This window comes from Streptomyces sp. NPDC001714 (assembly GCF_042892755.1).
Taxonomy (GTDB): Bacteria; Actinomycetota; Actinomycetes; order Streptomycetales; family Streptomycetaceae; genus Streptomyces.
The window spans coordinates 1403-231193 of the sequence record NZ_JBIAUL010000003.1 but is presented as its reverse complement, the minus strand read 5'-3'; the positions used below and the strand labels follow the sequence as shown (position 1 = coordinate 231193).

Annotated in this window: 196 protein-coding genes, 1 tRNA gene and 10 pseudogenes (1 of these 207 running past the window's edge); 110 read left to right on the top strand and 97 right to left on the bottom strand. The window is 71.1% G+C overall.

Annotation, left to right across the window (positions count from 1 at the left end):
* Window positions 1-414, bottom strand: the 5' portion of a protein-coding gene (locus ACFY0P_RS09835) for an alpha/beta fold hydrolase (protein ID WP_388909209.1). Its footprint begins 384 nt before the window's first position; 414 of the gene's 798 nt are visible here — the first part of the coding sequence; the start codon lies at window positions 412-414; the stop codon falls past the left edge of the window.
* A gap of 78 nt (window positions 415-492) precedes the next feature.
* On the opposite strand from ACFY0P_RS09835, the gene ACFY0P_RS09830 reads away from it, so the two are divergent.
* Window positions 493-1857 carry a PLP-dependent aminotransferase family protein gene (locus ACFY0P_RS09830; RefSeq protein ID WP_388909207.1) on the top strand — a complete coding sequence of 455 codons (1365 nt, stop codon included), beginning with the start codon at window positions 493-495 and terminating at the stop codon, window positions 1855-1857.
* On the opposite strand, the gene ACFY0P_RS09825 is transcribed toward ACFY0P_RS09830, so the two are convergent.
* The 3 genes from ACFY0P_RS09825 to ACFY0P_RS09815 form a co-directional block, all read right to left on the bottom strand.
* A complete protein-coding gene (locus tag ACFY0P_RS09825) occupies window positions 1836-2429 on the bottom strand; it encodes an HAD family acid phosphatase (RefSeq protein WP_388909205.1) in 594 nt (197 codons plus the stop codon). The genes ACFY0P_RS09830 and ACFY0P_RS09825 overlap by 22 nt on opposite strands.
* A gap of 120 nt (window positions 2430-2549) precedes the next feature.
* Window positions 2550-3521: a hypothetical protein gene (locus ACFY0P_RS09820; protein ID WP_388909204.1), complete on the bottom strand. Its 972-nt coding sequence runs from the start codon at window positions 3519-3521 to the stop codon at window positions 2550-2552.
* 295 nt (window positions 3522-3816) lie between these two features.
* On the bottom strand, window positions 3817-4257 hold the full coding sequence (locus tag ACFY0P_RS09815) for a hypothetical protein (protein WP_388909202.1): 441 nt from the start codon (window positions 4255-4257) through the stop codon (window positions 3817-3819).
* 136 nt (window positions 4258-4393) lie between these two features.
* Between ACFY0P_RS09815 and ACFY0P_RS09810 the strand changes: the two genes are divergently transcribed.
* A complete protein-coding gene (locus tag ACFY0P_RS09810) occupies window positions 4394-5515 on the top strand; it encodes a PP2C family protein-serine/threonine phosphatase (RefSeq protein ID WP_388909200.1) in 1122 nt (373 codons plus the stop codon).
* Window positions 5516-5862: 347 nt separating this feature from the next.
* Window positions 5863-6918, top strand: a complete 1056-nt coding sequence (locus tag ACFY0P_RS09805) for a hypothetical protein (RefSeq protein WP_388909198.1) — start codon at window positions 5863-5865, stop codon at window positions 6916-6918.
* A gap of 16 nt (window positions 6919-6934) precedes the next feature.
* Here the strand turns inward: ACFY0P_RS09805 and ACFY0P_RS09800 are convergent, their stop codons facing one another.
* A complete protein-coding gene (locus ACFY0P_RS09800) occupies window positions 6935-8905 on the bottom strand; it encodes an Ig-like domain repeat protein (protein WP_388909196.1) in 1971 nt (656 codons plus the stop codon).
* Window positions 8906-9078: 173 nt separating this feature from the next.
* Entirely contained in the window at window positions 9079-9843 is a 765-nt protein-coding gene (locus ACFY0P_RS09795) for an NPP1 family protein (RefSeq protein ID WP_388909194.1), read from the bottom strand.
* A 602-nt stretch (window positions 9844-10445) separates the two neighbouring features.
* Between ACFY0P_RS09795 and ACFY0P_RS09790 the strand changes: the two genes are divergently transcribed.
* Window positions 10446-11789 (top strand): tetratricopeptide repeat protein, encoded by a 1344-nt coding sequence (locus ACFY0P_RS09790; RefSeq protein WP_388909192.1) that lies wholly within the window; start codon window positions 10446-10448, stop codon window positions 11787-11789.
* Window positions 11790-12120: 331 nt separating this feature from the next.
* Here the strand turns inward: ACFY0P_RS09790 and ACFY0P_RS09785 are convergent, their stop codons facing one another.
* A complete protein-coding gene (locus ACFY0P_RS09785) occupies window positions 12121-12771 on the bottom strand; it encodes a response regulator transcription factor (RefSeq protein WP_067360243.1) in 651 nt (216 codons plus the stop codon).
* Window positions 12759-14015: a sensor histidine kinase gene (locus tag ACFY0P_RS09780; protein WP_388909190.1), complete on the bottom strand. Its 1257-nt coding sequence runs from the start codon at window positions 14013-14015 to the stop codon at window positions 12759-12761. Before ACFY0P_RS09780 ends, ACFY0P_RS09785 begins: the two co-directional genes overlap by 13 nt.
* Window positions 14016-14150: 135 nt before the next feature.
* On the opposite strand from ACFY0P_RS09780, the gene ACFY0P_RS09775 reads away from it, so the two are divergent.
* Complete coding sequence (locus tag ACFY0P_RS09775) at window positions 14151-14666, top strand: hypothetical protein (RefSeq protein WP_388909188.1); 516 nt, start codon at window positions 14151-14153, stop codon at window positions 14664-14666.
* A gap of 504 nt (window positions 14667-15170) precedes the next feature.
* On the opposite strand, the gene ACFY0P_RS09770 is transcribed toward ACFY0P_RS09775, so the two are convergent.
* A complete protein-coding gene (locus tag ACFY0P_RS09770; protein ID WP_388909186.1) occupies window positions 15171-15953 on the bottom strand; it encodes a hypothetical protein in 783 nt (260 codons plus the stop codon).
* 192 nt (window positions 15954-16145) lie between these two features.
* Here ACFY0P_RS09770 and ACFY0P_RS09765 point away from each other — a divergent pair, with 192 nt between their 5' ends.
* Both ACFY0P_RS09765 and ACFY0P_RS09760 read left to right on the top strand, forming a co-directional pair.
* A complete protein-coding gene (locus ACFY0P_RS09765; protein WP_388909185.1) occupies window positions 16146-16298 on the top strand; it encodes a hypothetical protein in 153 nt (50 codons plus the stop codon).
* 40 nt (window positions 16299-16338) lie between these two features.
* Window positions 16339-16536, top strand: a pseudogene (locus ACFY0P_RS09760) (His/Gly/Thr/Pro-type tRNA ligase C-terminal domain-containing protein); the annotation flags it as partial.
* A 9-nt stretch (window positions 16537-16545) separates the two neighbouring features.
* On the opposite strand, the gene ACFY0P_RS09755 reads toward ACFY0P_RS09760, so the two are convergent.
* Complete coding sequence (locus ACFY0P_RS09755; protein ID WP_388909183.1) at window positions 16546-17118, bottom strand: TetR/AcrR family transcriptional regulator; 573 nt, start codon at window positions 17116-17118, stop codon at window positions 16546-16548.
* 98 nt (window positions 17119-17216) lie between these two features.
* Here ACFY0P_RS09755 and ACFY0P_RS09750 point away from each other — a divergent pair, with 98 nt between their 5' ends.
* The 3 genes from ACFY0P_RS09750 (at window position 17217) to ACFY0P_RS09740 (ending at window position 19338) form a co-directional block, all read left to right on the top strand.
* On the top strand, window positions 17217-18107 hold the full coding sequence (locus ACFY0P_RS09750) for an SDR family oxidoreductase (protein WP_388909181.1): 891 nt from the start codon (window positions 17217-17219) through the stop codon (window positions 18105-18107).
* A gap of 16 nt (window positions 18108-18123) precedes the next feature.
* Window positions 18124-18252, top strand: coding sequence for a hypothetical protein (locus ACFY0P_RS09745; RefSeq protein WP_388909179.1), 129 nt, complete (start codon window positions 18124-18126; stop codon window positions 18250-18252).
* 87 nt (window positions 18253-18339) lie between these two features.
* Window positions 18340-19338, top strand: coding sequence for a nucleoside hydrolase (locus tag ACFY0P_RS09740; protein WP_388909177.1), 999 nt, complete (start codon window positions 18340-18342; stop codon window positions 19336-19338).
* A 193-nt stretch (window positions 19339-19531) separates the two neighbouring features.
* Here ACFY0P_RS09740 and ACFY0P_RS09735 read toward each other — a convergent pair whose 3' ends face one another.
* Window positions 19532-20467 (bottom strand): LAETG motif-containing sortase-dependent surface protein, encoded by a 936-nt coding sequence (locus ACFY0P_RS09735; protein ID WP_388909175.1) that lies wholly within the window; start codon window positions 20465-20467, stop codon window positions 19532-19534.
* A 251-nt stretch (window positions 20468-20718) separates the two neighbouring features.
* On the opposite strand from ACFY0P_RS09735, the gene ACFY0P_RS09730 reads away from it, so the two are divergent.
* Window positions 20719-22365 carry a glycoside hydrolase family 13 protein gene (locus tag ACFY0P_RS09730; protein WP_388909173.1) on the top strand — a complete coding sequence of 549 codons (1647 nt, stop codon included), beginning with the start codon at window positions 20719-20721 and terminating at the stop codon, window positions 22363-22365.
* 6 nt (window positions 22366-22371) lie between these two features.
* Here the strand turns inward: ACFY0P_RS09730 and ACFY0P_RS09725 are convergent, their stop codons facing one another.
* Window positions 22372-23196, bottom strand: coding sequence for a DUF4142 domain-containing protein (locus tag ACFY0P_RS09725; protein ID WP_388909171.1), 825 nt, complete (start codon window positions 23194-23196; stop codon window positions 22372-22374).
* A 215-nt stretch (window positions 23197-23411) separates the two neighbouring features.
* On the opposite strand from ACFY0P_RS09725, the gene ACFY0P_RS09720 reads away from it, so the two are divergent.
* Together ACFY0P_RS09720 and ACFY0P_RS09715 are read left to right on the top strand one after the other, a co-directional pair.
* Window positions 23412-24140 carry a DUF6445 family protein gene (locus tag ACFY0P_RS09720; protein ID WP_388909169.1) on the top strand — a complete coding sequence of 243 codons (729 nt, stop codon included), beginning with the start codon at window positions 23412-23414 and terminating at the stop codon, window positions 24138-24140.
* 138 nt (window positions 24141-24278) lie between these two features.
* Window positions 24279-25007: a DUF4232 domain-containing protein gene (locus ACFY0P_RS09715; protein WP_388909168.1), complete on the top strand. Its 729-nt coding sequence runs from the start codon at window positions 24279-24281 to the stop codon at window positions 25005-25007.
* 30 nt (window positions 25008-25037) lie between these two features.
* Here ACFY0P_RS09715 and ACFY0P_RS09710 read toward each other — a convergent pair whose 3' ends face one another.
* Complete coding sequence (locus ACFY0P_RS09710) at window positions 25038-25994, bottom strand: formylglycine-generating enzyme family protein (protein WP_388909167.1); 957 nt, start codon at window positions 25992-25994, stop codon at window positions 25038-25040.
* Window positions 25995-26140: 146 nt separating this feature from the next.
* On the opposite strand from ACFY0P_RS09710, the gene ACFY0P_RS09705 reads away from it, so the two are divergent.
* Window positions 26141-26809, top strand: a complete 669-nt coding sequence (locus tag ACFY0P_RS09705; protein WP_388909166.1) for a hypothetical protein — start codon at window positions 26141-26143, stop codon at window positions 26807-26809.
* A 90-nt stretch (window positions 26810-26899) separates the two neighbouring features.
* On the opposite strand, the gene ACFY0P_RS09700 is transcribed toward ACFY0P_RS09705, so the two are convergent.
* The gene (locus tag ACFY0P_RS09700) at window positions 26900-27253 is read right to left on the bottom strand and encodes a VOC family protein (RefSeq protein ID WP_388909165.1); all 354 of its coding nucleotides are present in this window, start codon (window positions 27251-27253) and stop codon (window positions 26900-26902) included.
* Between the two features lie 104 nt (window positions 27254-27357).
* On the opposite strand from ACFY0P_RS09700, the gene ACFY0P_RS09695 reads away from it, so the two are divergent.
* Window positions 27358-28023 carry an SDR family NAD(P)-dependent oxidoreductase gene (locus tag ACFY0P_RS09695; RefSeq protein ID WP_388909164.1) on the top strand — a complete coding sequence of 222 codons (666 nt, stop codon included), beginning with the start codon at window positions 27358-27360 and terminating at the stop codon, window positions 28021-28023.
* Between the two features lie 135 nt (window positions 28024-28158).
* Window positions 28159-29094 carry an MIP/aquaporin family protein gene (locus ACFY0P_RS09690; protein WP_388909163.1) on the top strand — a complete coding sequence of 312 codons (936 nt, stop codon included), beginning with the start codon at window positions 28159-28161 and terminating at the stop codon, window positions 29092-29094.
* Between the two features lie 18 nt (window positions 29095-29112).
* On the opposite strand, the gene ACFY0P_RS09685 is transcribed toward ACFY0P_RS09690, so the two are convergent.
* Complete coding sequence (locus tag ACFY0P_RS09685) at window positions 29113-29343, bottom strand: antitoxin (protein ID WP_388909162.1); 231 nt, start codon at window positions 29341-29343, stop codon at window positions 29113-29115.
* A 293-nt stretch (window positions 29344-29636) separates the two neighbouring features.
* Between ACFY0P_RS09685 and ACFY0P_RS09680 the strand changes: the two genes are divergently transcribed.
* Window positions 29637-30872 (top strand): amidohydrolase, encoded by a 1236-nt coding sequence (locus tag ACFY0P_RS09680; protein ID WP_388909161.1) that lies wholly within the window; start codon window positions 29637-29639, stop codon window positions 30870-30872.
* A gap of 30 nt (window positions 30873-30902) precedes the next feature.
* On the opposite strand, the gene ACFY0P_RS09675 is transcribed toward ACFY0P_RS09680, so the two are convergent.
* Window positions 30903-33635, bottom strand: a complete 2733-nt coding sequence (locus ACFY0P_RS09675) for a LuxR C-terminal-related transcriptional regulator (RefSeq protein WP_388909160.1) — start codon at window positions 33633-33635, stop codon at window positions 30903-30905.
* Window positions 33636-34124: 489 nt separating this feature from the next.
* On the opposite strand from ACFY0P_RS09675, the gene ACFY0P_RS09670 reads away from it, so the two are divergent.
* The 3 genes from ACFY0P_RS09670 to ACFY0P_RS09660 all read left to right on the top strand — a co-directional run bounded on the left by ACFY0P_RS09670 (window position 34125) and on the right by ACFY0P_RS09660 (window position 37486).
* Complete coding sequence (locus ACFY0P_RS09670; protein ID WP_388909159.1) at window positions 34125-34727, top strand: LuxR C-terminal-related transcriptional regulator; 603 nt, start codon at window positions 34125-34127, stop codon at window positions 34725-34727.
* Between the two features lie 135 nt (window positions 34728-34862).
* Window positions 34863-35522 (top strand): DUF4255 domain-containing protein, encoded by a 660-nt coding sequence (locus ACFY0P_RS09665; protein WP_388909158.1) that lies wholly within the window; start codon window positions 34863-34865, stop codon window positions 35520-35522.
* A complete protein-coding gene (locus ACFY0P_RS09660; protein ID WP_388909157.1) occupies window positions 35519-37486 on the top strand; it encodes an ATP-binding protein in 1968 nt (655 codons plus the stop codon). The genes ACFY0P_RS09665 and ACFY0P_RS09660 overlap by 4 nt, the downstream gene beginning before the upstream one ends.
* A 168-nt stretch (window positions 37487-37654) precedes the next feature.
* On the opposite strand, the gene ACFY0P_RS09655 is transcribed toward ACFY0P_RS09660, so the two are convergent.
* From ACFY0P_RS09655 to ACFY0P_RS09645, 3 genes are all read right to left on the bottom strand, one after another.
* Window positions 37655-39100, bottom strand: coding sequence for an RICIN domain-containing protein (locus tag ACFY0P_RS09655; RefSeq protein ID WP_388909156.1), 1446 nt, complete (start codon window positions 39098-39100; stop codon window positions 37655-37657).
* Window positions 39097-40539, bottom strand: coding sequence for a hydrolase (locus ACFY0P_RS09650; protein ID WP_388909155.1), 1443 nt, complete (start codon window positions 40537-40539; stop codon window positions 39097-39099). Before ACFY0P_RS09650 ends, ACFY0P_RS09655 begins: the two co-directional genes overlap by 4 nt.
* A gap of 69 nt (window positions 40540-40608) precedes the next feature.
* Window positions 40609-42249, bottom strand: coding sequence for a DUF4157 domain-containing protein (locus tag ACFY0P_RS09645; RefSeq protein WP_388909154.1), 1641 nt, complete (start codon window positions 42247-42249; stop codon window positions 40609-40611).
* Between the two features lie 254 nt (window positions 42250-42503).
* On the opposite strand from ACFY0P_RS09645, the gene ACFY0P_RS09640 reads away from it, so the two are divergent.
* From ACFY0P_RS09640 to ACFY0P_RS09625, 4 genes are all read left to right on the top strand, one after another.
* The gene (locus ACFY0P_RS09640) at window positions 42504-44087 is read left to right on the top strand and encodes a phage tail sheath subtilisin-like domain-containing protein (protein ID WP_388909153.1); all 1584 of its coding nucleotides are present in this window, start codon (window positions 42504-42506) and stop codon (window positions 44085-44087) included.
* A gap of 61 nt (window positions 44088-44148) precedes the next feature.
* A complete protein-coding gene (locus tag ACFY0P_RS09635) occupies window positions 44149-44592 on the top strand; it encodes a phage tail protein (protein WP_365792379.1) in 444 nt (147 codons plus the stop codon).
* Complete coding sequence (locus ACFY0P_RS09630) at window positions 44592-45062, top strand: hypothetical protein (protein WP_388909152.1); 471 nt, start codon at window positions 44592-44594, stop codon at window positions 45060-45062. The genes ACFY0P_RS09635 and ACFY0P_RS09630 overlap by 1 nt, the downstream gene beginning before the upstream one ends.
* The gene (locus ACFY0P_RS09625; protein ID WP_181808453.1) at window positions 45059-45229 is read left to right on the top strand and encodes a DUF6760 family protein; all 171 of its coding nucleotides are present in this window, start codon (window positions 45059-45061) and stop codon (window positions 45227-45229) included. The genes ACFY0P_RS09630 and ACFY0P_RS09625 overlap by 4 nt, the downstream gene beginning before the upstream one ends.
* A gap of 794 nt (window positions 45230-46023) precedes the next feature.
* Here the strand turns inward: ACFY0P_RS09625 and ACFY0P_RS09620 are convergent.
* Both ACFY0P_RS09620 and ACFY0P_RS09615 read right to left on the bottom strand, forming a co-directional pair.
* Window positions 46024-46557 carry a hypothetical protein gene (locus tag ACFY0P_RS09620; RefSeq protein WP_388909150.1) on the bottom strand — a complete coding sequence of 178 codons (534 nt, stop codon included), beginning with the start codon at window positions 46555-46557 and terminating at the stop codon, window positions 46024-46026.
* Window positions 46558-46812: 255 nt separating this feature from the next.
* A complete protein-coding gene (locus ACFY0P_RS09615) occupies window positions 46813-47055 on the bottom strand; it encodes a hypothetical protein (protein ID WP_388909148.1) in 243 nt (80 codons plus the stop codon).
* A gap of 1198 nt (window positions 47056-48253) precedes the next feature.
* Here ACFY0P_RS09615 and ACFY0P_RS09610 point away from each other — a divergent pair.
* The 8 genes from ACFY0P_RS09610 to ACFY0P_RS09575 all read left to right on the top strand — a co-directional run bounded on the left by ACFY0P_RS09610 (window position 48254) and on the right by ACFY0P_RS09575 (window position 56583).
* Window positions 48254-48742, top strand: coding sequence for a hypothetical protein (locus tag ACFY0P_RS09610; protein WP_388909146.1), 489 nt, complete (start codon window positions 48254-48256; stop codon window positions 48740-48742).
* A 49-nt stretch (window positions 48743-48791) separates the two neighbouring features.
* Window positions 48792-49214, top strand: coding sequence for a phage tail protein (locus ACFY0P_RS09605; protein ID WP_089100302.1), 423 nt, complete (start codon window positions 48792-48794; stop codon window positions 49212-49214).
* Window positions 49215-49246: 32 nt separating this feature from the next.
* On the top strand, window positions 49247-49969 hold the full coding sequence (locus ACFY0P_RS09600) for a LysM peptidoglycan-binding domain-containing protein (protein ID WP_093500597.1): 723 nt from the start codon (window positions 49247-49249) through the stop codon (window positions 49967-49969).
* Window positions 49969-51879, top strand: a complete 1911-nt coding sequence (locus tag ACFY0P_RS09595; RefSeq protein WP_388909144.1) for a VgrG-related protein — start codon at window positions 49969-49971, stop codon at window positions 51877-51879. Before ACFY0P_RS09600 ends, ACFY0P_RS09595 begins: the two co-directional genes overlap by 1 nt.
* Window positions 51880-51943: 64 nt before the next feature.
* Window positions 51944-52387, top strand: a complete 444-nt coding sequence (locus ACFY0P_RS09590) for a GPW/gp25 family protein (RefSeq protein ID WP_181806072.1) — start codon at window positions 51944-51946, stop codon at window positions 52385-52387.
* 5 nt (window positions 52388-52392) lie between these two features.
* Window positions 52393-54354 (top strand): putative baseplate assembly protein, encoded by a 1962-nt coding sequence (locus ACFY0P_RS09585; protein WP_388909143.1) that lies wholly within the window; start codon window positions 52393-52395, stop codon window positions 54352-54354.
* A 28-nt stretch (window positions 54355-54382) separates the two neighbouring features.
* Complete coding sequence (locus ACFY0P_RS09580; protein WP_388909141.1) at window positions 54383-54943, top strand: phage tail protein; 561 nt, start codon at window positions 54383-54385, stop codon at window positions 54941-54943.
* A 557-nt stretch (window positions 54944-55500) separates the two neighbouring features.
* A complete protein-coding gene (locus tag ACFY0P_RS09575; protein WP_388909139.1) occupies window positions 55501-56583 on the top strand; it encodes an NADase-type glycan-binding domain-containing protein in 1083 nt (360 codons plus the stop codon).
* A gap of 127 nt (window positions 56584-56710) precedes the next feature.
* Here the strand turns inward: ACFY0P_RS09575 and ACFY0P_RS09570 are convergent, their stop codons facing one another.
* Window positions 56711-57658, bottom strand: a complete 948-nt coding sequence (locus tag ACFY0P_RS09570) for a glycoside hydrolase family 26 protein (RefSeq protein WP_388909137.1) — start codon at window positions 57656-57658, stop codon at window positions 56711-56713.
* 125 nt (window positions 57659-57783) lie between these two features.
* The gene (locus ACFY0P_RS09565) at window positions 57784-58683 is read right to left on the bottom strand and encodes a peptidoglycan DD-metalloendopeptidase family protein (protein ID WP_388909136.1); all 900 of its coding nucleotides are present in this window, start codon (window positions 58681-58683) and stop codon (window positions 57784-57786) included.
* A 246-nt stretch (window positions 58684-58929) separates the two neighbouring features.
* Here ACFY0P_RS09565 and gndA point away from each other — a divergent pair, with 246 nt between their 5' ends.
* The gene (gndA, locus tag ACFY0P_RS09560; protein WP_388909134.1) at window positions 58930-60369 is read left to right on the top strand and encodes an NADP-dependent phosphogluconate dehydrogenase; all 1440 of its coding nucleotides are present in this window, start codon (window positions 58930-58932) and stop codon (window positions 60367-60369) included.
* Between the two features lie 431 nt (window positions 60370-60800).
* On the opposite strand, the gene ACFY0P_RS09555 is transcribed toward gndA, so the two are convergent.
* The 3 genes from ACFY0P_RS09555 to ACFY0P_RS09545 are packed head-to-tail and all read right to left on the bottom strand — an operon-like array spanning window position 60801 to window position 64332.
* Window positions 60801-63344, bottom strand: a complete 2544-nt coding sequence (locus tag ACFY0P_RS09555) for an FtsX-like permease family protein (RefSeq protein ID WP_388909132.1) — start codon at window positions 63342-63344, stop codon at window positions 60801-60803.
* Between the two features lie 2 nt (window positions 63345-63346).
* Window positions 63347-64096: an ABC transporter ATP-binding protein gene (locus tag ACFY0P_RS09550; RefSeq protein WP_388909130.1), complete on the bottom strand. Its 750-nt coding sequence runs from the start codon at window positions 64094-64096 to the stop codon at window positions 63347-63349.
* The gene (locus ACFY0P_RS09545; protein WP_388909129.1) at window positions 64093-64332 is read right to left on the bottom strand and encodes a hypothetical protein; all 240 of its coding nucleotides are present in this window, start codon (window positions 64330-64332) and stop codon (window positions 64093-64095) included. The genes ACFY0P_RS09550 and ACFY0P_RS09545 overlap by 4 nt, the downstream gene beginning before the upstream one ends.
* A 191-nt stretch (window positions 64333-64523) precedes the next feature.
* Between ACFY0P_RS09545 and ACFY0P_RS09540 the strand changes: the two are divergent.
* Window positions 64524-65863 (top strand): annotated as a pseudogene (locus tag ACFY0P_RS09540) (sensor domain-containing protein).
* Window positions 65864-65912: 49 nt separating this feature from the next.
* Window positions 65913-66575, top strand: coding sequence for a response regulator (locus ACFY0P_RS09535; RefSeq protein ID WP_388910082.1), 663 nt, complete (start codon window positions 65913-65915; stop codon window positions 66573-66575).
* Between the two features lie 6 nt (window positions 66576-66581).
* Here ACFY0P_RS09535 and ACFY0P_RS09530 read toward each other — a convergent pair whose 3' ends face one another.
* Complete coding sequence (locus tag ACFY0P_RS09530; RefSeq protein WP_388909127.1) at window positions 66582-67622, bottom strand: NlpC/P60 family protein; 1041 nt, start codon at window positions 67620-67622, stop codon at window positions 66582-66584.
* A 198-nt stretch (window positions 67623-67820) separates the two neighbouring features.
* Here ACFY0P_RS09530 and ACFY0P_RS09525 point away from each other — a divergent pair, with 198 nt between their 5' ends.
* A complete protein-coding gene (locus ACFY0P_RS09525) occupies window positions 67821-68891 on the top strand; it encodes a chitinase (RefSeq protein ID WP_388909125.1) in 1071 nt (356 codons plus the stop codon).
* 138 nt (window positions 68892-69029) lie between these two features.
* On the opposite strand, the pseudogene ACFY0P_RS09520 reads toward ACFY0P_RS09525, so the two are convergent.
* A pseudogene (locus tag ACFY0P_RS09520) lies at window positions 69030-69221 on the bottom strand (right-handed parallel beta-helix repeat-containing protein); the annotation flags it as partial.
* Window positions 69222-69291: 70 nt separating this feature from the next.
* On the opposite strand from ACFY0P_RS09520, the gene ACFY0P_RS09515 reads away from it, so the two are divergent.
* On the top strand, window positions 69292-70152 hold the full coding sequence (locus ACFY0P_RS09515) for an LLM class F420-dependent oxidoreductase (RefSeq protein ID WP_388909123.1): 861 nt from the start codon (window positions 69292-69294) through the stop codon (window positions 70150-70152).
* Between the two features lie 27 nt (window positions 70153-70179).
* Here the strand turns inward: ACFY0P_RS09515 and ACFY0P_RS09510 are convergent, their stop codons facing one another.
* The 3 genes from ACFY0P_RS09510 to ACFY0P_RS09500 all read right to left on the bottom strand — a co-directional run bounded on the left by ACFY0P_RS09510 (window position 70180) and on the right by ACFY0P_RS09500 (window position 72864).
* Window positions 70180-70788 (bottom strand): TOPRIM nucleotidyl transferase/hydrolase domain-containing protein, encoded by a 609-nt coding sequence (locus ACFY0P_RS09510; RefSeq protein WP_388910079.1) that lies wholly within the window; start codon window positions 70786-70788, stop codon window positions 70180-70182.
* A gap of 382 nt (window positions 70789-71170) precedes the next feature.
* The gene (locus ACFY0P_RS09505; RefSeq protein WP_388909121.1) at window positions 71171-72046 is read right to left on the bottom strand and encodes a PhzF family phenazine biosynthesis protein; all 876 of its coding nucleotides are present in this window, start codon (window positions 72044-72046) and stop codon (window positions 71171-71173) included.
* A gap of 29 nt (window positions 72047-72075) precedes the next feature.
* Window positions 72076-72864 (bottom strand): TetR/AcrR family transcriptional regulator, encoded by a 789-nt coding sequence (locus ACFY0P_RS09500; RefSeq protein ID WP_388909119.1) that lies wholly within the window; start codon window positions 72862-72864, stop codon window positions 72076-72078.
* Window positions 72865-73008: 144 nt separating this feature from the next.
* Here ACFY0P_RS09500 and ACFY0P_RS09495 point away from each other — a divergent pair, with 144 nt between their 5' ends.
* The gene (locus ACFY0P_RS09495) at window positions 73009-74190 is read left to right on the top strand and encodes an FAD-dependent oxidoreductase (RefSeq protein ID WP_388909117.1); all 1182 of its coding nucleotides are present in this window, start codon (window positions 73009-73011) and stop codon (window positions 74188-74190) included.
* A gap of 129 nt (window positions 74191-74319) precedes the next feature.
* On the opposite strand, the gene ACFY0P_RS09490 is transcribed toward ACFY0P_RS09495, so the two are convergent.
* Window positions 74320-74898, bottom strand: a complete 579-nt coding sequence (locus ACFY0P_RS09490; RefSeq protein WP_388909115.1) for a TetR/AcrR family transcriptional regulator — start codon at window positions 74896-74898, stop codon at window positions 74320-74322.
* Window positions 74899-75054: 156 nt separating this feature from the next.
* Here ACFY0P_RS09490 and ACFY0P_RS09485 point away from each other — a divergent pair, with 156 nt between their 5' ends.
* Complete coding sequence (locus tag ACFY0P_RS09485; RefSeq protein ID WP_388909113.1) at window positions 75055-76074, top strand: aldo/keto reductase; 1020 nt, start codon at window positions 75055-75057, stop codon at window positions 76072-76074.
* Window positions 76075-76111: 37 nt separating this feature from the next.
* Here ACFY0P_RS09485 and pip read toward each other — a convergent pair whose 3' ends face one another.
* Window positions 76112-77074 (bottom strand): prolyl aminopeptidase, encoded by a 963-nt coding sequence (gene pip / locus ACFY0P_RS09480; RefSeq protein ID WP_388909111.1) that lies wholly within the window; start codon window positions 77072-77074, stop codon window positions 76112-76114.
* A gap of 243 nt (window positions 77075-77317) precedes the next feature.
* Here pip and ACFY0P_RS09475 point away from each other — a divergent pair, with 243 nt between their 5' ends.
* Complete coding sequence (locus tag ACFY0P_RS09475) at window positions 77318-77716, top strand: hypothetical protein (protein WP_388909109.1); 399 nt, start codon at window positions 77318-77320, stop codon at window positions 77714-77716.
* A gap of 13 nt (window positions 77717-77729) precedes the next feature.
* Here ACFY0P_RS09475 and ACFY0P_RS09470 read toward each other — a convergent pair whose 3' ends face one another.
* Together ACFY0P_RS09470 and ACFY0P_RS09465 are read right to left on the bottom strand one after the other, a co-directional pair.
* Window positions 77730-80129 (bottom strand): SpoIIE family protein phosphatase, encoded by a 2400-nt coding sequence (locus ACFY0P_RS09470; protein WP_388909107.1) that lies wholly within the window; start codon window positions 80127-80129, stop codon window positions 77730-77732.
* Window positions 80130-80225: 96 nt separating this feature from the next.
* A complete protein-coding gene (locus ACFY0P_RS09465) occupies window positions 80226-80726 on the bottom strand; it encodes a MarR family winged helix-turn-helix transcriptional regulator (protein ID WP_388909105.1) in 501 nt (166 codons plus the stop codon).
* A 178-nt stretch (window positions 80727-80904) separates the two neighbouring features.
* Between ACFY0P_RS09465 and ACFY0P_RS09460 the strand changes: the two genes are divergently transcribed.
* On the top strand, window positions 80905-82293 hold the full coding sequence (locus tag ACFY0P_RS09460; RefSeq protein WP_388909103.1) for a pyridoxal phosphate-dependent decarboxylase family protein: 1389 nt from the start codon (window positions 80905-80907) through the stop codon (window positions 82291-82293).
* Between the two features lie 263 nt (window positions 82294-82556).
* On the opposite strand, the gene ACFY0P_RS09455 is transcribed toward ACFY0P_RS09460, so the two are convergent.
* Window positions 82557-82988 carry an HIT family protein gene (locus tag ACFY0P_RS09455; RefSeq protein ID WP_388909101.1) on the bottom strand — a complete coding sequence of 144 codons (432 nt, stop codon included), beginning with the start codon at window positions 82986-82988 and terminating at the stop codon, window positions 82557-82559.
* Between the two features lie 47 nt (window positions 82989-83035).
* Window positions 83036-85081, bottom strand: a pseudogene (locus ACFY0P_RS09450) (SpoIIE family protein phosphatase).
* Window positions 85082-85418: 337 nt separating this feature from the next.
* On the opposite strand from ACFY0P_RS09450, the gene ACFY0P_RS09445 reads away from it, so the two are divergent.
* The 4 genes from ACFY0P_RS09445 to ACFY0P_RS09430 all read left to right on the top strand — a co-directional run bounded on the left by ACFY0P_RS09445 (window position 85419) and on the right by ACFY0P_RS09430 (window position 89696).
* A complete protein-coding gene (locus ACFY0P_RS09445) occupies window positions 85419-86492 on the top strand; it encodes a hypothetical protein (protein ID WP_388909099.1) in 1074 nt (357 codons plus the stop codon).
* A gap of 10 nt (window positions 86493-86502) precedes the next feature.
* Window positions 86503-87447, top strand: coding sequence for an RNA polymerase sigma-70 factor (locus ACFY0P_RS09440; RefSeq protein WP_388909097.1), 945 nt, complete (start codon window positions 86503-86505; stop codon window positions 87445-87447).
* Window positions 87448-87559: 112 nt separating this feature from the next.
* The gene (locus tag ACFY0P_RS09435) at window positions 87560-88777 is read left to right on the top strand and encodes an NAD(P)/FAD-dependent oxidoreductase (protein ID WP_388909095.1); all 1218 of its coding nucleotides are present in this window, start codon (window positions 87560-87562) and stop codon (window positions 88775-88777) included.
* 316 nt (window positions 88778-89093) lie between these two features.
* On the top strand, window positions 89094-89696 hold the full coding sequence (locus ACFY0P_RS09430) for a hypothetical protein (protein ID WP_388909093.1): 603 nt from the start codon (window positions 89094-89096) through the stop codon (window positions 89694-89696).
* Between the two features lie 289 nt (window positions 89697-89985).
* On the opposite strand, the gene ACFY0P_RS09425 is transcribed toward ACFY0P_RS09430, so the two are convergent.
* On the bottom strand, window positions 89986-90303 hold the full coding sequence (locus tag ACFY0P_RS09425) for a replication initiator (RefSeq protein ID WP_388909091.1): 318 nt from the start codon (window positions 90301-90303) through the stop codon (window positions 89986-89988).
* Window positions 90304-90579: 276 nt separating this feature from the next.
* Window positions 90580-90963: an antibiotic biosynthesis monooxygenase family protein gene (locus ACFY0P_RS09420; protein WP_388909089.1), complete on the bottom strand. Its 384-nt coding sequence runs from the start codon at window positions 90961-90963 to the stop codon at window positions 90580-90582.
* Between ACFY0P_RS09420 and ACFY0P_RS09415 the strand changes: the two genes are divergently transcribed.
* Window positions 90913-92595 carry a recombinase family protein gene (locus ACFY0P_RS09415; RefSeq protein ID WP_388909087.1) on the top strand — a complete coding sequence of 561 codons (1683 nt, stop codon included), beginning with the start codon at window positions 90913-90915 and terminating at the stop codon, window positions 92593-92595. The genes ACFY0P_RS09420 and ACFY0P_RS09415 overlap by 51 nt on opposite strands.
* Window positions 92596-92923: 328 nt before the next feature.
* Entirely contained in the window at window positions 92924-93646 is a 723-nt protein-coding gene (locus ACFY0P_RS09410) for a hypothetical protein (RefSeq protein ID WP_388909085.1), read from the top strand.
* Window positions 93647-93985: 339 nt separating this feature from the next.
* Here the strand turns inward: ACFY0P_RS09410 and ACFY0P_RS09405 are convergent, their stop codons facing one another.
* Window positions 93986-94630: a class I SAM-dependent DNA methyltransferase gene (locus tag ACFY0P_RS09405; protein ID WP_388909083.1), complete on the bottom strand. Its 645-nt coding sequence runs from the start codon at window positions 94628-94630 to the stop codon at window positions 93986-93988.
* 307 nt (window positions 94631-94937) lie between these two features.
* Between ACFY0P_RS09405 and ACFY0P_RS09400 the strand changes: the two genes are divergently transcribed.
* Together ACFY0P_RS09400 and ACFY0P_RS09395 are read left to right on the top strand one after the other, a co-directional pair.
* Entirely contained in the window at window positions 94938-95516 is a 579-nt protein-coding gene (locus ACFY0P_RS09400) for a recombinase family protein (RefSeq protein ID WP_388909081.1), read from the top strand.
* Window positions 95517-95919: 403 nt separating this feature from the next.
* A complete protein-coding gene (locus ACFY0P_RS09395) occupies window positions 95920-96546 on the top strand; it encodes a hypothetical protein (protein WP_388909079.1) in 627 nt (208 codons plus the stop codon).
* A gap of 74 nt (window positions 96547-96620) precedes the next feature.
* On the opposite strand, the pseudogene ACFY0P_RS09390 reads toward ACFY0P_RS09395, so the two are convergent.
* Window positions 96621-96728, bottom strand: a pseudogene (locus tag ACFY0P_RS09390) (antibiotic biosynthesis monooxygenase); the annotation flags it as partial.
* A gap of 68 nt (window positions 96729-96796) precedes the next feature.
* A complete protein-coding gene (locus tag ACFY0P_RS09385) occupies window positions 96797-97441 on the bottom strand; it encodes a GNAT family N-acetyltransferase (RefSeq protein ID WP_388909078.1) in 645 nt (214 codons plus the stop codon).
* Between the two features lie 287 nt (window positions 97442-97728).
* Here ACFY0P_RS09385 and ACFY0P_RS09380 point away from each other — a divergent pair, with 287 nt between their 5' ends.
* The 5 genes from ACFY0P_RS09380 to ACFY0P_RS09360 all read left to right on the top strand — a co-directional run bounded on the left by ACFY0P_RS09380 (window position 97729) and on the right by ACFY0P_RS09360 (window position 102673).
* Window positions 97729-99207, top strand: coding sequence for an FG-GAP and VCBS repeat-containing protein (locus tag ACFY0P_RS09380; RefSeq protein ID WP_388909076.1), 1479 nt, complete (start codon window positions 97729-97731; stop codon window positions 99205-99207).
* 266 nt (window positions 99208-99473) lie between these two features.
* Window positions 99474-100943, top strand: coding sequence for an FG-GAP-like repeat-containing protein (locus tag ACFY0P_RS09375; RefSeq protein ID WP_388909074.1), 1470 nt, complete (start codon window positions 99474-99476; stop codon window positions 100941-100943).
* Between the two features lie 64 nt (window positions 100944-101007).
* Complete coding sequence (locus ACFY0P_RS09370; RefSeq protein WP_388909072.1) at window positions 101008-101145, top strand: hypothetical protein; 138 nt, start codon at window positions 101008-101010, stop codon at window positions 101143-101145.
* Window positions 101142-101615 carry an FG-GAP repeat domain-containing protein gene (locus ACFY0P_RS09365; protein WP_388909070.1) on the top strand — a complete coding sequence of 158 codons (474 nt, stop codon included), beginning with the start codon at window positions 101142-101144 and terminating at the stop codon, window positions 101613-101615. The genes ACFY0P_RS09370 and ACFY0P_RS09365 overlap by 4 nt, the downstream gene beginning before the upstream one ends.
* A 41-nt stretch (window positions 101616-101656) precedes the next feature.
* A complete protein-coding gene (locus tag ACFY0P_RS09360) occupies window positions 101657-102673 on the top strand; it encodes a YIP1 family protein (RefSeq protein ID WP_388909068.1) in 1017 nt (338 codons plus the stop codon).
* Between the two features lie 65 nt (window positions 102674-102738).
* On the opposite strand, the gene ACFY0P_RS09355 is transcribed toward ACFY0P_RS09360, so the two are convergent.
* The 3 genes from ACFY0P_RS09355 to ACFY0P_RS09345 form a co-directional block, all read right to left on the bottom strand.
* Entirely contained in the window at window positions 102739-103245 is a 507-nt protein-coding gene (locus ACFY0P_RS09355; protein WP_388909066.1) for a phosphoribosyltransferase, read from the bottom strand.
* 10 nt (window positions 103246-103255) lie between these two features.
* Complete coding sequence (gene dcd, locus ACFY0P_RS09350) at window positions 103256-103831, bottom strand: dCTP deaminase (RefSeq protein WP_046726946.1); 576 nt, start codon at window positions 103829-103831, stop codon at window positions 103256-103258.
* 84 nt (window positions 103832-103915) lie between these two features.
* Window positions 103916-104077, bottom strand: a complete 162-nt coding sequence (locus ACFY0P_RS09345; RefSeq protein ID WP_177233016.1) for a hypothetical protein — start codon at window positions 104075-104077, stop codon at window positions 103916-103918.
* 283 nt (window positions 104078-104360) lie between these two features.
* Here ACFY0P_RS09345 and ACFY0P_RS09340 point away from each other — a divergent pair.
* Window positions 104361-104434, top strand: a tRNA-Gly gene (locus ACFY0P_RS09340).
* 79 nt (window positions 104435-104513) lie between these two features.
* Here ACFY0P_RS09340 and ACFY0P_RS09335 read toward each other — a convergent pair.
* The 11 genes and pseudogenes from ACFY0P_RS09335 to ACFY0P_RS09285 form a co-directional block, all read right to left on the bottom strand.
* A pseudogene (locus ACFY0P_RS09335) lies at window positions 104514-105690 on the bottom strand (tyrosine-type recombinase/integrase).
* Window positions 105690-105905 carry an excisionase family DNA-binding protein gene (locus tag ACFY0P_RS09330; protein ID WP_388909064.1) on the bottom strand — a complete coding sequence of 72 codons (216 nt, stop codon included), beginning with the start codon at window positions 105903-105905 and terminating at the stop codon, window positions 105690-105692. The pseudogene ACFY0P_RS09335 and the gene ACFY0P_RS09330 overlap by 1 nt, the downstream one beginning before the upstream one ends.
* Window positions 105902-107203, bottom strand: a complete 1302-nt coding sequence (locus tag ACFY0P_RS09325) for a replication initiator (RefSeq protein WP_388910076.1) — start codon at window positions 107201-107203, stop codon at window positions 105902-105904. The genes ACFY0P_RS09330 and ACFY0P_RS09325 overlap by 4 nt, the downstream gene beginning before the upstream one ends.
* A gap of 140 nt (window positions 107204-107343) precedes the next feature.
* Window positions 107344-107592, bottom strand: coding sequence for a SpdD protein (locus ACFY0P_RS09320; RefSeq protein ID WP_388909062.1), 249 nt, complete (start codon window positions 107590-107592; stop codon window positions 107344-107346).
* Window positions 107593-107617: 25 nt separating this feature from the next.
* On the bottom strand, window positions 107618-107812 hold the full coding sequence (locus ACFY0P_RS09315) for a hypothetical protein (protein WP_381740984.1): 195 nt from the start codon (window positions 107810-107812) through the stop codon (window positions 107618-107620).
* Window positions 107813-107828: 16 nt separating this feature from the next.
* Window positions 107829-108020, bottom strand: coding sequence for a mobile element transfer protein (locus ACFY0P_RS09310; RefSeq protein ID WP_123975881.1), 192 nt, complete (start codon window positions 108018-108020; stop codon window positions 107829-107831).
* Window positions 108017-108205, bottom strand: coding sequence for a hypothetical protein (locus ACFY0P_RS09305; protein ID WP_388909059.1), 189 nt, complete (start codon window positions 108203-108205; stop codon window positions 108017-108019). The genes ACFY0P_RS09310 and ACFY0P_RS09305 overlap by 4 nt, the downstream gene beginning before the upstream one ends.
* Before the next feature lie 12 nt (window positions 108206-108217).
* Window positions 108218-108856 carry a DUF2637 domain-containing protein gene (locus tag ACFY0P_RS09300; RefSeq protein WP_388909057.1) on the bottom strand — a complete coding sequence of 213 codons (639 nt, stop codon included), beginning with the start codon at window positions 108854-108856 and terminating at the stop codon, window positions 108218-108220.
* Between the two features lie 88 nt (window positions 108857-108944).
* Complete coding sequence (locus ACFY0P_RS09295; protein ID WP_388909055.1) at window positions 108945-110321, bottom strand: FtsK/SpoIIIE domain-containing protein; 1377 nt, start codon at window positions 110319-110321, stop codon at window positions 108945-108947.
* Window positions 110321-110677, bottom strand: coding sequence for a hypothetical protein (locus ACFY0P_RS09290; RefSeq protein ID WP_089100240.1), 357 nt, complete (start codon window positions 110675-110677; stop codon window positions 110321-110323). Before ACFY0P_RS09290 ends, ACFY0P_RS09295 begins: the two co-directional genes overlap by 1 nt.
* A 170-nt stretch (window positions 110678-110847) precedes the next feature.
* Window positions 110848-111639, bottom strand: a complete 792-nt coding sequence (locus ACFY0P_RS09285; RefSeq protein WP_352093626.1) for a GntR family transcriptional regulator — start codon at window positions 111637-111639, stop codon at window positions 110848-110850.
* A 107-nt stretch (window positions 111640-111746) separates the two neighbouring features.
* Here ACFY0P_RS09285 and ACFY0P_RS09280 point away from each other — a divergent pair, with 107 nt between their 5' ends.
* The 4 genes from ACFY0P_RS09280 to ACFY0P_RS09265 all read left to right on the top strand — a co-directional run bounded on the left by ACFY0P_RS09280 (window position 111747) and on the right by ACFY0P_RS09265 (window position 114212).
* Complete coding sequence (locus ACFY0P_RS09280; protein ID WP_089100238.1) at window positions 111747-112154, top strand: NUDIX hydrolase; 408 nt, start codon at window positions 111747-111749, stop codon at window positions 112152-112154.
* Window positions 112155-112200: 46 nt separating this feature from the next.
* Window positions 112201-112629: an ATP-binding protein gene (locus ACFY0P_RS09275; RefSeq protein ID WP_388909053.1), complete on the top strand. Its 429-nt coding sequence runs from the start codon at window positions 112201-112203 to the stop codon at window positions 112627-112629.
* Entirely contained in the window at window positions 112629-113030 is a 402-nt protein-coding gene (locus ACFY0P_RS09270; RefSeq protein WP_388910072.1) for a hypothetical protein, read from the top strand. Before ACFY0P_RS09275 ends, ACFY0P_RS09270 begins: the two co-directional genes overlap by 1 nt.
* Window positions 113031-113447: 417 nt before the next feature.
* Window positions 113448-114212 carry a hypothetical protein gene (locus ACFY0P_RS09265; RefSeq protein ID WP_388909051.1) on the top strand — a complete coding sequence of 255 codons (765 nt, stop codon included), beginning with the start codon at window positions 113448-113450 and terminating at the stop codon, window positions 114210-114212.
* 212 nt (window positions 114213-114424) lie between these two features.
* Here the strand turns inward: ACFY0P_RS09265 and ACFY0P_RS09260 are convergent, their stop codons facing one another.
* Both ACFY0P_RS09260 and ACFY0P_RS09255 read right to left on the bottom strand, forming a co-directional pair.
* Entirely contained in the window at window positions 114425-115450 is a 1026-nt protein-coding gene (locus ACFY0P_RS09260) for a YaaC family protein (RefSeq protein ID WP_388910069.1), read from the bottom strand.
* A gap of 1604 nt (window positions 115451-117054) precedes the next feature.
* Complete coding sequence (locus ACFY0P_RS09255; RefSeq protein ID WP_359217969.1) at window positions 117055-117264, bottom strand: hypothetical protein; 210 nt, start codon at window positions 117262-117264, stop codon at window positions 117055-117057.
* Between the two features lie 1398 nt (window positions 117265-118662).
* Between ACFY0P_RS09255 and ACFY0P_RS09250 the strand changes: the two genes are divergently transcribed.
* Complete coding sequence (locus ACFY0P_RS09250) at window positions 118663-119094, top strand: hypothetical protein (protein WP_388909049.1); 432 nt, start codon at window positions 118663-118665, stop codon at window positions 119092-119094.
* Between the two features lie 599 nt (window positions 119095-119693).
* Here the strand turns inward: ACFY0P_RS09250 and ACFY0P_RS09245 are convergent.
* Window positions 119694-121661, bottom strand: coding sequence for a SpoIIE family protein phosphatase (locus ACFY0P_RS09245; protein WP_388909047.1), 1968 nt, complete (start codon window positions 121659-121661; stop codon window positions 119694-119696).
* A 948-nt stretch (window positions 121662-122609) separates the two neighbouring features.
* Between ACFY0P_RS09245 and ACFY0P_RS09240 the strand changes: the two genes are divergently transcribed.
* From ACFY0P_RS09240 to ACFY0P_RS09225, 4 genes are all read left to right on the top strand, one after another.
* A complete protein-coding gene (locus ACFY0P_RS09240; protein WP_388909045.1) occupies window positions 122610-125126 on the top strand; it encodes a SpoIIE family protein phosphatase in 2517 nt (838 codons plus the stop codon).
* Window positions 125127-125822: 696 nt separating this feature from the next.
* Window positions 125823-126305 (top strand): cupin domain-containing protein, encoded by a 483-nt coding sequence (locus ACFY0P_RS09235; protein WP_388909043.1) that lies wholly within the window; start codon window positions 125823-125825, stop codon window positions 126303-126305.
* A gap of 444 nt (window positions 126306-126749) precedes the next feature.
* Window positions 126750-127570, top strand: a protein-coding gene (locus ACFY0P_RS09230) for an IS5 family transposase (RefSeq protein ID WP_388909041.1) whose coding sequence is annotated in 2 segments (ribosomal slippage) — window positions 126750-127097 and window positions 127100-127570 — 819 coding nt in all. Because the reading frame shifts where the segments join, the coding sequence is not laid out codon by codon here.
* 10 nt (window positions 127571-127580) lie between these two features.
* Entirely contained in the window at window positions 127581-128120 is a 540-nt protein-coding gene (locus ACFY0P_RS09225) for a hypothetical protein (RefSeq protein WP_388909039.1), read from the top strand.
* Here the strand turns inward: ACFY0P_RS09225 and ACFY0P_RS09220 are convergent.
* Window positions 128012-129046, bottom strand: coding sequence for a hypothetical protein (locus ACFY0P_RS09220; RefSeq protein WP_388909037.1), 1035 nt, complete (start codon window positions 129044-129046; stop codon window positions 128012-128014). The genes ACFY0P_RS09225 and ACFY0P_RS09220 overlap by 109 nt on opposite strands.
* A 308-nt stretch (window positions 129047-129354) precedes the next feature.
* Here ACFY0P_RS09220 and ACFY0P_RS09215 point away from each other — a divergent pair, with 308 nt between their 5' ends.
* The 3 genes and pseudogenes from ACFY0P_RS09215 to ACFY0P_RS09205 form a co-directional block, all read left to right on the top strand.
* The gene (locus ACFY0P_RS09215; protein WP_388909035.1) at window positions 129355-130539 is read left to right on the top strand and encodes an IS701 family transposase; all 1185 of its coding nucleotides are present in this window, start codon (window positions 129355-129357) and stop codon (window positions 130537-130539) included.
* Window positions 130540-130712: 173 nt separating this feature from the next.
* Window positions 130713-131066 (top strand): hypothetical protein, encoded by a 354-nt coding sequence (locus ACFY0P_RS09210; RefSeq protein WP_365706094.1) that lies wholly within the window; start codon window positions 130713-130715, stop codon window positions 131064-131066.
* Between the two features lie 301 nt (window positions 131067-131367).
* Window positions 131368-131805 (top strand): annotated as a pseudogene (locus tag ACFY0P_RS09205) (restriction endonuclease); the annotation flags it as partial.
* 268 nt (window positions 131806-132073) lie between these two features.
* On the opposite strand, the gene ACFY0P_RS09200 reads toward ACFY0P_RS09205, so the two are convergent.
* Complete coding sequence (locus ACFY0P_RS09200) at window positions 132074-134947, bottom strand: PKD domain-containing protein (protein ID WP_388909033.1); 2874 nt, start codon at window positions 134945-134947, stop codon at window positions 132074-132076.
* 783 nt (window positions 134948-135730) lie between these two features.
* Here ACFY0P_RS09200 and ACFY0P_RS09195 point away from each other — a divergent pair.
* Window positions 135731-136510 (top strand): hypothetical protein, encoded by a 780-nt coding sequence (locus ACFY0P_RS09195; RefSeq protein ID WP_388909031.1) that lies wholly within the window; start codon window positions 135731-135733, stop codon window positions 136508-136510.
* An 834-nt stretch (window positions 136511-137344) separates the two neighbouring features.
* On the opposite strand, the gene ACFY0P_RS09190 is transcribed toward ACFY0P_RS09195, so the two are convergent.
* The 3 genes from ACFY0P_RS09190 to ACFY0P_RS09180 are packed head-to-tail and all read right to left on the bottom strand — an operon-like array spanning window position 137345 to window position 142437.
* On the bottom strand, window positions 137345-140716 hold the full coding sequence (locus ACFY0P_RS09190; RefSeq protein ID WP_388909029.1) for a S8 family peptidase: 3372 nt from the start codon (window positions 140714-140716) through the stop codon (window positions 137345-137347).
* Entirely contained in the window at window positions 140717-141796 is a 1080-nt protein-coding gene (locus ACFY0P_RS09185; protein WP_388909027.1) for a CU044_5270 family protein, read from the bottom strand.
* On the bottom strand, window positions 141793-142437 hold the full coding sequence (locus tag ACFY0P_RS09180; protein WP_037797897.1) for an RNA polymerase sigma factor: 645 nt from the start codon (window positions 142435-142437) through the stop codon (window positions 141793-141795). Before ACFY0P_RS09180 ends, ACFY0P_RS09185 begins: the two co-directional genes overlap by 4 nt.
* A gap of 67 nt (window positions 142438-142504) precedes the next feature.
* Here ACFY0P_RS09180 and ACFY0P_RS09175 point away from each other — a divergent pair.
* Window positions 142505-142642, top strand: a pseudogene (locus ACFY0P_RS09175) (VapC toxin family PIN domain ribonuclease); the annotation flags it as partial.
* Window positions 142643-143025: 383 nt separating this feature from the next.
* Here ACFY0P_RS09175 and ACFY0P_RS09170 read toward each other — a convergent pair.
* A complete protein-coding gene (locus tag ACFY0P_RS09170) occupies window positions 143026-143160 on the bottom strand; it encodes a hypothetical protein (RefSeq protein ID WP_388909025.1) in 135 nt (44 codons plus the stop codon).
* A gap of 383 nt (window positions 143161-143543) precedes the next feature.
* On the opposite strand from ACFY0P_RS09170, the gene ACFY0P_RS09165 reads away from it, so the two are divergent.
* Window positions 143544-143969: an HIT family protein gene (locus ACFY0P_RS09165; protein ID WP_388909023.1), complete on the top strand. Its 426-nt coding sequence runs from the start codon at window positions 143544-143546 to the stop codon at window positions 143967-143969.
* Window positions 143970-144064: 95 nt separating this feature from the next.
* Here ACFY0P_RS09165 and ACFY0P_RS09160 read toward each other — a convergent pair whose 3' ends face one another.
* Window positions 144065-144607 (bottom strand): SMI1/KNR4 family protein, encoded by a 543-nt coding sequence (locus ACFY0P_RS09160; RefSeq protein WP_388909021.1) that lies wholly within the window; start codon window positions 144605-144607, stop codon window positions 144065-144067.
* Between the two features lie 75 nt (window positions 144608-144682).
* On the opposite strand from ACFY0P_RS09160, the gene ACFY0P_RS09155 reads away from it, so the two are divergent.
* The 3 genes and pseudogenes from ACFY0P_RS09155 (at window position 144683) to ACFY0P_RS09145 (ending at window position 147020) form a co-directional block, all read left to right on the top strand.
* Window positions 144683-145438 (top strand): hypothetical protein, encoded by a 756-nt coding sequence (locus tag ACFY0P_RS09155; RefSeq protein ID WP_388909019.1) that lies wholly within the window; start codon window positions 144683-144685, stop codon window positions 145436-145438.
* Window positions 145439-146011: 573 nt separating this feature from the next.
* Window positions 146012-146673: pseudogene (locus ACFY0P_RS09150) on the top strand (hypothetical protein); the annotation flags it as partial.
* Window positions 146670-147020, top strand: coding sequence for an ASCH domain-containing protein (locus ACFY0P_RS09145; protein ID WP_388909017.1), 351 nt, complete (start codon window positions 146670-146672; stop codon window positions 147018-147020). The pseudogene ACFY0P_RS09150 and the gene ACFY0P_RS09145, both read left to right, overlap by 4 nt.
* 293 nt (window positions 147021-147313) lie before the next feature.
* Here the strand turns inward: ACFY0P_RS09145 and ACFY0P_RS09140 are convergent, their stop codons facing one another.
* Window positions 147314-147940: a TetR/AcrR family transcriptional regulator gene (locus ACFY0P_RS09140; protein WP_388909015.1), complete on the bottom strand. Its 627-nt coding sequence runs from the start codon at window positions 147938-147940 to the stop codon at window positions 147314-147316.
* Window positions 147941-148154: 214 nt separating this feature from the next.
* On the opposite strand from ACFY0P_RS09140, the gene ACFY0P_RS09135 reads away from it, so the two are divergent.
* The 8 genes from ACFY0P_RS09135 to ACFY0P_RS09100 all read left to right on the top strand — a co-directional run bounded on the left by ACFY0P_RS09135 (window position 148155) and on the right by ACFY0P_RS09100 (window position 161062).
* On the top strand, window positions 148155-149477 hold the full coding sequence (locus ACFY0P_RS09135; RefSeq protein WP_388909013.1) for an MFS transporter: 1323 nt from the start codon (window positions 148155-148157) through the stop codon (window positions 149475-149477).
* A gap of 151 nt (window positions 149478-149628) precedes the next feature.
* Window positions 149629-150507, top strand: a complete 879-nt coding sequence (locus ACFY0P_RS09130; RefSeq protein WP_388909011.1) for an NmrA family NAD(P)-binding protein — start codon at window positions 149629-149631, stop codon at window positions 150505-150507.
* A gap of 15 nt (window positions 150508-150522) precedes the next feature.
* On the top strand, window positions 150523-151353 hold the full coding sequence (locus ACFY0P_RS09125) for an oxidoreductase (RefSeq protein ID WP_388909009.1): 831 nt from the start codon (window positions 150523-150525) through the stop codon (window positions 151351-151353).
* Between the two features lie 83 nt (window positions 151354-151436).
* Window positions 151437-152342: an alpha/beta fold hydrolase gene (locus ACFY0P_RS09120; RefSeq protein ID WP_388909007.1), complete on the top strand. Its 906-nt coding sequence runs from the start codon at window positions 151437-151439 to the stop codon at window positions 152340-152342.
* Between the two features lie 891 nt (window positions 152343-153233).
* Entirely contained in the window at window positions 153234-154802 is a 1569-nt protein-coding gene (locus ACFY0P_RS09115; RefSeq protein ID WP_388909005.1) for a hypothetical protein, read from the top strand.
* 588 nt (window positions 154803-155390) lie between these two features.
* Window positions 155391-157121 carry a hypothetical protein gene (locus ACFY0P_RS09110; protein ID WP_388909003.1) on the top strand — a complete coding sequence of 577 codons (1731 nt, stop codon included), beginning with the start codon at window positions 155391-155393 and terminating at the stop codon, window positions 157119-157121.
* 865 nt (window positions 157122-157986) lie between these two features.
* On the top strand, window positions 157987-160641 hold the full coding sequence (locus ACFY0P_RS09105) for an RICIN domain-containing protein (protein ID WP_388909001.1): 2655 nt from the start codon (window positions 157987-157989) through the stop codon (window positions 160639-160641).
* A gap of 142 nt (window positions 160642-160783) precedes the next feature.
* Window positions 160784-161062 carry a hypothetical protein gene (locus tag ACFY0P_RS09100; RefSeq protein WP_388908999.1) on the top strand — a complete coding sequence of 93 codons (279 nt, stop codon included), beginning with the start codon at window positions 160784-160786 and terminating at the stop codon, window positions 161060-161062.
* 152 nt (window positions 161063-161214) lie between these two features.
* Here the strand turns inward: ACFY0P_RS09100 and ACFY0P_RS09095 are convergent, their stop codons facing one another.
* Complete coding sequence (locus ACFY0P_RS09095) at window positions 161215-161499, bottom strand: hypothetical protein (RefSeq protein WP_388908997.1); 285 nt, start codon at window positions 161497-161499, stop codon at window positions 161215-161217.
* Window positions 161500-161924: 425 nt separating this feature from the next.
* Between ACFY0P_RS09095 and ACFY0P_RS09090 the strand changes: the two genes are divergently transcribed.
* Window positions 161925-163661, top strand: coding sequence for an RICIN domain-containing protein (locus ACFY0P_RS09090; protein WP_388908995.1), 1737 nt, complete (start codon window positions 161925-161927; stop codon window positions 163659-163661).
* A gap of 347 nt (window positions 163662-164008) precedes the next feature.
* Here ACFY0P_RS09090 and ACFY0P_RS09085 read toward each other — a convergent pair whose 3' ends face one another.
* From ACFY0P_RS09085 to ACFY0P_RS09070, 4 genes are all read right to left on the bottom strand, one after another.
* Window positions 164009-166432 carry a non-reducing end alpha-L-arabinofuranosidase family hydrolase gene (locus tag ACFY0P_RS09085; RefSeq protein ID WP_388910066.1) on the bottom strand — a complete coding sequence of 808 codons (2424 nt, stop codon included), beginning with the start codon at window positions 166430-166432 and terminating at the stop codon, window positions 164009-164011.
* 295 nt (window positions 166433-166727) lie between these two features.
* Window positions 166728-167513, bottom strand: a complete 786-nt coding sequence (locus ACFY0P_RS09080; RefSeq protein ID WP_388908993.1) for a hypothetical protein — start codon at window positions 167511-167513, stop codon at window positions 166728-166730.
* Window positions 167510-168040, bottom strand: coding sequence for a SigE family RNA polymerase sigma factor (locus ACFY0P_RS09075; RefSeq protein ID WP_388908991.1), 531 nt, complete (start codon window positions 168038-168040; stop codon window positions 167510-167512). Before ACFY0P_RS09075 ends, ACFY0P_RS09080 begins: the two co-directional genes overlap by 4 nt.
* Window positions 168041-168183: 143 nt before the next feature.
* Window positions 168184-168354 carry a hypothetical protein gene (locus tag ACFY0P_RS09070; RefSeq protein WP_388908989.1) on the bottom strand — a complete coding sequence of 57 codons (171 nt, stop codon included), beginning with the start codon at window positions 168352-168354 and terminating at the stop codon, window positions 168184-168186.
* Between the two features lie 359 nt (window positions 168355-168713).
* On the opposite strand from ACFY0P_RS09070, the gene ACFY0P_RS09065 reads away from it, so the two are divergent.
* Window positions 168714-170666, top strand: coding sequence for an autotransporter (locus tag ACFY0P_RS09065; protein ID WP_388908987.1), 1953 nt, complete (start codon window positions 168714-168716; stop codon window positions 170664-170666).
* A gap of 175 nt (window positions 170667-170841) precedes the next feature.
* Window positions 170842-172644, top strand: coding sequence for a sigma-70 family RNA polymerase sigma factor (locus ACFY0P_RS09060; RefSeq protein WP_388908985.1), 1803 nt, complete (start codon window positions 170842-170844; stop codon window positions 172642-172644).
* A 376-nt stretch (window positions 172645-173020) separates the two neighbouring features.
* Here ACFY0P_RS09060 and ACFY0P_RS09055 read toward each other — a convergent pair whose 3' ends face one another.
* Window positions 173021-175030, bottom strand: a complete 2010-nt coding sequence (locus ACFY0P_RS09055) for a YncE family protein (RefSeq protein WP_388908983.1) — start codon at window positions 175028-175030, stop codon at window positions 173021-173023.
* Between the two features lie 1057 nt (window positions 175031-176087).
* Between ACFY0P_RS09055 and ACFY0P_RS09050 the strand changes: the two genes are divergently transcribed.
* From ACFY0P_RS09050 to ACFY0P_RS09040, 3 genes are all read left to right on the top strand, one after another.
* The gene (locus tag ACFY0P_RS09050) at window positions 176088-179702 is read left to right on the top strand and encodes a carboxypeptidase regulatory-like domain-containing protein (RefSeq protein ID WP_388908981.1); all 3615 of its coding nucleotides are present in this window, start codon (window positions 176088-176090) and stop codon (window positions 179700-179702) included.
* Window positions 179703-179933: 231 nt separating this feature from the next.
* The gene (locus tag ACFY0P_RS09045; RefSeq protein ID WP_388908979.1) at window positions 179934-180713 is read left to right on the top strand and encodes a polysaccharide deacetylase family protein; all 780 of its coding nucleotides are present in this window, start codon (window positions 179934-179936) and stop codon (window positions 180711-180713) included.
* A 146-nt stretch (window positions 180714-180859) separates the two neighbouring features.
* Window positions 180860-181630 carry a calcium-binding protein gene (locus tag ACFY0P_RS09040; protein WP_388908977.1) on the top strand — a complete coding sequence of 257 codons (771 nt, stop codon included), beginning with the start codon at window positions 180860-180862 and terminating at the stop codon, window positions 181628-181630.
* 110 nt (window positions 181631-181740) lie between these two features.
* On the opposite strand, the gene ACFY0P_RS09035 is transcribed toward ACFY0P_RS09040, so the two are convergent.
* Window positions 181741-182478: a flavodoxin family protein gene (locus ACFY0P_RS09035; protein ID WP_388908975.1), complete on the bottom strand. Its 738-nt coding sequence runs from the start codon at window positions 182476-182478 to the stop codon at window positions 181741-181743.
* Window positions 182479-182689: 211 nt separating this feature from the next.
* Between ACFY0P_RS09035 and ACFY0P_RS09030 the strand changes: the two genes are divergently transcribed.
* A complete protein-coding gene (locus ACFY0P_RS09030) occupies window positions 182690-184381 on the top strand; it encodes an acetolactate synthase large subunit (protein ID WP_388908973.1) in 1692 nt (563 codons plus the stop codon).
* 410 nt (window positions 184382-184791) lie between these two features.
* Here the strand turns inward: ACFY0P_RS09030 and ACFY0P_RS09025 are convergent.
* From ACFY0P_RS09025 to ACFY0P_RS09005, 5 genes and pseudogenes are all read right to left on the bottom strand, one after another.
* Window positions 184792-184890: pseudogene (locus tag ACFY0P_RS09025) on the bottom strand (transcriptional regulator); the annotation flags it as partial.
* Window positions 184891-185041: 151 nt separating this feature from the next.
* Window positions 185042-186289 (bottom strand): MDR family MFS transporter, encoded by a 1248-nt coding sequence (locus ACFY0P_RS09020; protein WP_388908971.1) that lies wholly within the window; start codon window positions 186287-186289, stop codon window positions 185042-185044.
* Entirely contained in the window at window positions 186286-187410 is a 1125-nt protein-coding gene (locus tag ACFY0P_RS09015; RefSeq protein WP_388908969.1) for a PLP-dependent cysteine synthase family protein, read from the bottom strand. Before ACFY0P_RS09015 ends, ACFY0P_RS09020 begins: the two co-directional genes overlap by 4 nt.
* A 134-nt stretch (window positions 187411-187544) precedes the next feature.
* A complete protein-coding gene (locus tag ACFY0P_RS09010) occupies window positions 187545-187967 on the bottom strand; it encodes a hypothetical protein (RefSeq protein ID WP_388908967.1) in 423 nt (140 codons plus the stop codon).
* A 310-nt stretch (window positions 187968-188277) separates the two neighbouring features.
* Window positions 188278-188460, bottom strand: coding sequence for a hypothetical protein (locus ACFY0P_RS09005; protein WP_388908965.1), 183 nt, complete (start codon window positions 188458-188460; stop codon window positions 188278-188280).
* A gap of 96 nt (window positions 188461-188556) precedes the next feature.
* Here ACFY0P_RS09005 and ACFY0P_RS09000 point away from each other — a divergent pair, with 96 nt between their 5' ends.
* The gene (locus ACFY0P_RS09000) at window positions 188557-189621 is read left to right on the top strand and encodes a LacI family DNA-binding transcriptional regulator (RefSeq protein ID WP_388910063.1); all 1065 of its coding nucleotides are present in this window, start codon (window positions 188557-188559) and stop codon (window positions 189619-189621) included.
* Here the strand turns inward: ACFY0P_RS09000 and ACFY0P_RS08995 are convergent.
* From ACFY0P_RS08995 to ACFY0P_RS08980, 4 genes are read right to left on the bottom strand one after another with little or no spacing between them, the layout of a single operon-like run.
* Window positions 189584-190969, bottom strand: a complete 1386-nt coding sequence (locus ACFY0P_RS08995) for a glycoside hydrolase family 32 protein (protein WP_388908963.1) — start codon at window positions 190967-190969, stop codon at window positions 189584-189586. The genes ACFY0P_RS09000 and ACFY0P_RS08995 overlap by 38 nt on opposite strands.
* Entirely contained in the window at window positions 190966-191820 is an 855-nt protein-coding gene (locus ACFY0P_RS08990) for a carbohydrate ABC transporter permease (protein WP_388908961.1), read from the bottom strand. The genes ACFY0P_RS08995 and ACFY0P_RS08990 overlap by 4 nt, the downstream gene beginning before the upstream one ends.
* Window positions 191821-191834: 14 nt before the next feature.
* Complete coding sequence (locus tag ACFY0P_RS08985; protein ID WP_388908959.1) at window positions 191835-192782, bottom strand: carbohydrate ABC transporter permease; 948 nt, start codon at window positions 192780-192782, stop codon at window positions 191835-191837.
* Window positions 192779-194188, bottom strand: a complete 1410-nt coding sequence (locus ACFY0P_RS08980) for an extracellular solute-binding protein (RefSeq protein ID WP_388908957.1) — start codon at window positions 194186-194188, stop codon at window positions 192779-192781. The genes ACFY0P_RS08985 and ACFY0P_RS08980 overlap by 4 nt, the downstream gene beginning before the upstream one ends.
* A gap of 159 nt (window positions 194189-194347) precedes the next feature.
* Here ACFY0P_RS08980 and ACFY0P_RS08975 point away from each other — a divergent pair, with 159 nt between their 5' ends.
* Window positions 194348-195913: a glycoside hydrolase family 32 protein gene (locus ACFY0P_RS08975; protein ID WP_388908955.1), complete on the top strand. Its 1566-nt coding sequence runs from the start codon at window positions 194348-194350 to the stop codon at window positions 195911-195913.
* A 456-nt stretch (window positions 195914-196369) separates the two neighbouring features.
* On the opposite strand, the gene ACFY0P_RS08970 is transcribed toward ACFY0P_RS08975, so the two are convergent.
* Window positions 196370-197062 (bottom strand): hypothetical protein, encoded by a 693-nt coding sequence (locus ACFY0P_RS08970; protein ID WP_388908953.1) that lies wholly within the window; start codon window positions 197060-197062, stop codon window positions 196370-196372.
* A gap of 327 nt (window positions 197063-197389) precedes the next feature.
* On the opposite strand from ACFY0P_RS08970, the gene ACFY0P_RS08965 reads away from it, so the two are divergent.
* From ACFY0P_RS08965 to ACFY0P_RS08935, 7 genes are all read left to right on the top strand, one after another.
* A complete protein-coding gene (locus ACFY0P_RS08965) occupies window positions 197390-197734 on the top strand; it encodes a hypothetical protein (RefSeq protein WP_388908951.1) in 345 nt (114 codons plus the stop codon).
* Window positions 197735-198084: 350 nt separating this feature from the next.
* Window positions 198085-198423: a MerR family transcriptional regulator gene (locus ACFY0P_RS08960; protein ID WP_388908949.1), complete on the top strand. Its 339-nt coding sequence runs from the start codon at window positions 198085-198087 to the stop codon at window positions 198421-198423.
* Between the two features lie 231 nt (window positions 198424-198654).
* Entirely contained in the window at window positions 198655-198861 is a 207-nt protein-coding gene (locus tag ACFY0P_RS08955) for a cold-shock protein (RefSeq protein WP_351720824.1), read from the top strand.
* 264 nt (window positions 198862-199125) lie between these two features.
* Window positions 199126-200661, top strand: coding sequence for a DEAD/DEAH box helicase (locus ACFY0P_RS08950; protein WP_388908946.1), 1536 nt, complete (start codon window positions 199126-199128; stop codon window positions 200659-200661).
* 85 nt (window positions 200662-200746) lie between these two features.
* Window positions 200747-201157, top strand: a complete 411-nt coding sequence (locus ACFY0P_RS08945; RefSeq protein ID WP_388908944.1) for a hypothetical protein — start codon at window positions 200747-200749, stop codon at window positions 201155-201157.
* Window positions 201158-201239: 82 nt separating this feature from the next.
* Window positions 201240-201527 (top strand): SCO5918 family protein, encoded by a 288-nt coding sequence (locus ACFY0P_RS08940; protein WP_388908942.1) that lies wholly within the window; start codon window positions 201240-201242, stop codon window positions 201525-201527.
* Between the two features lie 221 nt (window positions 201528-201748).
* A complete protein-coding gene (locus tag ACFY0P_RS08935) occupies window positions 201749-202147 on the top strand; it encodes a DUF3500 domain-containing protein (protein ID WP_388908940.1) in 399 nt (132 codons plus the stop codon).
* Window positions 202148-202406: 259 nt separating this feature from the next.
* Here the strand turns inward: ACFY0P_RS08935 and ACFY0P_RS08930 are convergent, their stop codons facing one another.
* A complete protein-coding gene (locus ACFY0P_RS08930) occupies window positions 202407-203084 on the bottom strand; it encodes a GAP family protein (protein ID WP_388908938.1) in 678 nt (225 codons plus the stop codon).
* A 435-nt stretch (window positions 203085-203519) separates the two neighbouring features.
* On the opposite strand from ACFY0P_RS08930, the gene ACFY0P_RS08925 reads away from it, so the two are divergent.
* The 5 genes from ACFY0P_RS08925 (at window position 203520) to ACFY0P_RS08905 (ending at window position 207865) form a co-directional block, all read left to right on the top strand.
* Window positions 203520-204107, top strand: a complete 588-nt coding sequence (locus ACFY0P_RS08925; protein ID WP_388908936.1) for a hypothetical protein — start codon at window positions 203520-203522, stop codon at window positions 204105-204107.
* 221 nt (window positions 204108-204328) lie between these two features.
* The gene (locus ACFY0P_RS08920) at window positions 204329-204919 is read left to right on the top strand and encodes a hypothetical protein (protein WP_388908934.1); all 591 of its coding nucleotides are present in this window, start codon (window positions 204329-204331) and stop codon (window positions 204917-204919) included.
* A 120-nt stretch (window positions 204920-205039) separates the two neighbouring features.
* Window positions 205040-206392, top strand: a complete 1353-nt coding sequence (locus ACFY0P_RS08915) for a Dyp-type peroxidase (RefSeq protein ID WP_388908932.1) — start codon at window positions 205040-205042, stop codon at window positions 206390-206392.
* A gap of 55 nt (window positions 206393-206447) precedes the next feature.
* On the top strand, window positions 206448-207578 hold the full coding sequence (locus tag ACFY0P_RS08910) for a catalase family protein (protein WP_388908930.1): 1131 nt from the start codon (window positions 206448-206450) through the stop codon (window positions 207576-207578).
* Window positions 207575-207865 carry a hypothetical protein gene (locus tag ACFY0P_RS08905; protein WP_388908928.1) on the top strand — a complete coding sequence of 97 codons (291 nt, stop codon included), beginning with the start codon at window positions 207575-207577 and terminating at the stop codon, window positions 207863-207865. The genes ACFY0P_RS08910 and ACFY0P_RS08905 overlap by 4 nt, the downstream gene beginning before the upstream one ends.
* Before the next feature lie 33 nt (window positions 207866-207898).
* Here the strand turns inward: ACFY0P_RS08905 and ACFY0P_RS08900 are convergent, their stop codons facing one another.
* On the bottom strand, window positions 207899-208450 hold the full coding sequence (locus ACFY0P_RS08900) for an ATP-binding protein (protein ID WP_388908926.1): 552 nt from the start codon (window positions 208448-208450) through the stop codon (window positions 207899-207901).
* A 197-nt stretch (window positions 208451-208647) separates the two neighbouring features.
* Here ACFY0P_RS08900 and ACFY0P_RS08895 point away from each other — a divergent pair, with 197 nt between their 5' ends.
* Window positions 208648-209247, top strand: a complete 600-nt coding sequence (locus ACFY0P_RS08895) for a TetR/AcrR family transcriptional regulator (protein WP_388908924.1) — start codon at window positions 208648-208650, stop codon at window positions 209245-209247.
* A gap of 43 nt (window positions 209248-209290) precedes the next feature.
* Here the strand turns inward: ACFY0P_RS08895 and ACFY0P_RS08890 are convergent, their stop codons facing one another.
* From ACFY0P_RS08890 to ACFY0P_RS08880, 3 genes are all read right to left on the bottom strand, one after another.
* On the bottom strand, window positions 209291-211513 hold the full coding sequence (locus tag ACFY0P_RS08890) for a bifunctional polysaccharide deacetylase/glycosyltransferase family 2 protein (protein WP_388908922.1): 2223 nt from the start codon (window positions 211511-211513) through the stop codon (window positions 209291-209293).
* A complete protein-coding gene (locus tag ACFY0P_RS08885; protein WP_388908921.1) occupies window positions 211510-212316 on the bottom strand; it encodes a hypothetical protein in 807 nt (268 codons plus the stop codon). The genes ACFY0P_RS08890 and ACFY0P_RS08885 overlap by 4 nt, the downstream gene beginning before the upstream one ends.
* Before the next feature lie 165 nt (window positions 212317-212481).
* Window positions 212482-212979 (bottom strand): DUF1877 family protein, encoded by a 498-nt coding sequence (locus ACFY0P_RS08880; protein ID WP_388908919.1) that lies wholly within the window; start codon window positions 212977-212979, stop codon window positions 212482-212484.
* A gap of 234 nt (window positions 212980-213213) precedes the next feature.
* On the opposite strand from ACFY0P_RS08880, the gene ACFY0P_RS08875 reads away from it, so the two are divergent.
* Together ACFY0P_RS08875 and ACFY0P_RS08870 are read left to right on the top strand one after the other, a co-directional pair.
* Complete coding sequence (locus tag ACFY0P_RS08875) at window positions 213214-213846, top strand: RNA polymerase sigma factor (RefSeq protein WP_388908917.1); 633 nt, start codon at window positions 213214-213216, stop codon at window positions 213844-213846.
* A gap of 86 nt (window positions 213847-213932) precedes the next feature.
* Window positions 213933-214709 (top strand): hypothetical protein, encoded by a 777-nt coding sequence (locus ACFY0P_RS08870; RefSeq protein ID WP_388908915.1) that lies wholly within the window; start codon window positions 213933-213935, stop codon window positions 214707-214709.
* Window positions 214710-214788: 79 nt separating this feature from the next.
* Here the strand turns inward: ACFY0P_RS08870 and snpA are convergent, their stop codons facing one another.
* The 5 genes from snpA to ACFY0P_RS08845 form a co-directional block, all read right to left on the bottom strand.
* Window positions 214789-215562, bottom strand: coding sequence for a snapalysin (snpA, locus tag ACFY0P_RS08865; protein WP_388908913.1), 774 nt, complete (start codon window positions 215560-215562; stop codon window positions 214789-214791).
* Between the two features lie 851 nt (window positions 215563-216413).
* Window positions 216414-219050: a glycosyl hydrolase gene (locus ACFY0P_RS08860; protein WP_388908911.1), complete on the bottom strand. Its 2637-nt coding sequence runs from the start codon at window positions 219048-219050 to the stop codon at window positions 216414-216416.
* Window positions 219051-219451: 401 nt separating this feature from the next.
* Entirely contained in the window at window positions 219452-220057 is a 606-nt protein-coding gene (locus ACFY0P_RS08855; RefSeq protein ID WP_388908909.1) for a hypothetical protein, read from the bottom strand.
* Window positions 220054-220572, bottom strand: coding sequence for an RNA polymerase sigma factor (locus tag ACFY0P_RS08850; RefSeq protein ID WP_388908907.1), 519 nt, complete (start codon window positions 220570-220572; stop codon window positions 220054-220056). Before ACFY0P_RS08850 ends, ACFY0P_RS08855 begins: the two co-directional genes overlap by 4 nt.
* Before the next feature lie 552 nt (window positions 220573-221124).
* Window positions 221125-221346 carry a hypothetical protein gene (locus tag ACFY0P_RS08845; protein WP_388908905.1) on the bottom strand — a complete coding sequence of 74 codons (222 nt, stop codon included), beginning with the start codon at window positions 221344-221346 and terminating at the stop codon, window positions 221125-221127.
* A gap of 205 nt (window positions 221347-221551) precedes the next feature.
* Between ACFY0P_RS08845 and ACFY0P_RS08840 the strand changes: the two genes are divergently transcribed.
* The 3 genes from ACFY0P_RS08840 to ACFY0P_RS08830 all read left to right on the top strand — a co-directional run bounded on the left by ACFY0P_RS08840 (window position 221552) and on the right by ACFY0P_RS08830 (window position 225033).
* A complete protein-coding gene (locus tag ACFY0P_RS08840; protein ID WP_388908903.1) occupies window positions 221552-222574 on the top strand; it encodes a DNA-directed RNA polymerase subunit alpha in 1023 nt (340 codons plus the stop codon).
* A 1204-nt stretch (window positions 222575-223778) separates the two neighbouring features.
* On the top strand, window positions 223779-224135 hold the full coding sequence (locus tag ACFY0P_RS08835; protein ID WP_388908901.1) for a hypothetical protein: 357 nt from the start codon (window positions 223779-223781) through the stop codon (window positions 224133-224135).
* A gap of 277 nt (window positions 224136-224412) precedes the next feature.
* A complete protein-coding gene (locus ACFY0P_RS08830; protein WP_388908900.1) occupies window positions 224413-225033 on the top strand; it encodes a DedA family protein in 621 nt (206 codons plus the stop codon).
* 15 nt (window positions 225034-225048) lie between these two features.
* On the opposite strand, the gene ACFY0P_RS08825 is transcribed toward ACFY0P_RS08830, so the two are convergent.
* Window positions 225049-226203, bottom strand: coding sequence for an MFS transporter (locus tag ACFY0P_RS08825; protein ID WP_388910060.1), 1155 nt, complete (start codon window positions 226201-226203; stop codon window positions 225049-225051).
* A 219-nt stretch (window positions 226204-226422) separates the two neighbouring features.
* Window positions 226423-226971, bottom strand: coding sequence for a DUF4232 domain-containing protein (locus ACFY0P_RS08820; RefSeq protein WP_388908898.1), 549 nt, complete (start codon window positions 226969-226971; stop codon window positions 226423-226425).
* A gap of 899 nt (window positions 226972-227870) precedes the next feature.
* Here ACFY0P_RS08820 and ACFY0P_RS08815 point away from each other — a divergent pair.
* Complete coding sequence (locus ACFY0P_RS08815) at window positions 227871-228230, top strand: hypothetical protein (RefSeq protein WP_388908896.1); 360 nt, start codon at window positions 227871-227873, stop codon at window positions 228228-228230.
* Window positions 228231-228345: 115 nt separating this feature from the next.
* The gene (locus ACFY0P_RS08810; RefSeq protein WP_388908894.1) at window positions 228346-228768 is read left to right on the top strand and encodes an SsgA family sporulation/cell division regulator; all 423 of its coding nucleotides are present in this window, start codon (window positions 228346-228348) and stop codon (window positions 228766-228768) included.
* 113 nt (window positions 228769-228881) lie between these two features.
* On the opposite strand, the gene ACFY0P_RS08805 is transcribed toward ACFY0P_RS08810, so the two are convergent.
* Window positions 228882-229586, bottom strand: coding sequence for a TetR/AcrR family transcriptional regulator (locus tag ACFY0P_RS08805; RefSeq protein WP_388908892.1), 705 nt, complete (start codon window positions 229584-229586; stop codon window positions 228882-228884).
* Between the last annotated feature and the right edge of the window lie 205 nt (window positions 229587-229791).

Genomic DNA, 229791 nt, shown 5'->3' with positions numbered 1-229791 from the left:
CCGGTCGGCCATGGCGTTCCGGGTCCGTATGCCCTCCGGGGTCTCCGGGTCGGGGAAGGTGTCGGCCAGGACCAGGCCGCGGACGCGTTCGGGGCCGAGGCGGTCGTAGCACTCCATCGCGATCTGGCCGCCCATGGACAGGCCGGCGAGCACGCAGGTCCGCACGTCCAGCGCGTCGAGGAGTTCCTCGAGGTCCGCCGCGAAGCGGGACAGCGGGGTGATGCCGGGGGTGACCGGGGAGGCGCCGTAGCCGCGCAGGTCGGGGGCGACGACCCGGCGGGCCGGGGTGAAGGCGGCCACCTGGGGGTGCCACATCGTGCGGTCGAAGGGGTGGCCGTGGATGAGGAGGAGAGGAGTGTGCAGGGTTTGCGGATTTTGCCGATCATTGTCGTCGTATGCGAGGAAGGGGGGCATGTGAACGACCCTAGAGATCCTCAACTCCTCGGTGCAATAAAATCTTTGCCCTCGGTGCAATGACAGGTGAGGGGGACCGTGGACGACTTCCGGGGGATCGCCGACCGGATCGCGCTGGACATCGCGCGGGGGCGGCTGCGGGCGGGGCAACGGCTCCCGCCGCAGCGGGCGTTCGCGCGGCGGCACGGGATCGCCGCCTCGACCGCCGGCCGGGTGTACGCCGAACTCGTGCGGCGCGGGCTGGTGGTGGGCGAGGTCGGGCGGGGGACGTTCGTGCGGGCCGCGCGGGCCGCGCCGCAGGGGCGGGCGCTGGTGGAGGACGGGGCCGCCCCGGTCAATCTGGAGCTCAACTACCCGTCCGTGCCAGGGCAGTCGGAGCTGCTGGCCCCGGCCCTCGCTCCGCTGCTGCGGCCCGACGCGCTCACCGACGCCCTGCGGCCGGCCGCCGCCGACGGCACCCCGCACGCCCGGGAGGCCGTCGCCTCGCTGCTCGCCACCGGCGACTGGCGGCCCGACCCCGCCCGCATCCTCTTCACGGGCAACGCCCGGCAGGCGATCGCCGCCACCCTGGGGTCGCTGGTACGGCCGGGCGGCCGGGTCGGGGTGGAACCGTTGACGTATCCGCTGGTCAAGGAGATCGCCGGGCGGCTCGGCATCACGCTCGTCCCGGTGCGGGCGGACGGGGAGGGGCCCGTCGTGGAGTCCGTTCTCGCCGTGCACCGGTCCGCGCCGCTCTCCGCGCTCTACCTCCAGCCGACCCTGCACAACCCGACGTCGGTGACCGTCCCGGCCGAGCGCCGGCTCCGACTGGCACGTGTGGTGAGTGACTTGGGGCTGCCGGTCGTGGAGGACCGGATCTGGTCGTTTCTGCACGACGGCCCCGAGCCGCCGCTCGCCGCCCTCGCCCCGCGGCTCGTCCATCTCGTCGACGGGCTCTCCAAGCGGGTCGCGCCCGGTCTCACCGCCGGGTTCGCCGTCCTGCCGGAGGACCGGGTGGACGCGGTGGCGGCGGCCGTGCGGTCCGGGGGGTGGAGCGCGGGGGCGTTCGCGCTGGAGGCGGCGGTGCGGTGGATCGGGGACGGGACCGTGGCGCGGCTCGTGGCGGCCAAGCGGGAGCAGGCCGCACGGCGGCAGCGGCTCCTCCGCGAGGCGCTGGCCGGGTTCGCCGTACGAGCCGATCCGCACGGGTACTTCGCCTGGTGGGAGCTGCCCGAGCCGTGGCGGGCCGACGGTTTCACGGCGGCCGCGGCCGCCCTCGGGATCGCGTTCACACCCGGTACCGCCTTCCGCGTCGACCCGAAGCGGACGCCGGACGCGGTGCGGATCGGGCTCGCGTCGGCCGCGGAGCCGGAGCTGGTGGGGGCGCTGCGGGCGCTGGCCGCCCTCGCGGCACGCGGCCCGCGGCACCTCCCGGTGGACGGTCAGTCCAGCAGGCCGTCGTAGTCCGGCAGCTTGCAGGTGGTGTCGGCGTAACCGCCGGTCAGGTCCGCCGTGTTGTTGCCGATGTCGGCGATGATGTCGTAGCCGTTCGCCTCGATCGCCTTGCGCTGCGAGGTCTTGAAGTCCGCGACGGACTCGGTCAGCGGCTGGGCGACCGTCCGCGCGTAGAGGCCGTCGACCGGGTACCCGACCGACTTCAGGTTCGCCCTGGTCACCACGTTGTACAGGTCGCTGCGGGCGCTGACGAAGAACACGCCGATGCCCTTGGCGTGCGCGTCCTGGGCGAGGGCCGGCACCGGCGGGGTGGCGGGGACCGTGATGCCGCCCTCGAAGTGGGTCTCCAGCGAGGCGTTGTCGATGTCGAGGACGATCGCCTGCTCGGCGCCGGAGGTGTTGGCGGCGGCGCGGTTGTCGATGTGGGTCTGCGCGGGGCCGGTGACGGCGGCGACGTCGGACAGCCACTGGGCCTCGGTGACGGTCGAGTCGGCGGCCTGCGCGGGCAGGGCGGCGGCGAAGGACAGGGCGAGGCCGGCCGTGACGGCGACGGCGGCACGGCGCGCGGTGGGACGGTTCATCGGGTGGGGGCTCCTCACGTCACGTCGACGTCGGCCGCCGGTGTTCCGTACCGGTGGCCGCCGTCGCGCCACGGTGGTCGGCCGGTGCGCCCGCCGCGCGACTCCTGGAGGAGCAGCCGGTTACATGACTGGCATGTTCTGGTCAGGAGACTGTGAATCGGCCCTGAGGGACGCGGAATCGCCGGTGCCGGCGGCCGTTCGCGGGGTCGCCCCGGGCCTGGACCGGCGCAGGCGCCCGCCGATCCAGGCCACCGCGGCCACTGCCAGGCCGAGGGCCAGGAGCAGCCAGGAGACCGTGCGGAGGGTGGAGGTCAGGGCGTCGTAGACGGCGGCCGCGGCCGGGTGCGAGACGTCCGGTGGCAGGTCGGCCAGGGTGAGCCGGCGGCCGATGACGAGGGCCAGGCCGAGCAGGGCGCCGCCCAGGGCCGTGCCCAGCGCGGTCGCCGTGACGGCACGGCGGCGGCGGACGGCGAGGGCGATGCCGCCGACCGCGAAGACGACGGCCGCGACGGGCAGCCAGAAGCCGGCGACCTCGAGCACGTGGAACCCCTTCCGGAGCCGGTCCAGATCGGCGGTCGGGATGACCGCGACGGCCGTGTGCTGGACCGGGATACGGGCCGCGAGCGGCACATGGTCCTGGGTGAGCTGGTTCTTGACCTGGGCGGTGACCGGCGCGAGGTCGACGGTCACGGGCTCCTCGCGCTCGCCCTGGAGCGCACGCAGCACGGCGTCGTGGGTGGCCCGGTTGCCGGCGTCCCAGGCCAGCCGGAACGCCCGGGTCTGGGTGAAGGAACGGACCGCCTCGCGCACGAACGGCGCCACCGTGCCGCGCATCGGCCGGCCCACGTCCACCTCGCGCATGATGCCGTCGCCGACGGTGTCCGCCACGGCGTCCCGGACATCGGGGTCGTCGGCCAGCGGTGCCATCGTGCTGACGTACTGCCCGGTGTCCGTCAGCCCGTACGCCGCCCAGGCCGCGAGCGCGCCGAACGGCAGCAGCAGGCAGGCCAGCACGATCAGCAGGGCCGACAGGGCGCGCCGGAGACCTGAGGGCGGCGCGGGCCAGGGAGACGCCGGGGGCACTGAGGGCACGCTTCCAGGCAAGCCCCTGAGGGCCGGTCAGGCGAGCGGGGTGACTGCATTCGGGGGCACCGCGGGGCACAGGTCGAGCCGAACGGGCGGTACGGCGGCCCGGTACCCGGAAACCCTTGGGGCGCCGCGCTCCGGTGGAGGGTTGACCCGAACGGGTGTTTCCTGGTGGGGAGCGTCGCCGAGCGCCTGCGGCGCCTCGGCGACTGGTGAGGGGAAAAAGGGGAAACACGTGGGCCCCGGCCGTGGGGGCCGGGGTCCACGCGCACACCGCGCGGCGCTGTCGCCGGATGTGCGGCTACCGGATGCGGTGTCCGGCCGCGTCCTCGTGCGTGTAGAACCGGTAGAACATCACGATGAAGGTCACCGCCGCCACCGCGAGCGCCATGGCGATGCTCCGGAGGATCGAGTCCCCGCTCTGGCTGTACAGGAAGCCGAAGGCGACGCCCATGAACGCCGTCCACACCACCGCGTGCAGTTCCCGCCGTAGCCGTGGGGCGATGGTCAGCACGGCGAACAGCACCACCGCGAAGACGAGCGCGGTCAGGAAGCCGAACAGCAGGTTCCAGCCGGTGATGGGGCCGCCCATGCGCCGGTTGGCCGCGGCCCAGTAGCCGTAGATCAGCCCGGTCACGACCGGTATGGCCACCCGGGCCCTGGCGTGCATCTGCGCACTGAACACGTCGGGCGTCCGGCCGCTCCGGGGCATACCGCCGGACGTGGGTGCCGCTTGAGCCATGAGCGTGCTCCTCTCTCTCCTCGCCCCCACCTTCCAGAGCACACCTGCGGGTACCCCCTGGCAAGTCGGTCAGCACATCCCGTGCGGCGTTCTGTACGACGTGCGCGGCGTCCCCGCCCGTGTTTCCCTGACTCTCGTGACCGACCACCAGGCCCTGCGGCGGCGCAAGGAGCTGCTGTGGGCCAGGGGCCGGAGCATCGCCTGGGTGGCGCCGCTCCTGCTGCTCGCCGGGATCACGGCGGTCGACCTCAACACCACGGAGCGGTTCCGGATCGTCTCCTGGATCGTCCTGGTCCCCGGTATCGCGGCGGCGATCTGCGGGGTCTTCGCGACGGCGGTCTTCGCGGTGCTGTCGGTCCTCGACTACGTCGCCGTGGACAGCGCCTGGCCACGCCAGTACCAGGCCGGGCTGCCCGACTTCATCCTGGTCGCCTTCGCGGGGCTGCTGGCCATCCTGGCCTGCGCGGTCCGCCGGAACGGCGAACGGCGGATGCTGCACATGCGGGACATCGCCGAGACGACCCGGCGTACCGTGCTGCGGCCGCTGCCGCAGGGGTGGGCCGGGCTGGACCACGCGGCGGTGTACCTCGCCGCCGACACCCAGGCCCGGGTGGGCGGCGACTTCTACGACATCCAGCCGGGGCTGTACGGAACGCGGGTGCTGGTCGGGGACGTCCAGGGCAAGGGGCTCGGGGCGGTGGAGACGGCGGCGGCGCTGCTGGGGACGTTCCGGGAGGCGGGGTACCACGAACGGGACCTGGCGACGGTGGCCGACCGGCTGGAGACCCGGATGATCCGGCACCGGGGCCACACGGTGGCGCTGGGCCGTGACGACGGCGACCGCTTCGCCACGGCGGTCCTGCTGGGCTTCCCGCCGGACGCCCCGGACGTCGTGGAGCTGGTCAACTTCGGCCACGAGCCGCCGCTGGCGGTGGGGCCGGCGGGGGTCCGGGCCCTGCCCCCGGACCACGGACTCCCCCTCGGAATGGCCGACCTGACGACAGCGGCCGGTCCGCCGCCGACCCTCACGGTCACCCTCGCCCCCGACGAGACCCTCCTCATCACCACGGACGGCGTGACCGAGGCGAGAAACGCGGACGGCACGTTCTTCGACCTCCCCGAGGCAGCGGCCCTGACACCGGCCCCCGACCCGACCCCCCTCGTCACCCACATCCGCGACGGCGTACTCCGCCACACCCGCGGCCACCTCTCCGACGACACCACGATCTTCGCAGTACGCCGCAACGCAACCCCCTAGGGACGCGGGGAACTGCGCGACCAGCCACGACGGCGCGTTGCTCCGCAACCGGTCGGCAGTCCGACGGCGGGTACCGGCCGTTCGGCACCGCCGGCTCGCATCGTCGTGGCTGAGCGCTGTTGCGGCGGGAAAAAGGGGCGGCGGAGAAGAACGGGGAAGGCACGGGGGCAGGAGTGGTGGGGGCTGCTGTCAAGGGGAGCGGGGGCAGGGAGGGTGGTCTGGGGGACCCTTGTGGTGGGCGTACCGGTCGTTACCCGGTTCAAACCTCCCCTGTACGCCCCGCTTTGCAAGCGCAGCGGTTACCGTGCTGGCGTAAGTGAAAACGGGGAACAAAGGGGGAGGGCCCGATGCCCGGAACCGTGCTGTTGATCGCGGCCTCGCCGAACGGCAAGGGGCGGCTCGTGGACGCGGCCTCCGTGCTCCCCGTGCTCGCCGCCGTGCCCCCGGCGATACTCTCCGGCACCGAGACCGCCAACGTCGTCGAACTCGCCGACCCCCTGGAGCCGCAGGCCGTGCTGACCCGGCTGCGGGCCGCCGCGGCCGCCCCCGGTCCGCTCACCGTGTTCGTCGCCGGCCAGCTGCACCTGGACCGCAGGCAGCGGCTGCCGCATCTCGCGCTCGCCCGGACCAGGCCCGCCACCGTCCGCTACACCGGCCTGCCCTGGCACTGGGTCCGGGAGGAGTTGCGACTGCGGCCGGCCGGGGCGACGACGCTGGTGCTCGATCTGCACACGGATCACGAGACCTGGGAGCAGTTGCGCACCGTTCCGCTCGACTCCGGGCGGAACAACGCCGTGCACGGGCGGATCGCGCCGCCGCCCGCCCGGCGGGAGGTCGGCTCACCGTCGTACATGAAGGCCGTGGCGACCGTGCTGAGGAGCGGGCACCGGCCGGCGATGGCGGAGCTGCACCGGCAGGTGCTCGCGCGGCTCGGGGCGGAGGTCGCCTCCGACATCCTGCTCAGTACGCACACCCCGGACAGCGGGGATCCGCACGACGCCATCAGCGCGGCCGTACGGGACGGGCGGTACGCCGATGCGGACGGACTCGCCGCCCGCTGGGAGCAGGCCGCCGCGCGGGCGCACGGGCCGGCCTCCGAGGACGCCCTGCACTGGTCCGAGGTACGGGCCGACCTCGCGATGTTCGCCGGGGACGCGGCCCGCAGCTGCCGTACCTGGCTGACCGTGGCGCACGCCCGGCTGGCCGCGGGGCAGCCGGCCGACGCACCGGCCGTCGAGGCGGCCGTGGACCGGGCCCACCACCAGTGGGGCGCCATCAAGGACACCGCGCGGGCCTGTGAACTCGGGCCCGCGCTCGCGGAGTTGAGACTCAGGGTGCCGGGCCGCCGGGAAGGCGCCCTGGACCATGTCCAGCAGCACCTCCGGCAGCTTCAGACCAGCTGAGGCACCAGCTGGGGCACTAGCTCGTGAAGGTGAAGTACTTCCAGGCGCCGTACGTCGTGGAGTTGACCGTGTCGCCGGACGTGCCGTTGATGTAGTCGGAGCGGACGCGGAAGCGCCAGCCGACGTCCTCCTTGTGGTTGCCGGTGAACTCGACCTGGGAGACCCCGCTGGTGGCCAGCGCGAAGTACTGCGAGGTGTCCGAGTACCACGTGCCCTGGTAGTAGACCTGGAAGTCGAACCGCTGGGCTCGCCCGCCGTAGTACGGCATCTTGGTCGTGAACAGCGGGTTCTTGGTCTTGTGGAAGTAGTAGTAGGTCTGGCCCCAGGCCTTCTTCGACTTGTACTGGCGGCTCACCGACATGGAGATGCTGACCTTCGCGCCCACCGTGCTGGACACCGACCGCGGCTGCCAGCGGGCGTCGCCCGCGAACTTCGCGGTGACCTTGGTGTCCCGCTTGAGGTCGAGGACCACGGACAGGTTGCCGTGCGAGTCGACCTTCCCGGACTTCACCAGCTTGTTGGGCTTGTCCGAGCCGAACGGGTCGGCCCAGAGCTCCACCGTGCGGTTCTTGTACGTCGTCCCGAGATGGGCCGTGAACCTCACGTCCTTCCCGTACGCGTACACCTTGCCGTTGTTGTTCAGCGTCAGCGTCGGCTTGGCGCGGGAGACGTCCACGGTGTCCTTCGCGGAGGCGGCCGCGTGCTCGCCGTCGCCCGCGTAGGAGACCGTGTACGTCACCTTGCCGCCGGCCGGCGGGGTGTCGGTGAAGGAGTAGGTGCCGTCGGCCTTCACCGTGACGGCGGGCAGCGCCTTCCCGCTGGGGGAGTCCAGGTCGGTGCGGACGACCGTGACCTGGGTGCCGGCGGGCAGCGCGGCCGTCGAGGAGAGCGTGCCGGTGACCGTGAGCTGCTTGGCGCGGGTGGCCGTCGCCGGGGCGTTCACCGTGACGGTGGTGGCCGCCCGGCCCGGGGTGTCGTACTCGCGCAGGGAGTAGGCGCCGTTGCTGTTGTACGACACCGCGAACAGCCGGGAGCCGTCGGGCGCCCAGGCGAGGCCGGCGTCGGCGAGTTCGTCGGAACCGCTGCTGCCACCCGTGCTGGGCAGCTCGTACGAGCGGACGGCCTCGCTGCTGCCCGGGTGGAAGATGTAGATGTCCGGGTTGTAGGAGGCGTCGCTGCCGCCCGCGACCGTGCCGTCGGGCGCGATGGCGACCGAGTTCGGGTAGTTGACGCTGGTGTACTTGCCGTCCTCGTTGAGGTCGGACGTCTTGAAGATCTGGTGGTAGTACGGAGCTCCGCTGGCCACCACGACGTCCTTGCCGTCGGGGGTGACCTGGAGGTCGCCGAGGTTGCTGCCGGCCTCACGGGTGCCGGCCAGCTTGGTCGCGGTGCCCGACGAGACGTCGTAGGAGGCCAGTTCGACGGGGCTCTGGTCGACCGCGCCCGCGACCAGGACGCCGGAGCCGGGCGCGGCGTCCAGGAGCGGCGCCTGGTACCAGCTGCTGTCCTGGTTGAGGGTGACCGTGTGGTCGCCGGTGAGTTCGACCGACCCGATGTTGCCGGCCACCGCACCGCCGTAGCCGAACCACAGCTTGCCGCCGGCGAGGGCGACGCTCAGCGGCTTGTCACCGACCGCGTACCGGGTGGTCTCGGTGTCGGTCGCCGTGTCGATGACGGCGATGGCGTCCATGTCCTGCACGGCCGCGTAGAGCGTGCCGGAGTCGGCGGACAGTTCGAGGCCGTGGACGCCGGAGAGGTTGCTGGTGAGCTGCTTGAGCACATTGCCCGAGTAGTCGGTGACGACGATCTTGCCGTTGCTCGGGTCGCTGATGAAGACCTGCTGGTGGGCGCCGTCGACGACGATGTCACCGAGCGACTTGACCGGCAGGAGCGCGCTGGTGTCGGCGTAGGCCGGAGCGGCGGCCAGGGCCGCCGAGCTGAAGAGGACCGCCAGGGTGGTGGCGGCCGTGACGGTGCGCATACGCACGCTGATTCGAACCCCCCGGATCGAATGAAGTGGACACCACGGGACGCGGCCCACGAGTGTGCGAGTGCTCTTGTGTGAGTTCTCTGTGGGCCGCGTGTGGCGGATGCAACGAAGACTAGGTCATGCCACTGACAATCGGCATCCGGGATTCACCGGTGCGGGGCGGGAGTTGGTCAGGCGTACGCGTCGAACGTGATCGCGCTCGGCTTGGCCTTGTTGAGGTGGTCGTCGAACTTGGCGTCCTGGAGCGGGAAGTTCGCGTCGCCCCAGTCGGAGGCGTTCAGGACGTTCCTCAGGTTGGACGCCATGTTCTCCCAGGTGAGCAGGTTCTCCTGGTGCCAGGCGCCGTCGTCGTTCTCCGGGGTCTCGCCCCACTTGGCGAACCGGAAGTCATGGGTGCTCAGACCGTCCTTGTGGTAGACGACCTGGACGCGCTGGCTGCTCATCGGCACGTCGGCGACCGCCTCGGTCTCGAAGTCGCCGTGCTGGGAGGCGGACAGGTACGACGGGTAGTCGGCGCCCTGCTTGACCCAGACGACGATGCACTCCCAGTCGTGGCGGTGCCCGATGCCCGGGGAGGCCTCGTCCTTCTCGAAGTAGCTGGCGTAGATGATCCCGCACCAGCCGTTGTTGCACTTGGCGCGCGAGTAGGTGTTGGCGTGGTCGAGATGGCCGGTGCGGCAGCTGCCGGTGACGGAACCGGTCGGCTTCAGGCCGCCGTTGAGGTTGCCGTCGGGGTCGATGGCGGCCGCCGGGTAGCAGCTGTCCGTGTCGTAGTCGTACAGCGGCTCGAAGAACTTCTGGAACGTGGTCGCGTTCTCTGGGAGGTTCTGCAGCACGCCGGCGGAGGCGCTGAAGGGGAGCGCGAGGGTGAGCGCGGCGGCACTGCCCGCGACGGCGGCGGCTCGGCCGAGGCGGCGGGTCCTGGTTCGGGACATCGGGGGGCTCCAGGCGACGGTCGGGGGTGGTTGGTACGGTCCTTTCGTCCCGGACATGACATCCGGATGTGGAATGAAGAATGGACAGTCCGGGGGGTCGATGGAAGGGCTTTCTGTCAAACGGAGGTCGGCATTTCGCGGAACTGATCAGCGTGCGGTGACAGCAGGAGAGCCCCCGGCGGGACCGGGGGAGAGTCCCGCCGGGGGCGGTCGTGGTGTGGGGGGACGGCCCGGCGGGGCGGTCGTGGTGGGGGACGGCCCCGCGGCGCCGGGCGGGCTCCTAGTGGCCGGCCGTGTGCCGGGCCGTCGCCGCGGCCGGGGAGGCCGGGGAGTTGTCCGTCGCCCGGGCCGGACCGGCGTTGGCGGCGGTGATGAGTGCGGCCACGGCGACCACCGCCGCCGCGACACTCCTCGCGGTGGGGGTCCCCCCGACCGAGCGGATCCGGGACGGAGAGGATGCGGTGGGGCGTGCGGATGTGCGTCCGAACACGGCGACCTCGCAACAACAGGGGCGGGTTAAGCACGTTTAATCCGCGGTTTAACCTAGAGGTAGGCAGAGCTCAACGGCAAGAGGTCCAGGAGGAGTTGGGGGGAATGGCAGAATGCAGGAACGGGACGATCCGGAGACCATAGGGCGGCGGGTGCAGCAACTGCGCACCGACCGGGGGCTGACCCAGCGGCAGCTGGCCGAACCGGCCTACACACCCGCCTACATCTCCACGCTGGAGGCCGGGCGGGTCCGGGCCTCCGACGAGGCGCTGCGGCACATCGCGGGCCGGCTCGGCGTCGGCTTCGAGGAACTGGCCAGCGGGCGCCCCGCCCACCTCGCCACCGACCTCAGGCTGCGGCTCACCGAGGCACAGCGCACCCTGGCCACCGGCGAGGCCGAGGCGGCCGCCGCCCAGTACGCGGACCTCTTCGCGGAGGCCGAGGCGCACGGGCTCGCGGCCGAGCAGGCCACCGCGCTGCTCGGGATGGGCGAATGCGCCCTGGACACCGGCGAACTGGGGCAGGCCAGGGAGTTCTTCGAGCGGGCCGAGCTGTGGACGGCCGAGGAGCCGCTGCCGGTGCGGGTACCGGCGATCCGCGGCCGCGCGGTCAGCCACTACCTCGCCGGTGAGCTTCGTTATGCCGTCTACCTCCTCGAGACCACCCTCGACGAGCTCAACCGCAGCGGCCTGCACGACCCCGACGCGCTCCTGCTCCTCTACGCCTCCGTCATCGGCCCTTACATGGACATGGGCGCCCACGCCCGCGCCGCCCAGGCCGCCGAACTCGCCCTCGCCCTCGCCCCGCAGGCCGGCGACCCCGCGCTGATCGCCCGGATGCACCGCTCCGTCGCCCGCACCCTGCTCGCCGAGGGCCGGGTCGCCGACGCCGACGCCTCCCTGGCCAAGGCCGCCGAGCTGTACCGCCAGCTCCAGCTCCGTACCGAACTCGCCAACTGCCACTGGATGCGCGGCTACGTCTACGCCCAGAACGGCGAACTGAAGCGCGCGGAACAGGAGTTGCGAGAGGCCCTCGCCATGCTGTCGGAGACCCGTGCCGCCCTCTACCGCAGCCAGGCGGCGGTCGAACTGGCCGACGTCCTGCACCGCCGGGGCAAGTCCGAGGAGGCCGCCGAGCTGCTCCACGACGTCCTCGGCGACTTCTCCTCCGAGCGCGGCGCGGTCCATTCCGCCGCCGCGCACCGACTCCTCGGCATCATCGCCGAGGACGCCCGGGACACGGAGGCGGCGGAGGAGCACTACGTACGGGCGCTGAGCCTGCTGGAGCGGGCGGGCGCGGCGGGCGACCTGGCGGACCTGTGCCGCCTGCTCGGCGACCTGCTGCGCCGCACCGGCCGGGTGGAGGCGGCACTGGACGCCTACCGCACCGGCCTCGGCCACCGTACGGCCCCGGGCACGACGACCCTGGGACCTGCACCGGCGCAGCCACCGCTGTAGCGGACGCCACCGCTGTAGCGGACGCCGCCGCGGTAGTTGACGCCACCGCGGTGGCGGAACGTCTGTCGAGTGTGCCCGGCATCTGGCGCAGGATCTGCGTCCGGCGCCACCGCGCTGCCCGCCTTTGTGGGGTGGTGGCTGCTGTGCGGCGCTACGGCGGACCGGTCCTGCTCCGCCTGGTCGGCGCTGCGGCCCTGCGGATCACGCTCTTCGGCGACCTGTGTCTCCGTTACGTGGACGCGGCGCGGCCGCCGGTGCCGGACGCGACGAAGCTCAGGACGGCGAAGCAGCCGTCGGACCCGTGTCGTGGGCATGGGGGCGTGATCGCGCACTATGCGGTCGCAACGCCCAGGAAGCGCAGCACCGCGAGGACGCGCCGGTGATCGGCGTCGGCCTTGGGCAGGTCGAGCTTGGTGAAGATGCTGTTGATGTGCTTGGCGACCGCGCTCTCGCTCACGACCAGCTCGGCGGCGACACCGGAGTTGGACCGGCCGCCCGCCATCAGCTCCAGCACCTCCCGCTCGCGCGGTGTCAGCCGGTCGAGCGGATCGCTGTGCCGACGCACCAGCAGCTGCGCGACGACCTGCGGGTCGAGCGCGGTGCCGCCGGCCGCCACCCGGCGTACCGCCTCGGCGAACTCCTCGACGTCGGCGACCCGTTGCTTGAGCAGATAGCCGACGCCCGAGGTGTTGGCGGCGAGCAGATCGGCGGCGTACCGCTCCTCCACGTACTGCGACAGCAGGAGCACGGCGGTACGCGGGTACTGGCGGCGGATCACCAGCGCGGCGCGCACTCCCTCGTCGGTGAAGCCGGGCGGCATGCGCACGTCGACCACGGCGATGTCGGGCCGGTGCTCCTCGACGGCTGCCAGCAGCCCTTCTGCGTCGGCGACTTGCGCGCACATCTCGAAGCCGGCCGCCTCCAGCACCTTGACCACGCCGATGCGCAGCAAGAGGGAATCCTCGGCGATCACGGCGCGCACGGCAGCTCCACGGTGATGACGGTCGGGCCCCCGGCGGGGCTGCGGCAGGATAACGTGCCGTCGACGGACGCGACACGCTTGGCGAGCCCGGCGAGCCCGGTGCCACCAACGTCCGCCGCGAGATCCGCGCCGCCCGCGCCGTCGTCCGCGACGACCACCAGCAGTGTCTCCCCGATCCGCTCCACGGTCACGTCCGCCCGGGTCGCCTGGGCGTGTTTGACCACGTTCGTCAGGGCTTCGGAGACCACGAAGTACGCGACGGCCTCGACCGTGGGTGAGGGGCGCTGCGGCAGGTCGACCGCCACGCGTACCGGGATCGGGAGGCGGGCGGCGACCCCGGACAGCGCGGCGTCGAGGCCTCGGTCCTCAAGGACGGCCGGATGCAGGCCGCGCACCAGGTTGTTCAGCTCGGCGATCGCCTCCTTCGCCTCGCGGTGCGCCTCGTCGATCACCTTGCGGGCGTCCTCCGGCAGGTCGCCGAGGGTGGACCTGGCCAGGCCCAGGTTGACGGCGAGTGAGACGAGGCGCTGCTGTGCGCCGTCGTGCAGGTCGCGCTCGATCCGCCGCCGCTCGGCGTCGGCGGCGTCGAGCACACCGGCCCGGCTCTCGGCGAGGTCGGCCACCCGGCGGGCCAGCTTCTCCGCGCGGCTGGGGCCGAGCAGGACCTCGGCCGTCCGGGTGTCCAGCCGCACCAGGGCGCCGGTCAGCCGGGGCCCGAGGAACAGCAGGGCGAGGCCGCCGGCCGTGATGTACACGGCCTGCGTGGTGTACCCGAGGTCGGTGACCCGCCACTGCGGGGGCAGCGCCCAGATCCACACGTAGATGGAGGCGGCCACGAGAGCGGCGGCCCAGACGGCGAGGACGGCGAGGTCCAGGACGGCGAGCAGCGGACCCGCCACGGCGTGGTAGCAGGCCTGCCGCCACAAGGCCCGCGTGGTCAGCCGACGTACCGCCGACTTCCGGTTGCGTCCGGGCCCGGGCACGGCGGGGCGCGGGAGGTCCTTGCCGACGAGCGCCCGGTAGCGCCGCCGCTGCCCGGCGGTCAGCAGGGGTGTCACCACGAGCGTGAGCAGCACGGGCAGCGGAATCACGGCCGGCGCCCCCGCGATCGCGCCGGCCAGCCAGAGCCACAGTGGTATGACGGCGAGGTGCAGCGGCAGGCCGGCGGCGACGAGCGCGGTCCGGTGTCCCGCCCTGCGGAACGTCCGGCCCGGTACCAGCCGCAGCCACATCCTGAGTTGCATGCGTCAAACGGTAAAGCCGCAGGCCATCCCCGTGCCATGACGCTCCCGCCCGGTTCGGGGGTGCACTTTTCTCCACCCAGGGTCGGAACCCTGCGTGACTGACGGCGCCCCCGTGCGCGGCGGAGGGTGGAGCACGTGAAGGGGAGAGCCGACGGGGAGCGGGGGAAGACGATGCGTCAACTGGTGTCGTGCAATGACGAATTGGCCGGTGCCGAGGGCGTCGACCGCGCCGAGGTCATCCCGCTCCACGAAGAGGCGGAGAAGCCACGCCCGGCGCGGGGCATGCGGCGGGCCGGGTGGCTGCTGGTCGCCTGCGGGCTCGCCCTGCTGCCGTGGCTGTACGTGCTGGCCACCGGCCTGCCGGCCACCGCGACCGCGGCGCACTGGCCGGTCGCCTGGGTCGGGCTCGACGCGCTGGAGGCGCTCGGCCTGATCGCCACCGGCCTCCTCGCCGCCCGCGGCGACCGGCGGCACGCCCTGGCAGCCGCCGCGACCGCGACGCTGCTTGCGGTGGACGCCTGGTTCGACACCACGACCGCGGCCCCGGGCGGCGACTTCGCCACCGCGGTCGCCATGGCGCTCGGCGCCGAGCTGCCGCTCGCCGCGCTGTGCGGCCGGCTGGCGCTGCGGGCGCTGAGCCGGCCCGCGTGACGCCGACCGCCCTAAGGCGGGTGCGTACAACAGCCCCGCGGAGTTCTGCGAGCGGGCCAGCGGTGGTGCAGTGCCGACTGCCCCATTCCGCGCGGTTTTCGGCGGTGCTACCCAGCCACGGGTGGCACCCTGGGGCGATGCGACCTGGGACCGACGTCACCGAGAACGGCCTGCGGCACTGCTCAATGAGTGGGATCCGATCGGCGTCGCTGACGCGGTGCAGGAGGAGTACGACTGCATGCTCCTCCCGCTCCTTCAGCGGCTGCGGGGGGCGCCGACCAGGCGGAGATCGGTGAGTTCCTGCGGCATGAGCTGGAAGACCACGTCGGTCTCACCCCTCTTCCGTCAGAGCCGGAAGCGATGGCTGCCCGGGTGATGTCCCGGTGGACAGCTGCCGGGAAAACCGCTGGCACCGGCTGCGAGAAGACAGCAGTCATCTACCTGGCCGGACTCCACGTTGCGAGCATCTTCCTCCGGTCAGCCAGGTGATCCAGACGAAACCGCCTAGGCCTGTGCCCGTCCCTTTTCCCGTACCTGGGCGAGGCGTTGAACGCCGATGTCGAGGACCTGCTCGGTGGTGTCGTCGGGGAGGGTGCCGACGGTGCCGGTGGTGAGGACGATCGCGTCGTCGCCGACGCGGACGACGGCCACGTCGAGGGTGAGGGTGGTGGGGGCGTCGGCGGCGGTGGGCTGTGCGGTGAGGATGATCCGGAGCCCCTGGCGCGCGTCGCCGAGGTCGTGCGGCAGCCCGGTCTCGGCGATCTGGACGGCCTCGGTCCCGGCCGCGGTCGTCTGCGCGGTGAACTGTCCGCAGGTGCGGGGCAGGGTCCGCAGCCAGGCCAGGGTCCGCTCGACGTCGGCGGAGCGGCTCGCGTCGACCTGGTAGCGGAGCTGGGCCGCGTCGTCGCCGTCGTCGAGGGCGGTGGCGGCCCGCGGGCCGGCCGGGGCGCCGAGCAGTTCGTCGGTGTACAGGGCCTCCAGGAGGCGCTGGCAGTCGGCCTGGCCGGTGGCCGCCTTGAGCAGCCCGTCGTGCCAGGTGGCGGTGCCGTCGCTCGCCGTCCACGGCACGCCCAGGTCACCCTCGTCGATCAGCGCGGCCTGCGCCTGGTCGATGGTGAGCGCCGGGGTGCCGGCGGCGCCGGGTGAGGCGGCGGGGCTGGCCGGGGCGGCCCGTTCGGCGGTGGTCGTGTTGACGGCCGGGGCGGACGCCTCCGGCGGTTCGGCGGCGGTGCAGGCGGAGACGGCGAGGAGGCCGACGACGGCGAGACCGGAGGCGATGACTTTCATGCGGGAGCCTCCCCGGGACCAGGACTCAGGAGCAGCGGAACGCAGGGGCAGCGGACCGCGTGCTCCCACGCCACCACCACCGGCCCCCGCCCACCACCGCTCCGGTCCGTCCGGGTGAGTCCCCGTCCGGTGTCAGGTCACCCGGGGGCGGTGGTGCGCGGGCCGGCACGGCCGACCAGGGTGCGCGAGCGCTTGGGACAGTACGTCGCCGCCGGCGTCCGGCACCTCGTCGTCCGGCTCGGTGCCCTGGACCTGCACTCCCGGCGCGACCAGCTCGAACGCGCCGCAGACCTGATCCCGGCCGTCCGGGCGGCGGCGGGTCACGCCACCCTCTCCGGAAGGTGAAAACCTGTCGTGTCCCATCCCGCGGGCCGTCGCGCAGGAGGAGGGGAGTCTCGGGGCGCGGGTGCGGGCCGCCCGGCTGGTGCCGTACCTGGCGGTGATCGGCGCGCGGGAGGCAGCGGCGGGGGTCGTGACCGTACGGCTGCGGGACGGGCGGCGGGTGGGAGAGCTGCCGGTGGCGGAGCTGGTGGGGCGGATCCGGGAGCGGGTTGCGGGGCGCGGGACCGCGCTGTGGGAGTGACCCGGTCCGCTACGTGAGGGCTGCGGTCGCCTCGCGGAGTTCGGCCAGGGAGGCGCGGGCCAGGTCGGGGAGGGTGCGGTCGTTCGCCGGGGTGATCCAGCGGGCGAAGGCGGCCGAGAAGGCCTGGGCGCCCAGGTGGGCGGCGAGGGAGGCGGTGGGGTCGGGTACGCCGCGGTCGTGGAGGGCGGTGGCCAGGGCCGTGGTGAGGTTGAGGCTCTTGAACGCGGCGCGTTCCCGCAGCTCGCTGTGGCTGCCGATGACCTGCATCAGCCGCGGGCCGAACGCGCGCTGCTCCGCGGTGAAGGAGCCGGCCAGGGCGTCCAGGGCGGCGGCCACCACCTCCAGCGGGGTCGCCGAGTCCGGTGCCGTCGCGGCTCCCCCGGCCAGCAGGCGGCCGTGCTCCTCCTGGCCCGCGAACAGCACCTCGCGCTTGTCCGGGAAGTGCCGGAAGAACGTCGTCTTGGTCAGCCCGGCCCGCTCGGCGATCTGGGCGACGGTGGTGCTGTCGTACCCCTGCTCGCCGAACAGGTCGATCGCGGCTTGTACGAGGCGCATGCGCGCGTTCGGTTCCCATCGGGCCATGGAGACAGCCTAAGTGATGTGACTCGGTACCGTCACAGGGGTATGGTGACGGTACCGAGTCACATCACCTTCTTCTCGTCCATCGGGAGAGTGCTGTCATGCGTGTCTTCGTCACCGGCGCCAGTGGTCACATCGCCTCCGCCGTCATTCCTGAACTGCTGAACGCCGGGCACGAGGTCGTCGGCCTCGCCCGGTCCGAGACCTCCGCGGCGGCCGTGAAAGCCCTGGGCGCCGAGGTGCGCCGCGGTGACCTGGCGGATCCGGACGGCTTGCGGGCGGCCGCGGCCGAGGCCGACGCCGTCGTCCACCTCGCCTTCGACCACACGGCGATGGCCGCCGGGGACATGGCCGGGGCTGCCGCCACCGACCGGACCGTGGTGCAGGCCTTCGGCGAGGCGCTCGCCGGGACCGGCAAGGCCCTCCTGGGGGTCGGCATGGGCCACGGCGACGGCAACGAGCACCTGGGCGCGGCGTACAGCGCCAATCCGCGGATCGCCACGGGGCGGCTGCTCGGCGAACTCGCCGAGCAGGGGGTGCGTACCGTGCTCGTCGGGATTCCGCCGGTCGTGCACAGTGCACGGGACCGGAGCGGGTTCCTGCCGATGCTGATCCGGATCGCACGGGCCACCGGTGTCTCCGGCTACGTCGGGGACGGTTCCAACCAGTGGTCCGCCGTGCACACACTGGACCTCGCCCGGCTCTACCGGCTGGCGCTGGAGAAGGCGCCGGCGGGCGCCGAGTTGCACGCGGCGGCCGAGGAGGGGGTGGCGGTGCGGGACGTCGCCGAGGTGATCGGGCGGCGGCTGGGGGTCCCGGTGGAGAGCGTTCCGGAGGACCGGCGCGCCGCGCACTTCGGGTTCTTCGGGGCGTTCGTGTCGCTGGACGTGCCGGTGCGCAGTGGGCGGACCCGGGAGTTGCTGGGGTGGCAGCCGGTGGAGCCGGGACTGGTGGCGGACCTCGAGCAGGGGCACTACTTCGAGGGGGAGTAGTCCGGGGTGGCCGCCCGTGGGCGGCCACCCCCTCGCCCGCGACACCGCCGGCCGGCTCTACCGCCTCAACGGCGACGGCAGGGGCGCCTTCCCCACCCGCACCCGGATCAGCTCGGGTTTCGCCGGCTACAGGGGCGTGTTCTGAGCCCTGGTCCGTGTCGGCCCCGACCCGGCGGCCGAGGAGTCCGGGAACAGGGGGCCTAGAGTCAGGGCCGGTGAAAGGAGCCCCACTGTGACCGGTCAGCCCATCCCCGTGATCATCGACTGTGACACCGGTGTCGACGACGCCCTCGCCCTCCTGTTCGCCGTGCGCCACCCGGGGCTGGAGCTGCGGGCGGTGAGCTGCGTCGCCGGGAACACCGACGTGGACGGGGTGGTCCGGAACACCCTGACCGTGCTGGAGCGGGCCGGGGCCGGGGACGTTCCCGTCGCGCGGGGCGCCGAGCGGCCGTTGATCGAGGCGGCGCGGTCGGCGCGGCATGTGCACGGGACGGACGGGATGGGGGATCTCGGACTGCCCGCGCCCACCCGGCGCCCCGCCGACGTCGACGCCGTCACCCTGCTGCGCCGCGAGATCCTCGGCTCGCCCCGCCCGGTCACCCTGATTCCCACCGCGCCGCTCACCAACATCGCCCTGCTGCTGCGCACCCACCCGGAGGTGACCCGGAACATCGAGCGGATCGTGTTCATGGGCGGCGCGGTCGCCACCGGGAACGCCACCCCGGTGGCCGAGTTCAACGTCTGGCACGACCCCGAGGCGGCCGCCGTCCTGCTCACCGCCGGGGTGCCGATCACCATGTACGGCCTGGACGTCTTCCAGCGGGTCGTGGTGCCGGGCGCGGAGGTACGGCGGCTGCGTGCGAGCGCGGAACCGGGGGCCCGGCTCGCCGGTGAGCTGCTCGCGCACCGCCCGGCCGCCCCGGATCCGGAGGGCGACGCCCCCGACGGCGACGAGCCGGCCGGCGGCCTCGGGGACGCGGGCGCGGTCTGTGCCGTGGCCGATCCGGCCGGTCTGACCACCCGGCTTCTCCCGGTCGAGGTCTCTCTCGCCCCGGGGCCGACCCGCGGCCAGACCGTCGTCGACCGCCGGCCCCGCCCCGGCGAGGCCGAGATCCACGGCGGCGCCCGCGAACAGGCCCTGGTGGACGTGGCGTTGGACGTCGACGTGGAGCGGTACGTGAATCTGTACCTGGAGACCGTCGCCGGCGGGCGGGGTGCCCGGACCGACTGAGGACACGCCTGTCCCCCAGAGGCAGGTGACGCCTGTGTCCCTGTGTCCCGGCCCGATCCCGGACGCCGACCGGTCGTGAGCGAGCAGAAGCCGGGGATCCCGGGCGTCGTGGCGGCGAGCCGCAGCGGCCTCGCGGAACACGTACGCCCCGGCCGTCCATGACGGCCGGGGCGTATGCGCGTGCCGGACGGGATCAGGCGCGGGTCGCCTTGCGGCGCCGGGTCGCGACGACGATCGCGCCGCCGCCGGCGAGCAGCACCGCCGCGCCGCCGGCGATGTAACCGGTGCTGGAGCTGGCGCCGGTGTGGGCCAGGTCGCCGCCACCGCCGGAGTTCGTGCTCGGGCCCGGTGCCGGTGCGGTCGTCGACTCGGACGGCGACGGGGACGCGGAGGCCGTGGCGGTCGTTGAGCTCTCCGAGGGCGCCGGCTTGGTGGTCTCCGCGGGCGGCGGGGTGGCCGGGGTGGACTCGGAGGCGGGGGACGAGGGGGACGGCGAGGACGACTGGGTCGTCGAGCAGTCCTTCGTGCCGCCGTTCCAGGACGCGATCAGCTTGTCCTTGATGACCGGGTGGTCCGGGCCGGCCGGCAGGTCACCGTGCTCGAAGCCGTCGTTGGCGTCCGTGTTGCCGTCGAACTTCGTCGCGCCCCGGTAGAGGTCGATCTGCGCGAAGCAGCCGGCGTCCGGGACCGCGATGTCGAGGGAGTCGGTCTGGCCCTGCTTGACCGTCACCGAGTCGAAGTCGACGAAGATCTGCCGGCCCGAGGTGGCGAAGGAGGAGCCGTGGGCGATGTAGGAGGCGAGCGAGGCGGTGCAGGAGGCGGCGTCGGCGGCGGCGCGGACCTTGAGGTGGACCTTGCCGTCGTCGGTGACCTTCAGGTTCTGGTCGTCGACCTTCACCGAGTCGAAGAAGGTCGAGCCGTCGATCGAGAACTGGCACTTGTCGGTGCCGGTCTCCGTGCCGGCGCCGGTGCCGGGGCTGTAGTGGCCGCCGGACTTCCAGCCGTCACCACCGGGGGTGCCCTGCGCCCAGGCGCCGGACGCCCCGGCGACGGAGACGGCACACAGGGCGAACGACGCGACGCCCGTCCCCAGCAGGCGGCGCGCGGTGACATGTCGGGCTATGGACATGGATATCCCATCGTGAATGCTCGCGGAATGCGAAGAAACACCGGGCCCATTGGTCACATGCGCCACAGCGTGCGCCCATGGTGGTTCGGCGTGCTGAACCCTGTCAACCTGCCGTGATTCAAGGGCGGTTGGGAGTTCACCACAACTCCCTCACAGGGGGAATGATCCCCTCCGCGCGGTGTGAAGGTTCCCTTTCTCGGCAATATGGACAGGCTTCGGGGTGGTTGCTCCTCCGTCGGAAAGGAACGCGCGTGGTCGACCTCTCCTCCAGGAATCCCGACTGGTGGCGTCAGGCCGTGATCTACCAGGTGTATCCGCGCAGCTTCGCCGACGCGGACGGCGACGGGGTCGGTGACCTCAGGGGCATCACCGAGCGGCTCCCCCATCTGGCCGCGCTCGGTGTGGACGCCCTGTGGCTCAGCCCGTTCTACCCGTCCGAACTCGCCGACGGCGGCTACGACGTCGCCGACCACCGGAACGTGGACCCGCGCCTGGGCACCCTGGACGACTTCGACGCGATGGCCGCCGAGGCACACCGGCTGGGTCTGAAGGTGATCGTCGACATCGTCCCGAACCACACCTCGCACCTGCACCCCTGGTTCCGGGAGGCCCTGCTGGCCGGCCCCGGCTCCGCGGCCCGGGACCGCTACGTCTTCCGGCCCGGCCGCGGCGCGCACGGCGAACTCCCGCCCTCCGACTGGCAGTCGGTGTTCGGCGGCAGCGCCTGGCGCCGGGTCCCGGACGGCGACTGGTACCTGCACCTCTTCGCCCCCGAACAGCCCGACCTGAACTGGGAGCACGAGGAGGTCCGCGCCGACTTCCGCACCACCCTGCGCTTCTGGTCCGACCGGGGCGTGGACGGCTTCCGGGTCGACGTGGCCCACGCCCTGGTGAAGGACCTCGCCGAACCGCTCCGGGACGTGGCCGAGTTCGGCCCGACCGGCGAGGAGGCGCTGGAGCGCGTCGCGCCGGGTACCCACCCCTACTGGGACCGCGACGAGGTGCACGAGATCTACCGCGACTGGCGCAAGATCTTCGACACCTACAGCCCGCCCCGCACGGCCGTGGCCGAGGCCTGGGTGCCGGACGCCCGCAGGGCGCTGTACGCCCGCCCGGACGAACTCGGCCAGGCCTTCAACTTCGAGTACCTCCAGACCCCGTGGGACGCCGAGGCGCTCCGCGAGGTCATCACCGGCTCGCTCGCCACCGCCCGCGCGGCCGGCGCCTCCGCCACCTGGGTGCTCTCCAACCACGACGTCGTACGGCACGCCTCCCGGCTGATGCTGCCGCCGGGCACGGACGAGAACGCCTGGCTGCTGTCCGGCGGCCGCGCGCCGCGCGTCGATGTCTCCCATGGCCTCAGGCGCGCCCGCGCCGCCACCCTCCTCATGCTCGCGCTGCCCGGCTCGTCGTACGTCTACCAGGGCGAGGAGCTCGGCCTGCCCGAGGTCGCCGACCTGCCCGGCACCGTCCTCCAGGACCCGATCTGGGAGCAGACGGGCCACGCCCGCAAGGGCCGCGACGGTTGCCGGGTGCCGCTGCCGTGGACGGCGGACGGCCCGTCGTACGGCTTCGGGGACGGCGGTGCCTGGCTGCCGCAGCCGGAGTGGTTCGGGCCGTACGCCGTCGGGGCGCAGGCCGGTACGGCGGGCTCCACCCTGGAGCTCTACCGCACCGCCCTGCGACTGCGCCGCAAGCTCCTTGACGGCGAGACGCTGACCTGGGCCGAGGCGCCCGTGGGTGTGCTGCACTTCGCCCGGACGGAGGGCTGGCGGTGCGTCACGAACGTGTCGGACGTGCCGGTGCCGCTGCCTCCGGGCGAAGTGCTGCTGGCGAGCGTGCCGTTGCCGCATGACGGCACGCTGCCGCCCGACACCACGGTGTGGCTGGGCGCCTGAGGTGACTCAGCCGGCGGTGGGGGTGGCGCCGGGGGTCACGTTCACTCCGGTGGTCTGGCCGCCGTTGCCGGTGCCGACACCGGCACCGCTGCCGGTGAAGCCGCTCTCGCCCGGGAGGGCGGGCGGGCTGGTCGTGCTGTTGACCGGCGGGGTGAGGACGACCTGCGGCTGGCCCGCGGCCGGGGGCGGCGGGGTCAGGTCGGTGGCCGGCAGCTTCGGCGGGGTGGTCTCCTGGAAGAGCACCGACGGGAAGTCGACCAGGCCGGTCTGCTCCATCACCGTGATGTGGTCCAGGACCGTGGCGTTGGCCTGGTCGGCCAGGATCCGCACCAGGGTGTTCCGGGTGGTCGAGCGGATCTTCGCGATCGTGTTGAAGATCGAACCGTGCGTCACGCGCAGGATGTTGGCGAAGTCCTGGTCGAACTTCTTCCCGGTGTCCGCGGTCAGGGTGTTGACGAACCCCTGCTGCTGGGGAGAGGGCAGGTTGGGGATGGTGATGTTGAGCATCGGCGCGATCTTGCGGCAGCTGGCGTCCAGCGCGGCGTGTCCGTCGATGAGGTGCTTGCTCGCGGTGATGACCGCCTGGGACTGGCCCTTCTTCAGGCCGAGCTGGCCCACGGGGTACTCCCACAGGCCGGCCGCCCGCACCTTCACCACGAAGTCCCGGTCGCCCTCGGTCAGCGGGCCCCACTGGGTGTTGGCGATGATCCGGTTGGTGTCGCTGGACACGGTGTTCAGGCCCAGCATGCTCGGATAGGCCAGGGCCGCGAGGGTGAAGCTCAGGGCTCCGCCAACGAACAGCGTTCCCGTCGCGTTCCGCGAAAAGCGCACCGGTGCCTCCTGCCGGTCGGGGATCCCGCGCAGGGGCGGGGGGTCGGACGCCGATGAATACGGATGGGGAAGCCACCGGAAACCTTTTGGTTTGGCAAAGAACTTGTGAGGGTCGCTCCTCCCGGGGGCGCCTTCGCCCATGTCCTGGCCACGAGAAGGTGATGGTTCTCCCAGGTGAGAGTGGTCATGACAAAATCGCGGGCAGGCTTCGCCGCATGCCCCCACAGTTCTCCCCCCGCGTTCCCCGCCTGCCCGACGGATCGGCCGGCCGGGGCCGCGCCGCGCGCCCTGCCCTGCCCGTACTGCCCTACCGCAAGCCCACCAAGGGCCGCGACTACTGGGTGTTCGACGACGTCCTCCCGGACGTGGACGCCGTACGGGAGCGGTGCCTGGCCAAGGACGACTGGGTCCAGGGATACCCGTACACCTCGGAGACCTGGCCCGGACTGCGCACCATGCCCGGCCTGGAACCCGCCGAACTCGCCGTCGTGGAGGAGCTGGTGCGGAAGGCGACCGGCGCCGGGAAGCTGTGGGTGCAGCAGGCGCCCGGCGGCGGCACCCTCAACCACAACTGCGTCCAGGTGGTCGGCGAGGGCGAGAGCGAGCCGCGCCCGCACACCGACTCGCGGGCGCTGTGCCGGTACGCGGCGGTGCTGTACCTCAACCCCGGGGTGGCCAAGGACTGCGGCACCGCGTTCTACCGCCAGTCGCTGCCCGGCGGCCGGCTCGGCGGCAACATCGTGCAGGCCCCGCACAACAACCTCGTCGAGGCGCTCGGCACCCGGTTCGTCCCCGGCGACCACTTCGAGGAGGACGTCCGCGTCCCGCACAAGTACAACCGGCTGCTCCTCTACAACGCCAACCTCGTGCACAGCGCGACCGGTTACGCCGGCAAGACGCTCGAGGAGAAGCGGATGACGGCGGTGTTCTTCTGGATGGCGTGAGCGGGCGCGCTCGTAACGGCGGCCGTGACACGACCACGACGGGCCCGTGACGGAGATCTCCGAACTTCCCGTCCGGGGGCCGCATCGAAAGGGGTGTCCGGCAGAGAGCCGGGGAGGACACCACCGCTGGGGGATCCCATGTCGAAGCTTCGCAACCGTCGTACGAACGTCCGCAAGACCGCTGTCGCCGTGACCGGCGCCGCCGCGCTGCTGGCCCTGCTGACCGCGTGCAACGGCACCGCGACCGGCTCCGTCAGCGCCGACGGCGGTTCGGCGGCCCCGGCCGCGGGCGACTCCACGACGGCGGACGGCTCGACGGGGGGTTCCAGCAGCGGTTCGACCACCGGCTCCGGCAGCGGGAGCAGCGGGAGCGGGAGCACCTCGGGCTCGTCGACGTCCGGCGGTTCGTCCGCCACCGGGGGCAGCTCCACCGGCGGCTCCTCCGCCTCCGGCTCGGTGCCCGTCTGCCAGGCGTCCCAGCTCGGCTACTCGTGGGCCGACCCGGGCAGCGGCACGGGCCAGCAGAAGCACGCGGTCGTGGCGTTCACCAACAAGAGCGGCCACTCCTGCACGATGTACGGCTTCCCGGGCGTCGACCTGGTCAACAGCGGTCAGAAGTGGTCGCTCCAGCGGACGAACGCCACCCCGAAGCGGGTCACCCTGGCGAACGGCGCCTCCACCAACTTCGCGATCACCTTCCTGGTGCCGGCGCAGGGCGACTCCTCCACCACGTTCACCCCGACCACGGTCGTCGTCACCGCGCCGAACCAGCGCACGTCGTTCGACCTGTCCTGGCACGGCGGTGCCGTGGTGCTCCAGGACGGCGCCACCCACCCGGGTACGTACATCGGTCCCGTCGGCGAGTGACCACGGGCCCGTCGCCGCACCCCGCTGGGTTCACCCCGCGTCGCGGGCGCAGCGGAAGCCGGTGTGGCCGGTGGAGCTGTCGGGGGTGTTGGCGGTGCGGGCGGCGACCCGGTAGCGGTTGCAGTAGGAGGCGTGGCAGAGGTGGGAGCCGCCGCGGATGACGCGGGCGGTGTCGTGGGCCGGGCCGCCGTCCGTGCCGCCGTTCGTACCGTGCTCGGTCGTCCACCAGTCGGCGCACCACTCCCACACGTTGCCCGAGGTGTTGTGGAGGCCGTACCCGTTGGGCGCGAAGGCGTCGACGGGGGCGGTCCCGCGATACCCGTCGGCGGCGGTGTTCCGGGTCGGGAAGGTCCCGCGCCAGATGTTGCACCGGTACTCCCCGTCCGGGTCCAGCTCGTCCCCCCACGGATAACGGGCCTGCTCCAGACCGCCCCGGGCGGCGTACTCCCACTCCGCCTCGGTGGGCAGCCGCTTGCCGGCCCAGGAGGCGTAGGCGGCGGCGTCGTACCAGGAGACGTGCACGACGGGATGCCGGCCGAGCTCCTCCAGCCCGCTGCCCGGCCCGGCCGGTTCGCGCCAGGTGGCCCCCGCGACCGCACACCACCAGGGCGTCTCCGGCGGCCGGGGCGCACCGCGGCGCAGCGCGGCGGGCAGGAACCCGGCGAAGACGTACGACCAGCCCAGCCGTTCGGCGTCGGTGACGTGGCCGGTGTCGGAGACGAACGCGGCGTACTCGTCGTTGCTCACGGCACACGCGTCGACGAGGAACGGCGCCACGCGCACGGTCCGCACCGGCCCCTCCCCGTCCGCCGGGAAGCCGTCGGCGTCCTCGGCGCCCATCAGGAACTCACCACCGGGCAGCGCCACCATGCCGGCGGGCTCGCGCCCGGGGGCGGTGCCGCGGGGCGCGGGCAGCGGCCGTACCGACGGGTGCGCGGGCGCGGTGGGCGCGCAGCAGGCGGACGGCGGCGGCTGGGTGGGCTCCATGACCGGAGTGTGCCGCAGCCACCTGTGACGCCGGCGACCGGACCACCGCATCGGCCGAACTGTTCGGCGCCGGGCCCGGAGTCGTGGCACCGCACGCCGTCGACCAGCGATAATCGCCCCATGGCACCCCCCTCGGCGGCCGCCGCGTGAACGTCACCCACCTGCACCGCCGCCTGCTGCCCGACCTGCTGTCGGTCGGTGCCGCGTACCCACTGGCGCTGACCGGTGACTACGCGGCCCAGGCGCACGGCCTGTTCGACCGACCCGGCCGGACCGTGGACGCGGCCACGCAGAGCCCGGAGCCCATGCGGACGATCGCCGAAACGGTCGCGGCCGGCCTCCGCGAACGCGGCTGGCGTGTCGACGCCCGCGAGACGGACCCGCTCTCCGCACAGCTCGTCGTCAGCGACGCGGTCGCGGAGGAGGAGGGCGAGGTCGACCTCCTCAAGGAGGTCCTCTGGCACCCACCGGTCCGGACGGAACTCGGCCTGACCCTCGCCCTCGAGGACGTGGTCGGCATGCGGGTCTGGGCTCTGACCGACCGTGGCCTGCCCCGGGACCTCCTGATCGTGCACGCCGCCGCGGACCGCTGGAGCCTCCCCGACCTCGAGGATCTCGGCCGCCGGCACGCCCGCGACACCTTCGACCTCACCGACCTCCAGTCCCGGCTGACCGGCACGGACTGGATCGACGACCGGGAGTTCGCGCGGTACGGCCCCGACGCCGAGGAGATCACCGCCCTCCGTCACTGGGCCCAGAGCTGGGCGGACGACATCGCGGAACGCCTGATCGAGGGCGGCCCGCCGGAGGACTGACATCCGACGCGGTCACCCGCCCGCCTTCTGCACCACGGCTGAGACCGGCGCCGACGACCCCACCGCGAGGTGCATGCCCAGAGTGTGCCGTCAGGCGGGCTCCCACAGTTCGATGCGGTTGCCCTCGGGGTCGGTGACCCAGCCGAAGCGGCCCACGCCGTCCATGTCCTGTGTCTCCTCGGCCACGTCCGCGCCCTTGGCGCGCAGTTGCGCGAGCATCGCGTCCAGGTCGCCGACCCGGAAGTTGAGCATGGTCTGCTGGGCGCGGGAACCGAAGTAGTCGGTCCCGGACTCGAAGGCCGCGAACACCGTCGGCCCGGCCGCCTGCTGCCACAGGCCGTGGTCGTCGAGGTCCAGGCCCAGGCAGTCGCGGTACCACGCCCTCTGGGCCGCCGGATCGGCGGACCGCAGGAAGTACCCGCCGATTCCAAGCACACGTTCCATGCCGCCATCCTGCCAAGGACGGAGGCGGCTCGCACGTGTGAAGTCGGGGGGCGCGCGGTACGGACGTAGGTGCAAGCGTGCCGTGTCGGTCGTCGGGAGGCGTCGTGAGCAGTGTGGCCATCGTGGGGGCCGGGCCGGGACTGGGGGCCGCGGTCGCCCGGCGGTTCGGGCGCGAGGGGTTCGCGGTGGCGCTGCTGGCGCGGGACGGGGAGCGGCTGGAGGCCCTGGCCGGGGAGCTGGCCCGGGACGGCGTCCGGGCCCGTGGGTTCTCCGCCGACGTCAGGGATCCGCTCGCCCTCGCGGCGGCGCTGGAGCGGGCCGCGGAGGAGCTCGGGACCGTCGAGGTCCTGCAGTACAGCCCCGTGCCGCAGCGGGACTTCATGCTGCCCGTGCTCGAGACCACCCCCGCGGACCTGCTGGGGCCCGTCGAGTTCTCGGTGTACGGGCCGGTCGCCGCCGTGCAGCAGGTGCTGCCGGGGATGCGGGAGCTGGGGCGGGGGACGATCCTGCTCGTCAACGGCGGTACGGCCGTGATCCCGCACCCCGACCGGGCCGGGACCTCCATCGCCTTCGCCGCCGAGAGCGCGTACGGGCATCTGCTGCACGACCGGCTCGCGGAGGAGGGGATCCATGTGGCGCAACTGATCATTCCGGGGGCCATCGTGGCCGGGCACGCCCGTAAGGACCCCGCCGTGCTCGCCGACGTGCTGTGGGGGATGCACCGCGACCGGCACGGGTTCCGCCACTACGCCGACGACCTCGACGGATAGGACGGATAAATCCGAGGAGGAGAGGTCCCGTCGGGCGGGATGGGCCGATCTGCGCGAACATCATTTGTGGGTCAATATGGTGTTCGGCCCGATTGCTCCTCTCAGGGAGTCAGCGATGGCTAAAGGGGGCCAGCGATGGCTGTGGAAATACCTCCTCTCCTCAAGCCCTCCCGGCTCAGAAGCCGTGGAGGCCTGCTCGGTGAGTGCCTGGCAGAGTTTCTCGGGACCTTCGTCATCCTTTCGTTCGGAGCCGGTGTCGTGGCGATGGCAGTGGCCGCGCTGCCCGGGTCGGGGCGGGCGGAGACCCCCACGACGATCTTCCTCGCCGCCGGTGACTGGCTCCTGATCGCCTGGGGCTGGGGCCTGGCCGTGACCTTCGCCATCTACGTGGCCGGCGGGGTCAGCGGGGCCCATCTGAACCCGGCGGTGACGCTCGCGTTCGCCGTGCGCCGCAAGTTCCCGTGGGCGAAGGTGGTGCCCTACTGGGTGTCGCAGGTACTGGGCGCCTTCGCCGGGGCCGCGCTGGTCTTCCTCGTGTACCACGACGCGATCAACGCGTTCGACGCCGCGTCGAAGCCGCCGAAGGTGGGCGGGCACACCGAGGCCACCTTCTCCATCTTCGCCACCTTCCCGGCGCCGTACTTCCACGGCGGGATCTGGGGGCCGCTGATCGACCAGATCGTCGGTACGGCCTTCCTCGTCATGTTCGTCGTCGCGGTCGTCGACCTGCGCAACACGGCCGTCGGCTCCAATCTCGGCCCGTTCGTCATCGGCCTGGCCGTCGCCGCCATCGGCATGTCCTACGGCGCGAACGCCGGATACGCCATCAACCCGGCCCGTGACTTCGGCCCGCGGGTGCTCACCTGGCTGGCCGGGTGGAAGAGTTACGCGTTCCCGGGGAACGGGGCGACGTTCAGCGGGTACTGGTGGATCCCGATCGTCGGTCCGCTGGTCGGCGGCGTGATCGGTGTACTGGTCTACGACCTGTTCATCGGCGACGTCCTGCACGCCCGGCTCAAGCTGGGCGAGCTGCCGGAGCCGGGCCGGACCCGCCCGACCACCGACGGGTAGCGGCCGGGGCGGCAGCGGCTACGGCTTCGGCTTGTCGTCCGCCTGTTCGCCCAGGCGCCGCACCAGTTGCCGCGCCTTGGAGACCCCGGTGTCGATCTGCTCGGTGTACGTGCCGTCGGTCCGTTCGTCGACCAGGTCGCCGGCCTTCTCCAGACCGGTCCCGATCGCGTCACCGTGTTCCTCGGCGACGTCCTTCGCCTTGTCCGCCAGGTTCTTGAGTCCGTCGATTCCGCCGATTCCCTCGAACATGCGGGAATCGTCCCCGGCGGGAGCGGGCGGCCACAAGGCGGCGCCCGGGGCGTTCGGCGGGGCGTGGAAGGAGCGTCCGGCCGCAGTGTCCCGAAGGGGCGCCGGGGGCACCCCCCGGCCGAAGCAATTCCGGCGGCGCACTCAGCGGCACTGGTCCGGCAGCCGGAAAGGAACGCGCAGGCCCAGGTCGGTCACGTCGTTTTCCTGCGTTTGCGCGCGAAGTCCGGTCACGAGGTTGATCCTGATCCTTGACTCGGCAGGCATGCGACGCACACACCCCGGGAGACGACGCCATGAGCACCAGCCCCCTCCTGACCGGCCTCAGCGACCGGCTCCCCGAGCTGCGGGCGCTGTACGAGGACCTGCACGCGCACCCGGAGCTGTCCTTCGCGGAGGAGCGGACCGCGGCCGTCGTCGCGGGGCGGCTGCGGGAGCAGGGCTGGGAGGTCACCGAGGGGGTCGGCGGCACCGGGGTGGTCGGGGTGCTGGCCAACGGGGACGGGCCGGTCGTGCTGGTGCGGGCCGACATGGACGCGCTGCCGGTGCAGGAGGAGACCGGGCTGCCGTACGCCTCGAAGACCGACGGGGTGATGCACGCGTGCGGGCACGACCTGCATGTCGCCTGTCTGCTGGGGGCCACCGGGCAGCTGGCCGGCGCCCGGGAGGGCTGGCGGGGGACGGTGGTCGCGGTGTTCCAGCCGGCCGAGGAGGTGGGCGGGGCGCCGAAGATGCTCGCGGACGGGTTCGCCGAGCGGTTCCCGCGGCCGGACGTGTGCCTGGCCCAGCACGTGGCGGCGGCGCCGGCCGGGCTGGTCGGGACCCGGGCGGGGGCGCTGATGGCGGGCGCGGACAGCATGCGGGTCACGCTGTTCGGGCGGGGCGGGCACGGGTCCACGCCGGAGGCCACCGTGGACCCGGTGGTGCTGGCCGCCGCGGTGGTGATGCGGCTTCAGACGGTCGTCTCCCGGGAGGTGGCCGCGGGCCAGCAGGCCGTCGTCACGGTCGGCTCGATCCACGGCGGGACCAAGGAGAACATCATCCCGGACAGCGTCGAGCTGAAGATCAACATACGGACCGCGACGGCGGCCGTCCGGGAGCGGGTGCTCGCCGCGGTCGAGCGGATCATCCGCGCCGAGGCCGCCGCCTCCGCCGTCTCCAGGGAGCCGGAGATCGTCCCCATCGACTCCTTCCCGGTCACCCACAACGACCCCGCCGCGACCGCGTCGGTCCAGACCGCGCTGGCCGGTGAATTCCCGGGCCTCACCTTCGAGCTGACCTCGCCCGTCCCCAACAGCGAGGACTTCGGGGCGTTCGGTACGGCCCTGGGGGTGCCCTCGGTCTTCTGGTTCGTCGGCGGCGCCGACCACAAGCTCTTCGAGGGCGTCGACCTGGAGGCCCTGGTCCGTGACGGCATCCCCCCGCAGATCCCCTCCAACCACTCCCCGCACTTCGCCCCCGTCCCCGACCCGACGATCGAGACGGGCGTCCGGGCACTCCTCGCCGCGGCGGCCCACTGGCTCGCCCCCTGACGCCCTGCCGACGCCGGCCGGTCCCGTCCGCTACGGCCGGGGGGCGGTCTGGTCCAGGGCCGGGCGCAGGTCCGCGCGGCGGCGGATGCCCAGCTTGCGGTAGGTGTGCGTGAGATGGGTCTCCACGGTGCGGCGGGCCAGATGGAGGAGGGCCGCGATCTCCCCGTTCGTGCGGCCCTCGGCGGCGAGTTCGGCGATCCGCCGCTCACTGCCGGTGAGGGAGGCGGCGCCGGTACGGCGTCTCGGCGGGCGGGCGCCGCCCTTCCGCAGGATCTCCTCGGTCAGCTCCGACAGCCGTACCGCGCCCTGCCGTTCGGCGTGCTCGGCGGCCTCCCGCAGGCAGTCGCGGGCGCGGGCCCCCTCACCGGCGGCGGTCAGCTGGCGGCCCAGCGCGATCAGGGCGAGCGCCGGTTCGGTACCGGCCGGGCCGCCGTCCCGCAGCAGCCGTACCGCCTCCTCGGTGAGCTCCAGGCCACGGCGGCCGCCGGTCGCCGCACCGAGGACGCGCAGCGCCCGGCCGACCGTGCGCGCGGTGCCCCAGACCCGGGCCAGCCGTAATTCCTCCTCGGCCAGGGCGATGGCCTCCAGCGGGCGGTCCAGGGCCAGCCGGCACTCGGCGGCCGCGGTACGCCAGGGGGTGACCACCGGGCTGATCACGTCACGGGCCGTCTGGCGGCGCCCGCACTCCAGGAAGTCGTGCAGCGCGGCGGCCGGGTCACCGGCCGCGGCCCGCACCACGCCCCGCGCGTACAGGAACCGGTTCAGCTCCCAGGAGTCCGGTGCCTCCCTGAGGTCGATCCCGGCGACCAGGCCTGCGGCCTGGGCAGTACGGCCGGTCTCCACCAGCGAGACCAGCGTGTGCGCGTGGGCGTTGGACGGCGTGACCGCGTCGGGGACGGCGGCCGGGCGGGTGTAGTCGGCGCGGGCCGCCGCGATGTCCGTACGGCTGTTGAGCAGCGCCCGGTGCATGGGGTGCAGCAGGTCGGGGCGCTGCCCGGCCAGGCCGCGGTCCACCAGCCGTTCGGCCTCGTCGAGTTCGTCGGCCCACTGGGCGACCGTGGCCGCCGTGCCGACCAGGAACGGCTCGGTGAGCGGATCGGAGGGCTCTGCCAGCAGCCCGCGCAGCTGCCGCATGGCGTCCCGGGCCGAGGCGAGGCCCGCGGAGGCCGCGTGCCGCACCAGCAGGGCCTGGCCGGCCGTGCCGACCAGCTCCGGGGAGCGGTCGGCGGTCTCGGACAGCCGCCGGTAGACCTCCTGCCGTACCTCCTGGTCCTGGTCGGACAGGAGGACGGAGGCGGTGTGCAGGGTGCGGACCAGGTCGGGGTGGCCGTCCAGTTCGCCGTTCACGGACCGCAGCAGTTCGACGGCCTTGCGGGTGCGGCCCCGGCCGGTCAGCGCGGTGCCGAGGGCGACGGCCGCGCGCACCCGGTCCTGCGGGGCCGCGGGCATCCGGACCGCCTCGGCGAGGCGGGGGATCGCGGCGGACGAGCGGGGCGCCGCGTACTCCAGTGAGCCCAGCTCGGTCAGCAGCCGCTGCCGGTGGTCGTCGGGGAGGGGTTCCTCCAGGGCGCGGCGCAGATAGGTGACGGCGTCCTCGGCCCGGTCCTCGTGGAGGGCGACGGCGGCCGCGTCCCGGAGCAGGGCCGGCGCCCAGGGGGCGTCCACCGCTCCGGTCGCGAGCAGTTGGCGGGCCACGGCCTCGGCGGGGGCGTCCTGGCGCAGCATCGCCTCGGCGATCGCCCGGTGGGCGGTGCGGCGGTGGGCGGCGGGGACCCCGGCGAGGACCGCGTCGCGCAGCAGGGGGTGCGGGAAGTGCGGGCGGCCGTCGGCGCCCAGGGTGAGCAGGCCGAGGTTGGTCATGGCGGTGAGCCAGCCTGCCACCCGGGTGGGGTCGGCGTCGGCCAGTTCGGCGAGGAGCGGGGTGACCTCGTTCTCCGGCAGGCCGGTGTCGGGGTCCTCGTCCAGGACGGCGAGGGCACGGGCGACCTCGGTGGTGGCCGGTCCCGCACTGTCCAGCCACCACTGGACGGCGGCCGGGTACGCGCCCGGGTAGAGGGCGGCCGTGGTCTCGGGCACGTCCGGGTGCCGGCTGTCGTCGAGGTCGTCGAGGAGGGCGCTCAGCAGCAGGGGGCTGCCGGCCGCCGCCCGGACGCAGGCGTCGATCCAGGACCGGGAGACGTCGGGGAACTCGGCGCGCACCCGGGCGGCGGCGGCCGCCGGGGCGAGGGGCGCGAGGGTGTGGGTGCGGACCAGCGCCGGCGGCAGGGCGTGGGTGAAGCCGGGGGCGGGCGGGTCGAGGTCGTACTGGCTGCGTTCGCTGACCACGAGCAGGATGGGTAAGCGGTCTATGTGCCGGGCGGACTCCACGAGCCAGCGGTGCGAGGCGGCGTCGGCGAGGTGGACGTCGTCCACGGCGACGAGGAGGGGGGAGTCGTCGGCGTAGGTGCGCAGCACCCGCCAGAGGCCGGCGGCGGTGGACCGCTCGTCCCCGTCCACCGCGAGGTCGGCGAACTCCGGGACCGGGCCGAGGAGTTGCAGGACGGTCGCGAAGGAGATGGGGGTGTCGCCGGGTGAGCAGCGGGCGCGCAGGACCTTCAGGCCGAGGGCGCCGGCCTGCTCGGCGGCGGTCTCCAGGACGGTGGTGCGTCCGGTTCCGGTGGCGCCCCGGAGAAGCACGAGGCGGCCGCTGCCGGCCCGCGTGCGCTCGGCTTCCTCGGCCAACAGGTTCATGGCGGCGGCGAGTTCAGGGGACGGGCGGGTCATGCCTGGCTCCTCGCGGTGCGCTGGTGGGTTCGGGGGGTTAGAGGTGGTGGGAGTGGGAGAGGTTGTGGGGTGCCGGGGGCGGGCGGGGGGTTTGTTGCAGGGGCTGCACATTTGGTACCGGGCTGTGGATTTTGGTGGGGTGCTTGGGATTGTGGGTGCGCTGCCGGTGCGTTGTGGCTGGTCGCGCAGTTCCCCGCGCCCCCCAGGAAGGTGGGTCCACTGGTCCCACCTGAAAAGGGGCGCGGGGAACTGCGCGAGCAACCCCCACCGGCCCGCGGCGGACCACAACCGCAACCACCCCCACCCGGCCCCCGGACATCTCGTGGTCCTTCTCGTGGTCCTCCACGATTGTCCTTGCCCCTTTGGCCACAGCAGGCTGGGGTACTACCGCCCGTCACTGTTCCCTCGGAGACGACGGGCACGTGGACATAGGGGAAGCGGTTGGTCAGCAACAGCTCATTCGCGTCGGTCGGCCGTACGCCCGTATCGGTGCACGCGCCGGACCCGATCTCCCGCGAGGGCGCGCTCAGCCAGTTGCGGCGCCACCCGGAGGTCGAGATACGTGAGGAGTCCGAGACCGGGCCCGGCACGGTGGCGCTCCTCATCAGCGACAGCCTCGACGAACCCGAACTGACCCGGCTGCGCCGGGTGGTGCGCAGCGAGGGCGCGCGGGCCGTACTCGTGGTCGGGGCGCTGCGCGAGACCGAGTTGCTCGATGTGATCGAGTGCGGGGTCGGGGCCATCGTATGGCGCCACGAGGCCACCGAACTCCGGCTCGTGCAGGCCGTCCTCGCGGCGGCCCGGGGCGACGGCGACCTGCCCGCCGACCTGCTCGGCCGGCTCATCAACCAGGTCGGCACCCTGCACCGCAGTGCCGCCGGCCGGCCGGGCGCCCCGGCCTCCGGGCTGTCCGCCCGGGAGGTGGACGTTCTGCGGCTGGTCGCCGAGGGACTCGACACCGGTGAGATCGCCAGCAAGCTGTCCTACTCCGAGCGCACCGTCAAGAACGTGATGCACGGGCTGACGACCCGACTGCATCTGCGCAACCGGGCCCATGCCGTCGCCCATGCCCTCCGGGAAGGCTACATCTGACCGATCGGGCAGCGGACACCGGTTCCGGGGCAGGCCGGTCTGCCCCGCCGCGCCTGCGGGGGCGGCCGGGGCGGAGGGCAGGATGGGTGTGAGTGCCGAGGGGGCCGTGCGGGTCCGTGGGGTGGTGAGTACGGCGTGATCCACGAGGTGGACCAGGTGCTGCGGAACCTGCTGACCGGCGGTGCGCTGGAGGGTTCCGGCATCGAGGTCTCCTTCGACGCGCCGACCCGCGACTGGTCGGCCCGCCGCAACGGCCCGGTGATCAACAGCTATCTGTACGACATCCGGGAGGACGTGAACCGGCGGCAGCGCGGGCACATCGACATCCGCGACGAGCGGGAGGTCGTGGTCAAGCGCCGCCAGCCGCCCCGGTGGTTCCGGCTGTCCTACCTGGTGACGGCGTGGACCAACCGGCCCGAGGACGAGCACCGGCTGATCAGCGCCGTGCTCGCGACCCTGATCCCGCGCGAGCTGCTCCACCCCTCCGAACTGCCGGGCTCGCTGGGCGCGCTGGGTCTGACGATCCCGCTCTCGTGTGCCGGCATCCAGACCGAGGCCCGCTCCCTCGCCGAGATCTGGTCGGCGCTCGGCGGCGAACTCAAGCCGTCCCTGGACGTCGTGATCACGGCGCCGTTCCCGGCCTACCCCGAGTACGACGCCGGTCCGCCGGTCACCGAGGGTGCCGCCGTGCGGGTACGCGCCGGGGTGGACGACACCGCGCCGGTCCTCGAGCAGCGGGCCCACCGGCCCGGTCAGGTCGCCGAGGCCGCGGCCGCCCGGAGGGGCCGGGCGTGACCCTGGACGTCTCCCTGGAGCCGGCCGCCCCGCTCCTGACCCGGCTGTCCGCGCTGCGCGAGCGGGTCGCCGCCCTCGTCGCCCACCGCTCGGCCGACGACCCGACGGCCGGCGACCCGCTGCGCGGCCTCTACCTCTCCGAGGAAGCGGTACGGCACCTCCTGCGCCCCGAGCCGGAACCGGCCGAACTCCCCTCCCTGGCCGACGGTTTCGCCGACCCGCTCGCCGCCCTCGCGACCCGCCTGCGGCTCACCCCCCTCGACACCACCTTCCTCCTCATCGCCCTCGCCCCCGACCTCGACCGCACCTTCGAGCAGCTGTACGGCTACCTCAACGACGACGTCGGCCGCCGCCGCGCCACCGTCGGACTCGCCCTCGACCTGTGCGGCGCCCCCCTGCACCTCGCGGCGGCCCGCGCCCGCTTCCACCCCACCGCCCCGCTCACCGCGCTCGGCCTGCTCACCGTCGAGGAACCCGAACGCCCTTTCCTCAGCCGCTCGTTGCGCGTCCCCGACCGGGTTCTGGCGCATCTGCTCGGCGACGACACCCCGGACGCGGCGCTGACCGGATGCCTGCGGGAGCCGTCGTACGACAGCCGGCCCGCCGACTCGGAGTTCGTCCGCCTGCTGGCCGCGCGGATCGCCGCCGGGCCGCTCTTCGCCTTCCTGCGCGAGCGGAGGGAGGGCGAGGGCCTCGGCTGTGCGACGGCCGCGCTGCGGCTCGCGGGGCGGGCGGCGCTGCACTACACCGGGCCCGAGGAGCGGATCCCGGAGCTGCTGCGGGAGGCCCGCCTGAGCGGCCGCGCGGTACTCGTCGACAGCGACCAACCAGGTCCTTTCCTGCGGGTGGTGAGCGTCGGCGCCGCCCCGGACGTCACCGTGCTGGTCACGACCCCCCGCCCCTACGACCCCCAGTGGTGCGACCACCGCGACCCCCTCGTCCTCGAGGTGCCCTCCCGGCGCGCCGCCGCCCTGGACGCCTGGGCGGCCGTCCTGCCCGGCGACCCCGGCTTCGACCTCGCGGCCACCGTCGCCCCGTACCACCTCGGCGGCGAGCGCCTCGCCCGGGCGGCCCGCGCCGCGCAGGCCCTCGCCGCCTTCGACGGCACCCCGCTGACCGCAGTCCACCTGCGGCAGGGCGCCCGCCAGCAGTCCGCCTCCGGCCTCGAACAGCACGCCCGCCGGATCCGGCCGGCCGTCGACTGGCGGGACCTGGTATTGCCCGAACGGCCGCTCACGGAACTGCGGGAACTGGCGCTGCGCGCCCGCCACCGCGACCGGGTGCTCGGCGACTGGCGGCTGAGCGCGGGCGGCGGCAGGGGACGGGGAGTGCTCGGCCTCTTCGCGGGCGAGTCGGGCACCGGCAAGACCCTGTCGGCGGAGGTGGTGGCCGCCGAACTCGGCCTCGACCTCTACGTCGTGCAACTCTCCTCCGTCGTCGACAAGTACGTCGGCGAGACCGAGAAGAACCTCGAACGCATCTTCACCGAGGCCGACCGCACCGACGCCGTGCTGCTCTTCGACGAGGCCGACGCCGTCTTCGGCAAGCGCTCCGAGGTCAAGGACGCCCACGACCGGTACGCCAACCTGGAGTCGGCCTACCTCCTGCAGCGCCTGGAGGCCTTCGACGGGATCGCGCTGCTCACCACCAACCTGCGCGCCAACATCGACGAGGCCTTCACCCGCCGCCTCGACCTCGTGATCGACTTCCCGTTCCCGGACGAGGAGCAGCGCCTGGCCCTGTGGCGGCACGGCCTGGTGCACGTGCCCAACGAGGAGGGCGTCGAACTGCGCTCTCTGGCAGCGGAGTTCGAGCTCGCCGGCGGTTCCATCCGGAGCGCGGTGGTGACTGCGGCGTACCTCGCGGCGGGGCGGGGCGAGTCCGTGGGTGCGGCGGACCTGCTGGAAGGTGCGCGCCGCGAGTACCGGAAGGCGGGGCGGCTGGTGCCGGGTACGTGGGGGTGAACGCCGGGAGGGGGGCGCGTCGTCGTTTGGCCGCGGCGCCGTCGTGGCTGGTCGCGCAGTTCCCCGCGCCCCTGACGGTGCGCTGCCCCTGACGGGGCGCTGCCCCTGACGGGGCGCTGCCCCTGACGGGGCGCTGCCCCTGACGGGGCGCTGCCCCTGACGGGGCTGTCAGTCGCCGGACGGGTGCACGATCTGCCATTCCTGGTCGTCGGTGTTGGAGCAGTGGTACAGGGTCAGGTTGGTGTCGTTGCCGCCGGTGCTGAAACCCGCGACGTCCAGGCAGAGGTTGTCGCTGGCGAAGTTGCGGATCCAGTAGGCGCCGCTGGGCTGCTTGTCGACCCACCACAGCTGGTTGTCGGCCTTGGTGCCGTCGCACTTGTACTCGGTGATCGGCGAGGACAGCTTGGCCGAGCCGTAGTCGGGCAGGTCCATGCACAACCGGTCCTTGGCGTTGCGGATCTGGAAGAGCGCCGCCGAGCCGGGGCCGCCCTTCGCGTACCGCACCTCCAGGTTCCACAGCTGGTTGTCGTTGGTGGTCTGGTCGCAGGTGTACTCCCGCACCGGGCCGTCGCTGGTGCCGTTGCCGTAGCCGGGGATGTCCGCGCACTTCTTGGTGGTCGTGTTGCGGAGCAGGATGTTCGTCGCCGGGACGACCGGCTTCGGGGTCTTCTTCTTCGTCGCCCGCGGGGCCGGCTGGGCCTGGCCGCCGTCGCCGCCCGCCTGGGTGCCGGACGAGCCGTTGCCGTCGTCGGCCGGCTGCTGCTCCGTCGGGGTCGGCGAGGGCGCCGGTGCGGCCGCCAGGGGCGCGCCGGCCGAGGGGCTGGGGGCGATGCTGCTCACCCCGGCCTCCTGAACCTTCTCCTGGGCGAGGCTGCCGACCTTGGGTTTGTAGTTGAACCAGATCAGGGCGAAGGTGAGGGCGAGGGCCATCAGGGTGCCGAAGAGGGTGGCGAGCCAGCGGGGCAGGAAGCCGCGCTGGACGTAGGTGCCGTCCACAGGCTGTGGATCGACGCCCGACCGCTGCACGGTGAGGCGGTAGGGCCGCTGCTCCTTCGGGCCGAACCAGATGATCCGCCGGGGCTTGAGGGTGGCCTTGACGAAGGCGGCGCGGCCCGGTTCGATCTGGACGTTGCTGGGGTGCAGGTCGTAGGCGAGCTGGTCGCCGTTGTCGCTGCCGCTGACCGAGGCGGTGAGCTTGGTGTTGCCGAGGTTGTCGATGGCCAGTTGGGGGCGGCCCCGGAAGCGGCCCTTGACCGTCGGCGGGACCAGCTCCGCGCGCAGCTCGGTGAAGGGGGTGATGGTGAGGTTGCCCTCGGGGACGGTGACGGCCTCGGGGTGCTCGGTGGGGGTGATGCGGACCGCGTAGGGGTTGGGGCCGGCCGTGGCGTCCGGGGTGCGGGGCGGGGCGAAGGTGAGCTCGACCGTGCCCGTGGTGCCTGGGTAGAGGCGGAGCGTGGCGGGTTCGACGGTCGTCCAGGGGGCGATGGGGCCGACCGGTTCGAAGCGGTACTCGTCGACGACGTCACCGGTGTTGCGCAGCCGCAGGCGGACCCGGGTGGAGGCGCCCGGGTCGACGGTCGCGGACGCCGGTTCGAGGGAGGTCCAGAGCGTCATGGGGTCACCGTCAGCTTGAAGGCTTCGAGCCACAGCGTGTTGTCGAGGGTGCCGACGAAATCGAGTGCGTTGTTGTCGCTGCGGGGCCCCTTGCACCACTGGTCGCCCCAGTCGTGGTCGCGGACCTTCGCGCTGCTGCAGCTCTGGCCGTTGCCGACGTTGAAGGCGAAGCCCTCGATGTAGGGGTCGGACGCCTTGGTGCTGCCGACGTAGTTGTCCTTGCCGTCGGCGATGATCGCCGTCCAGTTCGGGTACCACGTGCCCTGGCCGCTGGTGGACTGGGGGTCGAAGTGGAACCAGTTGGCGGCGGAGCCCTGGACGCCGTACACCGCGAGGTTGATGGCCTTGATCGGCAGGTTCTTGCCGACGGTGCCGGACATGGTGCCGTCGCAGACGGGCTTCTGCCAGCCGGTGCCCTGGACGTAGGAGCGGTAGCAGATGTGCCGGCCGGCCGGGTCGTCGGCGGCGAGGCGGTTGACGGCGGTCGCCGCGGTGTCCTGCTTGGGCTTGGCGGTCACGGTGGCCGTCGCGCCCCCGCCGCCCCCGCCGCCTCCGCCGCCCCCGTTGCCCTTGCCGGCGTCCGCCGGAGGCGCCGACGAGGGTGTCTCGGTGGGTGCCGGCGGCGGGGTCGGGGTCGTCGAGGGGCTGGGCGCGATGCTGCTCACCGCCGCTTCCACGGGCTGTTCCTGGGCGAGGCTCTGGACGTGGGGTTTGTAGTTGAACCAGATCAGGGCGAAGGCGAGGGCGAGGGCCATCAGGGTGCCGAAGAGGGTGGCGAGCCACCGCGGCAGGAAGCCGCGCTGGATGTACGTCCCGTCGACGGGCTCCGGCTGCACCCCCGACCGCTGCACGGTGAGGCGGTAGGGCCGCTGCTCCTTCGGCCCGAACCAGATGATCCGCCGGGGCTTCAGCGTGGCGTCCACGAAGGCGGCGCGGCCCGGTTCGATCTGGACGTTGCTGGGGTGCAGGTCGTAGGCGAGCTGGTCGCCGTTGTCGCTGCCGCTGACCGAGGCGGTGAGCTTGGTGTTGCCGAGGTTGTCGATGGCCAGCTTCGGGCGGCCCCGGAAGCGGCCCTTGACCGTCGGCGGGACCAGCTCCGCGCGCAGCTCGGTGAAGGGGGTGATGGTGAGATTGCCCTCGGGGACGGTGACGGCCTCGGGATGCTCGGTGGGCGTGATCCTGACCGCATAGGGGTTCGGTCCTGCCGTGGCGTCCGGGGTGCGGGGCGGGGCGAAGGTCAGCTCCACCGTGCCCGTGGTCCCCGGGTAGAGCCGGAGCGTGGCGGGTTCGACGGTCGTCCAGGGGGCGATGGGGCCGACCGGTTCGAAGCGGTACTCGTCGACGACGTCACCGGTGTTGCGAAGCCGCAGGCGTACCCGGGTCGAGGCGCCCGGGTCGACGGTCGCGGAGGCGGGTTCCAGGGAAGTCCACAGGCTCACGCGCCGACGCTAGTCGGGGGGATCCGCGCGGGCACCGGTCAAAGGGGCAGAAGTCGGTGCCCGCGAGGGTCAGACCGTGGTGTCCATCGGTTCCGCCTCGTGGTCGCTGGACGGGGCGGAGGAGTCGGAGGAGGTGTCGTGGTCCCAGGCCACGTTGTGGCTCTCCTCGCACACGAGGGACACGAAGGTGCCGCCCGCCGCGGTGATCGCGTTGTGGATCCGGGCGGCCAGGGCAGCCGCCTGGTCCACCGCGTAGTCCGCGAACTCGGCGTTCGCGGCGCCGCTCGTCCACACCGGGCCGGGATGCCGGCCCGAGCCCTGGTAGAGGTCCAGGAAGCAGCTGACGCAGGGGCGTTTGACGCCCGCGATGTCGTGCTGGCCCATGCTGCCCTCGGGCGCGGCGCCCATGATGGTGCGCTCGGCGTGCTTGCCGTCCGTCGTCGGGACCGGCACCTCCACCGCCCCGGACAACGAGCGCACCACCGGCCAGAAGTCGGGGTGGTGCGCCTCCTCCGTGGCCTTTTTGGCGAGCAGCGCGCGCAGCTTGTTCGTGTGCCGCTCCTCGCGGGCACCGTCCGGCACCATCCGCTCCAGCAGGCCGAGCAGGTACTCCTCGGCGGCGTCCGCGCCCGCCTCGCCCCGCACGATCTCGTTCACCCGTTTCCGGTTGGTGGAGATGTACAGCTGGAACTTCGCCTCCTGCTCGTGCTCCTGGTCCTCCCCCTGCTGCGTGGACAGGCCTGCCTGCACCTCCTCGGGACGCTGGCCGGCGGCGATCAGACAGCGGTTGACGACCGTGGAGATCCAGCGCAGCACCTGCTTGGTGCGGTCGCCCTCGTAACTGCGCTTGCCCATCACGTTGGCCGAGCCGCCGTAGATCTGGGAGGCCTTCGTCGAGCCGGCGGTGGCCCCGGTCTGCCCCGCCTGCGCGGCCTGCGGAAGGTGGAGGGTGAGGCTCTGGTTCGCTCCGTGGGCCTGCCAGCCGAGGGCGACCAGCGCGTCCCGGACGGCCTCCGCGGGCGAGACGCCCTTCTTGGCCCCGCCCCGCCCCTTGCCCTTGGTCACCCGGCCGCCGCTGGTCGAGGGCGACCGCTGGACGACCGTCCCGACCCGGTCCGCGCCGGCGGTCTCCCCGGCCGCGGCCCGCTGCACGGCCGGCGCCGGTCCGCTCATCACACTCCGGGCGACCTGGCGGGCCTCCGTCTCGGCCCAGTCGCCGGGGTCGGAGATCCGCAGGCCGGGCACCTGCTCGGTGCCGGGCACGTCGCCCCGCGCCTGCTGGCGGGTGTGGTGCAGCTCCTCCGCGAGGACGGTCTTGTCCTTGCCGTCCCAGACGATGTGGGAGCCCGAGGTGTAGGCCTCCGCCCCGATCTCCGCCGCCGAGTCCAGCGCCGCCGCGTCCGAGTGCATGCGTACCGAGCCGAAGTCCTCGCCGCCGAACCTGCCCTCCATCTCCTGCTTCAGCGGCCCGTCCAGCGGACGCCCCGGCGAGCGCAGCACGTCGTGCACGGCGGAGCGCTGCACCGAAGGGCCGTGCCCGCAGCCGGCGTCGTGCACATGCCGTTCCTCGCTCAGGGCACGGGCCACCGCGGCGTTGCCCGCCGCCCGCTGGAGGGCCGGCATCCGCTGCGCCGGTGTGGTGGGCGGCACCACGGGACGGGCCCGCTCCGCGTCGCTGCCCCGCTCGTCCCGTGTTGCGTGTGCGCGCACGGCACTTCCCTTCGCCTTCGGATCACCTTCGGACGGCTGACCCTCCACCGCTACTGGACCCCGGCGGCCCGGGTAAGGCCCGAACGGGCAGCATCGCGGGCAGACCTGGTGGCCGAAGGGCTGCGGGGCGGCCCGGACTGCCCGTCCGGGCAAGGAGGTTGCCCCCGGCACGGCACCGGAGGACGTTTCCGTGCCCGCGCCTCGCGCGTGAGGGTGGGAAGCGTTCCTGTCTCGTACCCCGAGGAGAGCAGAGCATGCCGTCCTACCTGTCGCCCGGCGTCTACGTCGAGGAGGTGGCCAGCGGCTCGCGCCCCATCGAGGGGGTGGGCACGTCGGTGGCGGCCTTCGTGGGCCTGGCCCCGACCGGTCCGCTGAACGAGCCGACGCTGGTGACCAACTGGACGCAGTACGTCGCGTCCTTCGGTGAGTTCACCGACGGGTACTACCTCGCGCACTCCGTCTACGGCTTCTTCAACAACGGCGGCACGGCGGCCTACGTGGTCCGTGTCGGCGGCAGCAGGGAAGACGCCGAGGGCACCGTCAACGCGCCTGCCGCCGTCGGGAGTACGGCCGCCCCGGCCGCCCTGCCGCCCGGCGAGGCCAAGCAGCTCGGCACCTTCACCGTCAGCGCCATCGCCTCCGGCGACCTGAGCGTCGAGGTCGCCGACCCGGAGGGCGAGGGCCCCGCCGAACGCTTCAAGCTGGTCGTCAAGGACGGCGGCAAGACCGCCGAGACCTTCGACGTGACCGCGAAGAAGGGCGGCCGCAACTACGTGGTCACCCAGGTCAAGGAGCGCTCCAAGCTCATCACCGTGACCGAGGCCGCGCCCGCCGCGCAGCTGGCCCGGCCGGAGAACCAGACGGTGGCCCTTGTGGCCCCGACCCAGACGCCGGCGTCCGCGTCCCCCGTCGCGGGCGCCGGCTCGCACCCCGGTCCCGCCGAGTACCTCGGCGACTCGGCCGACCGCACCGGCTTCGGCGGCCTGGAGGCCGTCGACGAGGTGTCCATGGTCGCCGTCCCCGACCTGATGGCCGCCTACCAGCGGGGCGCGATCGACCTGGAGGCCGTCAAGGCCGTCCAGCTCGGCCTGATCGCGCACTGCGAGCTGATGGGCGACCGGGTCGCCGTCATCGACCCGCCGCCGGGCCTCAACGCCCGCCAGATCCGGGTCTGGCGCCAGGAGACGGCCGGCTACGACTCCAAGTACGCGGCCCTGTACTACCCCTGGATCAAGACCTTCGACCCGTCCTCCGGACAGTCCCGGCTGATCCCGCCGTCCGGCCACGTGGCCGGCGTCTGGGCCCGCAACGACGCCGAGCGCGGCGTCCACAAGGCCCCGGCGAACGAGGTGATCCGCGGCGCGGTGGACCTGGAGCTCCAGATCACCCGCGGCGAGCAGGACCTGCTCAACCCGATCGGCGTGAACTGCATCCGCGCCTTCCCCGGCCGCGGCATCCGCGTCTGGGGCGCGCGCACCCTCTCCTCCGACCCGGCCTGGCGCTACCTGAACATCCGCCGGTACTTCAACTACCTGGAGGAGTCGATCCTGATCGGCACCCAGTGGGTGGTCTTCGAGCCCAACGACCACAACCTCTGGGCCCGGATCCGGCGCAACATCTCCGCGTTCCTGGTCAACGAGTGGCGCAGCGGCGCCCTGTTCGGGCAGCGGCCCGAGGAGGCGTACTACGTCAAGTGCGACGAGGAGACCAACCCGCCGGAGTCGGTCGACGTCGGCCGCGTGATCTGCGAGATCGGCATCGCGCCGGTCAAGCCCGCCGAGTTCGTGATCTTCCGGCTGGCCCAGTTCAGCAGCGGCAGCGGCGAGCTGCAGGAGTAGCCGGCCCTCGGCCCCAACCCCCTTGTTGTCACGGCACCTTGAGAAGAACGGGCAGTAACACATGAGTCTCCAGCCGGGTGACGCCCTCACATCGCACAATTTCGGCCTGCAGATCGACGGCGTGATGGTCGAGTACCTCGCCGAGGTCAGCGGCATGACGATGGAACAGGACGTCATCACCTACCAGCAGAACACGCCGGACGGGAAGAACCACGTCCGCAACCTGCCGGGCGTGAAGAAGAACGGCACCTGCACGGTCGTCCGCGGTATGACCCAGTCCTCGTCGTTCACCCAGTGGATCAACGAGTCGATCAACGGCCAGATGACCACGGCCCGCAAGAACGCCTCCATCATCATGATGGACTTCCAGAACAACCCCGTGAAGCGCTACAACCTGCGCAACGCCTGGTGCAGCAAGATCGACACCAGCACGGTGAAGGCGGGCGAGGCGTCCGCGCTGACCGAGACGGTGACCATCACGTTCGAAGAACTGGTCATCGAGTAATGAGGCGTTCGGCTGTCAGGGCCCAGGGCGTGGGGGCGCCGCTCGCACCGGAGGCGGCGGTGCCCCAGGCCCCCCAGCAACCGGAGACGCCCGTCGAGGTGCTGCGCACGGAGTTCCCGTTCCAGCTCCCGCGCGGGTACGTCGACGAGCAGGGCACCGTCCACCGCGACGGCGTGATGCGCCTGTCGACGGCCCGGGACGAGCTGGTCCCGCTGCGGGACGTCCGGGTCCAGGAGAACCCCGCGTTCCTGTCGGTGGTGCTGCTGGGCCGGGTCATCACCCGCCTCGGCACGCTCCCGCTCGTCCACGACGGGATCGTGGAGAACATGTTCGCCTCCGACCTGGCGTTCCTCCAGGACTTCTACCGCCAGATCAACGCCGAGGGACACACCCGGGCCGCGGTCAACTGCCCGCACTGCTCCGAGCCCTTCGAAGTGGAACTCGGCGGGAGCCGCCTGGGGGAATCGTGACGTACGCGACCGACCGGCTGCACGAGGAGATCGCGTACGTCGCCTACCACTTCCACTGGAACCTGGAGGACATCCTGGACCTGGAGCACGCCGACCGCCGCCGCTACACGGCGGAGATCGCGTCTCTGGTGACCAGGGCGACGGCCTCCGCAGGGGCGGAGGGCTGACGGGTGGGGCTGTGGGATCGGATGCGGGGGCGCGGACGCGGGTCCGGGGCAGGCGAGTCCGGCGACTCCGGGAACGGGCCTGAGGCTCCCGCGGACGCGCCGCGTCCCGTGGTGGCGGCGGCCTGGTCCGGGTTGCCGCCGATCCAGCGCGCGCTGGGGACGGGCGGGCCGGTCGCGGACGCCGGATTCGGCGGCCGGTTGCCGACCTGGCAGAACCCGTCGTTCATGGGCACACGCTCGCACGCCGTCCTGGACGGCGAGACGAGCGCGGGTCTCGCCGGTGGCGGCCGCGCGGGAACCACGGGCGCGGGGGCCGTGTCCGGCCTCGAACGGCCGGTGCAGGCCATGCCGTTGGCGGGGCCGACGGGAGCGGTGGGTCCGATGGCCGGCCGCCGTGCGCCGGTTCCGGTGGTGCCGTTGCGGGCGGTCGGGAGCGGAAGCGCCCCGTCAGGGGCGCGGGGAACTGCGCGGCCGGCCACGACGGACCCGCAGCGGGCCACGCTCCGGGAGTCCGCGGGCTCCGCCGGATCCATTGGGTCTGCCGGGGCCGTGGATGCGGCCGGCTCGGCGGGACGCTCGGGACCTTCCGGGTCTTCCGGATCTTCGGTCTCGGCCGGATCGGTGGCGCCGGCGGTACAGCGGGTGCCGTTGGCGGGGCGACACGGTGCTGGTGCGGCCGCGCAGCGGCCCGGGGCGACACCGGGAGCCGTACGGAACGGGAACAGCGGGCCGGGCCCGGCCGCCCCGTCGGCTGTCCAGGCCAAGGGACCGGCGCCCTCCGCGGCGGGGGCGGGTCAGCGGGCGATGCCCGCCGTCCAGCGGTCGGTCACGCCGCCGGCCGGCGCTTCCCCAGCCGCCTCACCCGCCGTTTCGGCGGCGGTGCCGGTGGCGTGGGCGCCGCAGCCGACTCCGGTCGCTCCGGCTCCGGCCACCGGTCCGCGGGTCGCGCCGGCACCTCCCGTCCCGCCGCGCCGCAGCGCGCTGACGAAGGCGCCGGCGAGCACGTCGGTGACGGCTGTGCAGCGGCGTACATTGCCGTCGGCGCCGAAGGTGACGGCCGCCGAGGGCGCGGTGCCGGCGTCGGGTGAGGGTGACCGAGCCGGCGGCGAAACGGCGGCTGACCGGGTCGTGGAGCGGCTGGTCGAGGGCGGCGGCGGTGATCCGGTGCGGGTGAGCGGGGGCTGGCCGCGCCCGCGCGGTGACGGCCGTACCGCCTCCGCAGGTGCCTCGCGGGCTCCTCGGGACGCCGCCCCCGGCCGGGCGCCGGCACCTGCCGCCGTGCAGCGGTCCGCGTCCGGTGGCGGACCGGCGACTGTCCGGCCGCGCACGACAGGTCAGGGTCCGGCCGGGGCGTCCTCCGGCGGTGGCGGTACGGCGTCGGCACCCGTGTCGCCGACCGGGGCCACGGCCCGTACGGCCCCCGCGTCGCCCACGCCGGCACCCCCTCCTGTCCCTTCCACGGCCCCTGCGCCACCCTCGGTATCCGCAACGCCCACCCCGTCCGTCGCGCCCTCAGGCAGCGGCGGGCCTTCCGGCATGTCCGGCGCCGGGGCGCGGACCCCTGTGCAGCGGCAGGCCGTGCGCTACAGCGGCACTCCGGTTGCTCCGACCGGGCCCGGCGGCTCGGCGGCGGCTCCGGAGCCGCCGCCCGGCAGCCCCGGGGCGCCCGCCGTACAGCGCAGTGCCGTCACGGGCCCGGCCGCCCGGCCCACGCCGCCGTCACCGGAGAGTGGCCGTACGGGGGCGGCTTCGGCACCGAGGCCCAGGACCGGCACGGCGGCCACCGGCGCCACCGGCACCGAGGCCGCCACGGTTTCCCCGCCCACTGCGGGAGCCGCGCCTCCGGTCCCGCGCGCCTCGGCCGTCCCGCCTGGCGCGCGGCCCCCGGCATCCCCGGCCGCGAGCGGTGGCCGCGCGGCGTCCGTGCAGCGAACGACGAGGGAGAGCGCGGGCGCGGCCGACGCCGTACGGGAAGCGACCCGACCGGCAGGGAGGGGGGCCGTACCGGCTGCCGTGCCGATGCCGTCGGGGGAGCCCGGTCAGGACGCCGCGGCCGGCACCTCGACGGCGGCGGCCACGCCCGCTTCCGCGCCGGCTCCCGTGCAGCGTGCCGCGACGGCCCCGGGCGCCGCTCGACCCGGCCTCGGTGCTCCGCTTTCGCGCGCGGCCGGGAGCGGTGGCCGTGAGGTGTCCGCGCAGCGGCGGACGACGGAGGGCCCGCAGCCCTCCGCCGCCGCCGTGCCGGATGCGCAAGCGCCGCAAGGTCCGCGCGAGCAGGGGCCCGCCCCGTCGTCCGCGGGCCCGGCCGCGGCGGCCCGCCCTGCTCCGACGTCCGCATCCGCATCCGCTTCCGCTTCCGCGTCCGCTTCCGTGCAGCGTGCCGGTACGACAACTCCCCGCGCACCCCGCCTCGGCCTCGGCGCCCCTGTCGCGGGCCCCGTGGCGAGCGCGGCTGCCGCGAGGTCCGCCGGCCGCCAGGCGGCCGTGCCGTCGGTGCAGCGGAAACCGGCGTCGAGCGGTTCGTCGAGCGGTTCACCGGCTGGTCCATCGGCTGGTTCACCGGCTGGTCCATCGGCTGGTTCACCGGCTGGTCCATCGGCCGGTTCGTCCGCTGGTCCTTCGAGCGGTTCGTCGAGTGGTTCCCCGGGTGACCAGCCGGCCGCCTCTTCCCCTCCGGTGACCGCAGCGCCCCGCCCCGTACAGCGAGCCTCGGCACCGGACCTGCCCACGACGACGGCCGAGCGTGCCCAGCCGCCCCAGCCCACCCCCAGCGGTCCCGCGACGCCGCCGTCACCGGCTCTCCCCGGCCCCGCCACGTCGGGCACTTCGGCGACGGCTGCACCGCTTTCGGCCCTTCCCCCCTTCGTCCAGCGCACCGTCGCCTCCGTCGCCTCCGCCGCTTCCGCCGCGCCCAGCACGCCCGGCCCCGGAGGCCGCCCTGCAGCCGTGCAGCGCCGGGCACCATCACCGCTCCCCGCGACCACCCCGCCTGCCACCGGACCGGCGGCCCCCCTGCCCCTCTTCGTGCAGCGAGCCGCAGCTCCGCCCGCCGCCCTGCCGGTCAAGCCAGCCACTGCCACCCCCGCTCAGCCCGTCCCCCTGCGCGCCACCACCCCGATCTCCGCCACCAACCCCCTCCCCGTCGCATCCCTGGTCGTCCAGCGCGCCCCGGCCACCACCGCGCTCCCCGTCGACCAGCCCACGACCTCGCTGAAAAAGGCGCCGGTCACCCACACCACCCGCGCCGTGGCCCCCCGGACCCGGACGTCCAGGCAGCCACCGCCCTCCGACGACCCGCCGCCGCCCGGGTACTCCGCCTCCGCGTCGGCCGCCGACGATCCGCCGCCCGGCTACACGGCGGTCGAGGGCGGCGGATTCGATCCGCGCGCCCTCACCGAGTTCCAGGTGGACGCCCTCGTCCACCGGATCATCGACCGGATCACCCGGCACGTCCGCACCGAACTCCGCCGCGACCGCGAACGCGTGGGAAAGCTCCGCGACTTCCGGCCTTGACCGCCCTTGATCACGACGACCGCGCAGCACCCCACAGAAAGGCCTCCCGATGGATCGCCAGGACCCGGGAACCACAGTCTGGTTCAGCCTCTCCATCGACGGCGAGGACCTCGGTTACTTCAACGGGTGCGAGGGCCTGTCGTCGCAGGTGGAGATCGAGCAGCGGCAGGAGGGCGGGAACAACGGGTTCGTGTGGCAGCTGCCGACCCGGGTCACCTTCTCCCACATCCGGCTGACCCGCCCGCTCACCCCGGACACCTCCAAGGTCGCGAAGTGGATCTCGTCCGTGCAGACGGGGATCGAGCGGCCCACCGGGCAGATCACGGCGCTGCGCGCGGACGGCTCGGAGGTGGCCCGGTGGGGGCTCCTCGACGTGCTGCCGGTGAGCTGGCAGGGACCCTCCCTGGACGCGGGCAGTCCGTCCGTGGCCACGGAGGTCCTGGAGATCGCCCACCACGGATTCACGGACTGAGCGGACGTACGGAGAGGCAGGCGGATCAGATCATGGCCAGGAGCAGCCGGGGCGCCGGCAAGAGCCTCGTGCGGGCCACCCTCGCGATTCACGAGCCGCCGGTGGGCACCAGCACCAGCCCGGGCGGCATCATCAAGACGTTCGGCTTCGAGTTCAACCCGGCGCAGCTGTCGATCGCCCGCCGGGCGGACTGGAAGTCGTCGGCGGCGCCGATCGAACGGGACGGCGCGCTGCCGGAGTTCCTCGGCACCCATCCGCGCGAGATGAGCGTGGAGATCTTCCTGGACCGGTCCGACGACCCGGACAGCAACGACGTGATGAAGAAGGTGGAGTCGCTGCTGGCCTGCTGCGAGGTCACCAGCAAGAGCATCGCCGCCAAGCAGCCCTCGCCGCCGTGGGTGGTCTTCCAGTGGGGGTCGTTCTCGACGGCCAACTTCACGGCGTACGTGGCCTCCGCCGACGTCTCCTACTCCCTCTTCGGAACGAGCGGGATGCCGATCCGGGCCAGCTGCCGGCTCCAGCTGCACGAGATCCCGAGCAAGACCGCGGGACAGAACCCGACGTCCGGCGCGCTCACCGCGCAGCGCGTGCACCGGGTCGTCGCCGGGGACTCGCTGCAGTCGCTGGCCTGGCGGGAGTACGGCAACGCGGCCGCCTGGCGGGCGATCGCGGACGCGAACGACATCGACGACCCGGGGTGGCTGCCCGCGGGGACGGAACTGGTGTTGCCGGCCGCCGAGGAGGTGCGGTCCTGATGGTGAAGCACGCCTTCTCGAACGTCATCAAGGTCGTCATCGGCGGCAAGGAGCTGACCGCGACCTCGGAGTACGGGCGGTACCTCGTCGACGCCCAGGTGGACCAGGGCGTCGGGGTCCCCGCCGCCTTCCAGCTGACCTTCCGCGACCCGGCCCGCAAGCTGCTGGGCAAGCTGGGCGTGCAGTTCGGCACGCCGGTGGTGATCACGCCGGTCTCCGACGGGCAGGGTACCGGCGACCCGCTGCTCACCGGTGAGGTCACCGGGATGGAGGCCGAGTACGACGGCACCGGCAGCTACGCGGTGGTCCGGGGCTACGACTACGGCTTCCGGCTGATGCGGCAGCGCCGCGTCGTCGCCTACCGCAACCAGACCGCCTCCGACATCGCCCGCAAGCTGGCCGCGCAGGACGGCGTGCCGATCGGGCGGATCCAGGCCACCAAGACCGTCTACGAGTTCATCAGCCAGTCGAACGTCACCGACTGGGACTTCCTGGCCCGGCTCGCCGACGAGAACGAGATGGTCATGTCGGTGGACGCCGACGGCAAGTTCCAGTTCGTGAAGCAGAAGAACGCCTCCGGGGCGCCCTCGCCGCAGACCGACGGCGACCGCAGCCCCTTCGTCCTGGAGGCCGGGCACGACATCCTGCGGCTGCGCACCGCCGTCACCGCCTCCGACCAGGTGAACAAGGTCGAGTCGCGCGGCTGGGACGTACGGACGAAGAAGACGCTCACGGCGACCGTGACCCCCGCCGCCAACACCGGCTACAGCATCGGCACCACCCCGGCCGCGGCGGCCGGCGAGTTCAAGACGTCGAAGCTGGTCGAGACGCGTACGCCGTACGACAAGCAGACCGAGGTGAAGTACGCGGCCGACGCCCTCTCCGACGACGTCACGTCGACGTTCGCCGAGGTGGAGGTGGTCGTGCGGGGCAATCCCAAGCTGCGGCCCGGGGTGCCGGTGGCGCTCGCGGACGTCGGGGACCCCTTCGAGGGGAAGTACACGGTCACCTCGGTACGGCACGTCTTCGGCGACGCCAAGCACTACGAGACCTGGGTGACCGTCAGCGGCCGCCAGTGGCGCTCGCTCTACGGCGTCGCCTCCGGCGGTGCCGGGGACGCCGGCGGCGACCGCCAGCTCAGCGTGGCGCAGGCCCTCGTCACCGACGTGCAGGACCCGCTCCAGCAGGGCCGCGTGAAGCTCAAGTTCCCGTGGCTGGACGACACCTACGTCAGCGACTGGACCCGGACCATGCAGTGGGGCGGGGTGCGCGGCGGCGGGGTCTTCCCGATGGACGTCGGTGACGAGGTGCTCGTCGCCTTCGACCGGGGCGCCCTGGACCACGCGTACGTCATCGGCGGCCTCTACAACGGCAAGGACAAGCCGACCCGGGTCAAGGACGTACCGCTGCACGACGGCATGCGCGGCCGGGCCACCCGGCACACCGTCTCCGACCGGGTCGGCAACCGCATGGACCTGCTCGACCAGCGGGGCCGCAAACAGGGTGTCCGGCTGGCCAGCGGCGACGACAGGCTCACCGTCTTCCTGGACCGCCAGAAGACCGAGATCACCGTGGACAGCAAGGGCAGCGTCTCCATCAAGGGCAGCAGGTCGGTGTCGGTCGAGGCGGGCGCCAACCTGTCCCTGAAGGCGGCGGGCGCGCTGAGCATCAGGAGCGGGGGGCCGCTGTCCCTGCAGAGCGCGGAACTCGTCGACATCAAGTCCCCCGCGGGGGCGGTCTCCGTGAACGCCGCCGCCGTGAACGTGATGGCGAACGCCGCCCTGTCGCTGCGCGGCAACGCGGCCGTCGCGATCAGCTCCTTCACCACGGTGGGCATCCAGGCCCCCGAGGTGCCGGTCCTGGGCAACCTGATGATGGGCGGACTGACGGTGATGGTGATCCCGGCATGAGCGGGGACGGTGGTTCCGGCATGTGCGGCCGGCAGGTCTTCCCGGAGGGGCGGGTGCGGGGCTGATGGCAGAGCAGTTCGTCGGCTCCGGCTGGTCGTTCCCGTTGCGGATCGGGCCCACCGGCGGCATCGCGCTGGTCAGCGGCGAGAAGGAGGTGGAGGAGGCCATCCGCCTCATCCTCTCCACGGCCCCGGGCGAACGCCCGATGCGGCCGGAGTTCGGCTGCGCCATCCACGACCTCGTCTTCGCCCCCGTCAACGAGCAGACCGCCGGCCGTATCCAGCACGAGGTGCACGCCAGCCTCGACCGCTGGGAGCCGCGGATCGAGGTCGAGGACGTCGAGGTCACCACCGGCGCCGACCCGAGCGTGCTGATGATCGACGTCCGCTACTCGATCCGCGGCACCAACAACCCGCGCAGCCTGGTCTTCCCCTTCTACGTCATCCCCTCCCACGACGAGCCGGACCTGCCGCCCGCCTCCCCGGACTCCTCCGAAAGCGACCGCTGATCCCGATGGCCCTGCCCTCCCCGAACCTCGACGACCGCCGCTTCCAGCAGTTCGTCGACGACGCCAAGCGCTATATCCAGCAGCGCGCCCCGGAGTGGACCGACCACAACGTCTCCGACCCCGGCATCACGCTGGTGGAGACGGTCGCGCACATGGCCGACCAGATCGTGTACCGCCTCAACCGGGTCCCGGAGAAGAACCACCTCGCCTTCCTGGACCTGGTCGGCATCACGCTGTTCCCGCCCTCCGCCGCCCGCACGGACGTGACGTTCTGGCTGTCGGCGGCCCAGGAGGAGGCGGTTCCGGTGCCGGTCGGCACCGAGGTGGCGACCCGCCGTACCGAGACCCAGGAGGCGGTGGTCTTCGCGACCGAGCGCGAACTGACCATCGTGCCGAGCGAGTTGCGGCACCTGCTGCGCCAGCAGCACGGCGCGGCCGTCGTCGACCTCACCCACGACCTCGCCGAGGGCAAGGACCTGTTGTGCTTCACGGAGTCCCCGAACCCCGGTGACTGCATGCTGCTCGGCCTCTCCGCCGCCGTCCCGCACTGCGCGGTCGCCCTGGACCTGGACAGCCGGGTCGACGGTGTCGGCGTGGACCCGCGGCAGCCCCCGCTGGTGTGGGAGGCGTGGACGGAGGACGGCTGGCGGGAGTGCGAGGTCGACCGGGACGGCACCGGTGGCCTCAACCGCCCCGGCGAGGTCGTCCTGCACGTCCCCGGCGGCCACGTGCTGTCCCGCAACGGCGGCCTGGAGGCGAGCTGGCTGCGCTGCCGGGTCACCGAGCCGCACGCCGACCAGCCCTTCTACACCACCTCCCCGACCATCCGGTTCGTCGAGGCCTGCACCGTGGGCGGCACGACCGCGGCCGTCCACGCGGAGACCGTCGAGGACGAGGCGCTCGGCGAGTCGACGGGCCTGCCCGGCCAGCGCCTGCGGCTCGCCCACGCCCCCGTCGTCGGTGACAACCCGCCGCTCCTCCTCCAGACCGCCGAGCACGACGGCGAGGACGGCTGGGTGGACTGGCAGGTCGTCCCGCACTTCGCGGCCTCCGGGCCGTACGACCGGCACCTCACCCTCGACGCGACCACCGGCGAGATCGCCTTCGGCCCCGCGGTCCGCGAACCGGACGGCTCGCTGCGCCAGTACGGCGCGGTGGCCCCGAAGGGCGCGGTCATCCGGGCCCGCCGCTACCGCACCGGCGGCGGCCGGGACGGCAACGTGGCCCGGGGCGCCGTACAGATCCTGCGCTCCTCCATCCCGTACGTCGCGGAGGTCGTCAACCGGGAGGCCGCGCGCGGCGGAGTGGACGGCGAGACGGTCGCCGAGGCGAAGGTGCGCGCGCCGATCACGCTGCGCGCCCAGGAACGAGCGGTGACCCTGCGCGACTACGAGGAGCTGGCCCGCCGCGCCGCGCCCGAGACGGCCCGGATCACCTGCCTGGAGGGCGAGGAGGGCGAGCACGGCTCGTACGCGGTACGGGTCCTGGTGGTACCCCAGGCGGTCTCCGACCCGGGCGGCCGGCTTCGCTTCGAGCAACTCGTGCCCGGTGACGCCCTGCTGGACCGCATCACCCGCTACCTGGACGAACGCCGGCTGATCGGCACCCGGCTGGCCGTCGGCCCGCCCTTCTACCAGGGCGTCACCGTCGTCGCCACCGTGCACGCCTTCCGCGGCGTGGACGTCGACCGGGTCCGCCGCCAGGCCCACGACGCCCTCTACCGCCACCTGGACCCGCTGACCGGCGGCGCGGACGGCAAGGGCTGGCCGTTCGGGCGCCCGGTGCAGTCCGGTGAGATCTTCGCGGTGCTGCAGCGCGTCCCCGGCATCGAACTCGTCGACGAGGTCGTCCTGCACCCCGCCGACCCGCTCACCGGCAAGCGCGGCGACCCGACCGACCGCATCGACCTGGACGCCCCGTCCCTGGTCTTCTCCTACGACCACCGGGTGAGGGTGATCGGCGAATGACCGGCAACAACCCGGCCGGAGGCCTCCGTTGAGGGGCTCGATCGACGGCCTGGGCTCCTCCGTCCCCATCGGCCCGATGCTCCCCGCGGTCTTCGCCGACGACGACCTGGCGCTGCGCTTCGTCGCCGGGCTGGACGACGTGATCGCCCCGATCCCGAACGTCCTCGACTGCCTGCCCAGCTACTTCGACCCGGCCCTGGCCCCGCTGGACTTCGCGGAGTGGCTCGGCACCTGGGTCGGCGCCGAGACCGACGGCACGGAACCGGAGCCGCTGCTCCGCGCCGCCGTGGCCGCGGCCGCCTACCTGCACCGGATCCGGGGCACCCGCTGGGGCCTGTCCGAGGCGGTCCGGCTGGCCTTCGGCGCGGCACCGGAGATCACGGAGAGCGGCGGCGCCGACTGGAGCGCCCGCCCGCTGGGCGCCTTCCCCGGCGCCCCCCGCCCCCACCTGCACGTCCACCTCACGCTGCCGTCCCCCACCCCGGCCGACCAGGTCCGCCTGGAACACCTCGTGGCCGCCGCCCGCCCCGCTCACATGCCCTACTCGGTCCAGGTGACCGCGTCCGCCGAAAGGACCCCGCAGCGATGACGACCAACCGGAACTGCACGGAGTGCGGCACGGTCGCGGAACCGGGCCGGTCCTTCTGCGACGCCTGCGGCGCGGTCCTGAGCTGGGCGACCGCCAAAGAGGAACCAGCACAGCAGCCCCCGGCCCCCGCCCCCGACTCCGGTGCCGCCCCCGGCTGGGACGCCTTCACCCGCAGAGACGGCGGCACCGGCCTCCCCCAACGAGACGGCCGGGCAACGACGACCACAGCCCCCGACGGGAACCCGCAAGGAAGGGCGACGACAACGCCCCTTCAGCACCACGACGACCTGTCAGCACCGCCTACGGCAGGGCCCCTTCAGGGTCACGACGACCTGTCAGCACCGCCTACGACAGGGCCCCGTCAGGGCCACGGCGACTTGTCAGCACCGCCCATGGCAGGGCCCCGTCAGGGTCACGGCGACCTGTCAGCACCGCCTACGGCAGGGCCCCTTCAGGGTCACGGCGACCTGTCAGCACCCCCTACGGCAGGGCCCCGTCAGGGTCACGGCGACCTGTCAGCACCGCCCATGGCAGGGCCCCTTCAGGGCCACGGCGACTTGTCAGCACCGTCCACGACAGCGCCCCGTCAGGGGCGCGGGGAACTGCGCGACCAGCCCCCACGCGCCGCCACGTCACCCACAGCCGAGACCACCCCCCTCCCCACCCCCCACCCGCAGATCACCGGCAACGGCGCCGAGCCCCCACACGCCGCACCCACCCCCACCCCCACCCCCACCTCCGACCAGGACCGAGCCCGCCGCCTCCTCATCCCGGTGAGTGAGCCCACCCCCACCCCGGCCCCCCAACCCATCGCCCCCGTCCTCCCCGGCCGCCCCACCCCCCAACGCCCCGCCGCCGTCCGGGCCCCCGGCGAGGACCTCGGCGCCCACGGCGGCACCCCCTGCCCCTGGTGCGCCACCCCCAACCGCCCCGACCGCCACTTCTGCACCCGCTGCGCCATGCCCATGGCCGGCCACCCCGACACCGGCCCCGCGGCCCGCCGCCCCTGGTGGCGCCGCGTCTTCGACTTCCGCAACAGAGAGACCCCGTGGGCAGGCGACCGCCCCCGCCTCCGCCGCACCTTCGACCGCGTCCTCACCTGGATCGTCGCCGCCGTCGTCCTCACCGGCGTCACGGTCCTGGCGATCAACACGCCCAAGGCGGTCAGCGCCACCCGCGACCACTTCGCCAAGCGCGCCCCGGTCTCCCCGGACAGCTACCGCGCCTCCCGCGCGTACGCGGGCCACAAGCCGGAACTGCTCTTCGACAAGCTGAACAACACGTGGTGGGGCCCGGGCATCGCCGGGGCCGGCGAGGGCGAGTGGGTCGAGGCGCACTTCAACGAGCCGACCCGCCTCCTGAACGTCGTCATCACCTCCGGTGAGTCGACCCACAACGAGCAGCTGAACAAGTCGGCCCTGCCGCACCGCCTGACGGCGACCGTGAAGACCGCCGACGGCAAGACCGTGACCCGCGAACTGACCCTCGACCAGGCGTCCGGCGGCCAGACCCGCGACCTGCGGGCGGCGGACGTCGTCTCCGTCCGCTTCACGATCGACTCGTCGTACCAGGCGTCGGCCCGCACCCAGGTGGCCATCGCCGAGATCGAGTTCTTCGGCCCGTCGAGCGCGAACTCCTGAGCGTGTCCGGCGAAGTCGGCTGCGGCTCGGCAGTGTGCCCCGCAAGGGGCGCTGGGCACTGCGCGACCAGCCGCAACGGCGCCGCAGCCGACGGACGCCAGACGCCACGGCACTTCCAGCGGAGCGCTCAGCTCCTCATCAGGGACCGGTACACCGCCGTGGACCTGGGATTGCCGCGGCAACGCCACACACCGTGCGGGCAGTAGTCGGTGATCGTCTGGTACAGCGGGCGGCTGCTCGCGAACCAGTCCAGCATGGAGCGCAGGTACGCCGGATCGTCGCCGTTCTCGTACAGCCCCCACTCGGGGTACGAGACCGGTTTGCCGTGGGCGCGGGCGAAGTCGACCTGGGCCCGTAGCCCGTACGGCTCGGCGGCCTGCTCCTGGAAGGACATCCCCCGCGGGGCGTCGTACGCGTCCATGCCCACCACGTCCACGTACCCGTCCCCCGGATAGCACGTGGTCCAGGGGACGGCGTCCCGGCCCCGGTTGGGCGCGAAGTCGAACCGGAACCGGGCGCCCGGCACCGACCGCATGGCCGTCACGATCCGCCGCCAGTAGGCGCGCCAGGCGGCCGGGTCCGGTCCGCAGCGATGGGTGTACGTGTCCCCGTTCATCTCCCAGCCGAGCACGACGACGGTGTCCGGCGCGCCGACCGCGACCAGCCTGCGGGCCAGGGTGCGGAAGTGGACGTCGTACAAGCCGCCCGCGCCGAGCCGGAGTTGGCGGCGCACCTCGGCGTCCGGGACGTGCGCCTCGGTGTGTTCCAGCATCGGCACGTTGAGGACGAGGAGCCGGTCGGGCTCGGCCCGCCGCCACCGCGCCCACAGCCGCACGAAGTCCGGGGCGCCCTCGATGTTCCGCCACACGTCTCCGGGCAGGTAGGTGTGCCCGACCCGGGGCCGGTCCCGCAGCCAGCTCCCGAGCGCCGCCACCCGCCGTACCCCGTCCGCGCCGTACCCGACGTACGCCCCGAAGGGCCCGGGCGCGGCGGGGCGCGGGATCTCCGGTCGGGATACGGGCAGCAGCAGGAGGGCGGCCAGCACGGCGACCCACAGGAACCTCAGACGTGCCATGCAAGGCAGTCTGGCCGCTCCGCACCCAGGTGCCACGCTATGTGGTCATACCGTGACCCTGTGCGCTTCCGTCGTGGTACGGCCGGGGCACGGCCGTACCACCGGGGTCCGCAGCGGCGGCGGGTTCACCGTGCCGTCAGGGCCCACAGCGCCGCCGGATCCCACATCGTCGCCGGGAACCACTGTCTCGTCGGGGTTGTCCGCGGCGCCGGGGTTCCGTGTGCCCGCGGGATTCTGTGCGGCCTCACCGATCGGCCGTGCCCTGACGGGGTGGACTTCGCCGGTGCGGACGACTTGACGGGTGTCGGCGACGACGTGGGTTTCGCTCCGCCGGCCGACGGCGCCGCACTCGTGGCCGGGGTGCCCGGGGCCGGGCCGAGGTGTGCCGGGGACGACGTCGCGGGCACGTTCACGCCGTGGTGCCGCAGCCACGGCAGCGGCGGGACCTCGGAGCCCAGGTGCCGGGTGGTGCGGACCTCGAAGTGGAGGTGGGGGCCGTCCGCGTTGCCGGAGGAGCCGGCCGCGCCGATCCGCTGGCCCACCGAGACGCGCTGGCCGGGGCGGACGTTGATGACGGACAGGTGGGCGTACTGGGTGTAGTAGCCGTCGGGGTGGCGTAACACGACCTGGTTGCCGAAGCCGTCGCCGCAGGTCGCGGCCACGACGCGGCCGGGGCCGACGGCGTACACGGGCGTACCGGCGTCGACGGCGAAGTCCTGGCCGGTGTGCTGGTTCTTCCAGAGGCGGCCCTTGGCGGCGTAGCGGGCGGAGAGCCGGTAACGGACCGTGGGTGCGGTCCAGTGGGCGGTGCGATCGGTGTGGTCGGTGCGACGGCCGCCGGTGGTGCGGTCCGCGCCGGCTGCGCGGTCGTTGCCGTCGCTGTGGGCGGCGAGGGGGGTGGCGCTGCGCGGGCCGAAGGCGCAGTCGGCCGGGCGCTGGTCGGCCTTGGCGGGTGTGGTGAGGAACGCGCCGGTCAGCAGGAGCACCAGCGCGGCAGTGAGGAGCCGTAGATCATCCGTTCGCATCTTCGGATCCTCTGACGACCGGCTCGCCGGGAGGTGGCCCCACGCGCCCGGCACCGCGACTTTCGCCTGTTCGGATGATCGCCCCGGCTCGCCGGGGCTCGGTCACCGCCGTCTGCATCGTCGCCGAACCGCCGTCCCTGATGGCGTTCACCACATCCCTCAGGCGATCGTCCTGGAACTGAACGCCCGCCCGCCGTCCACCCGTACCTCCGGGCACAGCACGCGTCCGCAGAACGGAGTCCCCCCGTGAACGCATCCGCAGCCATCGGCGTGACCGGCCTGGGCGTGATGGGCCGCAACCTGGCCCGGAACTTCGCCCGGCACGGCTACCCGGTCGCCGTCCACAACCGCACCCCGGCCCGCACCCGCGCGCTGATCGAGGAGTACGGCGGCGAGGGCGACTTCGTCGGCGCCGAGACCGCCGCCGAGTTCGTCGCCGCCCTCGAACGCCCCCGCCGCCTCATGATCATGGTCCAGGCGGGCGCCGCCACCGACGCCGTCATCGACGAGTTCGTGCCGCTCCTCGAACCCGGTGACATCGTCATCGACGGCGGCAACGCCCACTTCGCCGACACCCGCCGCCGCGAGGCCGCGCTGCGCGAGAAGGGCCTGCACTTCGTCGGGGTCGGTGTCTCCGGCGGCGAGGAGGGCGCGCTGCACGGCCCGTCGATCATGCCGGGCGGGTCCGCGGAGTCCTACGCGGTGCTCGGGCCGATGTTCGAGGACATCAGCGCCAAGGTGGGCGGCGAGCCGTGCGCCACGCACGTCGGCGCGGACGGCGCCGGGCACTTCGTGAAGATGGTCCACAACGGCATCGAGTACGCCGACATGCAGCTCATCGCGGAGGCCTACGACCTGCTCCGTCAGGTCGGCGGGTACGCGCCGGCCGAGATCGCCGACATCTTCCGGGAGTGGAACCGCGGCCGCCTCGGCTCCTACCTCATCGAGATCACGGCCGACGTCCTCGCCCACGTCGACGCCGCCACCGGCGCGCCCTTCGTCGACGTCGTCGCCGACGCGGCCGGGCAGAAGGGCACCGGGCGCTGGACCGTGCAGACCGCGCTGGACCTGGCTTCCCCGGTCACCGCGATCGCCCAGGCGACGTTCGCGCGTGCCGCGTCCGGCCGCAGTGAACTGCGCGCCGCGTACGCCGGTATGCCGGGCGGCACGACACCCCCGCTCAGCGCCACCGAGGCCGACCGCTTCGCCTCCCGTGTCGAACACGCCCTGTATGCCTCGAAGGTCATCGCCTACGACCAGGGCTGGACGATGATCCAGGACGCGGCCGCCGAGTACGGCTGGAAGATCGACCTCGGCGCGGTGGCCCGCATCTGGCGGGGCGGCTGCATCATCCGCGCGTCCTTCCTGGACCGGATCCGCGCGGCCTACCGGTCCGACCCGGACCTCGTCAGCCTGCTGGCCGAGGAGGAGTTCGCGAAGGAGATCGCCGACGCGCAGGTGCCGTGGCGGGAGACGGTCGCGTCCGCGGCCCGCCGCGGCATTCCCGTCCCGGCGTTCTCCGCAGCCCTCGCCCACTACGACACCCTCCGCGCCGACCGCCTCCCGGCGGCCCTCCTCCAGGGCCAGCGCGACTACTTCGGCGCCCACACCTACGGCCGCGTCGACCGCGCCGGCGCCTTCCACACCCACTGGGCAACAGAGGGCCGCCCTGAAACAGAGGGCTGAGCAGGCCTGTGCCTCTAGGCGCGCGGGGCTGCATTTGCTATGCGGCCACCACCGCTCCGACCCACCTGGGCCCCGGAAACAGAGGGTTGGGCAAGCGCCCCGTCAGGGGCGCGGGGCTGTGTCTGATATGCGGCTACCGCCGCGTGGGCGCGACCGGCCACGACGGGCCTGCAGCGGGTCGCGTTCCGACCCAACTGGGTGTCGGACAGAGGGGGTTGGGCAAGCGCCCCGTAAGGGGCGCGGGGAACTGCGCGACCAGCCACGACGGACCCGCAGCGGGCCACGCTCCGACACCCGCCGGACGGTGGGGCGGCCGACAGTGCCGCGAAACGCCGTCGGCGGTCTGCGGCATCGTCGTGGCTGGTCGCGCAGTTCCCCGCGCCCCCAAAAAAAGCCGGGCGTTGCAGTCCGAGCCTGTCAGATGCCCACCGTCAGACGCCCACCCGCACCGCCTTCGCCGGCGGCACCCGCAGGGCTCTTCTCGTGGGCAGCTCGATCGTGACGTACGCCGTCACGACCACCGTCACCGCCGCCGCCGGCAACAGCCAGGCCGGGCCCGCCGGCCACGGCCGGGACAGGAAGCCCTCGCCCAGCAGCGCCAGCGGCACCGCGGACAGCGCCGCCCCCGAGACGAGTGCCGCCACCGCGATCACCCCGGCCTCCCTGCGCATCATCGCGAGGATCTGCCGCGGCGTCGTACCGACCAGCCGCAGCGCGGCGATCTCCGTGCGGCGCTGGGATGTCGCCGCCACCAGCCGGTTGGCGATGCTGAGCAGCAGGTAGCCGAGCAGGACGACGATGACGGCGAGGTTCACCCACACCTCGGGCGGGGTGTCCGCGCCCGCCCCACGGGCCGTGTCCGAGAGGGCGAGGCCGGGGCGGGTGGCGGTCAGTGCGGTGAGCCCGCGTTCGGCGGTGGCCGTGCTGTCGGTGCGGACGAGGACGCCCTGGTCGAGCCCGGACGTGGTGTGCCCGGCGGCCAGGTCGTGGGAGAGGACGACCGGGCCGAAGCCGAGCCCGCGGTCGTAGACGGCCACCACCTTCGCCTCGACGGGCGCGCCGTCGCCGAGGAACAGCTTGATACGGGCGCCGAGTCGCGCGTCGCGCGGACCCGCGACCTCGCTGCTGACGGCGACCGTGGCGCCGGTCAGGGCGGAGAGGCTGCCCCGGGTCACCCCGAGGTCGAGGACGTCCCGCGCGGCGGGCGTGAGGATCAGCGCGGCGGCGGACTCGGTCTCGGTGTCGCCGAACACGGGGTACGGCCAGACGACGGTGGTCGTGCCGACGGGAGCCGCCGCCCGCACCCCCGGCAGCCGCCGTACCTCGGCGAGCGTGTCCGTCGGCAGCCCGCCGAGGGCGGCCGCGGTCAGCCGGTACTGGGCCGGCGTCCCGGTGCGGGTGTCGTCCGCGGTCGCGGTCAGCACGGTGGTCTGGGCGAGGGTGTACGTCAGCACGAACACCACCGCCATGGCGAGCGGGCTGACCACCCCGGTGACGCGCTGCGCGTACGCCCGGACATTGGACATCGCCAGCCAGGTCGGTGCGGACACGCCGGGGCGCAGCCGTCGTACGACCGCTTCGCCCGCCGTCCGGACCAGCGCGGGGCCGGCCAGGGCCAGGCCGATCGCGGCGACGATGCCCGCGATGGAGGTGCCGGAGGCGCCGATCGCGGTGCGTTGCAGGAGCGGGGCGACGGAGAGGGCGCCGGAGGCGGCGATCAGGAGCAGGCCCGCGACCGTGCGGGGGCGGGAGGGCGCGCGGGGCTCGCTGCGGGACTCGGCGACCGCCTCGGTGGCCGGCATCGTCGACGTGCGCCAGGCCGCGCAGCGGGCCGCTGTCCGGACGGCCGCGAGGAGGAGCACGACGGTGGCCAGGGCGGGGAACGGGCTCAGGGTGAGGGGGAGTTGGGCCGGGAGCACCTCCCGGTGGACGAGCAGGGTGCGGAAGCGGTCGGCCAGCAGGTAGCCGAGGGCGACGCCCGGGACCAGGGCCACGGCGGCCACGGCCGTCGACTGGGCCGCCGCCAGCCGCCGGATCTGCCGCGGGGTCGCACCGACGGCCCGCATCAGCGCCAGGTCGCGGCGCTGCCCGGCGATCGCCACGCCCAGGGCGCCGGTCGTCACGAATCCGGTGATCAGCAGGACGATCCCGGCGAGGGAGCCGGAGAGGAGGACGAGGAGGGAGCGGGCGGAGCCGACGCCGGGCGCCACGGCCGTACCCCGGTCGGCTCCGGTGAGGACCTGCAGACCGGTCCCGGCGACCGCCGCGCGCACCGCCGAGGCGACCTGGCCGGTGGCGCCGGGCCGGGTGCGGAGGCCTATGAGATCGACGGTGTGGGCACGCGCGGCGGCCGTCCGGGTGCCGGTGCGGGCCGCCAGCTCCGCCGCCCTGCCGTCCGTGAAGTAGACGCCCGCGTCCGGGGCGTGGACCAGGGCCGAGACGCAGTAGGCGGTGGCCGCGCGGCCGTTGGCGGTGACGCGGACCCGGTCGCCCACGGACAGGCCGGTCGTCGCGGCCACCGCCACCTCGGAGGGGGTCGACGGGGCCCGGCCCTCGACGCGGGCGCCGGCGAGCAGCTTCGTCGAGGACCAGCCGTGCCCGGCCGCCGCCGGGTCCTGGCCGTCGGCGGCCGGGAGCAGGCGGCCCCGCGCGTCCGTCGTGGCGGCGGGGAAACCGAGGTCGCCGACGGCGAGGGCGACGCCGGGCAGCTTCGCCAGGCGGGCGGTGAGGGCGGCCGGGACGGTGGCCCGTTCGGGGAGCGCGATCGGCAGGTCGCCGGAGACGTGGTACTCCTGGTCGGCGGCGACCACGACGTCCGCGCCGCCGAGGCGGCCCGGGGGCAGCTGGGAGCGGAGCCCGGACTCGGCCAGCACCCCGGTGGCGGTGACCAGGGCGGCGGCGCCCAGGACCGCGCAGGCCACCGCGAGCAGCGAGGCGATCCGGTGCGCGGCCATCCGCAGGGCGAAGCGGACCATGGTCAGTGCTCTCCCAACGCGGCGAGCCGGACGGCCAGATGGCCCGCCGTCGGGTGGTCCATGGCCGCCACGACCCGGCCGTCGGCCATCACCAGCGCGGTGTGCGCGCGGGCCGCGGCGGCCGGGTCGTGGGTGACCATCACGACCGTCTGGCCGAGGTCGTCGACGAGGGTCCGCAGCAGGTCGAGGACCTGGTGGGCGCTGCGCAGGTCGAGCGCGCCGGTCGGCTCGTCGGCGAAGACCACCGCCGGGTGGGCGGCCAACGCCCGTACCAGGGCGGCGCGTTGCTGCTGGCCGCCGGAGAGCTCGGCGGGGCGGTGGTGCAGGCGGTCGGCCAGCCCGACGCGTTCGACCAGGGTGCCGATCCAGTCCCGGTCGGGGCGGCGGCCGGCCAGCCGCAGCGGCAGCGTGATGTTGTCCTCGACGGAGAGGGACGGGATCAGGTTGTAGGCCTGGAAGACGAAACCGACCCGCTCCCGGCGCAGTTCGGTGCGCTTCGTCTCGTTCAGCCCGGCGATCTCCCGGCCGTCGATGCGGACGCTGCCCGAGGTCGGCGCGTCCAGGCCCGCCGCGCAGTGCATCAGCGTGCTCTTGCCGGAGCCGGAGGGGCCCATCACGGCGAGGAAGGTGCCGTGCTCCACGGTGAGCGACACGTCGTCCAGGGCCCGTACCCCGCCCGCGTACGTCTTGCCGACGCCCGCGAGCGCGATGGCCGGGGCCCGGCGGGCGGTGTCCGTCACGATCGCGCTCATCGGCGGCCGCGCAGCCGGCGCACGACCAGGGTGGCCGCGCTGAGCAGGGTCACCACGCCGCAGGTCACGTTGATCCAGGCATCGGCACCGCCGTACGAGGCCGCCAGGTTGGCGGCGGCGCTGAGGACGAGCAGGGACCAGAGGAGGGTGCGGGCGAGGTCCACGCCGTCGGCCGTGCCGCCCCGCTGGTCGGCGGGCGGTGTGCCGGTGAGGCGGTAGGGGTCGGGGTGGGCCACGGGGAACCTCCTGCTGGGGGCCGACGTCCTGGGTGGGGTACGGGCACCGACGCTACGGACGGTGCCCCCTCCCGGCCGATCCCGTGTGCCGCCGGATCGGAGGTACAGCAGGCTGTACTTTCCTGCGCTCCGGGGCCCGGTGAACTGCGGTACGCCCTAGGGTCGTCGGTGTCGAGAGGAGGGGGCCGCGGATGGCTGTCACCGGCACCCGGCCGGACCGCGCGGACGAGGGCGCGGACGCGGGCGGGGGCGAGCTCGGAGGCGAGTCCGGAGGCGAGTTCGGGCGAGAGGGCCTGAAGGTCGTCGCCGTGCGGACGGTGCGGGCCGCCGGCGGTGCGCTCGCGGAGCTCGTCGGCGGGCTCGGTACGGCCGCCCTGGCACTCGCCCTGCTCCTGCTGCTCGCGGTCGCCGCGGTGACCGCCCCGCTCGGCGCCGGAGTGCTTCTGGCGACCCCGCTGCTGCGCGCGCTGCACGCCCTGGCCCGCCGCGAACGCGCACGGCTCGGCCGGCGCGGTCCCGAGGTCCTCGCCCCGGAACCGGCCCCGCCGGCCCGGCTACGGCTCGCCCTCGGCGATCCCACCACCCGGCGGGAACTGCAGTGGCTGGCCCGGCACGGCACGGCACGGCCGGCCTGCTGCTGGGCCTGGCGGGCTTCCTGCTGCCGCTGTCCGCCGTACGGGACACGGCGTTCCCGCTGTACTGGCGGTTCATGCCGGGGGGCACGACCGCCACCTCCTTCGGCTACGGCGTCGCGCACTCCTGGGCGGACGCCTTCGCCGTCTGCGCGTTCGGCATCGGGTCGGTCGCCGTCATCCTGGGCCTGACCCCCGGCATGGCCCGGCTCCAGGCGGACCCAGGACGCCGGCTGCTCGCCGCCGGACCCGACCAGGACCTCTTCCTGCGGGTCGCGGAGCTCACCGCCACCCGGGCCGCCGCGCTCGACGCCCACGCCACCGAACTGCGGCGCATCGAGCGGGCGTTGCACGACGGCACGCAGAACCGGCTGGTCTCGGTCACCGTGCTGCTCGGCGCCGCCCGCCGTCAGGTGGCGCGGGATCCGTCCCGCGCCGACGAGATCCTGGAGCGCGCCCAGTCCGCCGCCGAGACGGCGCTGGCCGAACTGCGCACGGTCTCGCGGAGCATCCTGCCGCCGGTCCTGGACGACCGGGGGCTCGCGGGCGCGCTGTCCGGCCTCGCCGCCGACTGCCCGGTGCCCTGCCGGATCGACGTGGACGCGCCGGAACGCTGTGCCGCGTCGGTCGAGGCGACGGCCTACTTCGTCGTCGCCGAGGCCCTGACCAACGTCGCCAAGCACAGCGGCGCCCGGTCGGTCACCGTGACCGTCCGCGCCATGGGCGGGCGGCTGCGCCTGACCGTCGTCGACGACGGCCGGGGTGGCGCCGAGGAGGCCGACGGCTCCGGACTCACCGGCATCCGCCGCCGGATCGCCGCCCACGACGGCACCCTCCGCCTGGCCAGCCCGCCCGGCGGCCCGACAACCCTGGAAGTGGACCTGCCCAGTGGATCGTGAAGCACCGGCGCCCGGCGGCGCAGAAGTGGCCGACGGCGTCCACCCGTCCCTGCGGATCGTGATCGCCGAGGACGACCCCCTGCTCCGCGAGGGGCTCGCCCTGCTGCTGCGGGCCGAGTCGATGGACGTGGCCGCCACCGCGGGCACCGCCGAGGAGGCGCTGGACGCCGTCGAGGCGCACGCGCCGGACGTCGCCATCCTCGACGTCCGGATGCCGCCCACGCACACCGACGAAGGCATCCGCGCGGCCGTCGAGGCCAGGCGCCGCCACCCCGGTCTCTCCGTCCTCGTCCTGTCGGCGTACGTCGAGCAGAGCTTCGCCACCCAGCTGCTCACCGGCGGGGTGGGCGGGCTCGGCTATCTGCTGAAGGAACGGGTGGGCCGGGTCGAGGAGTTCCTGGACGCCCTGCACCGGGTGGCGTGCGGCGGCACCGCGATCGACCCCGAGGTCGTCGCCCAGCTCTTCACCCGGTCCCGTCAGGACAGCCGCTTGGAGAGGCTCAGCCCGCGCGAGCGCGACGTGCTGGCGCTGATGGCGGAGGGCCTCGGCAACTCCGCGATCGCCGAGCGGCTCGTCGTCACCGACGGCGCCGTCCACAAGCACATCCGGTCCATCTTCGCGAAGCTCGACCTGTCCCCGGCCGACCGGGTGGACCGCCGGGTGGCGGCGGTCCTGCACTACCTGGAGGACGCCCGGGGCAGATCCCGTTGAGCCCGGTCAGACGCGGACGCCGAACATGAACGGGCCGCCGATGGTGGACATCGACTCGTAGCGGACGACCGTGCCGGTGCGCGGGGCGTGCAGGATCTGGCCGTTGCCCGCGTACAGGCCCACGTGGTGCAGGTCGTTGAAGAAGAAGACCAGGTCGCCGACCTGGAGGTCGGACGTCGAGTAGATCTTGGTGCCGATCGTCGACTGGGACTCGGAGGTCCGGGGTATGGAGACGCCGGCCTGCGCGTAGGCCCAGGAGGTCAGGCCCGAGCAGTCGAAGGAGGACGGGCCGGTGGCGCCGTAGACGTACGGGGTGCCGAGCTTGGTCTTGGCGGCGGCGAAAGCGGCGGCCGCCCTGCCGGTGGCGGAGGTGTCGTTGCCGAGGTCCACCCGCTCGCCGGCGGAACGGCTCGCGCGGTCCTGCTCGGCGGCGAGGGCGGCCTTCTCGGCGGCGGTGAGGCTGTTGAGCAGCTTCTGCGCCTCGGCGAGCTTAGCCTGGACTTCCTTCTTCTTCTTGCCGAGTTCGGTGCGGGTGGCGGCCAGGTCCTTGAGCTTGCCGGTGGCCTCCGCCCGCTCCTGCGCCAGTTCGCGCTGCTTGGCCTGGATCTTCTTGAGCGTCTCGACCTGCTGGCCGCTCAGCTGGTCGAGGGTGGACGCCTTGTCCAGGTAGGAGTCCGGGTCGGAGGAGAGGAACAGCTGGAGGGACGGGTCGAGGCCGCCGCTGCGGTACTGGGCGGTGGCCATGGAGCCGATGCCGTCCCGCAGTTCGTTCAGTTCGTCCTGCCCGCGCGCGACGGAGTCCTGCAGCGCGGATATCTGCTTCTGGAGCTTCTCCTGCTTCTCCTTGGCCCCGTTGAACTTCTCGGTGGCCTGCTCGGCCTCCTCGTACAGCTTGTCGACCCGGGACTTCACCTCGGCCTTGCTCGGCTTCTCGCCGGGCGCGGCGTTGGCCGCCTGTGAACTGAGGGCCACGGCGGCAGCGGCGGCGGAGGTGAGCACGGTGACACGGGCACGGCCCGGCTGCTTGGCACGACGGTGGGACGCCACGGAGGCGAGCTCCTTCCGAGCAGAGGTTCGGGCAACAGACCCTAATGACTCTCTTATGGTCAGTTCAAATCTTCGCATGAAAATTCTTGGCCGGAACTGATCGGAGGTGACGGCCTCCTGACACCGCATCGAACGAAAGGGTCTGCTGATTGTAAAGAACCTTGACAGTCAATTGGTCTAGTCCAACTATGGGCGTCCATGAGACGCACTCGTGCCCTGCACGCCCTGCCCGCAACCGCCCTGTCCGCCGCGCTCGTTGCCCTCGGGGCAGGCGCCGCGCACGCAGCTCCGAACGCCACCGCGCACTCCGCTCCGCACTCCGCGAAGCCCATGCCCGCGCACGTCGCGGCCCCCTACTTCGAGGCCTGGACCGGAGAGAGCCCCGCCACGCTCGCCGCCGAGTCCGGCAACAAGTACCTCACCCTGGCCTTCCTCCAGACACCCGCCGCGGGCTCCTGCACCGCCGACTGGAACGGCGACGCCACCCAGCCCATCGCCCCGGCGACCTTCGGCACCGACATCGCCGCCCTCCAGGCCCGCGGCGGCAACGCCATCCCCTCCTTCGGCGGCTACAGCGCCGACACCACCGGCACCGAACTCGCCGACAGCTGCACCGACGTGGACGCCATCGCCGGCGTCTACGAGAAGCTCGTCACGACGTACGGCATCAGCCGTATCGACCTCGACATCGAGGCGGACTCCCTCGCCAACACGGCCGGAATCGACCGCCGCAACAAGGCGGTCGCCAAGGCCGAGCGCTGGGCCGAGCGCACCGGCCGTCCGCTCCAGTTCTCCTACACCCTGCCGACGACCACCAAGGGACTGGAGGACAACGCCCTGGCCGTCCTCCAGAACGCCGTCGCCAACCACGCGCGCGTGGACGTCGTCAACATCATGACCTTCGACTACTACGACGGCGCCGCCCACGACATGGCCGCCGACACCAAGACCGCCGCCGACGGCCTGCACGCCCAACTCCACGCCCTGTACCCGCACAAGAGCGCCAAGGGCCTGTGGGGCAGGATCGGCGTCACCGAGATGCCCGGCATCGACGACTTCGGCCCGGCGGAGACCTTCACCACCCAGAACGCCGCGACGGTCGAACGCTGGGCCGCCGCCCAGGGCGTCGACACCCTCTCCTTCTGGGCCCTCCAGCGCGACAACGGCGGCTGCGTCGGCACCGGCGGTGCCAACGCCTGCTCCGGAATAGCCCAGGACCCCTGGTACTTCAGCCACACCTTCGCCCGCTTCGGCGGCCCGCGCCGGTAGGCGCTTCGCCGGAATCGCCGCGATCTGCCGTGTGCCGTGATCCGTCTGCGGCGTGGTCGTGGCTGGTCGCGCCGCACGACCCGGTCGGCCCGGGCGTCCACACCCTGTGGACGCCCCGGCCGAATCGCGTACGGGGCACTACGGGTTGACGACCGTCCCGCCGAAGGTGACGTTCAGCTTGCCGGACGAGGCGAAGGACCAGCCGAGGGCGCCCGCGTAGGAGGAGCACCGGGAGCCGTCGGTGCCGGTACGGAACACCGAAGTGCCCTTGGCGAAGGAGAAGTTGCGCTCGGCGTTGTCGATGCCGACGTTGTTCGAGACGGTCATCGAAAAGGCCCCCTGAGAGGGGTATTTCGACAGTGATCGGAATAGGGGTTTCGGCTCCTCGGTTGTCCAGGTCATGGACGAGATCCCTCGCAAGATCGACCTCGGCGCCGTCGGCGTGTGGCGCCACGACAGGACGGAGCCCGGCCTGGCCGCCGAGCTGGAACGCCTCGGCTACGGCACGCTGTGGCTCGGCAACGTGACCGACCCGGAGCTGGCCGTGGCCGAGCAGCTGCTCGACGCCACCGGGACCCTGGTCGTCGCCACCGGCATCGTGAACATCTGGTCCAACCCGGCCGACCGGGTCGCCCGCGCGTACCGGCGCATCGCCGAACGCCACGCGGACCGCTTCCTGCTGGGCATCGGCGCCGGCCACCCGGAGGCGACGAAGGAGTTCGTACGGCCGTACCAGGCCCTCAACGACTACCTGGACGTCCTCGACGCTGGCGGCGTCCCGGTCGCCCGCCGGGCGCTGGCGGCCCTCGGCCCCCGCGTCCTGCGCCTGGCCGGCGACCGTACGGCGGCCGCGCACCCCTACCTCGTCACCCCCGAGCACACCCGCCGGGCCCGCGAGCTCCTCGGCGCCGGACCGCTCCTCGCTCCCGAACAGAAGGTGGTCCTGGAGACCGACCCCGCCGAGGCCCGCGCGATCGGCGACGCCACGCTCGGCTTCTACCTGGGCATGACCAACTACGTGGGCAACCTGCGCCGCCTGGGCTTCGACGACACCGACTTCGCGGACGGCGGCAGCGACCGTCTCTTCGACGCGCTGATCGTGCACGGCGACACGGCCCGGGTGGCGGCGGGCGTCCGGGCCCATCTGGAGGCCGGTGCCGACCACGTGGCGGTGCAGATGCTGCACGCCGACGGCACCGACCCGCTGCCGGCCTACGGGGCGCTGGCGAAGGCGTTGGGGCTGGGGGCGGCGGGCGAGTAGGCCCCGGCGGGGGTCGGGAGCTGCGGTTCAGAGGCTGGTGAGCAGGGCGTCCAGCGGTGCGGGTATGCGGTCCGGGTCCAGGGCCTCGACGAGGACCCGGCCGTAATGGATCTTGCGGCCCGATGTGGTGCCGAGGAAGCGGCGGAACTGCTGCTGTGCGGTGCGGCCCCGCTGGGCGGGCTGGTTCAGGAAGGTGCGCAGGGCGCGGTCGTCGCCCTCGGCGTGGGCCAGTTCGGCGACCCTGGGCGGGCCGAGGGCACGGACCAGCTCGTCCTCCAGGTCGGCCGCGCAGACGAAGACGCCGTGCTGTGCGGCGCCGGCCCGCTCCAGGCCGCGGATGTAGTAGGGGCGTTCGTGTTCGTCGCAGAGGCCTGCCAGGCGCAGGCCGAGGCCGGGCGGTCCGAGGAGGCGGGCGAAGCGGCCGACGTTCATCGCCCCGCCCATCGACAGCACACAGATCCCTTCGGCCGCCAGGTCCCGGCCGCGCCGGGCGGCCAGCGCGTCGACGGCCGCGAGATCGCTGGGCCCTTCGAGCAGCACGGCGACCCGGACGCCGAGCAGGTCGGCGAGTTCCCGCGCGGGCTCCTCGAGACCGCCGCCGGACCATGCGCGGACGGCTTCCCGGAAGGCGGCCATGTCCGGCGGACGTTCCGTGGCTGCGGCGTTCGAGGTGTCCGCCACCTCCGCCGCGCCTCCGGCGTCTTCTGTGTCCGCCGTCCCTCCCGTGTCCGCCGCGTCTCCGGCGTCTTCTGTGTCCGCCGTCCCTCCCGTGTCCGCCGCGTCTCCGGCGTCTTCTGTGTCCGCCGCCCCTCCCGTGTCCGCCGCGTCTCCGGCGTCTTCTGTGTCCGCCGTCCCTCCCGTGTCCGCCGCGCTTGCGGTGTCCTCTGCGTCCGCCGCGAATCCTGTGTTCGCCGCGTCCGGCGCGTCCGGCGTGTCCGTCATGGGACGAGTCTCCGCCCGGGTCCGGCGGTGGTGCTACGGAATATCCGGGGCGCCGCCGAACTCGGGGACGGCGGGCTCAGACGATACGGGCGCCGGTGCCGCCGACGTGGACGCGTGGGTCCCCCGAGCGCAGGGTCACCGTGAGTTCGCCGGGGCGGCCCAGGTCCTCGCCCTGGTGGAGGGTGAGGACGGCGTCCTCGGGGACCAGGCCGAGCTCACGGACGTACGCGCCGAACGCGGCGGCCGCGGCGCCGGTCGCCGGGTCCTCGACGACCCCGCCGACGGGGAACGGGTCACGGACGTGGAAGACGGTGGCCGACTCGCGCCACACCAACTGCACGGTGGTCAGGTCCAGCCGGTGCATCAGCGCTTCGAGGCGGGCGAAGTCGTACGCGAGGTCCGCGAGGCGGGCGCGGGTCGCCGCAGCGAGCACGAGATGGCGGGCGCCGGCGAACGCGATGCGGGGCGGGAAGGCCGGGTCGAGATCGGCGGCCGGCCAGTCGAGCGCGGCCAGCGCCTCCGCGAGGTCGGCGTCGGTGATCTCCTCGGTGTGCGGCTCGACGCTGGTGAGCGTGGCCCGGACCGCCCCGCCCTCGTCGGTCACCGCCACCGGCACGGTGCCCGCGCGAGTGGCGAACACCAGCTCCCCGGGGCCGGTCCGCTCGGCGAGCGCGACGGCGGTCGCGATGGTGGCGTGCCCGCAGAACGGCACCTCGGCCTTCGGGCTGAAGTAACGGATGGTGTAGGCCCGTCCGTCCTGGCCGCCGAGGCCCTCCGGGGGCGCGGTCAGGAACGCGGACTCCGAGTAGCCGAGTTCGGCGGCGATGGCGAGCATGCCGGCGTCGTCCAGACCGGTGGCGTCCAGCACGACGCCGGCGGGGTTGCCGCCCTCGGGCGAGCTGGAGAAGGCGGTGTAGCGCAGGATCTCGGGCCGGGGCGCGTTCGTCGTCATGGTCGCGGCAACGTGGGGCGGACCGACGGCTATTCCTGGCCGCGGAGATCGCCCGGGCGGTCCTGCCGGGGGTGGTGGCCCTGCGGAGGGTGCGTGGCGGTGATGCCGGCGAGGACGAGATCGATGCCGTCGAGGAACTGCTCGCGGTCGTCGTGCCCGCGCATCTGGTCCGCGACGGCCCGGGTGAACGGGTACTCGTCGGGGTCGAGTTCCGCCCACGCCGCCGACACGGTGTCGAGGAAGCGGGCGCGGTCCACGCCGGGCGCGACGGCACGGGCGCTCGCGCTGTTCACGGAGTTCTGGCCCGCGGCGCCGAGGACGTAGTGCACCAGCGCCGAGGTCACCGTGAACCAGCTGCTCTCGGGCACGTCGAGGGCGCGGACCTGTTGACCGATGCTCTCGAAGATCCGCGGCGTCACCGTCCCCCAGGGACTGCGGGAGAGCTGCGCGGCGAGCTGCGTCGCGAGCCACGGATGCCGCTCGATCGCGTCGAACAGGCCGAGCGCGACACCCCGGATCCCGTCCTGCGGCGAGGCCGGGACGCCGGACCCCTCCGACGGTGACCGCGGGGCCTCGGCGGCGGGCCCGACGGCCACGGCGGCGGTGACGACCGCGTCCGTGGCGGCGGCGAGCAGCTCGTCCTTGTTCGCCACGTGCCAGTAGATCGCCCCGGGCCCGGTGGCGAGGCGTTCGGTCAGTGCCCGGAACGTCAGCCCGCTCGTGCCGGCCGTGTCGAGCAGCTCGACGGCGGCCTCGACGATGCGCTCGCGGGAGAGCGCGTCTGTGCGCCGCTGTGACCGGCGTGTCCGCGTTGCCATGGCGCCATCTTGACATGGTTGGAGCGCCGTTCCACCATGGAACGGCGTTCCAGTATGGAATGCCGTTCCAGATCTTCCGGATCTTCCATGCCTTCCGGACCGCCGGCCGCGAGAGGCCGGCCCCGCCCTCCCCGAGGAGTCACCATGCGTACGCCCGTCACGATCGTCGGAGCCGGACTCGGCGGCCTCACGCTCGCCCGCGTCCTGCACCTCCACGGCATCCCGGCCACCGTCTACGAGGCGGAGGCCTCTCCGGCGGCACGCGCACAGGGCGGGATGCTCGACATCCACGAGCACAACGGCCAGCCGGCGCTCCGGGAGGCAGGCCTGTACGAGGAGTTCCGCGCCCTCGTCCTGGAGGGCCGCGAGGCGACCCGGGCTCTCGCCGCCGACGGCGCCGTTCTCTTCGAAGAGGCCGACGACGGCACCGGAGGCCGACCCGAGGTGCTGCGCGGCGAGCTGCGCCGGATCCTGCTCGCATCGCTTCCGGCCGGCACCGTCCGCTGGGACCACAAGGTCAGCGCCGTCCGCGCCCTGGGCGAGGGCCGCCACGAGGTGACGTTCGCCGACGGCACCGCCGTCGCCACGGACCTGCTGGTCGGCGCGGACGGCGCCTGGTCACGGGTACGGCCGCTGCTGTCCGGCGCCGTACCCCAGTACACCGGCACCGCGTTCGTCGAGACCTACCTGTTCGACGCCGACACCCGGCACCCGGCCGCCGCGAAGGCGGTCGGCGGCGGGGCGATGTTCGCGCTCGCGCCGGGGAAGGGGATCCAGGCCCACCGGGAGACCGGCGGGACCCTCCACACCTACGTGGCGCTGCGCAGGTCCCGTGAGTGGTTCGCCGACGCCGGCTTCACCGGGCCGGCCGGTCCCGGCGGTCCCGCCGACCCGGCCGGGGCCGCCGCGGCCGCCGGGCGGATCGCTGCGGAGTTCGACGGCTGGGCCCCCGAGCTCACCGCGCTGATCACCGACGCCGACACCGCGCCGGTTCTGCGTCCCCTGTACACCCTGCCCGACGAGCACCGGTGGGACCGGATGCCGGGAGTGACCCTGCTCGGCGACGCCGCCCACCTCATGATCCCGAACGGCGAGGGCGCCAACCTGGCGATGTACGACGGCGCCGAACTCGGCAAGGCTCTCGCGGCCCACCCCGACGACACCGAGGCCGCGCTGACCGCGTACGAGCAGGCCATGTTCCGCCGCAGCGCCGCGGAGGCCGCCGACGCGGCCGACCTCCACGAGCGCATGTTCGGCGACGACTCCCCGCACGGCCTGATCGCCATGTTCACCGGAGCCGGAGCCGGAGCCGGGCAGAGCGCGTGAGCGTCACGTCACGGCACGGCACGGCCGTCCCGTATCGGTTCTACGTGCCGATCCATGTGGCAGGAAGCGTGGTCGGGGCGGTGATCACAGTGGCCGCAGGCCTCGCGCCCGCCCGTCGCGCCCGGTGCGTCACGTCGTGCGGCGCAGCCCGGTGACGAGCAGGCCGACCAGGCGGCGGGCGTCGTAGCGCGGGTCGTTCTCGGCGCCGATGCAGAGGTTGCCGACGCCGCGCATCAGTTCGTAGGCCGTGAGGTGCGCGTGGATCTCGCCGGCCTCGGTCGCCGCGTCGAGGAGCCCGGTGCAGACGGGGACGAGGCGGTCCAGGAAGTAGCCGTGGAGGGCGTCGAAGCCCGCCTGGTCGGAGTGCAGGGCGGCGGCGAGGCCGTGCTTGGTGGCCAGGAAGTCCACGAAGAGGTCGATCCACTCGCGCAGCGCGTCGTAGGGGGTCGGGGCGGTGGCCAGCAGGGCCGGGCCGGCCTCGGCGCAGGCGTCCACCTGGTGCCGGTAGACCGCGATGATCAGGTCCGCGCGGGTCGGGAAGTGCCGGTAGATCGTCGCGGTGCCGACCCCTGCCCGGGCCGCGATGTCGCGCACCGGCGCCTCTACGCCGGACGCGACGAACGCCGCCGCGGCCGCCTCGAGCAACGTCAGCTCGTTGCGCCGGGCGTCCGCCCGCCGGGGCCGGACCGTCTGCTCCTCGTCCTTCATCGCGCGTCCTTCATCGGGTGCTCTCTCCGCCGTCACTCTATCGGGGCGTTGTCAAACGGGACAGTGTTCCGTATCGTCGAAGACATGAAACGGGACAGCGTCCCGCTTATGTGCTGTGAGTCATGCGTGTCGTGTGTCATGTGAGGAGAATCAGCCATGCAGTACCGCATCTTGGGCCGTACCGGTGTGCAGGTCAGCGCGCTCGGGCTCGGCGCGATGAACTTCGGGGCGATCGGGCGGACCACCCAGGAGGAGGCGACGGCGATCGTCGATGCCGCCCTGGACGCCGGGATCAACCTGATCGACACCGCCGACATGTACGGGCAGGGCGAGTCGGAGGAGATGGTCGGCAAGGCCATCGCCGGCCGCCGTGACGACATCGTGCTGGCCACGAAGGCCGGCATGCCGATGGGGGAGGAGCGCAATCACCAGGGCGGTTCACGGCGGTGGCTGGTCACCGAGCTGGAGAACAGCCTGCGGCGGCTCGGCGTCGACCACGTCGACCTCTACCAGATACACCGCTGGGACCCGGCCACGAGCGACGAGGAGACCCTCTCGGCGCTGACCGATCTGCAACGCGCCGGGAAGCTCCGCCACTTCGGCTCCTCGACCTACCCGGCGTACCGGATCGTGCAGGCCCAGTGGGCCGCCCGCGAACACCACCTGAGCCGGTACGTCACCGAACAGCCCAGCTACTCCCTCCTCCAGCGGGGCGTCGAGTCCCATGTCCTGCCCGTGACCGCGGAGTACGGGATGGGCGTGCTGGTGTGGAGCCCGCTCGCCTCCGGCTGGCTGTCCGGGGCCGTGCGCAGGGGCCGGGCCATCACCACCAGCCGCGCCACGCTGCTTCCCGACCGCTTCGACCTCACCCTGCCCGCCAACCAGGCCCGGCTCGACGCGGTGGAGCGGCTGGCGGCGGTCGCCGACGGGGCCGGGCTGACCCTGATCCAGCTCGCTCTCGGCTTCGTGACCGCGCACCCCGCGGTCACCAGCGCCCTCATAGGCCCCCGCACCCTGGACCACCTGCGCCCCCAGCTCGACGCGGCCGACACCGTGCTCTCCGCGGACGTCCTGGACGCGATCGACGAGATCGTCGCCCCCGGCACCGACCTGGCCGCACACGAGAAGTACGACACCCCGCCCGCCCTGCTCGACCCGGCCCTGCGCCGCCGCTGACGAGCTCAGTGGCAGGCCGCCCCGGTCCCGGCCCCGGTCACCCGCCTTGACCGAACCGCGCGATCGCCGTCCGGACCGCCTCGTGCAGCGCGGGACTGCCGGTGTGTCCCGCGTCGTCGATCACCTTCAGCTCCGCGTCCGGCCAGACCTTCGCCAGCTCCCACGCGGTCGTCAGCGGGCTGCCGATGTCCAGCCGTCCGTGGATCAGCACTCCCGGAATGCCGGCCAGCCGGTGGGCGTCCCGCAGCAGTTGGCCGTCCTCCAGCCAGGCGTCGTGGGCGAAGTAGTGCGCGCAGATGCGGACGAAGGCCATCAGGGCGTCGTCGGGCCGGTCGCTGTAGGCGCCCGGACTGCCCAGCGCCTCATGGGCGATGACGGCGTCCTCCCAGGTCACCCAGGCACGGGCCGCGCCGACCCGGACCGCGGCGTCCGGACTGTTCAGCAGCCTGTTGTAGGCGGCGACCAGGCTGCCCTCGCGGTCGGCGGGCGGGAGGTGGTCACGGAAGGCCTCCCAGGGGCCGGGGAGCAGACGGCCCACGCCGCGGTAGAGCCAGTCGGTCTCCTCGGGGCGGGTCATGGTGACGCCGGCGATGACGATCTCGGAGACCCGCTCCGGGTGACGTTCGGCGTAGGCGAGGATCAGCGTCGAGCCCCAGGAGCCGCCGTGGAGGAGCCAGCGTTCGACGCCGAGGTGCTCGCGCAGCCGCTCCATGTCGGCGATCAGGTGGTCGGTGGTGTTGTGGGCGAGGCTGACGGACGGGTCGGAGGCGTGCGGCTGGCTCTCGCCGGAGCCGCGCTGGTCGAAGAGGACGATCCGGTACACGCCGGGATCGAACAGCCGGCGGCTGTGCCGCCGCCCGCCACTGCCCGGTCCGCCGTGCACAGACAGGGCGGCCTTCCCCTCGGGGTTGCCGCTGGTCTCCCAGTAGACCCGCTGGCCGTCGCCCACGTCGAGAAGCCCGTGGGCGTACGGCTCGATGGGCGGGAACGCATCGGGCATGGTGATCTCCTCCAGGGCTGCTGGGAACAGCTCTATTCCATACCCGAGTTGACGGAGAGCATCGCGATGGCCCCGATTCAGCCGCGGTCTTCCACCCCACCCTGACGGGCTACCTGACGGGCTACGACGCGAGGCTCAACGAGGTCACGGGCTGAGCCGCCCCATCGCCACCGCTGTCGCCGCCGCGCCGACCTGAGTATCCGTACTCTGTTCGGCGCCCGGCCCGGCCGGAACGCTGGAGGCATGGGACTTCACAGGCCCGTTCTCCGGGCGATGGTGCCGGCGCTCGTCGTGGCCGGGGTGACGGTGGCGGCCTGGGCCGCCTGGCTGGGCTGGGACCAGGGATACGACGTGCGGGCCGACGGCTCGGTCAGCGGGCCGTACGGGGCGTGGCAGGTCGCCGGACTGGCGGTGACCCTGCTCGCGGCGGTGTGCTGCGCGGCGGCCCGGGGGCACAGTGCCGCCGCCGTGTTCGGTACGACCGCGGGACTGACCCTCGCCGCCTACGTCGACTGGTCGGACGACGCAAGCGGGCTGTTCATGGTCGGGGTGGCGCTGGTCATGGTGGGGGGTTTCGTCGCCTCCGCCGTGGTGTCCGCCGTGACCGACACGCTGCGGCGGGACGGGCCGCTCACCCGGTAGGTCACCCGGTGGGTCACGCGGGGAGGGGCTGTTCCGCCCAGATCGTCTTGCCGGTGGGGGTCTGGCGGCTGCCCCAGCGTTCCGAGATCTGGGCGACCAGGAGCAGGCCCCGGCCGCCCTCGTCGTAGACGCGGGCCCGGCGCAGGTGCGGGGCGGTGCTGCTGCCGTCGGAGACCTCGCAGATCAGGGCCGCGTCGCGGATCAGGCGCAGGGCTATCGGGCCGTCGCCGTAGCGGACCGCGTTCGTGACCAGTTCGCTGACGATCAGTTCGGTGGCGAAGGCCGCGTCCGTCAGGCCCCAGGCCTCCAGCTGTTCGCAGGCCATCTTGCGGGCCCCGGCGACGGCGGCCGGGTCCTGGGGGAGCCGCCAGGTGCGGACCTTTGCCGGGTCCAGGGCGGAGGTGCGGGCGAGGAGCAGGACGATGTCGTCGGCCGGGCGGTCGGTCAGGACCGTGCGCAGGACGTCGTCGCAGGTCTCCTCCAGGGGCGCGGCGGGGTCGGCCAGGGCCCGGCGCAGCAGGCCGAGGCCCACCTCGATGTCGTGGTCGGCGGTCTCCACCAGCCCGTCGGTGTAGAGGGCGAGCAGGCTGCCCTCCGCGAGTTCCACCTCGGCGGACTCGAAGGGCAGGCCGCCGAGGCCGAGCGGCGGACCGGCCGGGAGGTCGAGGAAGCGGACGTCGCCGCCGGGGGCGACCAGGGCCGGCGGCGGATGGCCGGCGCGGGCCATGGTGCAGCGGCGGGTCACCGGGTCGTACACGGCGTACAGGCACGTCGCGCCGACCTCGCCGGACGACGCCGTCTCCGCCCTGCCGGGCACCTCCGGGCCCTCCTCGCGGTCGAGCCGGATGACGAGGTCGTCCAGCTGGGTGAGGAGTTCGTCGGGGGCGAGGTCGACGTCCGCCAGCGTCCGGACCGCCGTGCGCAGGCGGCCCATCGTGGCCGAGGCGTGGATGCCGTGGCCGACGACGTCACCGACGACCAGGGCGACCCGGGCGCCGGAGAGCGGGATCACGTCGAACCAGTCGCCGCCGACGTCCGCGCCGGACCCGGTGGGCAGGTAGCGGTAGGCCACCTCGGTCGCCGCCAGGCCCGGCGGCCGGCCGGGCAGCAGGCTGCGCTGCAGGGCGAGGGCGGTGCGGCGCTCGCGGGTGTAGCGGCGGGCGTTGTCCACGCTCACCGCGGCCCTGGCGACGATCTCCTCCGCGAGCCGCTGGTCGTCCTCGGTGAACGACTCGGGCGTGCGGTGCCGCAGGAAGTGGACGAGGCCGAGGGTGACGCCGCGGGCCCGCAGCGGGACCATCAGCACCGAGTGGATCAGGTGCCGGGCGACGGTGTCGGCGCGGGCCTGGGAGGTCCTGAGCCACTCCTGCATGCCGGGGTCGCCGGGCCGGTGGCGGGTGCCGTGGCCGGCGAGCAGCGTCTGCATGGGGGGTGTGTTCACCGGGTAGCGGAGGGCGTCGCCGGGGTCGGCCACCGACTCCGGGCAGCCCGGCAGCACCGACCGCTGGGCCGTGCGGCGCATGGCGACCGGCTCGCCCGGACTGAGCGGCTCCGGTTCGTCGCCGAGGGCGACGGACTCCAGCAGGTCGACGGTGACGAAGTCCGCGAACCCGGCCACGGCCACGTCGGCCAGTTCCTCGGCGGTGCGGGTCACGTCCAGGGTGGTGCCGATGCGCATGCCGGCGTCGTTGAGGACGGCCAGGTGGCGGCGGGCCCAGTACTGCTCCGTGGTGTCGAAGACGACCGCGGACAGGCCCTGGACCGTGCTGTTCTCGTCCCTCAGCGGGGAGAAGTACATCGACCAGGAGTGCTCCCGGGTCTCGCCGGGCGCCTGGGCGTGCTGCTCGTGGAAGATCGTCCGCCCGGTGCGCAGGACCTGCCGCTGGAGGCGGTCGTACTCGTCGAAGGGGAAGCTGGGCTCGATCTCCGACAGGGTCAGGCCCCGCATCTCCGCCGCGGGCAGGCCCATGATCCGGGACATGGCGTCGTTGGCGGCGACGAACCGGGCCTCGCGGTCGTAGATCGCCACCGGCGTGGGCAGCTGGGCGAGCGTGAGGTCCCACAGGGTCGCCGCCCCGGGCTGGTCGCGTCCGGCCACGGTCGTCTGCGGGGCACCGGTCACCAGCCAGAGCGGTCTGTCGCCCGCGTCCGCGAGCGGGGTGCCCTGGAGGAGTACGACGATCCGGTCGCCGTTGCGGTGCAGCAGCGCCACCTCGGTGGACCACCGCTGCCCGTCGGCGAGGTGCCGGCGTGCCGACACCGGCAGGTCGGCGGCGAGCAGCCGGCGGGCGTCACGGCCGACGACCTCGGCGGGCTCGTACCCGAGCAGCAGCCGGGCACCCGCACTCCACACCAGGACCACCCCGTCGGCGTCGACGACGACCGCCAGGTCCTCCGGTACGCGACCCTCCATGGTGCCTCCGGCTGTCGGGGTACCCCTCCCAGGATCCCGCCGCCCCGTACCCCCTTCAACCGGCGGACGGCGCCTCGCGGTGTCCAGGCGAAGCCGTCACCCGCGGTCCTCGCGGTCCTCGCGCAGGGCCCGGTCGATCGCGGCCAGCGCGCCGGTCAGCCGTGTGTAGTCGTCGGCCGTCAGCGGCCCGACGAAGAACTCCTCCACGACCCGGGCGTGCACGGCGACCGCGCCCAGGAACGTCGTGCGCCCCTCGGCGGTCGGCTCCACCAGGGCCACCCGCCGGTCCCCGGGGGACGGCACCCGCCGGACCAGCCCGGCCTCCTCCATGCGGTCGATCAGGCGGGTGGTGCCGCTGCTGGTGAGCGTGAGGCCGTCCGCCAGCTGCCGCTGGGAGACCTCCTCACCGGACCGCCGGCAGAGCAGTATCAGCACTTCCAGCATGGTGTGGCTGATCCCGCACTCCCGGCGCAGCGCGCTGTCGATGCGCTGCTCCAGGCGGGTGGCGGACGTGATCAGCAGCCCGAAGTCCCGGACGAGCGGACTGTCGGCGGCACGGGCGGCGGCCTCGGCGTCGTGCTGGGGCGTGGAGTTCATCGCGACGACCTTACTGTGACCGCACTTACTGCTTCCTCAGTCGGCGACCAGATCATCGCTGACCAGATCACCGCTGACTAGCTGATTACTGATTAGTTGATTACTGACTAGAGGATTGCTGACTAGTCAGTTAAATCGTACGGTGAGGGTGTCGCGAGCGAGAGCGAGAGGAAGATCCGTGGATCTGCAGCACTGGCTCGGCCGAGCCACCGAAGCGATACAGGAGTGGGGCGACACCTTCGGCCCCTACCGGTCCCACCCGTCCCTGGACGTCGCCGACGACCGCTTCGCGCCGGTCTTCGCGGAGTTCACGGACCGGCTGAAGGACAACTACCCCTTCTTCCACCCGCACTACGCGGGCCAGATGCTCAAGCCCCCGCACCCCGCCGCGGTGGTCGGCCACCTCACCGCGATGCTGATCAACCCCAACAACCACGCCCTGGACGGCGGCCCGGCCACCGCGGCGATGGAACGCGAGGCGGTCGCCCAGCTCGCCGCGATGTTCGGGTACGAAGCACACCTCGGCCACCTCACCACCAGCGGCACCATCGCCAACCTCGAAGCCCTCTTCGTCGCCCGCGAACTCCACCCCGGCCGGGGCATCGCGCACAGCGCCGACGCCCACTACACCCACGGCCGCATGTGCCACGTCCTGGACATGACGAGCCACCCTGTCCGCACCGACGTCCGGGGGCGGATGGACCTCGACGCGCTGGCGGACGTACTGGAGACCGGTGACGTCGGCACCGTCGTCGTCACCACCGGCACCACCGGGCTCGGCGCTGTCGACCCCGTCCACGAGATCCTGCCGCTCGCCGAGCGGCACGGCGTCCGCGTCCACGTCGACGCGGCCTACGGCGGCTTCTTCACGCTCCTCGCCGGCGCCGACGGCCCCGAGGGGCTGCCGCCCGAGCCCTGGCGGGCCCTCGCACGGGCCGACTCGATCGTCGTCGACCCGCACAAGCACGGACTCCAGCCGTACGGCTGCGGAGCCGTCCTCTTCCGCGACCCCGAGGTCGGCCGCTTCTACCTGCACGACTCGCCGTACACCTACTTCACCTCCGACGAGCTCCACCTGGGCGAGATCAGCCTGGAGTGCTCCCGCGCCGGTGCGGCCGCTGCCGCCCTGTGGCTCACCTTCCGGCTCCTGCCGCCCACGCCCGACGGCCTCGGCAAGGTGCTGGCGGCCGGGCGCCGGGCCGCCCTGCGCTGGGCGGACCTGATCGAGGCGTCGGACGTCCTGGAGCTCTACCAGCACCCCCAGCTGGACATCGTCACCTACTTCCCGGCCACCGACCCGGCCGCCCTCACCGCGATCGACGCCGCCTCCGCCCGCGTCCTGGCCGACGGGATGGCCGCCCCCGAGCCGGTCTTCCTCAGCACCCTCAAGGCCGACCGCGCCGCCTTCGCCGCCCGCCACCCCAAGGTCACGACGGACGCGGACGGCGCCCGGATCCTGCGCAGCGTCCTGATGAAGCCGGAGTCGGAGGACCACGTCGAGGACCTGCACGAGCGGGTGGAGCGGCTGGTCGAGCACCCGGTAGGGCGGCAGGAGTCCGCCCGCTAGTCCGGCTGCAGTCCGCCCGCTAGTCCGGCCGCGGCTCTCCGGTACGCGGTTTTCTGTCATGCCGACGGCGCCGACCGGCCTTCCCCTTGCACGCGCCGTCGCCACCTCCGGCGTGCCCTTCCAGCTCCTCGTCACCTACGACGAACGGGGCGAGGGCACGGCCCGCCGAGTCCGCCACGGCCTGGGCCGGCCCCGGCGGCCACGGCGCCTACAGGGACGTGCTGCACGACGTCTTCACGGCCCACCCCCGCTGACGGGGCCGGTCAGCCGCCGGCTGCCACCTGCTCGGTGAACCCGAGTTCGCGCAGCGCCGTGCGCAGCCGCGCCGCGGCGTCGTCGAGGGCGGCCTCGTCCGTCTCCGGCTTGGCCCGGGAGAAGTCGAGCTCGGCCATGCCCCAGGCGGGCGCGACGTGGATGTGCAGATGCGGCACCTCGAAGCCCGCGATGACCAGACCGGCCCGGGGCGCGTCCCAGGCGCGCCGCACCCCGCGGCCGATCGCCTGGGCCACGCCGACGCAGCGGGCGAGCAGTTCGCCGTCCGTGTCGGTCCACTGGTCCACCTCCCGCCGGGGCACCACCAGGGTGTGCCCCGGGGTCAGCGGGGCGATGCTGAGGAACGCGGCGACCTCGGCGTCCTGCCAGACGAACCGGGCGGGCAGTTCTCCGGCGAGGATCCGGGAAAAGAGCGTCGGCATGCGGCGAGTATCCCCCGCGTCCCGAGCGGCCGTCAGCGGATCCCGGTTCACGCGTGCGGGGGCCCGGTCCGCAGCAGGAGCACGGCGAGGTCGTCGGTGTGGCCGCCGGCCGGCCAGGCCTGCTGGACGAGGCCGTCGATGAGGCGCTCCAGGTCGTCGGCGTCGGCGTGCGCGAGGTACTCGGCGAGGTCGGCGGTGGCGTGTCCGACGTCGGTGCCGGGGCGTTCGACGAGGCCGTCGGTCTAGAGGGCGAGGACCGCGCCCGCCGGGAGCGCGCCGCGGGTGACGGGGTAGCGGGCGCAGGCGTCGACGCCCAGCGGCGGCCCGGGGTCGAGGCAGAGGGGGTGGGCCCGGCCGGCCGCCGGACGCAGCAGCGGCGGCACGTGGCCGGCGCCGGCCAGGGTCAGCTCCTGGCGGGCCAGGTCGAGGTGGACGTAGAGGCAGGTCACCAGGAGGTCGGGGGTCAGGTCGGCGAGCAGCCGGTTGGTGCGGGCGATGACCTGGTCCGGGGCGGCGCCGGCGGTGGCGTGCGCGTGGATGGCGGTACGGACCTGGCCCATCAGGGCGGCCGCCGCCATGCTGTGGCCCTCCACGTCGCCGATGACGGCGGCCGCGCAGGTGTCGTCCAGGCGCAGCAGGTCGTAGAAGTCGCCGCCGACGTCGACGCCGTGCCCGGCCGGCAGGTAGCGGGCGGCGACGTCGAGGCCGGGCAGGGCGGGGAGGCTGCGCGGCAGGAGCGCCTGCTGGAGCTGGTGCACGAGGTGGTGCTGGGTGTCGTAGAGGCGGGCCCGGTCCAGGGCCTGGGCGAGCAGACCGGACAGCGGGGTGAGGACGGCGCGTTCATCGGCGGTGAAGACGTGAGGGCGTTCGTAGGAGAGGATGCAGCAGCCGACGGGGCGTCCCGAGATGATCAGGGGCAGGAAGGCCCACGCCTGTTTCCCGCTGATCCGGGGGGCCCGGGGGTAGCTGTGGGCCAGCTCGGCCGGGCTGCCGAAGAAGGCGGGGACTCCGCCGGCCAGGACCTGGCCGGCCGGGGTGAGGCCGGTGTCGAGGGGGAGGGCGTCGAGGCGCTCGACGGCTGCGGCGGGGTAGCCGTGCTGCCCGGCGATCTGCAGGCGGCCCGCCTCGGCGATGCTGAGCACGAGTCCCTGGGCGCCGAACGCCGGCAGGATCTGGTCCGCGATCAGCGCGACCAGGTCCCGGGTGGTCACCGTCTCGGTGAGGGCGGCCGCCAGGTGGACCAGCTGGTAGAGGCGTCCGGGTGTGCTCGGAGCAGGCTCCGCGCGCCCGCTCGCCACGGGCGCCGTCTCCTCCTCGCCCGCGGTGATGCGCACGCTGATGCCGCTGGCGTCCGGGTGGAGGTGGAAGGTCAGCCACTGGTCCGGCGGGCGGAGCGCGCTGAAGGACACCGGCGCCCGGCTGACGACCGCCAGCCGGTACCGCTCCTCGTACCTGAGGTCGTCCAGCCACGGCAGGGACTGCCAGGGCCGCGTGCCCAGCAGCCGGTCGGCGTCCCGGCCGAGCAGCCGGGCGGCCGGGGCGGACATGAAGGTGATCCTGCCCTCCAGGTCCAGGGCGAGCGCGCCCTCCGGGATCCGGTCGAGGTAGTCGACGGCGGCCAGCGCGGTCTGGGCGGGATGGCGCAGGGAGTCCACGGGTACGACGCGCGGCCGGTCCGGGAGGGCGGGCGGCACCGGCGAGTCGTCCAGAAGCCGGGCCAGCCTGCGGGCGCTCGCGGTGATGTGGTGCCGTTCGCGGGTGGTGGCCCCGGGCGGGTGGTCGGCGGGCCACATCAGCACGACCCCGCCCCAGCGGCGCACCCCGCGCAGCGGGGCCGCGGCGAGCGCGAAGGGGTACGGCAGGACGGTCGCCGCCCGCGGATAGCGGCGCGCCATCTCGTCCTGGGAGCCGACCCAGACCAGGTGGTCCTCCTTGATCGCGTCGGCCACCGGGACGGGGGCGGTCAGCGGCAGCCGCTGCCAGGGCGCGGTGAAGTCGACGGGCAGTCCGCACAGCGCCACCAGGCGCAGCAGCGCGGCCGGCTCCTCGAGGAGATACACGCCGCCGATCGCCGCCCCCGTCCTGCGCACCATGTCGGCCAGCGCCACACCCAGGGCGTCGTCGACCGAGAGGTCACCCGTGGGCCGGGCACGGAGCCGCATGACGTTCGTCCTCCGGTCGTGTGCGGTGGGCGGCGGACGCCGCAACGGAGCCTCTGCCGGGCCCGCTACGCGGCGTATACCACTCATTCGCGACAATATGCGCATACTTTTGCGCGGCAACAGCGGCTCGGGCCACTGTCCGGCCAGCGCGGGCGATCCCCGGTAGCGCCTCTCCCCGGCATGTCGGTTCCATGCCAAGCTGGGTGGGCCGCGAGTGGCAGGGGGAGCGGACGTGAGCGCAGGGCGCCGGAGAGCGGTTTTACTCCTCGTGACGTTGACGACGTTCGGCACGGCGCTGGCCATGTCGTACGCGCTGACCGGGTTGTGGACGGCCCACGACTCCGCCGACCGGTGGGCGATCGCCATCGCCTTCGCCGTCGCGGCGTCCGGGGCGGTGGACAAGGCGGTGTCACCCTGGGCCGACCAGGCCGTCCCGTCCGCGGAGCCGTCAGGCGCCCTGGCCGGGGACCCGGCGGGAGACCCCTCCGGCCCTCCCCCGTCCACGGACCCGCCCGGAAGCCCGGACGGGGACCCCGGGGCAGACCCTTCCGGCCCCCCGGCGCCCGGCCCCCCACCGCCCGGGGACCCGTCGGGTGGCCTGGGTGGCCCGTCGGCCGGCCCGTCCGACAGGCGGTCCGGCAGCCCGTCCGGCAGCCCGGACGGGCATCCTCGCGGCCGTACGCCGGAGAATCCTCCCGGCCGTACGCCGGAGAATCCTCCCGGCCGTACGCCGGAGAACCCTTCCGGCCGTACGCCGGAGCCGTCCGGTCCCGCCCGTCGGGCACGGGCACGGACACGGGCCCGGGACCGTGTCACCACCGCCGTTGTGGCCGCGGCCGTCACGGCCACGGCGAGCGGGATCGTCTACGAGGCCGTGGCCCCGGACCAGGGCCACGCCGACACGGCGTCCTCGGCCTCGGCGGGCTACACGCGGGTGTACGCCCACCGGAGGATGTTCCTGAAGGACTACCACTACTACTTCGACCTGCGCGCAGGCAGGTCCAGCCCCACGGAGACCGAGTGGAGCGTCAGCACCGACGCCGGCGGCGGCGACGGATACGGCGCCTTCGAGATCCAGCCGCTCACCGACGCGTACGTCGTGGCCGGCAGGGCGGCACCGACCGCCGCGCAGTGCGCCGCCAAGGCCGTCCACCACCCCGCCGAGGACCGCCTCTCCTTCCGTGACGCCCCGCCCGGCCGCACCTTCTGCCTGCGCGACACGACGAACGGCGACATCGCGGTGGTCTCGGTCCTCGACGCCGACCACGGCAACTACTCGACGACGGACACAGTCACCTACTACCGGCACCGCGGTCGAGCCCTCGCCGACCGCCCGGACTAGGATCCGGCCCATGGCCCCGACGATGACCGACGTCGACCGGTTCGAGACGGCCCGGCCGCGCCTGGCGGCCATCGCCTACCGTCTCCTCGGTTCCGCGAGCGAGGCCGAGGACGCCGTGCAGGAGACGTATCTGCGCTGGCAGGCCGCCGACACCGCCCGCATCGAGGTCCCCGAGGCCTGGCTGACGAAGGTGCTCACCAACCTCTGCCTCAACCAGCTCACCTCGGCCCGCGCCCGGCGCGAGACCTACGTGGGCCAGTGGCTCCCCGAGCCGCTGCTCGCCGGCGACCCGATGCTCGGCCCCGCCGACACCGCGGAACGGCGGGAGTCGGTGTCGTACGCGGTCCTCGTCCTGCTGGAGCGCCTCACCCCGGCCGAACGCGCGGTGTACGTGCTGCGGGAGGCCTTCGACTACCCGCACCGGGAGATCGCCGCGCTCCTCGACCTCACCGAGGCCGCCAGCCAGCAGATCCTGCACCGGGCCAGGAAGCACGTCGCGGACGGCCGGACCCGCACCGAGGTCGACGAGGCCGCCGCCCGGCGGATCATCGAGGAGTTCCTCGCGGCCGCGACCAGCGGCCGGACCGAGCCGCTCGTCCGGCTGCTCACCCAGGACGTCGTCGCGGTCGGCGACGGCGGCGGGAAGGTCCCGGCGCGGGCCAAGGCGTTCGAGGGCGCCCTCGCGGTCGCGACGTTCATGCGGGGCCTGTTCAAACCGGGCACAGCCCAACGCGCCCTGGCCGGCGGCTCCATCGAACTGCACGCCACGACCGCCAACGGCGGCCCCGCGCTGGTGGCGGTCGTCGACGGCCGGGTCTTCGGCGTGATGTGCCTGGAGATCACCACCGAGGGCATCGCCGCGCTCCGCAACCAGGTCAACCCCGACAAGCTGGAGCGCGCGACCAGCCGGTGGGCGGCGACCGACCACGGCGAACCCCTGCTCCGTCTCTTCTGACGCGCCGCCGCCGTCGATGTGAGCCGCTTCACACCGCACTCCTGTCAGGAAACGGCGGGCCGCCCGGTTCAGAGGGCGACCCGCACAAGAACTGGATGACAGGAGCACGGACATGCAGCACCGCATCGTCGTCCTCGGCGCCGGATACGCCGGAGCCGTCGCCGCCGGCCGCCTCGCCCGGCGGCTGCGCCCCGAAGACGTCGCCATCACCCTCGTCAACGCCGAACCCGACTTCGTCGAGCGCGTCCGCATGCATCAGCTCGCGACCGGCCAGGAGCTGCGGCCCCGGCCCTTCGCCGAGATGTTCGCGGGGACCGGCGTGCGGCTGAAGCTCGCGAGGGTCACCGCGGTGGACGTCGACCGGAAGACGGTCACGACGGTCCCCACCGCCGAGGACGGCGTACCGGAGCCGGAGGAACTGGAGTACGACACCCTCGTGTACGCCCTCGGCAGCGCCTGGAACGACCAGGGCGTCCCCGGCGTCGCCGAGCACGCCGACCAGATCGCGAGCCGCCCCGGAGCGCTCCGGCTGCGCGAGCGCCTCGCCGCCCTGCCGGCCGGACGGCAGGTGCTCGTGGTCGGCGGCGGACTCACCGGTCTGGAGGCCGTCACCGAGATCGCCGAGGCCCGCCCGGACCTCGACGTCGCCCTCGCCGCCCGCGGCGCCCTCGGCGACTGGCTCTCGCCGAAGGGGCGCCGGCACCTGCGGAAGGTCGTCGACGGGCTCGGCGTCACCGTGTACGAGCACACCGCCGTCACCGCCGTGGCACCCGACCACGTGACCACGGCCGAGGGCGCGGTCGTCCCGGCCGCCGTCACCCTGTGGACCACCGGCTTCGCCGTCCACCCGCTCTCCCGGGCCACCGCCCTGGAGGTCACCGACGCCGGCCGGATCGTCGTCGACCGGACCATGCGCTCGGTCTCGCACCCGGACGTGTACGCCATCGGCGACGCGGCCCAGGCGACGGGCCCGGCCGGCAACCCGCTCCGCATGTCCTGCGCCTCGGGCCTCCCGATGGCCTGGCAGGCCGCCGACGCCATCGCGGCCCGCCTGACCGGCGGGAAGCTCCCGAACACCCCGCTTCGCTACTTCAACCAGTGCGTCTCGCTGGGCCGCGGGCAGGGCCTGATCCAGTACGTCACGGCCGACGACCGCGCCGTACGGGCGGCCCTGACAGGCCGGACCGCCGCCCTCTACAAGGAACTGATCTGCAAGGGCGCGGCCTGGGCGGTGGCCCACCCGATGCTCGGCCTCCCGTCCCGACGCCGCCGCGTCGTACCGGATCCGGCCCGGACGGACAGCCCCCTCCCGACCACGACACCCGCCTGACCGCACCCCGCCACCGGTCCCGTCGGCAGGGCCTCCCGTCAGCCCTTCGGCCCTGCCGACTGCACCGCGGTGGACCTGCGCGCGGAGTGGGAGGGACCCACCTTGCCGGAACAGCGGGCGTACGTGGAGCAGCCGCTCACAGCGGTGCTGGTCAGCCCGGCAATCGGCCGCCGCAAGCCAGTCGGACGAGGTTGACCCCGCTCTTGCGGACGGAGGACGACGCCTAGCTCGGGTTAGTCCTCCAGTACGCAATGATCCCGCAAAGATCATTGACGCCAGGCCGCGGTCACTGTGCCATCGAGACGATGAGGAGGAGATGTTGAACACCACTATTCGCCACGGCGCCGTTCTCGCCGCCACGGCCGGCGTCATCAGCGCGCTCGCCGCCCACGGTGCCGCGGCTGCCGCTCGGCCCGAGGACACCGCCACCAGGTACGACTGCCGGTACGGAGCGGTGTCGGTCTCGGACGCGGCCGGATCGGTTACACCCACCGCACACAAGCCCGGCGTTACGCTCTACGCCACGCTCCGGCTCCACAACACCGAGAACACAGCGCTCACCAAGGCCTCATATGTCTTCGCCATCGGCAACCTCATGAAGAACCGGGGCCCCGCGCCCCATGTTCAGTGGCGCGTCGGCAAGGGCTCTTGGCACACGATGGCGCTGCACTGGAACAGCAAGACCAACGGCACGCTGCCCCTGTGGAACTCCCAGGCTTTGGCCGTGGGCACGATCCCCTCGCGCTCCACCGTCACCACGAAGATCTCCGTGTCCTTCCCCAAGAAGTCCATCAAGGCTGCCTACTACGACTCCCTCGACGTGCACAGCGGCGCTTGCGGCAAAACCCGCCTGGACTGGTACACCGGCAACGGCTTCGAATACTGGCCGTGGAAGGGAACCCCGGGCAAGCCCGCCTAGGCCTCCGGCGAGGACGGAGTAGGACCCAGGCGGCGGGCAGTGACGTCCAGCCGAAGCGTGACGTTCACCCGCCGCCACTTCCGCTCGGACCAGCGGGGCGCATTGCGCGCGTGCGCCCGTGCCCAATCTCGTAACTCTTGATTCGGGTCGTTCACCAGCGGCACCCCCGTCGGCGATACGCGCCTCAGCAAGCGCAGTCTCCCGGTCGAGGATGATGTCGGAGGCGACGCCAGCCGCTATCAGCGCAGCGCCCGGGGTGTGGCCGGAGCCGACGTAGCGCTATTGCCGTTCAGTGGTCACATCGGGCACTTCGAGATGGCCCATGTGGTGGACGCGTTCGGCGCGGAGCGCCGCGTACGGCATGGACGTGGACGGCAGCGCGTTTTTGGTATGCGGCGATGCGGGCGAAGGACAGCCGGCCGTGATCGGCAAAGCGCGACTGCACGAGGCCGACCGAGGTGGCGAGGCGCGGGCGGACGTCGATGACGAACCTGTCCCACAGCTTGGAGGTGTGCGCATGCCACAGCACGTGGCCGGTGTGGTCGTAGCAGTCGACGCACAGCGGTTGGCACCGCAGCTCAACTTGAGGGCCGGCACCGGCGGGCATGCCCTCAATACGTGGCCCCCGGCCGTAGCCTGCGGCTTTTCAGACCCGACACGACTGGGCCCCTTCCCTTGACGAGGAAGAGGCCCTGCTGCTGCATGCGCTCCATCCTCGACCGAGGACGGCTCATACCCACTCACACCTCGAGGCGATCCGTGAGGCGCCTCCAGAGCTTCGCAGCGGTGTACGAGGGGGAAGCCGACAAATGGCGCAGTCGGAGGACCCACGGTCTATGTCAACGTGCGCCCGGTCGGTGATGAAGACTAGATGGCCTCTGATCTAGGCGTTCTTTGGTTCGGCCTGCTGAACCACCTCGAAGGACCACAGAGTCGAACCCGACGCCGCCGGCTTCGGCTTCTCGGCGCCCTCCTCACCGCTGCCCTGGTGCGCGGCCTGCATGGGCCCCTCCATCCACGCCTGGAACGACTCCTCGTCCCGCCACCGCGTGTAGACGAGGTAGCTGTCAGTTCCTTCGACCGGACGGAGAAGCTCGAACCACTCGAACCCGTCGGAGCTCTCCACGGCATGGGCGCGATGGGCGAACCGCTTCTCCAGCGTCTCCCGCTGATCGGCAGGCACGGTCAGTACGTTGATTTTTACTACGCTAGGCACATGACACCTCTCGTCAAACGGGGCACCGACTGGACCCCTAATCTGGACCATGTGCGCGCAGTGTCCTACATCCGACAGTCAAGGAAGCGTGAGGACGACTCCGCGTCGTCCCCCGAAGCACAGCGGACCAAGTGCGAGGCGCTGATCACGGCCAAAGGCTGGGACAACGCGGGCCACTTCGCCGACGTCGGTAAATCCGGCTGGGACCCCAAGGTCGTCCGGCCGGAGTTCGAGGAGATGATGTCCGCCGTTCGCGCCGGGCACGTAGACGCCGTGGTCGTGTTCTCGCTGTCCCGCCTCACTCGACAGGGTGCTCTTGAGGCCATGCTGATCAATGAGGAGCTAGCCAAACACGGCGTGCTGCTTGTCAGCGTCGAAGAACCCTACCTGGACACGTCCACCCCCATGGGCGTTGCGATCTTCGGCCTTATCGCTGCGCTGGCCCAGCAAGAGTCCGACATGAAGTCGGCGTACATCACGGCGACGAAAGAGACGCTGAGGGCAGCGGGTAGCCACGTGTCCGGCATGGCCCCGTACGGCTTCCAGTCGACGCGTGAGCCGCGCGGGGAACTGGTGGTGGTCAGGCTGGTCCCCGATCCCGCTGAGGCCCCGTACGTGCGCGACATGGTGTCCTGGGCACTGGGCGGTATGACCGCATCGGCCATGGCTCGCAAGCTGAACACTGAGGGCGTACCGACCAAAGCAGCGGACATGTCAGCGCGTGTGACCGCACGCCGGGCCCGAGGCGTAAGCCAGCCGCTGGAGCGTACGACGTGGGTGTCGTCCACTGTGCTCCGCATCCTCCGTGACCCGCGCCTTGCTGGCTACGCCGCCGAACGGCAGGGGACCAAGCGCGCCATCCTGCGCGACGGCTCAGGGGCCCCGCTGGCTGCGCATGAGCCGATCATTCCGCCGGATGACTGGTGGCGCCTTCAAGACGTACTCGACGGCCGTGCGCCCCAGGTGGTCCGCCAGGGTGGGCGCTCCGTGCCGTCTCTGCTGGGTGGCGCCGGGATGCTCTTCTGTGGCGTCTGCGGGTCATCCATGGTGACCGACCGGAGGAACGGCAAGCAGCTCTATCGCTGCAACCGGGCCCAGTCCGGCGCCGTACCGGGACACGGTGGTCTGGCCATCAACATGGACGCCGCTGACGACGTGGTGGCCCGTACCGTGTGGTCCCGCCTGACAGCGCTGGACCCCGAAGATCCCGAAGATCTCGAATGGCTCGCCGAGGCCGCACGCCGGTTTGCAGCGCAAGCGGACACGGGCGAGCGACAGGCTGAACTAGTAGCCGCGCGCGCCGAGTTGGAGCACGTACGGGAAGCGCTCCGCACGCTGTATGTCGACCGGCAGGCAGGCTTGTACGCGGGTGCCGTCGGTGACCAGATGTTCCGTGAGTCCGTGGAGCGGTTGACAGCGCACGAGGCACGAACGGCCGGACGCGTGGAAGAACTGGGGACCGCCGAGGCTGGCACGGTGGCGATCCCCTCGGAATGGACGGGCCCGGAGGGTGATCCGCTGGGGCCGGAGTCGACGTGGGGCAGCTGGGGCCTGGAGGACCGGCGTAGTTTCTTGGCGTTCTTCGTCGACCGCATCTCCATCGCCAAGTCCATCGGCCGTGGCCGGAACGCGAACACGGAGGATCGGGTGACTGTGCACTGGGCAGAGGCTCCAAGCAGCTAGGCGCCTGAGCGCCGTTCACGGCCCGTTGCTGGAATCCTCCGGTGGCGGGCCGTGGGCGTTCTTCCGGGCATTGTGGCCCTGTGGATGGTGCCGGCCGGTGACGAATGACGATGGTGACACCGTTCCCGGTTTGCCCTACAGCGGTAGATGTTTATATTGGTCTCTCCTTTCACCTATTCCGCTCTTGACCTGGAGTTTTGTGGGTCTATGGAGTCACCTAACGGTTGACCCTTGGTCCACCTCCGGTCACCTGTGGGTCCTCCGCCGCTTCGCGATCTTGGGGACAGCGGGAAGGTAACGCTCGGACACACCTACAGAGAGTCGGATCTTGAGGAAGTACATAGACGACGTGACCGCCCGTCGCGCGCTGGAGACTGCCGCCCAGCATGCCGACAAGGCTCGTGACCCACTGCCGTTCGTGTGGACGGGGGCAAGTTGGGCGACGCCCGGCGGGGAGTGGCGGGATCTTCCGCTGATTCGCAAGGGTGTGGGGGACTGGCTGGCGGACGTAGTCGCCGGGCTGCGCTGGCACTACGCCCCTGCCATTGAGGCCGGAGAACGGCGCGCAGAATTGGAGCGTCAGGCAGACACCGTCGACACCAGTGCGCTGCTCACCGAAGCGGGAGCACGGGCGCTCCTGCACCAGGAAGCCGCGTCTCTGCGCCAAGCTGCTGCTGCCATCACCACTCCGCCGGCTCCGTTCGCGCTGGAAACCCTGCAATCGCTCGACACCGTGGCGTCCGAGATGCTGTCGGCGCCCGACGGCCGCGCGACCCACCTCCTGTCGCTGGCTTCACAGTTCGACGCCTTCCGGGCTCCGCTGCGCGATCCGGCTGAGTGGGTCAAGCGTCTCGGCACGGCGCCACACAGCGTCCACGTGCGCACGTCTGCCGTTTGGGAAGCGTTCTGTGCCGCTGAGCCGGTGCTTTCCCGCTCGCTGGGGACCACCGGGGGCAAGCGGGCGCTGTTCGCTGCGATGGACGGTCGCTTTGGCGCGCGCCGGAAGCTGGCCGGATACGAGGGTTGGCGGGGCGTGGCGATGAACGACTGACGGTCACTGGCAGGCGGGATGGGGGTCTGGAACTTTTCCGGCTCCCTCCTTGGCACCCCCGCCTTCCCCGAAATGCGAATGCGCGCAGATTCGCCCGAACTGGTGGGAAAACCGCTGGTCACAGCTCGACCGACCCCGGATTGCAGCTCGTGACTGTCCCGTCTTAAATGATCTGGTTCCGAGTCGGGCCACTGACCTGCGGCGACCAGTTCAGTTGAGATGTGGGGAAGCCAGGAATCTCAAGTGATGTGGTCCCGGGCGAGCGGATGCCGGAGGCTGTCTCAGTTGATGTGGTCCGACTTCGCTGTGCCGTCGGCCGCAACCGGACCGCTGGCGTTGCTAGGACTGACGGCGTGCGAAGAGGACCGCACCTGGAACGCTCTCGTCGGGGTCGATCAGCATTTGGGCCTCGACGGTGAACCCGGCATCGCGTAGCCAGGCCGCCACTTGGTCAGGCTGGCGGCGGTGAACGTGGACGTTCATCGGGTGGCCGCCGTAGCCCTGCGTCTTCAGCCTCGACCCGTCGCCGACGTGAAAGCCGAGCAGCAGTGGTCCGCCGGGACGCAACACGCGCCGGAAGTGGCCGAAGACCGTGGGCACTGCTTCATCGGGGACGTGAATCAACGACCAAAATGCGAGCAGGCCGGCGACTGAAGCATCGGCAAGGTCGAGGTCGGTCATCGATCCCACCTCGAAACGCAGGCGGGAGTGGTCACGCCGAGCCACGTCGATCATCACGGATGAAAGGTCGATGCCGAAAGCGTCCACACCCAGCCCGTGCAGGTGAGCGGTGACGTGTCCAGGTCCGCAGCCCACGTCCGCCACCGGCCCACCGCCAGCGGCGTGCACCAAGTCGGCGAACAGCGCCAGAGCCGCCCGAAGATACGGCGCCCCGGCCAGAGCCTCGCGTAGTTGGTCGGCATAGCTGACCGCGACCGTGTCGTAGGAGGTCCGGGTGTCTGCCAACCAGCGGTCCGCGTTCATGGCCCGACAGAGTAGTGCAGTGATCAGGATCGCGAACCAGATCAGCTGAGATCAACGACGAATCAGACCAGGCCACTTGAGACGGAGACCAGATCCTTCGAGGCGGGCCAGTGGCGCCCGAGTGATCGCGGATTGACCTGGGGGAGGGCGCACTGCGGAGAGTGACCGCCGGATACGGTCTCACAATCGATGGTTATTGAGACGTCGAGGGTCGGTAGGGCAAATGGGACATCGAAGTGTTCAAAACCCGTCTCAAAACCTACCCGAAACCCTGGCGTTGTGAGACGAGTTTTGAGACGATTGGGTCATGGCGACGAACACGGGCACGCTCATCGGTTACCAGCGAGTGAGCACCAACGCGCAGGATGCGCAGCTTCAGGCGGACGCGCTGAGCGTGGCAGGGTGCGCCCGCATCTTCGAGGACAAGGCGTCGGGCAAGAACGCCGACCGTGCCGGGCTGCTCGCTGCTCTCGATTACATGCGGGAGGGTGACACCCTCACCGTGTGGAAGCTGGACCGGTTGGGTCGTTCCACGAAGGACGTGCTCACGATCGCCGAGGATCTGCACGCCCGAGGGATCTCGCTGCGGATTCTGACGGGCACGCTAGCCGGTAGCTACTCCCCGAAGGGTGAGGGCAAGTTCTTCTTCACGATGATGGTTGCCTTTGCTGAGCTTGAGCGAGACATGATCGTTGAACGGACCCGCGCCGGGCTGGACGCTGCCAAGGCTCAGGGTCGGACCGGCGGTCGGCCCACTGTCATGGACGCTGACAAGCTCGCTGCGGCCAAGGCGCGTAAGGCCAAGGGAGAGAGCGTCACGGCCATTGCCGAGGCGCTCAATGTGTCCCGCGCGACGCTGTATCGGGCGCTTGCCGACACGGAGTGACCCGGCCCATTCGAGAGACCGTCTGCCCCTCGTCGTGGACGGTCTCTCGCATGTCTGGGCATGGGGGGTGGGACAATCTCTGGGTGAGCGCGCCCCACGGACCCGGCCCCAAGACCCGCACACGTTCCCGCGAAATAGAGACCCCGGGGGTCTGTGTGAAAGCCCGCCAGTGACCCGCCACGGTCGGCGTAGCCTCGCTCCAGCAAGGAAGGCAAGTGCAACGTTTCCGCAGGTCAAAGTAATGTGCGTAGCTTGATAACTTTATTGATCTTGACTACGCTCATGGGCTCGCCTGCCGCAAGGGTGATCAGGAGGGCGTGAGCGACTGGGGGCTGTCCGGTCGATCTCTCCTGTCGCGGGGCAGCCTCTGGAGCCCAGTTCAGCCGGAAAGTAGCCTGCACCCGTGGCGGGGAAGACATACAGTGCGGCCGATATCCAGGTCATCGAGTTCGATCAGCATGTGTGGGCAAACCCGACCATGTACTTCGGGGTCCGTCGGGGCGACCCGGAGTTGGCCACCCAGGTGCTGTGCGCCGTGCTGGGGCACGCCCTGCATCCGGCGACCCGTGTCGCGCCGGCGCACACCCCGCAGGTCGAGGCGGAGGTCCACGGCGATCTGAAGTTCTGGGTGGCCGATGACCAGGCCGACGCCCTTGACGAACAGAGCCGGGCGCTCCTGGGTTACTACGGCTCGCTGCTCGGCCCCAACCGGTGGAACAGTGCCGCGGCGGCAGCGCTGAGTACGCGCACCGCGATCGAGGTATGGCGCGACGGATACGGCTTCCGGCAGGAGCTTGCCGGGCTCCGCCCGATCGAGCAACCTCAAGAGATCGGTTCGCCGACCGGCGCGGGAACGCGGGTGGCCTTCGAACTGGACAGGGCCTATGTCGGGGCTGGGACGGCACTCACGGACGACCTTGGTTCACTGGACCTGCACGGCCTGCACTGCTCTGATCCCCACGGACCAGGCGGCGTCGTCGTCCGCGACCTGCGAGACCGGAGCAACCCGGCCGAGTTCCACTACCGATGAAAAACCTCGTACCTCAGGTGTGGAGCCAGATGGTCCCCGCGGGCAGACCTAGTGGTACATCAGCCCACCCGTTGCGGCCGCAGCAACTCAAACCACTCGAACCCGTCCGAGCCCTCCACGGCACGCGCCCGCGACGCGAACCGCCTCTCCAGCGTCTCCGGCTGCTCGGCAGGCACGGCCAGTGCGGGGGATCTTGACTTCGCTCATGGGTTCGTCCTGCCGCAGGGGTGAACAGGAGAGCGTGAAGCAGCTAGCCGATGCCCAGGACGGGCAGGCATTCCGCGACGCCGGTCAGCTCGATGTCGTCCCGGCGGATCCGTTCCCAGGCCTCCCGAGTGAGCCGCCACTGCTGGATCCGCGCGGGCTCGCCGCGGCGGGTGTCCCAGTCCGTGCCGTTCGGTTCGTAGCCCAGGCCACGGGAGACGCGGTTGGACGCTTCGTTGTCGACGAAGGCGTCGCTGCCCGCTTCGCGTGCGCCCAGCCCGGCGAAGGCCAACTGCAGGACCGCCGCCCGCATCTCCTTGCCGAGTCCCTGTCCACGACTGCCGGGGGCCAGCCACGAGAAGCTGGACACCGTGCCGAACCGCGTGAAGTTCGTGCCGATGAGGTCCTGCATACCGACCGGCTCGCCGTCGACGAGGACGGCGAAGTACAGCCGCCACGAGTCCGGGCTCACGCGGGCGCGGCCGGCCCAGACGGCGCGCAGCCATCGCCATTCCCGTTCGGGGTTGTCGGCGTAGAACGAGATCGGGTCGTCGAACGGCCACGGCTCGGCGTCGGCGACCCCGGCCCGCACGAGCGGCACGAGACGTTCCAGCAGTTCGTCGGAGGCGCCGGCCAGCGTCAGGCGCGGCGTGCGGACCTCGACGTTCAGCGGGGGGTAGGTGTGGGCCACGCCCGGACGGTAGCCATCCTGTCCGGCCGCCGCATCCGGTTTTCTCCAGGCGCCGACGGTTGATCCCGGGACCACTCGAACCCGTCCGGGTTCTCCGCGGCGTGCGTCCGGGAGAAGATCCGCTCCTCCGGGCCCCCTCGCTGCTCGGCGAACGTGGTCAAGAAGAATTCACCGAACTCCTGTACAACCCTTACTCCTTGACGCGGGTCTCCTGATCGCTGGACATCACTGACTCCGGCCGTCCACCGGTTGCGGACGGCCCCCGCATGCCGCAGGAGACGACCCGCATGCACACGTTCCCGCGACTCGCCCTCGCCACGGCCACCGCGGCCGCGCTGACGGGCGGTCTGCTCACCTTCTCGGCGGCCTCGGCCTCTGCCGCGGACTCCCTGAAGGTCGCCCGCGCCGACTTCAACGGCGACGGCATCGGTGACATCGCCACCTCGGCCACCACGGCCTACGTCAGCGGCCACAAGGGCGCCGGCCAGGTCGTCGCCCTCTACGGCTCCGCCACCGGCGTCACCACCGCCAAGCGCACCACCCTCAGCCAGAACAGCGCCGGCGTCCCCGGCACCGCCGCGGCCGGCGACCACTTCGGCGAGACCCTGGCGTACGCCGACTTCAACGCCGACGGCTACGACGACCTCGCCGTCGGCGCCCCGTCGGAGAAGGTCGGCACCGACACGGACGGCGGAACCGTCACCCTCCTGTGGGGCTCCAAGAGCGGCCTCACCGGCAAGGGCGTCGACATCAAGGACCCCTCGCCGAGCAGCCACGACTACTGGGGGCTGCAGCTCGCCGCCGGTGACTTCGACGGCGACGGCAAGGCCGACCTCGCCGTCGGCAGCTCCGCCGCCACCCTGTGGGTGTTCAAGGGCGGCTTCTCGAGCAGCGGCACGCCGGGCGGCCGGTACACCGTCAAGCCGCCGATCCAGCCGGGCACCAGCTCCTACCCGTACGGCCCCATGAAGCTCACCGCCGGCGACGTCAACGGCGACGGCCGTACCGACCTCGTCGTCGACGGGTACGAGACGAAGACCAGCGACCACTGGAACACCAACTACTGGCTGCCGGGCAGCTCCAAGGGCGTGACGGCCACCGGCGCCAAGGCGCTGAAGAGCGGCATCGTCACCGGCATCGGCGACATCAACGGCGACGGCTTCGGCGACATCGTCAGCGGCGCCTCCTGGGACGCCAGCAGCGGCGGCACCGTCTTCCCCGACTCCGCCAACGGGGGCAGGGTGGCCATCACCTACGGCAGCGCCTCCGGCCCGGCCAAGGCCACCATGTTCAACCAGAACAGCAGCAACGTCCCCGGCACCTCCGAGAAGGGCGACGGCTTCGGCTGGGAGATCGACCTCGGCGACGTCAACGGCGACGGCTACGCCGACCTGGTCGTCTCCACCCCGAACGAGGACATCGGCAGCAACACCAACACCGGCCAGGTCACCGTCCTCTACGGCTCGAAGACCGGGATCAACCTCGCCTCCGGCGCCCAGTCCTTCGCGCAGAGCACCGCCGGCGTCCCCGGCGACGACGAGAAGAACGACCTCTTCGGCGCCGACGTCAAGCTCGACGACGTCACCGGCGACGGCAAGGCCGACCTGATCGTCGGTTCCTACGAGAACGGCGGCGACGGCGCGGTCACCTACCTGCCGTCCAACGGCTCGAAGATCACCACGACCGGGTCCCGGGCCCTCTCCGCCGGCAAGCTGGGCGTGTCCACGACCGGCATCCCGCAGCTCAGCGCCGTCTTCGCCGACTGATCCGCGGGTCGAAGGACCTTTCCGACCGGCGTACGGGCGGGCCCGTGGATCGTACGACCACGGGCCCGCCCCGCCCCGCCCCGCCCCGCCCCGCCCCGTCCCGCCCCGTCCCGCCCCGTCCCGGAGTCCCGTCCCGCCGCCCTCGCGTCCGCGGCGCTCCGGGCCCGTCCTTCGGCCGCCCGCGCCGTGAGCCGACCGGGCCGGCGGCCGTACCGCTTCCGTGGGCGCGCGTCACCCATGACGACGATCTCAGGAGATTCCTCCCCATGAACAGACACCGCCACCACAGCCTCGCCCTCGCGACCGTCACCGCCGCGGCGCTGACCGGCGGCCTGCTGACCCTCTCGGCCCCCGTCGCCTCCGCCGCCACGGCCCGCGCCTACAAGGCCGACTTCAACCACGACGGCTACGGCGACGTCGCCTTCGCCGCCCCCTACGCCAAGGTCGGCGGCAAGAACATGGCCGGGTACGTCGCCGTGGTCTACGGCAGCTCCTCCGGACTCAACCCCGCCAAGCGCACGATCGTCAGCCAGAACACCGCCGGTGTCCCCGGCACCGCCGAGACCGAGGACTTCTTCGGCGACGCGCTCGCCGTGGCCGACTTCAACAAGGACGGCTACACCGACCTCGCCGTCGGCGCGCCCGGCGAGGACAACGGCTCCGACACCGACGGCGGTTCGATCACGATCCTGTGGGGTTCGGCGAGCGGCCTGAAGAACGGCACGACGGTCAAGGACCCCTCGGCGGCCAAGCACGAGGCCTGGGGCTCGAAACTGGCCGCCGGTGACTTCAACGGCGACGGCAGGGCCGACCTGGCATCCGGCACGGCCGCGTCCTACGCCTACCTCGTCAAGGGCGGCTTCACCAAGTCCGGCACCACGGGCGGCACCCAGAAGGTCCCCACCCCGGAGAAGGCGGAGTTCGGCATCGACGCGCTCGCCGCGGGCGACACCAACGGCGACAAGAAGGCCGACCTCGTCCTCACCTACCGCACCGCGCTCACCTCGGACCCGTCGGGCAGCTGGTCCAAGGGCGCCGCCTACCTCGGTGCGTCGGGCGGCGTGGTCGCGACCCAGCCGCGCCCGCTGAACGGCGGCACCTCCCTGGCCCTCGGCGACATCGACGGCGACGGCTACGACGAGATCGCCATCGGCAACGTCTTCGCGAAGGAGGACGACCACACCGGCACCCTCGGCGGCCAGGTCGTCGTCATCCGCGGCAGCAAGGGCGGCCCGGTCAACGGCGACGCCCCCATGGCCGAGCTCACCCAGTCCGCCGCCGGCGTCCCCGGCACCGACAAGGAGGGCGACGGCTTCGGCGGCTCCGTCTCCATCGGGGACACCAACGGCGACGGCTACGGCGACCTCGCCATCGGCGTCGTCTTCAAGGACATCGGCGCGGCCGAGGACACCGGTCTCGTCGTCCTGATGAACGGCTCGGCCGACGGTGTCTCCCGTACCGGCGCCCGCACGATCTCCCAGAACACCGCCGGTGTCCCCGGCACCGCCGAGTCCATGGACTACTTCGGCTCGGACCTGGTGCTCTCGGACGTCAACAAGGACGGCAGGGCGGACCTGACCGTCGCGGCCGGCTTCGAGGACAAGGGGGTCGGCGCGGTCACCGCCCTGCGCGGCAGCGCCTCCGGCATCACCGCCACGGGCGCCAAGTCCTTCGGCCCGGGCACCTTCGGGCTCTCCCGTACGTACGGCGCGTTCGGTACGGGCCTCACCGGCTGACGCACCCACCAGGGAGACGCACCCCTTGACGTCGCGTCACCGCTCCACCTGTCGGGGGAATACCATGCCCAAGCGCACCACCCTGGTCCTCGCCACGGCCCCCACCACGGGCCTCCTCACCAGCCTGCCACCGGCGACAGCCACGGCTCCCGGTCGCCGGCCGCCGGCGACATCAACGGCGACGGCGTCGACGACCCGGTGATCAGCGGCAGGTTCCGGACCGGGAGCGGCGAGTACGCCGACGGCAACCTGGTGTACCTGGGCGCGGACTCCCGGCCGAAGGCGCTGCGGATGCTGGTGGACGGCGGCAAGCAGGGGGCGGTCCTCGGTGACGTCAACGGGGACGGTTACGACGACATCGTCACGTCCGACGTCCTCGTCTACGGCGACAAGGCCGGGCCCGGCGAGGTAGGTCGCGCCCTGCGTGTAGGCGCCGGCCTCGTCGAGACCGACGACTTCTGGGGCAGCGCCGTCCACCTGGCCGACCTCGACGGCGACCATCGGGCAGACCTGGCGGTCGGCACCCGGCACGCGAACGGCGGACGGGGCGCGGTGTGGACTTTGCCCGGCTCCGCCGTGGGCCCGACGACGACCGGCGCGGCGTTCTTCCACGCGACGTCGGTGGGCGTGTCGGGGACGTCGGCGCAGCTGGGTTCCCTGTTCGGGCAGTGAGCGACAGCGGTCGGCAGGCCCCTGAGGGCTCCCCTTAGGGGATGTCACAGCTCTGCCGCAATGGCGGGCTCGGGTGCCCGAGCCCGCCACAAGGCTCTCCGGGACCAGGTACGTTCGAAGACGTGGCTGGATTCAGGAACGGACGCGGCGGCCGGGACGACCGAGCCCCGCAAGCGCGACCGCAACAACCCGCGTACGGGCAGCAGGCGCCGCCCCAGAGCTACGGGGGGCAGGCTGGGCCGTCGTACGGATACCCGTCGGCCCCGCAGCCGTACCCGCAGCACGGCGGCGCGTCCGGCTGGCCGCAGGCGCAGGCGCGCGGCGGCCACCCGGGTCAGGGCGGCGGCGACGGCCCGGAGTACTTCGGCGACGACCGCGGCTACGGCGCCGGCACCCCCGACCCGTACGCGGCGAACCAGCCGGGCCACACCCAGGCCTTCTCGGTCGACGAGGCCGGCGCCTACACGCAGGGCGCGACCTACCACGCCGGCTCGGCGGCGCCGTCCGGCCCGATCGGCCCGCGGCTGCACTGGAAGGACCTGCTGAAGGGGATCGTCCTCGCCCCGAACCAGACCTTCCTCCAGATGCGGGACTACGCGATGTGGGGCCCCGCCCTCATCGTGACCTTCCTCTACGGCCTGCTCGCCGTCTTCGGCTTCGACGGCGCCCGCGCGGACGCGATAAACGCCACCCTCACCAACGCGGTCCCGATCGTCCTGGTGACCGCGATCGCGATGGTGCTCTCCTCGTTCGTCCTGGGCGTGGTGACCCACACCCTGGCCCGCCAGCTCGGCGGCGACGGGGCCTGGCAGCCGACGGTCGGCCTCTCCATGCTGATCATGTCGATCACCGACGCCCCGCGCCTCCTCTTCGCCATGTTCTTCGGCGGCAACGCCGGCTTCGTCCAGCTCCTCGGCTGGGCCACCTGGGTCGCGGCGGGCGCCCTGCTCACCCTCATGGTCGGCAAGTCCCACGACCTGCCGTGGCCGAAGGCCCTGGGCGCGTCGGCGATCCAGCTGATCGCCCTGCTGTCGATCGTGAAGCTGGGCACGTTCTAGCCCCGGACGCACGCGCAAAGGGCCCCGGCAGCCATGCCGGGGCCCTTCACACGTCTCAGCCGTCCTTATGCGTCGAGAACCTGCCCGGCCCTCTTCACGACGGGAGGCAACACAGACCACGGAAAGTTGATCCAGTCATCGGTCCGCTTCCACACGTACTCGCACTTCACGAGGGAGTGGGACTTCTCATAGATCACCGCGGACCGCACCTCGGCGACCGTTTCGAGGCAGAAGTCGCGGACCAGCTTCAGCGTCCTGCCGGTGTCGGCGACGTCGTCCGTGATCAGGACCTTCTTGTCGCTGAAGTCGATGACGTTGGGAACGGGGGCGAGCATGACGGGCATCTCCAGGGTGGTCCCGACCCCGGTGTAGAACTCGACGTTCACCAGATGCAGGTTCTTGCAGTCGAGGGCGTAGGCGAGCCCGCCCGCGACGAAGACGCCGCCGCGCGCGATGCTGAGCACTATGTCGGGCTCGAACCCGTCGTCGGCGATGGTCTGCGCGAGCTCGCGCACGGCGACGCCGAACTGCTCGTAGCTCAGGTTCTCCCGTACGGGACTGCCGCTGCTCATGTCCGGCGCCTCACACCTGGGTCCGATGGAAATTGAGGTAGGAGCGGGAGGCGGTGGGCCCGCGCTGCCCCTGGTAGCGGGAGCCGTAGCGCTCACTGCCGTAGGAGTGCTCGGCGGGGGAGGAGAGCCGGAACATGCACAGCTGCCCGATCTTCATGCCCGGCCACAGCTTGATGGGGAGGGTCGCGAGATTGGACAGCTCGAGGGTCACGTGTCCGCTGAACCCGGGGTCGATGAACCCGGCGGTGGAGTGCGTGACCAGCCCGAGCCGTCCGAGCGAGGACTTCCCCTCCAGCCTGGACGCAAGATCATCGGGCAGCGTGATGACCTCGTACGTCGAGGCCAGCACGAACTCACCGGGGTGGAGGATGAAGGGCTCGTCGCCCTCGGGCTCCACGAGCCGGGTGAGGTCCGGCTGCTCGACGGAGGGGTCGATGTGCGGGTACCGGTGGTTCTCGAACACCCGGAAGAAACGGTCCAGCCGCACGTCGATGCTCGACGGCTGCACCATGGATTCGTCGTAGGGATCGATCCGTACCCGCCCGGCGTCGATCTCGGCCCGGATGTCCTTGTCTGAGAGAAGCACGCCCCGAGGATACGCAAGGCGCGCGGACCCACGACAATCGTGACGAGTCCGCGCGCCCGTGCTGCTGCTGTTTCTCTTCCTCCGCTACTGCTGCTTCTCAAGTGCGACCGGCACGACGCTGCGCAGCCGGGCGCACTTGGGACACCGTACGAGCCGGCCGGGGCCGAGCCGCTCGGCCTGCTGCATCGGGAACGAAGCGGTGCTGAACACGTGCCCTTCGGCACAGCGGACGACGGTGCGTTCCATCAAGTCCCTTAAGTCCCTTCCCCAGGAGCCGCGTCGGGCTTACTGCCGTGACGACGGAAAGCCACATTACGGGATCAAAGGGACGGCTCTCCAGGCGGCACTCCGGCCTACCGGGCCCCTCTCCCACACCTCCACCGTACGCCCCAACTCCGGTCGCCCGCACCCGGATCCCACCCCTCTGCCACCCCCTGAAACGCACACGAACCCCACGGTCCGAGCACCGGGGGTCCGTCATGAGGTACAGTGAGCGAGCGTTCGGACACCGACTCGGTCGGCGTCTTACGCGGGTGTAGTTTAATGGTAGAACATCAGCTTCCCAAGCTGAGAGCGCGAGTTCGATTCTCGTCACCCGCTCCATGACAAACCCCCAGGCCAGAGGCCCGGGGGTTCTTTGTTGTCTAGACCGGTGGGGCGGGTGCGCACCACAAGCGCACCATTAGCTCTCGGCGGCCTCCTCGTTGTGGTGCGCGTCGTGGTGGCTCTCGTCGTTGTGGCGCTTCGCACGCTCGGCGCGGACCAGGTCGTCGAGGCCGGCGGCGACCTCGCGTTGCCTCTCCTCGTCGGAGTGCTGATAGATCAGCGCGGCCTTCTCGGAGGACTGGCCCGCGCGGACCATCGTGTCCTTGAGGGTCGCGCCGGAACGGGTCGAGAGGGTGTGGCCGGTGTGACGAAGGTCGTAGAAGCGGAAGCCGTCCGGCAGACCGGCGACCGCGCGAGCCCGTCGCCACTTGCGGCCGAAGGAAGTCCGCCGGAAGGGCGCGCCCTTCTCGCCCACGAAGACCAGACCATCCGGACCCTTCTCGGCGTACCAGGAGAGATGCCGCTTCACGTCCTTGTGGAGGAAGGCCGGGAGGACGACGGTGCGGACACCCGCGTCCGACTTGGTCTCGCCGGGAGCGCGCCTGCCGTTGGTCCTTTCTGGCTCAGCGACACGGACGCGGATCACGAGATTGTCGGGATCCACGTCTCGGCGACGCAGGCCCGCGAGTTCTTCGGGGCGCATCGGGCCGTACGCGCCGAGGTAGATCATGAGGCGCCAGCGGATCCCGATCGCTTCGGGCGAGGGCATCGACCTGGGCGACGGTGGCGATACGACGTTCGGCGGCTGACTCCTTGCCCGCCCCCTTGATCCGGCACGGGTTGCGGCTGATCAATTCGTCGTCGACAGCGGTTTCCATGATGGCTTTGACGAGTCGGTACGCCTTGGCGACGGTCGTCTTGGCACCGGTCGCCCGCAGCCGCTCAGTGCGCCACTCACGGACGCGCGGGGCGGTGATCTCGTCCAGGTCGAGGGCGGCGAAGGCCGGGAAGATGTGGACCCTGAGGAGGTCTTCGTACAGGTCCACGGTACGAACGGACAGTTCCCGCTCTTCGACCCACTTCTCGGCGTACGCCCGGAAGTTGACTGCTCCCGCGTCGGGGGCCCGCCAGTCGCCACGGGTGAGATCCGCTTCTACCTGGGACAGCCAGATCTCCGCGTCCTTCTTGGTCTCGAAGGTGTCGTCCGCGCGGATGCGTTCGCCGTCGAGCCCGAGGTAGGAAGCCGTCCAGCGGCCGGAGCGATACTGCCGGACCGCTCCAAAGCGTCTGCGGTTGCCCTTCTTGTTGGCCATCAGGCAGCCCTCCGGGCGACGGTGCGGCGAAGCCGGATCGGTTCAACAGTGCGGGCCCCGATGTACTCGTTGACCGCGCTCTCTGGGATGCGTACGTGCCGACCGACCTTCACGTACCGGATGCGCCGCTCTTCGATCAACCGCCGAGGGAAGCGGGCGGTCGTGCCGAGCAGCTCGGCGACCTGGTCGACGGACAGGTAGCGGTCGGTCGTCATGCGGTCGGTTCCCCTTCCGTTCCGAGGGCTGGTTCGATGGATGCGGCAAGCCAGGTCTCGGCGGCGCTGAGGCCGGTGCCGGCGAAAACCCAGTGCGCAAGGACGTACGTCGTGTCCGGCTGAGAGTCGGCGGCTGCTGTCGCCGCTTGTGCTCGGCGCCATTCGGCGCGGGCGTCACGGAGGGCGCCCAGGGTGGTGGAGTAGCGCCGGGACTTGGTGGAGAAGTGGCCGCGGAAGCCGAGCATGTGGGCCCAGGCGCGGAGGCGGAGGTGTTCGAGGTCTTTGCGGGCGCCGAGGGTCCAGGCGGTTCGGATGAGGCGGCGGGCGTGCTCGCTGATGTCGAGCTGGGCAAGTTCGGCGGCGAACTTCAGCGGCCGGTCGAGGGCGCCCGTGGCTGTCTCGGCGCCCTTGGTGGCGTACTTGGCGATGTAGGCCGCTACGGCCCGTTCGGTGAGTTCCTGGCCGTCGTTGAAGGCGGCGGATCGGATGGTGCGGATGTCGAGTTGACGGCCGAAGGTGAAGGTGTGGGTACGGCCGTCGAGGGTCGGGCCGTCGACGCGGACCTTGGCGGCAGCGGCTTGGATGGCGTCGGTGAGGAGTTCGGTGGTGGCCCAGGGCGGGGGCGGGGTGTCGCCGCCTGTCGAGCCGTCGAGGCGGATGACCGCGTGGAAGTGGACGGCGCCGCGCTTCTGGTATTCGGCGACCTTGGCGAAGGAGACGCGGGCGTGGTCGCGTAGGCGTCGCTGCGAGAGGCCCGCGCGCTTGGCGACCTCCCGGCGGAGGTAGATCGAGAAGCGGCGCCAGAGGGCACCCGCGTGGGCGTTCCACAGGACGGCGGCTTCGTAGTCGTAGGTGTCGGGGTCGAGCGGCGCGCCGAGGGCGGTGTCATCTGGGTCGTGGTGGGTGCCGCAGCGGCAGGGGCGACCGTCGGTGCGGCGGTTGTGGACGGGACCGAAGCCGGGGGCGGTGAAGGTGGCGAAGACGCGGGGGTGAGCGGCGACCTGTTCCGGGATTCCCTTGCCGCCCCGGAGTCCGGCGGTGATCAGCTGGAAGGTGTCGCGGCGGTAGACCTCCGCGCAGGCCGCGCAACGGGTCGTGCGCCGGTTGTTGCAGCGGACGAGGAGTTGGCCGGCCGGGAGGGCCGACGAGTCGAGGTGCTGGAGCACACGGCCGATCTCGCCCGTCGTGGTGTCGAGGTCGTATTCGGTGCGGTGGCCGTCGAGCCGGATCGGGTTGGTGCAGCCGCCGAGGCCGGAGAGCTGTTGGAGGATGCCCGGCAGGGTGCCGTGCTGGGCCAGCCTGGCGAGTTCCGGGAGCGGGGGCGGGGTGGTGCGGGTGAAGATGGCTGTCTCCTTCTGACTGGATCGGTCAGGAGCGATGGGCCCCGGGGCGGCCGGATGCTTGGCGGTGTCGTGGCCGCCCCAGGGGTCGGTGTGGATCAGCGCCGGTTGTGTTCGCGCAGCAGGGAGCGCAGGACCACGGCGGCGATGGCCACCGAGACGGCCGACACGGCGACGGCGGTCAGGAGCGCGGTGAGGACCACGCCGCCCATGAGCACGGCGACGACGGCGCCGGTACTGACGGAGACGGCCGGGAGCGCGGAGCGCCGGACGGGGGCCGGGTCGGTCGGTGCGTGGGTGTGCGCGGGCGGCGGGGTGGGGCTGTCGGGGTACTTGGGCAGGAACACTGCGAAGCTCTCCTTATCTACTCGTCTAGTCATGTGAGCCGTTTATGACGTCCACGCCGGAACGCGTGCCGGACTCGATGGCGGGTGCCAGGAAGGTGTGGGAGAGCCAGAAGCCGAAGAGGGCGACCAGGACGACGACCCAGGCGCGGACGCCCAGGAACCTGACGGCGCCCCAGGCGAAGAAGCCGAGGACGACGACCAGCGGGAGACTGACGGTCACGGTGTTCGGGGTCCCTTCAGCGGACGGGGCAGCGGTGGGTGCGGGCGGCGAGTTCGGCGGCGGCCCTGCTGTCGTAGTCGGCGGAGAAGCCGCAGCGCGGTGCGGTGCAGGCGGCGGTGTGCTTCTCGCGGCCCCGGTCGTCGTAGGCGGTGCCGACCTGGACGGGGCCGATGCGGGTGACGTTGCGGAAGCGGCGGTTAGCGGTCACGGTGAGTCCTCCTGTCGCAGGCTGGAGCCGGTGAATTCGGTCAGGATCCGGGAGGCTTCGGCAGGGTCCGACGTGCGATCGGCGGCCTCTTCGGCGAGGAGCCGGGCCAGCGTCGGGCGCCCGGTGTCGGCCATCTCGCGGGCCGCTTCGAGGTAGTCGGCGGCTGTGTTGCAGCAGAGCGGCATGGTTCCTCCTGTTCAGGTGAGTTGGGCGGCGATGGCTTCGGCCATGGGTGCCGGGACCCCGAGGCGGGCCCGAAGGGTCGGGGTATCGATCGGGGCGCCGGTACGGGTGTGGTGTTCGGCGGCGACCTTTCGGGCATGGTCGACCAGGGCGGCCGGGACCGGGACGGGCGGGCGTTCCGGCAGAGGGTCGATGGCGGGTTGGAGAGGCGTCGGGTCAGGGGTGATGGCTTCGGGCTCGTGATCCTGGCCTTCGATGACGTCGGCGGCGATCTCTTCGGTGGCCGCTTTCGGCGATGAGTGGGCGAGGAGGGTGCCGCCGAGGAAGGCGACGGCTGGCCATCCGGCGACGAGGATCCGTAGCCAGGCGGGGACGTTGTCCAGGTCGAGGAGGCCGGCGGTGGCGACGTTCGCTCCCAGGGACGCGGCGAGGGCGATGACGAACCAGCACCAGGCCGCCGCTTTGGCTGTCCCGGAGCGGAGTCGACGCCATGCGGCGACGAGCAGCAGGTCAACGCTGATCGGGTAGGCCCAGGCTTTCCACCCGTCCTGCCCGGCCGCCGTGGCTACGTCATGGAGGTGGGCGAAGGACAGCGCGGCAGCAATGAGCGCCTGGACCAACACCGCGTCGCCACGGCCGAGATGGACGCGCACGGTCCGGCTCCTTTCGGTTTCGGGCGTGGGAGGGGTAGGGACTCGGCGCGAGGCGGTCACGCCGACCGATGCGAGGAAGGGGCGACGGTCAGTCGGTCACCGGACGCGGCCGGACGACCGGGGCCGGAGCTTCGACCGGGTGCACAGGCACGGCAGGTCGGAAGGTCTTGAGGGCGGGGACGTCGGGGGCCAGGTCGGCCGTGCCCTGGCAGACGGCGGCAGCGTCGGCGAGGGAGAGGTAGGGGGTGCGGATGCGGGACCAGCCGCCGGAGGTGTCGCCCGCGACGGCGAGGCCGGGCATCTCAGGAGCGATGGAACAGGCGGCGTAGACGGCCTCGGGGGCGATGTCGCCGAGGGCCATCTTGGCGGAGGCTTCGTCGTTGACGCGGTGGCATACGCGGCCGGTGAGCTGGGCCCGGAGCATGGTGGCGCCCTTGCCGAGTTCGGCGCCGAAGCGCTGCCCGCACACCTCCAGGTAGATACCGGCCGCGCGGCCGAGCTGGGCGAGGCGGATGAGCTGGGTGACCATCTCGTCTCGACGCTCCTCGTCCTTGCGGGTCGCGGTGAGGAAGAGTTCGGCCACCTCGTCGACGAACAGGACGATGGGGGTGGGGCGTTCGCTCTCCGGCAGGCCCCAGATGTCGGAAGTGATCTCCTCGTCCGGGGTACAGGGCGCGATGCCCTGCCGTTCCTTGATCAGGTCGTATCGACCTTCCATTTCCTTGACCAGGACGGGCAGCAGCTCGGCGGCTTCGTCCGGGTCGGTGGCGAGAGCCGAGAGCCGGGCGGCGAACGGCGCCAGTTCGACGCCCCGCTTGCAGTCGATCCCGACGAGGGCGACGGGCTGAGGTGCGAGTCCGGTGATGAGGTGCCGGAGGTACATGGACTTGCCGGACAGGGTTGCGCCGAGGGTGAGTTGGTGGGGAACGGTGCGGTAGTCGCGTACGAAGGGCATGGCGTCCTCGCGCAGCGCCACCGGAACCTTGAGGAACCCGCCGCCGGTCTTGCGGGGCATGCGTACCCGCCGCAGGACGTCGTAGCCGACGAGCCGCAGTTCCACCAAACCCGGCTTCACCGTGGTGACGTAGACGGCATGCACTCCCCAGGCGTGCCGCAGCCGCTCGGCCGAGGCGGCGACGTCGGCGGGTTCCTGCCCGGGAGCGAGCCGGAGCCGTAAGCGCAGGCCGGTCGATGTGGGACGGAGGATGCCCCGGCGGGGCGGAACTGGCCGGATCTCCCGCCGGGTGGTGGCCTTGACGGCGAGGACCCGGAGCCGGGAGGGCGCGACGGTCAGGCCGCAGGCTTCCATGACGGAGCCGTACGAGCTGAGCAGACGGACCGTGGATATCGGGCCGCCGACGGCGGACCAGTAGGCCGCCGGGTGCCTGGCCCGGGTGTAGGCGGCCCCGCCGCCGAGCGCGGCGACAGGACCACCCACCTCCAGGAGCGTTGTCAGGTCGGTCATCAGGCGGTGGCCCCCATGGTGGCCGGGAACGCGGCCGGTGTGACGGCGGCGGCCCGGTAGGCGATGCCGTGACGCTGCTGCCCGTTGAACACGGACTCCCACGGCCGGGCAACGAGGCCGGGGAGCGAGACCGGCGCACCGAGGTTCAGCCCCTCGGAAACGCCGCCCTCCGGCACGGTGACCTTGATCAGGGAAGACTCCCCGTCCTCGATGTAGACGACGCCGATGGTCATCAGCGCCTCACCGCTCACCGCGTCCTTGGCGATCTCGCCGGTCTGGCGGTCGCGGACCTTCGGCTCGGGAGCCTCGGTCAGCAGGATCGTGGCGGCGGTGGTCTCCACACGGATGGTGCGCACGAAACACTCCCTATCTACTCGTCTATACATGTAGTGATCTGCGAACCCGACCTCCCGGGCTCACGGCGATCACCTTGCCACACAACTTGGCCACTCGTCTATACGAGTATGCGTGCTGGGGTGTACGAGTTCGGAGAGCTGGGCCCGCGCACCACCGCAAACCATGACGATCAGGTCGCCGGGAGTTGGTACGACAGGACGTAGGCGTCCGCCGCCATGACCGTGTCGCAGACCTCGACGGGCCGCCCCTCCGTGTCGAAGGCGGTACGGATCAGGTGAATGACCGGCACACCCGAGGCCAGCCGGAGCGTCTTCACCTCGTCGGGCGAGGGCATCCGGGCGCGGATCTCCTCTTCGAAGTGGTCGAGGCGGTGGCCCAACTCTTCGAGCCGGGCGTAGATGCCACCAGGCCCGGGGTTGGGTTCGGCGATCTGGGTGCCGCGGGCGATGTCGAGGGGGAGGTATGAGGTGGCGAACTCGACCGGCCGGCCGTCGAGGAGATACCGGCGCCGCCGGGCGAGCACGCGCCGCACGGACCCGAGTCGTGTGGAGACGTCCTGACTGGCCTTCTCTTCCTTCACTTCAAGGCTGTCGACCTGGGGGTGACTGCCGGCCGCGTCTGCCTCCACGATGAACGCGGACTTCCCCTGCTCCCGATGCCGCCGGGCGAACCGGTCGGAGGCGAGCCGCCGCACGGGAGGCCGGGGCCGTACGAACACACCCTTCCCGTGCTCGGCATGCACCAGCCCTTCCCCCTGGAGGATGGAGAAGGAGTTCCGGACCGTCATCCGGGAGACTCCGTAGTGCTCGACAAGCTCAGCCTCTGAGGGCAGCTTCTCGCCCTCGCTGAATCGCCCACGGTCGATGGCTTCGCGCAGCTGGTCGGCGATCTGCCGGAAGACCGCACGATCGCTCGTGGGGTCGAGATCTCCGAGGAGGCCCGAAGGAAGAGCAGGGCTCACTTGTACTCCTTTAGGTATCTAGACGAGTGGGCGAGTGTTGTTGCTACGGTGGAGAGCCTAGCCAGCCGAGAGGGCCGAGGAACGTGAGCACAGAACGCCCGCACTCCGTGAGTGTCGCCGGGGTTGTCATAGACACCCGCGGCCGGGCCCTCCTGATCCAGCGCCGCGACAACGGCAAGTGGGAACCGCCGGGCGGTGTCCTCGAACGCGAGGAGACCATCCCCGAGGCCCTGCAACGCGAAGTCCTCGAAGAGACCGGAATCAAGATCGCCCTTCCGGCGACCCTGACCGGCGTCTACAAGAACATGACGGGCCTGATCGTCTCCCTGGTCTTCCGCTGCGAGGCCGCCGACGGTACGCCCACCACTGGCGACGAGACCCGCGCCCTGCGCTGGGCGACCCGTGAAGAAGTCTCCGAGCTTGCCGACGAGGCGTACGCCATCCGCGTCCTGGACGCGATGGACGCGGCGTCTCCACCTGCGATCCGCGCCCACGATGGCGTGAAACTCGTCTAGCCCGAACCCGCTGCACATGGCGGCCTACCAGCATGAAGGAACTTGTATGCACGAGTATACGAGTGCAGCCCGGGTCTGGGGGCTCAGTTGCCCAGGTTTCCCGGAAGAGGTCAGCCGGGCCCGACGCTGGACCCGCGACATCCTGCGAGGCTCCCCTTTAGCCGACGACGCCGAGCTGATCGTGAGCGAGCTGAGCGCGAACGCGATCCTCCACACAGCCAGCGGCCAGGAGTCGGGCAGCTTCCACCTGGCCCTTGCGGTGTCAGCGCAGGTGATCGCGTTGTCGGTCACGGATGAGGGGGTCGCTGGCACAGCGCCGAAGATCAGGCGCCAGGACCAGGAGGCCGAGCACGGCCGCGGCTTGGGCATGGTCAGCGCAATCGCCCATCGCGTCGTCGTCCACGAGAGCGACGGAGGCTACACGGTCACCGCCGAGCTGTTCGCGGGCCGACCGACCGGAGGTCACCCGTGCTGATGGACAAGCCGCAGCGGGGCTACTGGTGCGAATGCTGGACCGAGGACATCACCGACGGGCCGGGGTGGCCGGCGTTCCGGGCATGCTTCGACGCCTACTCCGCGCCCCAGGCAGACAGATGGGTCGCCATCGCACTCCGCACCATCTCACCGGCACTCGACCCCGACGCGTCTCAGGAAGCGTGGGAATGGCTCTACGACGGCCGCATAGCGACGAGGAAAGCTCTCCTGCGAGCCGAGCCCTGCACCGTGACAGTCACCCAGGCCAGCACCCGCATCACATGGACGATCCGACCCGTGATCTTCCTACCGCTGGCACACCGCCAAGGCGCCGAACTCCCGCCCTGCATACACGACTTCAAACCGCACGCAGAGCCCCAGGCGCCCCACATGCCCGACTGAGTTACAACCTTCTTTACGGGTTCAAGGCCCGCGCGCGGCGCGGGCGCGCGCCGCCTCTGCGGCGCGGCCTGCCTCCTGTCTTCGCCCCGGCTGGCCGCGCCCGGCGGCGCGCTGCGTGCATGCGGGCGAGGAGAGAAACCCGCCGTGGCTGGGGCGGTCGGCTCCGCGACTTTAGCCAGCCACTTTGGCGCGAGCCTCGAAGATCATGGCCCCAACGTCGTGCTTTAGCGGGCAGGTCCACAGACTGCCCGACGCGCCGGAAGCTTATGGGGCCATGATCACTCGCGCCAAAGCAGCTCCCGGCCAAAGTCGCTACGCCGACCTCGTGCCGCACGAGACGGGCGGTTGCGATAAATCACCTGGCCCTCAGCAGACAGACCAGTAGCCTACGTAGAGCCGTAGAGGGAGGTAGCAGCCATGGACCCTTTAAGCCAGGTGTTCACCGATGAAGGATTTCGCCCACTCTGGGAAACGGTTGCATGGAACACCATAGAAAATGCTGTGTTGATTGACGGGCTAGACGTCAGCGGCCTCAGTGATGACGAGGTGATCCAACAGGCTTTCTCTCTGCACCTTGACAGTACCGAAGGGGACAACAACGGTGAAGAGGCAGCCAGCGAAGCAGCGGTGAGGGTAAAGGCAATCGCATGGGTTACGAATCATGAACCAGACCTGAAGCGCCAGGGCGATGAGTTCCTTCGCGAAGGTCGGCACAGTTTCGCTACACTCTTCTATGCGACCTGGATTGAGCATTGGGTAAATCGCATCATCCTCTATCGCGCAATTGGGAGCGGGGCACACCCAGAGCTAGCCACAGCGCTCATCAGGAGCTCCAGGATGGAACTCAAGCTCGGGCGTATTTGGACGAGCTTGGGAATGCCTAAATTCCCTAAGGAATTGGCTAGGCAAGTTACCCGGGTCATGGAGTCTCGGAACGCTTTTGTTCATTATAAATGGCCAAGCGTAGACGAAGAGGCCCACAGTGAATCGATCAAGCGCGTTGAAGTGGAGGCCTGGAAGGCTCAGGAAACCGTCACAGCGTTGACCGAACTTGAAGACTCGGTTCTCTATGACGGGAGAAGCGAATCGCTTAAAGCGACCTTCCGGAAGAACTGGTACGAAAAAAGGCGACAGCCCCTGAACTCGGAGGAGTCAATCGAAGCCCCGCAGGCGTCCGATTAACGAGCTCCCAGCGCACGCTCCACGCCAACTCGCTCTGGTCGACGACACAAGCCGATAGCGTGGCTGAGGCCAGTGGGGGTGCAGCGAGGCATACGCGTGCGTGGTCGGCCCGGCGCGCCCACCGTCGCGGCTGACTGTCGTCGGCTGAGATCCAGACAGGGCTGCAACGGTGCCGGCCGCCAGCAGAGTCCCGACAGAGTTGGGTCACCCTGCTACCGACCAGCAACGTCCTTGATCGCCATCAACGCCATATGAGGCACCACCACGATCGCTTGATCAAGCAGGTGCTCCACAGCATTCGCTGCGGAGGAACTGTCGATATCGATGATCTCTGCCCAAGAGGCTGGCTCATAACGCGCCAGGATCGACAAGCCAAAGAGAACTGCCCACCAGGCCAAGAGCGGGTGAACAGGACCTGCCATGCTGCCGAGCGCCGGGAAGGCATAGGCGTCACTTGGACCACGGTATAGTGTCGACCGCTTGAAAGCTTCAAGACGCCCGGCATCCGCATCTGCTGAAATCGTCAGAGCTGACGGCAGGAAAACCTCCAGCTCCTCCGCTGAACCGTTGCCCCGGTTATGCCACAGAACGCTGTTAGGCGCGTCTGGAGTGTGAGACCACCCCTTGAGCGATGGATACCTAGCAAGGAAGGCATCAACGGCCTTCGGATCTGCTTCTGACCTCACCCGCACCTCACGAGGAACCGGATACAGGGAAAGCCGACACCACATTTCGTCACCGCGGTGAATGAGACCGCCAGGGGCAAAGTGCATGGCTGGCAGTCCTGATACGCCCTGGAGGGGTACGGTTTGCGCTTCAGGTACGAGAGGCCAAAGCTCACCAAGCGTCAACGGGTTCTGTGCCTCCAGCGGCTCAACTCCTACGGCCCGCGCCACTGCCGGAAAGGATCCCTTGGCGGTCGGTACGACTTCCACCGAAGCCAATCCCAAACTTGCGTCTAGATTGCGGGTCCCGATCCCATGCCCCTTGAGCCGCCACCCGTCTTGGCCCAGCAAGCCTGACGCTGCGGCAATCGCCCTCCCGAACTGCGACAGTGCGTAGAAAATCTGGACAGGGCGCGTCGCCGGACCAGCGGCTTCCGCTGCCTCAGTGAACTGTTGGGCCTGCTCCAATGCTGCGACGAACACGGCACGCCGCTCCGCCGTTGCCTGAGCGGGTCCAGCCACTCCAGTACGCAGCCCCCGCAATTCACGCCAGACCTCTCGCTTACTCGGCATCGCTAGGTCTCGCCAGGTAGCCATGGGCCTCCTCAATCGTTCCGGCCCACCCGGGCCCCTCAGTAGATGTCAGCCCAACTGGGCCGGCTCGAACGGGCTGGCCCGGTTCACAACGAGCTGGTGTTGCGGGTCTTCAGCACGTCGGTCCGACGCAGGCAGACTGAGCGTAGGGCAGTCCTCAGGGCACATGCACGGGTGTTTCCCACGAGGAGCGGCACCGGGTGAGTGTCCAACTGAGTGACAACGCCGACGAACAGCGGCGAACAGACGCGAACGTCTGCGGACCATCAGCGCACGTGAGAGGCATATCAGCCCAAGGCAACGCCCCCCTACAAGTTGCTTCGGGACGAAGGGGTCACTCAGTTAGGGTGCGCTCCATGACCAACGACGCCCCGGCCTGTCCCGAGTGCCGCCGGCCTATGGAGTCTGGCGGCCTGGTGCTCTCAAAGCGAGAGGACGACGGTCGACGGACTTGCCGGGCGTTGTGGCGGTGCGCGGACCGGCACACGTGGTGGCAATGGGCGGACCGGCCAGACGAACCGTTGGAGGTCTGTCCAGTTCCGAAGCTGTTTGGGTGACATCCAACGCTGACATCAACGAGGCCGGACGGCGGCATACAGAAGCACCCCCGGACGACCGTCGGATCAGCCGTCCACGGCCCCAGGGGCGGGTGTAGATCGAACTTGTAAAGCGGCGGTCATGTATCGAGCGCCGGACGGCAGTGACGGCAACGCTAACGGCAACGAGCGCGGACGACGGCAACGCTCGGCGGTCTGTCCCGGAAGCCCTGCGGACCCGCAGGTCTCATCTGCTGCGGTGTGCCCGCATCTTCTAAGCGCAAGGCCGGCGCCACGACCGTGCTGGGTGCGGCCAACACCGATGAGTCGCCTTGGGCGCGCGATACCGCCCTTGGGATGTTGGACTAGCGTGTTTGACTGAAGAGAGGGGCTCAAACACTCTGTCCGGGTTCCTCGCCATTGGATTGATCGCCCAGAGAATATTTTCCGCGGTCAAAAACAGAAGAGGACCCGGCGTCACGCGCCAGGCCCTCAACTCGACCTACCAGCTTCGGTTGGCTGGTGGATGGTGGCGGTTTCGCTGGGAGCCAAAGTAGTATCCCAGTGTAAACATGAGTGGTGCTGACAGGATTGGCACCAGCCACTTCATGTATGCGATTAGGCTATCCGTCGGGGTGCCGGTGAATGATGCGACGATTATTGCGAGTGTTGCGATGATTAGCGTAGCCCCGAAAAGAAGCATGAGGCATTTTGCGAGCCAGCTGCGGCTCTTGGCGTCGACCGTGTCGCTGTCGACGGCTTCAGTGGTAGGTGGGGTCAATCCCAGATATGACGAAGGGTTAGGTCCTTCTTCGATATCGTCTGCTCGCCATTGGCATTTCACCTCCTTCTTCTTACTCAAATGCACTTCCTGCGTCCCTCGCGGAAGGTCGCTCTTCGTCTCCCCACGGCCTGTCGACACAGACGCTTTCTTAGCGATCCTCGACTCTGCACTTTCAGGTGCATCGGTCGACGTCGACGTTAGCGGCCGGGGGCGGCGCTTACCGGATGGACTACTCATAGTCCTCACCTCTCGCTTTTCTCTTGTCAGCGGAAGACGACGCGCTGCCTCTCCTTCGTCTCGGGATCTTCAAGCAGAACCCGTTTGCCGGATCGTTGCTCGTCGTCAAGGAATTTCTGAGTTGAGATCGACCGTCGGAGTACTTCAGTCATGCTGATGTTGTCGCGCTCTGCCATGTCTCGCAGAGCCTGAAGCACCTCCTCTGAGAGGTTCACGGAGATCTTGCGGAAGCCCATGGCTTCTCTCCTTCTGTCTCCAGCCGACGACGTCCCCACGGTGGTGCCTGTGTCCTGTCTTCGCGGAGTCAACCGCACCACCCACGGTATATACGAAAGACATACGTGGCAACCCCTCGAAGGTGGTATCGATGCCTGGGTCGCAGTGCCGTGCGTGCCTCACGTCGGGATGCCGATGCTCCGCCCCCTGGAGGGACGGCCGGAGTCCCAGCTGGATCGTTCTTCGAGGCAACTCGCCATGCGCTGGGCCGTCTGTGGGCCGTCCGAGGGGGACCGACGATGACCGACAACGACGGTCAACGACCACCGCGCGAGGCTTCGGCCGCAGGTCACCCAATTGGATCTGCGACACTGGTACAGCCATGCCTAATCCCGGAGAACTGGCCTAAGGGTTCAGCGGGTGACATCCATGCCTGACATCAACGAGCACGGACGTCGGCCGATCTGGGCAGTTCGGCCCGGTCTGATAGGCCCCCGTCAGGATGCGACGAGCAGGCCCGCAGGGAGCGTGGGGCCGAACTCCTAGAGCGGTGGCTTCCTGACAAGCGGCAACGGCCAGCCGGCACAGGCCACTAGTGCGCTGCCGTCCTCGGTGAGGAAGAGCAGGGTGGTCCATGTCCGATCGGCAGAATCGATCAGCCCTGTGCGCACAGGCCTGCCATGTTCGCGGACGAGCTGCACTGCTCGTTCCAGTCCAAGAGGTTCGAGTCCGTGCATCCGCATGCGCTGAAGTCGATGCTTGGAGACTCCGGCATGCTGGCCTGCGGGTTGTGCTCGGTCTGCCACCCAGTAGGTGGCCCCGCTGCGGAGGGTGGCCAGACCCCTCACGGACGCCTCATCGTCACCGGCCAACAGCGATTCCAGCACATGCCGTTCCATGGACACCCCCGCCGGGATCCTGCGGTACAGCAGCCAGGTACCGCAACCCCAGCAATCGCCCGCGTCCGGTAGCTCCGTCCGGGGCCTCGTAGCGGCTGGTATGACCGCCGCTAACCGATCCGGCTAGAGCTACGGATCAGAAGGTTGTGAGGGGGGGTGGGTGCGGAGCCATTCGGCATCCCGGGACCCAGTGGGCTGGGGACCCCTATCCGGCCACCCCCCTTGGCCGCCGTGTTCTTCACCGAGAACATCGAACCGGCTCATCTCTGCCACGGAAGCTAACACCCCCCACTGACAACGCCCTTGTCACCGTGGCCGGCACCCCGGCAGACGTGCCAGAACCGTGCCAGGTCATGCGGGGAGCCACGGGGAACACCGGGGAACGCAAGCTGCGGGCGTTAGGCACCTACACCGTTGCGCCGCAGGTCAGCCCAGCAATCGCCGCCAAGAAACCTAAGCTTCCCAAGCTGAGAGCTTGGTCGACACCGCAGGCCGACCGCGCTGGGTAGGGTTTGCCGGGTGCGCTACCTGACGGAGGCTTTCGTTGTTGGGGCCCTGAAGCGTGGACGGCCGGTGGAACAGTTCCTTGGCCCGATCGGTGCTCCAGGTCGGCCCGGAGTCACCTACGTCGAGGTCCGTCCAGCGAAGGCGTCATACGAGGTCTACGTCCATACCGTTGAGGACGTCGGCCATGACAAGTTCTTCGACCTGGTCGAGTTTCCACCGTTCGACGCCGACGCGGACGAGGAGGAGTTCGGCCGACTCATTGCCACGACTGAGGACCCGTCCGCCGCGCTAACCGCTGCCCAGGAGGCCACGGGCGCAGTGCCGGGGAAGTGGGTCAACGAGAGCATGGTCCAGGATGAGTATGCCGACTTCGTTCGAGCGGGTCGGCCTGCGGACCAATCTCCCGACGGACTCCCCTGGCCAAGTCGCCGAGCCTGCGGCTGACATGCGCAGCAGTGAGTGTCTAACTGAGTGACAACGCAGGCGAACAGCGGCGAACAAGCCCGAACGTCTGCGAACCGTCAGTGCAGGTGATAGCCACACGAGCCCAAGGCAGCGCCCCCACCCAAGTTCTTCGGGACGAATAGGTCGTGGGTTCAAATCCCGCCACCCCGACAGCTACAACGCCAGGTCAGGGCCGGTTTTCCTTCACGGGAGACCGGCCCTGACTCGTTTCTCGGAGCCTCTGGGGAGTGAACGGGGAGTGGATCAAGGCGACCGGCCCGCTCGGCGCGCCGGCCGCCGCCGCGCGCCACATCAGGTAGGCCGGGGCATGAGGTGAGAACCGCGGTGGCTGGGGCGGGCGCCGACACGATCTTTAGCCACCTCCCTGGTCCGGGACCCGACGTCGAGCAAGGCCAGGGGGCGGATCGGGCTTATTGCGGGCAGGCAAGAGCGAGCCCGATCCGCGGCCGGCGTAAGGCCCCCTGGCCATGCCGACTCAGCCCGGGCAGGCCACCGGCCAAAGATCGCGCCAACTTCCGCTTGGGTACGCTCACCTGTAGTTGGGGCCAGATAGAGGATGTGGGAGGACGCAGGCGCCGTCATGTGCGTCGGAGGACCAGCACGGCCACGTCGTCGAGGTGGTCGACCGCGACCGCGGCGTCGAGGATTCGATCAGCGGTCTCCTCCATGTTCAGCCCGTCGTGGACTGCCTGTGCGGCCAGTGTTCCGGCTCGCTCCAGTCCGGCTTCCAGCGTCAGGCCCGGTCCTTCGACCACGCCGTCGGTGACCATGACCAGCGCGGTCTCCTCGTCCAGGGTGAAGGTCTCCTCGCGGTATTTGATGCCGGCCACGACGCCCAGGACCGGCCCGCCCGGCAGCTCACGGACCTCGTAGCTGCCGTCCCTGTGCGCGCACAACAACGGCACATGGCCAGCGCTGGTGCCGGTGACCAGTCCGTCGCGCGAGTCGACATACAGGAGGGTGCAGCTGGCGAATCGTGCGACATCCGTCGTGACGAGCAGCTCGTTGGTGCGGGTCAGCACGGTTGCGGGATCCGGTTCCTGGTCGGCGATCAGACGCATGGACAAGCGGACCTGTCCCATGAAGGCGGCGGCGTCCACGTCGTGCCCCTGAACGTCGCCGATCTCCAGGGCAATCGCGCCGTCGGACATCACGAACGCGTCGTACCAGTCTCCGCCGATGTCCAGCCCGTCCCGGCTGGGCCGGTAGCGGGCGGCGACCTCCAGGCCCGGGAGGTGCTCGGGCAGCGTGGGGAGCATGGTCCGCTGCAGCGCCGTGGCCAGCTCGACTCGCGCCTGCTGCAACCTGATGCGCCGCAGCGCCTGGCCCGCCAGGTCGGCCAGCGTGCCCATGAGGGTCCGCTCGTCCAGGGACGGCAGGTACCCGCTGTCGTAAACCATCCCCCACGCCCCAAGTGGCTGATCGCTGGCCTCGCTGAGGGGGGTGACCGAGATGGAGTAGTCGGAGCCGAGCCGGTCGAGCCGCGGAAATGGGCCGTGCGGCCAGCGGTGGCTGTGGTGCTTCCGGTTGCGGACGAACTGCGGCCGGCCGGTGCGGATCGCCTCGGGCAGCGGACTCGGATGATTCAGCCGCAGGCCGTACAGGGCCTGGACCTCGCGCATGGCTATCCCGGCATCGGTGGAGACATGCAGGCGGTCTTCGTCGACGAGTGCGAGCAGGGCGCCGCCGGCGCCGAAGGTCGCGGCGAGCCGGGTCAGGACGACCTGCTGCAACTCCTGCTCCGTGGCCGCGGTGATCAAGGCGGAGGAGAAGTCGGCGATGTCCCTGGCACGCTGTCGCTCGGCAGCCAGTGCGGCCTGCTCCTTCTGCTTGCGCTTCTCCTGTTTGGTGTCGTCGCGGACCACCACGAAGATCCGTTCGGGGCCGCCATACCCCAACTGGAGCCGACGGGTCTGAAGGGCCAGTTGGTGCCAGCCATCCTGCGGGGTGAGGTGCCGCAACCTCACCCAGGGGGACTGCTGGATGGAGGCCGAGCGCAGGAGCTGCCGGAAGGCCTCCCTGTCGTCAGGATGCACCGCCGAGATCACACTGGAGAGCGGCGTAGTGGAATCCGGGACGAGCGCGACCAGGGCGGGTGCGCCACCGAGCCACTCCAGCCGGTCCACCTGGGGTGAGTACATCCACAGGCCGAGGTCGGCGGCCTCGGTGGCCAACCGGAACGGGATCAACAGGCTGGACAGGTCGTACCCTGCGTTGAGCGCGTGGACCCAGACCAGCTGCTCGCCACCGGCGGAATCCTTCAGTTGCCGCGCCTCAAGCAAGCAGGCGACGGGTACTCCGCTTCGCCCGGGGAACTCCAGCACCCGCATCGCGACCGCATCCGCCCTGGCGGCGTGGACCACCAGACTCTCGGCCAACGTCCGCTGGCTCGGAGGCCACAGATCCGCGAAGTCACGTTCCAGACACTGCTCCTCCGACCTGCCCAGCGCCTCGGCCATCGCAGCGTTGAGGCCGCGAATGGCACCGTCCAGCGTCAGGACAGCCGACGGGCTGGCCCTTCGAAGAAATTCGACCGAGGCATCCATCTGTGCCTCCCTGGCGCATACCAAAACAACCTCTTCAGCCATATTCGCGTACTCTGCCGCGATGTATCAGTGAAGGGGGTGTGTCTGCCCGGATGCGTAGAGCGACGACTGCGCCGAACCGCTTGAAAATGTGGGCGGCGGACTGTGATGGGGACGAGGGGGCAACGGAGTTTGGTTGCCGTACAGCCGCGGAGTACAGCAACGGGCACGCGCCGCCTCTGCGGCGTGGCCTGCCTCCTGTCTCTGCCTCGGCAGGCCGCGCCCGGCGGCGCGCTACGTGCTGCGGGCGGAAGCGAGAAAGCCACCCACGGGCCAAAGATATGCCTCCGGCGGGGATCGGCCGGCACCGGGCTAGAGGGGGCGCCGTTGCCGAGTGCGGGCACGTCGTGGAGTGCGCGGGGAGCTCCCATCCCGTCCGCCGTCGGCCCAGGCAAAGCCGAGGAGACGTGGCCCATGACGTCCAGGTCGTTCGTACAGTGGCGCGCTCCACCTGGACGCCATGGACCACGCCCGCTCCACGGTGTGTGGGTCGACGGCGGACGGGATGGGAGCTGGGGAGAGTGGTGGGTGAAGGAAGCCCGGGACCTTGAAGTCCCGGACTACATGCAGGGGGTGCGCGGTTGTGGTCTGCGCATCCTGGGAGGTCGGGCCGCCGCCCTGCCGGGTCTGCGGTGCCCGCGTGTTCCACCCTTTCCACGTGGCCCTGCGACGGCCGTGGTCGACCGCGTCGGCAACAGACCCGGCTGCAGCCCTGTCACAGATCGGAGCCCTGCCCGGTCAATCACCCAAAAGGTACAAATTTCAACGACTTGATCTTTAGCGGGACCCGGCCGAGGTCGCCCATGTCCCGCCGGGACACATGCTGCTCCAGCCGTCCACCCCGCCGTGGTTCTGGTCGCCGCAGCCGACCCGCGTGAGAACGAGTCACCTAATGAGGAGGACAGCTCGATGACCAACACGGACAGGGTGACCCTTGGCAAGCGATTGAACATACGCGAGGTATCCGAGTCGGCGGTCGCGATGCTCGACGAGCGTGGGACGGTGGTGGCATGGACGCAGGCCGCCGAGCAGCTTCTCGGGTACTCCGCCAGGGAAGTGGTAGGCTGGTCCGCCGCACTCATACTGCCGTCCTCCGAGAAAACGCCGACAATATCGGCGCTCATCGAGCAGTGCCGTGCCCGAAATGACTGGTCGGGCACGATGACGGTGCGCCACCGCGACGGCCGCATGCTCGACATCAACCATCGGATCTCGATGTTGCGGGGGCAGGACGGAACATTCCGGTGGCTTGTGTCCGTCACCGACATCGGCACGCTCTCCCGGGAAACAAGAAACGGATCGCTGCGGGAGTCGCTCCTCACCCACGCGCCGATCGGCATCGTCATTCGCGACCCGCAGCTGCGTTGCGTCTGGGTGAACGACACAGCAGAGAGTCACGACGGCATCTCCCGTGACCGGCGGTTGGGCCGGCGACTCGCCGATTCACTGCCCGGCTTCGAGGCCGAAGCCCTGGAAGCGGTGCAGCGACAGGCGCTGCGGAACGGCACCACCGCGGTCCACGAATACCGGGCGTGGCCGACGGAAGATCCCAGCCGGGAGCATGCATTCGCGGTCTCATACTTCTGCCTCCAGGACGCGTACGGCAAGACACTGGGGCTGTGCGGCATCAGCGTGGATGTCACCGGCAGTCAGCGGGCGCGCGAGCGCCTTGCCATCCTCAGCCAGGCCAGCACGCGTATCGGCAGCACCCTGGACGTCATGCGGACCGCGCAGGAACTGGCCGACCTTGCCGTGCCCCTCCTGGCCGACTACGCCTACGTCGACCTGGTGGAATCCATTCCGTTCGGCGAAGAGACCTCGCCCCGAATCGACACGACGAGCGATCGTCCTACCGCTTTCCTCCGCGCCGGTCAGGCCTCGATCCACCCAGGAACCCCAGAGTCGCCCTATGCGCAAGGGGAGACGGTTTTCGTCCCCCCGACCTCGCCGCTCGCCAGCGCACTGCGCACGGGAAGGTCCCACCTGGAGCCGGTGCTGGACGCCTCCCCTGGGACATGGGTCGACCACGACCCAGCGCGGGCGCAGAAGATCCGTGAGTACGGGATGCACTCCGTGATGGTCGTGCCCATCATTGCGCGGCGCGCCGTCCTGGGTGTCGCGCTGTTCCTCCGCACCGAGGACCCCGTTCCGTTTCACGAGGATGACCTGCTGCTCGCCGAGGAGCTTGTCACCCGGGCCGCGCTGTCCTTGGACAACGCCCGCCAATACACGCGCGAGCACACCGCGGCCCTCGCGCTGCAACGGAATATGCTGCCCCACCGCTTGATGGGCGGCGCGGCGGTCGAGGTGGCCTGGCGCTACCTGCCGGCCGACGTGGACGCCGGCGTCGGGGGCGACTGGTTCGACGTGATTCCGCTGTCCGGCGCTCGGGTGGGCCTCGTCGTCGGCGATGTGGTCGGGCACGGCATCAACGCCGCCGCGACCATGGGCAGACTCCGCACCGCCGTGCGCACGCTCGCCGACCTGGAGATGCCCCCCGACCAACTGCTGGCCCATCTCGATGACACCTTCCAGCGACTGGCCGAGCAGGACGCCGACGCCGCGGACCAGACCCCCACGGTCGTAGCGGACCAGACCCCCACGGTCGTAGGCGCCACCTGTCTGTACGCCGTCTACGACCCGACCACCCGGAAGTGCACCATGGCACGGGCCGGGCACCCCCCACCCGCGATCATCGACCCGCAGGGACAGGTCACCTTCCCCGACCTGCCCACCGGAAGCCCACTCGGCATCGGGCTGGGCGCCCCCTTCGAGGCCGTGGAGCTGGAACTGCCCGAAGGCACTCTCCTCGCCCTGTACACCGACGGCCTGATCGAAACCCGTGACGACGACATCGACGTGGGAATGCGTTGCCTGGGCACCGCCCTGGCCCAAGCCAGTCACTCCCTGGAAGAGCTGTGCACCCGAGCCACGGAGACCCTCCCACGCCAGGCGCCATCCGACGACGTCACCCTGCTCCTGGCGCGGACGCTCTCCCTCAGCCCCACCCAGGTCGCCTCCTGGACGCTGCCGAACGACCGGACCGCTATCCCCAACGCCCGGCACATGGCAACCCGCCAGCTCACCGAATGGGGCCTGGAAAGCCTCCAGGACCCCACACAACTGATCGTCAGCGAACTGGTCACCAACGCCGTCCGCCACAGCACAGACCCGATCGGGCTGCGCCTGATCCACCACCAAGCCCTGACCTGCGAAGTATCCGACACCGACGCCCACTCCCCGCGCCTGCGTCACGCACGCACCACCGACGAAAACGGCCGCGGCCTCTTCCTGATCACCCAGCTGACCCGCAGATGGGGCGCCCGCCCGCAATCGGACGGCAAAGTCATCTGGGCCGAACAAGCCCTGGACTCCGCACCTTCACACGCGCCGGTCCCCGGCACGCCACCCCCACGCAAGGAATGACCGAGCCATCCGTCTCCGCCGCGAGCATCCGGCATGCTCCCCTGCGAGGGACACCCCGGCCGCCCAAGCGGGGCCGTCTGTGAGCCGTCCCAGGGAGACCAAGGACGACCCACGACGACAGAGAACAACGGCGTCCTTGCTGGTCAGGAAACATTGGCTGCAATGCGCCGAGATAGCCGAGCCAGGACATCACTTCTTCGGCCACTGGTGAGCTGGGGCCGCCCGTCGACACGCGTGCCGTGCCCATGCGTACTCCTACCTGGCCGGGACCGTGCCCTTGCGTGCCCGTCCGGCGGGACGCAGCGGGGACTCACGGGGTACAGCGGTGCCGACCGCGCTCCGGCCCAGGTCAGGGAGTTGCCAGGTCAGTCGCCATCCGCATACCCCGTCTTCCAAACTAGCTACGCGGGTTCGATTCCCGTCGCCCGCTCCATATGGCGTAGGGCCATGCCAGAGGTTCATTCCTCGGCCTGGCCCTAGTCGTTTCGGGGCTCCGATCCGCCCTCCGTACAGCCGCTGCACTCCGCAGGTGCCGGCGACGACCGTCTGCACAGCGGCTGCGCGCGTGAGATCCTGGAACTGCGGTGATGCGATGTGTCACACCTGGTGGTCGTACCCGGTCTCTCTTGTGAGGGGTGGCCTGCACACGCCCCCTCAACGCATCGTCGCGTCAAGCCTACGTAGGGAATGGTGTACATGTCGTACCCGAAGCAGGTGTATTTCGGAGATGGCGGCGAGATCAGCGCGAATTTCCGGCCGGAGAGCACCGGACCCAATCTCGGCGAGCCCGGCAAGGACGCCATCCACTATCTTGCGACCACAGCCACCACACGAGGCGAGTTCGGACTCTACCGAGTCGAGATGAGTCCGAAGGCAGGCGGCCCCAAGACGCATTTCCATCGGTGCATCTCGGAGTCGTTCTTCATCCTCGACGGAACCGTTCGCCTTTTCAACGGCGAGGAGTGGGTCGACGCGCAGAAGGGCGACTTCTTGCACGTGCCGCAGGGTGGACTTCACGCCTACCGCAACGACTCCGACGCTCCGGCTCAAATGCTGCTGCTCTTCGCACCGGGCGCACCGCGTGAGAAGTACTTCGAGGGACTGTCGCAGCTGGCCCATGCCACGGATGAGGAGCGAGCCAGGTTCCTCGACGAGCACGACTCGTACTTCGTGGAGTAGCCCGTCACGGTGACAAGGGGGCACTGGTTACGCTGGTCGCTCTGCTGCCGTTCGGCGCCTACACCCTTGGGTACGTGATCGGCTTCCGCTCCGCCAAACGGCCGCAGTCGAAACCCAGCGACGAGCCGCGCAGCGACACTGAAGATCCAGTTAGCTGAAGCAGCCGTACAGCAGCGAAGTACAGCAACCACAGCAGCCGCCAGCGACCGACACCGGCACTCACGATCCTCCCCGCAGCCTGTATGACCTCCAATGACCGATCTCTACAGAGCTACGGATCAGAAGGCTTCTGACATCCACGGCTGACATTAACGACGCCGGACGGGGGCGTACACCAGCGGCTCTGTCAGGCCGTCCCACCAGTCGCCGACCGCAGCCGAAGCGGTCTCGGATCGAAGTCCTAAGACGCCGTTTCTTTTGGTGGGGTGGGGCCGTTAAGCCTGCATGGAGAGGCTTGTAGAGCATCTGGTTCCGGACGGTCTGTGGGAGTTGTTCCGACGGATTGTGCCGCCGACGGTCGTGCAGCGGCCGCAGGGTGGTGGCCGTCGGCGTGCCGACGACCGGGAGGTATTGGCGGCGATCGTGTTCGTTGCCACGTCCGGCTGCACCTGGCGCCAGCTCCCCCCGGTCTTCGGAGCCCGTTGGCAGACGGTCTATCGCCGGTTTGCCCAGTGGAGCCGGGATCGGGTGTGGGCCCGGTTGCACCGAGTTGTCCTTGACGAGCTCGGCGCCCAGGGCGAGCTGGACTGGTCCCGGTGCGCCATCGACTCGGTGAGCGTCCGCGCCGTCAAGGGGGGCCACTGACGGGACCGAATCCGACCGACAGGGGTAAGAACGGGTCGAAGATTCATCTGATCTGTGACCGCAACGGCCTGCCGATCTCGGTCGCCGTCTCGGGCGCCAACCTGCACGACAGTCAGGCCCTGGAACCCTTGGTGGTGGGCATCCCGCCCATTCGATCCCGCCGGGGACCGCGCCGACGGCGGCCTGCCAAGCTGCACGGCGACAAGGGCTATGACTACGACCACCTGCGGAAATGGCTGCGGAAACGCGGCATCGTCCCGCGAATCGCGCGCCGCGGGGTCGAGAACTCAACCCGCCTCGGCCGTCATCGTTGGGTGGTCGAGCGGACCATGTCGTGGCTGTCCGGGTGCCGTCGGCTGCACCGGCGCTACGAGCGGAAGCCCGAACACTTCATTGGCTTCACTGCAATCGCGGTCATGCTCATCTGCCTGCGGCGTCTGGGTGTCAGCGCCGGCCGGTAGCGTCTGCCAGGTGACCGACGATGCCGTCATCTGGAACCGGCTTGCCGCCTTGCTGCCGGAGGCCGAAGCCCAGGAAGTCAAAGACTGCTGGGACATCGGAGAGCAGGAGGCAGGGCTTGGCCTGCTCGTCTCCGGCATCCTCGGCCACCAGGTGCCGATCAGCGAGATGGCCAGGGCCCAGATCTCCGTATTCGCAGAGACCTGGGGCGAGCGCGAGACCCTCACACCCCAGATCCTTCAGTGCCGTGATGACGGCACACCGGACCACCTGAAGCTGATCGAAGGCGACGGAAGCACCGTCCCCGAGGCAACAGGTGTGGCCGAACAGGACCTGGCCGGTCTTGTCCTCGTCCCCTGGATCACCTGCACGAGATGCGGCCAGGTCCTGATGCGTGCCCATGCCCGAGAAAGCTGGGGAGATCTCTCCTACCTGGCGCGGCACTACGTCATCACGACGCAGAACCGAGCCATCGTCCTGCGACTGTTCCCTGCCGACTCCGCCAACGTGGCCTTCGCGGCCCTCCAGCACGCGTGCTCATACGCACCATAAGAAACGGTGTCTAAAGCGGTGGTCACCAGCGCGGTGTCGGGAGAGTCCAGACGACCGCCCGTGCCAGACGCGTGCCAGATCGTGCGGGGAACCACGGGGAACACCGGGGAACAAGATGCTGGCCCACCAGGGCCCAGCGCTTCTCCATCGCCGTCAGCCCGGCCGCCGCCCGCAAGTAACCCAAGCTTCCCAAGCTGAGAGCTGCAGCCGGATGTCTGACGAACGGTCGTTGGCCTGCTGTCCAGTGCGTTACTGATCTCCCGAAGGCGCCCCCCGGGTAGAGCAAAGGCGTTGCTGGGGTTTCGGTACGAGTGCCCGCCGTCGTTGACCCGGACCCCGTTTGCCAGCCTCCAGCGAGCAGGAGCCCATTGGCCCTGGTTCTCCAGGAGCATGCTTGCCACGTCGGCCGGCTCCTCGATCAGGGTGAGAGCGGCGAGAGCGGTGGTGAGGGTGACGGCCGCGTCGTCGGGAAGTCGCGCATCGCCGAGTGTCGGGAAGAGCAGCAAGAGACGGGCGTCGGGATTGTCAACGCCCTCGGTGGCCGGCTGTCGGGCAGCGGACAGCAACTCCGGCCAGGCCATTCCAGGCCCCATGAAGTGACCGTCATCCACGGCGAGGGTTTCCGCCGCGGACCACGCCGGGTGATGTATCAGGTAGTCCACCCCGCGGTCGCCCTCGATGTTGCGGTAAACGACGTGGATGGTGTGCCCCGAGGACAGAGGCACGCTGAACACCGGCCACTCACGCTCGGAAGACAGCACGCGATACAGCTCCATGGCCGCGTCCCAGTCGGCGCCGAACGCAGCTCGCTGCGCGTCCTCACCGCGCAAGGAGCTGCCGAGGTGCACGGGCCAGAACAACGGATCGTCCAGGTAGGCACTGCCGTGGACCAGAGGGCCATCTTCGTATCCGGGGATCTTCAGCACGCGAGGATGATGGCACGAGGGACAGACACCACCCCGGGGTGCGAGGTTCGGCCGCCCCGTCTCAGTTTCCGTCTCATTCACCACCGTTCGCTGACGTTCAGCCGAGATCAGAACGCCGCTCCCGCCCCGGGCCAGCCGCCCATGAACGCAGGTGAACGCCCCTGCACGCATCCCAACACCCCACCACCACAGTTGGAAAGGGTGTTGGTCTTCACGACAACGCCGGCCCACGACACCGCCAGTCGCGGCAGCTAGTACTGCAACGGTGCTTGCCGTGACTGCTGGCCAGCTCCGTCGTTGGTGTGGTCATGGGTGGGGACCTTGCTGATGTCAGGCTGTGGGCGGGTGAACTGAACGCAGTGCATGAGCGGTTCGTGCACCGTTTCAGCAGGTCGGAGCCGCGGGAGTCGGCACTGGCTTATATGCGGGGCCTGATCGCTCCACTGCAGCGCAAGAACGGCTGGACCCTGGCTGAGGAAGCCGGTCACGCAGGCCCGGACCGCATCCATCGGATGCTGAACCGGATCGAGTGGGACGCCGATGAGGTGCTCGACGACGTGCGCCAGTACGTCGTCGACAACCTTGGCGACCCGAACGCCGTCCTGGTCGTGGACGACACGGGCTTCTTGAAGAAGGGGACGCGGTCGGCCGGGGTGCAGCGGCAGTACTCCGGCACTGCCGGGCGGACGGAGAACTGCCAGGTAGGTGTCTTCCTTGCCTATGCCACCGACCGCGGGCGGACACTGATCGACCGGCGTCTGTATCTGCCCACCTCCTGGACCGACGACCGGGAAAGGTGCCGCCGGGCCGGCATCACTGATGAGGTCGCCTTCGAGACCAAGGTGGCCATGGCCAAGGCGATGGTCCGCCGCGCCATCACGGACAAGATCCCGTTTCGCTGGGTGACCGCGGATGCCGCCTACGGCTTCTCCAAAGGCTGGCGCTCCGAGCTGGAGAGGGCAGACGTCTTCCACGTCATGGCCACCACCCGACACGACACCGTCGTCACTCGCTGGGCGATCGACCATCCCGTCCACGACCTGTTCAACGGCCTGCCACGGCAGAAATGGAAGCGCCGTTCCTGCGGCACCGGGGCTCACGGCCTGCGGATCTACGACTGGGCCCGCGTCGAGGTCCGGCCCTGGCACCGACCCGACCGCCGTCACTGGGTGATCGCCCGCCGCAGCGTCGCCCGCCCGCAGGAGATCTCCTACTACATCGCCTACTGTCCCGCCGATACCACGCTGGATGACCTGATCCGCATCGCGGGCAGCCGATGGGCCATCGAGGAATGCTTCCAGAGCGCGAAGCAGGAATGCGGCCTGGACGACTACCAGGTCCGCCGCTACCCCGGCTGGCACCGACACATGACCCTGGCCATGGCCGCCCACGCCTGCCTGACCGTCCTGCGAGCCCGCGAGCTGGATGCCGGGAAAGCAGAAACGGATCCTCCCAGCTCATCCACCTCAGCCTCGCCGAAATACGACGGCTGATCACCCGCCTCACCGACCGCCGGCCCACACCCGTCGCGCACATCCTGCACTGGTCGACCTGGCGCCGAAGACGCCAACACCAAGCTCACCTCAGTCACTACAAACGACGCGGACACAGCCCCTTACCTGGCCAGCAGTCACGGCAAGCACCGTTGCAGTACTAGGTTGAGGGCGTGGACGAGGAAGCGATCACCATCAAGCTCACGCGCGATCAAGCGTTCGTGCTGTCGGACTGGCTCTACCAAGTCATGTTCCAGTCCGACGACCTTGAAGGGATCGTGCACGACCGAGCCGTCTGGTCGCCGATCTACGCGATCTCCGGAACGCTGGACAAGACCCTGAGCGAGATCTTCATGCCCGACTACGGCCCACGCCTCGAAGCGGCCAAGGAGCGTCTCCACGCCGATCTGTACGGGGGAGCAGACGAGCCGACGACGCCAGGCCAGGACACGACCGACGCACCACAAGCGCACCAGATGGAGCGGGGAACAGCGGGGAACCACGGTGAAAGCGACCGAGGGCAATGAGACCCGGTGCCAGGTGAAAGACCAGTTCAGCGGCCCTACCAGCCGCAAATGCCCCCAGCTTCCCAAGCTGAGAGCGCGAGTTCGATTCTCGTCACCCGCTCCAGCAGAAACCCCCAGGTCGTGGACCCGGGGGTTCTTTGTTGTCTAGACCAAATCGAGGGCCGCATGCCTCCGCGTGCCCTTAAGGAGCACACCGGCTTGGCCTCCTCCCCTGCCGCCACCTCCTCGGCCCACGTGCTCCAGCGACGCTCGATCGGGAGTCCGACTCACTCCGCTCAAAACCTCATTACGATCACCGGCCATGGACTGGCTCGGGCGGATCGCGAAGCTCAGGCAGTGGACCAGCGGCGGAACGCGCGCCCCGCACAAGCCGCTGTCGCTCCTGCACGTCCTCGGCCGGTTCCAGCAGAACGCCGATAGCGAACTCCGCTACAGCGCGGTGGAGAAGGACCTGCAGAGTCTGCTGACCGAGTACGGCCTGCCCAACAGGACAACGCCCACCTACCCGTTCCACCACCTCGTCAGTGACGGTGTGTGGGAATTGCGTACCGACCAAGGGCACGGCAGCCCCTGGACCGGGCTGCGGATTCTCCGGGAGACGGGCGCCACCGGCCGGCTCGCACTGGAACTCAGAATCGCCCTGCGCGGCGAGCCCGAACTGCTGGGGCGGATAGCGCGGCTACTGCTCGACTTGAACATCCCGCCCCGCAACGAGTTGTGCGAAGCCGTCGGCCTGGAACGTCGCATCTTCGTGCCGTCGGTCGTCTCGTGCGGTGTGCGTTCTTCGCCTTGGCGGGTCAGGTCGATATCGAACTGCGGTGGGTCATGTGATCCCGGGAAGTTGCGTCCGGCACCTTGAACCGTGGTTCGGCAGCGAAGGCGTGGTGGGGGGCTGCGACGCATCGCGTGGCGCCCCTCGGCCGGCGTGCCGCCCAGGGCGGCCCCAGGGGCTTGGCCCGATCCGAGCCCGCCGCGAGGTCACGGGGACCGAGCGCTCATCGGCTCGGTCAGCCGATGTAGCCCTCGAGGTCGGCGACGATGTCGAGGGAGCCGTTGGCGTTGTGGATGTGGAGGCAGCCGTTGGTGTCGAGGGGGATCACGGCCAGGACCGGCCTGGTTTCACCGGCGCCCAGGTTGTCGTTGTATGTGTTCGGGAGGGTGCCGGCGCCGTAGGCGGTCAGGTGGGTGGCGGTGGTCGGGGCGACGCCGGTGAGGTTGACCAGTACGGCGGTCGCGCCGGCCGGGACGCCGTGGACACCGGTGACCTTCACGGTGAGGGTGCGGTTCGCGCCGAGCCGACCGGTCGGGGCGCCCGTGCCGTTGCGGGTGTCGAGGAAGCGGGTGGGACTGGCAGGCACGTAGGGGCTGCCCCAGGGGGAGGTGCCGTCGACGACGGAGTTGGTGTAGAGGCCCTGGAGGTCGGCGATCAGGTGGACGTGGCCGCCGCTGTTGTAGATCTTGATCTTGCCGCCGGTGCACACCTTCGTCACGACCAGGTTGGAAACGGTCTGCCCAGCGCGGTAGTTGAGGTTCGACGTGCTGGGGCGACTGCCGCAGTAGGCGGTGACCACCCCACTGCCGGTGCCCCCGGTCACGGTGACGTCGAGGACGGCGCCGACGGTGGCCGAGCCCCGTCCTGTCTTCGGCAGGGTGACGGTCGTCGTGCTTCCGGAGGCGACCTTGCCCTTGGCGGCGCCGGTGCCGTAGCGGGTGTCCAGGACGCGCGTCGGGGTGACGGGAGCGAGGTTGCTCATGCGGTCGTCGACGGAGCTGGAGCTGGAGCCGGCCTTAGTGGTGAAGTAGCCCTCTACGTCGGCGATGAGGTCGACGTGGCCGTGCGCGTTGTACAGGTCGACACAGCCGCCCGTGCCCACCCGGACCGTGACCAGGTTCGGGTTGGTCCGCCCGGCGGTGAAGTCGAGGTCGGACGCGGCCGGGCGCGTCGTGCCGTCCGGATACGCCGTGACGTAACTGCTCGCGGTCGCGCCGGTGTCGGTGACGTTCAGGGTGACCGCGGTCACCCCGGAAGCCGGGACGCCGCCCACGCCGAGGACCTTGAGGCGGACCACGCCGCCGGGGCCGACCTGCCGCTTGGCGGCACCGGTGCCGTTGCGGGTGTCCAGGACGCGGCTCGGGCCGGTGGCGACGTAGGACGGGCCGACGGTGGTCAGGGTGGTGTCGGTGGCGGTGCGTCCGCCGGAGTCGGTGAGCCGCTGGGTGACGGTGTACGTGCCGGCGGCGGCGTACGTGTGCCGGACCACACTCTTGGGGCCGGTCACGGAGACCGCTTTCGAGCCGTCGCCGAAGGTGATCAGGTCACTGGTGATCGGGTAGCCGCTGAAGCCGGCGGCGGTGAAGGCGCAGCCGGCGGTGTCCGGCAGGGAGGGGGCGATCTGGATGGAGGCGCTCCGGCAGTCGAGGCTCCCGGTCAGCTCCGGCAGCGGACGCACGGGGAAGTAGGAGCTGAGCTCGGTGCCCATCGTGGTGCCGTCCGGCCGGTACACCGTGACGGTGGCGTAGATCTTGGTGCTCGTGGTGGGCTGCGTGTACGTGTGGGTGACCGAACGCGTGGTGGAGGTGGCCGTGGTGCCGTCCCCGAAGGCGAAGGTGTAGCGGTAGCCGTCGAGGGAGTCCGACCAAGGGTTGACGAAACCGGCGGTGAAGGTGACGGGGATGCCTGCGTAGGCGTTCTCGTACGTGCCGCCCGCCATCTCCAGGCTCAGTGGGTCCTGTACCTCGGTCGCGCCCCGGTCGTAGCCGCCGGCGCCCGTGCCGGTGTCGGCGACCAGGGGATCGTCGACTCGTTGCGCGCCGTGGAGATCGGTGGCGAGTTCGCCGGGTGCGTCGGCGTCCGCGGAATCGATCAGCGGCGTGCTCTGCGTGGACAGCGTCACGTCCGTCTGGTCCAGGTCGTGGGCTCCCTGACCGGTACCGGTCAGGAACGCCTGGCTGGTCCCGTACGCGGTGCCGGCCCAGTCGTAGTCGGTTCCGGCCGACTGCGGGTTGACGGCGTTGTAGTCCGCGGTGACCTGCGGTGCCGAGGTGGTGTCCACCGTGATCTCGGCGGGGGTGCCGGTGTCCGGGCAGGATGCCGTCGTGTCGGGCCGTACGACGGTGTTCTCCACGGACCCGGAGGTGCCGGCGGTCAGGCTGATGCCGTTGCCGCAGGTCGTCACGATGGTGTCGCCGGCCAGCCGGATGCCCGTGGTGCCGGTGGCCGATATGCCTCCGCCGAGCGACGTGGTGTCGTCGGCCAGCGTGATGTCCTGTGCTCCGGCCGCACTCGTGAAGGCCGGAGCACCGGACTCGGGGGCGATCTGCAGCCGGGTGAGTGCGATGCCGGTGGAGGAACCGTCGACGGCGATCGTCCCGCCGGCACCGGTGGCCGCCTGGGCCGTGCTGACCGAACCCGTGTCGTAGGAGATGTGCTGCGACAAGGAGAACACCAGCGTGCTCGGCCCGCTCGACGAGAGGCTGAACCCTGACACGTCGACGTACCGGGCGCCGGAGAAGGTCATCGCCGGTGTCGAGGCCCCGGCCAGAACGCGAGCGGTGGCGGTGGCCGCCGGATTGTCGCCGGGAGCCGCGACGAAGGTGACGGGCGCGTCCGCGGTGCCGGCCGACCCGATGGTCACGGGGGCGTACCGGGTCGTGTTCCGTGCCACGTGGACGGTGTCCCCCGGGCCCGCCGAGTCCGCGGCCGGCTGGATCTGGCAGAAGGGCTCCGCCTGTGAGCCGGGTCCGGTGTCGCTGCAACCGGCGGCGTCGTCGTCGACGTACAGGGCTGTGCCGGTGGTGGCGTGGGCGACGCCGGTACCGAGACCGCCGAACAGTACGGAGACGACGGCAGCGGATCTCACCAGCAGTCGCCTGCGGCTCATGGACGTGCTCCCCCTGGGCCGTAGGAGGCGTCGCACGCCGACCCGCACAGCCGTTCAGATCCAGTCACCTGTCAGCTGGAGTTGGCGGAAGAGTACGGCAGATCAGGCGGCCGGATCACGAAAGTACGAACGTCCCGCTGCCGACTACGCCGTTGAGGGAAAAACTTGATCACCGGAAGGGCATTGCACGGCAGACGCTTGAGCTTTCCATTACCTCGCGCGCTCTCTTCGGACAAGGAAGCCGACCGCCCGGCTTGGCCGCAGCGGCTCGCTGAGGACGCAGGACGGTGACTGTGCAGGCGTAGCCGTGGGCGGACTTCCGCCGGTCCTGGGCAGGACGAGCGCGGCTGTTCGAGCGGGTGAGCGGGCACGGGGGCTTCTTCCCAAGCTGAGAGCGCGAGTGCGATTCGTGGCACCCGTTCCATGACAAACCCCCGGGTCGATGAACGGGAGGTTGCCTGTCGACCAGACCGGTGCACGGTGTGCGCGCCACAACCGACCGGCCGGCTTTCGGTGTACTCCCTCCTTGTGGTGTGCGGCGTTGCGCCCGTGTTCTTCGGCCTCTCCGCCCGCACCGTCTCGTCCAGTCCGGCTGCCTTGAAGCCATCGGGGTCCCTTCCTGCGCACCGGGCCGGAACGGTGCCGTGGTGATCAAATCGTTGCTGCGCCGCGTACAACCGCGAACAGCTGTCTCCTGTCCCACAGTTAGCCGCTGGGGATGAGCCTCTGGCCGGTGCGACCACGCGCTCGGTCCAGACTGCAGGGGGAAGGACGGGTTCGAAGATGGGGAAGACGATGTGGGGCGCGGTAGTGGCCGGTGGAGCGGCGATCGTGTTCACAGGGGTGGCTACGGTGCCGGCCGGGGCGGCGGAGGGCGGGGTCTCGTTCAGCCGGGTCACGGTGAACGGCGGGAAGCCGATCGTGATCGGGGTCAAGGAGGAGGTCGAGGTGCGGGCCGCCTTCCGGATGACGACCAAGCTCAAGTTCGACTTCGGGCCGAAGGTGTTCCCCTACCGGGGGAAGCCCGACTCGGGGGACAGGCTGTACAGCTCCGTCATCACCAGCGACTGCGAGGTCGTGGACAAGGCGAAGGGAATCTGCGACTTCGATGAATGGCTGTACATCGACCCGCGGCACGTCGACTTCGGGAACGAGGACGCCGGTACGTGGAAAACCGCCGCTCAGGTCTTTCTCGCCGGTGACGCTCAGGACACCGACGACGTGAACCTCCCGTTGCAGGTCAAGCGTGCTACACGCGTCACCGTCAACGCCTCGCCGGAGCCGGTCGCGGCCGGGAAGACGCTCACCGTGACCGGACGGATCACACGGGCGAACTGGAACACCCACACGTACCAGGGGTACGCGGGCCGCACGGTGAGCCTGCAGTTCAAGGCGGCGGGCGCTTCCTCGTACACAACGGTCAAGAAGGTGACTTCGAGTGGTACGGGGGCGCTCAGGACCACGGTGAAGGCCACCAAGCCGGGGACGTGGCGGTGGACGTATCAGGGGAACTCCACTTCTGGGGCGAAGTCGTCGAGCGGGGACTACGTCACCGTGCGGTAGGCGTGGTCACAGGGCATGCTGAGGGCCGTGCATGAACAACTGCACGAGGTGGCGCCGCAGCTCTGAATCCTCTGCTACCCGAACGGGTACCGCCCTGGGCCCGTTCGGGTGGGGAAGACCGGTGTGCTCGTGCAACGAGGCGCCCGGCTGTCGGCCGCTTCCATGACCTGGGCGGGATCGAGTCCGGAATGACGCTCTCGCGCACATTCGGACCGAGGGCATGCCCATAGCGTGCCCTTAAGACCGGTCAACCGCGGTGAACAGCGGTGCGAGGCTGTGCTCTCGGGCGCCGCACGAGGGCACATACATCCAGCTCAGGAGCTATCTGACCGTCCAAGCGCCGTCGCTTCCCAAGCTGAGAGCGCGAGTTCGATTCTCGTCACCCGCTCCATGTGAAACCCCCAGGTCAGAGACCAGGGGGTTCTTTGTTGTCTAGACCGGTGGCCCGGTCGCGCACCGCAACCGCACCATTAGCCCTCAGCAGCCTCCTCGCTGTGGTGCGCGGGGTCGTCCCTGTGGCACTTCGCACGCTGGCCCGGTCCCGGTCGCTGGTCATGTGTTGGTGGATCAGCGCGGCTCGGGAGCTGCTGTGGCCCATGCGCGTCATCGGCTCCCGGGTGCCGGCTCCCGCCGTCGAGGCGAGCGTGTTGCCCGTGTGCCGAAGGTCGTGGAAGTGCAACTCGGCCGTGACACCGCAGCCTTCCGAGCCTTCACCCAGTCGTCCCTCCGCCGCAGTTGCCCGCCTCTGCGGATCGACGAAAGCGTGTGTCTCGGTCGGCAGCGGCGAAGTGCTCCAGGTGATGCGTGACCGCGTCGAGGAGTGTCTGGACCACGTCAGGTCAGGAGGTATGCCTTCAGGATCGTCACCGCGTAGGTGTTGCCGATGGTGTCGGTCAGGATGGATTTGAGGGAGACCGAGCGGGCGTTTTCCGGGTGGGTCAGGGTGATGGTCCTTTTGCCGTGGGTCGTGGTCACCGGGGCGGGGGACCAGGACTTTCCGGCGTTGTAGGAGACCTTCACCGTCAGGGACTTCAGGTGGGTGGCGGCTGGGCCCTGGAGGGAGAGGGGGATCGTGGTGCGGCGGCCTGCGGGGGCCGTGCCGGTCGGGGTCAGCTTCGGGTGGAAGCGGACCGTGGAGAGGGGCAGCGCGCCGGAGTCGGACGGGCTGGACGTGAAGGTCCAGGTGGCTGTCAGGCGGCTCGTGGTCGTGGCCACGCCTGGCGGGCGGGTCAGGTTCGTCCGGATCGTGTAGCGGGCCGGGACGGACGGGAGCTTCTCCACGGTCTGGCAGAGGTCGCCGTCGTTGTCGAGCAGGGTGCTGCCGTCCGCGGTCACCGTGGTGTGGCGTTTCGCTGTGGAGGAGGCGGGGTGTCCTGCCCCGTCGGCGAGGTCGGGGACGCACAGATCGAGGGTGTCGCCGTCGCGCCGTGCGCCGTACGGGCCGCCGGTGATCGGGCTGAAGACACCGACGTTGTACGTGGCCGCGTAGGTCCGGCCCGCCTGGTACGACCTCGCGCTCTCCGTGCCGTAGAAGACGTCGTCGTCTCCGGAGGGGTTTCGCTGGCCCAGGTTGGCCGTCCACTGGAAGCCCTTGGGCGTGGTGACGTAGATCTTCGCGGTCGTCGGCAGCGGGAAGGGGTCGCTCACTGTGCCGAGCGACAGGGTGGGGCCGCTCCACATGACGTTGACGATGCCCTTGCGGTGCGCGACGGACGAGCCGAAGTTCCGCTTCAGCAGCGCCAGTTCGTTCATGCGCGTGGTGTGCCGATAGCCGGTGGGGAAGCGGTCGGGCAGGTTGTGGAGCAGGTGGTAGGTGGTGCTGCCCTTCTGCCACAGGCCGCCAAGCTGCGTGCTGAGCCTCCCGGCCGGGGCATTCGGTCCCAGGGTCGCGGTGCGCAGGTTCTTGAACGTCCCCCAGAACAGGGTGCTGTTGTGCGCTTCGCTCCCGGTGTCCCCGGTGCCCACGGCGAGGTTGAGCTGGCCGTCGGACATCTTCGCGCCCTGCGGCGCGGTGATCCGGACCGGCCTCGCCTTGCGCGCGTCGAAGACGACCGTGGTCTCCCCGGTGAGGGAGAGCCGGGGCCGGACCAGCGCGGAGGTGCCCTCGGCGTCTTCCAGCACGGTGTCCACGACGTAGTCGCCGCGCGGGACCCGCACCCGGTACACGCCCTTGGAGATCTGCTCGTAGTCCGCGAGGTTCGTGGTCCAGTACGTGCCCGAGTACCCGAGGATCTCGGTCAGCGGAGCGCTCACGGGCTTGCCGCCGCGGTCGAGGAACTTCAGGGTGAGGTCATATACCTCGGCCTCGCGTACGACGCCGAAGGCGGTCCGTACGGCAGCGGGTTCGGCGCCGTTCCTCGCGGTGGCGACCAGCGTGCCCGAGTAGGCGCCGTCCGCCGCCTCGACGCGGGTGTCCGCGGTGAGGTCGACGCCGGCGGTGCCGCCCGCCGGGACGGTGAGCTGAGTGGTGCTCAGCGTGAACATGCCTTCGGGGGACGTGCTGCCTCCGGGGCCGGTCGCGGTGGCCGTCAGGTCCAGGGTGACGGGCTGGTCGCCGTCGTTGCGGTAGGTGATGTGCTGGGTGACCGGCCGGTCGTCGGTGTGGGGCCACAGCTGCTTGCCGAAGGACACGGAGGTCTGTTCGCTCGCCACCGCCCCCTCCAGTGCCCTGGACACGTCGACCCGGCCCGTCCCCTGCTGGTAGCCGGTCGCGCCGGTGGTCGGGGTGGTGGACGCGGTGAGCGCCTGCTTGATCCGTGCGCCGGTCCAGTCGGGGTGCCGCTGGGCGAGGATCGCGGCCGCCCCCGCGACATGCGGCGTCGCCATCGACGTACCGGACATGGAGACATATCCGTCGGCAGCCGGGTCGCCCATGTGGCCGTGCGCCGCCCTCGCCGAGACGATGGCCACGCCCGGCGCCGTGAGGTCCGGTTTCAGCGCGCTGTCGGCGGTCGGGCCGGTGCTGGAGAAGTCGGCGAGCCGGTCCTCGCCGTCGACGGCGCCCACGGTGAGCGCCGACTCCGCGGCCCCCGGGGAGCCGACGGTTCCCGCCTCGGGGCCCTCGTTGCCGGCCGCGGCGACGGTGAGCATGCCGGTGCTCTTCGAGAGGGCGTTCACCGCCGCCTCGACCGGGTCCTCCCCCGGGGTGTCGGCCTGGCCCAGGCTGAGGTTGGCCACCTTGGCGCCCTGCCCGGCGGCCCACTCCAGGCCGGCGATGACGGACGAGTCGGTGCCCTCGCCGTCGTCGTTCAGCACCTTCGCGTTGAGGATCTTCGCGCTGGGTGCGACTCCCTTGTAGCGCCCGCCGGAGCGGGCTCCCGAGCCCGCCACCGTCGCCGCGACATGCGTGCCGTGGCCGGCCATGTCGTCGGTGCTGCCGGTGCCGCTGAAGTCCTTCGCTGCCGTCACCGCCGAGGCGAGGTCCGGGTGTGAGGTGTCGACGCCGGTGTCCAGGACGGCGACCTTGACGCCCTTGCCGTCGTATCCGGCCGCCCAGGCGGCCGGGGCGCCGATCTGCGCGACGCCGCCGCCCAGCTCCTCGGCCTTCGCGCCGTCTTCGTCCGCCGGCGCCTTGAACCGGCCGTCCAGCCAGACCCGCGCGACTCCCTGCTCCTCCGTGAGGGCCTGCCACATGTCGTCGGCCCCGGCCTTGGGCACAGTGATCGCGGCGCCCGCCACACTGGGCAGCTCCCGGCGCACGGTGGCGTCCGCCTCCGCGACCAGTGACTTCTGGGTGCTCCTGCGCTGGGCGGACTTGCCCTCGTACGACACGATCAGCGGGAGCGTGCGACGCCGGGTGTCGTCGTAGCCGGCGCGTATCAGGCCGCTGACGTCGAACAGCCGCATGTCCAGGACGCCTTGGCCGATCAGGGCGGCGGCGTCGGCGGGAACGACGTACTGATCGCCCCCGACGCCGCGCACGGACACCGGGACGTGCTCACGGCCCGGTGCCCGCCGTACGCCCGTCACCCGGCCCCGGGCGTCCAGCCGGACCCGGTCGCCGGTGAGGAGGGTGACGTACCGGCCGGCCGCGGAGGCGGAGCCGGCGGTCCGCGCGCCGAGGGCGGAGCCGCCGGGCGCCGCGACGGTGGCGGTGTCCTGCGCGCGCACGCCGAGGCCGGAGCCCGTGGCCGCCACCGAGACGCCCGTCATCAGCCCCGCCACCAGCAGGGCGGCCAGCGAGGCGCTTGTGGTTCTGTCGCGCATTCAGCTCACCTGCCCGGGCACCTGCTTGGCGGCGTCGACGACCGCGCGCTCGGTGATCGCGCTGGTGTGCGTGACGGTACCGACCTTGAGGGGATCGCCCGCCGTGGCCTTGACCACCACGATGCGCTGGCCGAGGAACCGCAGGGTCTTCTTGTCGAAGATCCACTCGGTGCGCTCGCCGTCGTTCTCCCGCGCGATCGCGACCCCGTGCCGACCCGTGGCGTCGACCGCGTCATCCACCGAGACGACGCCGGGGATCTTGGCCGCGGCCTTGTAGAGGGCGGCGCCGACCTCGGCGGGCGGGTAGCTCTCGAACAGCAGATCGCCGATCGCGACGAAGGCGGCCTGGTCGCGCGGGACTTCGGGGTCCCGGACGGCGTCCGACTCGCGGTAGATCCGCTGGAGCAGCGTGTCGGGGTCGGTCGGCAGCTCGGCCAAGGCGTTGTAGGCGCCGCTGAACGGGACGTCGCTCTTCAGGGTGATGCCCTTGTCGCTGGTCTCGCCGGCCTCGATCAGCCAGCCGTCCCTGCCGTCGAGGGAGTTCCAGACCTGGCGGGAGTGCAGCTCGTTGCTGACCGCCTCGCTCTTGTCGCCGACGGTCTTGATGTAGGTGTCGGCCACCTTCGAGGCGATGTAGATGTACTGGCCCTTGCGCGGGGTGGGCGCGGAGGTGTCGGCGGCGGCCAGGGAGATGCGTTCGAGGAGCTGGGGGGCGCCCTTGGGGTCGGCGACGCCGATGCTGGTGGTCAGTGCGGGGCCAGTGGCCAGGGCGGTCTTGCCGCCGTCGGTCCCGCCGCCGGTGAGGGCGAGGCCGCCCACGACCGCGCCGGCCAGGGCGAAGGCCGCGGCGGGCAGCAGGACCGTACGGCGCAGGAACGGGTTGGGGCGCTTCAGGGACGCGACCGGAGAGGTGGCGGACGTACGGGAGGAGGTGCGGAGGTCTTCGTGGATCTGGGCCATCATCTGCTCCTTGTGGAACTGGTGGCGGCCCGCCGGCAGTTCCCGCTCGGCGGAGGGCAGCAGACTCTGCGTCTCCGTCCACTCGGCCGGGTGGGGCCGGTGGGAGGGGCTGGCGTTCATCGGTTTCCTTCCTGTGCGGACCGGACCGCGTATCCGCGATCACCTGTTATCTGCCGGTTCGTGCGGGTGGGTTCCCTTTTTTCTCCGAGTAGTTGCGCGTCGGTGAGCTTGCGCAGCTTGGCGCGGGCGCGGGAGAGGCGGGAGCGGACGGTGCCGACCGGGATACCCAGGGCGCGGGCCGCCTCGGCGTACTCCATCCCCTCCCACAGGCACAGCGTCAGGACCTCACGCTCGGGACGCTTGAGCAGGCTGAGGGCGGCGAGCGTGGCGTTGATACGGCGCCGGTCGTCCAGGCGTCCGGCGGTCTCCTCGGCGTGGTCCTCGACCCGTTCCTCTGCGGCGTGCGCGGCTGCCGCGGCGCTCGCCGCGTTGCGGTAGCGGCGGTTGCTGCGGTGGTGGGAGCGGGCGACGTTGGTAGCGATGCCCAGCAGCCACGGCCGCAGCGAGCCGCCTTCGGCCTCAACCGAGGCCCGGCGCCGCCACGCCTCCATGAAGGTCGTCGACATCACGTCCTCGGCCAGCGACCAGTCGGCGGTCAGCCGGAAGGCGTGGTTGTACACCGCGCGGGCGCACGCGTCGAAGAGTTCCGCGAAGGCGTCCGGATCTCCGTTTCGCACCCGGGTTCGCATATCTGTGGTCACGTCTTGAACTGACTTATGGTGCGGGCGAGTTCCCGTGAGACACGTCACAGCCGTCGCACAGGTCACCGGGGCGGTTGATTTGGTGGTGGCCGCCGCAGCCGAGCTGCAGGGGCTCACTCTGCTGCACCACGACCGGGACTTCGAGTGCATCGCCGCCGTCACCGGCCAGGCACTCCAGTGGTACGGCCCTGAAGCCGGCAAGTGAGCCAGGTGCTGGCGGGACGCTTCCCCGGATGGCTCCGCACTCGCGAAGCGCTCCCCGGGCTGGACATGCGAGCCAATCGAGCCGAGAAAGGCGCCCGTTCCCTTTGGCACTCGGCCTGCCGCGCTTCAAAGCCGTGCCCACAGCGTGCCCATAAGAGCGGACAACCACGGTCAACAGCGGTGCGAACCAGTCCTCGCGAGGCGGCCGCTACGCCACATAAGCGCAGGTCAACGATTGCATGACCTTCCAAGCGCCGTCGCTTCCCAAGCTGAGAGCGCGAGTTCGATTCTCGTCACCCGCTCCAGCAGAAACCCCCAGGTCGTGGACCCGGGGGTTCTTTGTTGTCTAGACCTGTGGGCGGGTGCCGCACCACTAGCGCACCATTAGCCCGCTGAGGACTCCTGAGTGTGGTGCGGACGGCCGTCGGTGTGGTGCTTCGCACGCTCGGCGCGGACCATGCTGCCGAGGCCTGCGGCGACCTCCTGTTGCCTGTCGTGGTCGGAGTGTTGGTAGATCATCCCGTCCTTGAGGGTGATGTCCGGTCGGGTCGAGAGGGTGTGGCCGGTGTCACGAAGGTCGTAGGAAGGAGGTGCGACGGAAGGCGGCTCCCTTTCGCCGACGAAGAGCAGACCAGCGGGCCCTTCTCGGCGTACCAGCCGAGGTGCCGCCTCAGATCCTTGTGGAGGAAGACCGGGAGGACGACCGTACGGACGCCCGTATCTGTCTTGGTCTCGCCGGGAGCCCGTTTGCCGTTCGATGCGTGGCACGGTGATCCGGCGCGTACGACGGCGCTCCCTCTGCCAGGGCCAAGGCGGAGGATGACTCTGCTTACATGCTGTGACGCCGCGCGCCAGGGGCGTCCCTCCTTTTCGAGCCGCCGGCTTGTGGCAGGGTCGCCTGTATGTCGTGCCCCTTCTGCCGGCTCATCCGCGAAGACAGTGCGCAATGGGTGGCCCGTGAACCGTCCGCCTGCGCGTTCACCCCGCTCGACCCTCTCGCTCCAGGGCACACCCTGGTGGTGCCGACGGCTCATCACGCTGACGTCTTCGACACGCCCACCGAGGTACTGACCGAGACGGTCGATCTGGTCCAGCGTCTGGCGAGAGCCATGCGCGTCGGTTTGAAGGCGACTGGGGTGAACGTTCTCAACGCGAGTGGTCCAGGATCGGAACAGTCGGTACGCCACCTGCACTTCCACGTCGTTCCTCGATGGCCCGACGATGGCATCTCCACCTGGCCGACCGGGCAGTCACGGCATCCGTTCGCCGGCGACCCGACCGTGCGACTCTCCGAGGCGCTGTCAGTCGGCAAGCACCGTAGAAGTTGAGGCAGAGAGTGCGAACGGGCAGCCGATGGTCACCGCTCTGGGAGGCACCAGGGACTCGAACGGTCTGCGGCCTACGGCCGTGCGCGTCGGAGCGATCAGTCCCACCAATCGTCGCCGGTGTGCCAACGCCGCACCCACTCCTCGAAACCCCATGCCTGGTTGCCGGGGGTCGGGACGACGCCGACGTCGGCGATCATCCACACCTCGCCGCGGCGGGGACCGGTGGTCAGCAGAAGCCAGAACGACTGCCCATCCTCGGATCCGAGAACAACGGACCCGTTGTTGAACGCGGCGTTGATCCGCGGGTCCCCGGGGCCGGCACTCTCGTCGTCCTCCCAGAGCCAGGCCGTCTCCAGAGGGAACGGGTGCCCTGGCTGTCGCGGGCCGAGGTCGGGCCACGTGTCGGGCAGCCAGCCGAGCGGCTGGAGACCGCCGTCGCCGGCGGGGCCCAGGCTCGATCCGTTGCTGACTTCCGCGATGAAGGTCCGGTACGGCTCCGGCAGGGCCACCCCATTCTTTTGCTCCCACTCCGCGACGGCTCCCTGCCCGAGCGGGGGCTCGCGCCACTCCGTCGGGAACACAGAGCGCAGGAAGTCGAGAGTGGTTTCGGCCGGACGCTGATCACGTGTGTCTGTCACGGCCGCATGCTCGCAGAAGGGGCTGACAGCCCATCGTGGCCGCCTCCCCCCGGATCCGCTGGCTAGTCTGCGGGCATGACGGAGCACCTCGGGTTCGGCGCGATGCTGGCGCGGTTGCTGGACCACAGGAAGTTCACGGCACAGGAGTTGACCGAACGCGGCGGTTTGACCGCAGACGAGGTCCGGGCGGTGCTCGCGGGGAAGATTCCCACAGAGGCCATGCTCCGCCGGCTTGCGCCTGCACTGGGCTTCCAAGCCGTCGATCTGTTCATTCTCTCGGGGCAGGCGGTCCCCGAGGACCTGGCGCCGCTGGAGGCTACGGCCGCGCAATGGGCGGTGAGCACGGTGACGGAGTCGGTGCGCCTCCCCGCAGCGGGACGCTGTGAACTTCTGAAGTTGATCCGCTCCCTTCCGCAGGAGGAACGGCGTTTCAGCTTCGCCCCGAAGCCGCCCGTTCCCCTCACCGGCGGTCCGGGCGCCTGGGTCATCGGCATGCTCCAGTACCGCAACCTGAACTGGATGGGCATGGCGAGGGTGCTTGCGTTTGTGACGCCCAGCTACCTGTCGGCGGCCACCTACGGCGTGATCGCCTCCGGGCGCAAGGAGCTGACCCCGCGCTTGGTGACGGACTCCGCTGCCCTGCTGGGGATCGACGTCCGCGAACTAGCTCTACTCACGGGCGTTTCCCTCCGCGAGGTGCCGCCTCCTCCGTCTCCGGAAGCCGCGGACGCTGCGGCGCTGCTGTGGGAGGCGCGACGGTTGACTGCTGTCCAGGCGCGATACGTCTGCGAGGCCGCTCGTTCGCTCCGCGAGGACTCCCCTGGCGGGTAGCCCGTCAGCCCGCCCTGACCCTGATACCCGTCGACACCCGCCTGGCCCGGTCCCGAGTTCCGAGCCGGATCGCCAGGGAATTCGCCGAGGGAGGACAGGCCCGTTCCGCGCGGCCGGCGTCTGAACAGCGGCGAGCCTGTGTCAGCGATCTGTGACCGCGTAGGAGATCAACTTGAACACCGAATTATCATGATTCGGGCATGAAGCAGATTGAATAGGCCGAATGAGGTCGGGAACAAGGCGTCGAGCGCCTCGGCCCGGTGACGATGAGTCCGCTACGGAACGCACAGACCGGACCGGGGAGGACGAATGGGCACGCAGGTCAAGTGTGGGTCGACCCAGACCAAGACCGGCAAACGCTGCCAGAATCCGGCGATGATCGGCTACTCCCGCTGCCAGTTGCACCGAGGCGAGTGGACTCCGCCGCAGCGGAAGAAGACCAAGAAGCGCTGACCTGGGATCTGGTTGCCGGGGCGTCTCGATGCCCTAGGAGAAGCCGTACGCAGAGTGGAGAGCCTGCTGCCTGCCTTCCCGTTCCAGAGAACTGCCCCGAACCAGTGACTTCGGCCTGAAGTACCCCGTGGCCTCGACGCCGCCCGCTGGTGGCTCGCCCCGTCCACCGGCACCCCGCACATAGGGATTCCCTGCCCGCACCCCGGCTGCGGCCGGGCCGAGAAGCATGCCGGACGAACCCGCGTCCTCCTCACCGACCGCGAGACGGCCGACATCGAGGCCGTCTGCCTCCGCCACGGCCCCTACCGCACCACCGTCACACCCACCACCGGTGGCTACCTCGACCTGGCCACCCTCTACCGCAACCTGGTCAAGGAACTCGCCCTCACAGCGCACCAGCCGACGGAACCCTGCATGTCATGGTCAAGGGCGGCGACTGGGTCTTCGGCTCCCTCCTCGTCGACGAAGCACTCCAGGCCGTCGGCCTCGCCCGCGCCCAACTCCCGGCCCGCCTCTTCTGCCCGCAGGTCGTCACCGACACGGGCGCGAAACTCTCCAAGTCCCTCATCCGAGACGGTCACGCCCCCTTGCCCAAGGGCGCCACCGACTGGATGCTCGACACCCGGCAGTGGCCCGGCATCGTGGCCGAGTATGCCGACCAGTTGCTGGCGATGACCGAGACGCTCCTGTCCGACCCTCGTCACTTTTTCCGCTCGTACACCGCCGCCGAGATCAACCGCATGATGGCCGCCCAAGACCCCCGGAGCCTTCCCGCCCCATGAGCAGCACCTCCCGCGTCCGCGAACTCAACCTCTACCGCCGTTATTTCGACCTGGTCGCCGCGGGCGCCAAGTCCATCGAGGTACGGGTGAAGTACCCACACCTGGCCGACCTGGCGGCCGGCGACGTCATCCGGTTCCGCATCAAGGGCACGGACGAGACGTGTGAGGTCGAGGTCGAGCGGGTCACCGAATACGCCGGCTTCGAGGCCCTCATCGACGGTGAAGGTCCCTCCACCGTCGACCCCACCGCCACCCGCGACGAACAACTTGCCGGCATCCGGGCCATCTATCCGCCGGAGAAGGAGGCCCTGGGCGCCATGGCCATCGAGATCCAGCTTCTCGGCTGATGCATCGGCGTCAGCTGGGGCCTGCGCTACCGGTCGTCAGGTGGAGATCTCTCTGATCGATACCACACTGCAGCTGTCGCAGGGGCTCGCTCGCGCCGAGATACCCCACGGCCCGGCCCGCCATCGATCGGGAGACCATGGCGCTCGACCTCGTTCTGGGCCCGACGGTCCAGCTGGTAGTCCTTGGAGTTTCGTGGAGCAGTGGGCGGGTGCCGTCCGGATCCCTCTGCGGCCTCACCGGGCTGCGGGCTCTCTCATCGGTTGCCGCCGAGTGTCCGTCAGTGCCGGGCCGTTCAGCCCTCTACGGCGAAGGATTCGATGTAGGCCAGGGCACCGTGCAGTGCGTCACGCAGCGGTGCGGACTCGCCGGCCGCCTGGTCCAGGAGGGCTCCGCCCTGGAACGCGGCGGTGAGCAGGTGGGCGAGCGCGGCCGGGTCGGCTTCCGGCCGCAGTTCGCCGCGCTCGCGCATCTTGCTCAAGCCGCTCCTGAACAGCGCTTGCCACCGTTCGAAGCCGTCGGCCACCGTGTCCCGGTGGGAGGGTTCGGCCTTGACGACCTCGGCGGCCAGGGAGCCGAACGTGCAGCCGCCGCGCAGCATGTCCTGCGAGGCGACGTAGGAGTCGGCCCACTGATGGAGGGCGGCGAAACTGTCCAGCTCGCCCAGCTCCGGTGCCTGGTGGCGGGCGACGATGTTGTCGGCCTGCCAGGCGAGCACCGCGCGTATGAGGGCCTCTTTGGTGGGGAAGTGGCGCGTGAGCTGTGAGCCGCTGACTCCGGCGGCCTCGCGGATCTGCTCGTTGTTGGTGTTCTGGGCGCCGTGTTCGTAGATCAGTTCCGCTGCTGCCGCGATGATGCGCTCGCGCGTGGCCAGACCCTTGGGGGTCAGCTTCCGGGCCGGCACTTCGCTGCTTGCGGTCATGCGGATGACCCTAGCATAAAAATGGGCTTGACAGCCCCTTTTTTTGGGTGTTGCATGAGGTCGAGCCCAAAAAGGGGCTAGCAAGCCCATTTTCATGTGAGGGGCGAACCCTATGTCTACACAGGCCTCACCGCAGGCAGCCGCGACATCGACAAGGCCCGCCGGTGCGGCTCAGGCCGTCACCGACGGGGGTCACCCGCGCCGCTGGAGCATCATGGCGGTGCTGGGCGCCGTCGCCTTCATGGCGCAGCTCGACTTCTTCGTCGTCAACGTCGCCCTCGACGGGATCGGCCGGTCGTTCCCGGGCGCCGGCGTCGCGAGCGTGTCGTGGGTGCTGTCGGCCTACGCGATCGTCTTCGCGGCCGTGCTGGTGCCTGCGGGCCGCATCGCGGATCAGTGGGGCCGCAGGAAGATGCTGCTGTCCGGAGTGGCGCTGTTCACCCTCACCTCCGCCGTCGCGGCCGCCGCACCGAGTCTTGGCGTACTGGTCGCCGCCCGGGCTCTGCAGGCCGTCGGCGCGGCGATGATCGTGCCGACCTCGCTCGGCCTGCTCTACCCGAGCTTCCCCAAGCGGCAGCACACCCTGGTGGTCGGCCTGTGGGCGGGCGTGGGCGCGATCGCGGCCTCGGCGGGCCCGCCCGTCGGTGGTCTGCTCGTCACCCTCGACTGGCGGTGGATCTTCCTGATCAACGTGCCCGTCGGCATAGCCACCCTCCTCGCCGGCGCACTGCTGCTGCCCGAGGTGCGTCAGCCCAAGGGCGCAGCCCTGCCGGACGCGGTCTCCGCCCTCGCCCTGCTGCTGGCCGTGAGCCTGCTGGTGCTCGCCACCGTCCAGGGGCCTGGGTGGGGCTGGACGGACATCCGCACCCTCGCCTTGTTCGCCGCGGCCGCCCTGGCCGCTGCCGCCACCGTCCAGCGAACCCTGCGCGCCAAGGCGCCGGTGATCGAGAGGCAACTGTTCGTCGGCAGGGCGTTCACCGCCGCCGGCATCGCCCTGTTCCTGTTCTACGTCGGCTTCGCCATCGTCCTGCTCAGCACCGCCCTGTTCCTGCAGGAGGTCTGGCACTTCAGCCCGCTGCGCGCAGGCGTCTCCCTCGCCCCGGCCCCCCTGGCCTCGATCGCCTTCGCGATGAACGCCGGCCCCATCCAGAGCCGCTTCGGACGCACCGCCCCCGCCGTGACCGGCACGCTGGCCATGGCACTTGCCGCCGGCTACTGGCTCACAAACGTACAGACCACCCCCGACTACTGGAGCGGCATGTTCCCGGGTCTGATCCTGGTCGGCCTGGCCGGCGGTCTGGCCCAGGCGCCGCTGTTCGCCGCCGCCGGCACCCTCGCACCCGAACGCGCCACCACCGGCAGCGCCGTACTCAACATGAGCCGGCAGATCGGCAGCGCCGTGGGCGTGGCCCTGCTCGTCGCCCTCACCCCCCAGGCCACGACCACCGGCTTCGACCACGCCTGGTGGGTCCAGGCCGGCGCCGGAACCGCCGCGGCCACCGCGCTGCTCGCCCTCCGCCCCCGCCACACCCCCTGACCAACCGCCACGGCACTCGGGTCGGGCCCGCAAACCAGAGCCTCCTGCTGAGCAGGTATCGCACCGCCTCACTCATCTTCTGCGGCACCGGCCCGCAGGACTGACGCTGGACCTCCCACCAGCTCTCTCTCAAGAAACGGAGATCACCCTCATGGATCGCACCCTCCTCGTGATCGGGGCCACCGGCAAGACCGGCCGCCACACCACCGAACTCCTCCTCCAGCACGGACACCACGTCCGCGCACTCGTCCGGGGCCTGGATGGGCGTGCCGAGCGGCTCGCCGCCCTCGGGGCGGACGTCGTGGAGGGCGACGTCCTCGACCTGGACTCCCTGGCCGCGGCGATGAAGGGGGTCGACGCCCTGTACTTCACCTATCCGATCCGTCCCGGCCTGATGGACGCCACCGCGAACGTGGCGCAGGCGGCGGAGGAGAACGGGGTCCAGGCGATCGTGAACATGTCGCAGGTCTCCGCCCGCCGCCACACCGCCAGCAACGCGGCCCGCCAGCACTGGGTCGCCGAACGCGTCCTGGACCACGCCCCGGTCCCGGTCACCCACCTCCGCCCGACCTTCTTCGCCCAGTGGCTGATCGACACCTGGGCCGACGGAACCGGCGAACTGCGCCTGCCGTTCGCCGACGGACGCCACGCCCCCATCGCCGAAAGCGACCAGGCCAAGGTGATCGCGGCCATCCTGGAGGACCCCGCCCCGCACGCCGGCCAGATCTACCCGCTCTACGGAGCCGAGGAGCTCGACCACCACGAGATCGCCGAGAGGATGTCGCGCGCGCTGGGCCGGAAGGTCACCTACGTGCCGATCGAACTCGACGAGTTCGCCGCCATCCTGCGCGGGCGCGGCGCGCCCGACCACCTCGTCCAGCACCTGCTCGCCGTGGCCGTCGACTACCGCAACGGCGTCTTCGCCGGCACCAACGACCTCGTCAAGACCATCGGCGGCAGCGACCCCCTCGACGTCGAGGGCTTCATCGCGCAGAACCGCGCGGCCTTCACCCTGCCCACCACCATCTGAACACCGGAGAAGACAATGAGTGTTTGGTTCGTCACCGGCTCGTCCCGGGGCTTCGGCCTGGAGATCACCCGTGCCGCCCTCGCGGCCGGCCACCAGGTGGTCGCCACCGCCAGGAAGCCCGACACCGTTCGCGAGCAGTTCCCTGATGCGGGCGACGCGCTGCTTGCCGTGGCGCTGGACGTGACCGACCCGCAGAGCATCCAGGCGGCCGTCGATGCGGCGGTGGAGCGGTTCGGGCGGATCGACGTCCTGGTCAACAACGCCGGCACCGGACTGCTCGCCGCCGTCGAGGAGTCCGACGACGCCGCCGTGCGTGCGGTGTACGAGACCAACGTGTTCGGCCCGCTCGCCGTCCAACGCGCCGTACTGCCGGTACTGCGGCGTCAGCGTTCCGGCCACGTCATCAACATCAGCTCCATCGTCGGCTTCGCCACCGCGCCGGGCTGGGGCATCTACGCCTCCACGAAGTTCGCCGTCGAAGGCTTCACCGAGACCCTCCACACCGAAGTGGCCCCCCTTGGCATCCACGTCACCCTCGTGGAACCGGGCTTCTTCCGCACCGACTTCCTCGACCCCGCGAGCCTGCGCACCGGCCCCGACACGATCGACGACTACGTGCCCACCGTCGGCGCGATGCGCACAGCCGCCGCGAGCCTGCACCGCGCCCAGCCCGGCGACCCGGCAAAGGCCGCGCGCGCGATTGTCGAGATGGCCGCCGTCCCTGAGCCGCCTCTGCGCCTCCCGCTCGGAGCCGACACCCTGCAGGCCTTCGACGCCAAACTGGACACCTTCCGCAAGGACATGGACGCCGCCCAGCACATCGCCCTCTCCACCGACCACGAATAAGTCTGTGCCCTAGAGGGCGCCGAGGACGAGTCGTTGGGAACAGCAGACGGACGGCAAGTACCCAAAATGCCAGGTGGCTGGGGATGGCACTCAAAGCCGGAGAGGACGGTATGTCCGCACCTGATTACGAGTATGCGAGCAGATTGGTCGAAATACCGTACGGACGTCTGCACGTCCGAGACATCGGAGGCACTGGCTTACCCATAGTCGCCATGCATGGGTTTCCGGACGATTCGCGGATCTATGACCGCATCATCCCTCTCGTAGCTCCACGGCGCGTGGTGGCTCTGGACTTCTCCGGCTTCGGAAAGTCTGAGCGGGGCCAGGAGACCACCCTCCGGCCCGGACAGCGCGAGGCCGAACTCGGTGCGGTACTCACTGAGCTGGGAATCGATCGGTGCGTTCTGGTCGGCCACGATGCTTCAGGTGCCGTCGCGGTCAATTTCGCCCTGGACCACGCCGAGTCCGTGGACAGACTCGTCCTCCTCAACTGCTACTACGGGGATGCCCCTTCCTTGCAGTTCCCGGAGTTGATCCGCCTGCTGGGAGATCCCAACTTCAAACCACTCGCCGACGCCCTCATGGACGACCCGAAGATGCGGGAGTGGATCCTGGCGCACACCCAGGCGCGGTTCGGCTACGCAGTCGGGGACCCTGACGGTGTGGTGGCCGCCTCTGTGGTCCCGCAATGGTTCGGCGAAGGCACGCGGCCGGACGCACTGGTAGCGATTCGCGCGTGGACTGCCACTCTCTTCCCTGACCTGGAGGTCCAGAACCGCCGTATCGCGGATGGCGATCTGGCCGCGCTGACCGTGCCGGTCACCGTGGCGTTCGGCGAGGACGATCCCTACCTCAACCCTGAAGTCGCCGGTCACATCGCCCATCAGTTCCCCCATGCCGCGCTGCACCTGATCAAGAACGCTTCCCACTGGCCCCAGTGGGAACAGCCCGAGCAGACAGCGCGGCTCATCCTCGGAGACGAGGACTGAACCGGTTCCACAGCACGCCTGGCTCGGCCCTTCGTGATGTGGCCATCAGGTGCACTGGGCAAGCGTGATTCATGACGAAGTGCTGCTACCGAAGACGCAATTCCGCGTGATTTCCGCTGATGCCTAACCAGGCGACCGGCCTCCCTTGTGTTACGGGTATAGCGGAAAATCAGGCCATCGGTTCGAGGGAGAAGGTATATGAACGACAGGCCCAGCCTGCCGAGAGGAATGTGGCAGGATCTCGTTCCTACAAGCGACGGCATCGTTGTCGCACCTCATGCCGCCGCGGTCTCAGTGGTCGCAGAGGTGGAATCTACAACCCACCTGTTCACAGCCTGGGCAACAACAAGGCTCCACTGGCGTGAACACGTGACCGTGAACGGTGACCAGAAAGCCGCTGCAGCCTTCTTGGACGCCCTCAACCTGGTGTAGAGCTGGACACGCACGCGGAAGGCTTCGCAGGGGGCGGCGCTCCCGGCTCCGATCGCTGCACGAGCGGTTGGACTTCAGCCACCGACTGCACGACGCAGGACAGCAGTCGGCACCAGCGGCCGCGGATGCCGAAGCCGTCCTCCACGGCGGTTGCGAGGACTGCTGACGTCCGCCGACGGCACTGCCGCCTGCAGCCTCGTCGGCGAGCCTGTCGTTGTCAGAGCCGGTCCCTGTCATCGTCTGCAGCTGCGGCTCTTTCCCCCGGTTCCGCCGCACGCCGCCGTGCCTGGGCGGCGAGCCGGTCTTGATGCCGCTCACGTCATGAGGGCCTCACCTCGGGGCAGGGGCCACGTGATTCTTTGTCACACCTTGATCAGGTGCATCTCCTGACGTGAACTGCCGTCCGCGTGGCGAACCTATGATGGCCAAAATTGCTGGCTTGAGGGGGAGTTGTTGGCAGTGCCACGAAGATCTCTTGCTTTCGTCGGGGTAGCCGCGCTGGTACCGCTGCTCGCTTCGGCCGCCGCCGCGCAGGCGGCGTCGGGCTCGCTGACGGTCACCACGCTGGGGCGGCACGGTGCCAAGATCTCGACGACGGTCACCGTCGTCGCCGTGCCGTCCGGTCAGACGTACACAGTCAAGTCAGGCAAGCGGATCAGCCTGCCGTCGGGGCGCTATCTCGCGATGACCGACATATACGAGAGCACTACCGACGGTCTGGGCACCGACACCATCGGCGCGCAGGTCGTGACGGTGTCGGGCAGCAAGTCGGTGACGCTCGACGCGCGCAAGGGCAAGCCTGTCAAGGTGTCACTGGACACGCCTGCCGACGTGACCGGGCCGCCACGAATCAGCGCGCAGGTGTGTGCCGCCAATATGGACATGCCCTCGGCCTTCAGCGCAGGTGGCTGGAACGACGAGGGAGCCCTCTACGCCATCCCGAACTCCTCCAAGCTCCTGCAGTTCGGGTACCTCGCGCAGTGGTCCGGCAACGACAGCTATGTCGCCGTGAAGAAGACCACCGGTATCCCGGCGGCGCCCGGCGGCTCGTTCAAGCGGTCGGGGCTTGCGACGATGCGCTTCTCGGTGCGCGCCGGAACGCAGATGGGTACTCAGGTCGACACCGCGCTCCAGGCGACGCCGAAGACCGATGATTGCACGACCGACCTGATGGCCCAGGTGCGCGACGACGACGCCCCGTACAGCGCCACCGTCCATCTGACTCCCGGAACCTGGCAGCCGCGCGACGACATCTTCGGCAGCAACGGCGACGACGTCAGCGGCGGCTTTCCGAAGCTCAGGACTCTGAAGGCGGGGCAGAGCCTCACCCAGTCCTTCGGCCGGGCCGCATGGGGCCCCATGCGCAATCTGCCGCTGCTCGGGCAGAAGTCCGTCACCTTCTCTGCGGACGCCCTGATCGGCGACCTCGACATCGGCGGCGACTGGGGGGACATAACGAAGGAGACGGTGGTCCTGTCCAAGGGCAGCACCACCGTCAAGAAGCAGACGCTGACCGACTGGCGCACCGGGCCCGCCGAGTTCGATGCCCCTGTCCGCTCGGCCGGCTGGTATCGCCTGACCGTCGACGCCCACCGTTACCGCCCGGGCATCACCTTCCCGGCCGGCATGCTGTCGCCGCGGGCCACCCTCGACTGGCACTTCAAGGTGGCCGACCCGGCCAAGGCGATCGTCGCTCCCGTCTTCCTGACCCGCTTCCTGCCCACCGGGCTGAACAGCCACAACCAGGCCGCGCCGAACAGCACCACCACGGTCGACGTGAGCGCCGGGCGCGCCTCCCAGGGCCCCGACATCAAGCTCACCAAGGTGACCGCCAAGTCCGTCCGGGTCTGGTCGTCCGCCGACGGCGGCAAGACCTGGAAGGCGGCGACCGTCAAGCACTCCGGATCCGCCTGGCAGGCGTCCGTCCACAACCCGGCCTCCGGCGCCGTCGCCCTGCGCTCCGAGGTGACGGACTCCGCCGGGGACCGCTCGGTGGAGACGGTGTACCGGGCGTACGCCATCGGCTGAGGGCGTTTGAGCGCGAGATGGATTCTCGTCACCCGCTCCAGAAAGAAGGCCCAGGTCGTGACCTGGGCCTTTTTGCTGTCCATCGTGATCAGTCGTCGCGTGCCGGATTCGTGGCAGAGCGTTGATCGTCTGGATCGACGGCACCGTCCATTTCGTGCGCCGGCTGCGCCTGCAGACCGGACAGGCCCGTCTCGGCCCACGCCATCGAGTGCTCGGTGATACTCGGTTCAACGCGTCCGGGTATTTGTCGACACCCGGCGACCGACGGTCGCACCCGCCCGCACCCGCCTCCGCGATGCCTCTCGGTTGCTGCACAGGGATCTCCCGGCCGGAGGAGTCCTGGGCTCTTCGCCCGGGCCCTGAGCGCGGTCGCGTCGGAGGTCGGCTCTACGATTGGCCAACCCGTGGCGCTCTGCGATCGACGCTGAAATGGCGTGGGAGGTACGGGCGTTCGCATATTTTGGGGGGATTCATCGAGTGAGACTTCGCGCTGTTCTGCCTGCCCTGACAGCCGGTGCGCTGCTGACAGCCGTACTGGCCCTTCCGGCAGCCGCCGCCGACTCCGCGACGTCCGCGCCGCATGAGTCGGTGTCGGGTGCCACTGCGAGCCCGTCCGTCGCCGCGAGCCCGGGCCCACCGGACACACCCACGAGCTCCGCGGTCGCCACACCGACCGACACCGCCGGCCCGGTCCCGTCCGAGACCGCGACGTCCGCGCCGACCGACGGCAGCCCGGATGCGCACCAGTTCGAGGTGTACGGAGTCGGCAACTCCTGGTCAGACCACTGGAAACTCTCGCTGTCCGTCTACAGCGCCACCGCGACGGTCACGGGCGTCACCGCCCGCTACCGGCCGCACGGGGCGCCCGCGGACGCGCCCTACGTCGCCACGACGTCGGACTTCGTGCCCAACCCCTACTACGGCGGCCAGGTCTCGGCCGACCGGCCCGTCCTTCCCGCCATGGGCGTCTACGACGTCTCCGTGGACGTGACGGACAGCTCGGGAGACGTCGAAGACTTCCCCGACGTCGGCGAGTTCACCTACGCGGCGCAGGTGTCCGTCGGGAAGCTGGCGTCCGACCGGAGTTCCGTGGACTACGAGCACCGCTCGTACACCGTCTCCGCCCCGGTCACCGTCACCGACCCCAGCACCGGTGCGGTGCTCGACCCGGCCGGTGTGTCGGTTGCTCTTGCCGACCCGGAGGCCGGCGTCCCGTCGGATACGGTCGCGGTCGCCACCGCGCGGGCGGACGGGCGGGTGGCCGCAACGGTCACGGTGAAAGATCGCGTGACCTACCGGACGGCCGGCGCCGACGGCACCGCCACCGCGGGATACCCGTACTTCCTCGACACCGGCGATCAGACCTCGCTCACCGTGCCGGCGACGGCGGAGACCACCCGGATCCGCATCCTGAGCAAGACCGACGTCGACGTTCCCAAAGGCGGCCGCACCACGATCACCGGTGTGCTCGAACGGAAGGTCGGGTCCACATGGATGGGCACGCCGGACCAGGAGATCTACACCATGGGGCCGGCCTACTTCTCCGCCACGGTAAAGACCACCGCCACCGGCACCTTCGCCGTCAGCACCGGCACCGCCGGTGCGTACTATTTCAACAACTACTGGGACTACGATCCCTTCCTCCTGAGCACCGACAGTGACGCGACACCGGTGTATGTGCACGTCCCGGCGCCCAGCCGCGTCACCCCGTTCCACGTCAGCGAGGACGAGTACGGCGAGGCGGTGATCGACGGCCGTCTGGACCTGCACGGGGCGGAGTTCGCGAGCGGCACGCACTCCATGACGATCCAGTACTCGTCCAACGGCAAGACGTGGCACACCGTCGGCAGCACCCGGATCGGCCGGTCAGGTCTCGCCGGCGATGAGTTCATGACCTACGCGACCTACGGCGGCCAGGCGAACGGCTACTGGCGGGCGTACTTCCCGGGCACCCCGGACTACTCGCCCTCCTACAGCGCAGCGGTCAAGATCTACCGCACTCCCACTCGCGTCACCGGGGGCAAACCCAGCCACACCACGGTGCGCAAGAACACGTACCTGACATTCGGCGGCCACCTGCAGCAGCGCAGTTCGTCCGGCACCTGGTCCGGCATCTCCCATACCTACGCGTACCTGGAGTTCCGGGCGACGGGAAGCAAGACGTGGCACTACGTCACGCGCGTGAAGACCGACGCCAAGGGCACCTACCACCTGAGCGGCAAGGCAACTCACGGTGGCACCTGGACCGTCGTGTGGTTCACCTCCGACAGCCACCACATCGACTCCAACGGCCCGGAGACGTACGTCCACGTGCACTGACTTGTTCCTCGGGCCGAAGCCCGAGGAACAACTCGAGTCATGACACGACCACATCCCGGACCGCTCCAAGGCGGGAGCGGTCCGCGGTGATCCATTGCCGCGTGCCGGATTCGTGCCAGAACGGTGATCGTCGGGGACGACCGTCTGCTTTCCGACACGGCCGCAGCATCCCGGCATGCCTTCCGTACTGTGGCGCCGAGGCCGGCTGCGACTTCCTACGCTCCGTCGTCTTGGGGTGCTGATAGATCAGCGCGGCTTTCTCGGGCCATCGTGCCTTGAGGGTGGCACCGGATCGGGTGGGGCAGGGTGTGTCCGGTGTGGCGGAGGTGGTCGTAGAACCGGAAGCCCTCAGGCATGCCGACGATCTCACGGGCCTTCCGCCACTTCCGGCCGAAGGTGCTGCGCCGCAAGGGCGCCCCCTCTTGTCCCCTACGAAGAGCAACCGTCAAGGCCAGGCTCGGCGTACGACTCCAGGTGCCGGCGGAGCTCCCGGCGGAGGAACGCGGGAGGCATCACAGTCCGCGTTCCTGCCTCGCTCTTTGTCGCCCTGGACGTGTCGCCCGTTCATCCGCTCCCATTCGGCGGGACGAACCCGGATCCTGAGGACGTCAAGCGGTCCGTGACGCTGGACCGGCCCGGGACGCCAGGCTGGGTGTCCTTCCGGGCCAAGGCCGTCGACGCCAAGGGCACCAACGCCACCCTGGACGCTGATCAACGCCTACCGCACCACGAGGTGAACGGAAAAAGTTCCCGGCTCGCGGCAACCCTGTGCGGAGTCTGTGACCACCAGGAGTCGGATCCGGTCATCCCCCTGCCTGGATTCACTCCTCTTCTGGTGAACGGCATGCAAGGAGAACACCTCCCCATGAACAACCCCACGACCGGCGGACGCCGCGGGCGTCACCGCCGTCGCTGGACCGCCACCGCTCTGCTGCTCGGCGTACCCGCCATCGTCGTGCCGTATCTCCTGTTCACGCAGGAGGACTCGCAGGCCGCGACGATCGACGCCAATGCCTACTACCGGCTGGTTTCCGTACGCAGTGGCAAGGTGCTGGACGTCAACGCCTTCTCCACCGCCGACGGCACCCGTATCCAGCAGTGGACCGACCAGAACACCGCCAACCAGCAGTGGAAGCTGAGGCCCACCGGGGACGGCTACTACGAGCTGGTGAACCGTAACAGCGGCAAGGTGCTGGGCATAGCGGGCGGTTCGACCGCCCAGGCGGCCGCCGCCGAGCAGCAGACCGACAGCTCCTCCACTTCCCAGGAGTGGCGGATCGACGATGTGAGCGGTTCCGAGGCCGTCACTTTCACCTCCCGCAGGAGCGGCCAGGTCCTGGACGTCTCCGGAGGCTCCACGGCCGAGGGCGCGCCGATCATCCAGTATCCGGGGACGGGCGGCACCAACCAGCAGTGGAAGCTGGTGCAAACGGCCGAGACCCAGGCGTCCGGGACCGGCAGCACTCAGACCACGGCCGCGGCCGGACCGTATGTGTGGCAGAACGCCCAGGTGGTGGGCGGCGGTTACGTCACCGGGCTGGTGTTCAACCAGAAGGAGAAGGGTCTGCTGTACGCCCGCACCGACATGGGCGGCGCCTACCGCTGGGACACCGCGGCCGAGCAGTGGATCCCGCTGACCGACTGGCTCGGTGAGAAGGACTGGAACCTGCTGGGCATCGACGCGCTGGCCACCGACCCCGTCGACCCGGGCCGGCTCTACCTCTCGACGGGCACCTACACCAACGAGTGGGCGGGCAACGGCGCGATCCTGCGTTCCACCGACCGGGGCCGTACCTTCCAGCGGACCGATCTGCCGTTCAAGGTGGGCGGCAACGAACCCGGCCGGGGGGCGGGCGAGCGGCTCGTGATCGACCCCGCGAACCACGGCACTCTGCTGCTGGGCACCCGCAAGAACGGCCTGTGGCGCAGCACCGACTACGGCGTGACATGGCGTCAGGTCTCGTCGTTCCCCGTCAAGGACGGGGCGGGCAGTGGCGCGGGCATCTCCTTCGTGACGTACGGCCCGGCCGGCAGCAACACGGTCTACGTCGGCGTCAACGACACGTCCACGCCGCTGTACCGCTCCACCGACGGCGGCAGCAGCTGGCAGGCTGTTTCCGGGCAGCCCACCGGCCAGATGCCGCAGCACGGTGTGGTCTCCGGTGACGGGTCGCTGTACCTGTCCTACAGCAACAGCATCGGCCCCATGGACGCGACGGCGGGCTCGGTGTGGAAGTACACCCCGACCAGCGGCGCGTGGAAGAACATCTCTCCCCCGCAGGGCTCCTACGGGTTCTCCGGTCTGGCCGTCGACGCGCAGAAGCCGTCCACGGTGATGGTCACCACCCTGGACCGGTGGTGGCCCGAGGACGAGATCTACCGGACCACTGACGGCGGCACGACCTGGAAGGCCCTGGCCGACAAGTCGCAGCGGGACGCATCCGGCGCTCCGTATGTCGGCACCCACACCGGGCACTGGATGACCGCGCTGGCCATCGACCCCTTCGACTCCGGACACGCGCTGTACGGCACCGGCAACGGCATCTGGAGCAGCAAGGACGCCAACGCCTCCGACAGCGGTGGCACCAGCCACTGGGCCTCCGGGGCCCGCGGGCTGGAGGAGACCTCGCTGGCGGACGCGATCGCCCCTCCCGGCGGCGCCACCGTCATCACCTCCATGGGCGACCAGGGCGGCTTCCGCTACGGCGGCTCCCTGACCGAGGTACCCGCCGGACGGCTGAAGGACCCGCTGATGAGCAGCAGCACCGACATCGACTTCGCCCAGTCCGCTCCCGCGGTGATGGTCCGTGTCGGCACCGGCGGCGCGCAGGACGGCGCCTACTCCACCGACGGCGGCAGCACCTGGAACGGCTTCACCGCCGAACCGGTCCCCAGCGCGAACAGCGGCCATGTCGCCCTCGCCGCGGACGGCTCCACCATCGTCTGGGCCGAAGCAGGCCAGGCTCCCTACCGCTCGACCGACAGGGGAGCGAGCTGGTCGAAGGTCAGCGGCCTGGGCACCGACGCCGTCGTCGTCGCCGACCGCTCCTCGGCCAGCACCTTCTACGCACTGACCAACGGCACACTCAACGCCAGCACCGACGGCGGCGCGACCTTCACCCCCCGCGCCACCAACCTCCCCTCCGGCCGGCTCACCGCCGTCCCCGGCATCAACGGCGACCTGTGGATCGCCGCCGGCGACAGGGGGCTGCTGCACTCCACCGACGGCGGCCGCACCTTCACCACACTGAAGACGGTGCAGTCCGCCTCCGCCCTCGGCTTCGGCAAGGCCGCACCCGGCGCCAACTACCAGGCCCTGTACCTGATCGGCACCGTCAACGACGTCACCGGAGTCTTCCGCTCCACCGACAAGGGCGCCACCTGGCTCCGCATCAACGACGACGCCCACCAGTGGGGCGCCATCGGCAGCCTCGGCATCATCACTGGCGACCCCGACACCTACGGCCGCGTCTACATCGGCACCAACGGCCGCGGCCTCCAGTACGGCGACCCGTCCTGACCCAGGCGCCCGAGCGGGGCCGCGGCCACAACGGCCTGCGGCCCCGCCGTGCGGCTGTGCACGCGCGACGGCGCCCAAGAGTGTTGGTCCGCACGGCAGCTCTGGCCCAGAAACCGCCGGCCGAGGCGGCTACATTGACGGCGTGGACGACGAAGCGATCACCATCAGGCTCACGCACGATCAAGCGTTCGTTCTGTCGGACTGGCTCTACCAAGTCATGTACCGGTCCGACGACCTTCAGGGGCTCGTGCACGACCGAGCCGTCTGGTCACCGATCTACGCGATCTCCGGAACGCTGGACAAGACGCTGACCGAGATCTTCATGCCCGACTACGGCCCACGCCTTGAAGCGGCCAAGGAGCGTCTCCGCGCCGATCTGTACGGCGGAGACGTCGAGTCGACGGCACAGGAAGGGCGATGAGGCCTGGTGCCAGGCGAACGCTCAGTTCAGCTGCCTTACCCGCCCCGAGTGAGCGCGGCTTCCCAAGCTGAGAGCGTGAGTTCGATTCTCGTCACCCGCTCCATGGCTGAGGCCCAGGTCAGAGACCCGGGCCCTTTTGCTGTCCGCTGTGATCAGTCGCCGCGTGCCGGATTCGTGCCAGAACGCTGATCGTCCGGCTTGTCCGGCGGATCATCTGGCACGTCTGCAGCAGTGGCCGCTGGTGCTCGTGCGCGGCGCCGTTCGGCGCGAGCGTCGCGGAGAGCGCCGAGGGTTGCGGAGCTGTGCGCGGCGGAGAGTTCGGCGGCGTGGTTGAGGGTCAGCATGGCGGTTCCGTCGCCGGAGGTGTAGCTGCACGAGTCGAGGGCCTTGCCCTTGCCGCGCGCCCCGCGCGGGGCCTGCTTCGGATCGGTCAGCACCTCCCGGGCGAGGAGGCCGGCAGACCGCACAGGACGGCGGCAGAAGTCGTTGACCCTGAGGTTGGACTGCCGTCGGCCCCACTCGTACCCGCTGCGCCCGTAGGAGGGCGTGATCTCGCCGAGCCGTCAGGCGTTCGCCACCGCCGGAGTCAGCCGTGCCGTGCTCCGCGGCGAACGGGAAGCCGTCAAGGCGAAAAAAACTGTGGCTCTTCGCGGCAACCTTTTCGGCCTCTCGGACCACTCAGGGTTGTCCGGCCACGTGGTCCGGTCAGATGCAACGGCTGAAAGAGAGCACAGGCGTGTCCCTGGAACGAGAGCACAGACATGTCCCCGGCCCACCCACGTCATCGGTGGCGTCCCCCGCCGGCGGCCACCGTGCCGACGGCGGCGCGCGCGGTGGTCGCCCGAAGCATCGTGGCCGTCGGTTGCTCGCGCGTCGGGGTCTGTGGGCGGGTCTCGCCATGGTGGTCGTGGCCGGCTCGGCTGTCGTGGTCAGCCAGGCTTCGGCAGATCAGAAAAAGACCCCGGATCTGAAGAAGTGGTACGTGCTGGTCAACCGCAACAGCGGCAAGGTGCTGGACGACCGCGCCGCCGCCAAGAACGACGGTGCGGCGGTGGTGCAGTGGAGCCGACACGGCGGCCCCAACCAGCAGTGGCGGTTCATCGACGCGGGTGACGGGTACTACCGGCTGCAGAACCGGAACTCCGGCAAGGTGCTGGACGACCTCGGCTGGTCGAAGACCGCCGGCTCCGCCATCGTGCAGTGGAAAGACCTGAACGGCACCAACCAGCAGTTCAAACTGACCAAGTCGCCGGACGGCTACATGCGTTTGGTCAATCGCTTCAGTGGCATGGCCGTCGGTGTCCAGAACGCCGCCAAGGCCGACGGGAGCGGTGTCGTCCAGAACCGCGACCGGGGCGGCGCCGATCAGCAGTGGCAACTCGTCCCGGCCGGGAGCGTCGGCAGCTCCGGTACGCCCTCCGCGCCGAGCAGCAGCGTTCCCACCAGCCCGGCTCCGAGTAGCTCGCACCCGTCGTCCACGTCGTCGTCCACGCCGTCTCCCGTGGCCGGTGGCGGCAGCTCGACGACACGCTTCATGGGCAGCAGCACGGTGCTCATCGGCGGCTCGATGTCCGACGCCTCGGCGGCCGCCGCGCCGTTCGACGTGCGGTACGCCTATGTGCACAGCCAGCCCGCGCCCTCGTCGGACTACTACTCGGCAGCGCGCTGCCACGACGATTGGTCGGGTTGGTGGGGCTGCTGGAACGGCAGCACCACGGCGCCCGGCACTTACGTGACCTGGCGGGACGACGTGGTGTCCCAGGCGACGTACAAGGGCAGCGCGCGTCCGCAGAAGATGCTCTGGACCTGGTACTCGTTGCGCGACCTCGGGGACGCGGCGGGCGAGGGCGACGGTCCGGGCGAGGTCAAGGCCATCAACCGGGTTGACCTGCTGACCCGTTACCTGAACGACTACCGTTTCTTCCTCCAGAAGATCGGCACGTCGCAGGAAGCGATCGACCTCGAGCCCGACTTCTGGGGCTACGTCCGGTCGCTCGGCGATCCGCACCAGGTTCCCGCGCAGGTCTCGAGCGCGAACCCGAAGGACTGCGGTTCGCAGGAGAACAGCGCCACCGGACTCGCCCAGTGCCTGATCTCGATGGCGCACAAGTACGCGCCGAACACCGCCGTGGGGATGCACCTCTCCTGCTTCGACTGGGAGACCAACACGCAGGCTTGCGTCAAGTCCTACGAGAGCTTCGGGGCCAAGAACGCCGACTTCCTGGCCACCGACGTGTCGGACCGCGACGCGGGCTGGTACGCACAGCCGGCCCACGGCGGCAGTGACCACTTCTGGACCGACCAGAAGGCTGCCGCCGCGCTGCAGTTCTACAAGACGATGGCCGAGTCCGTGGGCAAGCCGGTGGTCCTGTGGCAGATCCCCGTGGGCAACATGGCGCAGAACAACACCCTCAACCACTACAAGGACGACAAGGTGGACTGGTTCTTCGCACACATGGACCAGGTCGCGAACGCTCATGTCGCCGGCCTGTTCTTCGGTCCAGGGCAGCAGGAACAGACCTCGGTCGAAACCGACGGCGGAAACCTGATCAACAAAACGATCGCGTACCACAACTCGGGTGGTACAGCACTCAAGTAGGTGAAGCCGACGAATGCGCCCCCATCTCTTCGATGGGGGCGCATTTCGTCGTCTTTGCGGGCGCCGATCGAGGCGGCCTTGGCGAAGGGGGATGATCGTGCTGACAGGTGACGGCGGGGAAGCCGAACTCGACCGCGAGGCCGGGAGAGTGCGGGCCGTGCCGGTCGATGAATGCGGCGCTGCGGCGGAAGGTGAATGCGGCCCGGGACGCTGGCGCCCACACCGCGCAGGATCAGGAGCCCACCCATCAGCCCGACAGGCCTCGCCGAGCCTCCATCCGGTCCTCAAACGATGGGAACCCCAGCCGGCGCACGGCTGGGGTTCCTCGACGAGGCGGTGAGCAGCGGTCAGCGCTGCAGGGTGAGGACGCCCGGCCGCCACGGCAGTCGGTCGTAGGGGCCGCTCGCGCTGGGGGACTTGCCCTGGTAGAGGAGCTGCAGGTTGCAGGGGTCGATGGTCATGGTCTGGTCGGGGTTGTTGCGGACCAGGTCACCGTGGCTGATGTCGTTGGTCCAGGTGGCACCGCTGTTGGCCTTGCCCGCGAAGGGGTTGCTCTCAGTGGCCGCCTGCGGGGTCCACGAACCGTTCAGGCTGGAGGCCGTGAAGGAGCGGAAGTAGCGCTGCTCGTTCGCGCCCCGAGCCTCGACGATCATGAGGTACTGGTTCTGGCCCTGGACCTTGTAGACCTGCGGCGCCTCGAACAGGTTCTTCACCGTGTCGCTCATGACCGTCGTGTACGACGAGCCGAAGCTGCCCGGGAAGTTCCCGATCGGCATGCTCGCCCGGTAGATCTTGCCGTTGTCGCCGGCGAAGAACAGGTACATGTTCTGGCCGTCGGCGATCAGGGTCTGGTCGATCGGGCCGGTGGCGGATTCGGTGCCGGGGATGCTGCCGGTGAACAGCGGCTGCGGCGCGGACCAGCCGTTGGGGTCGGTGGGATCGCTCGACGTGCGGTAGACGAAGGGCGACGCGCCCCACTGGGACGCCAGCACCCAGATCTTCTTGGGCGCGAAGTAGAACAGTGTGGGCGCCACCGCTTTCTGGCTCATGCCGGTCTGGCCGGCCGAGGCCATGTCCGACCAGTTCGCGAAGGGCTTGAACATCATCGAGCCGTACGACGATCCCGACACGTTCGACGCGTAGACCAGGTGCTTGCCGTTGTACGTCACGGTGGTGAAGTCCTTCACCGCGTCCCACCCGTTCGCCGGCTGCGCCAGCGCACCCGTCGAGGACCACCGGTAGGTCGACGGAAGAGCGCAGGTGCCGCCCGTCGATGTCGATGCCGCCGTCGGCGTGGACGCGGACGTGGACGTGGACGACCTGAAGTTCCAGTGCTGGTTGGCGCCGCCGTTGGAGTCCCAGATCTGGACGGTGGTGCCGTTGGCGGTCTGGCCGCCGGGGGTCTCCAGGGCTCGGCCGCTGGCGACGTTGGTCAGCGTGTAGGAGCCGTCGCTGTTCCGGGCGGCCTTCCAGTGCTGGTTGGCGCCGCCGTTGTTGTCCCAGACCAGCGGCTTGGTCCCGTTGGCGGTCTGGCCGCCCGGCTCGTCCAGGACCCGGCCGCTGGCGACGTTGGTCAGCGTGTAGGAGCCGTCGCCGTTCTTGGTGGCCCGCCACTGCTGGTTGGCGGCGCCGCTTGCGTCCCACACCTGGAGCGGGGTGCCGTTGCCGTTCTGGCCTGCGGGCTGGTCGAGAACGCGTCCGGCGGCAACGTCGGAGAGCGTGTAGACAGTGCCGGAGGTGATGTCGCCGCCGGACGTGGTGCCGCTGGTGCCGCCGGCGCCGCCGAGGGTGGTGAGTGCCGCGTCGTAGGCGGGCTTCTTGTTGCCGTTGTTGTCGAACAGCAGCGGGTTCTCGCCGGTGCGCCAGGAGTCGCTGTCGCGGATGCCCCACACCGTGATGCCGGTGCAGCGGGCGACGTTGAGGCAGTCCTGGACGGTGTTGGCGTACGCGGTGGCGGACGCCTGGGCGATGTCGAGTTCGGTGATCTGGACGTTCACGCCGAGCGCGGCGAACTTGGACAGGGTGGTCTGGAAGCTGGCCGGTGGGCCGCCGGTGCCGAAGTGGCTCTGGAAGCCGACGCAGTCGATGGGCACGCCGCGCGACTTGAAGTCCTTGACCATGTTGTAGACGCCCTGGGTCTTGGCGTCGGACCAGTTCTCGATGTTGTAGTCGTTGTAGCAGAGCTTGGCCGCCGGGTCGGCGGCCCGCGCGGTGCGGAAGGCCTCCTCGATGAAGCCGTTGCCGAGCACGTTCTGGAAGACCGAGCTGCGGTGCTGGCCGCTGCCGCCGTCGGCGAAGGCTTCGTTGACCACGTCCCAGGCGTAGATCTTGCCCTTGTAGTGGGTCATCTCCTGGGTGATGTGGTTGTCCATCACACTGCGCAGGGTGTTGGCGTCGGTGATGGAACTGACCCAGTTGGGCAGCTGAGAGTGCCAGACGAGCGTATGCCCGCGCATCCTCTGCCCGTGTGCGGCGGCGTGGCTGACGATCTGGTCGCCGGGCCCGAAGTTGAAGTTGCCGCGGGACGGTTCGATGGTGTCCCACTTCATCTCGTTCTCCGGGGTGATCATGTTGAATTCCCGGTCGAGAAGGGTGGAGTACGTCGAGTCGCCGAGCCTGCCCGCGGCCACCGCCGTGCCGAAGTAGCGGCCGCTGCCGGCCGCCGCATCGGCGAGCACGGTCGGCGTGCCGGCGTTCTGCGTCAATGCGGCCTGGGCGACCAGCGGTACGGCAGCACCCACGGCGGCGAGCACCACGGCGGCGGCGATCAGGCGGCGGGTTGCCGGACGGCGGCGATGAGAGGGGTTCTGATCTGGCAACGGCTTGTCCTTCTGGCGAAGTGGACCTTGGTCTCGGCCCCCGGTTTCTCGTCAGTCGCCGCCACGCACAGAAAGGTTGCCGCGATCGAGGGAAGAATCTTCACGGTCGCCGTCACCTTCCCCAACGACCTGCCGGTCCGCACGGGTGCGCCTGGGCACCCGGGGCGACCGGGAGCGCCTCACCGAGGTCTGCTCGACCGTCGAGCTGTGCGGCAAGGAGGCTCGTCCCCTTGCCGCACAGCGGCGTTCACCGGGTCGGGCCGAACCCTCCCCGGACCGACGCGGAGCCGCCCGAACCCTGCCCGTCGACGCGGTAGCCGTCGCCCGCGACACTGCGCCCGACGGCGCCGTTGTTGAACTGGGCGGCGAACTCGTGGCTCCCGGCCGGCACCGTCAGGCCCGGCTTGAGGACCCAGCGGTAGACCAGCGTGCCGCCGGCCTCCTGGACGGTGACGGTGAAGTCACCACTCGGCAGGGTCTGCCAGGTGCCGGTGTTCTTCACCCCGCCGGTCTGCACGATCCGCATCTCGACCGTGAGCGAGGTGAGCGGCTGGGTCGTCTTGAGGACGAGGTTGCTCTGCGTCCAGTAGACGGTGCTCTGCGGATCCACCGAGCCGGCCGACCACAACGGTCCGTTCTGGTTTTCGCCGGCGGATGGTGACGGACTGGCGGTCGGCGGAGTCGGGCGTGAGCTGCCCGGGGTGGTGACCGGGGCCGGCGCGACGGGGGTGGGGCGGGCCGATGTCGGGTGCGGGGAGCTGACGGTCGGGGACGGGGTGGCAGGTGTGGTCACGGTGGGCGACGGCGACGAGGTGGCGACGATGGCGGCGACGGCGAGGCCGCCGGTCGCCAGGATGCCGGTGGCGGCGAGCGCGGCGAGCGCGACCCTGATCCAGGACCTCGCGAACGGCCGCGCGCGATGACGGACGGCGGGGCCCGCCATGCCGCGTTGCACCCGGGCCAGCATCCTCGCGCGGTCGGGCCGGTGGGCCTCGGCGGCCTCGCGCAGCTGACGATCGATCTCCTCGTTCACCGGCTCCTCCTCCCTGCCACCAGGTTCCCGGCCGCTCGTGCGCCCAGTATCCTTTCCAGCTCGGCCATTCCCTTCGAGGTCTGGCTCTTCACCGTACCGACCGAGATGCCCAGCGCCGCCGCCGTGTCCTTCTCCGACAGGTCGAAGGCGTGCCGCAGCACCACGCAGGCGCGCTTGCGGAACGGCAGCCGGGCGAGCGCCGCGCGGACGTCCAGTACGGCCGCCATGTCCGGCCCGTCCACCTTCTCGGGGCTGCGGGACCAGAACAGCGCGATCCGGCGTCGCTCGCGCACCGCGCTGCGGATCCGTCCCCGAGCCAGGTTGGCCACCACACCGCGGGCGTAGGCGAGCGGGTGGTCGGCCTGCCGCAACCGGTCCCAGCGCTGCCACAGGGCGACCAGGGCATCCGCCGCGAGGTCGTCCGCCGCGTCGGTCTCACCGGTCAGGAGGTGTGCCAGACGGGCGAGTTCGGCATAGTGGCGTTCGAAGAACTCGTGGAACTCCGCGGACGCGTCATCGAGGACCATCCCCCGGCCGCCCTCTCCTGGCAATGATGTGCGCGTTGGTTGCACGTTTAACAACGGGGAGCGCAGCCTAACAGTGCCCAGCCCGGGATTCGAACAGCGGCCGTGGTCGGCTGCGGGGCGGTGAAGGCTGACCGGCGGGCTGGTCACGGCCGGGTGAACCGGACGCCGGTCGGCTGCGCGACGTCCGGCTGCACGGCGGTGCCGTCGACGGTCAGCCGCTCCCCGTGGATGTCGGTGATCCTGACACCGGTTCCGCTCCCCGGGGGACGGGACGCCGGCACACCGACGTCCAGCAGCGCCAAGGGAATGCCCATGATCAGTCCGCGCCCGCGCCACGGTTGCGGCGCGGCGTGCTTCGTTTCCCTCATGCCCGTCCATCCGGTAGTTCGACTCGGCCTTCCGGCTCCCAGTTGCCGCAGAGGACGAGAAGGTTGCCGCCCCGACGCTGTTTTCCCGGCGACCGGTGCACGGCACGAAAGGGAACCGCTCGCCAGGACCCGATGCCTTCCGTGTGCCAGGTGGGCAACTCCTCAATGCCCCTGGCGCCTCGTCCTCCCCGACGGACGACGTAGGTGGAACGGAGAACTTCTCCGGGTTTTTGAGATCCCGGTGGCCGGCCACCGGTCTTCACGTCCGTAAGGATCACCAGCACTTCAGGAAGCACCCTGACTCGATGAATCGATCTTGGCACCTTGTCCTGGCGTCGGCTCTCCTCGCGGGAGCCGTCACACCGGTGGTTGCGGTGGGCAGCGCGGTCGCCGCGGACGGCGACATCACCTCGGCCGTCCTGGCGAACCGTGATGTCGTCCTGACCGGTGACGCGGTCGTGCGCGTCCCGCGGGGAACCCACACGTACACCGGTGTGATCAGCGGTGAAGGAGCCCTTCGCGTGTCCGGCACCGGCACGCTGGTGCTCGCCAAGGACAGCACCTTCACCCTGCCGCACTCCCGGCGGCACCAGAGGGTCCGGATCCCGGGCGGCAACCACCCGTACGTCGTGGTCGGCAGTCCCGACGAGCCCGCGGTCACCGTGGATGCGGGGGCGACCCTCCAGTACGGCACCGGCGGTACGACCGGTCTGATCGGGTCCTTCCCGTACAACACGCCCGGTTACCAGCAGAACCAGGACAACATCCGGGTGGACGGCACACTGCGTCTGTCGCTGACCCGGCTGTTCAACCTGGGTGTCATCAGCGGCTCCGGCCTGGTCACCCAGCCCCGGAACATGTGGGGGACGCTCCAGATCTGCGGCACCAACCCGTTCTCCGGCATCTTCGACAACGGCACGGTCGCCAACTTCGCGAGCACCACCTGTGCCGCCGAACTGCCGGGCGCCCGCTCCGTCGTCAACCGCGGTTCATGGATCATCGACACCCCGCTCAACCACACGGTCGTGGAGCGGCAGAACTTCTACAGCCACGAGTACGGCAACGACGTCAATGTGCACTCCCGCCCGGGCAGCAAGGTGATCCTCACCGGGGTCTACAGCTGGAGCGACAGCGGCGACGGGCCGTCGCCGTCGCTGAGCGACCCCGGACTGAACTGGCGGCCCGTGGCCCACCAACTGAACAAACGTGGCACCAACATCGAGGGCGCCGACGTCCAGTGGGGCGACGGGACCACGCACCAGATCTTCATGCCCGGCACGGCGCAGACGGTCTACATCAACCTGCACGCCAGACGGCAGCGCTCCCGGCTCACCTTCGACTACGACGGACCGGTGACCCTGGGCGCGCCCATCGGCGGCGGCATGTATCACGACACCCTCAGCGCTCCCGGCGCCGGGGACGTCGTCATCGCCGGCACCAGCGGCAACGACGTGACCTTCGCAGCAGCGCAGTACTACGACGGATCCACCACCATCGACAGGAACGCGACCCTCCGTCTCGGCTCCGGGGCCGCGGGCGGCGACGGGAGCCTCCACACCGGCGGAGCCCTCGACAAGGTGATCGACAACGGTTCACTCGTGCTCCGCAACACCAGGACACCCACCACCCTCCCGGCGGTGACCGGTGCCGGATCGGTGACGCAGAGCGGATCCGCGGCCACCACCGTCACCAGCGCCGCCTACACCGGCGCCACCACCGTGGCCAAAGGCAGCCTGATCGTCTCCGGGACCTCTCTGCGTACATCCAGCGCGGTCGCTCTGACCGGTTCCTCGGCCGTCCTGGATCTCAGCAAGGCACGCGACACGACCCTGCGCAGGCTGCGGGTCGTCACGGGCGCGAAGATCCTTCTTTCCCGGAACTCCCCTGAGCTGACCATCGGTTCGACGACCGCGAAAGTCTCCGGTACCGGTCTCGCCATCGGCAGGGCGCGCTTCTCCGTCAGCCGGGCCGGCGCCCACACCGTGCTCACCGCTCTCCCCTCCTCCGCCGCGACGACACCGGCGCCCACCCCGGCCCGGACCGGCCGAGCGGCCACCCCCCTGGGCGCCTCCACCGGCACGATGGCCGACACCGGCACCACGGCGGACACCGGCACCATGGCGGACACCGGCAGCAACCTCGATGCGCCGTGGGCCGTCACAGGACTGGCGGGCGTCGTTCTCGCCGGCGTCGCCGCGGTCTTCGTCTTCGTGCGCGGCCGCTCGCGTCCGCGTAGGTCCCCGCGTCACTCCCGCTGATCCCCGGCCGCCGCGGATTCCACCGGCCCGCCCATGGCTGTCGGCGCTCACCCCTTACGATGACTTCCCTGCCACGGTGCGTGTGATACCGACGGCGATTGCCCGAGGGCCCCGCACCCCGGCTCGGTCGGCGCGAGCGGGGCCTCGTACCCGCGTCAGGTCGAAGGGAGACCCGATGCCAAGGCATGCCGCGCCCGCGGCCGACGTGATAGCCGCGGCTCGGGCCGGCGATCGCGGCGCCCTGGAAGAGCTCAGCTCCCGGACGCTTCCGCTGGTCTACAGCGTCGCGGCGCGTGCGTACCCGTACCGCGACGACGTCGACGACATCGTCCAGGAGACGATGATGCGCATCCTGCGCGGTATCGGGGGACTGCAGCGCTCGGAGGCGTTCCGGTCCTGGGTGATCACCATCACCGTGAACGAGGTCCGCGACCACATCCGCAGGCGCGGCAGGAGGGAGACGACGGGAGCGGCGTTCGACGCGGCTGAGCACCGGCCCGACCCGGCCGCCGACTTCGCCGAGGGGGTCATCCTCGACCTGCGGCTGTCCGGCCAGCGCGAGGAGTCCGTGCGCGCGACGCGTTGGCTCGACGAGGACGACCGGGAGCTGCTGTCACTGTGGTGGCTGGAGACGGCCGGCCGGCTCGCCCGGGCCGAGCTCGCCTCCGCTCTGGACATGACCGGCCATCAAGCGGCTGTACGGGTGCTACGCATGAAGGAGCGCCTGCACACCTCCCGCGTCATCGTCCGAGCCCTCGCGGCGAGGCCCGCCTGCGGGGAACTGACCCGGCTGACCCTGGACTGGGACGGGGCCCCCAGCGGCCTGTGGCGCAAACGCCTCGGCCGCCATGTGCGGCAGTGCCCGCGGTGCGTGCGCCACGAGGAAGGCATGCTGGCCCCGGAAGGACTGCTGGCGTCCCTGGCCCTCCTGCCCGTGCCGGCGGCACTGCTGGCCTGGCGCCCGTGGCTGTCCGCAGGAACGCACGCCGCGGCGGCCGGCCAGGCCGGCACCACGGCCACTTCAGGCAGCGGGGGTTCCGCGACGGCGGGGGCAGCGGGGACCGCGGGGACCGCAGGGACCGCCGGGGCGAGCCTCACCGCGAAGGCCGTGGTGGCGGCGAGTGCGCTGCTCGCCGTGGGCGGTGGCGTGCTCGTGTACGCGGCCCCATGGTCCAGCCCGTCGGCGCGTCCGGCCACCGCCCCGACGGCTTCCGGCCCGGCGCCCGCGCCCTCGCCCACGCCCTCGCCCACCGCCTCCGTATCCGCATCACCGTCACGGCCGGCACCGGTACTGGGCTCGGCCGTCCCGCGTCCCTCGCCCCGGCCGCGGTACGGGTCCGTGGTCGACACCGTGGACGGCGCGCCACCGCCGGACCGGCCGCCCGCCGCATTGCCCCACCGCCCGCAGACCACGGTGACGATGACGGGGCTGAAGAGACACCTGGACGGCTACCAGCTCGTCCACCGCGGGGACACGGTGGTACTGCGCGGGAAGGGCTACTTCACCGTCCACTGGGACGTGATGTACGGGCTGCGCCCCGGGCTGCTGACCATGCCCTCGTGGACCGGACTGCGGGGAAGGCTGTTCCACGTGGCCTCGGGCGGCGGCCACCGCATGGACGACCGTCAGCCGGGCGCGGCCGCCGGCGGTACCTGGATGGGCAACCGGCAGCAAGGACTGATCACCCTGCCGCCGGGAGCCCAGCAGATGTGGCAGAACGAGTACTACTACCTCGACGGCAGCGTCACACTCCACCTCAACGAAACCCAGGCCGACTACAACCTCGACGTCCTGCCCTCCTCCTGGCAGCAGACAGCCGACGACATCGCCAGTCCCCCGGCCCCGCACTCCGCCGACCGCGAACGGTACGGACTCGTGCGCGACACCGGCCGCGACGACGCCCCCGTACCGCAGTACACCACCCGCTCCACGCCGACCGACGCGGGCACCGTGCCCCAGCGCTCCGCCGTGTCCTGACCATGGGCGGTTGCCCAGGCGGGGCGGTGCCCTTGCCGAAACCTTGTCCGCCCTGGTGGGAGCCGGTGTGCGGTTCGGCGACCGCGGCCGCTTGTGTCTGTGCTCTCGCGTAGTTGGCGATCGCTGCGACGTGGTGATCGGCCGTGCTGCTGCGACTCGCCTGTTCCGCGTCGCGAAGGCGTGTTGGCACCGCTGCCCGTCGGGGCTGAGGAGACGAGCCGACCTTGAACCGAGGATTGAGCGCGGCCCGCTCCGAGGAGTAGCCGGTGCGCGCCATCGTGTCCTTGAGCGTGACACTCGGCTCGATCGCGCCTCCTGAGGAAGACGTATCCCCAGGCCCGGCGCGTCATCGGATGCACCGGGCCTGGGGGCGGCCTCAGCTGGTGAAGGTGAAGTACTTCCAGGAGCCGTGCGTGGTCGAGTTCACGGTGTCGTTCGAGGAGTTGTCGATGTAGGACGACCGCACGCGCATCGAGTAGCCGGTCTGGTGCGTGCCACGCAATTCCACCACTGACTTGCCCGTGGAGCCGAGCTTGAAGTAGTCGTACCCCGCCGACCGCCAGGCCCCGGCGGAGTAGATCTGGAACTCCAGCTTCTGCGAGCGGCCGGGGTAGGCCGTCATCGTGGTCGTGAGAAGCGGGTTGGTCTTCTTCCGGAAGTAGTACTTGGTGTGCCCGTTGACCTTGGCCGTCTTGTAGTAGCGGCTCAGGCTCAGCGACACCTTGACCTTCGCGCCCACCCGGCTCGTGGCCGTCTTCGGGGCGGTCCGCGCGTCGCCGGAGAAGGACGCGCTCACCGTGGTGTCGCGCTTCAGGGGCAAGGTCACCGACAGGTTGCCCTTGCTGTTGACCGTGCCGGTCTTGACCAGGTACTTGCCCTTGCCGTCGCCCGCGGTGTCCGCGTAGAGCGAGAGCGTCCGGTTCTTGTACGTCGTGCCGAGGTGGGCGGTGAACGTCACGTCACTGGCGTAGTCGTAGACGGCGCCGTTCTTGTTCACGGTCAGGGTCGTCGCGTTCCGGGAGACCTCGACGGTGTCGGAGGCGGAGGCAGCCGTGCGATCGGCGTCGCCGGCATAGGAGACCTTGTACGTGACCTTGCTGCCCGCGGGCGGGATGTCGGTGAAGGAGAAGGTCCCGTCCGCCTTCACCGGCGCGGCGGGGAGTGCCTTGCCGTTCGGTGACTCCAGGTCCGTCCGGATCACCGCGACAGTGGCACCCGCGGGCAGCCCGAGCGTGTTCGTGACCTGGCCGGAGACGGTCAGCGACTTGGCTCGGGCGGCGGTCTCCGGGGCGTTCACCGTGACGGTGGTGACGGCCTTTGCGGGCTCGGTGACGACGCGCAGGCTGTACCTGTTGGAGAGACCGTGTGTGACCGCGAAGAGCCGGCTGCTGTCGGGTGCGAAGGCGAGGTCGCCGTGGTCGAGCAGGGCCTCTTGGGAGACCCCACCCTGTTCGTCGGTGAAATTGGCGGTCCGCCTCGGGGTCGTGCCGCCCGGCTTGTAGACGGACACATGGGGGGAGAAGTTGGCGTAGGTGTCCGTGCCCACCGCGACGAGGCCGTCCGGCGCGACATCCACCGACCGTTGTGCCGAGTAGCCGCTCGGATACCTGATGGTCTGCGACAGGTCCGAGGTCCGGAAGACCTGCTGGAAGTCGCCTGCCGAGGTGGCCACCACGAGTTCTGTGCCGTCCGGGGTGAGCGCCAGGTCCTCCGCGGTGTTGCCGATGGCGGCGTCCTGGCCGCCGAGGAACGCGGTCCGGTCGGCCGTGCCGGACGACACGTCGTAGATGCCGAGGGTGAAGTAGTACTGGCGCGAGCCGGCCGCCAGGGTGTCGGGAGCGCCGGGTGCCGAGTCCAGCAGGGGAGCGTCCTTCCACGTCCCCTCGGCCTCCTGGGCGAGGGAAACCTGCGGCTGGCCGCCGGACAGGTCGAGAGAGCCGATGTTGCCGTGGCCGACGCTGCCATAGCCGAACCAGAGTTTGCCGCCGGCGAGCGCCAGGTGCTGCGGATCTGTGCCGTCACCCGTCGCGTACCGCCCGGCCTCGGTGAGCGTCGCCGTGTCGATGGCCACGATCTCATCGGCGCCCGGCACGGCGACGTAGACCGTTGCCGAGTCGGCGGAGAGCTCCAGGCCGTCGGCCTGCGGCAGTGAGGTGATCGTCCCGAGGACGGTGCCGTTGTAGTCGGTGGCGACGACCTTGCCTCCCGACGGGTCACTGATGAAGACCCGCTGGTGAACGCCGTCCACGATGATGTCGCCGCTGGACGTGAGGGGCAGCGCGGCACTGCTGTCGGCGACAGCAGAGCCCGCCGCCGAGCCGATCAGAGCGACAGAACCGAGAGTGACCGCGAGCGCTGTTACGGCCGAAATGCTGCGCACACGCACAGTGATGCAACCCCCACTAGGAAGACAGGATGCCCACAAGACCCCTGGAGCCCCTTCAGGGTTGTACGGCACACCTGCGCAAGTTTCCGCAGGTCCCACTGCATGCCGCCCAGAAGCCGGGCACCTTTTGACGCAGGCGCGCACTCGGGTCGCTGCGATCGGGGTCGAGCGGGTCGTGGAACGGGGGCCGGCCATGGGTGTCCGGAGCACTCGGCAGGCGGTTTCGCCGGAGCGCTGCTTGGCGCCGATCCAGCCACAGCGGGTGGCGTGGCAGCGGCGTCACCCTCGGGGTTGCCGAATTCGTCGTATGCGAACGCCGTCAACGCTTGGGAGGTGTCCAGCGGCAATTGCACGATGACGTCGCCGTGGATGTCGGTGAACTGCGGGACGGTGTCATCACTGGCGCCGGTGACCGCGTCGAGGCCGCCGCTGCTGCCCTGCACGGTGCGAGCGAGGGTGGTGCCGGTCTCCTGGATCCGGTCGGGGTTGTCGCCGTCGGAGCCGTAGTGGTCGGTCTTGGACCCGGTCTGGGTCCGGGTGCCGGCCACACCGAGTCGATGGGACCGCACGAGGGCGTCACGCGTGCGGAGCGGCCACGGAGCAAGAGATCATCCGGCCGGGGCGCCCGTTCTGGTGTGCAAGGCCATGGACCGTGGCCTGAGCCTTCCTTGGTGTGCCTCTGCAGGGCGTGCCCATAGCGTGCTTCACAGGAAACACACGTGACATGCACATGTCCTACGCTGGGTCAGGCCTTGCTCCTTCTCCCCCACGGAAGGTCTGGGAAACGCGGATGACCAGAGCGGACCGGATGAGAAAGCCCAGAGCGCGGTTGGCGGTACTGCCCGCCGTTCTGGCCAGCCTGCTGGCGTTGACCCTGGCGGCACCGTCTTCCGCGGCCGACACCGGCACCACGCCATCGCCATCGCCATCGACATCGGCAACGGCATCGCCATCGGCAACGGCAACGAACACGACCGCTGCGCCCGGCACTCGTGCCCTCTGCGCGCGCCCGAGTCGCCCCGGCGAGGCGTCGTGCTTCGCGCTCGCCCGTGATGACATGGGGCGGCAGGCCAAGGGCCTCCAGTCCCTCGCGGCACCGGCGGGGCTGGGCCCCGCCGACCTCCAGAGCGCCTACGATCTGCCCTCCGGCACGGCCGGGGCCGGCGCCACGGTGGCGATCGTCGACGCCTACGACAACCCGAACGCCGAGGCCGATCTGGCCGTCTACCGCAGTCAGTTCGGCCTGCCGCCCTGCACCACTGCCAACGGCTGCCTCCGCAAGGCCGACCAGCGCGGTGGCACCGACTACCCGCAGCCCGACGGGGGCTGGGCCGGGGAGATCGCCCTCGACCTCGACATGGTCAGCGCCGCCTGCCCACAGTGCTCCATCCTGCTGGTCGAGGCCGACGACGCGAGCATCGACAGCCTCGGCGAGGCCGAGAACACGGCGGTCGCGCTCGGCGCCGCGTACGTCTCCAACAGCTGGGGTGCGAGCGAGAGCGCGATCGGCGACCTGCCCGGCGACGCCTACTACAGGCACCCGGGTGTGGCCATCACGTTCAGCACCGGCGACAACGGCTACGGCACCAGCTACCCGGCCTCCCTCCCCTATGTCACGGCGGTCGGCGGCACCTCGCTCGCCCGGGACACCTCCGCGATCCGCGGCTGGAGCGAGTCCGCCTGGACCGGCGCGGGAAGCGGCTGCTCGGCCTACCAGGCCAAGCCCTCCTTCCAGGCCGACCGGGGCTGCGCGAACCGCGCCGTCGCCGACGTGTCGGCGGTGGCCGACCCGGCGACCGGCGTCAGCGTCTACAACACGTACGAGGACGGCGGCTGGGGCGTGTACGGCGGCACCAGCGCGTCCGCCCCGCTCATCGCCGCCACCTACGCCCTCGCCGGGAGGCCGGGTGCGAAGACGTACCCCAACGCCTACCCGTACGCCCACACCGGAGCCCTCCACGACGTGGCCACCGGCACCAACGGCACCTGCGACACCGCCTATCTGTGCACCTCCGGCACCGGCTGGGACGGCCCGACCGGCCTCGGCACCCCCGACGGCACCACCGCCTTCACCACCGGCCCGTACGGCGAGCTGACCGGCAAGGTCACCGACCCGGACACCGGCACCGGGCTCGCCGGCGTCCGCGTCACGGCGGGCGCCAACGCCGCGACGACCGCCGCCGACGGCAGGTACGACATGACGCTGCCTGCGGGGACGTACGACGTGACGGCCGCGCGGTTCGGCTACGGCAGCGCCGTCTCGGCCGGCGTCGAGATCGGCGACGGCCGGACCGCGAGCCGCGACTTCACGCTCACCGAGCAGCCGCTGGTCACCTACACCGGGCGGATCCGGGACGGCTCCGGGCACGGCTGGCCGCTCTCGGCGGGCGTCCAGGTCGCGGGCGAGCCGTCGACACGGACGTACACCGACCCGGCGACCGGCCGCTACACCCTGCGGCTGCCGGCCAACAGCGCCTTCACCCTCCAGGTCGACCCCGTCTACACCGGCTACCAGGTGACGACGGCCGACGTGACGACCGGGACCGGAGCGGGCCACCGGGACTTCGCCGTCCAGGTCGACGCCGCGTCCTGCGTGGCGCCCGGCTACCGGCAGACGTTCAGCGACCCCAGCCAGACCTTCGACGGCACGGCGGCGCCGGACGGCTGGACCGTCACCGGCGCCGACGCCGGACACACCTGGGTCTTCGACGACCCGGGCGCACGCGACAACCTCACCGGCGGCTCGGGCGGCTTCGCCGTCGCCGACAGCGACCACTACGGCGACGACGAGAACACCTCGCTTCTCTCACCCGTACTCGACCTGACCGGCTACGACACGGCCGCGGTCCGCTTCGCCACCTACTACAAGAAGTTCGCCGACGACTCCCGCGCGGACGTCGACCTCAGCACGGACGGCGGCCGGAGCTGGTCCACGGTCTGGCACCGGGACACGGTCAACGCCGGACCCGGCGTCCAGGCGCTGAGCCTGCCGGACGCGGCAGGGAAGTCCGCCGTACGGCTGCGGTTCCGCTACACCGCGCACAACGCCTACTACTGGCAGGTCGACGACGTCACCTTCGGCGGCGTGCGGTGTGCCCCGGTCCCAGGCGGGCTGCTGTACGGCACAGTGACGGACCGGAACACCGGCGCGGCGGTGCCCGGAGCCTCGGTCACCGCTCCCGGCGGCGCATCGGCGACGACGGCCGGGGACGGCACGTACGCACTCTTCGTCCCCGGGACCGGCCGGCCGCGGATCACCACGGCCGCCGACCACTACACCACGACGACCAGGGCGGTCCGGGTCCGGGCCGACCACGCGAGCCGCCTCCAACCGGTGCTGCGCGCAGGCCAGTTGGCGGTAGGTCCGGCGTCCGTCACCAAGTCCGTGCACCGGGGTCGGACGGCGACGGCACGGCTCACCCTGCGCAACACCGGCTCGGCACCGCTGACCGTGACGCTCACCGAGCGGTCCGGTGACATCCCGGCCGCGACGGTCACCGACCCCGCCGCGCAGTACGTGCCCGGCGACTACAGCCCCCTGCCGCTGACCGCGGCCAAGTCCACCACCACCGCATCCGGCACCAAGGCGGCGGCTCCGGCGGCCTCCGCCTGGACCGAGGTCACCGACTACCCGACGGCCGTCATGGACAACGCGGTCGCGACCGGCCCGGACGGCCGGGTCTACTCGGTCGGGGGCATCGACGGGACCTCCCTGCTGGACGGCGGGAACGTCTACGACCCGGCCACCGCCGCCTGGACGGCGATCCCCGGTGGCCCGGCCACCCCGCGCGAGGCCCCCGAGGCCGCGTTCCTCGGCGGGCAGCTCTACGTCACCGGCGGCTGGGACGCGACCGGCGCCCCCGTCGCCGCCACCGAGGTCTACGACCCGCAACACCACACCTGGTCCAGCGTCGCCCGGACGGCCACCCCCTACGCCGCCGCCGGCTCGGCGACGCTGGACGGCAAGTGGTACCTGGTCGGCGGCTGCGGCTCGTCCGGCTGCGGCACCACCACGGTCCAGGTCTACGACCCGGCCACCGACACGTGGGGCACCACGACGCCGTACCCGGAGCCCGTCTCCTGGCTCGGCTGCGGGGCCGTCGGCGGCCAGTTGTACTGCGCGGGCGGCTACACGGCGACCGGCGGCACCCGGCACGCCTACGTCTTCGACCCCGTTTCCGCCCACTGGACCCGGATCCCGGACCTGCCGACCGACCTGTGGGGCTCCGCCTACACCGCCGTCGACGGACGGTTCCTCGTCTCCGGCGGTACCAGCGACCTGATGGCGGGCCGCACCGACGGCGGCTTCGCCTACGACCCCGCCGCCCGCACCTGGACCGGCCTGCCGCCCTCCGTCAACGCCCTCTACCGGGGCGGCGGCGCGTGCGGCTTCTTCCACGTCGGCGGGGCCCGCAGCGTCTTCGACGCCACCCCGGCCGTCGAACGGCTGCCGGGCCTCGACGACTGCGTCCCGGCCGCCGACGTGCCCTGGCTCACCGCCGCCCCCGTCACCGTGCGGCTGCGCCCGGGCGCACACGTGACCGTAACCGTCCGCCTCGACGCGTCCGTCACCGCTGTCGACCGGACCGGGACGTACACGGCCGCGCTGGCCGTCGGCACGGACACGCCGTACACCTACCCGGTGGTCCCGGTGCGGATGACCGTGGGCTGACCCATGCGCTGACGCCGGTCCTGCACAAGCCGTCCGGCCGCGCTCCGAACGAGCGTGTCCGGACGGCTCTTCTCGACGCTCCTGGCCGCCGCTCGCCGAGTTGTCCGCGAACTCCCCCGGGATTGTCCGTGATCGGTAACGGACGCATCGCCAGGCCGCCGCCCCTCGTCCTGTCATGTGGTCGCAAGATGACCAAGGACCGGTGAGGAACTGCGGAAGGGCGGGGCGGACATGGCACGGCACGGCGGCGGGCGGGGCTGGTACGGCAAGGTGCTCGGTGCGGCGCTCGGTGTGACGGTGTTCGCCGCCGGTGCCTCGATATGGACCGCGCAGGCCGGTGCCGTCGGCGTCGCGTCGCCGAAGGCGAAGACGCGCGCGTCCGCCACGCTGCGCAGTGCCGTCAAGCCGGTCTCGGTGACCATCGCGCACGCCTCGGACCAGGGGGCGCGCGGCGTGAACATCACCATCGACGACGGCCCCGATCCCGTGTGGACCCCTCAAGTGCTCGACGTGCTGCGGGAGTACGGGGTGAAGGCCACGTTCTGCATGGTGGGGACGCAGGCGCAGGCCCACCCGGACCTCGTGAAGAAGGTCGTCGCGGCCGGGCACCGGCTGTGCGACCACTCGGTGTCGCACGACACCACCATGGACAAGAAGTCCGAGGCCTACCAGTCGCGGGAGATACTCGACGCCGAACGCATGATCACCGAAGCGTCCGGGGGCGTAGCGCCGATGTACTACCGGGCGCCCGGAGGTGCCTTCACTCCCTACAGCCGCAAGCTGGCCGCCTCCCGGGGCATGCGTCCGCTGGGCTGGAACGTGGACACCAAGGACTTCGAGCAGCCGGGCACGGACGCCATCGTCGCCACCGTGGAGCGGGAACTGCCCAACGGGCCGACCGTTCTCTTCCACGACGCGGGCGGCGACCGCTCCGAGACCGTGGCCGCCCTGCGCCGGATCCTCCCGCACCTCAAGGAGCAGGGGTACTCTTTCGGCTTCCCGGTACGCTGAGCCCTTCGCGCAAGGACACACCGCGTCAGACCCGAAGAGCCGCGACGCAGCCGACCACCATCGCCCGGGCACGTACAACCAAGGGCTCCCTCCAGTCGTCTCCTACACGCCCGGACCAAGATCCGGCTCACCGCCCCTGGAGAAACATGCGTATGCGTACCGCCGCGGCCGCCATCGCCGGCACTTTGGCGCTGATCGGGTTCGTCACGCCCGCCGCCCATGCGGACACGAGCGCCGGCGACACCGTCTTCAGCTCGCTGACCTTCAGCAAGAAGACCGTCAACGTCGGAATCAGCGCGGCGCAGACGCTGAGCATCACGGCGACCGCCAAGGACAACTCCGGGATCAAGGAAATAGTCGGCTTCAAACTGGTCAGCTCCGACGGCCGCTACCTCTACGCGAACTCCGTGTCCTGCAGCCGTCCGACGTCGACAACCATGAAGTGCACGGGCAAGTACACCCTCGACCCCGACCTCGTCGACAGCTACTACGACCTCAAGAACAGCTCGGCCGGCACCTGGTACTTCCGGGCCGAAGCCGCGGCCAAGGACAGCGACTACTACGAAATCCAGAAGAGCGCGCCCTTCGAAGTGAAGCGGATCGCCAAGCTCGCGAACACCCAGGCCGGGCCCGAGCCGGTCGCCAAGGGCGGCAGGCTCACCGTGACCGGTGCGCTCACCCGGGCCAACTGGGACACCAATGTCTACGCCGGGTACGCCGGCAAGTCCGTGGCCCTGCAGTTCAAGAAGTCCGGCTCCTCGACATACGCGACCGTCAAGACCGTGACCACCGACAGCAGCGGCAAGCTGAAGACAACGGTCACCGCGAACGCCTCCGGCACGTGGCGGTGGAAGTTCGCGGGCACGAGCACCACGACCGGCGCCACGGCGTACGGCGACGGCGTCGCCCTCGGATAGTCAGCGGGTCGAGGTGGTGTGTCGGCGTGCGGGTACGAGCGGTGGCTTTCGGCACCGCAGTCGCCCCCACAGCCAGTAGGGGCTTCAGCCGCTCCCGCACCTGTGTCTCGCTACCGGTGCTCGGGGTTCTCGTAGTCGCGGCGGCAGCCGGCGTCCCAGACGGTGCGCTGGTTGCCGTAGGCGGGGATGCCGCCCAGGTCCTTCAGCGCCCGGGCCAGGTGGAGCAGGTTCCAGGTCATGAAGGTGGTGTTGCGGTTGGTGAAGTCGTTCTCCGGGCCGCCGGAGCCCGGATCGAGGTACGACGGTCCGGGGCCCGCCTCGCCGATCCAGCCGGCGTCCGCCTGGGGCGGGATGGTGTACCCGAGGTGTTGCAGGCTGTAGAGGACGTTCATGGCGCAGTGCTTGACGCCGTCCTCGTTGCCGGTGATCAGGCAGCCGCCGACGCGGCCGTAATAGGCGTACTGGCCTGCTTCGTTGAGCAGGCTGGAGCAGGCGTAGAGGCGTTCGATCACCCGCTTCATCACGGAACTGTTGTCACCCAGCCAGATGGGACCCGCCAGTACCAGGATGTCGGCCGCCAGGACCTGCCGGTACAGGTCCGGCCAGGCGTCCGTCTCCCAGCCGTGCTCCGTCATGTCGGGCCACACACCGGTGGCGATGTCGTGGTCCACTGCCCGTAGGACGTCGACTCGTACCCCCTGCGCGTCCATGATGGCGGTGCTGCGGTCGATCAGCCCCTGCGTGTTGCTCGTGCCGGGCGACCGTTTGAGGGTGCAGTTGATCACCAGGGCCCGCAGGTCGTCGTACCGGGCCGGCGGTGTGTCGGTGGCGGGCGACGAAGTGGTCACACGGTCCTCCCTGAGCCTGCCGCCGCTCGGTGTCCGGCGGCGAGTCCATATCCGGATCCAGCGTGCGGGCCGACCGCGGACGGCGCCACCACAGCACCTCCGAATGGCCTCGGTGGTGCGTGAGCTCCGGTACGGGTCGGTACCCGTCACCGGTCCCCGGGCGGCGGCCGACAGGTGGCCGAGGCGGGCGGGGCGTGCCTACGGTCGCCCCATGGGCACCGATGCCGCGACCGGGTCGCGGGACACTGCAGCAGTGGATGACGTCGCGCACCTGTTGGTGCGTTGTCTGCGGGCCGAGGGCGTGGAGTACGTCTTCGGCATCCCCGGTGAGGAGAACATCCGTTTCGTCGACGCGCTGGACGGATCCGGGATCCGGTACGTCCTGGTGCGTCACGAACAGGCCGCCTCGTTCATGGCGGAGATCTACGGGCGGCTGACCGGCCGGGCCGGTGTGTGTTCGGCCACGCTGGGGCCCGGCGCGATCAATCTGCTGCTCGGCACCGCGGACGCCATGACGAACAGTGCGCCGCTGGTGGCCCTGGCCGCCCAGGGCTCCCTGCGCCGCGTCCACAAGGAGTCGCACCAGGTCATCGACCTGGTGTCGATGTTCGCTCCCGTCACCCAGTGGTCGGCCCGCGTCGAGTGTCCGGACGCGGTGCCGGAGATGACACGCAAGGCGTTCAAGACGGCGCAGAGCGAACGGCCCGGCGCCGTGTTCCTCGCGGTCCCCGAGGACGTCGAAGCGGAGCGTCCGGCCGGGCCGCTGGCACCCCTGCAGATCGATACGGTGCAGGCGGACGCGCCGTCACCCTCCCAGATCGCACGGGCGGCCGAAGTGCTTTCGGCCGCACGGCACCCGGTCGTGCTGGCAGGCCACGGCGCCGCCCGAGCCGGGGCCTCGGCCGCCCTGGTGCGGTTCGCCGAACGGCTGAACATCCCGGTCGCGACCACCTTCCACGGCAAGGGCGTCTTTCCCGACGACCATCCGAACGCCCTCGGCGCGGTCGGCTTCATGCGCCACGACTACGGCAACTTCGGCTTCGACGCGGCCGATGTGCTGCTCTGCGTGGGCTACGAGATCCAGGAGTTCGACCCGGCCAAGATCAACCCGAACGGCGACAAGCGGATCGTTCACGTCCACCGCTTCCCCGCCGAGGTGGACGCCCACTACCCGGTCACCGTGGGTGTCGAAAGCGACCTCTCACAGGCGCTGGACGCGCTCGCGGCGGCACTGCCCGAGGGACTCACCTACGATTCGGGAAGCAGCGAGAAGATCCGCACCCTGCTCGACGAAGAGCTGCAGTACGGACGTGACAACGACGCGTTTCCCCTGGTGCCGCAGCGCGTCGTGACCGATGTGCGCACCGCGCTGGACCGCCACGACATCGTGCTCGCCGACACCGGCGCCGGAAAGATGTGGATGTCCCGTCTCTACCCCACCTACGAACCGGACACCTGCCTGGTCTCCAACGGCCTGTCCACGATGGGGTTCGCACTGCCGGGTGCCATCGCCGCCAAGCTGGCCCGGCCGGACCGGCGCGTCCTGGCGATGATGGGGGACGGCTCGTTCCTGATGAACTCCCAGGAACTGGAGACGGCCGTCCGTGAACGCGTGCCGCTGGTCGTCCTGGTCCTGATGGACGAGGAATACGGCCTGATCACCTGGAAGATGGAACTCGAACTCGGCCGCCACAGCCACACCCGGTTCACCAACCCGGACCTGGTCGCCTACGCCGAAAGCTTCGGCGCACGCGGCTACGTGATCGAGACCGCCGACCAACTGCTGCCCGCACTGCGCCGCGCCCTCGACGACAACTCGGTCTCCGTGATCGCCTGCCCCGTCGACTACTCCGAGAACCTGCGCCTGACCGACAGACTGGGCAGCCTCCACGGCCCGTTCTGACCCGACAGCCCCAGAGCCTCCGGGCCGGCATCGGGAAGGACTGTCCGGACCGCCTGCCCGTAGCGTCCCCTCAAGAGCGGTCAACCACGGTCACCAGCGGTGCGACCCCGTCCGGCCGACTGCTGTGCCAGGGCGCTTGAGGCCAGCCCAGAGGCCGTCTGGCCCGTCAAGCGCCATCGCTTCCCAAGCCGAGAGCGCGAGTTCGACTCTCGTCACCCGCTCCAGAGAGAAACCCCAGGTCAGTGGCCTGGGGTTTGGGTCGCCAACCGGGGGAGGATCAGGCGGCTTGATCCCTCGCATCCACGAACGGGGGAGCGGCACCCTCGGCCGCGAAGAAGGACCAGCGCGTGGCGCCGTCCGGGGACCAGCTCGGGTACAAGGCCACCCCGCCCGTCGACCTCGACAAGGACGATGTACCGCTCCTCGCGTCGCGTCCGCACCAGCCCCGCGAGCCGCAGCTTCGCCTGATGCTGGCTCACCGCCGTCCGGGACGCCTCGCAGCGCTCGGCCCGTACGCGTCCCGACCGGCCGGCGGCACAGCCACGACCGCCTCGCCGACAGCCCGCACGCGCACTGACCCCCGGAGGGCGAGGAACCGGCCCGTCAGCGTCTCGCGCAGGTGCCCCGGCCACCGTGGAGGCGGCCGGGGCCCGCCGAACCTCACGCAGGAACGGCCACCGCGGCGGGCGCCGAGGTGAGATGCCCGGCTCGGTGCAGCTGCGCCACCAGCGCCGCGCACACGAATCCGGTGGCGCCCAGCACCGCCCAAGGCAGCCAGCGCACATCGGTGTCGAACAGTGCGCCGACGGCGAGGTTGCCGACGGAGATCGCGATGCCGGAGGCGGTGTTGTAGGCGCCGTAGTACGTCGCGACCAGCCGGTCACCGGACAGACGTACCACGGTGTCCATCTCGAACGGATAGAGCAGCGCGCCGCCCCAGGCCAGCAGCGCCGCGCACACCGTCAGGGCGCCCACGCCGGCCACGGCGGCGTGGGCGCCGGGCAGCATCGGCAGGAAAGCCGCCCCCATCACCGCCAGCCCGCACACGATCGCCCTCGGCCCGGGCAGGTTCCGCTTCGCCCAGGCCGTCAGTTTCAGCTGGCCCGAGAGCGCGGCCAGTGCCGAGACGGCGAAGACCGCTCCGGTCACCACCCCGGTCCGCTCCCCGAAGAGTTCACGGGCGCGGAGCGGAAGCGCCAGGTAGACCTGGAAGGCCAGGAGGTACGAGCCGCTCATCGCGGTGGCGAAGAGGAGGAACGGCCGGTTTGCGGCGACGGCACGCCAGTCGGTGGCCACCGTCCGCCAGGCGGGCTCGGCACCCCGGTCGGCCGGGGGGCGTGCGGGCAGGGCGCGGGCCTGGAGTACGGCCAGCGCCCCGAAGATGAGCGCGGCGACCGCGCACACCGCACCGAAGTCCCAGGTCAGCAGGGCGAGTCCGGCGAGCGGGCCGACCAGGACTCCGGCCTGGTAGAAGACGTTGAAGGCGGCGAACGCCTCCACCCGCCGTTCCTCGCCCGCGTCCGCCGCCAGGTACGCCCGTACGGCCGGGTTGAACAGCGCGCCCGCCAGACCCGTGAGCGCGGAGGCCGTGATCAGCGCGGGCAGGCTGCCCGCCACCGCGAGCAGTGCGAAGGCGACCGTCCGCAGCACGCACCCGGCCAGGATCATCGGCTTGCAGCCGTACCGGTCGGCGAGGGTGCCGCCGACCAGGAACATGCCCTGCTGGGAGAGGTTGCGCACGCCCAGCACCAGGCCGACGGCCCAGGCGGCCAGGCCGAGACCGTGGGCGAGGTGGTCGGCGAGGTAGGGCATCAGCATGTAGAAGCCGAGGTTGATGGCGAACTGGTTCACCATCAGCAGCCGGGCCGGCCGGTCGAAGGAGGCCACCTGGGCCCGCAGCCCCCTCATCGCACGCCCGCCTTCGGCACGTCGCGCCCGAGCGGATCACGGACCTGGCTGCACCGCGTCCATGCCGTCACCTCGCACTCGTCCGGCTCGGCGATCTCGTGCGGCTCCGCCGGCGGTTCCAGGCCGAGCAGTCGGTGCTCACGGCACCAGGCGTCGTTGTAGACGGTCTCCAGGTAGCGGTGCGGGCCGTCGGGGAAGATCGCGGCGATGCGCGTCCCGAGGGGGTACGTCCGTGCCGCCCACCCGGCCACCAGCGCCACCGCCCCGACGCTCCAGCCTCCGGACGCGTAGTGCAGGCGGGCCAGTTGCCGGCAGGCCCACACCGCCTCGGCCGGGCCCACCCAGTGGACCTCGGTGAAGGCGCCGTAGTCGACGTTGGCGGGATGGATGCTGGAGCCGAGCCCGCGCATGAGGCGCGGGCGCGCGGGCTGTCCGAAGATCGTCGAGCCGGTCGCGTCCACGCCGATGAGCCGCAGCTCGGGGAAGGACTCACGCAGCTCCGCCGCGACCCCGGCCGAATGCCCGCCCGTGCCCACGGCGGCCACCAGGACGTCGATCCGGCCGATCTGGGCGACGAGTTCGGCGGCCAGTGGCCGGTAGGCGGCCCTGTTGTCGGGGTTGTGGTACTGGTCCGGGCAGTAGGCGTCGGGGGCCCGGTCCAGGAGCTCGGCCACGCGCTCGCGGCGGGCCTGCTGCCAGCCGCCGTCGGCATGCGGTGCGGCCACCTGGTCGACGTGCGCGCCCAGGGAGGTGAGCAGCCGGACCATCGACGGCTCCATGCCGGGGTCGGTGACGACGGTGACCGGATGGCCGTAGGTCAGTCCGGCCAGGACGAGGCCCAGGCCGAGGGTGCCGCTGGACGACTCGACGACGGGAGCGCCGGGCAGGAGTTCGCCGCGCCGACGCGCTTCGCGGACCATGTGCAGGCCGGGGCGGTCCTTGATGCCGCCGGGATTGGTGCCTTCCAGCTTGGCGTAGAAGCCGCGTCCCGGCGGGGCGAACGGCTTCTCGATCCACAGCGCGGGTGTGTTGCCGACCAGGTCGGCGGGGCGGCGGGCGAGCAGCGGGACGGGGGTGGTGGCCCTGATGGGCAGGGCGGATTCGAGCAGGGAAAGATCCATGGTCGTACGGCTCCTTCGCACCCGTCTCTCGGGCGGGCGCGGTGCAGGCGGTGCGGGGGGCGCGCGGGCACGCCGAGCCGCGATCCGGCGCCTGCGGGGGCGCGGAACCGGTCGGAACGGCGTGCGGGGCGTGCCTATTGCCGCCAGAGGCAGTGCCGTACGCACGCGGATCTGCCGCCGTCCGGTGCGGGATCACTGTCCGTCGGACCGGCGCGGCCGAGCCAGGGGTGCGTGTCGGGGCGGTCGACGACCGGTTCGAGGAGCTGCGGGGCGTGGGCCGGAAGGTCGGCGGAGTCCCGGACGCGGTCGACCGCGTGCTGCAAGGTGTCGTCGGATGCGTCGCCGTGACGGCGACCGTGATCGGGGTCGGACGCCGTCTGCTCCTTGGCCGTCGACACCATGACGTGCGTGGTGGTGATCGGCTGGTGCGGGCCGAGGAACGCAGGCCCGTGCAGGGCGCCCACCAGGTGGGACGCCACCAGCAGGATCAGCCCGAGGAGCAGGACGGTCGGCAGGGGGCGATGCTGAGCGCGCCTGCCGACCATCGTACGGATCACATACGGATCGTAGTCGATCGATTACGGAGCGGCAGGTCCAACGTCGCCGAGCCGGTCGCCCTCCAGAACTTCGGCTCCAAGTCGGCGCCGTACCGGGCGGCCCTCGACCAGCCACCGACTCGGTCTCCGACCTCCTGCACCGGGCCGCCGACGCCGGCCGCCCGGTTCCCGAGGTGCCGGCGGCGTGGATTACGCACCCGGCGGCGGCATTGTCTGCGTACAGGGCCGTACCGGTGTCGGCGTGGGCGACGTCGGTGCCGGGACCGGCGATCAGTACGGAGAGGACGGCGGCAGGTGTCGCGAGCAGTCGTCAGCGGCCCACCGGGTACGACCGTTCGTGCACGCGCCGGACGTCATCGCGCTGGGCCGTGCCGCGCACTCCGAGGAGCGTGGTGTCGCCGGCGAGGTGCACACCGCACGTCGTGCGTCGCGGCCGGGCGGCCAGGCCGATGGCGGGGATCGCTCGTCGAGTGTGCGTCGGGCCGCTGATCACCACGGGACCTTGCCCTCGGCCGTGTCGTACACCGAGCGTCACGGATAGGGTGAGCAGTGATCAATCGGACGGGCGGGGATGAGGGCGGCGCACGGCATGGGCGGCACCGAGGAGAAGCAGGCGAAGGGGTCCGGGCGTCCCACGTCACGCGACGTCGCCCGGATCGCCGGCGTGTCCCACACCGCTGTCTCCTTCGTGTTCAACGGGCGCGCCGAGGGCAACCTCTCGCCCGCCACCCAGGAACGCATCCGCCGAGCAGCCGAACAGCTCGGATACCGCCCCGACCCCGTCGCCCGCGGCCTGCGCCGCCGCCGTACCGCCGTGATCGGCCTGGTCACCGACGAGATAGCGTCCACGCCCTTCGCGGGCCGGCTGCTGCGCGGCGCGATGGAGACCGCCTGGGACAACGATCACCTCGTCCTGACCGTGGACTCCGGCGGCGACCCGGCCAAGGAGGACGCGGCCGTCGCCGAACTGCTCGACCGCCGCGTGGACGGCATCATCTACGCCGCCATGTCGCTCCGACGGGTCCGCGTCCCCGAGGGCCTGCATCGCACCCATTCCGTCCTCGCCAACTGCCTGCCGGAGGACGACTCACTGCCCTCCGTCGTCCCCGCCGAACGCGCTGGAGGGCGCACGGCCGCCCGGCTGCTGCTGGAGGAGGGACACCGCCGGGTCGCCATGGTCGGTGGCCAGGACGACATCGCGTCCGTCGAGCGGCTGCGCGGGTTCCGGGACGCCCTGCGCGCCGAGGGGATCACGGTTCCGAAGGAATGGGTCCTGCGCACCGGGGGCGAGATCTCCGGCGGGTACGAGGGCGCGCTGCGGAGCCTCGACGGGGTCCCCGCCGAACGCCGCCCGACCGGGATCTTCTGCTACAACGACCGGGTCGCGGCGGGCGTTCTGCACGCCGCGACCCGCCTTGGCATCGCCGTCCCCGCCGACCTCTCGGTGGTCGGCTACGACGACCAGGAGCACATGGCCGAGTTCCTCACCCCGCCCCTCACCACGGTCGCGCTGCCGCACCGCGCGATGGGCGAGGCCGCGGCCCGGCTCCTCCTCGACTCCATCGACACCGGCCGCACCCCGCCCGCCACCGCACGGCGCATCGCCTGCCCGGTGATCAGCCGGGCGTCCGTGGGACCAGCTCCCACCCCGTGACGGCCGTCGCCGCCCCCGACACGACGAGCGCGGGCGCGTCGCCGGGGCGCAGGTAGACGCGCTCGGTGATCGTGGCCCGGTCGTCGACGAACACCTCGACCAACGAACCGTCGACGAGCACCCGCAGCTTCTTGCCCGGCGCCCGCACCACCACCGGCGCCGACTCGTCGGCGGACGTGCGCGGCCGGGCCCCGCGATCCAGTGTCACGGTGCCCGCGTCCGGGTCCAGCCGCACCGCCACCTCCGCACCCGAGGCGGACCGCAGCAGGCTCACGGTGGTGGGCCCGTGTGCCGTGACGGCCAGGTCGTACGACCGCGGAAGCGACACCCGGCCACCCGGCTCCGTGACGAACGGCTCCGGCGCACGCAGCAGTTCGAGCTCCCGCGCCGGTACGACGCGCAGCGCGCCGTCAGGGTGTACATCCACCTCCCTGGGCGCGCTGAGGACGCCGGCCCACCCGGCGAGATCCACCTCGCCCTGCTCGCGCGCTTCCCAGGACCAGCCCCACAGCAGGGCCCGGTCCGGCTCCTGGAGCACGGCGGGCGCGTAGAAGTCCCGCCCGTGGTCGAGCCGGCCGCCGGTCCGTGCCGCGAAGCGCAACCCGGCGCCGTCGCAGGGGTGCAGACCGCCCGTCAGGTAACCCGTGGTCCACGGGGCGCCGTCCCACAGCGACAGCACGAGCACCCACTCCCCACCGGCCGTCGCGTACAGCTGCGGGCATTCCCAGCCGACGGCCCGATCACCGAACAGGTCCGCGGCCACCGGGTCGTTGCCGTCGAGCAGCACGCCGGCGAACCGCCAGTCGGACAGGTCGGCGCAGTCGTACAGCAGGACCGACGGCGTGCCGTCGGCGTGCCCCGCACCGACCAGTGCCCACCGTCGGCCGTCGGCGGTGAACACGAACGGGTCGCGGAACATCACCAGGTCCAGGTCGGCCGGTGGGCCGCTCACCACGGGCGTCGGCAGCGGCTTCCAGTCGGTGAGCGTCTCGTCGTCCGGAACCACGGCCCGGGCCAGGCAGACGGTGCCAAGGCCGGTGTGGTGGCGGTCGACGCCGGTGTACACGGCGGTCGGCACACCGTCGTCGTCGACGACGCAGCCGGACCAGCAGCCGGCCTCGTCCGGGCCGCCGGGTGTCGGGGTGAGCGCGATCGGGTGGTGCTCCCAGTGCGCCAGGTCGGGGCTGGAGACGTGGCCCCAGTGGATGTTCGCGTGCACCGGGGCGTCGGGGTTGTGCTGGTAGAAGAGGTGATAGCGGTCCCGCCAACGGAACGGCCCGTTGGGGTCGTTGATCCAGTTCGCGGGCGGACGGACCCTGAAACGCGGTGCGTTGGGGTCGTGGTTCAACGGTTGACTCCTGCGGACGTGATGCCCTCGCGCAGAGGGCGCTGGCCGACGACGAACACGGCGACGGCGGGGAGCATGGAGAGGACGACTCCGGCGAGGACGACGGAGATGGAGCCGGTGCCGAGGTTGCCCTGGAGGGAGACGAGGCCCAGGGGCAACGTGTAGTTCTGGCCGGACGTTTCGAGGATCAGCGGCCGGAAGAACTCGTTCCAGTGGTAGTTGAAGGCGAGTACGCCGACGATCGCGAGGCCGGGCGCGGCCAGCGGCGCGTAGACGGAGCGGAAGATCCGCCAGGGCGCGGCGCCGTCCAGCATGGCCGCCTCGCCGAGGTCCTTGGGCATGCCCAGGAAGTACTGGCGCATCAGGAAGGTGCCGAAGGCGGTCGGGAAGGCCGGGATGATCAGGCCGAGCAGGGTGTCGGTCAGGCCCATCGACTTCAGGACCAGGAACACCGGCACGACGGTGACCTGCAACGGCACCATCATGGTGGCCAGCACCAGGCCGAACAGGGCTTTCTTGAAACGGAATTCGAGGCGCGCGAAGGCGTACCCGGCAAGGCCCGCAGTGATCATCTGGCCTGCCGCGATCAGGGCGGTGACCAGCGTGGAGTTGAGGGCGAGCAGCCACACGTCGAGCTGGTCGAACACGCCGCGGTACGCCGCGGTCGTGGGATGGGCCGGGATGATCTCCGGGGGCAGGTCGAAGGACTGGGCCGGGGTGCGCAGCGAGGTCGACACGGTCCAGATGACCGGGCCGAGCGTCAGCAGCGCGCACCCGGTCAGCGCGGCGATGCGTGCCCACGGTCCGAGCGAGTACCGGGCGCGGCTCAGGGACGGACTTGCTTGGCTCAAGGGACTCACCCGGCTCACTGGTAGTGGACGAAACGCCGGCTGAGCCGGAACTGGACGGCGGTCACGGCCATGATCAGCACGAACAGCAGCACGCCCACCGCGGACGCCTCGCCGAAGCGCAACTGCTCGAACGCCGTCTCGTAGATGACCATCACGACGGTGCGGGTGGAGTCACCGGGCCCGCCGTCGGTGAGGACGTACGGCTGCTCGAAGACCTGCAGCGCGTTGATCACGCCGACCACGGTCGCCACCAGCAGCGTCGGCGACAGCAGCGGCAGCGTGATGTGCAGGTGCTTGCGCAGACCGGTCGCGCCGTCGAGGGAGGCCGCCTCGTGGACCTCCTTGGGGATGTTGTTCAGGCCGCCGACGAACAGCAGGAACGAGAAACCGAACTGCTGCCAGACGTAGACGATGACCACCGTCGCCATCGCCGCGTTCTCGGACGTCAGCCACGGCACCGGGGCGATCCCGACCAGCCCGATCAGCCAGTTCACCACCCCGAAGTCCTGGTTGAACAGGTACTTCATCACCACGGAGATCGATGCGGCGGACAGCACCAGCGGGAAGAAGAACGCCGAGCGGAACACCGACCGCAGCCACGTCGGCATCCGCCCGGTCAGCGTGAGCGCCAGGGCCAGCGCGACGAGCAGTTGCAGCGCGACCGCGAACACCATGAACACGAGGGTGTTGCGGAAGGAGACCAGCACGGTCGAATTGCCGAAGACCTCACGGTAGTTGGCGGTCCCGGCGAAGCTCGGGGCGTCGATGACGTTCCAGTGGAACAGGCTGAGCACGACCGAGCCGACGATCGGTACGACTGTGAAGACGACGATGCCGACGACGGTGGGTGCCAGGAACAGGGTGGCCAGCAGGCGGGTGCCGCGGTCCCGGGGGGACCGGCGCGGGGCGGCTGACGGACGGGCCGACGTCCGTGCGGGCGCGGGGATCTGAGTGCTCGTCATATCGCACGCTCCATGGCCTTCTCCAGGTCGCCCTGCATCCTGCGCAGCGCGGGGCGCACCGAGCGCGGGGAGGCCAGGGCGGTGCCGGTGTACTTCAGCAGGACCTCGGTCACCTCGGCGACCTGCGGCGGCGCCGGGATCGGCCCGGTGTCGGGGAACGTGTCGAGGGTGTCGTAGAAGACCTGCCAGTGCGCCGGGCCGGTCTCCTGATAGCGGCCGGCGGTCAGCATCGACCGGCGGGCCGGGGTCGTCTGGTTGGTGTCGAACAGCGCGGTGAGGGTGTCCCTGCGGGCGGCGTACTTGATGAACTCCCAGGCCTCCTCCTGCTTCCTGGAGGTGCGCAGCAGGGCGTAGCCGGCGGCGCCGAACTGCATGCGCTGGGTGCGCAGGCGGGGGAAGTACTGGACGTCGTAGGCGTCGGCCTTCATGCCGGCCTGGTGCAGTCCGCCCGCCCAGAAGCCGCCGGCCGGGGTGACGCCGACGCGGCCGGTGGAGAAGACGCCGACGAGGTTCTGGCCGTTGCCGCCCTCGGGGCGGGTGCAGAGGTCCTCCTGGATGAGGGAGGCGAGATAGTCGTACGCCTCCTCGACGCGGTCGTCGGTGGCCTGCGGGGTGGTCCAGCGGAAGCCGCCGCCGCGGCCCGTGCGTTCGGCGGCCGGGTAGAAGGAGTCCCACAACCAGGCGCCGCCGGGTGCCTTGGACTCGGCGAGGAGGTTGGTGCCGTTGTTGAACAGCCAGGGCACCACGCCGCCCCACAGCCGGTTGGTCCAGAAGTACGGGGTGAACTGGGAACCGCTGGACCTCTTCATGGCCCGCAACAGCGTGGTGAAGTCGTCGCGGGTCCAGTCCGGCGCCGGGAAGTCCGCGCCCGCCCGCCGCAGCACCTGCCGGTTGAGGTACATGTCGGCCGCGTTGAACTCGACCGGCAGCTGGTACAGGCTCCCCTCGTACATCATCGACTCCACCAGCGAGGGGTGGACGTCGGCGAAGTACTCCTTCAGCTCCGCCGCGTCCCGCTTCACCCAGCGGTCCAGCGGGACCCCGAGCCGCTGGGCGAACAGCTGGACGCCCTCGGTGGCGACGTAGACCAGGTCGGGGGCGGTGCCCGCCGCGATCTGGGTGAGGATCTTCGCGAAGAAGTCCGACCAGTCCACGGCCTGCACCGCGTTGATCCGGAGCTTGATGTCCGGGTGCACATTCCGGAAGCCGTCGGTGAGCGTGCGGATGGCCTCGGGCCCGTAGGCCGGGCCGAGGGTGGCGACGACGAGCGAGCCGTCGTCGCGGCCGGGGATGTCGGCCCCGGTGAGCCGGTCCCAGCTCGCGGCGGTGCCGGCCAGGGCGGCGGCGCCCGCCCCGTAGGCGCCGTAGCGCAGCAGGGCGCGGCGGGTGAGGTTCGAGTCGGTCATCCAATGTGCCTAACTCGTGTTAGATCAGGGTTGACGCCCCAGATGATGGGAAGCGCGTCACAGCCATGTCAAGAGTCCCGAAGCCTTGACCTTTAACGAGTTAGGTCGCACAGTCCTGCATCACATGAGCCGCCGTTCTCACGAGAGGAACGATGTGTGATGCCCGGGATGTCCAGGAGAGCGCTGCTGGCGGGGTCGGCCGTGGGGGTGGCGGGTGCTGTGCTGCCCGCGTCGCCGACGGCCGCCGCGCCGAAGCCGGCGAAGGCACGGCCGAAGACGGCGACCGCCTGCGCCAGTTACCGCGCCGAGTACCACCACACGGTCCCCGACGGCTGGAAGAACGACCCGCAGCGGCCGTTGTGGATCGACGGCACGTACCACTACTACTACCTGTACAACGCGGACTACTTCACCGGAGTCGTCGGCACGGCCTGGCGCCTGGCCACCAGCACCGACCTGGTGACCTTCCGGGACGGCGGCGTCGCCGTACCGAAGGACACCACCCCCAACGGTGACGTCTGGTCGGGCTCGGCGGTGGTCGACGCGGACAACACCGCGGGATTCGGGGCGGGCGCGGTCGTCGTCCTCGCCACCCTGTCGCCCGGCGGCGGCACGGACCACCAGGAGCAGTTCCTGTACTACTCCACGGACAAGGGCCGTACTTTCACCGGCTACGGCACCGATCCGGTGCTGCCCAACCCGGGCGTCACCGACTTCCGCGACCCCAAGGTGATCCGCGACGAGGAGCGCGGCCGCTGGGTGATGGCCCTCGCCGAGGGCACCAAGGTGGGCTTCTACCACTCCGACGACCTGAAGCGGTGGACCTACGTCAGCGGCTTCGTCAAGGAGGGGCTCGGTGCGCTGGAGTGCCCGGACCTGTTCCGGATCACCGCCGCGGACGGCACCGCGAAGTGGGTGCTCGGAGTGAGCGCCAACGGAAAGGGCTCGGGGCTGCCGAACACGTACGCGTACTGGACCGGCGGCTTCGACGGCAGCACGTTCACCGCCGACGCCACAGAGCCGCAGTGGCTCGACCACGGCTTCGACTGGTACGGCGCCGTCACCTTCGAGAAGCACCGCGCCGACGGCTCGACCGACCCCGCCACCCGGTACGCGATGGGCTGGCTGAACAACTGGGACTACGCGGGCACCACGCCCACCATCGACTGCGACGGCTTCAACGGCACCGACTCGATCGTCCGCGAGGTCACACTGAAGCGGACGGCCTCCGGCGCGTACTGCCTCGCCTCACGACCCGTCGCCGCCCTGGACGACCATGTCTCGCGCACGGTGGACCTCGGCGACATCGAGGTCGACGGCAGCCGCGTACTGGACTACACCGGCATCGCCTACGAGCTGACCTGCCGGATCACCTGGGAGCAACTCACCGGCGCGGGAGTGCAGCTGCGCCGCTCCGCCGACGGCAGCCGGCACATCGACGCCGGCGTCTACAGCGACTTCGCCTTCCTCAACCGGCGTGGCGCCGTCAACCCCGACACCTCCGGCAACTGGCAGGAGAGCCACACACCCTTCGACCCGTCCGCGGGCACGGTGACGCTGCGGATCCTGGTGGACCGTACGTCCGTCGAGATGTTCGTGGACGACGGACGGTACGTGCACTCCACGGAGGCGTTCCCCTATCTCGTCGACACCGGACTGGCGCTGTTCACCATCGACGGAACGGCCGTCTTCCGGGACGTGGTGATACGGGAGTTCACCGTGTGAGGCGGCCGGCTTCCCACCCGGGGAGAGCGCGAGTTCGATTCACGGCCTGGCGCCGACACGTCGTGGTCAGGAGCCCTGTTAATTCTCATGCGCCGCATCACGGCACCCCCATACGATCCCTTCGCTGCCCGCACACCAGTGCGCATTCGAGCACCCTCTGCGGGCATCCAAACGGGAGGGACCACTTGACCACGTCCTTCGGCCCGCGCCAGCGTGCCGTCCTCGCCCTTCTGGGAGCCCTCGGCCTGTCACCACAACCGGAACTGCTCGACCGACGCGGACCGGCCCACGTACCTCTGGGCCGGAGACAACCTTGTCGTCGAGGGCATCCCCGGGACCACCGACACCACCGGCAACGCTCCCGTCGGCGCCCGCGCGCGGTCGGCCTCGGACATCCCCGGGTCCTGGTCCACGACGTGGAACGTGCCGGGGGCTCCGTCATGTTCGGGTGGTCGCTCACGCCCCCGGAGCCAGTACCAGGACGCGGAACGGGCCGGGCGGCATGGTCAGCCGCATGGCGGGGAGGGCGTCGTTTCCCGGGAAGCGCCAGCCCCAGCAGCGCATGGTTTCGACCGTCCTGTCGTCCCGGGTGTCCACCAGCGTGACGCCCAGCGCGGCACCGTGGTCGGACAGCAGTCGCCGCTGCAGGCGCCGGGCCAGGTTCCAGACCTGGTCCTTGTACTCCCGGCGTACCCGAGGCGGCACCACGATTCCGGAGACGACGAAGAGCCCACCGGAGGCGGCACGGCGAAGCAGGCTCCCCCCGACGTGTCCGTCGAACCCCGCCCACCACGGACCCGCGCCGGTCGCGGGGAAGCCGTAGGCGTATCCGGCCAGGGCGGTGGTCTCCGCGATCAGCAGCGAGAACCCCGGTCGTCGTGCGTCGGCCGCGAGATGGAGAAGGAAGGCCGCACGCGCCTGGTTCCACGCCCACGCGTCGCCACCGGAGGTCTCCGCGTACAGGTCACCCAGCTCCTGCAGACGGTCCGAGACCTGACCACGGGTCAGCGGGCGGACACGTTCGGCCACCTCGGGCGACGAGATCCGCTCCGCCTTCGGCGAGTCCGGCAGGCGGGTGCGCGGCCTGCCGCGTGCGGGCCGGACCGCGGGGAGCGACAAGGTCATCGGGAGGAACACGTGCGCGGGCATGAGCAACCCTGCCCCGGGCCCGGGCGAAGGCCGACCCGGCGTCGTCGATCCCCGAGAACGGCACCGGTGTCGGAGGCGGTGCACGGCATGCCCTCGGTCTCTCCACCGTACTCCGGGCCGGTCCCGTCCCGGCCGGGTGGACTCGGGCCGGTGCCGCGTTGACACGTACCGTCGCCGGACGTTGACTGGCGGGACGGCCGGGACGGCTGAGGGCCATGAAGGGCAGGGGCGACCGGGTCTCCGGAAGCCTGAAAGCAGTCCGTCGGGAAGGCCAAGGGCGCCTCCAGGCGGTGCCCCTCATCGCAAACGGAAGCGGTACACACGACGATGTACGACCAGACACGCGCCCAGCAGCCCCCGGACCGGCCCCCGGCCCCGGACGGACGCCGCGTCACGGGCCCGGAACCGCTGCTCGCCCCGGACGAACGGGACGAGATCGTGCGCCGCCTCGGACATGCCGTCAACACCTTCGCGGACACCCCGCGCGAGGCGCTGGAGGAGGCCGAGGGCGCCTTCGACCGAGCCGCCGCCCAGCTGGCGAACGCCCTGGCGGAGATGCGGCGCGGCCTTCGCGCCGGCTGGCAGGACCGGGATCCCGAAACGGACTCCACCGAACTCCGGATCGCGCTGCGCCAGTACCGGGATCTCACTCAACGGCTGCTGCGCACGTAGGCCCCGGCAGGCTCCCGCCGGGGAACGGCGGGGGCTCGCGCCGCCCTTCCCCGGCGACGGCGAGAGGCGATCCTCCGCCGTCTACGGCGACCACGCGACCGGCCCGGTCTTTCGCCGCACCGGCATGCCCGGCGCTTCTCCCCGCACGCGAACGCGCAGGACGCCCGTAACGGGCGAACGGCGGACGGAATGGACATCGAGGGTCCCGGAAGGAAACCTGTCACGGCGAAGTCACCTGTTCCTACCCGGCGGAGATAGGGTTGTGGCACGACGCAGATGGTGCTGATTCCTTCGGAGCACGGGTCCCACGCACACCTGGGTCCCCGCCGCGCTCCCGGAACGAAGGTGTCATGGCCGCCGAGAACGACCCTGTCGTCGGCAACCTCGACGATGACGACTACCCCGCCTACACCATGGGGCGGGCCGCTGACGTGCTCGGCACCACCCCCGCCTTCCTGAGGGCCGTCGGTGAGGCCGGGCTGATCACTCCCCTGCGTTCGGAGGGCGGTCACCGCCGGTACTCCCGCCGCCAGTTGCTCGTCGCCGCCCGCGCTCGCGAGCTGGTCGGCCAGGGCACCCCCATCGAGGCCGCCTGCCGCATCATCTCGCTCGAGGACCAGCTGGACGACGCCCTCCGCCTGAACCGGGAAATGCGCCGGGAGCTGGACGAGGGCGACGCGAATATCTAGTTCCGCCGGTGCAGAAATACCGACTCCGGCGGGATGAGGATTACCGGACGGACGCGAAAAGTGCATGGCCGGGTCCTCCCGGGCTGTGTTAGCGTGATAGCTGTTGCAGTTTTGGTTGCCAGAGAAATCTTTCTTTGCAGAGCTTTCCGGATTCTTCCGGAGGGGTGATCATCGCGGCGACTCGGCTCCGTGAAGTGCGGAGTCCGGCACTGCCCCCGAGGGAGATTCAATATGGCATCTGGCACCGTGAAGTGGTTCAACGCGGAAAAGGGCTTCGGCTTCATCGAGCAGGAAGACGGCGGCGCTGACGTGTTCGCCCACTACTCGAACATCATCAGCAACGGCGGTTTCCGCGAGCTTCAGGAAGGCCAGAAGGTCAGCTTCGACGTCACGCAGGGCCAGAGGGGCCTGCAGGCCGAGAACATCGTTCCCGCCTGACGCTGACGCGAACGCCGCGAGCCACGGGCTCGCGCATCATGTGGCCGGGGCCCGCGCTCTTGGGGTGCGGGCCCCGGTCATTTCATTACCAGATTTTCCGGGTTTCCCGCATCTTCCGGATCCCCGAATTATTGACGGCCCTGGCTTCGACATCGAGAGGCCGGGCTTCTCTCTGTGTTCTTCGGCTCATTCTTGCGATTCCTCGTACGGCTGCCCGCTGTTGGACGGAATTCCTTGATACGCCGTATCGAGGAAGGTTCCCCCTTGAACCGCACCCGTCGTACCAGCGGCACCTCCGGCCGTGCCCGCGTGAACAGGAGTGCCCCGCACCCGACAGGATCCACGCGCGGCAGTCGCCTCCGTGGTCAGGAGACGGGCCGCCAGGATCCTCGTCCCGGCACCGGGCGCAAGAGCGGCCGGGGAGCGCACTCCGCCGCACGCCGGCAGGAGTTCGCTCTGCCCGTCACCCTGACCGAGCCGCTGCCCGCGGTCGAGGCATTCGCCGAACTGGACATGCCCGTACGGCTGCTGGCCGCGCTCCGCGCCGAGGGGGTGACCGTGCCCTTCCCGATCCAGGCGGCCACCCTTCCGAACGCGCTCGCGGGCCGGGACGTCCTGGGCCGGGGCCGTACGGGCTCGGGCAAGACGCTCGCTTACGGACTGCCGGTGCTGGCCCGCCTCGACGGGCAGCGCGCCCAGCCCCGGCAGCCGCTCGCCCTCGTCCTCGTCCCCACCCGGGAACTGGCCCAGCAGGTCACCGACGCGCTCGCGCCCTACGCCCGCGCCCTCGGACTGCGGCTCGCCACCGTGGTGGGCGGCATGTCGATCGGCCGTCAGGCGAGTGCCCTGCGGGGCGCGGCAGAGGTCGTCGTCGCGACGCCCGGCCGCCTCAAGGACCTCATCGAGCGGGGAGACTGCCGACTGGACCGGGTCGCCGTCACCGTCCTCGACGAGGCCGACCAGATGGCCGACATGGGCTTCCTGCCGCAGGTGACCACACTGCTCGACCAAGTTCCCTCCGGCGGGCAGCGCTTGCTGTTCTCGGCCACCCTGGACGGTGACATCGACCTCCTGGTGCGCCGCTACCTCCACGACCCCGTGGTGCACTCGGTCGACCCGCCGGCGGGCAGCGTCACCACCATGGAGCACCATCTGCTGCACGTGCGCGACGCCGACAAGGACACCACGGCGACCGAGATCGCCGCCCGCGACGGACGCGTGATCATGTTCCTGGACACCAAGCACGCGGTGGACCGGCTGACCGAGCACCTGCTGTCCGTCGGTGTGCGCGCCTCGGCCCTGCACGGCGGCAAGTCCCAGCCGCAGCGCAACCGGACGCTCGCCCGGTTCAGGGACGGCCACGTCACGGTCCTGGTGGCCACCAACGTCGCGGCCCGCGGCATCCACGTCGACCGCCTCGACCTGGTCGTGAACGTAGACCCTCCCGGCGACCACAAGGACTACCTGCACCGCGGCGGCCGTACCGCCCGCGCGGGCGAGTCCGGCACCGTCGTCACCCTCGTCCTGCCCCGGCAGCGCCGAGCGGTGGACCGTCTCATGGCCGACGCCGGCATCACTCCGCGTACCGCCCGGATCCGTCCCGGCGCGGCCGAACTCCAGCGCATCACCGGCGCCCGGACCCCGTCCGGCGTACCGGTCAGCGTCCCCGCACCCGTCGCCGGACAGCGCGAGGGCAAGGGATCCGCCGGCCGTGACCGCCGGGGCCCGGCCGCCGGGCGAGGCGGGAGCGGCCGGGCCGCGGCCCGCGCGCGGCGCTCCGCCCCCAGGCCCACCGATTAGCCCGGGCGCGGGCACCGCACCCCCGCTCCCAGCGGTCACGCCGGGACGTCACCTTCCGGCCCGCCCCGACGAAGAGGAGAAGCCCTTGACGCCGATTCCGCCCCGAGCACACCGGTCCGGCAAGACCGACGGCACCGGTCTGACCGCCCGTGACGCCATGCTGCACGCCCCCGGGCCGCAGGTCGACGACCACATGGCGGTCGACGTGGCCCTGTCGGTGCTCATCGGAGCCCGCGTCCCGCACCTCCTCCTCCAGGACGAGGACGGGCGGTGCGCGGGACTGGTCACCCGGGACCAGCTCGCCGCGCACCGTGGCGGCTCGTGGTTCAGCGACCGGACCCGGCTGCGGGACATCCCGCTCGACCGCGGGCCGTTCACCGCGTCGACGGCCGCACTCGGCGACGCGGAAGCCGCCATGCGGGTACGGATACTGGACGTCTCCCCCGTGGTCGACGAGCACGGTTACGCCCTGGGCGTCCTCGGGCTCACCTCCTGATCCGCCGTCCGGCCGCCGTAGCGCGTCCGGCCTCTCCAGAGTCCTTCCCCCGGCGTTCTCACCCATCCCCGCGGAGGCATCCATGCGCTGTGTCATCGCCCGTTTCCCCTTCGAGCTGAGCAAGAACGAGGTCGAGCAGTCGATGGGCGGCGTGATCCCCGAACCCGTCACCGGCGTGTCCGTGACCATCGACGGCCAGATCTATCCCGTGATGCAGGTCGGAGAGGTGATCACCAGGCAGAACCGCCGGGACTTCACATCCGTCGAGATGCGCCACGCGCTGACCCGGCTCGGCTTCACCTGCCACGACGCGCCCCCGGCCGCGCCGCCCCGGGACGCGCGAACCGACGAGGACGCGCTCAACTGGTGACGAGCTTCCTTGACATGGCGTTCTGCGCAGCACTCGGTGAGGCCGGGCCGCCATGCGGAGGCCGCCGACTGCGGTGAGGCGGCCGCCGCTCTTCTCCGGCGGCTCATGGCGGACGGCGCGGAGGACTGCCGCGTCCATCCGGCGCACGGGCCTGGCCGAGTGCTGATCGCTCCGTCCAGCACCGAGAGGACGGCCGGGAACAGCCACTTCAGGTTTCCTGGGTGAACTCACAGGCCAAGCTCTCCACGTCGTACAGCGACGTACTGCTGGGCCCGGGCAAGGACGGCCAGTTCCCGACGGCCAGGCAGGGCCTCGCGGTCAGCGGACTCTCCAGCACCCAGCAGGCGCTCGTCCTCGCGGCCATCACCCCGTGGGTCAAGGTCGCGGACGACACGACCTCCGCCTCGCTGCTCTCCACCTACCGGTCGGAACTGTCGAGCACCTACATCTCGTACTCGGGCAGCAGCTCCCTGAGCAGCCAGGGTGACTACGTGCGCATCGACGGACCCGGTGTCTGGATCGAGTTCGTCTGCCAGAACGGCGTGGTCTACAGCGGCGTGCACCACCACACCGTCTACCGCGACCACACCCGTGACTACGGCGGAAAGTTCTCCTTCTGATGAACCGCTCGCCGCTCTCGCTGTCTTCGGCACTGCGCATGACGGTCCGGTCGGCGGTGGCGGTCCCGGCGGCGCTGCTTCCGGCGGCGCCGCCGGCCGCGACTTCTCCCGGGCCGGCGGCATCGTCCTGGACGACACCACCACGGCGGGGCAACCGGCGGTGCCCGCGCGGTCAAGCCCGCCGACGCTGCCGAGGCGGGCGGTTCGGCGCCGACAGCCGGTGCGTGCTGCGGCTCTCCGTGACCGTCGGGGAAGCCGGTCAGGAGGTGAGGATGGAGATCCCGTCTCCGAGCAGCTTGAGCCCCAGGACGAAGAACAGGACCGCCATCACGGCGACGTTGTGCTGAGCCGCCCAGTCCTTCCAGTTGCCGAGCGTGGTCCTGGCCCGCTCGCCGCCGAGCAGGAAGACACCCAGGGGGGCCAGCAGACCGAGGGTGGCGACCACCACGAAGACCGCCAGCGCCCCGATCTGCTGCCCGACCGGCAGGCCGGCGGAGCCGATCGCGGCGCCCGCGGCGATGGTCAGCGGGGCGTTCTTGGCGTTGAGCGCGGCCAGGGCCACTCCCAGTCCGAAGATCTTGACCGGGGTGAGGCGGTCGATCGCGCTCATCCACTTCGGCAGCTGGGCCTGCGAGGGATCCTTCGGGCGGCGGTGCCACTGGCGGGCGCCGAAGAGGACGAGGAGCAGACCGAGGGCGAGCTTGAGGGCACCCACCCAGGTGGCCGGGTGGTTGTGTGCCGAGGCGTGTGCCGGGGAGGCGATCGCCAGCATCACGGCGCCCAGAGCCGAGAGCCCCAGGATCCAGCCGACGGTGAAGAGCACGCCGTTGAGCCGGCCCTGGGGCGTGGCGAGTATGAGGATGATGGCGATGATCGGGAGCGGGCTGACCGCGACGGCGGCCGCGAAACCCAGTACGTCACCGAGAACGTGGCCCATGGTTGCCTCCGGGGGGCGATCCAGTGGAGCAAGGGGGTGGCGGAAGCGGGTGCCCCGGCCGTCTGGGCGGCCCAACGGGGTGGTGTGCCATGGGCAGCGACACCTTCTTCACGGCCGCGCGCAAGTGGCTGCCGGACGACGGTGATGACGACGTACTCGGCACGTCTCACCCAACTCCATCCTCCTGCGCCTGGCCGGATCTGTCCTCGGGAGCCTCTCGGGACGCGAGGAGCCCGGCGTCGGCCTTCCGCACCGGGCAGGCGATCCCGCAATTGCCGGAGCTTCTCGACGTACCACCCCAGGTGACCACGAGGCCCAGGGGGCGAGATGCGAGGGAGCTCAGCCGCAGTGAGGATTGAAGACGTGAGGGCGATGGCGCCTCATGTCCGAGCGCCTGGCGACTCTCGCACCGATCCGCGACAGGAGAGCTTCGCGATGACTGCGACAGGCGCAACCCCGCCGGCTCACCCTGAGCACCCGGGCAGGACGGACGGGGTCTCCAACGAGTTCACCGTTTTCACCAAGATCAAGCCGGGCGAGGCCGATGCATTGCGCGAGGATCTCACCTGGCTCAGCGACGCGGCGAATGACGAGAATGTCCATGCGGCGCTGCGCCAGATCGGCACGCTGCATGACGCACGGCACGTCATTTTCGACAACGACACCAGGTTCATGTTCGCCAGCGTCTTCGACGGCTCCTGGGACACCTACATCGACGACTTCGCCAAGACGGTGGTCGGGGAACGCTTCGACAAGGTCTTCTCGCACAGCGAAGGGTTCCCCGGCATCAAGGATCCAGGGGTCAAGGACTGGTTCCTCGCCCACCAGGAGCCCGCAGGGGTCTTCGTCAGCGCCTATCCCGACCTGACCGTCCAGCAGATCTACAAGGACCACCGCGTGGACGACGCGTTTCAGAGGGTGCTGGACACCACCGAGTTCCGCGCGGCGCTGGAGAACCCGGCCAACGCGGAGCTGGTGGCCACGCCCGCCTTCCAGCAGCTGCTGGAGGAGGCCTCGGCCTAGGGTCCGGACGCGGCCGACGCCCGGAGCCGACCCGCCACCCGTCGCGCCGGTGGGTCGGCCGTCGCGCCTGTGACCACCCGGATGCCGCCCCGGGGTGGCCGGGATGCGAGGCGGTACATCCGTGGCGAGCATTGATACGCGAGGGCGCTTCGGTGCCGGGCGTTCGGCGTCCCTCGCAACCGACGCGTAGAGGACCGACCCGTAGAGGGAGGAATCAAGCGATGACTGCGACGCCAGGTGCAGCCCAGCCGGCGCACCCCGAGCGGCCGGGCAGGTCGGAAGGGGTCTGCAGCGAGTTCACTGTCTTCACCAAGATCAAGCCGGGGCATGCGGAAGCGCTGCGTGAATTGCTGGCCGATATCGAAGGAAAGTCGGCCGGCGAGGGGAACCGTGGGGCGATACGACAGATCGGCACCCTGCACGACGCACGGCACGTGATCTTCGACAACGGAACCCGGTTCATGTTCGCCAGCGTGTTCGACGGTTCCTGGGACACCTACATCGACGACTTCGCCAAGACGGAAGTCGGGAAGATCTTCGGAATGATCTTCTCGCACATCGAGGGGTTCCCAGGTGTCAGCGACCCAGGAGCGAAGGACTGGTTCGTGGCTCACCAAGAGCCGGCGGGGGCGTTCTTCAGCGCCTATCCCGATCTGACGGTTCAGCAGATCTGGAAGGACCAGGAGGTGGACGAGGCGTTCGAAGAGGTGCTGGACACCCCTGAGTTCCGGGCGGCGCTGGAGAACCCGGCCAACGCCGATCTGGTGGCCACGCCCGCCTTCCAGAGGCTGCTGGAGCTGGCCGCAAGCTAGGCACGCGGCAGGCGACACACCCGGGGCTCACAGCCGACCCGACGCCGGCGGACCGCGTCGGCGGGTGCGGCCGGTCGGTGCAGGGCAGCCCAGGCCGAGACCGATGGGGAGCGCGAACTCATGAACACGACGGCAAGCGGCAGCGCGGGCACCGTACGCATCGAGATCGACGACATCCAGAGCGGGGCACTGCGCCCACGGCCCGTCCCCTACCACGGAAAGTACGTCTTCCTGCGCGTGGACGACCGCCATGCCGGGCGCGCCCTGCTCCGGCGGCTGCTCCCGCTGACCTCGGGTGGCCTGCCGAGCACGGACCGGGGCCAGGATGCCTGGGTCGCCCTGGCGTTCACCTTCCAGGGGTTGAAGGCCCTGGGGGTGCCCCAGGAGTCGCTGGACAGCTTTCCGCAGGCGTTTCGTGAGGGCATGGCCGCCCGGGCGGAGCTGATCGGCGACGTGGGCGAGAGCGCGCCGGCCCACTGGGAGGCACCGTTCGGCACCGGCGACGTCCACATCGCGCTGAGCGCCCTCTCCTCCGACACGGCGGAGCTGGGCAAGGAACTGGAGCGGGCCCGTGCCGCCTACGAGGACACGCCCGGGATCGAGGTGATCTGGCAGCAGGACGTCCACCAGCTCCCGACCGGCCGCACCACCTTCGGATTCCGCGACGGCATCAGCCATCCGAACATCGAGGGCGTCGGGCTGCCCGGCTCCAACCCGCAGGAGATCCCCATCAAGGCCGGCGAGTTCATCCTCGGCTACCCCGACGAAACCGGCAGCCTGCCCCCCATGCCCAGCCCCGATGTGCTGGGGCGCAACGGGACCTACGCGGCCGTCCGCAAGATCCACACCAACGTGGCGGCCTGGCGGCAGTACCTGCACGCGAACACCTCCAGCGCCGAGGAGGAGGCACTCCTGGCGGCCAAGATGGTCGGGCGCTGGCCGAGCGGCGCCCCGCTGGCACTGACACCGGAGCACGATGACCCGGAGCTGGCGGCCGATCCGCACCGGGTCAACAACTTCCTGTACCGGGAGAACGACGACCGGGGGTACCGGTGCCCCGCCGGTGCGCACATCCGGCGCGCCAACCCCCGCGACGCCACCATCATCGGCGATGCACGGATGCACCGCCTCATCCGCCGCGGCACCACCTACGGCCCGCCGCTGCCCGAGGGCGTACTGGAGGACGACGGCGCCGACCGCGGCCTGGTCGGAGTCTTCCTCGGTGCCCACCTCGAGCGGCAGTTCGAGTTCATCAAGGCCGAGTGGGTCAACGACGGCAACTTCATCGGCTACCCCGGCGAGAAGGACCCGGTGGCCGGGCACCACGGCGGAACCGGCAGCATCACCATTCCGGAGAAGCCGGTCCGGCGCCGCCTGCGGAACCTGCCCAGTTTCGTGGTCGCCCGGGGCGGCGAGTACTGCTTCGTGCCGGGGCTGCGCGCTTTGCGCTGGCTCGCCGAGCTGGAGGGCTGAGGGCGGTTCCGAGCCCCTGAGACGCGATCCCGGTCTCCGAGGAGAGGTCGAAGAGATGGCAACAGAGTTCGTCCGCTACACGCCCGACGTCGAAGACGACGACCCGGACTTCGACCGCCACGTGCAGACGGTGATCGAGAAGACCGAGAAGTACATCGCCGAGTCCGTCGAGGCCGGCGGCACCGGACGGGCCCTGCGGGACGCCCACGCCAAGGGCTACGGGCTGGTCCGAGGGGAGGTGGAGATCCTGGGTGGGCTTCCCCCCGAGTACGCCCAGGGCATCTACGCCACCCCGGGAACCCATGACGCCCTCATCCGCTTCTCCAACGGTTCGCCCCATGCCGGAGCCGACGCACGCCTGGGCGCCGCGACCGGACTGGCGCTGAAGATGTTCGACATACCGGGCCCGACCCTGCTGGACGACGAACCGGACACGGGCACCTTCGACTACGCCAACATCAACGGACCGATCTTCTTCTGCAACACCGTCGAGCACTACCTGTTCATCCAGGAACTGTTCCTGACCGCGCCGGCCTACTTCGCCCAGGGCCGACCCGGCGTACACCGCTTCTTCACCGCTTTCGTGACCGGAATGGGAACGCTGGACCAGGACGACTGGGCGTGGGACGAGTTCCTGGCCTTCCTGCGCCTGTCGAAGACCCCTCCCGCGAACATACTGCTGTCGAGCTACTGGACCATGGGCGCGGTCCGGCACGGGGACTACATCGCCAAGGTGCGCATCACCCCCGACCCGTCCGCCGCCGCCGCGGTGGTCCGGCGCACCATCGACCCGACCTCGGCGGCGGAGGTCTTCCGGCCGGCCCTGCAGGCCGAGCTGCAGGAGCGGCCCTACGCCTTCGACATCCAGGTCCAGCTCTGCACCGACCTGGCGCGCATGCCGGTGGAGGACACCACCGTGGAGTGGCCCGAGCAGCTCTCGCCGCCCGTCACCGTGGCCAGGCTGCGGCTGCCGCAGCAGGACATCTCCGAGCCGGAGAACCTGGAGAAGATGGACGCGCTGTCCTTCACGCCCTGGCGGGTCACCGCCGAGCACGCGCCCCTGGGCAACATCATGCGGGCCCGCAAGGAGGTCTACCGGCACTCCTCCATCGCCCGCCACAAGCTCAACCGGCAGCCGCGTACCGAGCCCCGCAGCGCCGACGAAGTGCTCGGCCCGGCACAGTGACGAGTTGGGACTGGGTGTACCGGGTGGAGGAGCCGCACGGCTCCGAGGGCTGGCGCCCCTACGGCGACCGTCCCGAGCGTTGGCGTGGAACCGTCACCACCGACGACCCGGAGGAGGACGCGGAGTACGTCGCCGCTCTCGTGGTCACCGATCTGGTGACCGAGTGGGACCGCCACGGCGCCGTCGAGAAACACGTGCGCGTGATCGTCTGGGAGGACGAGGAAGGCACCGACCCCGCCGACGCGGCCTTCACGGTCGAGATCCAACCGGGCATCGGCGGAGACTGACGCCCGGCCGGCCATTTCCACGGGCCACCGTCGTCACGGTGCCTGCGTCTCACGAGAGCCCTCGGCCTGCAGCTCGAACCACATGGTCTTGCCGGTGGCCGTCCGGACACTGCCCCAGGCGTCCGCGAGCAGGTCGAGGAGCTCGATGCCCCGGCCGTTCTCCGCACCCGGATCGGCGACGCCGCGTGCGGGGCCGGCGGACTCGGTGTCCTCGACCTCGCAGAGCAGGCGGGAGTGGCGCAGCTGCAGGTTGAGCCTGAGCGGACCGCGCGTGTGCCGCAGGGCATTGGTGACCAGTTCGCTGACCAGCAGCTCAGCGGTGTCGGCGAGGTCACCCACGGCCCAGTCGCCCAGTTGCGCGGTCACCAGACGTCGGGCCTGGCGCACGGAGGTCAGGTCCCGCGGCAGGGGCCAGGAGGCATCCCAGGCGCTGGCGCGGCCACGCGGTGCGTCGAACGGCCGCAGCGGCGCGAGCAGGCGGGACCACAGAGCCCACTGCCGGGCGAGCCGCGACGTCACGGCGGCGCGAGGGGACCGTCCTTCCCGGAGGAAGGCGATGCGGTAGCCGATGGCCCAGGTGGCCATGGGGATCAGTCCCTTCGCTGACGACCGGGCGGTCGGCCGGTCGGCCGGTGAACGTGCCAGGCATGCGCCGGGGCTTTTGGGCGTAGCAGTCGCTACATCTCGAATATAGACGTAGCCACCGCTACAGTAAATACCTACGCAAAAGCCTGATAACGGACAGCCGCGAATCCTCGTCCGCACGTACCCAGGAGGCCCTCATGCCTCGCCCGCCCGACCCGGCCAAGCGACGCGACCTCCTCGACCGGGTCCGCGAGTACGTCATGCGCAACGGCCTGGCGGACCTGTCCCTGCGACCTCTCGCCAAGGCCCTGGACACCAGTGACCGCATGCTCCTGTACTACTTCGGCACCAAGGAACGGATGGTCGCCGAGGCCCTCGACATCTACGAGCGCCGGCCCCTCCTGCGCACCCGCGAACTGCTGCGGACCATCGGCTCGCCCGCCGGCCCCGCCGACCTGCGCCGCTTCATGGAGGAGGTGTGGCGGCAGTTCAGCGACCCCGAGGTGCGCGCCGCACTCCCCCTCTACTTCGAGATCATGAGCGCCAGCGTGCTGCACCCCGGCCGCTACGGGCCCGTCATGCGCGGCATCGTCACCGAATGGACCCTCCTGTTCACGTCCGTCTTCCGTGACCTCGGCATGACCCAGGAGCGGGCGCGCGTCCAGGCCACCCTCCTGACCGACGCCTCCCTCGGCCTGCTGATCGCCCCGCTGGCGGACGGCCACTGGGACCGGGCCCACGAAGCCTTCCACGCCCTCCTCGACAGCCTGGAACCCGGCTGGCGGACCACGGCATGAGACCCGCCACGGGAGCTGCCCGGGCCCCGGTGCCGGCCGTGGTTCAGGCGGGGACCCGTGGCGGGCGGTCCTCGCCGGGCGTCTCCGCGGGTGCCGGTGTTCGCAGGCTGCCGTAGCGCTCCATGCGCTGCCACCGCAGCCGTGAGCCCGACACGGCGGTGAAGACGGACTGGATGACCACCAGGTACATGAGCTGGCGGTAGACGAACTGCTGCAGCGGCAGGCTCCACAGCGGGCCCGGGCGTTCTCCGTCCAGGCGGAACGCGTACAGGCCCATCAGCAGTTGCAGGAGCAGGAAGGCGAGCCAGATACCGGTGATCCGCAAGGGGTCGAGGAAGACCAGGCCGTAGAGGGCGAAGACGTCGACCACCGGAGCGAGCAGGGGCAGCAGGACCTGGAAGAGGAGGAGGTAGACCAGCCCGCGGCGGCCGAGCTTGCCGGCGGAACCGCGTTGCACCAGCGCGCCGCGGTGCTTCCACATCGCCTGCAGCGTGCCGTAGCACCAGCGGTAGCGCTGCCGCCACAGCGCGCCCAGGGAGGCGGGAGCCTCGGTCCAGGCGACCGCGCCCTCCTCGTACACCACCCGCCAGCCGGCCCGGCACAGGGCCATGGTGAGGTCGGTGTCCTCGGCGAGGGTGACGTCGCTGACCCCGCCGAGGGCGAGCAGGGCCCTGCGCCGGAACGCCCCGACCGCGCCGGGCACGGTCGGCATGCACTCGGCGAGGTCGAAGAGGCGGCGGTCGAGATTGAAGCCGACGACGTACTCGATGTGCTGCCAGCGGCCCAGCAGACCACGGCGGTTGACGACCTTCGCGTTGCCCGAGACGGCACCCACGCCGGGGTCGGCGAAGGGCTGCACGAGCGTGCGGACGGCGTCGGGCTCGAAGACGGTGTCGCCGTCGACCATGACCACCAGTTCGCAGGCAGCCGCGGCCAGGCCGGTGTTGAGCGCGGCGGGCTTGCCCGCGTTCGGCTGCCGGATCACCCGCACCCGTGGCAGACCGAGGGACTCGACCAGGTCGGCGGTGCCGTCGGTGGAGCCGTCGTCCACCACGATGATCTCCACCGGATGGTCCGAGGCGACCAGGGAGCGGACGGCCGCCTCGATTCCGGCGCTCTCGTTGTACGCCGGGACGATGACGCTGACCGGTTCGGTCACCGGCGCCCCCCAGGACCTGGCCCGGAGCCCGGTCCGCAGCCGTCGGTGCCGGCGGGCCGCGACCAGTACGACCGCCGCGCGCAGCACGCTGATCGCCCCGGCCGCGTACATCAGCACGCCGAGCAGCCGGATGGTCCAGTCGCCGAGCTGGAGCATCTTGATGAGGGCGATGCCCTGGAGGTGGTCGTCCAGCCCGGCGGGCCGGACGGGGCCGGCCATGCCGACCGCGGCGCCGACCGTGGTGAACCGGAAGCCCCGCGCCTCGAGCCGGGGGATCAGGGTGTTGAGGGCGGCGACGGTCTGGGCGCGGTCACCGCCGGCGTCGTGCATCAGCACGATCTGCCCGGCCCTGCCGTGCGGTGTCGCGTTCGCGAGGACGCGGGCCGTGCCGGGGCGCTGCCAGTCCTCGGCGTCCAGGGTGGAGAGCACGGTGACGTACCCGGCTCTGTCGGCCTGCTTCAGGACGGACCAGTCGGTGTCGTCCAGCGCGTCGTTCTCCGAGGAGTACGGCGGTCTGAGCAGTGCGGTGGTGACGCCGGCCGCGCCGGCCACCGCCAGCTGGGTCTCGCGCAGCTCCAGGGAGCGCTGCCACGGGGCGAGGCGCGAGAGGTCGGGGTGGGTGAAGGTGTGGATGCCGATCTGGTGGCCCTCGGCGACGATCCGGCGGACCAGTTCCGGGTGGGCGACGACCTGGGTGCCGACGACGAAGAAGGTCGCGTGCACGTGGTTGCGGCGCAGCACGTCGAGGATGCGCGGGGTCCAGACCGGGTCGGGGCCGTCGTCGAAGGTGAGGGCGATGGTGCGTGCCTCCGGGCGGGCGGTGTGCGGGGAGCCGGCGGCGTCCGCGATCACGGGGCCGCCGTGCGCCACCTGGCCGGGCACCGTGTCGGCACGGCCACGGGGCCCGGTCACGTCGTCCGAGGTGATCCCGAACATGTGGTGGGTGTAGCCCTGCAGCAGGAGAGCCGCCGACAGGGTCACCACGAGCACGCACAGCAGCAGCCAGTGGGTGCGGGGGGTGACCCGGCGGGTGCGGCCGCGCAGCCGGGGCACGGCGGTGCGGCGGGGCACGGTGCTGCGGGGCCGGTTGTCGGTCGGATCGGTCACGTCCGGGCCTTGGGCGACTTCACGGGCCTGTGGGACGCGCCGATGGCGCGCCCCTTGGCGGAGGGTGCGGCGGTGCTGCCGGCACTGGCACTGGCACTGGCGTCGGCGCTGGTGGTGGGGCTCGCGGTGGTGGGCGACGCGGTGGGGGCGGACGTGACCCCGGGGGCGGTCGTGGCCGGCTGCCCGCCGGTCTGGCCGTCGGCCCGGTCGGAGGCCGTACGCGGCGAAGTGGGACGTGCGTTCTCGGCCGCCGCGCCGGCGTCCGTGTTCCGGCCCGGGTGACCGTGACCCGTGCCGGCGGGGGAGCCGGACGTGGTCGCCCGGGGCGTGGCCGGGTGCGTCGTGTCAGGGAGCGGGACGAACGGAGCGGTGACGGCGGGGCCGCCCAGCAGCGCGCTGACCAGCAGGGCGACATAGACGCCGGCGGGGATCACCAGCAGTCGTGCGGCGCGCCGCACGCGCCGCTGGCGGCGCCCCGAGGCGTCCACGAAGACGGGCCGCGCCGGATCGTTCTCCGGTGTGTCCGGCTCCGGTACGGGACGGTCGGAGTCGTCGTGGTCCGTCGGCAGCACGGTGATGACGTCACCGTGCGGAGAGTCACACTCCGCCCCGGCGAGGCGATCCGGCCCGGCGACGAGCACCGGTGCACCGGCGGCCCGGGGCTCCGGCTCCGCCGTGGCGGTGCCGACGGCCGTGTCGACGGCGGTGCCGCCGGTGCCCTCGTGACCGTGGGCACAGCCGTGCCCGGCGCCGGCATACGGCTCCTCGCCGTACCCCGCGCCGCCGTCACCCGTCCACTGCACGAGTCCCGCCTCCTCTCCCCGCCGACCGACGTGGTCGTCCGCATGGAAAGAGCGCGGCGGGCCGGAACTGTTACACCTCCCGCCTCGGACGGTCGCAAGTCCCACTCCGGGTGTCCACAAGTCCTGCCTCGCGGCGGTTCCGCACCCGCGTGGGACCGCCCCTCCTCACGCCGTGGAACGGCACTTCACCACCGCTTCCCCGCACTCGGCCGTGTGCGCGTAGAACGCCCGCAGCTCCCGGTGCGTCGTGGCGAACGCGCGGGACGCCTCGGGCTCCGCGGTCATCCCGCCGTAGCCGGGCAGCAGCCGGTCCCTGGCGAGCTCCCACAGCTCGTCGAAGTCGGCCTGCTCCAGGAACCCGGCCACCCGGCGGGCCTGGGCGGCCGTGAGGACCAGCAGCGGCGGCTTGCGCCGGTCGGTGCGGAACACGGGGCGGCCGCCGAGCACCACCTGGGCCTGGGGCCGGCCTCCGGGAGCATCCGGCGCGGCGCCGGTGTAGATGCGCTCCTGGTCCAGACAACCCTCGTCCAGGACCTCCTCGGGGTACGGGCCGGCCAGTCGCCCGGCGGACTCCGCGTCGCTCGCGAAAAGCCGCTCCAGCCAAGCCGGACTGTTGCGCAGCGCCGGGGCCGGCACCGCTCGCAGACGGAGGTACACACTCATGACAGGGGGAGCGCACGAGAGCGCCGAAGCATCACTCGCCCCGAAGACGCCCCGACGGTGCACGGCAGCCGGAGGGACCGCTCGCCGCAGGTCTGTCGGGTGATACCGGACGGGACTCCTGGGCCTTGTGACATTTCTGTGAGCGCGAGCGCTGGTCATCCTGGGGCCGTCGTTGCGACCGGAGCACGGCGGGCGGTGTGAAATCGGTTGTGATCGGTGCGAACGAGGGCGATCTTGGGCCAGGTGCGGCAACCCCGGCGTGTACAGGAGTACGACGGGGAACTGGGCGCGGCGGTCGCGCGCGCCCAGGACGGCGACGAGGCCGCCTTCGCGGTCGCCTACCGGATCGTGCAGCCGGGCCTGCTCGGCTACCTTCGCGGCGTCGTCGGCGACGAGGCGGAGGACGTGGCGTCCGACGCCTGGCTGGAGATAGCCCGCGACCTCGGGCGTTTCCAGGGCGACGGCGCCGGCTTCCGTGGCTGGACCGCCACCATCGCCCGGCACCGGGCGCTGGACCACCTGCGCCGCCGGCGCGTGCGGCCCCAGGCCGGCGGCACCGAGCAGGACGTACTGGATCTGGTCGGCCCGCACAACACCCATGAGCAGGCTCTGGAATCCCTCTCCACCGAGCGGGCCCTGGAACTGATCCGGGGTCTGCCGCGCGACCAGGCCGAGGCAGTGCTGCTGCGGGTCGTGGTCGGTCTGGACGGTCCCGCCGCGGCGCGCGTCCTGGGCAAGCGCCCGGGCGCCGTGCGCACCGCCGCCCACCGGGGCCTGAAACGCCTCGCCCGTCAGCTGGGCATCGGCGGCGAGCCCGAGGAGGGTGTGACGGATGTGGCTTCCCGCACGCTGGGGGAGTCGACATGAACGACAACCGCGACAGGATCGACAGGCAGGCGTCGGAGCCAGAACAGCGGACGAATCGAAACGGTCGGACAGGAACGGAAACGGACATGGGTGAACGGCTGAGCGGCGACGGGGTACCGGGCCGTCGACCCGTGCGGCCCGGCGGCACCCTGTCGGACCCCCGGGACGCGGGTGACGACGCCGTGCTGGAAGCGGCACTGGCCGCCGCCGTTCGCGCAGACGATCTCGCATCCCGGGGCGAACCGCAGGCCGTGGCCGCGTTCCGGGCCGCCCGTGCCTCGGGTGCGCATCGCACACGTACCCGGCGCCGGGACGACTGGCGGCCGGCGGCGGAGCGGCGGGCCCGGCGCCCGGTGAAACTGACGTTCGGCGTGGTCTTCGCCAGCCTCGCCCTGGGGGGCGTGGCGGTCGCGGCCATCGGTTCCGCCGGCTCCTCCACCGACGGTGCCGGACACGGCCGGGGAGCGACGGACCCCTCGGCGGCCGCCTCCATCCGGCCGGGCGGCGCGGCCTCGTCACCGTCCTCCGGCAGCCTTCGGCCGACGGACCGGCCCGCCACCGCCCAGGACACCGAGGCCCACTGCCGTGCCTACGAGCAGGTCAAGGGGCACGGCAAGGCGCTGGGCGCGACGGCCTGGCAGCGGCTGCTCGCGGCAGCCGGCGGAGCGGACAAGGTCGCCGCCTACTGTGCCGAGCAGCTGACAGCGGCGACGGCCAGGCCGAGCCACCCGGCCGGCGCGGGCAGGTCCGGCGAGTCCGCCGCGAACTCCGCCAACGGCACGGCGGGCAACAACGGCGCTTCCGGCAACGCGTCCGCCAACGGCCAGGCGAACGGCGGGCAGGGCAACGGCAAGAGCAAGTAGCCGGCCGCCGCCGCTCGGGCAGGCGGCGGCCGGCCGAAGCCGTCGTCGGCAGCGGGCCGCCTCCCCGTCGGGAACGCGATCAGCCCCAGAGCGTGCCGAGGATCACACGCCCCGGAATCTGGCCCGGCACCACGTTCGGTACCTGCGGTGCCGTGCTCGGCTGGGCAGGGGTCTGGTTCACCGTGGTGCCCGGGGCCTGGTTGGGTCCGGTGGCCCACAGCTGGTCGACGCGCGAGCGTTCGGCGGCGTCAGGGTAGCGGTTGGTGCAGGACGGGCCGGCGCCGCCGCCCGACATCAGCTCACTGCACGGCCCGCTGTAGTCGTCGGCCAGGCCCAGTACGTGCCCGGTCTCGTGGGTGACGACGCGGACCGAGTCGTACTGCCGGCTCTGGGTGTAGTCGATGAAGATGTAGCCGCTTCCGTGGCCGTTGGTGGAGGCGTAGGACCCGCGCTGGTCGTTGCCCTCGTAGTAGGAGAAGTCGGCACCGCTCGAAGCCTCCTGGAGCTTGACGTTGGACTCGGAGCTGTTCCAGATCGCGGCCGCGCTCGATATCTGCGAACGGAAGCTCGGCGCCCGGGAGTCGTCATAGGTGATGGTCACCGCCTGCGCGGCGGGCTGGGCGGCGCGCTTCGCGGCGACCGACTTGAGTACGGCCTCGAAGAACGCCTTGTTGTTCGCGGCCTCCTCGCCGGACCCGTCGTACCGCGCCACGGAGGTACCGGCGGAAGCGGACGGGGCGGCGGCCGTCCGGGCGCTCGCCGGCACCGCGGCGCCCAGCACGCCGGAGGTCAGACCCAGGCCGAGGGCGAGGGTGAGGGCGAAGGGTCTCGCGGACGTTCGGGACGCGTTCATGTGGGGGCTCCTACTCACTCGGTGACGCCGAGCGCCCGGTGCGCGGTCGACTCGGCGTGAACACCGGTCCCGAACTGCGGCGACGTCCTGTGGGTCGACATTCTTAGAACGGCTCCACAGGGAGCGCAAAGGGCCCCCGCAACTACGTCGCCTCGTAGGTCCCGGGACCTTGGCAGGGCAGTGCGCGGGTCTCCGGGCCGCGTATCGCGGCGGGCGGAAGAACTGTCGCGGCGTCAGAAGCCTTGCTGCGCCGGGCAGCGGGCGTGCGGGCCGGCCGGACGGAATTCCGGGACGCGCGTCAGGGTTCACATGCGAGCCAAGACGGACAAATGCCCAAATGTCCACTGTGCCGTGTCTACTAAGCGCGCCGGTTGATTGGCTGAGCGCTGTGACCGAGGTCATAAAACATGGGCTTCCGCCTATTTCGCGCTTTACCGGCCCCAAGTCACCTTCCTGGTGACTCGTCGTGCCTTCGTGTGCGGCTCCTGTGGTCCTCGCGCTCGGATCGCCACCGCCGGCAGGACTCAAAGGCCCCCGGCTGCTCGCGGTGAACGTCGACGCCCCCTCGGTGCAGCAGACCCTGCTGGAGAGCGCCGGCGAGACAGCTGGAAGGGCTGCAAGAAGATCGTCGGCACCGGTTACATCACGGACGACGGCAGGCCGGACCCGGTCTCCCGCGACACCGGTGGCACCGTGTGGCGCAACGGCGGCGACGGAAAGGGCTCATTCGGTCCGCGGGTGCGGATCGCGACCGGCTGGAGCGGCTACAGGGCCCTTTCGCAGGCGGTGAGCCCGGTCTTCCGCAGGCGCCCGGCGACCTGATGTCGCCGGGCGCCTGCGCGCTTTGTGCGTCAGCGGAGGTCGCGGGCCCTGACCGTGTAGATGCCGCGGCCGTGGGTGGCCGCGTACAGGGTGCGGCCGTCGGGGCCCAGCTTCAGCTGGAGCACGGCGACCGCCGGGAGCGAGCCGACGCGCTGCCACTGCGTGCGGCCCGGCGCCCGGTAGACGACGCCGAGGTCGGTGGCGACGGCGAGGCCGCCGTTCGGCAGGACGATCGCCGAGTTGGTCGGCACGTCGGGGAGGTTCTTCGAGATGTCCTTCCAGGTGGTGCCGCCGTCGGTGGACTCGAAGACGTGGCCGACGCCCGCGCCGGGGCCTTCGGTCCAGTGCCGGGAGAAGCCGTTGACGGCGAGGAAGACGTGGTCGGCGTTCTTCGGGTCGATCGCGAAGCCGCTGAGGTAGCGGTTGGGCACGGTGCCGTCCACCGGCAGGCTGATGTCGTGCCAGCCGGTGCCGTCCGCGTTGCCGACGGAGATGCCGCGGGCGAAGCCCTGGTTGTTGCAGGGGCCGCACCAGGCCGCGTACACCTTGCCGCCCGAGGCGGCCACCGCGGTCGCGGCGCGCCCGGCGCCGAGGTCGTACACGCTCTTCCACTCGGAGCCGCTGCGGATGGCATAGCCGTGGGTTTGCACCCAGATGTGCCGGCCGCCCGCGACCCACGTCGAGCTGCTCTTCAGATCGGCCGCGAGCGGCGCGATGAAGCGGGCCTCGCTGGTGGCGTTGTCGGCCGGGGCGACGTTGTACGACGTCGCCTTGCTCGCGTCGGTCACCCAACTGCCGTCGTTGACGCCACAGTTCTGGGTCACCTGGATGGACAGGTAGACGTACTCCTCGGCGATGTTGCAGCCGTTGGCCGGGTCGGTGAGGGTGTCGCCGCCGTCGCCGCCGAAGTTGGAGCCCATCACGGTGTCGTTGCTGCGCAGCACGGACTGGCCGTTGTCCTGGAGGCCGCCGGTGACGGAGACGCCGCCGTGGTCGAGGTCCTCGCCGACGCCGACCGAGTAGTACTGCAGGGTGTCGATGGTGCCGTCGTTGAGGGAGGTCCAGTCGGTGGCGTGACCGGAGGCGTCCTGCGAGCCGTTGACGGGGCGCTTGTAGACACCGCCGTCGTTGCCGACGTACACGAAGCTCTTGCCGTGGTAGCTGCCGATCGCGACGCCGTGCTGGTCGGAGTGGGTGGTCGGGTTGCAGTCACCGGTCTGCTTGGCCGGATCGATGGACCAGCAGGAGAAGTTGAAGTTCCAGTAGGGGCCGACGGTGGACCAGGTGGTGCCGCCGTCCTTGGTCTCGTAGACCTCCTCCAGTCCCGCGTACACGTGCTTGGGGTCGTTCGGGTCGACGGTCAGGAACTGGTTGTACCAAGCCTGCACGCCCGGCATGTAGCCACTGCTCGTGAGCGCCGAGCCGTCGGCGGCCAGCTGCTTGTAGCCGGCGATCTTCGTCCAGGGGCCGAACGGCGAGGCGGCGCTGTAGATGCCCTCGAGGCCGCTGTCCGGGTTGGTCGCCAGCTGCTCCGGCGACTGGTCGATGGCGTAGTAGCGGGAGCCGTCGGCGGAGCGGGCGAAGGTGACGTTGCCGACGTTGTCCGCGTCGGTCGGCAGGTCGCCGAAGCCGCTGGTGATCCGCGTCCAGGCACCCTTGGAGTTCTTGGTGTAGAAGCCGTTGTAGTCATCGCCGCTGCGCCAGCCGACCGCCAGGATCACCTTGGACGGGTCCTTGGGGTCGATGGCGATGTCGTTGGCGATGTTCTTGTACGGGGCCGAGGGGTCGCTCGCCAGTGAACCGCCTGGCAGGTAGTCGGGGTTGGGCGCGAACTCCAGCTTCCAGGCGCCCTTCAGCGTCTTGGTGGAGTGGCTCCACACGCCCTTGCTGGTGGCCGCCCACACCTTGCCGCCGCCGAAGCGCAGCTCATGGATGGTGGTCGACTCCAGCTCGTCGCCGCCGACCCGGCTGCGGGCGGAGAAGGTGCCGTGGTGCGGGTCGGAGAGGACGTAGACGCCGCTGCCGAGGTAGGCGTCCGCGTTGGTGGTCGCCTCGCCGGTGCCCAGCCACAGCCGGCCGGCCCCGTCCAGTGCGAGCGCGCCGGTGGACTGCGAGGGCAGCTTGTCGCTGATGGGCTTCCAGTGCCCGCCGCCCCGCTTCGAGCGCCACACACCGCCGCCGGCGCTGCCCGCGTACACGTACCCGTCGTCGTCCGCCGCGATCGCGGCCATGCGGCCGGTGACGTCGCCGGAGCCTCCGCTGGAGTTGGAGTCGATGTCGCGGTAGCGGGAGTCGTCGGAGTTGTACGGAAGATCGGTGACGTTGCGCCAACTGCCGCCTGTGCTGGGCAGTTTCGTCAGGCTGGTCCAGGCGGCGCCGTACGCGCCGGGGGCGACGATGCCGGGCGAGGTGCGGGCCTCGGCGTACTGGTCCGCGCCCTCGGCGATCTCGTCGGCCTCGTTGCCGTCGTCGTCCTCGGCCGTGGCCTTGGGGGTGATCGCGCCCACCGACTGCGTGCGGTCAGCGGCGAGTTGCGCAAGTGCACGGGCTCCGAAGGGGCTGCCTTTCCCGCCGGGTGCGGCGCCCGCGGGTATCGTGACGAGTGCGGCGGACGCGGTGATGGCCCAGATGGTGAGCCACCGTCTCTTACGGGTTGATGCTGCCACCAGATCCTCCCAAACGGGCAGTTGTACAGCCGTCGCACAGCACCTGATCACCGGCGGCAGGGAGTGTCCGGTATTTGGGCAAGTGTTGACCGTAACCTGTCACTCAGAGGCGGATCCGGACCGGCCGGGCCGAGCGCGAGTCGTCGTCCCGTGCACCGCCTGGATCGCTGAGGCAGGGCGTGGCCGAAGAGCAGATCCGCCGCAGCGGCGAACTCGCCGACCGCTCCTCCGAGGCCGAGACGCCCATCACCGTGGCCCGCGAGCGCGGCTGGTGAGCGTCCGCCGCCACCCTCGCTCCATGGGAAACCCCCGGGTCGCAGACCCGGGGGTTCTGTCGTCCAACCGGCTCGAGCCCACCGCGGCCGCCGGTGGGCTCGGATCGTCCGTGCGGCTGCTTTCCGCTACTTCCCGAATGCCTGGCGGAACTGGTCGACGGTCTCGTCCGAGGCCCAGTTCGCTCCGCACACCGGGACGACGCCGTTCTCGGCGGCCACGATGTAGCGCTCACCCTCCGAGAACGTCAGCGCCTCCGGCCGGCTCGCGTCGCTGCCGAGCACGACCGTCTCCGTGTCGCCGCCCTTCAGCCAGTGGTCGACGCGGAAGGTGACCGTGGAGCCCTTGACGGAGGTGACCGTTCCCACGAAGAGGGTCGGGTAGCCGCGCAGGGTGCCGGGGCCGGGTGTCACACACTTCTGGCTGCCGAAGCCGCCGGCGGTGGTGAGGGTGAGCGGGCCGGCCGAGGCCGGGTGTCCGTTGCCGTTGTCCGCCATGACTCCTGCGGCGATGCCGCCGCCGAGCAGAAGCAGACCGGCGGCCGCCGCGAGTCCGAGGAGCTGACGGCGGCTCCGGCGCGCGGCGGACTTCACGGGGGCCGTACTGCCGGTCCGGAGCGCGGTGTCGGTGGTCAAGATGTCCTCCACAAGTCGATCGATGTCGGGCAGCGGAGCATGTGGGGTCAGCGCCGGATCCGCGGACTTCAGCCGCGCCAGCAACTCGTCGTCGTTCACTGACCGCTCCTTCCTTCATCCCTCTTGTGTCCGGACGGTTCGGAAGGCTTTCGCACCAACTGTTCGGCGATTTTCTTTTTCGCCCGATGCAGCCGCATGCTCACCGCGTTGGACGTCAGCCCGGTCGCCTCCGCGATCTGCCGGGGCGCCAGCCCCTCCCACGCCCACAGCCGCACCACCTCGCGGTCCAGCACCCCGAGGGTGGCGAGCGCGGCGTGCAGATCGCTGTGGTCGGCGGCCCCGGCAGGCTGCTGCTCCTGCGTCCTGATCAACCGCTCCATCAGCCGGAGCCGGCGCCCGTCGGCACGGCGGGCGTTCGCCAGACAGCCCCGCGCCACCCCGTAGCACCACGGCAGCACGTCATCGGGGTCGGGCAGGGAACCCGGCGCCGACCTCAGGCCGGGGACGTCGTCGATACGGCGCCACAGCACCAGCATCGCCTCGGCCAGGATGTCGTCGACCATGTCGGCGCTCGTCCGTCGCAGCAGATACCGGTGCAACGGTTCCACCACCACGTGCGCCAGTCTTTCGAAGCGCGCCCGCTGCCTCTGGCGCGACTCCTCTTCCGTCATGGATTCCACAACCCGTCCTGTCCGGCGTCGGCCGGATCCTTTCGGACGACGGCGTACGGACGGGTCACCACGGCCTGCGGCCCGGAGGACTCGACGGCCGGCGGGACGGTACGGACCGGGCGTCCTGGAAGCGGACGGCCGGAAGGCCGGCGAAGTCGCGGTTCTTCGAGCCGGTGCCGGTGAGGAGGAGGCGGCTCAGGGAACGGCTGACCGGCCTCCGTGTGCGAGAGGACACACGCGTAGGCACCGGGTCGCCTCGGGCTACGCCGCGCGCATGCCCGAGGCCGGCCCCTCCTTCTCCTCGAGCAGGAAGATGTCGTCTTCCCCGAAGTCCGGGGCCTGGAAGGGGTTTGTCGTCGGAGGCGGCGATACCGGGGCGGTACGACCAGGTTGCCCTTCCGGGGCGGAGAACAGCGACGTCAGATCGATGAGAGGTCTCGCTTTCGTTGCAGGTCCCCGGAGGGGCCTGGTCTGCCGTGACCGCGCACAGCGGTCCTACAGCTTGGTCATCTTGGTGTACGGGCTCAGGATCCGCATGGGCTCCGAGCCGAAATCCACGAGTGCCGCGATTCCGTCCTCGATGCCGATGACCCGGCCGAGGCCGTACATGTCGTGTGTGACCTGGTCGCCCACGGCGAAGTGCTTGGGAGCCGGCGTGACCGGGGCCTTGAAGGGGCTGGTGGGCAGGTGGCGCTTTGGCGCGGCAGGCTTAGTCATTGCCCCCAGTATGCGCCTACGAACCGGGCTGCTGGCTACCTCGTCGATCGGTGGACTCGACTCCGGCAGGAGCTGAGGCCGCCCTCCAGCGGGCGTGCAGACGGGTGGGTCCGGGCGGTTCTGCTTCGCAGGAGGCCGGACCACCCGTACCCTTCGGGGACTACGGCGTCAGATGGCGGGCGCCAAACACTGGAGGCAATACCTCGTGCTGATTGCTCAGCGTCCCTCGTTGACCGAAGAGGTCGTCGACGAGTTCCGCTCCCGGTTCGTGATCGAGCCGCTGGAGCCGGGCTTCGGCTACACCCTCGGCAACTCCCTTCGTCGTACTCTCCTCTCCTCGATCCCGGGTGCGGCTGTCACCAGCATCCGGATCGACGGCGTGCTGCACGAGTTCACCACCGTGCCGGGCGTCAAGGAGGACGTCACCGACCTGATCCTCAACATCAAGCAGCTGGTCGTCTCCTCGGAGCACGACGAGCCTGTGGTGATGTACCTGCGCAAGCAGGGCCCGGGTCTGGTCACCGCCGCCGACATCGCGCCGCCGGCCGGTGTCGAGGTGCACAACCCCGACCTGGTCCTGGCCACGCTCAACGGCAAGGGCAAGCTGGAGATGGAGCTCACGGTCGAGCGTGGCCGCGGTTACGTCTCCGCCGTGCAGAACAAGCAGGTGGGCCAGGAGATCGGCCGTGTCCCGGTCGACTCCATCTACTCGCCTGTGCTCAAGGTCACATACAAGGTCGAGGCGACCCGTGTAGAGCAGCGCACCGACTTCGACAAGCTGATCGTCGACGTCGAGACGAAGCAGGCGATGCGGCCGCGTGACGCCATGGCGTCGGCCGGCAAGACCCTGGTGGAGCTGTTCGGTCTCGCCCGCGAGCTGAACATCGACGCCGAGGGCATCGACATGGGCCCGTCCCCGACGGACGCCGCCCTGGCGGCCGACCTGGCGCTGCCGATCGAGGAGTTGGAGCTCACGGTCCGCTCCTACAACTGCCTCAAGCGCGAGGGAGTCCACTCGGTGGGCGAGCTCCTGGCTCGTTCCGAGGCCGACCTCCTGGACATCCGCAACTTCGGTGCGAAGTCCATCGACGAGGTCAAGGCGAAGCTGGCCGGCATGGGCCTGGCCCTCAAGGACAGCCCGCCCGGATTCGACCCGACCGCCGCCGCGGACGCCTTCGGGGCGGACGACAACGGGAGCACGGGTTTCATGGAGACCGAGCAGTACTGACCGCTCTCGTGGAGACCGAGCAGTACTGACCACGCCGGGTCGCGGGGAGCCGGGAAGGCGGCGAAGCCGGCCATGAGCACCGGCCGACCGCACCTGGCTTCCCGGCGGCACCTGGCATCCTGGCGGCACCTGGCATCCTGGCGGCACCTGGCATCCTGGCGGCACCTGGCATCCTGGCGGCCCCTGGCATCCTGGCGGCACCTGGCATCCTGGCGGCACCTGGCATCCTGGCGGCACCTGGCTTCCCGACGGCCCCTGGCTTCCCGGCCGCACCCGGCTTCCCGGCCGGGGCGGGCCCGGATCGGCCGGGGGCCGCCTCGGCCACGAGCGCGCCGGAACGTCGACCCGAGCCGTGCCCGCACGGCGAAGCCTCTCGATCGAGGCCAAGTCCTGCTACGCCCCGCGGAAGTTGCCGGGCGGGGTGCCGACCGATACCGCCGGGCGACCCGTCACCGCGTCCTCGGTGCGCGGGCACCGATCCCCACGGCGATGCCTGGGAAGTGGTCGGCACCTTCGAGCCCGTCGTCGCGATGCCGTACTGCCGCGATGCCGTACTGCCGCGATGCCGCGATGCCGCGATGCCGCGATGCCGCGATGCCGCGATGCCGCGATGCCGCGATGCACCGTCACCGTCTCCGTCTCCGTGCGCCGTGCCGGCGGAGCGGAGGCCGGCGGCCGTCCGCACCGTCGCCGACGACGGTCTCGCCCGGCATCTCGCCCGCACCGTCGACCACTTCGCCGGTCGCGGCCCCAACCCCGCGCCACCCGGACGCGCTTCGGAGCACCTGGCCCTGCCCGCTGCCGCCCCGTATCGGCATGCGGCGCCCCGCTGCCGGCCGACCGGATCGTCGCGCAAGGTGTCCCCCGGACAGAGGTGCCCCGTCGTTACCGACGCCCCTGGGCCGTTCGGGGGAGTTGAGGCGGTGGGAAAGCCGAGCGTGTCGCGGGCCGTCGGCCGCCTGTCCTCCTGTTCCCAGCGGGATTCGGGCCCGGGACCGGGCCGGCGTCCAGACCCCTCCCGGCATCCATGGCCCATACACGCGAGAGTTACGGATATATCCGCATTTTGTAACGCGAATCCTTTCGCCGCTGTGGTGCCGTCGCGGCGGGCCACAGTGTGGGGCCTCGGCATCGAGCCGGGAATCCGGACTGCTCGCCCGGCCCTGACCAGGGCCGGTCTGCACGAACGTGAGGTGACAGATTCATGTCTGTTTCTCGTACGACGGCCCGCCTGATCGCCACCTGTGTGGCTACGGGTGCACTCGTCGCCGCGGCCGCCCTGCCGGCGATGGCCGCGGGAGCCGGCCATGACCGGGACAACGGAAGGGGCTACGCGCACAGCCACAGGAGCGACCACGACGGCCGCTACGACGACCGGGGCCGGGGCTGGGACCGGCGTGTGCACCACGGCTGGGACCGGGACCGGGATCACGACCGCGACCGTGACCGGCGTGGGCACCACGGCTGGGACCGCGACCGGTTCGGGCACCCCGGCTGGTACCGCGCCCCGCACCGGGACCACGACCGCTACCCCGGCCACCGCTACCCCGGCTACCGCTAACCCGTCTCGGAGGCCGTGCTGTGCCGCGGTGGTCCCCACACCCGCGGCCACCCGTCGTCACCGCCGGCACGGCCACCACCACGCTCCCGGCCGGAGGGCCGAAGACTGTTTCTGGCAGTCTTCGGCCCTCCGGCCATGGGAGCCCGGGGGTTCCGTACCCCGCAGGCGTCCGGCCGCCGAACGCGAGCGCCGGTTCTCGCGGGCACCGGGACCCCGGTCGCCCCCGCCCCGCCCCGCAGACGGCACCCCGGGACAGGTGGCCGCGTACGGTGGGGGCATGGCGCCGCCTCTTCCGGGTCCGCTGGCCCACCTGGCCCCGCTGCTCACCCACTACGGCTACTGGGCCGTCGGCGCCGTCGTCTTCCTGGAGGACTTCGGCGTACCCGCGCCGGGAGAGACCATCCTGATCGCCGCCGGGATCTACGCGGGGGCCGGACAGCTGAACATCGTGGCCGTCGCGGTCATCGCGTTCGTCGCCGCCGTCGTCGGGGACAACGTCGGCTATCTGATCGGCCACACCGGCGGACGGGCCTTCGTGCACCGCTGGGGCCGCTATGTGTTCCTGACGCCGAAGCGGTTCCAGGCGGCCGAGGAGTTCTTCACCCGCCATGGCGGCAAGATCGTCACCGTCGCCCGTTTCGTCGAAGGACTGCGCCAGGTCAACGGCATCATCGCGGGCACCAGCGGCATGCCCTGGCGTCGTTTCCTCGTCTTCAACGCCCTCGGTGCCGCGCTGTGGGTCGGCTTGTGGGCGAGCCTGGCCTATGTGGCCGGCAGCCACATCACGGCGATCTACGACGAGATCAGCCGCTACCAGCTCTACGCGCTCATCGCCCTCGGCGTCCTGGTCGCCGCTCTCGTCCTCCGGCACGTACTGCGCCGCCGGCACCGGGACTGACGACCCGGGGACTGTTCACGTCTCGCGTTCGGGTACGGCCGAGACCCGGCGACGGCGAGCGAGCGCGACCACCGCGCCCAGCCCGATCAGGGCCGCGAGCGCCCCGTAGCCGTAGGTGAGCGTGGCGAGGGAGGCGACGACGGCGACGAGCAGCGGACCGCCCGCGTCGCCGAGTTCGCGGCCGAGTTCGGCGGCTCCCATGGTCTGGCCCAGGCGCTCCGCGGGCGTGCTCGCGGCCAGGGCGGCGAAGCCGAGCGGGGTGATCAGCCCCGTACCGGCGCCGGTCAGGAGGGCGGCGGCGAGGATGCCGGCGAGACCGGGCAGCATGGCGCAGGCCAGGCCGGCGGCGGTGAGCAGCAGCCCGGTGGTGAGGCCGGTGCGGGTCGTCAGGCGCCCCTCGTCCAGAGCCCGCCCGGCCCGCGGCTGGACCAGCGCGGCGGTCGCGGCGAGCACCGACACGGCGGCGCCGGTGGCGACCGTGCCCAGCCCGGCGGCGCGGCCGGAGACCGGCAGGAACCCGACCCCGACCGACAGCGCCGCGGTGGCCGCGGCGAGCGCGGCCGTCGGGGCGAGGAAGACCGGGTCGGCGAGGCGGCGGGCCAGATCGAGGACCGTCTGCCGGGCCCTGGGCAGCGGTGGTACGTCGGGGACGGCGAGGGCGGCCCAGCCGGCGACCGTCACTCCGAGCGCCGCGAGGACGGCGAAGAGCAGACGCAGTCCGCCGGCCCAGACCAGGACGCCGCCGAGCAGCGGGCCGAGGGTGTAGCCGATGGACTTGTAGAAGCCGTAACCGCCGAAGGCCCGGCCCCGTTTGGCGGCCGGGTTGAGCCGGGCCACCAGGGCCGAGGCGGACGGGGAGAAGGCGGAGGCCGCCGCGCCCTGGCCGAGGCGGGCGACCCAGAGCAGGCCGGAGCTGTCGGCGAGGACGTACAGCGCGGAGGCGGCGGCGAAGGCGACCAGGCCGCCGAGCAGGACCGGGCGGGCACCGACACGGTCGGCCAGGGTGCCGAACACCGGCTTCAGCAGGACCTCGGCCCCGTCGTACAGCGCGAGCAGCCCGCCGAGCACCAGGAGCGAGGTGACCGCGCCCGTGCCGTGGCTGCCGAGGCTCGCGGCGACGCCGTGCGCGCCGAACGCGGTGGTGAACCCCGCCGCGTACAGCGGCCACATCTGCCGTGCGGGTGCCGCCCGTGAGGTCACTGCTCTGCCTCCGGTATCCGGTGGAGTGCGGCGAGGACCCGCTCGGCGTGGTCCTCGCAGGCGGCGGTGGACATCGCCCGGAAGCGGGCCGCGTCATCGAGTCCACCGGACACAGGGAGAAATGTAACGCCTGTTCCTCATGGCGGGAGCGCCGGGCCAGAGGCCTCCCGGCGCTCCGAGCGCCGCCGGCTACCAGGAGAGGGCGTCCTTCGCGTCGTCCTGCCAGTAGGTGACGGTGGCAGCGCTGTTGAAGAAGACACCGCCCTTGGGCAGCTTCAGGGTCTTCTCCCTGCCGGTCGGGTCGCCCTTCCTGTTCGCGAAGAACACGCCCAGGGTCTTCACCTTGGCGCCCCCTTCGCCGTCGGGGGTGGACGTCGTGATCCCCGCGTACGCGGACTGTCCGGGCTGCAGCGTCACCACAGCCTGCGGTGTGGTCTCCTCGGCCCACGCCAGCGGGGCCTGGGCGTCGGCGCCGGCCCTCAGGTAGGGGGCGATGTAGGCGTAGCAGGACCTGCTGCCGGTGTTGGTGGCCTTGAGCAGCAGGTGGTTGATCGGGCGGGACACCTTGGTGACGGTCAGTTCGGTGTTCGCGGTGGTGCAGGTGACGACCGAGGGGGCCTTCTTGGTCGCGGCGGAGGCGGTCTGCTCGGTGGCCTGGAGGCCGACGAGCGCGAGGGCGGCGGCGACGACCATGGAGGAGGCGGCCGCGCGGGAGACGAAACGAGTGGCGATACGCATGAGTGGGCTGCTTTCTCTGAAGACCCGAAAAGGAACGTGGAGTCGAGCAAGGACGATCGCCGGGGTCCGGTCAGGCGCCGTGCTCGGACGACCGAAGGCTGTGCCATGCGGTGTCCCATCCGCCATTCCCTACGGGAGTTGCGGGATGCTGGAATGCCCGCACCAGCCCTGACCTGCAAGGATGCGCCCTTCTTGGGACGCCGGATGGAACGGGGGACCGTCGACTCCGCCACTGGTGACGCTCCACGTGCCGGGGCTCGACCTCGCCGAAGTCGTCGCGAAGGACGGCTCGCTGGGGCAGCGGGAACCGCGCACTGGGGCTGGGCTCACGGAGGCGCCGTGCGACATCCACCGGGCAGGGGCACAGCGGCGTGGAACACCGGGCATGGCGCGCAGCGCGCGGCCGAGTTCAGGGCAAGATCGTGCTCACGGTCGAGCCCTGACGGGACGGCAACCGCGTGACGCCCGGAGCGGGACGGCGGGACGGCGGGACCGGCGGTACCGGCGGCTCCCGGACCGCGGCTCCGCTGCCGCACCGACGGCGCCAGTTGGCAGCTGCAATGCCGCTCCCTCTCTCCCGTCGGCCCCGGACATGTTCCCGGAGGGTCGATTCCCGGTTCCGGATGTCCGTAATGGCAGCTCACGACAGGGTCGCGTCGCCTCCTCCGGGCTTGCGCCGCTCGTGTCGGCCGGCCCTACCTGAGTGCTGTGACGGGCTTCACCGCAAACATGAGGCCCCCCTCGAGTACGCTGGGCAGCGTCGAACATGAGGACCCCCTCCGGATGTCCTCGCGGCTCGGCACCCGGCTGATCCGGAATCTCGGGTCGGACCACACGGACATGACAGCGGCCGCCACGTCGGTGGGATCGCACATCACGGGAATGACAAGGAAATGACCATGAACAGGTGGACCAGGCGCGTCTCGATGGTTGTCGCTTCCACGGCGGTGGCAGGCGGAGCCCTTCTCGGAGCCGGCGGCTCGGCGTCGGCGGCGACCGCCTCGGGACCCGTGGAGCACACGCGGTCCTCGATCACCGCCGTCGCGGCCGGCAGCGACCGTGACAGCCACCGCGAGGACGGATACGGGAGCGGTCGCCACGACGACCGGCACCACTACCGCACACAGGAAGAGCGTCGGGACGGTCGCGACCTGTACGTCCGGGACGGGCACCGCCGGGAGGAGGCGACGACGGTGCGGAGCGTCGGCGCCGACCGCTGGTACCTGGACCAGGTCGCCTGGTACCTGCAGCAGCGCTGATGCGCCCGCAGGCAGTCACGGTCGGTTTGCCGAGTCGCAACGCCGTGGCCGGGGGGCACGTCGTTGCGACACGTCGAACCGACCGCTCGCCGAGCGGATGCAGGAGCGAGGGACAGTGAGATCGGTCAGAACCGTGGCGCACGAGCTGCCCGTGGAGCTCGTCCTGTCACACGACCTGTCGGTGCCTATGTATGTGGCACTGCAGTACGAGACGGATGACCCCTATGCCGTCCGTGCCGTCTTCCACCCCCCGGGCCAGGGCCGGACGGTCGAGTGGTTCTTCAGTCGCGACATGCTGGCTGAGGCCCTGAGCGAGCGCACCGGGCAGGGTGACGTGCACATGTGGCCGACCGCCGACTCGGGACGCGACGTGGTGTGCATCGCCCTGTCCTCACCCGCGGGATCGGCGCTGCTCGAGTTCCCCGCGCGGGGAGTGGAGTCCTTCCTGCGCGAGACGTGGTCCGTGGTGCCGCCGGGGTCCGAAGCCGGCCGGCTCGACCTGGACGCGGAGCTGGCGCAGCTGCTGGCGGGAAACTGAGCGCCCGCCTCCCCTGGCGGGCCATGCCCAGGCGAGCCTGAGCGGGCCCGGTGCCGACCACGGCACCGGGCCCGTTGCGTGTCCCGTCGTCCGGCGGCCTCAGCCGCGGCGGCTCAGGCCTCCTCGTGGCACTCGGGGCACTCCTCTTCGGGGCACTCGAGCGTGGTGAGGGTCTGGTCGACCTGCTGGGGGGTCAGCGGCGGCTCGGGCAGCTCATGGGCGCACTGGGCACGGAACGCGTCGAGCAGCAGGTGGAGGTGGCGGCGCCAGGCGTTGGGGGCGACGGCACGCGTGGCCTGGATGATCCCGGCCTGGGACCAGATCACGAAAGCGAGGTCCTCCGGGGTGACGTCGTCACGGAGGACGCCCTGCTCCTGGGCGTTGCGGAAGATCTGGGCGGCCCGTTCCCCCGCGCGCTCGAACATTCCCCTGCCGAGCGCATGGACCGGCAGCCGGGCCGAGACCAGGTCGTTGAACGCGCGGTCGCAGGCCTGCAGCTCGCAGAGCTTTTCCAGGTAGTGGCAGAACCCTGCCCAGGCGTCGTCCATGGCCGCGGCCTCTTCGGCAGCGGCCAGCAGGTTCGTGAACTTCGCGGTGAAAAGCTCTTCGACCAGGTCGAGTCTGCGGGGGAAGTGCCGGTACAGCGTCCCGATCGCGACGCCCGCCTCGCGGGCGACACCCTCCAGGGAGGCGTCCAGCCCTTGCTCGGCGAAGGCCTTGCGGGCGGCGGCCACGATCGCGTCCCTGTTGCGCTGCGCGTCCCGGCGCAGCGGCTTGGCCGACGCCTGGGGCGAGGACAGGACGTGCTGGTGGCTCATGCCTCCAGCCTAACATGAGGGGCCCCTCGAATTCGGGCTGTGGTCCAGCTCACGGTGGACCTTCGGACCGTCGCGCACCGCGCCCGGCCGGCAGGCACACCGAGTCCCGCGGACCGTCGCGCACCGCGCCCGGCCGGCAGGCACACCGAGTCCCGCGGACCGTCGCGCACCGCGCCCGGCCGGCAGGCACACCGAGTCCCGCGGC

What these genes read in the sequence shown, in the direction of transcription:
- ACFY0P_RS09825 (WP_388909205.1), bottom strand. Translation starts at nt 2,429, where the DNA reads ATGAACCGTCCCACCGCGCGCCGTGCCGCCGTCGCCGTCACGGCCGGC.
- ACFY0P_RS09815 (WP_388909202.1), bottom strand. Translation starts at nt 4,257, where the DNA reads ATGGCTCAAGCGGCACCCACGTCCGGCGGTATGCCCCGGAGCGGCCGG.
- ACFY0P_RS09805 (WP_388909198.1), top strand. Translation starts at nt 5,863, where the DNA reads ATGCCCGGAACCGTGCTGTTGATCGCGGCCTCGCCGAACGGCAAGGGG.
- ACFY0P_RS09795 (WP_388909194.1), bottom strand. Translation starts at nt 9,843, where the DNA reads ATGTCCCGAACCAGGACCCGCCGCCTCGGCCGAGCCGCCGCCGTCGCG.
- ACFY0P_RS09790 (WP_388909192.1), top strand. Translation starts at nt 10,446, where the DNA reads ATGCAGGAACGGGACGATCCGGAGACCATAGGGCGGCGGGTGCAGCAA.
- ACFY0P_RS09780 (WP_388909190.1), bottom strand. Translation starts at nt 14,015, where the DNA reads ATGCAACTCAGGATGTGGCTGCGGCTGGTACCGGGCCGGACGTTCCGC.
- ACFY0P_RS09770 (WP_388909186.1), bottom strand. Translation starts at nt 15,953, where the DNA reads ATGAAAGTCATCGCCTCCGGTCTCGCCGTCGTCGGCCTCCTCGCCGTC.
- ACFY0P_RS09755 (WP_388909183.1), bottom strand. Translation starts at nt 17,118, where the DNA reads ATGGCCCGATGGGAACCGAACGCGCGCATGCGCCTCGTACAAGCCGCG.
- ACFY0P_RS09750 (WP_388909181.1), top strand. Translation starts at nt 17,217, where the DNA reads ATGCGTGTCTTCGTCACCGGCGCCAGTGGTCACATCGCCTCCGCCGTC.
- ACFY0P_RS09735 (WP_388909175.1), bottom strand. Translation starts at nt 20,467, where the DNA reads ATGTCCATAGCCCGACATGTCACCGCGCGCCGCCTGCTGGGGACGGGC.
- ACFY0P_RS09720 (WP_388909169.1), top strand. Translation starts at nt 23,412, where the DNA reads ATGCCCCCACAGTTCTCCCCCCGCGTTCCCCGCCTGCCCGACGGATCG.
- ACFY0P_RS09715 (WP_388909168.1), top strand. Translation starts at nt 24,279, where the DNA reads ATGTCGAAGCTTCGCAACCGTCGTACGAACGTCCGCAAGACCGCTGTC.
- ACFY0P_RS09710 (WP_388909167.1), bottom strand. Translation starts at nt 25,994, where the DNA reads ATGGAGCCCACCCAGCCGCCGCCGTCCGCCTGCTGCGCGCCCACCGCG.
- ACFY0P_RS09700 (WP_388909165.1), bottom strand. Translation starts at nt 27,253, where the DNA reads ATGGAACGTGTGCTTGGAATCGGCGGGTACTTCCTGCGGTCCGCCGAT.
- ACFY0P_RS09690 (WP_388909163.1), top strand. Translation starts at nt 28,159, where the DNA reads ATGGCTGTGGAAATACCTCCTCTCCTCAAGCCCTCCCGGCTCAGAAGC.
- ACFY0P_RS09685 (WP_388909162.1), bottom strand. Translation starts at nt 29,343, where the DNA reads ATGTTCGAGGGAATCGGCGGAATCGACGGACTCAAGAACCTGGCGGAC.
- ACFY0P_RS09680 (WP_388909161.1), top strand. Translation starts at nt 29,637, where the DNA reads ATGAGCACCAGCCCCCTCCTGACCGGCCTCAGCGACCGGCTCCCCGAG.
- ACFY0P_RS09675 (WP_388909160.1), bottom strand. Translation starts at nt 33,635, where the DNA reads ATGACCCGCCCGTCCCCTGAACTCGCCGCCGCCATGAACCTGTTGGCC.
- ACFY0P_RS09655 (WP_388909156.1), bottom strand. Translation starts at nt 39,100, where the DNA reads ATGACGCTCTGGACCTCCCTCGAACCGGCGTCCGCGACCGTCGACCCG.
- ACFY0P_RS09640 (WP_388909153.1), top strand. Translation starts at nt 42,504, where the DNA reads ATGCCGTCCTACCTGTCGCCCGGCGTCTACGTCGAGGAGGTGGCCAGC.
- ACFY0P_RS09635 (WP_365792379.1), top strand. Translation starts at nt 44,149, where the DNA reads ATGAGTCTCCAGCCGGGTGACGCCCTCACATCGCACAATTTCGGCCTG.
- ACFY0P_RS09630 (WP_388909152.1), top strand. Translation starts at nt 44,592, where the DNA reads ATGAGGCGTTCGGCTGTCAGGGCCCAGGGCGTGGGGGCGCCGCTCGCA.
- ACFY0P_RS09605 (WP_089100302.1), top strand. Translation starts at nt 48,792, where the DNA reads ATGGATCGCCAGGACCCGGGAACCACAGTCTGGTTCAGCCTCTCCATC.
- ACFY0P_RS09600 (WP_093500597.1), top strand. Translation starts at nt 49,247, where the DNA reads ATGGCCAGGAGCAGCCGGGGCGCCGGCAAGAGCCTCGTGCGGGCCACC.
- ACFY0P_RS09595 (WP_388909144.1), top strand. Translation starts at nt 49,969, where the DNA reads ATGGTGAAGCACGCCTTCTCGAACGTCATCAAGGTCGTCATCGGCGGC.
- ACFY0P_RS09590 (WP_181806072.1), top strand. Translation starts at nt 51,944, where the DNA reads ATGGCAGAGCAGTTCGTCGGCTCCGGCTGGTCGTTCCCGTTGCGGATC.
- ACFY0P_RS09585 (WP_388909143.1), top strand. Translation starts at nt 52,393, where the DNA reads ATGGCCCTGCCCTCCCCGAACCTCGACGACCGCCGCTTCCAGCAGTTC.
- ACFY0P_RS09570 (WP_388909137.1), bottom strand. Translation starts at nt 57,658, where the DNA reads ATGGCACGTCTGAGGTTCCTGTGGGTCGCCGTGCTGGCCGCCCTCCTG.
- ACFY0P_RS09565 (WP_388909136.1), bottom strand. Translation starts at nt 58,683, where the DNA reads ATGCGAACGGATGATCTACGGCTCCTCACTGCCGCGCTGGTGCTCCTG.
- ACFY0P_RS09555 (WP_388909132.1), bottom strand. Translation starts at nt 63,344, where the DNA reads ATGGTCCGCTTCGCCCTGCGGATGGCCGCGCACCGGATCGCCTCGCTG.
- ACFY0P_RS09550 (WP_388909130.1), bottom strand. Translation starts at nt 64,096, where the DNA reads ATGAGCGCGATCGTGACGGACACCGCCCGCCGGGCCCCGGCCATCGCG.
- ACFY0P_RS09525 (WP_388909125.1), top strand. Translation starts at nt 67,821, where the DNA reads ATGAGACGCACTCGTGCCCTGCACGCCCTGCCCGCAACCGCCCTGTCC.
- ACFY0P_RS09515 (WP_388909123.1), top strand. Translation starts at nt 69,292, where the DNA reads ATGGACGAGATCCCTCGCAAGATCGACCTCGGCGCCGTCGGCGTGTGG.
- ACFY0P_RS09510 (WP_388910079.1), bottom strand. Translation starts at nt 70,788, where the DNA reads ATGGCCGCCTTCCGGGAAGCCGTCCGCGCATGGTCCGGCGGCGGTCTC.
- ACFY0P_RS09505 (WP_388909121.1), bottom strand. Translation starts at nt 72,046, where the DNA reads ATGACGACGAACGCGCCCCGGCCCGAGATCCTGCGCTACACCGCCTTC.
- ACFY0P_RS09500 (WP_388909119.1), bottom strand. Translation starts at nt 72,864, where the DNA reads ATGGCAACGCGGACACGCCGGTCACAGCGGCGCACAGACGCGCTCTCC.
- ACFY0P_RS09495 (WP_388909117.1), top strand. Translation starts at nt 73,009, where the DNA reads ATGCGTACGCCCGTCACGATCGTCGGAGCCGGACTCGGCGGCCTCACG.
- ACFY0P_RS09490 (WP_388909115.1), bottom strand. Translation starts at nt 74,898, where the DNA reads ATGAAGGACGAGGAGCAGACGGTCCGGCCCCGGCGGGCGGACGCCCGG.
- ACFY0P_RS09485 (WP_388909113.1), top strand. Translation starts at nt 75,055, where the DNA reads ATGCAGTACCGCATCTTGGGCCGTACCGGTGTGCAGGTCAGCGCGCTC.
- pip (WP_388909111.1), bottom strand. Translation starts at nt 77,074, where the DNA reads ATGCCCGATGCGTTCCCGCCCATCGAGCCGTACGCCCACGGGCTTCTC.
- ACFY0P_RS09475 (WP_388909109.1), top strand. Translation starts at nt 77,318, where the DNA reads ATGGGACTTCACAGGCCCGTTCTCCGGGCGATGGTGCCGGCGCTCGTC.
- ACFY0P_RS09470 (WP_388909107.1), bottom strand. Translation starts at nt 80,129, where the DNA reads ATGGAGGGTCGCGTACCGGAGGACCTGGCGGTCGTCGTCGACGCCGAC.
- ACFY0P_RS09465 (WP_388909105.1), bottom strand. Translation starts at nt 80,726, where the DNA reads ATGAACTCCACGCCCCAGCACGACGCCGAGGCCGCCGCCCGTGCCGCC.
- ACFY0P_RS09455 (WP_388909101.1), bottom strand. Translation starts at nt 82,988, where the DNA reads ATGCCGACGCTCTTTTCCCGGATCCTCGCCGGAGAACTGCCCGCCCGG.
- ACFY0P_RS09440 (WP_388909097.1), top strand. Translation starts at nt 86,503, where the DNA reads ATGGCCCCGACGATGACCGACGTCGACCGGTTCGAGACGGCCCGGCCG.
- ACFY0P_RS09435 (WP_388909095.1), top strand. Translation starts at nt 87,560, where the DNA reads ATGCAGCACCGCATCGTCGTCCTCGGCGCCGGATACGCCGGAGCCGTC.
- ACFY0P_RS09430 (WP_388909093.1), top strand. Translation starts at nt 89,094, where the DNA reads ATGTTGAACACCACTATTCGCCACGGCGCCGTTCTCGCCGCCACGGCC.
- ACFY0P_RS09425 (WP_388909091.1), bottom strand. Translation starts at nt 90,303, where the DNA reads ATGCCCGCCGGTGCCGGCCCTCAAGTTGAGCTGCGGTGCCAACCGCTG.
- ACFY0P_RS09415 (WP_388909087.1), top strand. Translation starts at nt 90,913, where the DNA reads ATGACACCTCTCGTCAAACGGGGCACCGACTGGACCCCTAATCTGGAC.
- ACFY0P_RS09420 (WP_388909089.1), bottom strand. Translation starts at nt 90,963, where the DNA reads ATGGTCCAGATTAGGGGTCCAGTCGGTGCCCCGTTTGACGAGAGGTGT.
- ACFY0P_RS09405 (WP_388909083.1), bottom strand. Translation starts at nt 94,630, where the DNA reads ATGAACGCGGACCGCTGGTTGGCAGACACCCGGACCTCCTACGACACG.
- ACFY0P_RS09400 (WP_388909081.1), top strand. Translation starts at nt 94,938, where the DNA reads ATGGCGACGAACACGGGCACGCTCATCGGTTACCAGCGAGTGAGCACC.
- ACFY0P_RS09380 (WP_388909076.1), top strand. Translation starts at nt 97,729, where the DNA reads ATGCACACGTTCCCGCGACTCGCCCTCGCCACGGCCACCGCGGCCGCG.
- ACFY0P_RS09375 (WP_388909074.1), top strand. Translation starts at nt 99,474, where the DNA reads ATGAACAGACACCGCCACCACAGCCTCGCCCTCGCGACCGTCACCGCC.
- ACFY0P_RS09370 (WP_388909072.1), top strand. Translation starts at nt 101,008, where the DNA reads ATGCCCAAGCGCACCACCCTGGTCCTCGCCACGGCCCCCACCACGGGC.
- ACFY0P_RS09360 (WP_388909068.1), top strand. Translation starts at nt 101,657, where the DNA reads ATGTCACAGCTCTGCCGCAATGGCGGGCTCGGGTGCCCGAGCCCGCCA.
- ACFY0P_RS09355 (WP_388909066.1), bottom strand. Translation starts at nt 103,245, where the DNA reads ATGAGCAGCGGCAGTCCCGTACGGGAGAACCTGAGCTACGAGCAGTTC.
- ACFY0P_RS09345 (WP_177233016.1), bottom strand. Translation starts at nt 104,077, where the DNA reads ATGGAACGCACCGTCGTCCGCTGTGCCGAAGGGCACGTGTTCAGCACC.
- ACFY0P_RS09330 (WP_388909064.1), bottom strand. Translation starts at nt 105,905, where the DNA reads ATGACGACCGACCGCTACCTGTCCGTCGACCAGGTCGCCGAGCTGCTC.
- ACFY0P_RS09305 (WP_388909059.1), bottom strand. Translation starts at nt 108,205, where the DNA reads ATGCCGCTCTGCTGCAACACAGCCGCCGACTACCTCGAAGCGGCCCGC.
- ACFY0P_RS09295 (WP_388909055.1), bottom strand. Translation starts at nt 110,321, where the DNA reads ATGACCGACCTGACAACGCTCCTGGAGGTGGGTGGTCCTGTCGCCGCG.
- ACFY0P_RS09275 (WP_388909053.1), top strand. Translation starts at nt 112,201, where the DNA reads ATGCACGAGTATACGAGTGCAGCCCGGGTCTGGGGGCTCAGTTGCCCA.
- ACFY0P_RS09270 (WP_388910072.1), top strand. Translation starts at nt 112,629, where the DNA reads ATGGACAAGCCGCAGCGGGGCTACTGGTGCGAATGCTGGACCGAGGAC.
- ACFY0P_RS09265 (WP_388909051.1), top strand. Translation starts at nt 113,448, where the DNA reads ATGGACCCTTTAAGCCAGGTGTTCACCGATGAAGGATTTCGCCCACTC.
- ACFY0P_RS09260 (WP_388910069.1), bottom strand. Translation starts at nt 115,450, where the DNA reads ATGCCGAGTAAGCGAGAGGTCTGGCGTGAATTGCGGGGGCTGCGTACT.
- ACFY0P_RS09255 (WP_359217969.1), bottom strand. Translation starts at nt 117,264, where the DNA reads ATGGGCTTCCGCAAGATCTCCGTGAACCTCTCAGAGGAGGTGCTTCAG.
- ACFY0P_RS09245 (WP_388909047.1), bottom strand. Translation starts at nt 121,661, where the DNA reads ATGGATGCCTCGGTCGAATTTCTTCGAAGGGCCAGCCCGTCGGCTGTC.
- ACFY0P_RS09240 (WP_388909045.1), top strand. Translation starts at nt 122,610, where the DNA reads ATGACCAACACGGACAGGGTGACCCTTGGCAAGCGATTGAACATACGC.
- ACFY0P_RS09235 (WP_388909043.1), top strand. Translation starts at nt 125,823, where the DNA reads ATGTCGTACCCGAAGCAGGTGTATTTCGGAGATGGCGGCGAGATCAGC.
- ACFY0P_RS09215 (WP_388909035.1), top strand. Translation starts at nt 129,355, where the DNA reads ATGGGTGGGGACCTTGCTGATGTCAGGCTGTGGGCGGGTGAACTGAAC.
- ACFY0P_RS09200 (WP_388909033.1), bottom strand. Translation starts at nt 134,947, where the DNA reads ATGAGCCGCAGGCGACTGCTGGTGAGATCCGCTGCCGTCGTCTCCGTA.
- ACFY0P_RS09195 (WP_388909031.1), top strand. Translation starts at nt 135,731, where the DNA reads ATGGGGAAGACGATGTGGGGCGCGGTAGTGGCCGGTGGAGCGGCGATC.
- ACFY0P_RS09190 (WP_388909029.1), bottom strand. Translation starts at nt 140,716, where the DNA reads ATGCGCGACAGAACCACAAGCGCCTCGCTGGCCGCCCTGCTGGTGGCG.
- ACFY0P_RS09185 (WP_388909027.1), bottom strand. Translation starts at nt 141,796, where the DNA reads ATGAACGCCAGCCCCTCCCACCGGCCCCACCCGGCCGAGTGGACGGAG.
- ACFY0P_RS09170 (WP_388909025.1), bottom strand. Translation starts at nt 143,160, where the DNA reads ATGATCTACCAACACTCCGACCACGACAGGCAACAGGAGGTCGCCGCA.
- ACFY0P_RS09165 (WP_388909023.1), top strand. Translation starts at nt 143,544, where the DNA reads ATGTCGTGCCCCTTCTGCCGGCTCATCCGCGAAGACAGTGCGCAATGG.
- ACFY0P_RS09155 (WP_388909019.1), top strand. Translation starts at nt 144,683, where the DNA reads ATGACGGAGCACCTCGGGTTCGGCGCGATGCTGGCGCGGTTGCTGGAC.
- ACFY0P_RS09145 (WP_388909017.1), top strand. Translation starts at nt 146,670, where the DNA reads ATGAGCAGCACCTCCCGCGTCCGCGAACTCAACCTCTACCGCCGTTAT.
- ACFY0P_RS09140 (WP_388909015.1), bottom strand. Translation starts at nt 147,940, where the DNA reads ATGACCGCAAGCAGCGAAGTGCCGGCCCGGAAGCTGACCCCCAAGGGT.
- ACFY0P_RS09135 (WP_388909013.1), top strand. Translation starts at nt 148,155, where the DNA reads ATGGCGGTGCTGGGCGCCGTCGCCTTCATGGCGCAGCTCGACTTCTTC.
- ACFY0P_RS09130 (WP_388909011.1), top strand. Translation starts at nt 149,629, where the DNA reads ATGGATCGCACCCTCCTCGTGATCGGGGCCACCGGCAAGACCGGCCGC.
- ACFY0P_RS09125 (WP_388909009.1), top strand. Translation starts at nt 150,523, where the DNA reads ATGAGTGTTTGGTTCGTCACCGGCTCGTCCCGGGGCTTCGGCCTGGAG.
- ACFY0P_RS09120 (WP_388909007.1), top strand. Translation starts at nt 151,437, where the DNA reads ATGGCACTCAAAGCCGGAGAGGACGGTATGTCCGCACCTGATTACGAG.
- ACFY0P_RS09105 (WP_388909001.1), top strand. Translation starts at nt 157,987, where the DNA reads ATGAACAACCCCACGACCGGCGGACGCCGCGGGCGTCACCGCCGTCGC.
- ACFY0P_RS09075 (WP_388908991.1), bottom strand. Translation starts at nt 168,040, where the DNA reads ATGGTCCTCGATGACGCGTCCGCGGAGTTCCACGAGTTCTTCGAACGC.
- ACFY0P_RS09070 (WP_388908989.1), bottom strand. Translation starts at nt 168,354, where the DNA reads ATGGGCATTCCCTTGGCGCTGCTGGACGTCGGTGTGCCGGCGTCCCGT.
- ACFY0P_RS09065 (WP_388908987.1), top strand. Translation starts at nt 168,714, where the DNA reads ATGAATCGATCTTGGCACCTTGTCCTGGCGTCGGCTCTCCTCGCGGGA.
- ACFY0P_RS09060 (WP_388908985.1), top strand. Translation starts at nt 170,842, where the DNA reads ATGCCAAGGCATGCCGCGCCCGCGGCCGACGTGATAGCCGCGGCTCGG.
- ACFY0P_RS09050 (WP_388908981.1), top strand. Translation starts at nt 176,088, where the DNA reads ATGGGGCGGCAGGCCAAGGGCCTCCAGTCCCTCGCGGCACCGGCGGGG.
- ACFY0P_RS09045 (WP_388908979.1), top strand. Translation starts at nt 179,934, where the DNA reads ATGGCACGGCACGGCGGCGGGCGGGGCTGGTACGGCAAGGTGCTCGGT.
- ACFY0P_RS09040 (WP_388908977.1), top strand. Translation starts at nt 180,860, where the DNA reads ATGCGTATGCGTACCGCCGCGGCCGCCATCGCCGGCACTTTGGCGCTG.
- ACFY0P_RS09030 (WP_388908973.1), top strand. Translation starts at nt 182,690, where the DNA reads ATGGGCACCGATGCCGCGACCGGGTCGCGGGACACTGCAGCAGTGGAT.
- ACFY0P_RS09020 (WP_388908971.1), bottom strand. Translation starts at nt 186,289, where the DNA reads ATGAGGGGGCTGCGGGCCCAGGTGGCCTCCTTCGACCGGCCGGCCCGG.
- ACFY0P_RS09015 (WP_388908969.1), bottom strand. Translation starts at nt 187,410, where the DNA reads ATGGATCTTTCCCTGCTCGAATCCGCCCTGCCCATCAGGGCCACCACC.
- ACFY0P_RS09000 (WP_388910063.1), top strand. Translation starts at nt 188,557, where the DNA reads ATGGGCGGCACCGAGGAGAAGCAGGCGAAGGGGTCCGGGCGTCCCACG.
- ACFY0P_RS08985 (WP_388908959.1), bottom strand. Translation starts at nt 192,782, where the DNA reads ATGACGAGCACTCAGATCCCCGCGCCCGCACGGACGTCGGCCCGTCCG.
- ACFY0P_RS08980 (WP_388908957.1), bottom strand. Translation starts at nt 194,188, where the DNA reads ATGACCGACTCGAACCTCACCCGCCGCGCCCTGCTGCGCTACGGCGCC.
- ACFY0P_RS08975 (WP_388908955.1), top strand. Translation starts at nt 194,348, where the DNA reads ATGCCCGGGATGTCCAGGAGAGCGCTGCTGGCGGGGTCGGCCGTGGGG.
- ACFY0P_RS08970 (WP_388908953.1), bottom strand. Translation starts at nt 197,062, where the DNA reads ATGCCCGCGCACGTGTTCCTCCCGATGACCTTGTCGCTCCCCGCGGTC.
- ACFY0P_RS08965 (WP_388908951.1), top strand. Translation starts at nt 197,390, where the DNA reads ATGTACGACCAGACACGCGCCCAGCAGCCCCCGGACCGGCCCCCGGCC.
- ACFY0P_RS08960 (WP_388908949.1), top strand. Translation starts at nt 198,085, where the DNA reads ATGGCCGCCGAGAACGACCCTGTCGTCGGCAACCTCGACGATGACGAC.
- ACFY0P_RS08955 (WP_351720824.1), top strand. Translation starts at nt 198,655, where the DNA reads ATGGCATCTGGCACCGTGAAGTGGTTCAACGCGGAAAAGGGCTTCGGC.
- ACFY0P_RS08940 (WP_388908942.1), top strand. Translation starts at nt 201,240, where the DNA reads ATGCGCTGTGTCATCGCCCGTTTCCCCTTCGAGCTGAGCAAGAACGAG.
- ACFY0P_RS08930 (WP_388908938.1), bottom strand. Translation starts at nt 203,084, where the DNA reads ATGGGCCACGTTCTCGGTGACGTACTGGGTTTCGCGGCCGCCGTCGCG.
- ACFY0P_RS08925 (WP_388908936.1), top strand. Translation starts at nt 203,520, where the DNA reads ATGACTGCGACAGGCGCAACCCCGCCGGCTCACCCTGAGCACCCGGGC.
- ACFY0P_RS08920 (WP_388908934.1), top strand. Translation starts at nt 204,329, where the DNA reads ATGACTGCGACGCCAGGTGCAGCCCAGCCGGCGCACCCCGAGCGGCCG.
- ACFY0P_RS08915 (WP_388908932.1), top strand. Translation starts at nt 205,040, where the DNA reads ATGAACACGACGGCAAGCGGCAGCGCGGGCACCGTACGCATCGAGATC.
- ACFY0P_RS08910 (WP_388908930.1), top strand. Translation starts at nt 206,448, where the DNA reads ATGGCAACAGAGTTCGTCCGCTACACGCCCGACGTCGAAGACGACGAC.
- ACFY0P_RS08900 (WP_388908926.1), bottom strand. Translation starts at nt 208,450, where the DNA reads ATGGCCACCTGGGCCATCGGCTACCGCATCGCCTTCCTCCGGGAAGGA.
- ACFY0P_RS08895 (WP_388908924.1), top strand. Translation starts at nt 208,648, where the DNA reads ATGCCTCGCCCGCCCGACCCGGCCAAGCGACGCGACCTCCTCGACCGG.
- ACFY0P_RS08880 (WP_388908919.1), bottom strand. Translation starts at nt 212,979, where the DNA reads ATGAGTGTGTACCTCCGTCTGCGAGCGGTGCCGGCCCCGGCGCTGCGC.
- ACFY0P_RS08870 (WP_388908915.1), top strand. Translation starts at nt 213,933, where the DNA reads ATGGGTGAACGGCTGAGCGGCGACGGGGTACCGGGCCGTCGACCCGTG.
- snpA (WP_388908913.1), bottom strand. Translation starts at nt 215,562, where the DNA reads ATGAACGCGTCCCGAACGTCCGCGAGACCCTTCGCCCTCACCCTCGCC.
- ACFY0P_RS08845 (WP_388908905.1), bottom strand. Translation starts at nt 221,346, where the DNA reads ATGACTAAGCCTGCCGCGCCAAAGCGCCACCTGCCCACCAGCCCCTTC.
- ACFY0P_RS08835 (WP_388908901.1), top strand. Translation starts at nt 223,779, where the DNA reads ATGTCTGTTTCTCGTACGACGGCCCGCCTGATCGCCACCTGTGTGGCT.
- ACFY0P_RS08830 (WP_388908900.1), top strand. Translation starts at nt 224,413, where the DNA reads ATGGCGCCGCCTCTTCCGGGTCCGCTGGCCCACCTGGCCCCGCTGCTC.
- ACFY0P_RS08825 (WP_388910060.1), bottom strand. Translation starts at nt 226,203, where the DNA reads ATGTGGCCGCTGTACGCGGCGGGGTTCACCACCGCGTTCGGCGCGCAC.
- ACFY0P_RS08820 (WP_388908898.1), bottom strand. Translation starts at nt 226,971, where the DNA reads ATGCGTATCGCCACTCGTTTCGTCTCCCGCGCGGCCGCCTCCTCCATG.
- ACFY0P_RS08815 (WP_388908896.1), top strand. Translation starts at nt 227,871, where the DNA reads ATGAACAGGTGGACCAGGCGCGTCTCGATGGTTGTCGCTTCCACGGCG.
- ACFY0P_RS08805 (WP_388908892.1), bottom strand. Translation starts at nt 229,586, where the DNA reads ATGAGCCACCAGCACGTCCTGTCCTCGCCCCAGGCGTCGGCCAAGCCG.